Source organism: Stenotrophomonas sp. STEN035 (genome assembly GCF_056759935.1).
Genome location: NZ_JBRRDY010000001.1, coordinates 1 through 230,686, shown reverse-complemented (window position 1 = coordinate 230,686; position 230,686 = coordinate 1). Strand labels below are relative to the sequence as shown.

Below are 230,686 nucleotides of genomic sequence, written 5' to 3'. Positions count from 1 at the left end.
CCTGCTCGTCCAGGATCATCGGCATATGGCCGAACTTCGGCACCGGCGCACCGATGGCCTCGTACAGATTGATCTGGCGCGGGGTGTTGTTGATGTGGTCATCACCGCGGATGACCTCATTGATCTTCATGTCCCAATCGTCAACCACCACCGCGAAGTTGTAGGTCGGGTAGCCGTCCGGGCGGAAGATGACCATGTCATCGAGCTCGCTGTTGGCGATTTCGATATTGCCCTTGATCAGGTCATCGAACAGCACCGTGCCTTCAAGCGGGTTCTTGAAGCGGATGACGCGGTTCGGGTCGTCCTTGTACGGCAGGTTCAACTCGCGGGCAGCGCCGTTGTAGCGCGGCTTTTCCTGCTTGGCCATGGCGGCTTCGCGCATGGCGTCGAGCTCTTCCTTGGTCTCATAGGCATAGTAGGCCTTGCCCGAGGCGATCAGCTGCTCGGCCACTTCCAGGTAACGGGCGACGCGCGCGGTCTGATAGATCGGGCCTTCGTCGTAGCTCAGACCCAACCAGTCCATCGCCTCGAGGATGGCGTCGATGGCGGCCTGGGTGGAGCGCTCGCGGTCGGTATCTTCAATGCGCAGCACGAACTCACCGCCACGGTGACGCGCCTCCAGCCAGCAATACAGCGCGGTGCGGGCGCCACCAATGTGCAGGTAGCCGGTGGGACTGGGGGCAAAGCGGGTACGGACGGTCATGACGGGCGCAGAAGTTGGAATCGGGGCATTTTACCTCTTCCCCTCTTCCGGTGCCTTGAACCGGCTTCAGCCCTTCAAGCGCAGGCCAAAAGACGCAGCAAAGCCAGCGACCTGCAGCTGTAAGCCCCTCTCCCGTTTGTACGGGAGAGGGGTTGGGGTGAGGGTAGCTCTGGTTTTGGTTTTGGTTTTGGTTTTGGTTTTGGTTTTGGTTTTGGTTTTGGCTTCGGCTTCGGCTTCAGCCGTTGCCGTTGCCGTTGCTCCAGCCTTTGACCTACCGGGCCCCTTCCGCAGCGACGGAGCTGGCAGACAAGACCCCGCACGGGGCGACGCACACGGATGTGCGTCGTTTTTCGACGAGACAGGGATGTCTCGTCGAAAAATCCTGCCAGCGGAGTGGACCCGCGTCGCGTAGCGGCGTGGGCGCGGAGGCAGGGTGTGTTTCTCTTGGTTACCTTCTCTTTGCACAAGCAAAGAGAAGTAACTCGCTCCCCGCAGGGGAGCGAAAGCTCTTGCTCTTGCAACCGCTGTTCATGAGAGACCAAGACGCCAAAAAACAGAGCCAAAGCTCCCCTCATCCGCCCTTCGGGCACCTTCTCCCGCAGGCGGGAGAAGGAATGCATCAAGCGTCTGCTTGCTCTGCCCCAAAAAGCAGAAGGGCCGCAAAGCGGCCCTTCCCAAATCAGCACTACGCGCCAGCTGCCAGGCTCACTTCTCCAACAACGGCTTGCGCGGGAACCGCTCCTCGCGCATCGCAGCGTTATAGACGAACGAAGCCACGATCGCCGCCGCCTGCTTCAGATCCTCCGCCTCGGCGTGATCCCAGGTATCCAGATGGCTGTGGTGCACATTGCTGAAGTAATCCAGACGATCCTGGATGAACTGGAAGCCCGGCAGGCCAACCCGGTCATAACTGATGTGATCGGTGCTGCCGGTATTGCGCGTGGCCACCGTGGTAGCACCCACATCGTTGAACGGCTTCAACCACGCCTCGAAGATCGGCATCGCCGCCATGTTTTCCTGCGCATAGATACCGCGGAACCGACCCGAACCATTGTCCATGTTGAAGTAGACCTGGAACTTCTCGTAATCACGCAGCTTCTGCAGCGGCCCCGTCGGCTCACGCAACGACGCCGGCAGCGCCTTCTGCGTCGCATCGGCCGGCTCCGGATACCGCGCGAAGTGCTGTGCCACATACGCCTGCGAACCAACCAGACCCTGCTCCTCACCACTCCACAAACCCACGCGAATCGTACGCTTGGGCTTGGCACCTACCGCCTTGAGGATGCGCATCGCCTCCATCATCACCGCCACGCCCGCAGCGTTGTCGGCCGCACCGGTGCCGGTGTGCCAGGAGTCCATGTGTGCACCCAGCATCACGATCTCGTCAGCCTTGCTGCTGCCACGGATCTCAGCCAACGTGTTGTGGCCCGGCTGGTTGGTGTCGTCGGTGAATCGCGCATCTACGTTGACCCGCAGCGTCACCGTCTGCTTGTCCTTGAGCGCACGCACCAGCGGATTGAAGTGCTCGGCGATCATTGCCAGCTCGGGGATGCCCACCGACTCGCCGGCCTTGCGCGAACCGCCACCGGCCACGCGGATGATGCCGTTGTCCCAGCCGCTGATGCTGATCGACGCCAGCGCGCCTTCTTCGATGAAGAAAGCATTGACCGCCTTGGTCAGCTCCTGGCGCTCGTTGAACTCCTTCAGCCGCTTTGCACGGTCCTCTTCCGCCGCCTTGGGAATGGTGAACGCCTGCAGGCCTTCCAGCGAGGTCGCATCGTGACGGTGCGAGTCTGACTCGGTGCCACGCTTGTATTCGCGCGCATCACCCAGCAGCAGGATCTTGCCGCGCAGCTTGCCCTTGTACTTCTCAAGATCGGCCAGCTTCTTGATATCGACCTGGATCAGCTCACCTTCCACCGCACCATTGGTGCCCGGCGTCCACGCCTTGGGCAGGGCGTGCAGCGGCTGCACGCGCTGGCCCAGCATCTCGACGCTGGCCGAGCTGAACTCCCAACCACGACCGAAGTCCTCAAAGGCCTCGTCATGCACATTGACCAGGCCCCACTCATTGAACTTGCCACGGCTCCAGGCATTGGCCTGGGTCATGGCCGGCGAATTGCTCAGGCGCGGGCCGATGGTTTCGGTCAAATGGCTGAAGGTATCCATCACCTGCGAACGGTGGAACGCCTCCTGACGGATCTTGCTGACCATATCCAGATCCACCTGCTCGGCCGCCTGCGCCGAAGCGCTCACCGCCAAGCCCATGCACAACGCCAACAAACCCCGCTTGATCATGCTTTCCCCGGCCTCAGGCCCAATGACGACAAACCACCGAGTCTAGCCAGTGAACAGCAGCTGCCGAGTCGGCCAATGGTCATGGTTTGGCAACGACGGGGCGATTCAGTCCGCGCAGGCAGCAGCTGACTTTGCCGATCACGGCCATTGCTCTTGCTGTCGTTGCTCTTGCCGTTGCTCTTGCCGTTGCTCTTGCCGGTGCTGTTGCTGTTGCTGTTGCTCTAGCGTTTGACTTACCGGGCCCCTTCCGCAGCGACGGAGCTGGCAGACAAGACCCCGCACGGGGCGACGTGCAGGACGCAAGTCGTTTTTCGACGATACAGGGATGTATCGTCGAAAAATCCTGCCAGCGGAGTGAACCCGCGCCGCGTAGCGGCGTGGGCGCGCAGGCAGGGTGTGCTTGACCAGCCATTCGGCTGTTGAAGAGCGCCTCTTTTGGTTACCTTTTCTTTGCACAAGCAAAGAAGAGCTCTTTAACAGCCGAATGGCTGGTCAAAGTAACTCGCTCCCCGCAGGGGAGTGAAAGCTCTTGCTTCGGCTTCGGCTTCGGCTTCGACTTCGACTTCGGCTTTGACTATCAGTAGTCATTTTCACAGTAACAACCAAGGCAAGAGCTGCCCTCATCCGCCCTCCGGGCACCTTCTCCCGCAGGCGGGAGAAGGGAGGTCTCATGCAGTCCGGTGTCCGTTACCTGCCCGCCTTCGCGGGGCGGGTTCTTCGAGCCCCGCCACCTCAGCATCGACAGGCCCGTTTCTCCTCCAGCACGCAGTACGAGACCGTCATGCAGTCCCGACGGGTTACCGCCAAACACCCTCTTATTCCCACCACCCATAAACCACCATTCGCTCCACAGGCAGTACTACGAACCACGAGCGGCCATCTTGAGCGACGGCGGAGTACCCAGCGCCATGCGTCGTCGGCAACGCATCCATGCCAAAAGATCCACACGCATCACCACCGGCATCCAGCGAACAACCCTCGGCAAACGCCGAATACACCCAATCCCCTGACTCGAAGTACCGCAGCCCCTTGCGCTGGATCGCCAACGCCGTCGACAGAGACAAGCGCAGCGCTACCATCCCCTGCGCCTCCCCACCCGCAAATACACTGCCCAACAACGCCCGCTCCACCTGCCCCGGCGCCATGCCGAAGTGCAGCAGGCCGCAGGTCTCGATACCCGCCGGCAACAAGCGCTGCGCACGGCGATGGATCAATGCACGATTCATGTCCTTCCTCCTTGCGAAAGAGGCGGGATGGCTATTGCCATCCCGCCCCGTCATCGCAACCGTCCAATCAAGCCTGCTTTGTCACTGCACGACTGCTCAGCTCGTACCAATCGACTTTGCGGGTGACCCACATGATCGCGGCCAGGATGCCGAACAGCAGCAGCGAACCCATCAGCAGCGCGTTGTTCTCCGAGACCAACAGCACATACAGCACCCCGTACAACATCGTCAGCATCGTCGCGAAACCGACACCGCGCTTCCAGCTGTGCAGCACCCCGCTCAGATAGAAGCCCTGCAGGCCGATACACGCCGCCGCCGCGATCAGATAGGCCTGCCAGAACGCAATCTGCTCCGAAAGACTCAGCAACAAAAGGAAGAAGATCGCCAATGCCAGGCCAACCAGCAGGTACTGCAGCGGATGGATCTTCAGCTGCTTGATCAGCTCGAACAACGCAAAGCCAACGAAGGTCAGCAGCACAAACAGGATGCCGTACTTGCTGGCACGGTCCACCTGCGTATAGGTGTCCACCGGGTCCACCAAGGCCACGTTCAATGCCTCCACGCTGCCACCATCGCTGCGTATCGCCTTGACCAGCTGCGCCTGTGCCGCAGAAGCCAGCGAAGACACCGCCCACTCCGCCTTGAAGCCGCTGACATCGATGCTCCGCTCATTGGGCAGGAAGCTGCCACCGAACAGCGGGTGCTGCCAGGTTGACGACAACGAGACGCGGGTGTCATCGCCGACCGGCGCGATCGCCAGCGAACGCGTGCCGCCCAGCACAAACTCCAGCTCGACCTTGCCACCTTCGCGCAGCACGCCCTGCATTGAATCCGGCAACACCGACAGCGGTGCATGCAGGCCCTTGGAGGTTCCCTCCAGAGCGCCGGAGCCGGGTTGCAGCTGGATCGCACGGCCGTCGACGCGCAGGTTCGGCGTGCCTACCAGACCGCGCACATCGGACACGCCCATCGCCAGATAGGGACGGCCGTAGGTGCGCCCCGGCACCGCCACATAGCTGCTCTCGGCGAACTCGGCCTGCAGTTTGGCCTGCCAGTTGTAAACCGGCACCTTGAACAGGCCCACGGTGCGCTCGTCGGTGCGCATATTGCCCTGCACATTCAAACGCGTCGGCATCTGCAGGTCATAGCCGCTCTCGACGCGCATTTCGGTCTTGCGCGGATTATTGCCCTCGGCCGGAATCTCGACCTCGCGCTGCTGGGTCCACGGCAGCACCCGCACCGGGCCGATCAGCGACTGCTCGCCGGCCCAGCTCTGCGATACCCGTTCGACCGCCTCGTCGCGGTAACGCTCACGCTCATTGATGGTGCTGCGGATCAGCAGCAGGGGAATCAGCAGCAACAACACCAGCCCGCCGACAATGGCGAAGCGCAACAGCAGTTTCAGGGAAGTCATGTCCCGTCCTCGTGTGGAAACAGGGACAGGTTGAACGCGACCGGTGAGCAGGGTTTGTGCCGAGTTTGAAGCGAATGTGAAGTCAGCCGGCAGGCAGCAGAAGGCGCGCTTCAGCACCACCTTCCGGGTGATTGCCCAGCTCCGCGACGCCGCCATGCAAGCGCGCCACTTCGGCCACGAATGGCAGGCCCAGGCCGGAACTGCGCTGCCCCGTACCCGGCCGCGCCAGCGAATAGAAGCGTTCGAACACCCGCTCCTGCGCGTACTCCGGCACACCTGGGCCGTTGTCGCGCACGGCGATGCGCCAGTTCTGCTGCTGGCGTTGCACGCTCAGCACGATGCCACCACCCGGCGCAGAGAACGCGATCGCGTTGTCCAGCAGGTTCGAAAGCGCCTGCCGCAGCAGGAAGGCATCGCCCTGCACCGCTGCGCGCTCCGGCAGTTCCACATCCAGTTGGATCTGCCCAGTCTGCAGGCGCGGCGCAGCATCTTCGGCCAGCGCGCGGCAGACCGCGACCAGATCCACCTCGGTGCGCCGCTGCAACCAGCCGTGTTGTTCAACCTCGGCCAACCGCAGCAACTGGTCGATGGTTTCGGTCAGGCGCCGCTCCTGCTGCACGATGTTGGCAGCGAAGCGCTGCCGGTCGGCTTCCGGCAAGGGCTCCTGCAGGAGTTCGGCAGCGCCACGTATCGCCGCCAGCGGGCTCTTCATCTCGTGGGTCAACGACTGCACGTACTGCTCGACGTAGGCCTTGCCTTCGAGCTTGCGGCGCATGGTTTCCAGCGCCTGGCCGAGGTCGCCGATCTCGTCGCGGCGCCGCTTCGGCGGCGGCACCGGCTCACCGGCGCTGACAGCTTTGGCATAACGACTCAGCCCGCTGATGCCGCGCGACAACCACCATGTCATCAACAGGCCGATCAGTGCCGACAGCCCGATCAGCCAGGCACCGCGCGCGATGATGGCGCGCTGGCTGGCAACGATGAAGGGATCGATGGTGTCGTTGGGCTGCGACAGGGTCAGTACGCCGATCAGGGTGCGTCCGTCAGCCGGGTCATACATCGGCGCGGCTACGTGCATCACGGTGTTGGTTTCGTCGCCCGGAATCTCCGGACTGGAGCGTGCGCCGTACTCACCGCGCAGGGTCCGGTAGACGTCGTTCCAGCGCGAGTTGTCGCGGCCCACGTCCTGCCCGCGCGAGTCGTAGACCACGATGCCCTGCGCATTGGTCACCGTCACCCGGTAGTCGATGCTGCGCTTGGGGAAACGCCACACCATCGCCTTGGGATCGCGGCGCTGGGCGGTGGCCAGGCGCGCGGCGAAGTCACCGTCGCCGATGTGGCCGGCCTTCAGATCCGGCGCAGCCATCACCGCCAGCACATTGGCCGCGTCCACCAGGGTCGACTCCATCGCCTGGCGCACGCCGGGTTTGACCTCGTTGACGAACACACGCATCACGAAGAACGCGGCGATGCCGACAATCAGGAAGAACCCCAGGAACAGCTTCAGCCCGATACGCATCGGTCAGATATCCAGGGCGTAGCCGACGCCACGGTGGGTACGGATCGGTTCGCCCTGCGCGCCAGCCGCACGCAGCTTTGCGCGCAGGGTTTTGACGTGGGTATCGACGGTACGGTCGGTGCTGTCGCTGGCGTGGTCCCAGCCACGCTCCATCAACTGTGCCCGGCTCAGGATCGCCCCGGGCCGCTGCAGCAGTGCCGCCAGCAAGGCGTATTCGTAGCGGGTCAGGTCCAGCAGCGCCTCGTCGTAGCGGATACGGCGGCCGTCATGATCAATCGCGAACCGACCCAACTGCTTCCAGCCCCCCTCCTCCGCTGCAACAGGTAAAGCAGGCCCGGTCCGGCGCAGTCGCGCGCGTACCCGCGCCACCATCTCGCGTGGCGAGAACGGCTTGGTCACGTAGTCGTCGGCGCCCAGCTCCAACCCCAGCACGCGGTCGAACTCATCGTTGCGAGCGGTCAGGAAGATCACCGGCACCTGGCTGAAAGTGCGCAGTTCACGGCAGACCTCGAAGCCGCCCAGGTCGGGCAGGCCGACGTCCAGCACCACCACATCGGCGCCATGCTGGCGCAGCAAGGCCAGCGCTTCGCGGCCCAGCGTGCAGTGACTGGCGGCATAGCCTTCGCTGCGCAGCGCATAAAGAAGGGTGTCGGCGATGGCGGCCTCGTCTTCGACGACGAGTACCCGGGCAGGTTGGCTGGACATTGCATCAGCATAGCTGGCCTTGCTGCAGACGCCAGCGGCCGGCAGCAATCGGGACGTATTGGCCCCCTTCGGATCGGCCCCCAGCACCGCCGCGCACACAGGCGCCCAGCCGGCTCCCTCCAATGAAAACGCCCACACCACGCCGCAAGCCGTAAACTTCGCCGATGAATTATCGCCACGCCTTCCACGCCGGTAACCACGCCGACGTCCTCAAGCACATCGTCATGCTGGCGATGATCGACGCGCTCAAGCGCAAAGACTCGCCGTTCTTCGTGCTGGACACGCATGCCGGCCGCGGCCGTTACCTGCTGTCCGCCGAGGAAAGCCGCAAAACCGCCGAGATCGATGAAGGCGTGTTGCGGCTGATGACCACCCCGTCGCTGCCCGAAGTGGTGGAGCAGTACCTGCGCGCGGTGCAGGCCGACAACCCGGTCGGCGCCTTGATCTCCTACCCGGGCTCGCCGCTGTTGGCCGCGCGCGCCCTGCGCGAACAGGACCGCATGGCCGCCTGCGAGCTGCAGAAGGACGAGGTCACCGCGCTCAAGGAGCTGTTTGCCCACGACCGCCGGGTACAGGTGCACGCCGGCAACGGCTATGAAGCAATCCGCGCCTTCATTCCGCCCAAGAGCGGAGCCATCAAGATCGGCCGGGCGCTGGTGCTGATCGATCCACCGTATGAAGTGCAGGACGCCGAGTACCCGCTGATTATCTCAACTCTGCGTGAGATTCTGACCCGGATGCCTCAGGCGCAATGCGCAGTCTGGTACCCGATCAAGCAACGCCGCACCCTGCAGCCGTTTTTCCGCAAGGCGGCCGCGCTGCCGGCCAAGTCCATCCTGGTCGCCGAATTCATGGTGAGGGCCGATGACTCCCCGCTGCGTCTGAATGGTAGCGGGATGCTGTTGCTGAACCCGCCATGGCAGTTTGAACAGGTGTTGGCCCCGGCCTTGCCCGTCTTGAAGCAGTATCTGGGTGAAGCCGGTGCCTCGACCCGACTGGAGTGGCTGAAGACGCCCGAGTGACGGGCACCGCCGGCAATCTGCAGCTGCTTTGGACCGCGTTCACAGAACGTAGCACCCGCAGTGACAGAATCAGGCGACTTTGGAGGAAACGTAGTCATGGCAACTCGCAACCGCATGCCCCCGTGGCATGAAAATTTCAAGGCACCCAGCGGCCGTGAGCTGCTGATACGACCCATCCGCCCTGAAGACGGTGCGCCGCTGCAGGGCGCGTTTGCCCTGTTCGGGCCGGAAGAGGTGCGCGACAAGTTCCTGCAGTCGGTTGAATCACTGTCCGATGAGACCGCACAGCGCCTGACCCACCCGAACCCGAAAACCGAGATCGCACTGGTCGCAGCCGAGCCGCTGCCACCCGGCGAAGCGGTAGTCGGCGCGGTGGCGCGCGCCTCCATCATCCCGGGCACCCGCGATGCCGAGTACGCCATTCTGGTCAGCGGCTTCCTTGCCGGTCAGGGTCTGGGCCGGCAGTTGATGCGCAAACTGGTCAAATGGGCACGCGGCAAGTACCTGGACCGCCTGTATGGCGACATCGCCCAGGACAACGAGCCAATGCTGCAGCTGGCCGCTTCGCTGGGCTTCAAGCAGGTGCCGCACCCTTCCGCCGCCCCAGGGCTGGTGCGCATGGTGCTGGAGCTGGCTACCTAAACAGCCGTTCCAGGCTTCACCCCCGACGGGCGCCGGCAAGGCGCCTGTCGTGTTTTTGGCCTGCGCATTGCCCTGCTGCGCAAATCAGAGCTTGCCCGGACAGGCAGCAAGGGCGCATCTGGTAAAATTCGCGGTTCATGTCGCCTATTACCTACCCCATTCCGCCGCTGCCCCGTTCGGGCCAGCTCCGCGCCTGGTGGCGCGCTCCGGCTTCCAGCAGTGCGCTGGCCTGGCATGTTGCCTGCGCAGCGCAGGCGCACGCCAAGCCGCTGCTGCTGGTAACCCGCGACAACCACAGTGCGCATCAGCTGGTAGCTGATCTGCAGACCCTGTTGGGCGCAAACAGCCCGCTGCCGGTGGTGCCGTTCCCGGATTGGGAAACCCTGCCCTACGACCAGTTCAGCCCGCACCCCGACATCATTTCGCAGCGTCTGGCCGCCCTGCACCGCCTGCCGACGTTGAAGCAAGGCATCGTCGTGGTGCCGGTGCAGACTCTGCTGCAGCGGCTGGCGCCGCTGAGCTACATCGTCGGCGGCAGCTTCGACCTGAAGGTCGGCCAGCGTCTGGATATGGACGCAGAGAAGCGTCGTCTGGAAAGCGCTGGCTACCGCAATGTCGTGCAGGTCATGGACCCGGGTGATTTCGCCGTGCGCGGCGGCCTGCTCGATGTCTATCCGATGGGCGCCGAGGCGCCGCTGCGCATCGAACTGCTGGACGAGGACATCGACTCCATCCGTGAGTTCGACCCGGAATCGCAGCGCTCGCTGGACAAGGTGACGGCAGTGAAGATGCTGCCCGGCCGTGAAGTACCGATGGACGAGGCCAGCCTCAACAAGGTGCTGGCCACACTGCGCGAACGGTTCGACGTGGATACCCGGCGCAGCCCGCTGTACCAGGATCTGAAGGCTGGTCTGGCGCCTTCGGGCATCGAATACATGCTGCCGTTGTTCTTCAACCAGACCGCGACCCTGTTCGACTACCTGCCGGACGGTTTCATGACCGTGCTCGGTAGCGGCGTCAGCGAAGCCTCCGACGCATTCTGGCTGCAGACCAACAGCCGCTACGAACAGCGCCGCCACGATATCGAACGGCCGCTGCTGCCGCCAGAAGAGATCTACCAGTCGCCAGACAGCCTGCGCGAGCAGTTCAACAAACTGCCGCGCGTGGAAGTGTGTGCGACCGATCATCCGCGCGCCGCCGAGGCGCAGGCGTTGGGTGACCAGCCGCTGCAGCCGCTGCCGGTTGCGGCCAAGGATGCGCCGGCCGGGCAGGCACTGAAGTCCTTCATCGAGCATTACCCGGGCCGGGTGCTGATCGCGGCGGATTCGCCGGGACGGCGTGAGGCCTTGTTGGAAGTGTTGCAGGCGGCTGAATTGCGGCCTGAGGTTGTTGGGAGCTTCAATGACTTCCTGCCTTCCCCCATCGGGGGAAGGTGGCCCGAAGGGTCGGATGGGGGTAAGGCTGCTAGCCAAAGCAAGAGCAAGAGCGCCCTCACCCCAACCCCTCTCCCGCAGGCGGGAGAGGGGCTTGAAGGCAAAGGGGGGCTCGCGCGCTTCGCCATTACCGTTGCGCCACTGGATGACGGCTTTGCGCTCAGCGAGCCGGCCTTGGCCGTGCTTACCGAGCGCCAGCTGTTCCCCGAGCGCGCCGGACAAGCGCGGCGTACGCGGCGTGCCGGGCGTGAGCCCGAGTCCATCATCCGTGACCTGGGCGAGCTGACCGAAGGCGCGCCCATCGTCCATGAAGATCATGGCGTTGGCCGCTACCGCGGATTGATCGCGATGGATGTCGGCGGCATGCCCGGCGAATTCCTCGAGATCGAATACGCCAAGGGCGACCGCCTGTACGTGCCGGTCGCGCAACTGCACCTGATCAGCCGCTATTCCGGCGCGTCGCCGGAAACCGCGCCACTGCATTCGCTCGGTGGCGAGCAATGGGCCAAGGCCAAGCGCAAGGCTGCGGAGAAAGTCCGTGACGTTGCCGCCGAGCTGCTGGAAATCCAGGCCCGTCGCCGCGCACGCGCCGGCCTGGCGCTGGATATCGACCGCTCGCTGTACGAACCGTTCGCGGCTGGCTTCCCGTTCGAGGAAACACCCGACCAGCAGGCGGCGATCGAAGCTACCCTGCGTGACCTGCAATCCAGCCAGCCGATGGACCGCGTGGTCTGCGGCGACGTCGGCTTCGGCAAGACCGAGGTTGCACTGCGTGCTGCATTCGCTGCGGCAAGCGGCGGCAAGCAGGTTGCGGTGCTGGTACCGACCACGCTGCTGGCAGAACAGCATTACCGCAACTTCCGTGATCGCTTTGCCGATTACCCGCTGCGGGTGGAAGTGCTGTCGCGCTTCAAGACCAGCAAGGAAATCAAGGCCGAGCTGGACAAGGTCGCCGAAGGCACCATCGATGTGATCATCGGCACCCACCGGCTATTGCAGCCGGACGTGAAGTTCAAGGACCTGGGCCTGGTCATCGTCGATGAAGAGCAGCGCTTTGGCGTGCGCCAGAAGGAAGCACTGAAGGCGATGCGTGCCAATGTGCACCTGCTGACCCTGACCGCGACGCCGATCCCGCGTACCTTGAACATGGCCATGGCCGGTCTGCGTGACCTGTCGATCATCGCTACGCCGCCGCCGAACCGGCTGGCGGTGAAGACCTTCGTCACCGCATGGGACAACGCACAGCTGCGCGAAGCCTTCCAGCGCGAGTTGTCGCGTGGTGGCCAGCTGTACTTCCTGCACAACGATGTGGAGAGCATGGGCCGGATGCAGCGCGAGCTGTCCGAACTGGTACCCGAAGCACGCATCGGCATGGCCCACGGGCAGATGCCCGAGCGCGAGCTGGAACGGGTGATGCTGGATTTCCAGAAGCAGCGCTTCAATGTGCTGCTGGCCAGTACCATCATCGAGTCGGGCATCGACATCCCCAACGCCAACACCATCATCATCAACCGCGCCGACCGTTTTGGCCTTGCGCAGTTGCATCAGCTGCGTGGCCGCGTTGGTCGCTCGCATCACCGTGCGTATGCCTACCTGCTGGTGCCGGACAAACGTTCGATCACGCCAGACGCGCAGAAGCGCCTGGATGCCATCGCCTCGATGGACGAACTGGGCGCAGGCTTCACCCTCGCCACCCACGATCTGGAAATCCGTGGTGCTGGTGAGTTGCTGGGTGAAGACCAAAGCGGGCAGATGGCGGAGATCGGCTTCAGCCTGTACACCGAGCTGCTGGAACGCGCAGTACGCTCGATCAAGTCGGGCAAGCTGCCGGATCTGGATGCCGGCGAGGAAGCACGTGGCGCCGATGTCGAGCTGCATGTGCCGGCGCTGATTCCGGAAGACTACCTGCCCGATGTGCACACCCGCTTGACCCTGTACAAGCGCATCAGCTCGGCGCGTGACAGCGAGCGCCTGCGCGAGCTGCAGGTGGAAATGATTGATCGTTTCGGCCTGTTGCCGGATCCGGTGAAGCATCTGTTCGCCATCGCCGAGCTCAAACTGCAGGCCAACGAACTGGGCATCCGCAAGTTGGAGCTGGGCGAGAATGGTGGCCGCATCGTCTTCGACAGCAAGCCCAACATCGACCCGATGGTGGTGATCCAACTGATCCAGAAACAACCAAAGCTGTATCAAATGGATGGCCCGGACAAGCTGCGCATCAAACATCCTTTGCCGGAAAGCGCCGACCGCTTCAACGCCGCACGTGCGTTGTTGACCACACTGCATCCCGGCCGCGCCTGAATAAATCAATCTGTAAACATTGCGTGAAGGTGAAAGGGCGTTGAAAATAACGCCCCCTCTCTTACGCTCGCAGCCGTCCCCCACGCGGCTCCGTCATCATGTTGACCATCACCACGCCCATGGGTCTGTCGCATCCACCGGATGACAGCTCCTGCGCTATCGATGTATTGGCCGCCGCACTGGATCAGCGCGACAGCTATACCGACCACCACTGCGATCGCGTCTCGCAACTTGCCCAGGCCATGGGCCGCCGCTGCGATCTGTCCGAGGAGCGCATCGGCCATCTCGTGCTTGCCGCCCGCTTCCATGATGTCGGCAAGATCGGCATCCGTGACGACGTGCTGTTGCACCCCGGCAAACTGGACGACGACAAGATTTCGGTTATGCGCACCCATCCCGAACGCGGCGCGCGTCTATTCACTGCCACCGGCCGCAGCGACGCCAAAGCCGTTGCCACGTTGATCCGCCATCACCACGAAGCCTGGGACGGCAGTGGCTATCCGCACGGCCTGCAGGGCGAAGACATTCCACTTGAGTCGCGCATCCTGACCATCGTCGATGGCTTCGATGCGATGACCTCGCAGCGCCCGTATCGCGGCCCGATGCCGATGCAGCGTGCCATCGAGATCCTCGCCAACGACCGCGGACGCTTGATCGACCGACGCCTTTTCGGCGAGTTCATGGGCCTGCTGCGCGGTGACAGCGCGCCGGCCGCCTGAGCCGAATCGTCACAACACAGGCGACATCATCGCTACGGCGTTGCGCACCAGACGCGTGGCCAACGGCCACGCCATCACCTGCGTCAACAACACTGGCTCGGATACCGACAGATAGCCTTGCTGCCGCTGCACGATGCTGGCGGTGACTGCGCCGTCGGCGATCAGCAGATTGTTCTCGAAGTTCAATTCGAGACTGCGCCGATCCATATTGGCCGAGCCGATCAGCGCGATCTCGCCATCCACGGTCAGCGACTTGGCGTGCAGCAGGCCGAGCGGATACTCGTAGACCTCCACGCCACACTGCAGCAGATCGGCATAGGTACTGCGACTGCTCTGCCCTACCAGCCAGGAGTCATTGCGCTTGGGGAAGATCACCTGCGTGCGCACCCCGCGACGCGGTGCGGCGCAGATCGCGCGCAGCAGCGCTTCGTCCGGCACAAAGTACGGCGTGCTGATGATCAACTCATGCCGCGCCGCATAGATGCAGGCCACGAACATATCGGTCATCGCGTTGTGGCGAGTGACCGGGCCGGTTTCAAATGCCATTGCCAGACAGCCGTCTTCGAACTGCAGCGGCGGCGCTTCCACCGCATAGGCATCCAGCCCCAATTCGCCGGTTTCCGGGATCCAGCCACTGAGAAACAACCGCTGCATCTGCGCCACCACCGGCCCCTCGCAGCGCAGCAGCAGATCAATCCACGGTGCATAGCTCGGCTTGACCCGGAACTCCGGATCGGCACAGTTCTGACTGCCGCAATAAGCGATGCGGTTGTCGATGACGACGATCTTGCGGTGATCACGCAGGTCCATGCGACTGAAGGCCACGTGCTGCAGGCGGGTCAGATCATCCAGGGTGCGCACCAATTTGACCCCGGCCTGCTGCAACTCCGTCCAGCGCGGGCTGCCACTGAACGCGCGCGAGCCCAGCGCATCCACCATCACCCTGCAGGCCACACCACGTCTGGCCGCAGCAGCTACCGCGTCGGCAACGCGGCCGCCGGCACCATCATCCAGCCAGATGTAGAAGGCGATATGCACGCTCTGCTGTGCTTGGCTGATGTCCTGCACCAGCTGATCAATGGCCGCCCGGCAATCCTCCATCGGGGCGGTCGCAAGCGCTTGCGCTGCGCCCAGCAGCGCGATCCGGTTGCCCGGCTGTGGCGCAAAGCCATTGATCGATTGCGCCAGCGCGAACAAGGACGCTGCCTTGCCGTCGATTTCTACAGCTGCAGTGCCGCGCGGATCGCCCGCCGCCTGCAGCATCCGAACGGTTTGCCGCAAACGTCGCGCACGCGCATGCCCAATGCTGGTTTCGCCCAATAGCAGATAGGCGAACATGCCCAGCAGTGGCGCCAGCATGATGACCGCCACCCACGCCGCGCGCGACGCCGGGGCACGATTGGATCGGGTCAGCGCACGCGCAGCAACCAGCAAGTGCGCGATGAAAACCTGAACGCTCATCCCCCATTGAATGGGAGCCTGGGGCCAGCCCAACTCAAATACCATGCTGCTCCTCCCACACCATGACGGCACAAGGCAGATCAATAGCATGCCCGCTGTCCTTAGGTGATCAGCACGCGCTTCCCTGTCGGGCCAACGGCAGATAAACCGAGCATTGCGACAAACGCCATCGCTCGCAATTCTTCACCAATCGCGAAGGCTCGCCGGTGCCTGCTATGCCGGCAGGCAGCCGGGCCGTCCGGCTGCGAGGAGAACGTGATGCGCGTGTCCCAATCAGCACAAATGATACTGACAGCGGTTTTACTCACTGGTGGCTATTCATTGGCACTGGCCGCACCACCGGCTGACACCACCTTGCCAAGCTTTACGCAGTTGGACAAAGACAAGGACGGCATCGTCACCTTGTCCGAAATCGATGTCTATCCGCCTGGTGTTGCTGCGCGACTGCACCACTGCGACAGCAACAAGGATCACAAGCTGAGCCAACAGGAGTACGCGCAATGCACGGCCAGCGCCCATCCACATACACCGGCCAAGTAAGCTAGTTCACGCAATGCCTCAGAGCGGCAACCAGGGCGTCTGCGCCAATGCTGATTGCAGATGGACCATCAGCACATCGGACTGCTCCAGTTGCTGTTTGCCGATTGCAGCCAACGGCCAGATACCGGAGGCATTGAATGCCACCGCGCCGTTGAAGCGGCCCAGCGCCGACAACTGCACTTCGACTTGGGCCTGTGGCTGACCGAGCTCGGTCAAACCATCGATCAGCAGACGCTCGGTGCTGCCACGCAGCGCCGACGCCTGTGGCCAGCACACCTGCGCGCCATCCCAGAACGCAAGGTTCCAGGTCGTGCCCTCACTGATGCGGCCTTGTGTATCGATAAACAACGCGTCATCGAACCCCCGCTGCAATGCCTGTCGCCGCAACTGGAACAGCGGGAACGTACCCACATGTTTGATATGCGCCAACTCGCGCTGATAGCGCAGCGGCAGCACAGAGCGCGCAAGCGCCGGAATCTGGGCCGGCGCTCCGATGCCGATCATTACATCCACCGGCACCGCACGCAGTGGCTGGCGGAAATCAAACTGCCGCGAGAACACCGTGATCCGCACCGATGCGTCTGGCGTATCCAGCTGCCGCAATGCCTGCTGCAGCCAAACCAGTACCTGCGCGCAATCCAGCTCAACCTCGAACAACTCGCGTGTGCCCTGCTGCAAGCGCTCAAGGTGCAGCGCCCAGCCCTGCACCGCACCAGCGCGCACCTGCAGTGAAGTGAAGTGTCCGTAATTGACCAGCGCCGCGCTCAACACGCCGGCATCAGCCAGTTGCCCGTTGCAGAACAGCACCGTCATGGCCGCGTCTGCGCCTGCGCCCACATCGCGCGCAGGATCTGCGCCGCAGGTGCGCGCCTGACCATCCATGCCGACTGCCCCGCCCATGCCTGCATCGCATCGAGCTGGTTGCCGGCGCCGGCCTGCTTGCGCATGCCGGCGGTCAGTCCACGCTGCACCGGATAGGGCCGTGGCGCTGGCGCATCGGCCGCCTCGGCTGCGCGCACGTAAGCTGTATCCAAGGCGCGCCCAAGTCGGCCACTGAATGCCCGCGTCGTGCGCGTCGCTTCGGGCTCGGCAACCGCCAGCGCCTGCTTCCACGCTGCGGGAATATCGGATTCATCGGCGGCCAGGAACGCCGTACCCACCTGCACCGCGCTGGCACCCAACATCAGGGCGGCAGCGACACCACGACCATCGGCAATGCCGCCAGCGGCGATCACCGGCACACTCAGGTGGTCGACCAGACGTGGCAACAAGGCGAACAAACCGACCATCTGTCGTTCGGCCTGCGCCGCATCAAACGCACCGCGATGGCCACCCGCCTCCATGCCCTGCGCAACCACCGCATCGGCACCGGCGGCCTGCGCCTGCAGCGCTTCACTCAAGGTGGTGGCGCAGACGAACCAGGCAATCCCAGCGGCCTGCAGTCGTGCGACCTGCGCAGCAGAAAACACACCCATGATGGTTGAAGCCACCGCCGGCCGGGCGGCAATCAGCGCATCGAACTGGGCATCAAAATCGGCCGGACCCGCATCGCCTGCTTCTGCTGCGACCTGCGGCCCCCATTGCGCAAGAAATTCACGTGTAGCCGCTTCAGCCGCGGGATCACGCAACGGGGCAGGATCCGGCACCCACAGATTGATCTGTGCCGGCCCCTGCGACTGCTGGCCAAATGCATGCATCCACTGGCTGATCTGTTCCGGCGTGGACAGCACGGCGCCCATTGCGCCCATGCCGCCGGCATTGGCAACCGCGGCAGACAGCGGCACCGGGCAGGCGCCGGCCATCGGCGCAAGCAGGATCGGAAGTTCAAGACCGAAGCGTTGGCAGAACGCTTCGGTCCGGGCAGAAATGACGGCGTTGTGCATGGCGGTGACCGTGCCGCCGGTGCCTATGCCACTCAGCGTAGCGAGAGGGCGTAGGAACGCACCAGCTGGCTGTCCATCTCTTCGTTGAAGGTGAAGTTCACATACTGCGCATCATCGGCGGGGAAATCTACTTCCACCCGCGAGCGGCCAATTTCGGCACCCGACTCGTCCAGTGCGCGCGCAAGGAATGCTCCCTTGTAAGGCTTGGTTGCCACTACATACACCGAGGCATCCTTGGAGCCCATGCCGCGGCTCTTGCCCAAGGTCACGGTCATCCCATTGCTGACAATTTCCGGCGCCACATCGAGCTTGAGCGACATGCGTTTGTCGACGCCTTCGCCCAGGCCAGCGACGAAATCGGTAGCGGTGCCGCTGATCGCGCTGCCGGCTTTCTGTGAGATCGAGCGGTCCTCACCACACGCGCTCAGCGCCAACACTGCCAATACCAGATACATCCTGTTCTTCATGCACCACTCCCTGTTCAACCGGTTGGAATCAAACGTTATCAACGGAACGGCAGGCCGCCCTTGCCACCCATGGCGCCGAGCATGCCCTTCATGTTGCGCATCATGCCCTTCATGCCGCCACCGGCCAGCTTGCCCATCATCTTTTCCATCTGCATGTACTGCTTCATCAGCTTGTTGACGTCGGCCGGCTGAGTGCCAGAGCCACGCGCGATGCGGGCACGACGCGAGCCATTGAGCAGACCCGGGTTGCGGCGCTCCTTCTTGGTCATCGAGCCAATGATGGCGATCATGCGCGGCACTTCCTTGCTCTGGCTGACCTGCGCCTTGAGGTGCTCGGGAATCTGCCCCAGGCCCGGCAGCTTGTCCATCAGGCCGCCGATGCCACCCATGTTCTGCATCTGCTCCAGCTGGTCGCGCATGTCGTTCAGATCGAACTTCTTGCCCTTGGCGACCTTCTCGGCCAGCTTCTGAGCCTTGTCCTTGTCGACCTGCTGCTCAACCTGCTCGACCAGCGACAGCACGTCGCCCATGTCGAGGATGCGGCTGGCCACACGTTCCGGATGGAACACATCCAGGCCATCGACCTTTTCGCCGGTACCGGTGAACTTGATCGGCTTGCCGGTGATGTAGCGAACACTCAGCGCGGCACCGCCACGGGCGTCACCGTCGGTCTTGGTCAGCACCACGCCGGTCAGCGGCAGCGCCTCACCGAAGGCTTTGGCGGTGTTGGCGGCGTCCTGGCCTGTCATGGCATCGACCACGAACAGGGTTTCGGCCGGGTTGACCGCGGCGTGCAGGGCCTTGATCTCGGCCATCATCGCTTCGTCGATGGCCAGGCGGCCGGCGGTATCGACCAGCAGCACGTCGGCGAACGACTTGCGCGCGTCGTCGATGGCGGCGCGCACGATGTCCACCGGCTTCTGGTCCGGGCTGGACGGGAAGAACAGCACGCCGACCTGCTCGGCCAGGGTCTTCAACTGCTCGATGGCGGCCGGACGGTACACGTCGGCAGAGACCACCATCACCTTCTTCTTGCGCTTTTCCTTCAGGTGCTTGGCCAGCTTGCCGACCGTGGTGGTCTTACCGGCACCCTGCAGGCCCGCCATCAGGATGATGGCCGGCGCTGGCACATTGAGGTTCAGGTCGGTGGCCTGCGCGCCCATGACGGCGGTCAGCTCATCGCGCACCACTTTGATCAGCGCCTGACCTGGGGTCAGCGACTTGAGCACCTCTTGGCCAACCGCGCGGACCTTGATCTTCTCGATCAGTGCCTGCACCACCGGCAGGGCCACATCGGCCTCCAGCAGGGCGATGCGCACCTCACGGGTGGCCTCGCGGATGTTTTCTTCAGTCAGGCGGCCGCGCCCACGCAGGCGCTCGATGGTGCCGGAAAGGCGCTGGGTCAGTGACTCGAACATGCGACGGAACCTGCGGAAATCGTGGAAACAGAGACAGTTAGTATAACGGCCAGCCGCCGCCACCGCCGGTTCAGATCGCCAGCAGCGGGCCTGTATGCGAAACTGCATCGATGACAATCGTTCTCATCGCCGCCGCACTCTACCTGGTGTCCACCGCCCTGCTGATCCGCGGGCTGGCCGGCGAGCGCAGTCCACCCCCACGCAGCTGGCTGCTGCCTACCATCGCCGCGGTGCTGCTGCACGCTGGTTACCACCTGTTGGTGGCGATGAACACCGCTGGCGGCCCGGACATGCACTTCTTCGCGGCACTGTCGCTGGTAGGCCTGGGCATGGCGGCATTGACCGCCGTGGTTGGCGCGCGCGGCAGGATGTCAGCACTGGGCGTGGTGGTGTTCCCGATGGCGGCGATCCTGCTGCTGGCCTACCACGGCTACGGCCATGAACCGAGCAAGTTGCTGGGCTGGCGTCTGGCCACCCACGCCTGGCTTGCGCTGCTGGCCTACGCCACGCTGAGCGTGGCGGCGCTGTTGGCGATCATGCTGTGGCTGCAAGAGCGGGCCTTGCGCCGCCGCGACTTCCGCCCCTGGCTGCGCGCCCTGCCGCCACTGGCCGACCTCGAGACCCTGCTGTTCCGCACGATCACGGTCGGCTTCTGCCTTCTGACCCTGACCCTGCTGACCGGCGTGCTGTTCGTCGACAACCTGCTGGCACAGAAGCTGGTGCACAAGACCGTGCTCAGCGTGCTGTCGTGGATCGTATTCGGCACCTTGCTGATCGGCCGCCGCCGTTACGGCTGGCGCGGCAGCAAGGCCGTGCACTGGACCCTGACCGCGATGGCGCTGCTGCTGCTGGCGTTCTTCGGCAGCCGCTTCGTGATCGAGCTGGTGCTGGGCCGCGGCTAAGCCATTCCCTGGCAATGGGCATTGCGTTGCGCCCCCGGTAGTGCCGAGCCATGCTCGGCAAGGGCCTTCCCAGCAATACATCAGCCCACCGCCATCTTGTAGGAGCGGCATAAGCCGCGAAGCTGGCGGCAATGAAATTGCAGGCCTCTTTGGATCGGATCGGCTATCGGCTTCGCGGCTTACGCCGCTCCTACAAACTAGGCATTTAGTAAAGCCCCTGCCGAGCATGGCTCGGCACTACAGCCACCGATTATTCCATCGCTGCTTCCAGCGCCTGCGACAGCCGCTCCACCGCAATCACTTCCATGCCCTTCACCGTGCCGGCCTTCGGCGCATTGGCCTTGGGCACGATCGCGCGCTTGAAACCATGCGTGGCTGCTTCGCGCAGGCGATCCTCACCATTGGGCACCGGGCGGATCTCGCCGGACAAACCTACTTCGCCGAAGGCAATGGTCTTCTCCGCCAGCGGCCGGTCCTGCAGCGAGGACAGCACCGCCAGCAGCACCGGCAGATCGACGGCGGTCTCCTGCACACGGATACCACCGACCACATTCACGAACACGTCCTGGTCACCGACCAACACGCCGCCATGGCGGTGCAGCACCGCCAGCAGCATCGCCAGCCGGTTCTGCTCCAGACCCACCGCCACCCGCCGCGGGTTGGACAACGGCGATGAATCCACCAGCGCCTGCACCTCCACCAGCAACGGACGGGTGCCTTCGCGGGTCACCATCACGCAGCTGCCGGGCTGGCGGGTACTGCCACCGGACAGGAAGATAGCCGAAGGATTGGGCACTTCCTTCAAGCCCTTCTCGCCCATCGCGAACACGCCCAGCTCATTGACCGCACCAAAGCGGTTCTTGAAGGCGCGCAGGATGCGGAAGCGGCTGCCACTTTCACCTTCGAAATACAGCACCGCATCCACCATGTGCTCAAGCACACGCGGGCCGGCAATGCCGCCCTCCTTGGTGACATGGCCGACCAGAAACACAGCCGTACCGGTTTCCTTGGCAAAGCGGACCAGCCGCGCCGCACTCTCGCGCACCTGACTGACCGAACCCGGCGCGGCCGTCAGCGCCTCGGTCCACAGCGTCTGCACCGAGTCGGCGACGATCAGCTTGGGCCGCGCCTTCACCGCGTGCGCCAGAATGTTCTCGACACCGGTCTCGGACAGCGCGTTGATGCCCTCCAGCGGCAGGTCCAGGCGCACGGCGCGGCCAGCCACCTGCGAAAGCGACTCCTCACCGGTGACGTACAGCACCGGCAAGCTGCTGGCCATCTTGGCCACCGCCTGCAGCAGCAGGGTGGACTTGCCGATACCCGGGTCACCGCCAACCAACACCACCGCGCCTTCCACCAGCCCACCACCCAGCACCCGGTCGAACTCGCTGATGCCGGTGGAAACCCGCAGGTGTTCGGTCTGCTGTACATCCTTCAAGGCGGTGATCTTCGGCGCCTCGACCTTGCCGGCCCAGCCGCTGCGGCGTGCTGCCGGCGCCTTTGCCGAGGCGGCGGTCTCGAGCACGATCTCGCTCAGCACGTTCCATACACCGCATTCGGTGCATTGGCCCTGCCACTTGCTGTACTCGGCGCCACATTCGCTGCAGACGTATGCACTGCGGGTCTTGGCCATGAAAATTCCTATCTGCGTCAGCGCCGCAGGATAGCCCACCGATGTCGCAAGGGCTGCGACAACTAAAGTCCCCGCCGCCGCTGCCGCTAGTTAAGTGGGGCTCTGCTCCGTCTTGATGCTCCAGGAATCCGCATGATCGGCAGTTACAATCAGGGCCTCGTCGTCGTCTCGCTGTTGGTAGCGATCCTTGCCTCGTACACCGCGCTGGACATGTCCGCGCGCGTTGCCAGCAGCCAAAGCCGCAGGGCTGCACGCATCTGGCTGGTGGGCGGCGCCGTGGCGATGGGGCTGGGCATCTGGTCGATGCACTTCATCGGCATGCTGGCTTTCAAGCTGCCGATCCCGGTCGGCTACGACCTGTTCCTGACCGCCTGCTCGCTGGCCGCCGCCGTTGCCGCTTCCATGTATGCGCTGTGGCTGGTATCGCGGCAACGGCTGCTAGTCAGCCGCCTGCTGGCAGGTGCGGTACTGATGGGACTGGGCATCGCCGCCATGCACTACATCGGCATGGCGGCAATGCGGATGCAGCCAGGCATCGACTACGACCCTGCTTGGTTCATCGCCTCGATCCTGATCGCCATTGGCGCCTCGGCAGCGGCATTGTGGATCGCGCAGCGCCTGCGCCATGAGCAGCCCCGCCTGTTGCCGATGCGCCTGCTGGCATCACTGGTGATGGGTGTGGCCATCGTCGGCATGCACTACACCGGCATGGCTGCCGCACGCTTCCCCGCTGGCAGCGTCTGCGGCGCCATCAGCGCCGGCGGGCTGGATACGCACCTGCTCGCAGGCTTGGTCATCGTCACCACCATTGCCACCCTGGCGGTCGCCCTGCTGGCCTCGGTATTCGACGGCCAGATGCGCCTGCGCACGGGCCTGCTGGCCCATTCGCTGGCCAACGCCAATGAAAAGCTAGTGCAGGCCGCGCTGCACGACCCGCTGACCCAACTGCCCAACCGGGTGCTACTGCAGGACCGCATTGAGCGTGCGATCGAAAAAGCCGACCGCAGCGGGTTCGGCCTGGCCTTGATGTTCTGTGACCTGGACGGTTTCAAGAACGTCAACGATGCCTACGGCCACCAGCTCGGTGACCGCCTGCTGGTGCAGTTCAGCAGAAAAGTCAGCGCCTTGCTGCGCAGCCAGGACACCTTCGCTCGCCTCGGCGGCGATGAATTCGTCATCGTGATGGCCATCGATACGCCCGACGATGCCGCGCTGATGGCCGAGCAGATCAGCGCCGCCATCAGCGAGCCTTTCCTGATCGACAATGCCGAGCTGCTGGTGAGCACCAGCATCGGCATCGCGCTGTATCCGGAAGATGCCAGCAACGAACGCGAGTTGATGATGCATGCCGATGCGGCGATGTATCACGTCAAGCACAGCGGCCGGAACGGCCACGCGTTCTTCACCTCGACCATGCAGGCCGGCACGCGCCAGCGCCTGCGTCTATTGCAGGACCTGCGCCACGCCACCGCGCGTAATGAACTGGTGCTGCACTACCAGCCCAAGTTCCCGGCCGGCGGCAGCCGCGCCAATGGCGCTGAAGCATTGCTGCGTTGGAACCATCCGGAGCTGGGCCTGCTGTCGCCCGATGTGTTCATTCCCGTTGCCGAGCGCAGCGGCCTGATCATCCCTATCGGCGAATGGGTGCTGGACGCGGCCTGCGCACAGCTGCGTAGCTGGCATGACGCCGGCAACACGGATTGGTCGATGGCAGTGAATCTGTCGCCGTTGCAATTCGCCTCGCCGACGCTGGTCGAAACCGTGCATGACGCGCTTCAGCGACATGCGCTGGACCCGCGCCAGCTGACCCTGGAAGTGACCGAAAGCACCGCGATGAAAGATGTGGACGCCAGCCTGCAGATGCTTGAAGCCCTGACCGCGATGGGCGTACGCATCGCCATCGATGATTTCGGCACCGGTTATTCCAGCCTGCTTTATCTCAAGCGCATGCCAGCCACGGAACTCAAGATCGACCGCGCCTTCGTCCGCGACCTGGAGCACAACAGCGAGGATGCGGCCATCGTGTCCTCGATCATCGCGTTGGGCCGCACGCTGCAATTGCAGGTGGTCGCCGAAGGCGTGGAAACCGAGGCGCAGCGCAATTTCCTCGGCGAACTTGGTTGTGATGTGTTGCAGGGCTACCACTTGGGCCGGCCGGTGGCGGCAGCGGATTTCATCAGCAGCAACGGCTGAAGCCAGGCCGCAACTGCGCGTAGTGCCGAGCCATGCTCGGCGGGGGCTTCACCAATAATTTCAAATCGCTTGTAGGAGCGGCGTAAGCCGCGAAGCTGGTGGATCACCAGATCTCAAGAATGCCGATTCCTGAAGGCATTCCTGCTTCGCGGCTTACGCCGCTCCCACAACCACGGCTGGCTGATGGCTTGTTGGGAACGCCCTTGCCGTGCATGGCTCGGCACTACAGAAAGGCCGCAAAAACAAAGGCCGCCTTGCGGCGGCCTTTGCTGTGCATCAAGCGATCAAACCGCTCAGTGCATCATGTGGTGATTCATGTTCCACATGACCCACAGCGTGCCCAGCACGATGATGCCGATCACCACCAGGGTGAACATGCCGGCGTTGACGTTCCAGCGGGCAGCCGAGGAACGGTCAAGGTGCAGGAAGAACACCAGGTGCACCAGCAGCTGCAGGATGCCTGCAACCACGATCACCGCGCCGGTGGCGAAGCTGGACATGCCACCGCTCATCACCACCCAGAACGGGATGATGGTGAGCACGGCAGCCAGCACGAAGCCGATCAGGTAAGACTTGACGCTGCCGTGGCTCTCGCCAGCGGCACCGTGTGCATGATTGTCATGTGCGGACATTACATCGCTCCCGACAGATAAACGACAGAGAACACGCCAATCCAGACCAGATCCAGGAAGTGCCAGAACAGGCTCAGGCACGCCATGCGGGTCTTGTTGCGCGGGGTCAGGCCATCCTGCTTGAGCTGGACGAACATCACCGCCAACCACAGCAGACCAGCGGTCACGTGCAGACCGTGGGTACCAACCAGGGCGAAGAACGCCGACAGGAAGGCACTCTTGTCCGGGCCGTGGCCGTTATGGATCAGGTGGTTGAACTCCCAGATTTCCATGCCCATGAAGCCGGCACCCAGCAGCCAGGTGATGGCCAGCCAGAAGAACATCAGGCCCTTCTTGGACTGGTGCATGGCGATCATGCCCAGACCGAAGGTCAGCGAGGACACCAGCAGCAGCGCGGTTTCCCACGCTACGAACGGCAGCTCGAACAGGTCCTTGGCCGACGGGCCACCATTGGTGCCGCCGGACAGAACCACATACGTCACGAACAGGGTGGCGAAGATGAGCAGATCGCTCATCAGGTACACCCAGAAACCGAAGACGGTGTTCTCGCTGGTGTCGTGATGCTCGTGATGGTCATCGCCATGGTCCGCAGCGTGCGCTGCGGAACCGTGGGTCATCGTGTGGGCGTTCGTGCTCATGCCTTCACCTCGGTCTTCACCAAGCCCTGAGCTTCCAGGTGCTTACGGTGTTCGTTCTCGATACGTTCCACCTCGGCAGCCGGCACCCAGTAATCCACGTCCTTGTCGAAGGTACGGTAGATGAAGGTGGCGATCATGCCGACCAGGCCGATGATGGCCAGCACCCACATGTGCCAGACCATCGCAAAGCCCAGCACCAGGCTGAACGCGCCGATGACAACACCGGTACCGGTGTTCTTCGGCATGTGGATGTCGCTGTACTTGGCCGGCTTCTGCCAGGCTTCGCCGCGCTGCTTGCGGTGCCAGAATTCGTCCAGCTCCTCACCCTTGGGCAGGGTGGCGAAGTTGTAGAACTGCACCGGGGAAGCGGTTTCCCACTCCAGGGTACGGGCATCCCACGGATCGCCAGTCAGGTCAGCATTCTTCTTGCGGTCGCGGATGGACACGGCGATCTGGATCACCTGGCACAGGATGCCCAGGGCGATGATCGCAGCACCAATCGCAGCAACCACGAAGTACGGCTGGTAGTCCATGTTCGGGTAGCTCTGCATACGACGCGTAGCACCCATGAAGCCCAGTGCGTACAGCGGCATGAAGGCCACATAGAAGCCGATGAACCAGCCCCAGAACGCACGCTTGCCCCAGGTTTCATTCAAGGTGAAACCGAACATCTTCGGCCACCAGTAAGTGATACCGGCAAACATGCCGAACACCACGCCGCCGATGATGACGTTGTGGAAGTGGGCAATCAGGAACAGCGAGTTATGCAGCACGAAGTCGATGGCCGGGATCGCCAACATCACGCCGGTCATGCCGCCGATGGTGAAGGTGACCATGAAGCCGATCGTCCACAACACCGGCGAGGTGAAGTGCACGCGGCCGCGGTACATCGTGAACAGCCAGTTGAAGATCTTCACGCCGGTCGGGATCGAGATGATCATCGTCGTGATGCCGAAGAAGGCATTGACGTTGGCACCCGAGCCCATGGTGAAGAAGTGGTGCAACCACACCAGGAACGACAGCACACCGATCGCACAGGTGGCGTAGACCATGCCCTTGTAGCCGAACAGGGTCTTGCGCGAGAACGTGGCGATCACTTCAGAGAACACACCGAATGCCGGCAGCACCAGGATGTAGACCTCGGGGTGACCCCAGATCCAGATCAGGTTGATGTACAGCATGGCGTTGCCGCCACCATCGTTGGTGAAGAAGTGCGTACCCAGGTAACGATCCAGGGTCAGCAGCACCAGGGTGATGGTCAACACCGGGAAGGCAGCAATGATCAGCAGGTTGGTGACCAGAGCGGTCCAGCTGAACACCGGCATGTGCATCAGCTTCATGCCCGGGCTACGCATCTTGAGGATGGTGATGAAGAAGTTGATACCGCTCAGCGTGGTACCCAGGCCTGATACCTGCAGCGCCCAGATGTAGTAATCCATACCTACGCTTGGACTGTATTCCAACCCTGACAAGGGTGGGAACGCCAACCAACCGGTCGCGGCGAATTCACCGATCCATAGCGAGATCATCATCAGGCCGCAGCCTGCGACGAACAGCCAGAAGCTCAGCGAGTTCAGGAACGGGAAGGCAACGTCGCGGGCACCAATCTGCAGCGGCACCACCAGGTTCATCAAACCAGTGATCAGCGGCATGGCCACGAAGAAGATCATGATCACGCCGTGGGCGGTGAAGATCTGGTCGTAGTGGTGTGGCGGCAGATAGCCTTCAGCGCCGCCAGCAGCAACCGCCTGCTGGGCACGCATCATGATCGCGTCGGAGAAGCCGCGCAGCAGCATCACGAACGCCACGATCAGGTACATCGCGCCGATCTTCTTGTGGTCCACCGAGGTGAACCACTCCTTCCACAGGTAGCCCCACAGCTTGAACTTGGTGACCGCGGCTACTACAGCCAGGCCGCCCAGCATCGCGCCGATGAGGGTGGAGAGCACGATGGGATCGTGCGGCAGTGAATCAAGAGAGAGTTTTCCAAGCATCGTCATTCTCCCGAGGTGCCGTGGCCGGCATGTGCGGCTTCGGCGGGCTCGTTGGCATTGTGACCGGCGTGGCCGTCAGCCTCGGCGGCAGCAGGAGCAGCGGCGGCAGGAGCGTCATGGCCCATGGCGGCGTGATCCATCGCGTCGTGGCCCATCGCAGCGTGGTCCATGGCTTCGGGCTGCATCGCCTCGTGGCCAGCACCTTCGTGCGACATCTTCTTGCCATCGTGCTTCATGCCGAAGTGGTGATTCTCACCGGCGTGCTTGGCAATGATGGTGTTGAACAGGCCCTTCTCGGTGCTGCCGTAATAGGTCACCGGGTACCAGTCGTGGTTCTTCTCGGCACCCAGTTCGGCGAAGGACTTCTGGTCCAGCACCTTGGCGTCGCCACGAACCTTGGCCAACCAGGCCTGGTATTCCTCATTGCTCACCGCATGTGCGGTGAAGTGCATCTTGCTGAAGCCGGCGCCGCTGTAATGCGAGGACAGGCCTTCATAGCTGCCAGCTTCGTTGGCAACCAGATGCAGCTTGGTCTCCATGCCGGCCATCGAGTAGATCATGCTGCCCAGATGCGGAATGAAGAACGCGTTCATCACCGTATCGGCGGTGATCTTGAAGTTCAGCGGGGCATCAACCGGGAAGGTCAGCTCGTTGACCACGGCGATGTTTTCTTCCGGGTAGACGAACAGCCACTTCCAGTCCAGCGAGATCGCTTCAATCACCACCGGCTTGGTATCGGACTCCAGCGGCTTGTACGGATCCAGCGCGTGCGAAGAACGCCAGGTCAGCACGGCCAGGACCAGGATGATCATGCACGGGATCGACCAGACCACCACTTCGATGGCGGTGGAGTGAGACCAGTTGGGCTCGTAACGGGCCTTGGTGTTGGATGCGCGGTACTTCCACGCGAACACCAGCGTCAGCACGATCACAGGAATGACCACCAGCAACATCAGCACCGTACAGGTGATCAGCAGCGTGAGTTCATCCCGGGCGATCTGGCCCTTGGGGTCAAACAAGGCCCAGTCGCAGCCCGTCATCATGACGGCCATAGCGACAATGAGGCCCGGACGCAAAAAGCGTCCAAGAGTTTTCAACGGAATCATCGGTCGATCCAATTGCGAGGGAGAGCCGGATCTGGCAAGCCCATACATGCAAACGCAAACGAGCGCCCGGGGATTGCCCACCGGGAGACATGTAGGGGGTTGTCAGATTTCAGCCCCGCAATTTTAGGCCTTCACACGCCACTTAAGAAAGGGATTGACAATGATTTCGCGCAGCAAAAGCGGGCAATCCCGTGCGACACGTTGTCGCACCTGGGTGGTGCATGAGGCAGATTCGGCAAAGCCCCGCACTGATCACAGCGGGGCTCGACCCTGCTCCATCTTCTCCCGCATGGGCGTCGAGCGTTTTCAGATGGCATGGACGCGCCCATCCAGGCCGCACCTGACATCAATGAATGCGGCTGCCCGCACAACCATGACCGCCAGACGCGTTCAGGTTTATGAGCACAATACCCCCGCGCAACATCACATGTTCAACTGCATATCGCCAGAGCAGCACCCGGCGCAGTCACAGGCATCTCGATATGAGCAGCGCCCGGTGCAGCGATTCCTGTCGCTATCAGCATCACCCAAGCAATGCACCCAGCAACCTACCACCTGCACGCAAGTAACCACCCACGGGCACCCAAAGAAAAGGCCCGCACAAAGCGGGCCTGATCTGGTGCCGGAAATAGGAATCGAACCTACGACCTACGCATTACGAATGCGCCGCTCTACCAACTGAGCTATTCCGGCGAAGTCGCGAATTGTAGGCAAAAGGAGCAGCTGCGGTCAATCCACCGGTTGCATGGGACTATCCAGAGGCTCAGGACAACTATCACTGCCCCCCCACGCGAGTGCCACGGGGAGGCAGCCAAACCGGATTGAGGGAACAATCACGGTGCACGATCCAAGGCGCTCACTATCGCCCCAACCGCCGCGCCGCCGCCAACCGATACGCCCGCAGCCGCGCATGCAACATCGGGTCCCCGGCAAAACCTATCCCCGCCGGCAACAGCGCCGGGTCGAAGGCCTCTTTGCGCTGCGTGGCCTGCTGCGGCAGCAACCGCTCCAGCCAGATATGGCCCAGCGCGAACGATGGCGCGGCCGGGTCCCAGCCGCGGGTGATGTCGGTCGGGTCCTCGCCTTCGGGCACCGGGGTGAACAGCAGGGCGAATACCACGCTGCCTTTGGACAGTTCCCCGCGCATACGCTTGTCCAGGTAATCAGGGCCATCCGGCGGTGCGCGGGCGACGTAGGGTTTGGTCGCGCGCACACTGAGGCGCCCGATCCGGGCATGCCCGTCCGTGGCGATCAGCCGATAGGCGTGCAGCATGTGGTAGTCCAAGGCGCTGAAGCTGCTGGTCACTGCGCCCGCACGCAACTCCTCGAAATGAGCCACCGCCGGGCAACCCACCATCTGTGCAGCCAACGTCGCTGGCGAGCGCTCGCGATGATTCAGCGCGTTCAAAAAGGTGAGAAACGCTTCCGGGTCACCGGCTGGAAAGCCCTCCAGCGAATGCCCGACCAGCACCATCGCCGCTTTGTTGCCGATCCGCAGCGCGAGGCCGCGCGGCTCGCCTGCGGGGTTGCGTTGATCGATATGCGGATTGGCGCCCGAGCTTGAGAAGCGCGCGAGCACGCGCAGATCCTCGCCACCGAATACCGCGGCCATGCAGAACTGCGATGCGGTCGAAGTGGCGCGGAAGTGCCCTTCCACCAGCAGGCCGCGCGCATGATTTACTCGACCACCGGCCGCAGCTCTTGCCCCGAATTGCAGGGCAGCGAACAACGCCTGCGACATGTCTGTCGCCATTGCCATGTCCTCGCACCGCAACACCCTGGCAGCAAACTCAGCTCGCGGATGTGCGGCACTGTTCAGCGCTCGACCAGACCTGGACGGAGCGCGATGTGTTTGTACTCAAGAAAATCCTCCAGCGCGGCCAATCCATTGAGCCGCCCCAGCCCTGACTGTTTGAAACCGCCCTCCTCCGTGCCGTCAAACACCCGTGCCCAGTCGTTGATCCAAACCGAGCCGGCATCAAGTGCCTCAGCCACGCGTAGTGCGCGGTCCACGTCGCGCGTCCATACGCTGGCAGCCAAGCCGTATTCGTTGTCATTGGCCAGGCGGATCGCCTGCGCCTCGTCACTGAAGCGCTGGATGGTGAGCACCGGGCCGAAGGTTTCCTGCTGAATGATCGGCAGCGCGTTGTCGAACACTTCCAGCAAGGCCGGACGGAAGAAGGCACCTTTGCGCAACGCTCCAGTAGTGATCGGTCCGCCGCGTTCAACCACGATCGCGCCGGAACTGATCGCCTCCTGCACAATCGCATCTACCCGTTCCACGTTTGCGCGATCAATCAGCGGTCCCATGTCGCTGCTCGGGTCAGCCGCAGGCCCTACCTTGACCATGCGCAGCCGTGCGCCCATGCCATCACGCACCGCATCGTAGATGTGGTCATGCACGAGCAGCCGCGAGCCGGTCATGCAGAACTGTCCGCTGAAGACCGTCAATGCTTTTTCTATCACCGGCAGCGCCTGGCCCAGGTCTGCGTCTTCAAACAGGATCATCGGCGTCTTGCCACCCAACTCCATACCGAAGCGCTTCAGGTGTTTTGCACCCGTGCTGCTGATCGCCCGGCCGGTGCGGGTCGAACCGGTGAAGCTCACCACCGGCACCTGCGGTGCGTCCACCAGATAGCTGGCCCCCTCGGGGCCACTTTCAAAGAACAGATTGATCACCCCACGCGGCAAGGATTCGGCTTCGCCCATGATCTTGGCCATGGTGCTGGCGGTCTGCGCTACCTGCGAAGGCAATTTGATCACCGCGGTGCAACCGGCAGCCAGCGCTGGTGCCAATGAGCGTATGGTCAATACAACGGGCGAATTCCACGGCGCGATCACCGCTGCCACACCCATGGGCTGGCGCAGGACCATTGACAGCCGGCCCGGTTTTGGCCGCAACGCGCGGCCTGCTTCCAACATCGCCGTCGCCGCCGAATAGCGCAGTTTGCTCGGCACCATGTCCAGTTCAAACGCGGCCTCCGCAGCGACCTTGCCGTTCTCCAGCGACAGGATCTCGGCCAAGCGATCGCGGTTGCGCTCGAATGCCTGCGCCAGCTGTTCCAGCACCCGCGCACGCAACTCGTGGTCGTGCGCCCACAGGGTCTGCTGGAAGGCCTGTGATGCCGCAGACACCGCCGCCATCGCTGCAGCGCGACCATTGTCCGGATAACTGCCGATCACCTCATAGGTCGCCGGATTGATCGACTCCTTCAGCACACCGTCAAAGCGCGGTATGCCGTTGATCCAGTTGGCGGCGCGGCGCAATTGCTCTGGTGATTTAGTTGCCCCGTTCATGGGACCTCCACGCGTTGTTTACTCATGATCGGCAGGGCCGCGCCTGACTCGCAGCCAGTGACGCTGCACTGCAGACAACAGCAGCTCCACCAACGGCGCGCTGATATTGACCACGATCGGCACGATGATCAGCGTCGATCCCATTACCCGCAGTGGCAGCGGCCAATGCCGGAAATGTGGGCCCAACAGACTCAACACCGTCAGCACGGTTGGATACACCGCCAGCCAGATCAGCGCGGTGCGCTTCAGCCGTGCCGCGAACTCGGGGCACCACATCAGCTATCCGCATCCCGCATCCATTGGCTGATGCGCTCAGCCAACATGATCACCGTTGGGTTGGTTGCCACGCAGGGCACATCCGGGAATGCCGAGGCATCGGCAACACGCAGGCCATCAATGCCGCGTACGCGCCCTTGATAGTCGAGCACCGCGTGCGCATCGTTGGCACCACCCATCGGCGCGGTGGAAGTTGGGTGGTGATAGATATCCAAGGCCATCGGCAGCGCCGCCTCCAAGGCCTCATACGAGGTCGACAGGGCGCCCGGCACCATTTCCTCGGCAATCAGCTCCGCCAGCGGTCCTTGTCTGGCGATGCGCCGGATCAGTTCGATACCTTCCACCATCAGTTGGCGGTCCTGCGCTTCGGCCAGCAGGTTGAACGCGATGACAGGCGCCACGTCGGCCGCTCGCGAACGCAGCGTCACCGTACCCAACGACCGCGGCCGGGTCAGCGCCAAGGCCAGCATGAAGATGGCGCCAGTTGGTGAGGCATGCGGTTCACCGTAGTGAACTGCCGACACATGGAAGTCGCCGACGTTGGCTGCCGCTTTGGACGATTTCGCCCACAGAATGGCGCCCACGGGAGGTAGCGGCAGACCCAACCGATCCGGACGGGCGGCCCATGTCGTGTAGAAAAATGGATGCTCTTGCAGGCGCTGACCAACTGGCAGGTTGGCAACCACGTCGATATCCAGTTCCAGCAGGTGCTTTGCCGGCCCAATGCCAGAACGCAGCAAGACCGCCGCTGTGCCGTAGGTTCCTGCACTTAGCACGATGCTGCCGGCCTCGATGCGCTGACCATCAGCCAACACCACCGTAGTCGCGCGCTGGCCTTCAAACCCGACCCGGTCAACCAGGGTCTGGCTGCGGATGGTCAGATTGGGCCGCATGCGCACGTCCAGCGATAGATAGGTCATGCCGGTATTGAGGCGCTGCCCCATCCGGTTGTTCATCGGATAAGGGCCCACACCGAACGGCTGGTCGCTGTTGAAGTCAGTCACCTTCGCGAAACCGGCCTCTACAGCGGACGCAACAAAGGCACGCTGCATGTCGGAGACTTCATCGTCCTGCAGGTAGTGGATCGGCCACGGTCCGCTTCGCCCATGAAAGGCATCGTCACCATGCACGGTGCGCTCGCTGCGCTGGAAGAACGGCAGCACATCCTGCGCGGTCCAGTGCTCAAGGCCTGCCGCCGTCCAACGCTCGAAGTCACCGGCCGGTGCCCGCATCGCCACACCCGCGTTGACCGCCGAACAGCCGCCCAGCACTTTCCCGCGCGGCACCGGCATCGTCACGCCAAAAATGTTGGGCTCGGCCGAATAGCCCCAGTCGTGCGCGGCATCGCCGCCAATCATGCTCTGCAAGCGCACTGCGTCAGGATAGGCATCCGGCGTGTAGGCCTGACCAGCCTCTATCAACAACACGCGCCGGAACGGCTCTTCACTGAGCCGGCTCGCCATCACTGCGCCGCCCGAACCGCCACCGACAATCACCACGTCGTAGTACGAATCACCCGAGGTCGCCACCGCATGCGCGCTGTCACCACGCACCTGCATGCCTGTACCCGCGTATTTTTGCCGAGTAGCCATGGCAAGAACCTCCTTGCAGCAAACCTTTCAAGCCAACCTCCGCCACCTGCAGACGCGGTGATGCAAATGCTGCTAGCAACGGGACCATGGCGATCATCCTCGGCCGTTCATGGCGCGGGCGGAATCCATGCAACCGTCATCACACCCAGGAACAAATGTCCTCAGTCCTCTCATCGCTGGAATCACTGAACGGATTGATCGCGTTCGCCTCCGCCGTACGAGCCGGCAGCTTTTCCGCGGCCCGGCGGCAACTCGGTTTGTCCGCGTCTGCTGTGGGCAAAGCCGTCGAGCGGCTGGAACTGCGGTTGGGCACACGCCTGCTCAATCGCACCACCCGCTCGCTGGCACTCACCGGTGAAGGCGAGGTGCTGTACCACTACGCAGACAAGGTACTGAAGGATCTGCAGGAGGCCGAGCGCGAGTTGCACATGCGGCAGAGCACAGCCAGGGGCCGCTTGAAGATCACTGCCAGCACCATCCTGGGGCGCAAATTCGTGCTGCCTGCACTGCATGACTTCAACGCCCGTTACCCGGAGGTCAATGTCGTACTCAGCCTTGATGCACACCGGCTCGACATCATCGAGGCGGGCTATGACCTGGCGCTATGGGCCGGAGAACTAGATGATTCCAGTTTGCAGGCGCGTCGGCTGGGTTCATATGCGCTGATCACCTGCGCCTCGCCGGCGTACCTCGCAGAGCACGGCACACCCGCCTCGCCCTCCGATCTGGATTGCCACTACTGTCTTTACTATCGTCATCGAGACAACGAACGAGTGGAACCATGGCGATTCCTGGGCAAGGCTATCCCCAAGCCGCACAGTCCGGATTGCACCCTAAACGACGCAGGAGCACTGGCTAGCGCGGCACTGGCCGGTCTCGGCATCGTGCAGCTGCCCGACTACATGGTGCGCGAAGAGATCGCCAACGGCCAGTTACGGGAAGTACTGCGCAACCATGCCGCCGCACCAACCGGCATCTTCCTGGTGTGGCCGCCGATGTCGGCACAGGTGCCACGCGTACGCGTCTTCATCGATTTCTTCGCCAGGCATATGAGTGAGCTGTTCAACACCTCAGCCCCCTTTGCTCTGCCGCCACAATGAAGAAAAAAAGCCGGCCCAGGGGCCGACTTCATCGGGAACGAGCGCAACCTCATACTCAGTCCACAAGGCGCAGACGCAGCTCCTTAGGAAGCGCAAACACCATGGTCTCCGGCTCGCCGCCGGTTTCGCGGACGCTGCCAGCACCGAGCTCGCGCAAGCGGGCAATCACGCCATCCACCAACACCTGCGGTGCCGACGCACCCGCGGTCAGACCGATGTGCTGCTTGCCAACCACCCATTGCGGGTCGATCTCGTCGGCACCATCGATCAGGTAGGACTCCACGCCTTCACGACGCGCAAGTTCACTGAGGCGGTTGGAGTTGGAACTGTTCGGCGAACCCACCACCAGCACCAAATCACACTGCGTGGCCAGGTCACGCACCGCATCCTGGCGGTTCTGCGTGGCGTAGCAGATGTCGTCGTTCTTTGGCCCCTGCACCATCGGGAAATGCTTGCGCAACGCCTCGATCACGGCACGGGTGTCATCCACCGACAAGGTGGTCTGGGTGGTGAAGGCGAAGTTTTCCGGCTGCGAGACCTGCAGCGCTTCCACGTCTTCCACGCTCTCGACCAGGTAGATATGCCCCTTGCCGTTCTCACGGTTCCACTGGCCCATGGTGCCTTCCACTTCGGGGTGGCCCTCGTGGCCGATCAGCACCACGTCGCGGCCGGCACGGCAGTGGCGGGCCACTTCCAGATGCACCTTGGTCACCAGTGGGCAGGTGGCATCAAATACCTTCAAGCCACGGCGGTCGGCTTCGACGCGCACCGCCTGCGACACACCATGCGCACTGAAGATGACGGTATTGCCGTCCGGCACTTCGTCGAGCTCTTCAACGAAGATGGCGCCGCGTGCCTTCAGGTCATCGACCACGAAACGGTTGTGCACCACTTCATGGCGCACATAGATCGGCGCGCCCAGGGTTTCGATGGCGCGTTTGACGATCTCGATGGCGCGGTCTACACCGGCACAGAAACCACGGGGATTGGCGAGCAATACGTCCATCTTCAACGACTCCGACCGCTGACGGTCGCAAATGCGGGAACAGGTGCCGGAATCATCCGGCCTTTTTTTCGGCCTTGCCGTCAAGCAAGCCCATCAAGGCGATACCGATGGCGCCGCCCACAATCGCCGCGTCGGCGATGTTGAACGACGGCCAGTAGTGCTTGCCTACATACCATTGAATGAAATCAATGACGTGACCGTGAATCTGGCGGTCAATGACGTTGCCGATGGCACCGCCGATCACCAGCGCATACGGCAGCGCGCTGCGCCAGTTGGCGCGCGGCGTGCGCGACAGCCAGAACGCCATCAGGCCGCTGATCGCGATCGCCAGGAAGGTAAAGAACCACAGCTGCCAGCCACCGGCATCACTGAGGAAGCTGAATGCCGCGCCGGTGTTGTAGGTGCGGTACCAATTCCAGAAACCGTCGATCACCGGCACCGGGGTGAACTCGGGCAGGCTGGACAGCACCCAGGCCTTGCTCCACTGGTCCAGGCCGATCACGGCCACGGATACCAGCAGGTAGATCAACGCATTGGGTTTAACAGCCTTTGCTTGCATGTAATACGCCTGTAGTGGACTGCGATGAAACGGATGGAGCGCTGATCACTACCCCATCCGCTTCGGGTGACGGCTTGCTTAGAACCAGCGGCGATCTTCGCCAGCGCCGTCGATGTTGCTGACGCAACGGCCGCACAGCTCCGGATGCGCCTCGACCGAGCCGACATCGGCGCGGTAGTGCCAGCAACGCACGCACTTGGCCTTGTCGGTCGGCTGCGCGCTGACAAACACCTCATCGGTAGTTGCCGGGCGCACGCTGACATCGCCACTGATGAACAGGAAGCGCAGTTCCTCGGCCAGCGGCTGCCAGCGTGCTGCCTGCTCTTCGTTGGCAGCGACGGTGATCTCCGCTTCCAATGCGGCACCGATGGCGCCATTGGCGCGCATCGGCTCCAGCACCTTGGAGACCTGCTCGCGCAGTGCCAGCAGCTGGTCGAAATCGGCTGCGGTCAGCTGTGCATCGGCCGGCAACGGCGCCAGGCCGTCATACCAGGTGGAGAACAGCACGTTGTCGACGCGCTTGCCCGGCAGATAGCCCCACAGCTCTTCGGCTGTGAAGGTCAGGATCGGCGCAACCCAGCGCACGAACGCTTCGGCGATATGGAACATCGCACTCTGCGCCGAACGACGGCCGCGCGAATCTTCCTGCATCGTGTACAGGCGGTCCTTGGTCACGTCCAGGTACAACGAGCCCAGATCGACGCTGCAGAAGTTCAGCAGCAGCTGCACGATCTCGGCCATGTTGTAGTTGGCGTAGGCGGCCTTGATCTTCTCCTGCAGCTCGAACGCGCGATGCACGATCCAGCGGTCCAGGGCGACCATGTCCGGCAATGCCACCAGATGCTGGGCCGGATCGAAACCATCCAGGTTGCCGAGCAGGAAGCGCGCGGTATTACGCAGGCGACGGTAGGCATCGGCGTTGCGCTTGAGGATTTCCTGCGACAGCGACATCTCATTGCTGTAATCGGCCGAGGCGATCCACAGGCGCAGGATATCCGCGCCCAGGGTGCGCATGATTTCCTGCGGCTCGATGCCGTTGCCCAGCGACTTGGACATCTTGCGGCCGTGCTCGTCCACGGTGAAACCATGGGTCAGGCACTGCTTGTACGGCGCATGCTTGTCGATGGCCACACCGGTCAGCAGCGAGGACTGGAACCAGCCGCGGTGCTGGTCGGAACCTTCCAGGTACAGGTCGGCCGGCTTGCCATAACCACGTGCCAGCAGCACGCCTTCGTGGGTGACGCCGGAGTCGAACCAGACATCGAGGATGTCGGTGACCTTTTCGTACTGGGCGGCTTCATCGCCGAGCATTTCGGTGGCGTCCAGCGAGTACCAGACGTCAATGCCGGCCTGCTCCACGCGGTCGGCCACCTGCTGCATCAACTCGACGCTGCGCGGATGCGGCTCGCCGGTTTCGCGGTGGGTGAACAATGCGATCGGCACGCCCCAGGTGCGCTGGCGGCTGATGCACCAGTCCGGGCGGCCGTCGACCATGCTGCTGATACGCGCCTTGCCCCAGCTCGGGAACCAGCCCACGCTGTCGATGGCAGCCATCGCGTCGTCGCGCAGATTGGCCTTGTCCATCGAGATGAACCACTGCGGGGTGGCGCGGAACACGACCGGCTTGCGGTGGCGCCAGCAATGCGGGTAGCTGTGCTGGATTTCAAAGAAAGCCAGCAACGCGCCGCTTTCGCGCAGCACCTCGACGATCAGCGGCTGTGCTTTCCACAGGTGCTGACCGGCCAGCTCGACGGTGCCAGCCGGCGGCGTCGACGGCAGGTACACACCGCCGCCGTCGATCGGATTGATCTGGCCAGCGTTGTACTTGTCCATCAGCCCGTACTGCTGGCTGACCGCGAAATCTTCCTGACCGTGGCCCGGCGCGGTATGCACCGCACCGGTACCGTCGGCATCGGACACGTGTTCGCCGTTGAGCAACGGGATGTCACGGTTGGCATAGAACGGGTGTGCCAGCAGCTGGTTTTCCAGCGCCGAACCCTTGGCATGACCATGCACGACCACCTCGGTCACGCCGTAGCGGCCCAGCGAGCGCTCAGCCAGCGCCGAGGCCAGCACCAGCCAGCGCGGCTGGCCGTTGTGGGCCGGGCCTTCGACCAGCGCGTATTCGATGTCCGCACCCAGCGACACCGCCAGCGAAGCCGGCAGCGTCCACGGCGTGGTGGTCCAGATCGGCACCGCTACTTCCACACCGGCCGGCAGCTCGACACCGAAGCTGGCAGCCAGCGTCTTGGAGTCGCGCGCGGCATACGCCACGTCGATGGCCGGCGAGGTCTTGTCCTGGTACTCGATTTCAGCTTCAGCCAGCGCCGAGCCGCAGTCGAAGCACCAATGCACCGGCTTGGCGCCGCGCACCAAGTGGCCGTTGGCGACGATCTTGGCCAACGCACGGATTTCATTGGCCTCGAAGTCGAAGCTCAGCGTCTTGTACGGATTTTCCCAATCGCCGATCACACCCAGGCGCTTGAAATCAGCGCGCTGCAGGTTGATCTGCTCTTCGGCGTACTCACGGCACTTCTGCCGGAACTGCTCGGCATCAAGCTTTACGCCGACCTTGCCCCACTTCTTTTCGACCGCGATTTCGATCGGCAGGCCGTGGCAATCCCAGCCCGGCACGTAGGGCGCATCGAAGCCGTCGATGTAACGCGACTTGACGATGATGTCCTTGAGGATCTTGTTGACCGCGTGGCCCAGGTGGATCTGGCCATTGGCATACGGCGGACCGTCGTGCAGCACGAACAACGGGCGACCCTTCGCGTTCTCACGAAGCTGCGCGTAAATGCCCTGCTCTTCCCAACGTGCCAGGATGCCCGGCTCGCGCTTGGGCAGGTCGCCGCGCATCGGGAATTCCGTTGCTGGCAGATGGAGGGTGGCTTTGTAATCCTGGCTCACGCGGTAGCTCGCAATCTGTGTTCGTTGAGGATGCGACGCGCCTGTTCTGCGTCGCGGTGCATCTGCTCGGTCAACGCCGGCAGATCGTTGAACTTCTCTTCATCCCGCAGCTTGGCAACGAATTCAACTTCGATGTGACGGCCGTACAGGTCGCCATTGAAGTCGAACAGATGCGCCTCAAGCAGCGGCTCCACACCTTCAACCGTGGGGCGCGTGCCAAAGCTCGACACCGACGGCCATGGCTGCTCGAACACGCCGTGCACCCACGTAGCGTAGATACCAGAAAGTGCGGGTGTTTTCGGGAAACGCAAGTTGGCGGTGGGGAAGCCCAGGGTACGGCCAAGCTGACGCCCACGCACAACCCTGCCACCGATCGCATACGGACGACCCAGCAATTCGCCGGCATGGGCGAACTCGCCGGCCACGATCAACTCGCGGATGCGGGTGCTGGAAATGCGCTCCCCGTTCAGGTGAACCGGTTCGATCTCGCCGGCGACAAAGCCGAGCTCGGCGCCCATCGCCTGCAGCAGCGCGATATCGCCGCCACGGCGGTTGCCGAAATGAAACTTGGGACCGATCCAGACTTCGCGCGCACCGAGCCGGCGCACCAGCATGTCGCGGACGAAATCCTCGGCGGTGATCGCCGCCATCCTGCCGTCAAAACGCAGCAGGCCGACGCTGTCGACCCCCAGCTCGCGCAGCGTGGCGACCTTGTCACGGGCCAGCATCAGCCGCGGCGGCGGGTTGTCCTTGGCAAAGAACTCGCGCGGCAGCGGCTCGAAGCCCAAGGCCACGGCTGGCACACCCAAGGCGCGGGCACGGGCAACTGCGTGGCGCACCAGCGCCCGATGGCCCAGGTGCAGGCCATCGAAGGCACCAATGCAGACCACGCTTCCCTGCGGGAACAACACCCCGCCTTCGACGTCTCTAAAAAGCCTGCTCATTCCATCCGGATCCGGCCCATACGGGCCGGTTCTGTCGTGTGTAGCCCTGAAGTATAACGGGCAGCTCAATGGCCGCGCAGGTCGCGGGGACGGAAGCCCATCGCAATCATCGCCAGCAGATAGCTCGCACCGCCACCGCCGACCAGTACCGCCAGAGCGCCTGCACGCTGCCATTTATCCATGGGCGTGAACTCCGGCAGCCAATGCAGCAGGCCAAGCAGCACCCCCACCATCACCGCACAGGCCACCAATAGACGCAGCAGGTACCCACCCCAGCCCGGCCGGCGCTGGTAGACGCCCGTCTTGCCCAGCCAATGCCAGAGCAGGATCAGGTTCAGGTAGCTGGACAACGCACTGGCAATACCCAGCGCCAGATGCAAGCCCGGCTGCTTGCCCAGCGCCGCCATCACGCCCTGCGCCTTCAGCTCCGGCGGCACCATGAAGTGAAAAACCACTGCCAGCAGGATGAAGTTGAAGACCATGTTGGCGACCAGCGCGACCAGACCTGCACGTACCGGGGTCTTGGTGTCCTGCCGCGAGTAGAACGCGGGCAGCACCACTTTCAACAAGGCGAAGGCCGGCAAACCGAAGCTCAGGCCGTAGACCGCCAGTGCGGTCATCTGGGTATCGAATTCGGTGAACTTCTTGTACTGGAACAGCGTGGCTATCAGAGGCTCGGCGAGCAACAGCAGGGCCAGCATCGCCGGCACTGCGATCAACAAGGTCATGCGCAGACCCCAGTCCAGCGCATTGGAGAAGCCCTCGCCGTCGGTCTTGACGTGATGACGGGCCAACGCTGGCAGGATCACCGTACCCAAAGCCACCCCAAACACGCCGAGCGGCAGCTCCAGGAAGCGGTCAGCCAACGACAACCAGGACTGCGAGCCGTCAGTCAGATGCGCGGCGATCACGGTGTCCAGCAACAGGTTGATCTGCGCCACCGAGGAACCGAACAGCGTCGGCACCATAAGCGTCAGCACCTTGCGCACATCCGGGTGACTCCAGCCCCAACGCGGCAGGGTCAGCAGATTGATCCCCTTCAGCCCGGGCAGCTGGAACAGCAGCTGCAGCACACCGGCCGCCAGCACCGCCCAGCCAAGCGCCAGAATCTGCTTCTCGGGCGTGCCGCCCAGCCGCGGCGCCAACCACAGCGCACCAGCGATCATGCACAGATTGAGGATCACCGGCGTCAGCGCCGGCATCGCGAACCGCTGGAAACTATTGAGCGCACCGCCGGCCAAAGCCGTCAACGAGACGAACAGCAGGAATGGGAAGGTCAACCTGAACAGATCGATCAGCAGACCCTGCTTGGCAGGATCTGTCGCACCGCTGCTGAACAGGAAGGCCAACTGCGGCGTGAAAATCAGTGCCAACGCGGTGACCACCAGCAGCGCGCCACCCAAGGTACCCGACACCCGCGACATCAGCTCGCGCAGGTCGGTATGCGGACGGGTTTCCTTGACCTCGGTGAAGACCGGCACGAACGCTGTGGCGAAGGAGCCTTCGGCGAACAGGCGACGCAGGAAATTGGGCACACGGAACGCCACCCAGAAGGCGTCGGTGACCGCGTTACTACCGAAGGTGGTAGTGATAACCTGATCACGAACCAGGCCAAGAACCCGGGAAATCATCGTCATGCTGCTGAACGACAGCAGCCCCCGCAACATGCGCGGTGAACTCACCCACGGCCCCCTTGACAACTTGACTTGACGTTCAATCGGACAGCCATCATACTTGCATGCTTGCTGTTCCCACCACATCGATTTTCAGGAAACCACCACTGTGGCCAATATCAAGTCCGCCAAGAAGCGCGCCAAGCAGACCGTTGTGCGCAACGCGCGCAACACGGCTCAGCGTTCGATGCTGCGCACCGCCGTCAAGAAGGTGATCAAGGCTCTGGATGCCAACGACGCCGCTGGCGCCGAGGCAGCCTTTGCCGTCGCCCAGCCGATCCTCGACCGTTTCAGCGCCCGTGGCCTGATTCACAAGAACAAGGCTGCGCGTCATAAGAGCCGTTTGACTGCACGCATCAAAGCCATCAAGGCTGCCTGATCCGCGCAACAACCTGGAGTCGCAAGACTCCCGGCATGAAAAACCCGGCCTAGTGTCGGGTTTTTTGTTGGGCGGTTTCCGGGAAAGCGAGATAGGTCCCGCTTGGCTTTGGCTTTGGCTTTGGCTTTGGCTTTGGCTTTGGCTTTGGCTTTGGCTTTGGCTTTGGCTTTGGCTTGGGCTTTGGCTTGGGTTTGGGTTTTGGCCCGACCCAGAAAAGCCTGAACAACCCCCTTCTCCCGTTTACGGGAGAAGGTGCCCGTAGGGCGGATGAGGGGGCCTTTGCTCCAGCTTCGGCTTCGGCTTCGGCTTCGGCTTCGGCTTCGGCTTCGGCTTGGGCTTTTCAAGCAAGAGCTTGCCCTCACCCCAACCCCTCTCCCGCAGGCGGGAGAGGGGCTTTAAGCGCAAAGCCAAAACCAAAGCCAAAGCAGGAGCAGGAGCAAAAAGCAAAAGCCAAAACACCGCCAAGCCCGATAAGCAGAAAACCCGGCTTTCGCCGGGTTTTCTTCATGCAGCAACCATCAACAAAAGCCTTACTCGCCGAGCGCATGACGCTCTTCGGCCTCCAGGATTTTCTGCTGATCGAAGAAAGCCATGATGTCCTTCATGATCGGCCAGGTGCCTTCCCGGCCCAGTGCCGACACCAAGTACCACGGGCCGGTCCAACCCAGCTCCTTGATGATCTGCTCAGCCGCAACCTTGGCCTCGTCCTCGAACATCAGGTCAGCCTTGTTCAGCACCAGCCAGCGCGGCTTCTTCAGCAGCTCCGGATCATGCTTGCCCAGCTCTCGCTCGATCGCACGCACCTGCTCAACCGGGGAAATACCTTCAACACCACCTTCCATCGGCGAGATGTCGACGAGGTGCAACAACAGACGGGTGCGCTGCAGATGGCGCAGGAACTGCGCGCCCAGGCCAGCACCGTCAGCCGCACCTTCGATCAGGCCCGGAATATCGGCGATCACGAAGCTGCGGTAATTCTCGACCTTCACCACACCCAGGTTCGGGTACAAGGTGGTGAACGGGTAATCGGCGACCTTCGGCGTTGCCGCCGAAACCGCACGGATCAAGGTGCTCTTGCCCGCATTGGGGAAGCCCAGCAGGCCAACGTCGGCCAGCAGCTTCAGCTCCAGTTTGAGCAGGCGCTCTTCACCCTCCTCCCCAGGCAGCGCCTGACGCGGCGCGCGGTTGGTGGAGCTCTTGAAGTGCATGTTGCCCAGGCCACCCTTGCCACCCTTGGCCACCAGCAAGCGATCGCCGTGCGTGGTCATGTCGCCAATGACTTCGTCGGTGTCGACGTTCATCACCACGGTGCCGACCGGCACGGTGATGACCAGGTCTTCGCCACCCTTGCCATAGGCCTGACGGCCCATGCCGTTCTCGCCGCGCTGCGCCTTGAAGATGCGGTCATGGCGGAAGTCGACCAAGGTGTTCAGGTTTGCGTCGGCGCGGATCCAGACGCTGCCGCCATTGCCGCCATCGCCACCATCCGGACCACCGAGCGGAATGAACTTTTCGCGGCGAAAGCCGATACAGCCATTGCCGCCTTTGCCAGCGATGACTTCGATCTCCGCTTCGTCTACAAGTTTCATGAATTTAACGCCGGGATTAGGAAATGGGGATTGGGGAATAGCAAAAGCAGGTACTGCCCATTATCGGCCCTGCACCCCGGAATGTCGGGGTTCCAACGAAAAACCCCGCCGAAGCGGGGCTCTCGTCAGCAGCCCACACCGGAGTATGGGCGGCTTGCGCGTACGGAATTAAGCTTCCGTGACAACGCTGACGGTACGGCGCTTGTTGGCACCCTTCACCGTGAACTCAACCTTGCCATCGACCAGCGCGAACAGCGTGTGGTCACGGCCCAGGCCGACGCCTGCACCCGGGTGGAACTGGGTGCCGCGCTGACGCACGATGATGTTGCCAGCTTCGATGGCCTGGCCACCGAAGATCTTGACGCCGAGGTATTTCGGGTTGGAATCGCGACCGTTGCGCGAGGAACCTACGCCCTTTTTATGTGCCATGACGGATGCTCCTTAGCAATTAGCCGGCGATGCCGGTGATTTCGATTTCGGTGTAGTACTGACGGTGACCCTGACGCTTCATGTGGTGCTTACGACGACGGAACTTGATGATCCGGATCTTGTCGGCGCGGCCATGAGCCACAACCTTGGCGGTCACCGAAGCGCCCTTCAGCGCGTCACCCAGCTTGATGCCGTCGGCATCGCCGAGCATCAGGATGTTGTCAAACTTGATCTCGTTGCCAGCTTCGACTTCGAGTTTTTCCACGCGCAGGGTTTCACCCTGAACGACGCGGTACTGCTTACCGCCAGTTACCAGAACTGCATACATGACCAGACTTCCTCTGTAGTTATTGTGGTCGCCTTGCCCGCCATCGAGGGCGGACAGAAGCGGGATTTTACCGGCCATACCGGGCCCGGGTCAACCCGCCCCCTGCGCTGACGCGCCGGGGCTGAACCCCGGTTCAGCCCCGTAGCCAGCCTCCGGCCCACTGGCGGGAAACAGCACTGGCAAAACTGGCAATTGCCCCCAAATGACAAGGTCGCTAGGCTGATTGACTGCCGTCAGCGACGCCCCCACACCTCCTGCTACCGGCCCAGCCGGCAGCAGTCCAAATCGGATTTCCCATGGCGATGGATTTCATCCGCATCCGCGGTGCGCGGACGCACAACCTCAAGAACATCGACCTCGACCTGCCCCGCGACAAACTGATCGTGATCACCGGCCTGTCCGGCTCGGGCAAGTCCTCGTTGGCGTTCGACACCATCTATGCCGAGGGCCAGCGCCGCTATGTCGAGTCGCTGTCGGCCTATGCGCGGCAGTTCCTGAGCGTGATGGAAAAGCCCGACCTGGATCACATCGAAGGCCTGTCGCCGGCGATCTCCATCGAGCAGAAGTCGACCTCGCACAACCCGCGCTCAACCGTTGGCACCATCACCGAGATCTACGACTACCTGCGCCTGCTCTATGCCCGCGTCGGCAGCCCGCGCTGCCCGGACCACGGCTACCCGCTGGAAGCGCAGACCGTCAGCCAGATGGTCGACCAGGTGCTGACCCTGGATCCGGAGCAGCGCTACATGCTGCTGGCGCCGGTCATCCGCGATCGCAAGGGCGAACATGCGCAGTTGTTCGACCAGCTGCGCGCGCAGGGTTTCGTGCGCGTGCGCGTTGATGGCGAACTGTATGAAATCGATGAAGTGCCGGCGCTGACCCTGCGCCAGAAGCACACCATCGAGGCCGTGGTTGATCGTTTCCGTCCGCGCGAAGACATCAAGCAGCGCCTGGCCGAAAGCTTTGAGACCGCGCTCAAGCTGGGCGATGGCATGGCCACGGTGATGACCCTGGATGCCGCCGACAGCACGCCGCAGCTGTTCTCCTCCAAGTACAGCTGCCCGGTCTGCGATTACGCGCTGCCGGAGCTGGAACCGCGCCTGTTCTCGTTCAACTCGCCGGTCGGCGCCTGCCCGGGCTGCGATGGCCTGGGCGTGGCCGAGTTCTTCGACCCGAACCGTGTGGTCGTGCATCCGGAGCTGTCGCTGGCCGCCGGTGCTGTGCGCGGCTGGGACCGCCGCAACGCGTATTACTTCCAGCTGATCGCCTCGCTGGCCAAACACTACAAGTTTGACGTGGACGCCACCTGGCAGTCGCTGCCGGACAACGTCAAGCAGGCCGTGCTGTACGGCAGCGGCGAAGACCAGATCACCTTCACCTATTTCACCGAAGCCGGCGGCCGCAACCAGCGCAAGCACCGCTTCGAAGGCATCATTCCCAACCTTGAGCGCCGCTACCGCGAGACCGAGTCGCCGGCGGTGCGCGAGGAGCTGGCCAAGTACATCAGCTCGCGGCCGTGCCCGGAGTGCAAGGGCGCGCGCTTGAACAAGGCGGCGCGCAATGTGTTTGTCGCCGATCGTCCGCTGCCGGAAATCGCGGTGCTGCCGATCGACGAAGCCAAGCGCTTCTTCAGCGAACTGAGCCTGCCCGGCTGGCGCGGCGAGATTGCCACCAAGATCGTCAAGGAAATCGGTGAGCGACTCGGCTTCCTGGTCGACGTCGGTCTGGATTACCTCACCCTGGAGCGCAAGGCCGACACCTTGTCCGGCGGCGAAGCGCAGCGTATCCGCCTGGCTTCGCAGATCGGCGCCGGCCTGGTCGGCGTGATGTACGTGCTGGACGAGCCATCCATCGGCCTGCACCAGCGCGACAACGAGCGCCTGCTCGGCACCCTCACCCGCCTGCGTGATCTGGGCAATACGGTGATCGTGGTCGAGCATGACGAAGATGCAATCCGGCTTGCCGATTACGTGGTCGATATCGGCCCCGGCGCAGGCGTGCACGGCGGTGAAATCGTCGGCCAAGGCCAGTTGCAGGACCTGCTCGACGCACCGCGCTCACTGACTGGCCAGTACCTGTCGGGCAAGCGTCGCATCGAGATCCCAGCACGCCGCCACAAGCCCAATCCGAAGATGACGCTGCGCCTGCGCGGCGCCAGTGGCAACAACCTGAAGAACGTGGATCTGGATGTTCCGTCCGGCCTGCTGACCTGCGTCACCGGCGTGTCCGGCTCGGGCAAGTCAACGCTGATCAACGACACCTTGTTTTCGCTGGCAGCCAACGAGATCAACGGTTCTTCGCACCCCATCGCCAAGTACAAGAGCGTCGAAGGCCTGGACCTGTTCGACAAGGTCGTCGACATCGACCAGTCGCCGATTGGCCGCACCCCGCGTTCCAACCCGGCAACCTATACCGGCCTGTTCACGCCGCTGCGTGAGCTGTACGCACAGGTACCGGAGGCGCGTGCGCGTGGTTACTCGCCGGGCCGTTTCAGTTTCAACGTGCGAGGCGGTCGCTGCGAGGCCTGCCAGGGCGATGGCCTGATCAAGGTGGAAATGCACTTCCTGCCGGACGTGTATGTGCCTTGCGACGTCTGCCACGGCAAGCGCTACAACCGCGAGACGCTGGAGATCCTGTACAAGGGCTACAACATCAATGACGTGCTGCAGATGACGGTCGAAGATGCCTTGCGTCTGTTCGAGCCGGTGCCGTCGATTGCACGCAAGCTGGAAACGTTGATGGACGTCGGCCTGAGTTACATCAAGCTGGGCCAGAGCGCGACCACACTGTCCGGCGGTGAAGCACAGCGCGTGAAGCTGTCCAAGGAGCTGTCGCGCCGCGATACCGGCCGCACTCTGTACATCCTCGACGAGCCGACCACCGGCCTGCATTTCCACGACATCGAAGCCCTGCTCGGCGTGCTGCACAAGCTGCGCGACGAGGGCAACACGGTGGTGGTGATCGAGCACAACCTGGACGTGATCAAGACTGCCGACTGGATCGTCGATCTTGGTCCGGAAGGCGGCCATCGCGGCGGTACAGTGTTGGTCACCGGCACACCGGAAGACGTTGCCGCGCATCCGGACTCCTACACCGGCCAGTTCCTGGCCAAGATGCTGCCCTCGACCAGCGCGCGCCCGGAACAGCCGGCGGCCGTGGCCAACAAGCCTGATGCGCGTCCGCCGCGCAAGGAAAAGCCGGTCAAGAAGGCAGCCGCAAAGAAGGCTGCTGCCCCCGCAAAGAAGAAGGCTGCAAAATGAGCAACGAGCACAAGCAACTGGCCCGCGTGCCTATCAGCGTGCGTTGGCGTGACATGGACTCGATGGGCCACGTCAACAACGCCAAGTACGTTTCGTATCTGGAAGAGGCGCGCGTGCGCTGGATGCTGGGCGTGGAAGGCGTGTCGATGACTGACCGCATCGCACCGGTCGTAGCCAATACCAACATCAACTACCGCCTGCCGATCGTGTGGCCGAACGACATCGTGGTCGAGTTGTTTGTCGAGCGCCTAGGCAATAGCAGCGTGACCATTGGTCACCGCATCGTTGACCAGAACGACGGCAGCAAGCTGTATTCGGACGGCAATGTGGTGGTGGTTTGGATGGATACGCAGACCGGCAAGAGTGCACCGTTGCCGGAGGCTGTGCGGGGTGCTTCGAGCTGAGCGGCAGCGAAGCGGGCAGATCGTAAAAATGCCTGAAACCTCCCTTCTCCCGCATGCGGGAGAAGGTGCCCGAAGGGCGGATGAGGGGAGCTTTTAGAGCTTTTAGAGCTTTTAGAGCTTTTAGAGCTTTTAGAGCTTTTAGAGCTTTTAGAGCTAAAAGCGCCCTCACCCCAACCCCTCTCCCGCAGGCGGGAGAGGGGCTTGCATCCCGCGAGTTGAAGCATTGCTGGCACTGCACCAACAAGCGGCCTTACTTCAACGCAACCTTCGGAAAATCCACCGGCACATCCAACGCCACGTTGATGTAGTTGGTGAACAGATTCAACGCTACATGCGCAAGAATCTCGACGATCTGCTCGTCACCGAAGCCGACACTTCGCAGCGCTGCCACATCGGTATCATCCAGCTGCGCACGTTGCTCCACTACTTTCAGCGCGAAGCGCAATGCCGCTGCGGTACGCGCGTCTTCGGCCTGGCCCAACTGTGCGAATGCCATCTCAGCCGCACTAGCGCCCGCCTTCTGCCCCAGCACAGTGTGCGCGGCCAGGCAGTACTCGCAGCGGTTGCGGTTGGCGATGGCGACGGCGATCTGCTCGCCGAGCTTGCTGCCAAGGCTGCCCTTGCCCAGCGCGCCAAACGCAGCCCACATGCTCTGCAGGGCGGCCGGGGAATTGGACACTGCCTTGAACATGTTCGGCGTCGCGCCGAAGGCCTGGTGGATCTGCGCCAGCAGCGGCTGGCTGGCGGCGGGGGCGGTCCGGGTTTCCAGATTGATGCGTGACATGGTGATCTCCTGATCGGTTGGGATGCTTGCCGGGCCATCAGCCCGTGGAAGAAGTATCCCGCCCGAATCAGAACTATTTGATACGATTAGTTCATCAAACAAACCAATTGATACAGATGAGAAGTCTCCCGCCCGTAGATCGCCTGGCCGGCGTCCTGGAGAACTTTCGCTTCCAGGCCCAGCTGTTCCACTCCGGCCCGCTATGCGGACTGACCAGCTTCGATGCGGGCGAAGGCCATGCCTATCTGCACGTACTGCGGCGCGGCCAGCTCGAGGTCAGCCATCCCGGCAGCCGCGACGTACCAGCCTCGATGCACTTCGAGGAGCCGACGCTGCTGTTCTATCCGCGCCCGCTCAGCCATCGCTTCCACAACCCACCGCGCGAAGGCGCCGATTTCACCTGCGCGCGGCTTGATTTCGATGGCGGCATCGCCCATCCGCTGGTCCGTGGACTGCCGTCGCTGATTGCATTGCCATTGGCACGCATCCCAGGCCTGGCAATGACGCTGGAACTGCTGTTCAACGAGACCGACAACGTCCGCTGCGGCCAGCGGCTGCTGACCGATCGCCTGTTCGAAGTCGTGGTCATCCAGCTGCTGCGCTGGCTGCTGGATCATCCGCAGGAAGCCGGGATACCCGCCGGCTTCATCACCGGCCTGTCGGATCCACGCTTGTCGCGCGCACTGGCAGCGATGCATGACCAACCCGGCGGAAGCTGGACACTCAGCAGCCTCGCCGAACAGGCAGGCATGTCGCGCACCGCATTTGCCAACAGTTTTCGCGACATCGTCGGGCAGACGCCGCTGGATTACCTTACCGATTGGCGCATCGCCTTGGCCCAGCGCCGGCTGCGCCAAGGCCGGCCGATCAAGACACTCGCCGACGAGCTGGGTTACGCCAATGCCTCGGCGCTGTCGCGGGTGTTCAGCGCCAAAACTGGAATGTCGCCGCGCGAGTGGCTGAAGCAGACCGAGGCCTGATCAACGCGCAGGCGCCTCGCGCCGTACCTGCAGTATTCCATCAACCTTTGTTCCATCTTCCAGGCTCAGCCGCAACGGCAACTGTGCGCCTTCCGCCAGCGGTACTTCCGGCTGCATCAGCATCAAGTGCAGACCGCCGGGCTTCAGCTCGGCAACCGCCCCGGCAGCAATCGGCAAGCGTTCGATCTCACGCATCCGGCTGACGCCTTCCGTGACCGTGGTTTCATGCAGCGACACATCGCCAAAGGCCTTGCTGCCCGCACCGACGACAACCACCTCGCTGGCGCAGCCGTTGCGGATGCGCGCAAAACCCGCCGCCATCCGCATCGCCGCCGGCGTCAACCGCACCCATCCCTGTTCCACAGTCACACAGGCCGGTGCTGCAGCTGCGACCTCGAACGCACACAAGGCCAACAGTACGCCCACGAATGGTTTGGTTATCATCAGGCCACGACTCCTTGCCGTACGAGAACCCGCAGCATGACCACGCTCATCGAAGTGATCAACCATGGCCCCATCCGTGAACTGCGCCTGGCGCGGCCGCCAGTCAATGCGCTGGATACCGAACTGTGCCGCGCCCTGATTGCCGCCGTCACCGTGGCCATGACCGACGACGTGCACGGCATCGTGCTGTCCGGCAGCGAGCGCATCTTCACCGGCGGCATGGACGTACCGCACCTGCTCTCGCACGGCGATGACAAGCGCAAATTGATGGATAGCTGGCAGGCCTTCTTCGGCGCTGCGCGGGTATTGGCCGAAAGCCGCGTGCCGGTGGTAGCCGCGCTGACTGGCCACTCGCCGGCTGGCGGCTGCGTGCTTGCACTGTGCTGCGATTACCGGGTGATGGCGCGCAGCGCCGACCCGGCAAAACCCTATGTGATCGGCCTGAACGAGGTCCAGGTGGGGCTGGTCGCGCCGGAAGGCATCCAGCGCCTGATGCGACGCGTGGTTGGCCACCACCGTGCCGGCGTATTGCTGACCGGCGGCCAGCTGGTCAGCGCCGAGCGCGCCCTGGAGATCGGCCTGGTCGATGAACTGGCTGACGGCGCGCCACAGGTGGTCGAACGCGCCATCGGCTGGCTGCAGGCCCAACTCAAGCTACCGGCGCAGCCGATGCTGCAGACCCGCGCCATCGCCCGCGCCGACCTGCACGAGGCCATGCAAGCCGAGCACATCCAGCTGGAGCGCTTCGTCGAGGCCTGGTTCTCGCCGGATGCACAGGGCGCTTTGCAGGCCTTGGCTGCTCGCTTGGGCAAGAACTGAGCATCGCTCGGTCCGGGCTGGGGATCGGTACCGGCAGCAGCGCCTGCCTGCGTACCCCCTCCCCTGCTCGCCTATAATCGCGGCCTGTCGAAATGAAGGCCGCCGCCTTGTCCAACACGCCCGAACCCGTGGTATCCGAGCTGATTGACCTGCTGTCGCTGGAGCGGCTGGAGGACAACCTGTTCCGTGGCCAGAGCCGCGATATCGGCACCAAGTACGTGTTCGGCGGGCAGGTGCTGGGCCAGGCGCTGGCGGCCGCACAGGCAACCGTCGAGAACGGCCGCCACGTGCATTCGTTGCATGCCTATTTCCTGCGCGCCGGCAATATCGACCACCCCATCGTCTATGACGTGGACCGCACCCGTGACGGCGGCAGCTTCTCGGTGCGCCGGGTCACCGCCATCCAGCACGGCAAAGTGATTTTCTTCTGCGCGGCCTCGTTCCAGCAGGCCGAGCGTGGTGCAGAACACCAGCACAAGATGCCGGATGTGCCGCAGCCCGAGGACATCGAGCCGAGCCGTCCGCTGCCGGCCGATGTGCTGGAGCGTTTGCCGGTGAAGGTGCAGCGCTGGCTTTCGCGTGGCGGCCCGTTCGAGTTCCGCCACGTCTATCCGCGCGACGAACTGAACCCGCCCAAGCGCCCGCCCTATCACCAGGTGTGGCTGCGCTTGAACGAGAAGATCGGCGATGCGCCGGAGCTGCACCAGGCGCTGCTGGCCTATGCCTCCGACTTCCATCTGCTCGGCACGGCCACCTTCCCGCACGGCATCAGCTACTACCAGCCGCATGTGCAGATGGCCTCGCTGGACCACGCGATCTGGTTCCACCGCCCGTTCCGCGCCGACGACTGGCTGCTGTACTCGCTGGACAGCCCCAGCGCGCAGGACTCGCGCGGCCTGGCGCGTGGCCAGTTCTATACCCGCGATGGCGTGCTGGTCGCCAGCACCGCACAGGAAGGCCTGATCCGCGTGACCCCCGACGACAACGAAGCGAGCAAGGGCTGAACCATGCGCAAGATTTTCAGCAGCCAGCGCGTCGAGAACGCCGAAGGTGTGGCGCAGATCCTGCGTGATGCCGGCATCGAGGTACGCGTCACCAACGGCCGCTCGTACCACAGCAAGCGCCGCGGCCAGTTCAGCTATACCGACAAGGTCAACAACGAGAACCAGCCCGCCGTCTGGGTGGTCCATGCCAATGACCAGCCACGTGCGCGAGAGATCCTGCGCGACAAGCGCCTGCTCGATACCACCCGCCGCGACCATCCCACCGCCGAATACGCCTTCCGCGAAGCACCCGCCGAGGCCAGCAATGGCCGCAGCTGGGCGTGGCGCATCCGCATCGCCCTGCTGGTGGTGATCGCCGGCGTGGCGCTGGTGATCATGATGCGCCATCGCACTGCGCCGACCGCCGCTCCCGCTGCCCCCGCCGCACAGGCACAGCCGGTCCAGCAGCAGCCCAGCGACGACGAGTTCCGCGTCCGCATCCAGTCCCAGCCCGACGCCCCGCAGCCGGCACCGGCACCGGCACCGGCACCGGAAAAATAGTCGGTCACATCGGGCATCGGCGCCCGTCCTGTTTGGCAGTACCGTCGAAAAGGCCTGTCCGATGAGCACCGAAACGCTGGAAATCATGCTGCAGAACGAACTGCCTGCCGCCCGCAAGGGTTGCACGCAGTCCTATGGACGCATCGTGCAGGGCTGCCAGAACACGGTGACCGCCATTGCCCTGGCCATCACCCGCGACGTTCAGGCCAGCGAGGACATTGCCCAGGAAGCCTTCATCAAGGCCTGGCAGCAGCTGACCCAGCTCAACAACGCTTCCAGTTTCCTGCCTTGGTTGCGGCAGATCACCCGCAACCTCGCCCGCGACTGGCTGCGCGCCAACCGCAACCGGCCGCTCAGCGGCGAAGGCGCGGAAATAGCCATCAGCATGGCTGCCGATCCCTCACCCAATGGTGTCGATGCCCTGACGCGGGTGGAGGAAGAACTGGTCGCCGAGGAAATCATCTCGGCCCTGCCCGAGGACAGCCGCGAAGCCCTGCTGCTGTACTACCGCGAAGGACAGAGCTCGCAACAGGTCGCCATGCTGCTGGGATTGAGCGATGCGGCCGTACGCAAGCGCCTCTCGCGTGCTCGCGCCAGCGTGCGCGAAGAGATGCTCAAGCGCTTTGGCGAGTTCGCGCGCAGCACCGCACCCGGTGCAGCGTTTACTGCACTGATCAGCTCGGCCGTGATGCTGGCGGCCCCGGGTGCAGCCAGTGCGGCGATCATCGCCAGCGGTGCAGGCGTTGCCGGCGCGGGCGCTGGCAAATTGGGAATCGGCAGCCTTGGTGCAAACACTGCCGGCAGCGGCGCGGCCGCAGGAACACTCGGTGCGGCGATAAATGCCTTGTTCCCGAACCCATTCGATCTGTGGGTGGTACTGGGCGCGGTCGTGTTTGGCACCGTGGCCGCCTATCTGTCCAACCTTTACCTGCTGCACTTTGCCGAGACGCCTGAGGAAACCCGACGCGTTCGCCGCTTCATGCGCCTGCACACCATCAGTGCCTTCGTGTTCTGTATCTGCGCCATGGCTGGCGTTGTGTTCCGCATGGGCCTGCTTGGCGGTCTGTTGACCCTGGCAATAGGCATGGCCGTACTGAACTACCAGTATCTGATCACGCTGCCGAGGGTGATGGCGCCGATGCTGGCCCGCGATGCGGCGCGCCATGGCCGCAAGGGTCCGTCCTGGATCTACCGCAGCATGTTCGGGCGCAGCGCCGTGGTCAGCGCATCGCTGCTGGCGGTTGCAGCGACGCTGTTCGCGCTACTGCAGCGCTGAAGTCCCACAACAAAACACCCCCGCTGTCGCCAGCGGGGGTGTCGTCGATCGGCGCCTTTCCGGGGACTTACTTCGCAGCCGGAGTCTGCGGCGGCATCGGGCCGCGCGGACCACGATGATCGCGGTGACCGTCCCTGCGCGCGGCCTCCAGTTCGGCCGGGCTCAACTTGCCATCCTTGTTGGTATCAGCCTTGGCAAACCACTCGGCACGGCGCTGTTCCGCACGGGCCTGACGATCAGCCTGATCGATGTAGCCATCCTTGTTCACGTCCAGACGGGTGAAGTTGGCCTGGTACTCGGCGGCGCTGATGCGGCCATCATGGTCGGTATCCATGCCGCGCATGAAGCCGCCATCGCGCTGACCGCGACGCCCGCCGTGGCGATCACCGCCGTGACGCCCGTCATGACGCATCTGCACCATTTCCTCGCGCGACAGCTTGCCGTCCTTGTTCTTGTCCAACTCGTCGAAACGCTGCGCCAGACGCGGGCGCGCCGCTGCTTCCTGGCGATCAACCACGCCATCATTGTTGGCATCCAGGCGCTGTGGCGCCGGACCGGTGCTGGTCGGCGCAGCCGCGAACACCAAGCCGGTCGCCGAGGTGGCCAGCAGCATCGCCAGCAGGAGGAGAGGTTTGCGGTGGGTCTTGGTCATGGTGTGGCTCCGTGGTGAGACTGCGGACGCGGCATTGCGTCCTCGCTACGGTCAACGCACCAGCTGTCGACTTGGTTGACCTGCGTGCCGGCCATATTCATCACGCAGACAGGCGCAGGTTTTGCGACGCGCCACGGCTATGCTGTACGCATGGCAGCCCACGGCGAAAACAACGAAGAACTGCGCCTGTTCCAGACCGGCGAGCACCCCTGCGGCTATTGGCCGGAACGGCAGGCGCGCGACCTGGTGCTGGACCCCCAGGACGAGCGCCTGGGCGCGCTTTACCCGATGGCGCTGACCTGGGGCTTCCGCCGCTCCGGTGACCTGGTCTACCGCCCGCACTGCGAAGGCTGCCGCGCCTGCGTGCCGGTGCGCATTCCGGTGGAACGCTTCAACCCGGACCGCAGCCAGCGCCGCTGCCTGGCGCACAACGCCGACCTGCAATGCCGGATTCTGCCCGCCGAGCGCACTGACGAGCAGTTCGCGCTGTATCAACGCTACCTGTCCCACCGCCATGCCAAGGGCGGCATGGACGAGCACGGCCCGCACGAGTTCGACCAGTTCCTGATCGGCAGCTGGTCACATGGTCGCTTCATGGAGATCCGCATGCCCGGCGCGGCCGGCCAACGCGGGCAACTGCTGGCCGTCGCCGTCACCGACGTCACCGACCTCGGTCTGTCGGCGGTCTATACCTTCTTTGACCCGGAGCAGGAGAAACGCAGCCTCGGCACCTTCGGCATCCTGCAGCAGATCGCCTGGGCCCAACGCAACGGCCTGCCGCACTTGTATCTGGGCTACTGGATCAATGGCCACCGCAAGATGGATTACAAGCGACGCTTCCATCCGCTGGAGTATTTCGACGGCAAGCGCTGGGTGCAGGACAGCCAAAGCAACCGCAACGACCCGCCGTGATTGAGAAGCTACTCAATTGTGACGCGCTTTTATACATATTTAACCGGGATTTATGCAAAATAGGAATGTCATCGCGCATCGTGATGGCGCAAGGAAGTATCCATTCAACAGGAGTAATGCGTGAAGACCCAACTTTTGATTCTGGCTGCAATTGGCACCCTGGCCCTCGCTGGCTGCAAGAAGGCCGAAACCCCGGCCACCGACGCACCGGCAGCCACCCCGGCCGCTGCTCCCGCAGCCGCTGCAGCTGAAGTCACCCCGGCTCCGGCCACCGACACCGTCAAGGCCGGCACCGGCGTTCCGGAATGCGACCAGTACCTGGAAAAGGTCTACGCATGCATCAGCGACAAGGTGCCCGAAGCCCAGCGCGACATGATGAAGCAGGGCATCGAGCAGTCGCGTAGCGCCTGGGCAGGCGTGACCGACAAGACCGAGCTGGCCAACCAGTGCAAGACCGCGCTGGAACAGGCCAAGACCAGCTTCGGCGCGATGGGCTGCACGTTCTAAGCAACGTAACAGCGCTATCCGTGGACGCCCCGCTTGCGGGGCGTCCGTGTTTCCGCAGCTTCGTTTTTCGCCTCATCGTCATGACGACGTGAGAAAATCGGCAGATGCGCATCTCAACCCTACTCGCCCCGATGACCCTGCTGCTGGCAGCCTGCTCCACCTCTCCCAGCGGTAGCGCCAGCCCGCCTGCCCAGCTACGGCTGGCAACCTACAACACCTCCCTGTACTCCGAGGAGGAAGGCGGCCTGATACGCGAACTGCAGGGCGACAGCGCGCACGCGCGCAAGATCGCTGCTGTACTGCAGCAGACGCGGCCGGATCTGGTCCTGCTCAACGAATTCGATTTCGACGACGCGCACCGCGCTGCCGACCTGTTCCAGCAACGCTATCTTGAAGTCGCCCAACCCGGCGGCGGCGAAGCACTGAAATACCCATATCGCTACCTGGCACCGGTCAACACCGGCGTGCCCAGCGGCCTGGATCTGGACAACAACGGCACCGTAGGTGGCAAGGGCCGCGAACGCGGCAACGACGCCTGGGGCTACGGCCTGCACCCGGGCCAGTACGGCATGCTGGTGCTGTCCAAGTACCCGATCGACGAAGCTGCGGTGCGTACGTTCCAGCTGTTGAAGTGGAGCACCCTGCCCGGTGCACTGCGTCCGATCGAGCCGACTACCGGCAAATCGTTCTGGCCGGATGCGGTGTGGTCACAGCTGCGACTGTCGTCCAAATCGCATTGGGACGTGCCGGTACGCACCCCGCTGGGCACGGTGCACGTGCTGGCATCGCACCCCACCCCGCCCGTATTTGATGGCAAGGAAAAGCGCAACGCCGCCCGCAACCACGACGAACTGCGGCTGTGGAAGGAATACCTGGATGGCGGCGACAAGCCTTGGCTGTGCGATGACAAGGGCACATGCGGTGGCTTGGCTGCCGACGCACGCTTCGTCATCGTCGGCGATCTGAACAACGATCCGGCCGATGGCGACGGCCGCCACGACGCCATCCTCGAACTGCTGGAACACCCACGCGTGCTGCGCTACCCGACCCCGACCAGCGTCGGTGCCGAGCAGACCAGTCTTGCCTATGCGGAGAAGGGCATCGTCCGCCGCGGCGCACCTCAGCACGCGACCGGCGACTTCGGCCCGCGCTCGGGCACCATGCGCCTGGACTATGTGCTGCCGTCCACCGGCCTGAGCTACATCGGCAGCGGCGTGTTCTGGCCAGCCAATGACAACCCGGAGGCGAAGATCGCCGACGGCAGCGACCACCATCTTGTCTGGGTTGATGTGCGCTGAGCACTGCAAATTGCATCTGAAGGTTTTGCATGACGCCGGCGCCAGCCGGCGTCATTGCTTGACCTCTTCCTACGGCCAATCATCTGCCGCCATCATGGCTGCCTCAGCAACTTCCTCGGCAACCGCCTCTGCTTCCTGCCTGGCAAGCGCCTGCGACCTTGCGGACAACTTGTCCGGCACCGGCTTCCTGCACTCCGCCATGCGCATCTTTCCGTCGGCGGAGACCACGATCGTTCCACCGCTGTAAGTGGCCACCAGCAGTTCGCCGTTGGTGGTCAGGTACGTTCGCATGGGTGCCCCTGGAAGAATCCGCCATGTCGAAGCCTTCCAGCCAGCCGCGGTCTGTTCGATGCTGATCAACGCGCCCCGATTGCCCCCAAGGTGAGCAATACCAACCACCGCCACATAGCCATCACCGAAGCGGAAGATGTCTTCAACGTTTTCCTGCAACAGTTCGTGTTGCTGACCCTGCTCACCGAAGAAGAGCAATTCCCCGCCCCACTCTCCTCGGTCACTGCCGAGCAACCAGCCGCCGGGCACACGCAACGCTGTACTCGGAACCTGTTTCACCAGCCGACGCTTTTCAACGATTTTTCCCGTTCCAGCGTCCCCCTCAGGAGGCGGCGCGATTTCGATCTCGCTTCGGTTATAGGCCAGCGCTTTCAGATTTGCAGCATGCGTCGGCGCGCGTAGTTTGGTTGCACTACTCTCAGCCAGCTCACCATCAACCGGCACACCACATACAGGAACGCCATCGTCTTCACCGATCTGAATATAGCGGAAGAACTCGGATGGGAAGTTGTCTGGGTGGAACCGCGAAACATAAGGTTCGCAGTTACCTATCCTGGTGATTGCCAGCGTGGCCGCTTGTCGGACCGGTAGATACCAGTGCAGCGTGCTTGCCCGCTGCAGTGCCGGCAGGGCAGCAACTGCCTTGATCCGCCCCAGCGAGTCCGCCGCCGTCCATGCCAACCGCGGGTCCATCGGATCATCCAACTTGCCAGCCAACGCCGGTCCAGCAGCGGCATTGCCGATAAAGCCCAAGGCCCTCGCCGCCGCGACCCGGACTTCCGGATCGGCATCATCCAACAGCGCAATCACCCTGCCCGCAGCGCCGGCCGCGGCCGGCCCCGCCTGCGCAGCATCTCGCAGCGTCAGCGCGTCAGGATCGACAAGGCGCTGCACGAATATGCCGCCAGCCTCACTGGAACCGATAGCGACAAGTGCATTGTCGATCGCCGGCGCCAAAGAGGGCCGACGGCTGCGCAACTGCAGCAGCTCAGCTTCGAGCCCCAAGGCCGGCAGCCCGAGCTCGGAAATCATTCCAATAGCACCGTAGCCCACCTGATCGCTTACATCAGGCGCCACGGCAATCGAGAGCAGCTGGGGCGCCGCGGCGGCACGGACTGATGGTGGCATGCGATGCAGCACTTCTCCCAACAGAAAATGCAGGTGACCATCGCAGGCTGTCTCGCAGCGAGCGGCTTCCACGATGTAAGGCACGGCCCGCGCGCCACTCAACTCAACGGCATAGGCTTCTTGATTGTGCGGCGCACTGTCCGAGCGCAGATAGCGCTGCACGGCTTCGCCGGCAGCTTCGTCCGTGTCCATCCGAGCAAGTGCCGGTGCCAGCCAGCCCAGACCACGATCAAGCCCGCGCCTGATCTCTGGCAGGTAGGCAGGGTCTATATGCGGCACATCCCGCAGCACCCTGCCAGCCAGCTCGGAAACGGCGATATCCGCGCTTTCCAACAGCGGCACAAGTGCCGCATCAGCACCAGCAAACGTGCTGATGCGCGCAAACAGCGCCTCTGCCTGTGCACGCGCCTCAGACGTCCGTGGCGGGGCCTTCGCCAACATCTGCAAACTGCCGACGCATATTTCCAATGACGTACACGGCAGCCCAGTCGGTGCACGCACCGCAGCTGCCGGCAGCACAGCAATGACCACAATCGTCGCAGCAGTCCAGGCCAGCAATCTACGCATCTCCCCTCCATGAGGATCAAGCAGGACACAAGCACGACAACATAGCCGTTTGGCGCAGGCTCGGACCTGCGCCGGCATCGGTTACCGCAGTTCAATACCGATTGCCGCTGCCGCATCACGTGCAATCGCACGTGCCTGGTCTACATCGGCTGCCCGCGCCAAAGTCACGCCGACGCGGCGTTGGCCCTGCACCATCGGCTTGCCGAACAGGCGCAGCGCCGAATCCGGATGGATCAGTGCTTCGGCCACGTTGCTGAAGAACGGCACACCATTGCCCTGCGCCAACATCGCGCACGATGCCGATGCACCGTTGTGACGAATGACCGGGATCGGCAGGCCAAGGATGGCGCGCGCGTGCAGCGCGAACTCGCTCAGCTCCTGCGATACCAGGGTGACCAGACCGGTGTCATGCGGTCGCGGCGAAACTTCGCTGAACCACACCGCGTCGCCCTTCACGAACAGCTCGACACCGAACAGGCCCCAACCGCCAAGGTCGTCGGTGATGGCACGGGCAATCTGCTGTGCGCCTTCCAGCGCCCTGGCCGACATCGCCTGCGGCTGCCAGCTTTCGCGATAGTCGCCGTCCTTCTGCAGGTGCCCCACCGGGTCACAGAACGCGGTGCCGCCGGCGTGGCGCACGGTCAACAAGGTGATCTCGTAATCGAAGTCGATGAAGCCTTCGACGATGCAGCGGCCGGCACCGGCGCGGCCGCCGGTCTGCGCGTACTCCCAGGCCGGGCCGATGTCGGTCTCGCTGCGCAGCGTGCTTTGGCCCTTGCCCGAGGACGACATCACCGGCTTGACCACGCACGGCAGGCCGATCGCGGCGACGGCGTCGCGGTACTCGGCTTCGGTATCGACGAAACGATAGGGCGAGGTCGGCAGACCCAGAGTTTCCGCGGCCAGACGACGGATGCCTTCGCGGTCCATCGTCAGGCGCGCGGCGCGCGCAGTCGGAATTACCCGCAGGCCCTGTTCGGCTTCCAGCTGCACCAGTGTCTCGGTGTGAATGGCCTCGATCTCCGGCACCACCAGATGCGGCTGCTCCTGCGCAATCAAGGCCTTCAACGCGGCCGGGTCCAGCATGTCCAGCACGTGACTGCGATGCGCGACCTGCATGGCCGGAGCGTTCGCATAGCGGTCGGCAGCGATCACTTCCACCCCGAAGCGCTGCAGCTCGATGGCCACTTCCTTGCCCAGTTCACCCGAACCAAGCAGCAGGACACGGGTAGCGGATGGGGACAACGGGGTACCGAGGGTGATCATCAGGCAGGTCCGGAAGGCGCAAAAGAGGGTGCCTATTCTAGGCAAGGCGGCCCGAAGAGGGGGCGCTAGCCCGCGTACACCCTGGGGAATGAGCAGGAGGACCGTGGCGATGGCGAACCGTAACCCGGGTGCGCCCCGCTTACCCGGGCTACGGCTCCCGGGCCTGCCGGGAGCTATGCCAAAATCGCTTGCATGTTGATATCAATTTGATATCTTCAATTCCAACTACCACGGAAGATGTGCCATGAAAGAGAAGTCCATCGGTTCCATTACCGGCATTCCCACCCTGCTTGGCACCCTCCTGATGATGCTTGCAGGCACCATCGCAATCATCGCAGCGATCGTTGTCACCAAGAACGGCACCGGTGGCGGCGGGCCGATGGCGATTGGCGGCATCGCATTGGTGGTTGTCGGCCTCTTCCTCAGCTGCGGCCTGTACATGGTCCAGCCCAACCAGGTGGCGGTGATCAGCCTGTTCGGCAAATACGTCGGTACGGTCAAGGACAACGGCCTGCGCTGGAACAACCCGTTCTTCAGCAAGCGCACCGTCAGCCAGCGCGTGCGCAACTTCGAGAGCGGCAAGCTCAAGGTCAATGAACTGGACGGCTCGCCGATCGAGATCGCAGCGGTCATCGTCTGGCAGGTAGTCGATGCTTCCGAAGCGGTCTACAACGTCGACGACTACGAGAGCTTCGTGCACATCCAGTCCGAATCGGCGCTGCGTGCGATGGCCACCAGCTATCCCTACGACCAGCACACCGAAGGCCAGCTTGCCCTGCGCAGTCATGCCTCCGAGATCTCCCAGCACCTGAAGGACGAACTGGCCGAGCGCCTGGCCGATGCCGGCGTGCAGGTGCTTGATGCGCGCATCAGTCACCTCGCCTACGCACCGGAAATCGCCCAGGCCATGCTGCAGCGCCAGCAGGCCAGCGCGGTGATCGCCGCACGCACGCAGATCGTCGCCGGTGCCGTCGGCATGGTCGAGATGGCGCTGCTGGAACTGCAGAAGAACGCCGTCGTCACCCTCGACGAAGAGCGGAAGGCGCACATGGTCAGCAACCTGTTGACCGTGCTGTGCTCGGACCGCGGTACCCAGCCGATCGTCAATGCCGGTTCGCTGTACTGAACAACGCAGTGAGGTAATCGCAGTGAATGTTTTCGCCCCCCTGATCATCGCCGCCACTGGCATCCCTGCTCTCTGCTTCGCCGTATGGAGCGGACGCCCCGGCACCGCGCATGCACGCGGGCTGGGCCTGCGCTGGGCCTTGATCGCGCTGTGCATGTTCGTGGCTGCCACCGGCGTCTATCTGGCTGGTGATAACCGCAACATCGCCTACGGCGTGATCATCGCGTTGGTGGTGGCGGTCAATGCGCTGGGCATTTCGCTGGTGCTGCACCTACGCCGCGGCAACAACGGAGCACCCCGCCGGTGAGCGAGAAGAAGGCCTATCCGCTGCGCATCAACGCTGATGTTCTGGCCGCGACCCAGCGCTGGGCCGACGACGAGCTGCGCAGCCTCAACGCGCAGATCGAGTATGTGATCCGCGACGCCCTGCGCAAGGCAGGTCGTCTACCCAAACCTCAAGAAGAACCCAAGGAAGAGCAATGAGCACGCAGTGGAAATACCTCGTTGTCGAATTGAAAACCACCCTGATGGGCAGCTTCAAGGCAGAAGCATTGCAGGAAGAGCTGGACAAGCAAGGTCGGCTTGGCTGGGAACTGGTCAACGTGGTCCACGCCACACCAACCATTTCCACCCCCACCCTGGTTTTCAAAAAGGCACTGTGATGAAAGCCTTGAGCGGATTGATCACAGCAGCGATTCTTTCCCTCGCCGGCAGCGCACAGGCTGCCGGCCCGGCCAGCTTGGCCACCCAGCTGCTGGACCGGCTCGATGCTGGCCAGTACGCGGCAGCCGAAGCGGACTTTTCCGCGCAGATGAAAGCGGCAGTACCGGCAGACAAGCTCAAGGCGGTCTGGGAGTCGCTGCCCGCGCAGATGGGCGCGGCCGGGCCTCGTGGTGAAGCCGTAACCAGCGAAGTCGACGGCTTCCGTATCGTCGTCATTCCACTGCGCTACGCCAACGGCGCTCTGCAGGCACGCATCGCACTGGACAAGGACGACAAAGTTGCCGGCTTCCTGGTGCAGCCTGCGGCGGCTGCACCAGCACCGCCGCCTGCAGCTGACGCCAGTTTCATCGAACAGGAGTTCAACGTGCCAGCCACTGGCAGCGCCGCCGCGGCATTGCCGGGCACGCTGACCCTGCCCAGGGGCGAAGGCCCCTTCCCTACCATCGTGTTGGTGCACGGCTCCGGTCCACAGGATCGCGACGAAACCATCGGCCCCAATCGTCCGTTCCTCGACATAGCGCGCGGCCTGGCAACGCAGGGCATTGCTGTGCTGCGCTATGAAAAACGCAGCCACGCGCGTCCGCAGGATTTCAAAGGCAGCTTCAGCATCGATGACGAAACCACCGACGATGCGGTCGCCGCGGTAAACGCGCTGGCAGCCAACGCCAATATCGATCCTCGACGCATCTACCTGCTGGGTCACAGCCAAGGTGGGTTGCTGGCTGGACGCATCGCCAAGGCCGCCAATGGCAAGCTGGCAGGATTGGTGCTGCTTGCTGCGCCTGCGCGCCCCATCCTCGATCTGCTGGCCGAACAGAACCGCTACATGCTCGGGCTGGACAGCAAGATCAGCGCCGAGGACCAAGCGCAACTCACTGCGCTGGATACTGCCATCGCGAGCGTGCGTACCAATCCAGAAGCTCGCTTGATGAATGTTCCCGGTCACTTCTGGCAGCAGCTGGAAGCTGTCGACCCCATCGCCGACGCACGCGACAGCAAGCTGCCGGTGCTGGTGCTGCAGGGTGGCCGCGACTTCCAGGTGATCGACACCGACTGGCAGCTATGGAACAAGGGCCTGCAGGGGGAGCGCTACCGCTTCCGGCACTACCCGGCACTCAACCACCTCGGCATCGCCGGTGAAGGCAAGGGCTCACTGGAAGAATACGCGCGCCCGGGCCACGTCGATCCAGCACTGATCAACGACATCGCGCTATGGATCAAAGCACAGCAATGAGCAGCCGCAACACCACGCCAACCGAGACAAAAGTGTTCGACGTTGCCAAACCAACCAGCTCACTCCTGCTCTGGTTGTGGGCGCCCATGCTGCTGGTGCTCAGCATCGATCCGCTGATCAGGCTGTACGCCGGCAAGCCGCCGTTCCAGACGACATTCGCCTCTTGGGGTGGCTGCTTGGTACTGTCCTTGGTGGGTGCAGCGCTCACGTTGGCCTACCGTCGGCGAGCGCTGCGCGTTGAACCGAAGCAATTGACCATCGCCGCCACCTTGTACACCCGGCGCGTGGCGCTGAGTTCGATGCGGCTGGACCGCGCGCGCGTCGTCAATTTCGCAGAAAACCCTGATTTCAAGCCGGGCGGGAAATCCAATGGCTTCCAGTTCCCCGGTTTCCGCGCCGGCCACTTTCACATGAAGGGCGGCGGCAAGGCGTTCTGCCTGATCACCGACAACAGCCGCGTACTGGTGATTCCGCTGCGCGACGGCAACAGCGTACTGGTCAGCCCCGAGCAACCGCGCGCCCTGCTGGATGAACTCAAGCGACTGGCCGACGGCGGCGCACGGGCCTAAGCTGCGCATATGCGCAACGCTCCCCACATCCTGCTCAACACGCCCGACATCGAAATCTGGCCAGGCGGCCTGTTGCGCGCGCGCAGCAGTGACGACGCCCGCGTGCTGGCCCGGGCAACTCAAGTGCTACGACGCAAGCGCGATGGCCGCTATCTGGCCGCACAGCTACGCGGCGGACTGATGCCCTTGGTGACCCGGCTGGCGGACGAACCCGGCATCGACTTTGCGTTGACCGCACTGGAAGCCCTGCGCTCTCAGCCATCCCGTATCCCGCCGCCGAGCGGCAGCCTGCCGTTACATCAGCTGCATCTGCATCTGCAGCAACTGGATCTGGATGCCGGCGCCTATGCCGCGCAGACCGGTTTGCCACTGGTCGCCGAACCGGCGCATCTGCGCCTGGCCGGTTTTGATCGCTACCGTCGCCCGCTCTGGCTGACCGGCGGTGCAGCGCGCGGCTGGCAGCGCATGCAGCAGGCAGCTGCTATTGATGGCGTCGCGCTGGATGCGATTTCCGGCTACCGCAGCCATGACTATCAGCTCGGCATTTTTGAACGCAAGCTGGCGCGTGGCCTGAGCGTGGAAGAGATCCTCACCGTCAACGCCGCCCCTGGCTACAGCGAGCACCACGGCGGTGACGCACTGGACATCAGCACACCGAGCGAGCCGCCTGCCGAAGAATCCTTCGAGCACACCGCAGGGTTTGCCTGGCTGCAGCAGCATGCAGCAGATTACGGCTTCCACATGAGCTACCCGCGCAACAACCCGCACGGCATCGTCTACGAGCCCTGGCACTGGTGCTATCGCAGCGTTGCGCCGTTGTAGGAACGGCGCAAGCCGCGAAGCTGATGAACTGTCCGATGCATTGCCTGCAAGGCGCCTGCCGAGCATGGCTCGGCACTACGGATAAGCATTTGCTCCCAGGTATGCCTGCGACCTGATAGATCATGGGCTTCGCGGCTTACGCCGCTCCTACAAAAGAGCAGCGTCCATAACGTTACTGCTCAGTCCTGCGAGCGATTGGTCTTTTGTTTAGGCTCGGCGCTGAAGTCGGCGATGCGCCATAGATACAGGCTGGCCCAGGTGCGGTACGGGCCCCAGCGCTCGCCGCGCTCGGCCAGGGCTTTGGGCGTCAGCATGGTCTCGCTGCCGTCGACACGTTGGGCGCCCTTGCGGATACCAAGGTCATCGATCGGCAGGATGTCGGGCCGGCCGAGGCGGAACATCAGCATCATCTCCACGGTCCAGCGGCCAATCCCGCGCACCGCCACCAGAGCGTCGACGATGGCCTGATGATCCATCACCGACATCTGCCGCAGACTAGGCAGTTCACCGGCGCGCTCGCGCCGGGCGAGGTCGCGCAGCGCCAAAGCCTTGTTGCCGGATACGCCACAAGCGCGCAGGCCGGGGTCATTAATCAGATCAAGACTTGCGGCGTGTAGACGCTTGCTGCCAATCGCCGATTCCACGCGCCCGACTATCGTCGAGGCGGCCTTGCCACTGAGTTGCTGGAACAGGATCGCCCGCGCCAACGCATCTACCGGATCGAACGAACGCGCCCAGCCTTGCGGGGCCGGCAACGGTCCAACCCGGCGCATCCAAGTAGCCAGGCGTTTGTCCACCCGCTGCAGATGCGCCTGTGCTTCATCGATGTCGAAGCCACGCCGGTAGCGGGGCATGGTTCAGCGGCGCAAGGCACTGAGTGCCAGCAGCACCCAACCGCCCATCAAGGTGATGCCGCCCGCCGGTGCCAGCGTCGTCGGCCAATGCATCAGCACATTGCCGACCAGGCTGCCGGAGAACAACAAGGTACCGACCAGCAATACATACAGCGCACCTCGACCCAACTGGTTCACCGAGGACGCACCCAATCCCACCAGCACAACGCCGTGGCCGAACGCGTACAAGGACCCGGTGTTCAGATGTGACTGTGCCAGCGGATCACTCACTCCATGCGAGGCATAGGCCGACAAGCCGATCGCCGCGGCCGCCAGCAGGCCGCCGCAGAAGGCAAGAAACGAGGGCTTACGCGTACGCCGTTCCACTCCCAACATCTCGTTCTCCAATCAATCCTGAAAACACCATCCATAAAAAAACGCGCCGCTGGAAGCGGCGCGTTTTCTCGATCAAATCATCGTCAACAGCCCGATGATTACTTGACAGCCCAGTAGAGGTCGTAGGAACCATCGACGGTGAAGGCCTTGGCCACACCACCCTTCCACGACTCATACGGACGATCAACGACTTCGTTACCGGTGGTGGTAGCCCATGCACGCAGGCCGTTACGGGCCAGGTCCAGGCCAGCCATGTGGCCGGTGTAGGAAGCGAATGCCGAACGGTGGGCCGGAGCATGCACGTAGGTCACCGGGTTGCCCGCGGGGATCTTGACGCTCAGCTCGGCCGCATCACCAGCAGCAACCGGTGCGGCAGCAACGGCCGGAGCGGCAGCTTCGCCGTCCTTCTTGTCGGCAGCCGGAGCAGCAGCGCTGCCCTTGCGAACCGGCAGAGCCACGTCGAAGGCGTACTTCTCAGCACCGAAATCGGTGGTGACGATACGGACCGGACCAGCGGCGACCAGGCCATTGGCATCCATCGTGCGCTTGATCCATTCCATGTTGTCGTCAATCGACTTCTGGATGGCATCGTTGTTGCGATCGATGTTACCGGCGTTGACCACCAGCAGATTCTCAGCCGGCACCTGGACAACCTTAAGGTCGGTCAGCGGTGCTTCGGCAGCGGCGTAGTCAACGTTCGGCACCGAGGCCAGCATGTTGGCCATGCGCGACAGACCCAGCTTCAGGTCGTCACCGATGTGACGGCTGACGTACAGGCCGGCGTAACGACCAAACAGGTCGAAACCGTACTTGACGCTGTAGTCCTGGGTGATCTTGACGTTGCGATCGTTCTTGCCGGTCGGCTCGAGCGTGAACGAGGTCACCTTGTCGGTACCGCGGGTCGGATCTTCGATGGCAATCACGACGCGCTTGTTCTTTTCGCTATCGGTGATTTCCCAGCTGCCCTGGCCCAGGTCCTTGGAGGCATAGTCCATACGGGCGCCCTTGCCGGCGTCCGGGCCGCTGAACTTCAGCTCCACGGCCTTGTCGCGCAGCACAAGCGGATTCCAATCCTTGAAGCGGCGCAGGCTGTTGACCGTGTCATACACGATCGTCATCTTGCGATTGGTTTCGATGCTTTCGGTAATGTGGCGCTCGCCCGGCAGACACACGCCAATGAGGACAAACAGGCCAGCCACGATCCCCAAAGCGATCAGGAACTCGATAATACGGGTCATTCAGGAGTCTCCGGGGCCGATCCCACGGCCGGGTTGATTTGAAGGGAAGCCCCCATCCTAGCAGGCTTTCCGCAGGTTGTTCAGCACATTTGGCGCACCGGTTTCCATTACCAGAATGCGCTATCTCAATCGATAGGCCGCAGGGTAGCGTATCAACCACCAACCCTACGCGCCTTCAGCCGATAGCTTGGACTGTACTTCGTCCGTAGCGACGCTATTTTCCACTGTGAATGGTGTCCAGCACCAGTACCGGAAGCATCTTTGCGCAAATCACCTGCCGCATCCTCACCGGCGCTGGGTGCCGCATTCATCTAAGCCATATCGGCGCCGCACCCAACTCAGACCAGCTGCAATTCAAAGGCCTTGAGCACTGCACGGGTACGGTCACGCACGCCCAGCTTGGACAGAATGTTGGAAACGTGGTTCTTGATGGTGCCCTCGGCCACGCCCAAGGAGTTGGCGATCTCCTTGTTGGAGAAGCCGCTGGCCATCAACCGCAGGATCTCGGTCTCACGGTCGGTCAGCGGGTCCGGCCGGTCCAGGCTGACGAACTCGTTGCGCATGTGTTCCAGCCCAGACAGCAAACGCTGGGTCACCGCCGGCTGCACCAAGGAGCCACCGTTGGCCACGGTACGGATGGCCCCCACCAGCTGCTCCAGGGTCACATCCTTGAGCAGATAGCCCTTGGCACCGGCCTTGAGCCCGGCCAGCACCAGCTGGTCGTCGTCGAAGGTGGTCAGGATGATCGAAGGCGGCAGGGTGCCGGCGCGACTCAGCGTCTGCAGCGCCTCCAACCCGGACATCACCGGCATGCGCATATCCATCAGCACCACATCCGGCTGCACCTGCGGAATCATCTCCACCGCCTGGCGCCCATCGATAGCCTCGGCCACCACTTCAATACTGTCATCCAGCGCCAGCAGCGAACGGATGCCCTGCCGGACCAGGGTTTGGTCGTCGACCAGACAGACACGGATCATCAATTCACTCCTTGTGGCCCTGAGGCCAACATCATATTGGTAACCAGTGGCAGGCTGGCACGAAGACGGAAACCCTCACCGCTTCGCGCTGATACGTCCAGCACACCCCCATACTGCGCCAGCCGCTCGCGCATGCCGCGCAAGCCATTGCCGGGCATTATTTCCTCGAAATCACCGCCGATGCCGTCATCATGCGCGCTGATGACGACCTGGGCTGCATCTCGCTCCACCCTGATCCACAGATTGTGGGCGCCGGCATGGCGCACCGCATTGGTGATGATTTCCTGCGTACAGCGCAGCAGCACATGGGCGCGCTCGGGGTCTTCAACACTGAATGGATCTTCGATCTGCAGGTGGATATCCAGCGACGGCACCCGCTCGGTCAGCGGCCGCAGGGCCGCCGCAAGGTCGATCGCCCCGCTTTCGCGCAGTTGACTAACCGCCTCGCGTACGTCGGTGAGCAGCAGTTTGGCCAGGGTATGCGCCTGCCGCACGTGCTCCTGCGCCTGGCCCTCGGTGATATGCCCGGCCACTTCCAGATTCAGGCTCAGCGCGGTCAGGTGGTGGCCGAGCAGGTCGTGCAGCTCACGGGAAATACGGGTGCGCTCGTTGACCCGGGCGCTTTCGGCCAATAGCAGCCGGGTGGCACGCAGCTCGGCGTTCAAGCGCCGCTGCTCCTCCCGCGCCTGGGTCTGCTGCCGCGCCACCAGACTGGTGACAAAGATGAACATCGAGAAACCGCCATACAGCAGCGACTGCAGCAGCGCCTCGAACAGCGGCAGGCCCAGAATCAGGTTATAGACCGGCAGCACCGCCAGCTGGCTCAGCACCAACCAGATGACACCGACCCAGCGGCTCAGCAGCCAGGGGATCACCCCGGCCGCGACCATCATCAGGATGCTGCCCAGGCCGGTTGCGGACAGATAGCTGACCACCAACGCCGAGACCGTCAGCAGCAGCAGCGCCAGGCGGTCGTACCAACTGGTATGGCCGGCAGCATTGAGCCCACGGGTCAGCCAGAAGTAGCAGCCGCCAAAGGTCAGGTAGGCCACGAACAGCCAGACAGCCTCGCCGGCGGCAGGCTGCAGCACGCCCTCCTCCGGCGCGTACTGGGTATAGATCAGGGGCAGACTGACCAGGGCCCAGGTAAACAGGCCGGCCAGGCGGAGGACTCGGGTATGGCTGAGGTATCCCAACATGCGTGCATGGTAAGGACCCGAGCGCCCCAACGCCCTCCCTCGGAAGTCATGCTTGGCGACCTTCGCTGATGGCTCGCCCGGCTCGTGCCACCCATGCGATAATCGCGCCACAGCCCTTTGGGCCGACCGCGATACCCCACGGAGTCACAATGTCGATTGTTATCCGCGACGTGCGCGAGCACGAGCTCGATTCCGTCCTGGCACTGAACAACAACGCTGGTCTTGCGATTCTTCCGCTGGATGCAGCCAAGGTCCGCCGTTTCTACGAAACCGCCGAATACTTCCGGGTTGCCGAACGCGACGGCAACATGGCCGGCTTCCTGGTCGGCTACGGCAGCAACAGTGTCCATGACAGCTGCAACTTCGCCTGGTTCCAGCAGCGCTACCCCAGCTTCTTCTATATCGACCGCATCGTGGTGGCCAGCCGTCGCCGTGGCGGTGGTGTCGGCCGCGCGTTCTACGCCGATGCCCAGAGCTACGCTGAGCTGCGCTACCCACAGATGGCCTGCGAGGTCTTCCTCGACCACGGCGCCGACGCCGCCCTGCTGTTCCATGGCAGCTTCGGCTTCCGCGAGGTCGGCCAGAACACCATGCCCTCGGTCGATGTGCGGGCCAGCATGCTGCTCAAGGATCTGTGCAGCTACGAGTGGGTAAAAGAGACCTATGGCGACAACCTGCCCGACGTTCCCTGGGTAGGCAACACACGCCGGCTGCTGCAACAGCGGCCGACCGGAACCTGAGATGGCAGTGAATTTGGATTACGAGCAAGCTGGTGAACTGAAAATCGGGCAGGTCGGCATTGCCAACCTGCGCATCCGCACCCTCGACGTGGAGCGCCTGGCCCAGGAAATGCGCGAACGCGTGGCGCGTGCGCCCAAACTGTTCGGCCGCGCGGCGGTGATCCTGGACTTTGGTGGTTTGAGTCAATTGCCGGACCTGGCCACCGCACAACGCCTGGTCAACGGCCTGCGCGAAGCCGGTGTCCTGCCGGTGGCGCTGGCCTACGGCACCAGCGAAACGGAAACCCTGTCGCAGCAGCTGGGCCTGCCGGTACTGGCCAAGTTCCGCGCCCAGTACGAACCGCTCGAAGCCGAACCTGCAGCCGCACCGGCGCCCGCCCCCAAGCAGAGCAAGCGCGCCGCAGCCGCAGTAGCAGCCCCTGCGCCTGCCGCACCGGCAGCCGCAGACGGTACTGCACCGCAGCCCGGCAAGATGCAGCTGAGCACGGTGCGCTCGGGCCAACAGCTTTACGCAGAGAACTGCGACCTGACCGTACTTTCAACGGTAGGCGCCGGTGCCGAGGTCATCGCCGACGGCAGCATCCATATCTACGGTACGCTGCGTGGCCGCGCATTGGCCGGTGCCCAGGGCAACACCAGCGCACGCATTTTCTGTCGCGACTTCCACGCTGAACTGGTCGCGATTGCAGGACGGTATAAGGTACTGGACGATATTCCGGACAACCTGCGCGGCAAGGCCGTGCAGGTGTGGCTGGAACAGGACCAGATCATGATTGCTGCGCTGGATTGACGCAGCTCACAACGACATTCAGGAGAGATCCTTTGGCAGAAATCATCGTAGTCACCTCCGGCAAGGGCGGCGTCGGCAAGACCACCTCCAGCGCCAGCATCGCCTGCGGCATCGCGCGGCGCGGCAAGAAAGTTGCCGTCATCGACTTCGACGTCGGCCTGCGCAACCTTGACCTGATCATGGGCTGCGAGCGCCGCGTGGTGTACGACTTCGTCAACGTGGTCCACGGTGAGGCCACGCTGAAGCAGGCCCTGATCAAGGACAAGCGCTTTGACAACCTGTTCGTGCTGGCTGCCTCACAGACCCGCGACAAGGACGCCCTGAACAAGGAAGGCGTGGAGAAGGTCCTCAAGGACCTGGCTGCCGACGGCTTCGACTACATCATCTGCGACTCCCCGGCCGGCATCGAGAAGGGCGCGTTCCTGGCGATGTACTTCGCCGATCGCGCGGTTGTCGTGGTCAACCCGGAAGTGTCTTCGGTGCGCGACTCGGACCGCATCATCGGCCTGCTCGACTCCAAAACCGCCAATGCCGAAGCCGGCAAGGCCGTACCGGCCTACCTGCTGCTGACCCGCTACAGCCCCTCCCGCGTTGAAAGCGGCGAGATGCTGAGCATCACCGACGTGGAAGAAGTGCTGGGACTCAAGGCCATCGGCGTCATCCCCGAGTCCGGCGACGTGCTCAATGCCTCGAACAAGGGCGAGCCGGTCATTCTGGATGCCGAGTCGCCGGCCGGTCAGGCCTATGAGGATGCCGTTGCTCGCATCCTGGGTGAAGAGCGCCCGATGCGCTTCACCACCGTGGAGAAGAAGGGCTTCTTCAGCAAGTTGTTTGGAGGATAAGCATGGGACTGCTCGACTTCCTGAGACAGAAGAAGACCACCGCCGAAACGGCGAAGAACCGCCTGCAGATCATCATCGCGCAGGAGCGCAGCACCCGTGGCGGCCCGGATTACCTGCCGCTGCTGCAGCGTGAGCTGCTGGAAGTCATCAAGAAGTACGTCAATATCGACGCCGACGCGGTCAAGGTGGACCTGGTCAAGGACGGCGCCAACGACGTGCTCGACATTTCCGTGGCCCTGCCCGACGACAAGTGATCAGATTCCGGCGGCTACGGCCGCCGGAACTCAAGTACCCGTGAACGAAAATCCTGCCAATCAACCAACCCAGCCCGTGCTGTGCGTTGGCGATATCCAGTGGGCCGACGCTGCGAACCTGCTCGCCCGCCACGGCCTGCACCTCAATCACGTAGCAGCTGGCGAGAAGATTCCCGGCAGCTATTGGGGCGAGCCCGAGGCCGGCATCATCGCCAGCGATGTCTACGTGCGCGACGACACCCCTGTGCATTCGATGCTGCACGAGTCCTGCCACCTGATCGTACTGCCGCCCGAGCGACGTGCGCAGGTGCACACCGACGCCACCGACTCAGTGCCCGAGGAAGACGCCACCTGCTACCTGCAGATCGTGCTGGCTGGGCAACTGCCGGGCGTAGGCAGCGCGCGCCTGATGGCCGACATGGACAGCTGGGGCTACACCTATCGGCTGGGTTCGACCCAGGCCTGGTTCGAGCAAGACGCAGAAGATGCCCGCAGCTGGCTGATCGAGCGCGAGCTGCTAACACCGTAAGCCTGTAGTGCCGAGCCATGCTCGGCAGAAACCTTCCCGGTAAAGCCCCAGCGCAGCATGGCTGCGCTCTACAGGTAAAGCGCTCCTAGCGCGGCCTGGAACTACTCATATCCAAGGTGACCCGGGTGCCCCGGTCGCGCTGCGAATGAATTTCCAACTGCCAGCCAAGGTGGTCGCACAACCGTGCAATCAAATCCAGGCCAATGCCTGCGCCCAGGTTGCGCTCGCCCTTGCTCATCCGCGCATATACCTGCGCGACTTCTTCCGGGCTCATGCCGTGGCCGGGGTCTTCAATGGTCAGCACTGCGTTGGCGGAAATCCCAAGCCGCACCACGCCACGGTCGCTGTTCTCAATCGCATTGCGCAGCAGATTGCCAACCGCCGCCTGCACTACAGCCAACGGCGCCAGCACCCGGCAGGGAGCGACTTCCACCAACACAAGTTCCAGTTCCTTGCCCTTGGCCAGGTAGCGATGGTCTTCGGCGATCTCCGGCAGCAGCTCGTCCAGCGCCACCAACTCACTCATCGCCGACAACTTGGCCGGATCACGCGCAAGCACCAGCAACAGCTGGATCAGCTGTTCCATGCCGTTTGACGTGTTGCGCACGCGCAACAGTTGCTGGCGCGCCCTTTCCGGCAGCCCGGGCTGCTCCAACGCCAACTCGGCCGCACCGGTGATCACCGCGATCGGCGTGCGTAGTTCGTGACTGGCGGTGCTGATGAACGCGCGTTCGCGCTCGACGAAATGCTCGTTGCGTCGCAGGTAATCATTCAAGGCACCGGCAATTACTTCCAACTCGGTACTGCCGCGCTTATCCACTCGTACCTGCTGGCGACGGCGCTCGGGCCGCAGCTCAGCGATATCCTGTGCCAGCACCGATAGCGGGCGTACCAGCCGGGTCATGCCCACCCAGGCCATCAGCAAGGTCACCAGCAACAAACCGATGCCAGCGAGCAACGCCCAGCGGGTGACAAAGTGCTCAAGCTCGCCGAAATCGGTGATATCCAATGCCAATACCACCCGCCCGAAATCGCTGGTATCACGCACCATCACCGCCGCCTGCTTGCCGCCCAGCAACGCGCCGTCATGCAGGCCTGGGTGCAACTGTGCCAGATCATCAGGAATCCCACCCGGCTCACTGACGGCGTAGAAATGCAAGGTATCCGAATCCTGCCAGTGGTAGGCGGGATCGACACGCATCTGGCCGATGATGCTGTCCAGCTCGGTGTTCAACAGCGAGCGCCACACCGCGTGCTCGGCATGCTCGTGCACATAGTTGGCGGCACTGAACACCGCCAGCGTTATCAGCGCCACGTATACAGCCAACCAGCCCAACAACTTGCGACGCAGGGTACGGCGTTTCATTGCGCGCTTTCCGCCACCGGTGCGGACAGGCGATAACCCACGCGCGGCAAGGTCTGTAGCAGCTTCTGCTCGAACGGGCCGTCTACCGCGCGTCGCAACTCGTAGATATGCGAGCGCAGCATGTCGCCATCCGGCGGCTCATCGCCCCAAAGCGCGTATTCGAGCTGATTGCGGGTAACCGCCGCCGGGCTGGCGCGCATCAGCACTTCCAGCAGCTTGCGGCAGGCCGGGTAGAGATGCAGTACCTGACCTCCGCGACGGGCCTCAAACGTAGCCATGTCCAGACTCAGGTCATGGACCTCCAGCCGCTTGCGTGGGTTGCGCCCGTGCGTGCGCGCCAGCACCGCTTCAAGCCGCACTTCCAGTTCCGGCAGCGCGAACGGCTTGGTCAGGTAATCATCGGCGCCGGCGCGGAAGCCGGCGATCTTGTCCGGCAGCTCGTCACGGGCGGTCAGCATGATTACCGGCACTTCGGAACGGAACTCCTCGCGCAGCTTGCGCAACACCTCCGGCCCCTCCATGCGCGGTAGCATCCAGTCCAGCAGGATGGCGTCATAACTCTGGGTACCGGCCAAGTGCAGGCCGGTGATGCCGTCCGGGGCGACGTCAAGCGTGTGCCCGCGGGCTTCGAAATAATCGAAGAGGTTGGCGATCAGGTTGCGATTGTCTTCAATGACCAGCAGCCGCATGCGGGCATGACCTTGCTGCCCCGGGCCGAGGCATTACCGACGTATCCTAGCGCCGCTGCCGTCGAATTGTCGTTGGAATGGCATCCAAACCTGCAACGCTGCGTTCGCGGCGCATGGTTTCGACGCGTTTCCAACGCCACCTGCGTCATCATCCTGCCAGCCTTTGACACCGAGCCGCCTGTGCGCACAAATCCACCGCGTTCCTCCAGCACGAAACTATGGTTTGCCATCCTCATCGCGCTGGTCATCGCCAGCCTGCTGGCCGGGCTTGGCATGCGCTCCCCTGCCCCGCCTGACGAGCCACGCTTCGTGTTGGCCGCACGGCACATGGTGGAGACCGGGCAGTGGCTGCTGCCGCACCGCGGCAGCGAGTTGTATGCGGAAAAGCCGGCCACCTTCATGTGGATCCAGGCAGCCACCTACAAGCTCATCGGCGATTGGAACCTCTCATTCCTGATTCCTTCCTTGCTGTCGGCGCTGCTCACCCTGTGGCTGACCTGGGACATGAGCCGGCGGCTGTGGAACCGGCAGATCGCCCGCTATGCGGTGATCGGCCTGTTTGTCTGCATCCAGTTCGGACTGATGGCCAAACGCGCACAGATCGACATGGTGCTGGTCGGCATGACCACCCTGGCCCTGTGGGGACTGGTACGGCACCTGTTGCTTGGCCCGAACTGGTGGGCGCTGGCCCTGGCCGCCTTCGCGGCAGGTGCCGGCACGGTGACCAAGGGCGTGGGCTTCCTGCCGCTGCTGATGTTGCTGCCGTGGATGGCCTGGCGCTGGCGTCATCCGCAGGCCGCCGGGCCGGGCCGCAGCTGGGGCTGGTGGCTGTTGTTGCCTGCCTTTCTGGCCGGCACCGCGATCTGGCTGGGCCCGCTGGCCATCGCCCTGTTGCAGAACCCCGATCCGCACCTGCAGTCCTATGCCAAGGAACTGCTGTTCAAACAGACCGGTACCCGCTACGCCAATGCCTGGCACCACCACCAACCGTTCTGGTACTACCTGCAGGTAATGGCCACGCTGTGGCTGCCAGGCAGCCTGCTGGCGCCTTGGCTGGTGCCTGCCTGGTGGCGCCGCTGCCGCCGTGCCGATCCACGCTACATCCTTCTGCTGGGCTGGGCCCTGCTGGTACTGGTGTTCTTCAGCGCCAGCCCGGGCAAACGTGAGGTCTACATCCTGCCGATGCTGCCTGCCTTGGCCGTAGCCGCAGCGCCATTGCTGCCTGGCCTGCTACGCCGCACCAGCGTGCGCTGGCTCCTGATGCTGTATGTGCTGCTATTGGCCGTGGCCACGCTGGTGGTCGGCTATGGCGCGGTGCACGGCGATGGTTGGGCCCAGCGCAGCGCGATCAAGCGCGCGATCGACCCATGGGTGTTGCCGCAAGTTGGCTGGTGGTTGATCGGCTTTGGCGCCGCCTCACTACTGTTGGTGCTGGTACTACGACTGCGCCGTGCCGGGCTGGCGGTGGTGCTGACCACGGTAATGCTGTGGTCGATGTATGGGCTCGGCGCCATGCCAGCACTTGATCCCTATAGTTCCGCCTCGCTGGTGATGGACAAGGCGCGTGCGCGCATCGGCCCGGACGCGGAGCTGGGCATGGTTGCCTGGCGTGAACAGAACCTGCTGCAGACCCACCCACAGGCTACCGACTTCGGCTTCAAACGCCCGGTTGCCGAACAATGGGAAGACGCAGCGCGCTGGGTGACTGAAGACCCACAACAGCGCTGGCTGTTCGTACTGGACAAGGCGATGACGCCCTGCGCCGACCAAAGCCAGGTCATCGATATCGGCAGTGCGAACCGCAACAACTGGCAGTTGCTGCCCGGCACCGCGCTGCAGGCTGACTGCGTTGCCAGGACCCATGGCGTCGTAGCCGGCGGCGAAGGCGCGCTGGAGAGCGACGGCGACTGACACCCGCCTGTCGGGCTTGTTGATGCAGGCTTGTTGAAACACGCGTAAGAGTGGCTGCGGCGGATCCAACGCAGCCACTCTTACGCCTCAGCCGCTGTGGTCAAACCGGCGGCCAAACTGAAACGCCGACATAATCTCGACATCGTTCCGACCTGTCTCCGACATATCTCGGCACAGCATGGCCGCATCCCGTTTCATGGCGCCCAAGCTACATGTCGCAGCCCCCCACTTCCGCCGCCCTGGTCCCGGTTGCCGAACGCAGCCGTCTGAGCTTCGCCGGGCGCACCCTGCTGATCCCACTATTGGTCGTCGCCTTTGGCAGCCTGTTGTTGATGGCCGGCAACGGTGATCAATGGCTTGCCGATCAGCTGTTCCGCTGGCAGGGCAGCCAGTGGGCGTTGAAAGACGCCTGGTGGACCAGCCACCTTATCCATAAGGGCGGCCGCAACCTGACCTGGTTTGTCGCGCTGCTGGTGATCCTGGCGCTGATCCGCAGCTGCATGGACATGCGCTGGCGTCCGCTGCGGCGGCCACTGGCGTACCTGATTTCGTCGGTAGCGCTGACCACCAGCATCGTCGCGCTGCTGAAATCCTGGACCCATATGGACTGCCCCTGGGACCTGGAGCGTTACGGCGGCCTGCGCCCCTTCATTGGCTTGTTCGAACAACGACCGGTTTCGCTGGGCCACGCTGCCTGCTTCCCGGCCGGGCATGCAGGCTCGGGCTACGCATGGGTGGCGCTGTTTTTCTTCATGCTGCAGGTACGCCCGCAATGGCGCTGGCCGGCACTGAGCATCGCCCTGCTGATCGGCATGGTGTTCGGCCTGGCCCAGCAGCTGCGCGGCGCCCACTTTGCATCGCATGACCTGTGGGCGCTGGCGATCAGCTGGCTGGTCGCAACAACCCTGTACCTGTGGATGTTCAATCCCACTACATCGGCCGCCTCCCTGTCGCGCGCTGCTATTGGCAACGTCGGAGAAAAAGCATGAGCGTCGCTGCCCCCCGTACTGTCGGACTGCCGTCGTCTTGGGTGCGCCTGCGCAACTGGCGCCCGGAGATCAGCACCGAAGCCCTGATCCTGTTGGCCAGCGTGTTTTTTGCACTGGTCTGCAACAACCTGTTCTGGCGCAGCGCGATTGCCACCAACCCGAGCAGCATTCTGTTCGCGGTATCGCTGTTTGCGCTGTTGGTAAGCGTGCATGCAATTCTGTTCAGCCTGCTGATCTGGCGCTGGAATGCCAAGGTTGTGCTGACGTTGTTGTTCATCACCACCGCCTTCGCCACGCATTACATGAACAGCTACAACGTCTATCTGGACGCAGACATGCTGCGCAATGTACTGGCCACCGACCACAAGGAATCACGTGAGCTGATGACGCCGGCATTGTTGTTGCCGCTGATCGGCTACGGCCTGCTACCAACCTTGTTGCTGTGGCGCGTGCGGCTGCGCAAGCGCAGCTGGGGGCGAGCCCTCTTGTGGCGTGCCGCCTTCCTGGTTGGCGTGATCGTGGCGGGCGGCGCCGGCACCATGCTGTCGTTCCAGAACGTTTCCGCATTGATGCGCAATCACCGGGAAGTGCGTTACCTGGCCACGCCGGCCAACTATCTGATCGCGCTGAAGCAGAACTTTGCCAGCTCCAGCCCCATGAAGAAGCAACCCAAGTTGCCATTGGGTACCGATGCCAAGGCCATGCCACGTGCGGCTGGCAGCAAACCGCGCCTGCTGGTACTGGTTGTAGGCGAAACCGTGCGTGCGCAGAACTGGGGTTTGAACGGCTATGCCCGCCAGACCACCCCGGAGCTGGCGCAGACCGGCGTAATCAATTTCCCGGACATGCATTCCTGCGGTACCAGCACCGAAGTATCGCTGCCCTGCATGTTCTCGCCGTTTGGCCGTCACGACTACGATGAGAAAAAGATCCGCGGCCACCAGTCACTGCTGCACGTGCTTGAACACGCCGGCATCGCCACCCTCTGGCGCGATAACCAGTCCGGCTGCAAGGGCGTTTGCGACGGCCTCGAAATCCAGCGTCTGGATGATGCAACCACGCCGGGCCTGTGCGCCGATGGCCGCTGCATGGATGAGATTCTTCTGGAAAATCTCGCTGCACAGGTGCGCACCAAGCCCGGCGATCGCGTGGTTGTGCTGCACCAGCTGGGCAACCACGGCCCGAGCTACTTCCAGCGCTATCCGGCGCAATTCCGCCAGTTCGGACCCACGTGTGACACTGCGGACCTGGGCAAGTGCAGCCGCGAGGACATCGTCAACAGCTACGACAATGCAATCCGCTATACCGATCATTTCCTGACCCGCACCATTGCCTCGCTGCGTGGAATGGAAGACTACGACACGGCGATGATCTACCTGTCCGATCACGGCGAATCACTGGGTGAAAAGGGCCTGTATCTGCACGGCGTGCCGTATGCGATCGCGCCGGAAGAGCAGACCCGGGTACCGATGGTGATGTGGTTCTCGCCGGGGTTTACGGCGGATCGTGGCCTGGACATGAGCTGCGTGCGGCGCCGGTCTGCGCAGCGCACCGACCAGGACAACCTGTTCCCCTCGGTGCTTGGGCTGATGCAGGTGCAGACTTCGGTGTATGACCGGTCTCGGGATGTGTTCGCGGAGTGTGCGGGCTGATGGAATGACGGGATTGGCTTTTGGCTTGTTCCGGGTAGCTGCGCCGCAGGTTTGGGAGTTTGAAATGCGGTAGGTCGCGGAAGCCGGAACGCGCGATGCCTTGGGCTTCTGCTTTGGCTTGGGCTTCTGCTTTGGCTTGGGCTTCTGCTTTGGCTTGGGCTTCTGCTTGGGCTTCTGCTTTGGCTTCTGCTTTGGCTTCTGCTCTGGCTTCGGCTTTGGCTTTGGCTTTGGCTTTGGCTTTGGCACTACCTTCCCTTCTCCCGCTTGCGGGGGAAGGTGCCCGGAGGGCGGATGGGGGAGCTGTTGTTGTTGCCGCCTCTGCAGGCCCTGAGTACGCTTTTCTTATCAGGGCAACATTCGATACAGAATCTGCATCGTCAAGACGCAGCAGTTGCATGCAGTCGTAGTATTCACGGTCCCCCGGCTTCGCGGCTCACACCGCTCCTACAAAAGTCTGGCTTCTTCATTCTCCCGGCAAACAAGGTCCGCCAGCCATCGGACCCAACCTCAGACTGATGATCCATCAGCTTCGCGGCTGACGCCGCTCCTACAAACCAGCCTTCCCCACAAACAGCGCGCCGCCTGCAACAAGGAGCTTCCATGGCCACCTTCCCGCAATGGCTTCCCTGGGCACTACTCTCCGCAGTATTCGCAGCGCTGACCGCCATATTCGCCAAGCTCGGCCTGCAGAACATCGACTCAGACATGGCGATGCTGCTGCGCACGGTCATCATCAGCGTGGTGCTGGCCATGTTCGTCGCCGCCACCGGAAAATGGAGCAATCCGCTGCAGCTACCTGGCACGACCGTTGGCTGGCTGGCGCTGTCCGCCCTGGCCACCGGCGCCTCCTGGATGTGCTATTTCCGCGCCCTGCAACGCGGCCCAGCCTCACAGGTAGCCCCGGTCGACAAGCTCAGCGTGGTGCTGGTCGCCATCTTCGCCGTGGCCTTCCTGCACGAGCGCCTGGCCTGGCGCGAATGGCTGGGCGTGGCGATGATCGGCGGCGGCGTTCTGCTGATGGCGCTCAAGCGCTGAGCTTTCTCCACTTGCGGCCCGGCCGCCGCCCTACTAGCCTTCGCCGGTACTTAACAAACCGGGGTTTGCTGTGAAGAATCGTCATTTGGTCCTGGCCGCCGCCGTTGGCGTGGCCGTGCTCTCGCTGGCTGCCTGTAAAAAGGACGCCGCCACCGACGCCGCCAAGCCGGCCACCACCCAGGCCGCACCGGCCGAAAGCGCCGACCAGTTCATCGCCCGCGTCAATGCCGAATACAAGGCCATGTACCCGGAAATGACCTCGGCGCAGTGGCTGTCGTCCACCTACATCAATGACGATTCGGCACGTGTCGCGGCCAAGGCCAACGAGCGCTGGCTGACCGTGCTCAATGGCTGGATCGAGCAGGCCAACAAGTACGACGGCCAGCCGATGAGCGCCGACACCAAGCGCGCCATCAGCCTGCTCAAGCTGATGACCTCGATGCCGGCCCCGCGCGACCCGCAGAAGCTGGCCGAACTGGCTGGCATCGCAACCAAGCTGGAAGGCGACTACGGCGCCGGCACCTACTGCGTGGGCGAAGGCGACAACAAGAACTGCCGCCAGCTCGGCGACCTTGAGAAGGTGCTGGCCACCTCGCGTGACTACGACAAGCAGCTCGATGCATGGCAGGGCTGGCAGTCCACCGCGGTACCGTCGCGCGCCAACTACCAGCGCTTCGTCGAACTGGTCAACGAAGGCGCCCGCGAACTGGGCTATACCGACGCCGGCCAGATGTGGCGCAGCGGCTACGACATGCCCGCCGATCAGGTTGGCCCGGAAACCGACCGCCTCTGGGAGCAGGTCAAGCCGCTGTACGAGCAGGTGCATTGCTATACCCGCGCCAAGCTGGACAAGGAATACGGCAAGGACAAGGCCGAAGTCGGCGGCGGCATGATTGCCGCGCACCTGACCGGCAACATGTGGCAGCAGGATTGGAGCAACCTGTGGGACATGACCGCGCCGTACCCGAACGCGGGCAGCCTGGACATCACCGCCGCACTGGAAAAGCAGTACCAGACCAACCTGAGCGCGGCACTGGCCAAGGCCGGCGGCAGCGACCCGGCAACCCGTTTCAAGGCACAGCGTGAGGCCGAGCTGGTCACCGCCCGCCAGATGACCGAGCGCGCGCAGGACTTCTACGTCTCGCTGGGCATGCCCAAGCTGCCGGAGAGCTACTGGCAGAACACCCAGTTCATCAAGCCGCTGGACCGCAACGTGGTCTGCCACGCCAGCGCCTGGGACATGAACATGGGCGGCGATGGCAAGGACGTGGGCCCAGACGTGCGCACCAAGATGTGCATCACCCCGAACGAAGAAAACTTCACCACCATCTACCACGAGCTCGGCCACATTTACTACGACCTGGCCTACAATCCGCTGCCGCCGTTGTTCCAGGGCGGTGCCAACGACGGCTTCCACGAAGCCATCGGCGACACCATCGTGCTGGCGATGACGCCGAAGTACCTCAACTCGATCGGCCTGGTCGGCGCGCAGCAGGAAAGCCGCGAAGCCACCATCAATGCGCAGATGCGCATGGCGATGTCGGGCGTGTCGTTCCTGCCGTTCGGGCTGATGATCGACCGCTGGCGCTGGGGCGTGTTCGACGGCTCGATCAAGCCGGACCAGTACAACCAGAAGTGGTGGGAACTGAAGGCGCAGTACCAGGGCGTGGCCCCGGCCAGCGCACGCGGCGAAGAGTTCTTCGACGCCGGCGCCAAGTACCACGTACCGGGCAACACCCCGTACCTACGTTACTTCCTCGCGCGCATCCTGCAGTACCAGTTCTACAAGGGCCTGTGCGACGCGTCCGGCTACACCGGTCCGCTCAACGAGTGCAGCTTCTACGGCAACAAGGAAGCCGGGCAGAAGTTCTGGGCGATGCTGAGCAAGGGTTCCAGCCAGCCGTGGCAAGCCACGCTGAAGGAACTGACCGGCACCGAGAAGCTCGATGCTGGCCCGATGCTGGAATACTTCGCTCCGCTGCAGGAGTGGCTGAAGCAGCAGAACGAAGGCCAAATGTGCGGTTGGCAGGCGGCGGCTCCGGCCACTGCACCGGCTGCTGCACCGGCACAGCCTTCCGCACCGTAAGCAGAACCGTTTGGGATACAAGCAAAGGGCGCCGTGATGGCGCCCTTTGCCTGTCCGCCCGCGCGGCACCTGCAGCCAGTCAAAACAGCAGCAGCAACCGGCGACGCCCGCGACTTCGAAGGACGCCATGCGCCTTGACGTACCCGTGCCAGGGCAAGGCTAACCGGTCGGGAATGAGAGTCTGTGCAGATCTTGTTGCACTGGCAGTAGCACCCGCGGCAACGTCGGAGTCACGTGGATAAACGGCGACCACGCCAAGGATGAACATGGGCAATAGAAGCACCGCAATAGACAGCAGCGTTGACGCTCCACTGACCGGGCCCGGCAACTATCCGCTGGACCTCACCGGCCCGGGCAGCCACACCTTGGTGCGTACGCTGGGCGTAGGCAGCCTGGTGATCGCACCTGCCGCGGCTGCAGGCAAATCCGATCTCCAGGTCGCCTCTGACCTCAGCATCAACTGGGCAGCCTTCAACCCGTTCGCTACGCCCGCTGGATCACCCTGGCCGCGGGTGATCCATTACACAGGTGCGGATCGGAGCATCTTCGAATGGGCCCGTAAGCGCCCCGTCGAGCAACTGAGCTGGGCACCTGTACTCGACACGGATACCGTAGTCGACGCCAGCCGATCCAACATCCGCACATTGGCGATTCAACTGGACCAAGCGGAAGCGAACCTGCAGATGCTACTGCCCGGGCCGGAGATCGCAGCAAATCTCCACCTCAGTATCTCTGGCTATATCAGTCGTTTCTCGACGAAGGGACAACTGCCCAACTCCCTGTCGTTGGCCCCGGAGACGGGCTCGCGCAGGGAAACTTCCACGTTCCAGCTACCAGACATGGGTGAACTGAATGACGTTCACGACCTGATGCTGGTCAACAAACCGATGGCACGCCCCATCTCGCTGAAATGCCTTTCGCGCTTCAGACATCTGAAGTCGCTGAGCCTGTATGGCAATTTCGTCGACCTTGATGCACTTGCCGCACAGCCACAGCTGCAGAATCTGCAACTGCGCTATATGCCCTCGTTGGAAGGCCTGCCAGCACTTAGCTGCTGGCCTACGCTGGACGGCTTCATTGCCTTCAACGTCGAGGAAACCGCCGGCAAGCATCTGCGCCAGCAGCTGAAGGCACGCGACCAGCAGCGCCCATGGACCGGACACGCATCGGTATCGCAGTTGCGCAAACCAGCATGGTGGGAAAGCGAGTTCGGGCGTCCGTTCTCGTCGTGGCCAACGCGCCTTGCGAAACAGGCCAATGCAGCTTACGACAGCACTTTGTCGGCATTGGCAGCTGCACAAACGCTCGCCGAAGGAGAAGCAGCCCTGACCTGTTTCACGGTGCGCTTCAATACGCTGAAGGGCATCGAAACCTCCGAACGCGACGACCTCGGCGAAGCGATTTGGCAGCTCGGCCGTTCAGAGCATGCCCTGCGCGTCGGCGTAACCGATGATCTCGCACAGCAATGGTTCGATGCAGCGCGCGACTATTGAGCTGGACTGCAGACCGCAGCCTTCCGCTTCGCCCCCTTGAGGCAACCTGACTGTTGCTCCGTGCCTGCGATCGCCCTTCTGGCTCAACGGCATCGGCATCGCGGTTCTGGCATGGCTACTCCGCAGTACATTTCGGCCGTTGTGGTACTACCAGGGATATGTTGGATGAGCACGTACCACACCCTGGGTGCACTGCACGTATCCGGGCACAGGATCATCTGTAGTGCCGAGCCATGCTCGGCAGAAGCTTCACCGATAGAAATGATGCAAAGCCTCCGAGCCATGCCCGGCAGCAGCTTCATCGATGGACTGGATCCACTACGGCGGCCCCTGTGCGTGCTTCGCGGCTTACGCCGCTCCCACAAGAGCAGGGATGCAACGAACGCTCTTTGCAGACGACAAGGGCGCCAACGGCGCCCTTGTCGGTTTCAAGCTTGTACGCAGGCTCAATGCGTGCCAGCGGCCGCCTTGCCCTTGGCACCCAGCTCACCGGCCAGGTTGCGCTTATAGGTATCGAAGTCGATGCCCTGCTCTGCTGCTTCGGCATGCGCAGCGTCCTTGAGCGCATCGGAATACATCAACCGCACCGGCGTGTCGTTGTTCTCGTGCCACTCGGCGGCCTGCATGATCAGCGCCAGCACGCGGGCAGCGCTGGTGGTCTCACCGGCGATCTTGCCATCCATGCCCAGCACCCACTCGCCATCACGGCGAACGATACCGGCCAGCAATGCACGGTGCTGGTCGCGCAGCTCGGCATGCGGCTCCACTTTGGCCTTTACCGGCGGATTGGCTTCGGCCTGGTTGCGCTCGCGCTCGGCCAGCTTCTTCTTCGCCTCGCGGCGGCCTTTGGATTGGATCGACATCAGTTGTTCACTCTTTGAACGGCCGCCGGTGATGGCGGCACAGCTATTGTCCCCGATGCGGGGGTGAATTCGTGTCAGGACGCGGCTTCGTCACGCTGGGTACGCTGACTGATGCGCTCCCACTTCCACATCGCCCAGCTGCCCAGGCCGAACAGGGCCGCGCCGATGGCCAGGGTCAGGCCGCTGCGGCTGAGCATGGGCGAGAGCACGCCGGCGATGATGGCATTGGTCACCAACGTACTGAACGCCTGCATCGACGAGGCGGTACCACGCTGGCGCGGGTACATGTCGAGGATGGCCAGGGTCAGGATCGGGAAGATCAGGGCCACGCCAAACGAGGTCAGGGTGAACGGCAGCACCGCCCACGGCACCGTCATCTCGGTCGCGAAGGCGTTGTAGCTGATGTTGTAGATGGCCGCCACCGCCATGAAGCAGTAACCAATCCGCACTGCCCGCGCGCCATCCATGCGCCCCGCCGCACGGCCGGAGGCATAGGCACCCAAGGCCATGCCACCGATGGTGGGGATGAACAGCCAGGCGAACTGGTGCTCGTTCATGTGCAGCAGATCAAGTACGAAGGCCGGCGCCGAGGCGATGTACAGGAACAAGCCGCCGAAGCCCAGCGAACCGGCCAGGGCCAGGCGCAGGAAGCGCGGGTTGATGCCGATGCTGATGTAGTCCTGCAGCAGGCGCTTGGGGTGCAGGCTCAGGCGCGCATGCGGCGGGTGGGTTTCCGGCAGCCAGATGCAGGTGATCAGCAGCAACAGCGCCGAGAACCCGACCAGGAACCAGAAGATGCCCTGCCAATGCGTCCATCCCAGCAACCAGCCGCCGATGATCGGGGCGATGGCCGGGGCGATGGAGAAGATCATCGAGACCTGGCTCATCAGCCGCTGCGCATCGTCACCGTCGTACAGGTCGCGGATCACCGCGCGGCCGATGATGTAGCCGACGCCAGCCGAAAGACCCTGCAGGAAGCGGAACAGCAGCAAGGTTCCCATGTCGGTGGACAATGCACAGCCGACGGACGCGCCGATGAACACCACCAGCCCACCGATGATCACCACCTTGCGGCCCAGCGCATCGGACAGGGCGCCATGTACCAGGCTCATCAAGGCATAAGCCAGCAGATAGACGCTGATTACCTGCTGCATCGCGAGCTTGTCGGCGCCCAGATCGGCGCCCATGTGCGGGAACGCGGGGAACACCGCATCGATCGCGAACGGGCCGAACATCGACAGGCCGGCCACCAGAATGGCGATACGGCGCAGCGAAACCTGCTTGTTTGCTTCCATGGCTTTCACTAACCAGCAACGGCACCGGCGCGGGAGCCGATGTGGGGTGGGGACAGAATGAACAGGACCGGGCGCGACGGCGCTGGACGGCCATGATGCGGAAATTTGTCCGGACATTCATCCGCTTCAGCCAGCGGTTCCGGGATGCCCGGCCGTACGCCTGCAAGACGCGGGATTGAAACCGGGATGCAGATGGTAATCCAAGCCGCTGCGCGGGTCTGCCCCGGTGCTTTACCGGGCTATAATCGCCAGGCTGCACGAACAAGGTGGGAGAAGCGGTTCACCCCGCTGCCGAAGGCGCAAACGCCCGTAATCGCTCAGGCCCGATACCACCCGTACCAAAACTCTGGAGAGACCGGTTCAATCCGGCGCCGAAGGTGCACGAAGCGCACGATCCTCGTCGCGTCGCTTCCAAACTCTCAGGCAAAAGGACAGAGGGGCGCGAGGTAAGCCTTTGGCTTGCCGGCTGTGCTGTCGCGCCTGCGCGGCAACCGGACGGCAACAAGGCGAGCCTGGCTCACCGCCCCTGCCCTGCATGCCTTCTCCGGACGTCAGCCATGACCCAGAACACCCCTTCGCTGCGCGAGCTCGAACACCACTCCGCGTTTGTTGACCGCCACATCGGCCCCAACGACGCTGAAATCGCGCAGATGCTGCGCACCGTTGGCCACGATTCGCTCGAAGCACTCACCGACGCCATCGTGCCGGGTTCGATCAAGTCGCCGGCGCCGCTGGCGCTGCCCGAGTCGCTGACCGAAGTCGACGCGCTGGCCAAGATCCGCGCCATCGCCGACAAGAACAAGGTCCTGCGCAGCTTCATCGGCCAGGGCTATTACGGCACCCACACGCCGAACGTGATCCTGCGCAACATCCTCGAGAACCCGGCGTGGTACACGGCCTACACGCCGTACCAGGCGGAGATCTCGCAGGGCCGCATGGAAGCGCTGATCAACTTCCAGACCATGGTCGCCGACCTGACCGGCATGGAAATCGCCAACGCCTCGCTGCTGGACGAAGCCACCGCCGCCGCCGAAGCGATGACCCTGGCCAAGCGTTCGGCCAAGTCCAAGTCCAAGGTGTTCTTCGTGCAGGACAGCGTGCACCCGCAGACGCTGGAACTGCTGCGCACCCGCGCCGAACCGATGGGCATCGAGCTGCTGATCGGCAAGCCGGCTGACGCGCTGAGCGCCGACACCTTCGGCGTGCTGCTGCAATACCCGGACAGCCTTGGCAACATCGGCGACTACAAGGCGCTGGTCGAGGCCGTGCACGCCCGCCAGGGCCTGGTTGCGGTTGCCACCGACCTGCTGGCACTGACCCTGATCGCCGCTCCCGGCGAATGGGGCGCAGACATCGCCATCGGCAACAGCCAGCGTTTCGGCGTGCCGTTCGGTTTCGGCGGCCCGCATGCCGCCTTCATGGCCTGCCGTGATGCCTACAAGCGCTCGATGCCGGGCCGCCTGATCGGCGTCTCGGTCGATGCCGAAGGCAAGGCCGCTTACCGCCTGACCCTGCAGACCCGCGAGCAGCACATCCGCCGCGAGAAGGCCACTTCCAACATCTGTACCGCACAGGTGCTGCTGGCGGTGATGGCCTCGATGTACGCCGTCTACCACGGCCCGGAGGGCCTGCAGCGCATTGCCCGCCGCACCCATCGCCTGGCTGCCATCCTCGCCGCCGCACTGCGCAGCAAGGGCGTGGCGGTCGGCAACGACTTCTTCGACACCCTGCACATCACCGGCGTTGATTCGGCTGCGCTGAAGGCAAAGGCCGAAGCCGCCGGCATCAACCTGCGCATCATCGATGCCGGCTCGGTCGGCATCAGCCTGGACGAAACCGCCACCCGCGCTGACGTAGTCGCGCTGGGCCAGCTGTTCGGCGCCAGCGTCGATGTGGATGCACTGGATGCCAGCACCGCCGACGCACTGCCGAAGAGCCTGCTGCGCACCAGCGACTTCCTCGCCCACCCGGTGTTCAACACGCACCACAGCGAGCACGAGATGCTGCGCTACCTGCGCTCGCTGGCCGACAAGGACCTGGCGATGGATCGCACCATGATCCCGCTGGGCAGCTGCACCATGAAGCTCAACGCCACTGCCGAGATGATCCCGGTGACCTGGCCGGAATTCGCCAACATCCACCCGCTGGCACCGGCTGATCAGGCCCAGGGCTACAAGGAACTGATCGACGGCCTGGAAGCAATGCTGGTCGAGTGCACAGGCTATGACGCAGTGAGCCTGCAGCCGAACTCCGGCGCGCAAGGCGAATACGCCGGCCTGCTGGCGATCCGCGCTTACCACCGTTCGCGCAACGAAGGCCATCGCGACATCTGCCTGATCCCGGACTCGGCGCACGGCACCAACCCGGCCTCGGCACAGATGTGCGGCATGACCGTGGTCGTGACCAAGACCGACAGCAACGGCAACGTCGATGTCGAAGACATCCGCCGCAACGCCGAGAAGTACAGTGACCGCCTGGCTGCGATCATGATGACCTACCCGTCCACGCACGGCGTGTTCGAGGAAGAAGTGGTCGAGATCTGCGAGATCATCCACAAGCACGGCGGCCAGGTGTATACCGACGGTGCCAACATGAACGCCCTGGTTGGCGTGGCCAAGCCCGGCAAGTGGGGCTCGGACGTGTCGCACCTGAACCTGCACAAGACCTTCTGCATCCCGCACGGCGGCGGCGGCCCGGGCGTTGGCCCGTGTGCGGTGAAGTCGCATCTGGCCCCGTTCCTGCCGGGCAAGCTCGGCGACAACGGCCCGGTCGGCATGGTCAGCGCAGCCAGCTTCGGCAGCGCCTCGATCCTGCCGATCAGCTGGATGTACATCACCCTGATGGGCACCGCTGGTCTGCGCAAGGCAACCCAGGTTGCACTGCTCAACGCCAACTACATTGCCAAGCGTCTGGCTCCGCATTACGCCACGCTCTACACCGGCCGCAACGGCCTGGTGGCGCATGAGTGCATCCTCGACGTGCGTCCGCTGGAGAAGACCTCCGGTATCGGCGCCGAGGACGTGGCCAAGCGCCTGATCGACTTCGGCTTCCACGCCCCGACCCTGAGCTTCCCGGTTGCCGGTACGCTGATGGTCGAGCCGACCGAGAGCGAATCGCAGCACGAACTGGATCGCTTCATCGACGCGATGATCCAGATCCGCGAGGAAATCCAGGCCATTGAAGACGGCAAGCTGGACCGCGAGGACAACCCGCTCAAGCACGCCCCGCATACCGCAGGTGCGGTAACGGCCAGCGAGTGGACCCATGCGTACCCGCGTGAGCTGGCTGCCTTCCCGCTGCCGTCGTTGAAGCTGCAGAAGTACTGGCCGCCGGTTGCCCGCGTGGACAACGTGTACGGCGACAAGAACATCATGTGCGCCTGCATCCCGGTGGATGCGTACAAGGAAGATGTCGAGGCGTGATCGGGGCTTGATTGCCTGATGCGTGAATGAAAACAGCCGGCGAAAGCCGGCTGTTTTTTGTGACGATTGGGAGGTTGGAACAGCTGGTCTTTCTTGATCGGCGTAAATAGCAGGAGCAAGGCTTTGGCTTTGGCTTTGGCTTTTGCCTTCGGCTTCGGCTTTGGCTTTTGCCTTCGGCTTCGGCTTCGGCTTCGGCTTCGGCTTTGGCTTTGGCTTCGGCTTCGGCTTCGGCTTCGGCTCCTGCTTTGGCTCTGGCCTTCCCTTCTCCCGTTTACGGGAGAAGGTGCCCAACGGGCGGATGAGGGGGCTTTTGACTTTGCTTAGCTAGAAGCTTCCCTCACCCCAACCCCCGCTCCGCGCCCCGGCCCTTGCGCTGGCGCAAGGGCGTTCGATGGGCAGCGAACCCGTGGTTCGCAAGCTGCCCATCTCACCCCGTAAACGGGAGAGGGGCTTAAGAGCTGCAATTGCATTCTCCGCTGCGCAGCTGCAATTGCATTTACCGCTGCTCCGCTGCAGCTCCTCAATACCCCTTCTGCTTCAACCAGGCATCCACCTGCGGCTTGCGCTCTGCACGCAACCGCAGCTTGGTCTGGATACCCGCAATCACCGTCTCCGCATCACGTCGCGAGGTCGGTGCGATATGCGCATCGGCAAATGCCTTGATCTTGTCCACCATCAGCAGGTTGTCAGCGCTGCGGCCGAGCCCCGGGTAATACCGCGCACGTGAAGTACTGTCGACCAGAGTGTCCACCTTCTCGCGATTGGCAACAGCAAAGTCGAACGCCAGATCCGCATGCTCGCGCGATACGCCGCCAATCATGCCCGCGCTGTTGGTCGCACCCGGCTCCTCGGTCAGCGCCATGTCCAATGCACGCTGTGCCAGCGCCTTGTCCTTGGCCGCAGCCAGCAAGCCGTAATACTGGTCACGCACCATTGCCGAGGTTTCCTGCTTGGCCAGCGTGTGCAGCTTGTCCCAGGTTGCCGCGTTCGCATTACTTGCCACCACACCCAGCACACTGCTGCGCAGCTCCGGCGACAGTGAATCCGGCTTGGCCAGGAAGGCATCAAAGCGGCGCTGCGCTTCGGCAACCACCTGCGCATCGTCCAACGCCGCCAAAGTACCGATCAGGCCACTGCGTAGTTCCTTGGTCTGCGCCGAGTCGCTGTCCTTGCCGTCCCAACCCAGCGACTGCAGCACCGGCGACAGACGCGAACGCGCATAACTGCGGAACGCCGCCTGTCGTGTGGTATCACCATCGAACATGCCGTCGATACCACTCAAGGTACCGGCGGCCATGTCCCATAGATCGGTCGGCGCATCGGCGCTGATTTTCGCCGTCAGATCCAGCAGATCCGCATCGGGCTGCAGGCCGGCTGCGGCCAGTGCGCTGGTATCCATCATCACACCCAACTGGTCGACCACCGGCAACTTGTCGAAGCCTGCGCTCAGCGCCTTGAACTGCGTCGGCGCATACAAGGTGCGGTAATAGCCCTTCTGCCCGGCATTGACCAGCAGCGGCCCACTACAGCCCGGCAGCTGCACGTTGGTATCGCCATCGACCAGCGTGTGCACCACCTCACCACTGCCCACGCGCAGACTCACCGGCACGCGCCAATGCAGCGGCTGCTTGTCCTTGCGATCAATCGTGTACTCGCCCTGGCTCAACTTCACCTGGGTGTTACCGGCGACGCAGCTGCTGTTGGCACGAATCAAGGGCACGCCTGGCTGTAGGGTGAAATCATGCGCCACTTCCATGAAAAGCTTGCCCGGTGCGGCCTTGTCGATCTCGACCCAGAGATCATCAGTGACTGCATTGCCGTAAGCATGGGCAGCGATGTAACGGCGCACGCCATCGCGCCACGCATCTGCACCCACGTAATCCTCGAACATCGAGATCACCGCCGAGCCCTTGCCATAGGTGATGCCGTCGAAGGCCTGGCTGGCCTGCTCCACCGTCGCCACGTGCTGCACGATTGGGTGGGTGGTGACGTAGGCATCACGGCCCATCGCGCCGCGGCTGGTATGTGCGGCATCAACATTGTTGATGTCCCATTCCGGGTGCAGCTTGCGGGTGGTGCGCCCCTCCATCCACGAAGCGAAGCCTTCGTTGAGCCAGAGATCGTCCCACCATGCCATGGTCACCAGGTTACCGAACCACTGGTGCGCGATCTCATGCGCGGCAATCGAGAACACCGCCTTCTTGTCGGAGACGCTGGACACGGCGGGGTCCAGCAGCAGAGCGTATTCGAAGGTGAAGATCGCGCCCCAGTTTTCCATCGCGCTGAAGAACTGGCTGCCGCCAGGTGCAGCGACGTTGTCGAGTTTGGGCAGCGGATACTTCACGCCGAAATAGTCGTTGTACTCGCGCAACACCTCGGCACTGCCTTCCAGCGCGAACTGCGCCTGCCCGACTTTGCCGGTCTGCGCAATCACACCGATCTCGGTGTCGCCTTCCTTGACGGTGGCGCGCTCGAACTCACCGCTGGAGAAGAACAGCAGATAGGTCGACATCTTCGGCGTAGTCTGGAACACCACCTGCTTCAAACCCTTGCCCAGCGACATGCTGCTGGCCACCGGCATGTTGCTGACCGCCATCTCGGCTTCCGGCACGGTCACGCTAAGGTCGAACGTGGCCTTGAAGCCCGGCTCGTCCCAGGACGGAATGAAACGGCGCGCATCGGAGTTCTCGAACTGGGTGAACAGCGCGCGCTTCCTGCTGCCGTCAGCCACCGGATAATCCAGCGCAAACAAGCCATTGGCCTGCGTGTTGATGGTACCGCTGTAGTCGATGCTCAGCGTGTAACGTCCCGGCGCCAGCGGCGCGGCCACGGCGAAGCTGGCGGTCTGGTTGGCTTGGTCCACGCTTACCGTGGTTGGCATCGCCTTACCACCGCCGGCGGGCTGCAGCTGGCTCTTGCCGAAATGCATGCCCGCTGCCTGCAACACGATGCTATTGGTGGGCTGCAGCACTTCCAGATCGATGCTGACCTTGCCGTCGAAGCGCATCTGCCCTGCGTGCGGAGTAATCTGCACCCGATAGTGATCCGGACGCGCGGTACGCGGCAACTGCGTGGTGATTTCGTCCTGACCGGTGCCTGCTGCAACGGGTTCGGCAGCAAACACCGCAGGCGTGGCAATGCAGGAAAGGGCGAAACCAATTGCAACAACAAGGGAACGGCGCATCAAGGCTCCTTACGGAAAGACATGGGCGCGACGCCCATCAGCTCCGCATCATCTGCCCCTCAATCGCTGCCCAACACCGCCGGAAGTCATAGCTGCGCGCGGGCGGCTTCCTGTTGTGCGCGCTCGGCGATCATCGCCCGGTACTGGCGCGGCGCCATGCCGACTTCAGCCTTGAACTTGCGGGTGAACGCGCTCTGGTCACTAAAGCCGCAGGCCTGGCCGATGCTGGCCACGCTGTCCTCGCCGTGCAATAGATGCAATGCAATCTGGATGCGCAGGCGCGTCAGCACCTGCTGCGGAGTCATCTGAAACACCTTGCGGAACGAACGCTCCAGCTTGGACAGCGAGAAACCGGTGATATCCAGCAGCGTCTGCATGCGCACGTTTTCGGCGTAATGCGTATTGAGGTAGTCCAGCGCCAGCCGCAGCGGCTCGTATTGCGACTCCAGACCACCGCGCTGGCCCAGATCGCGGGAGATGCCGATCAGACCGACAACCTTGCCGTTCTCTACGATGGGCCGCTTGCAGGTCAGGCACCAGCCCGGCTGCTGGTTGGGAAACAACTGCAGCTCCATTACGTTCTCGATCACCTCCCCGGCCAGCACCCGCGCATCCTGCTCGGTATAGGCCTCGCTCATGCCGACCGGGTACAACTCATCCGCGCGCTTGCCAATTGCATCGCTGCGCGACTTCATGCCCAACCGCTGCATCATCGTCATGTTGACGTGGGTGTAGCGCCCATCAATGTCCTTGGCGAAAAACAGCACGCTGGGAATGGCGTCGAACAGGGCTTCGATTTCGGCGGGGTCAATACGCATCGGGTCAGTCAGGCTGGCAGCGGGGGCGTGTCCACCCATTCTAGCCAGCCCCGGGGCACTACCGCGCTGGCCATAAGTACCTGTCAGCGGGCCCCATTCGCCAGATGAAGAAAAGTCCCGGGTCGGCATTGCCTGCATGATCGGACGTATACGCACCAGGATCCCGCCCCGATGAGCCAAGTCATTCCTTCCAATCAGTATGCAGTGGGCCAGCTGTGGGCCTGCCAAGGCCGCCATGACGGTGAGCAGCCTACCCTGCTGATCAACCGCATCGACCAGCATCCGCTGGGCGGCGGCAACATCTATCACGTGACCCTGGGCGGATTGAAGATCCGCAATCCGCGCGTGCCCGAGGGTGTCATGACCCAGCTCGCCCACGCCCCGGTCACCGATCAGACCCTGCAGCGCAGCCAGCTTCGCCTGCTTGGCCAGCGGGCAGCAGACCCTGCCTACCTCCAAGGCTATGGCCAATGGCGCGAAGCCTTTGATGCCGGAAATGCGGGGTCGTTTGGTGTCAGCGTGGCAACCATTCTGGAGATCGTCGAGCGGCAGCTCAATGGCACCCCGCTGGAGCAGCCGTAACGCCAAGCCATGCTCGGCGGACGCACTACCGGTAACAGCTGCTCTGCCGACCATGGGTCGGTACTACAGGTTTGGCTATATCGGTAAGCCACTGCCGACCATGGGTCGGCACTACAACGACAACGCCCCGCTTTCGCGGGGCGTTGTCTGTTGCATCACGGTGCTGCTATCAGCCCCACGGATCCTGCAGAACCATGGTGTGATCGCGGTCCGGGCCGGTCGAGACGATCGACACCGGGCAGCCAGCCAGTTCTTCCAGCGCACGCAGGTAGGCGCGTGCGGCCGGCGGCAGCTTGTCCCACTCGGTCACGCCGTGGGTGTTCTCGGTCCAGCCCGGGAACTCCAGGTACACGGGGGTGCATTCTTCCCAGCCCTGTGCGTCCAACGGTGCGTATTCCGAACGCTTGCCACGGTATTCATAGGCGATGCAGACCTTCAGCTTTTCCATGCCGTCGAGCACGTCGAGCTTGGTGATGCACAGGCCGGAAATACCGTTGATGGCTACGGCGCGCTTCAGCGCGACGATGTCCATCCAGCCGCAGCGACGCGGACGACCGGTCGATGCGCCGTACTCGGCGCCACGGTCACGGATGCCCTGGCCGATTTCATCGTCCAGCTCGGTCGGGAACGGGCCGCCGCCAACGCGGGTCGCGTAGGCCTTGGCGATACCCAGCACGTAGTCGATGGCATCGGCACCAACGCCGGCACCGGCCAGTGCACCACCGACGGTGGTGTTGGAGCTGGTGACGTACGGGTAGGTGCCGTGGTCGATGTCGAGCAGTGCACCCTGCGCGCCTTCGAACAGCACGCGCTTGCCCTGCTTGCGCAGGTCATGGCAGATGCCGGCAACGTCGGACTTCATCGGCTCGACGTATTCGCCGAAAGCCAGTGCTTCCTGGTACACGGTATCGAAATCAACCGGCTCCACGCCCAGGTACTTGGTCAGCACGAAGTTGTGGTAATCCAGCGCGGTACGCAGCTTTTCAGCCAGCTGTTCCGGGTAATGCAGGTCGGCGATGCGGATGCCACGACGTGCAACCTTGTCTTCATAGGCCGGGCCGATGCCGCGACCGGTGGTGCCGATGGCCTTGCCACCCGCTGCCTTCTCACGCGCCTGATCCAAGGCGATGTGGTACGGCATGATCAGCGGCGCTGCCGGCGAGATCTTCAGGCGCGAACGTACTTCGACGCCGGCGGTTTCCAGCTCTTCGATTTCCTTGCGCAGGGCGGCCGGGGAAATCACCACGCCATTGCCGATCAGGCACAGCGCGTCATCGCGCAGGATGCCGGACGGAATCAGGTGCAGGACAGTCTTCTTGCCGTTGATGACCAAGGTATGGCCAGCGTTGTGACCACCCTGGAAACGAACAACCGCACCGATTTCTTCGGTCAGCAGATCGACGATCTTGCCCTTGCCTTCATCGCCCCACTGGGCGCCGAGAACAACAACTGATTGACCCATGACGGGTAACTCCTGAATTTTGCTGCGGCCATCGGGGCCGCGGACGGGGCCGTGCGCTGCGCTGCAGTCCGCCATCATGGACGCCCCATCGGGGAGCATCCGGCAAACACCAGGGCCATACACGGAAAAAGCCGAACGGGGCACTCCAGGAGGAGTAAGCCCGACCGGCTTTTGTGGATTATCCGGGTTTTGACTGACAGCTACCACCCCCGAGGCTGCAGGTTGGTATGGGCGTCAGGGTTTGGTTCAGTGGCGGACCCACCAAAGGACTGCCAGGCCGATGAACAGTGCCGCGGCACCCATTCCTCGCAGGGATGCAGCGGGCTGCTCCAGCAACTGCGCGGCCATCCGCTTCCACGCCAGCGGCGCGATGAACAGGAACAGGCCTTCGATGATGGCCACCAGGCAGAGGGCGGAAAAGAGGTCTTGCATGCGCTATCGCCATTGCCTTCTCCCCGCGGGAGAAGGTGCCCGTAGGGCGGAAGAGGGTGCGGGCGGAGCCCATCGAATAAAGGGCATCAGGGGCGCTCCGCCCCTTGCCCTCAGCACAGAAGCTGCCCTCACCCCAACCCCTCTCCCGCAAGCGGGAGAGGGGCTCAAGCAAGGACTAGAGCACTGAGATCAGCGATCGCTCTTCATGTACTGCAGGAACGGGTCATTCTTGTCGAGCACGATCACGCCGTTGCCGTCGGTCATCGAGGAACGGTAGGCCTCGAGGCTGCGGTAGAAGGCATAGAACGAGGGGTCAGCCGAGCCGGCCTTGCCATAGATCGAGGCGGCAGAGGCGTCGCCTTCACCGCGCAGCTGCTGTGCATCACGCTCGGCTTCGGCCACGATCACGGTGCTTTCGCGGTCGGCCTGGGCGCGGATGGTCAGCGACTGCTCTTCGCCCTCGGCGCGCAGCTTGGCGGCCTCCTGCTTACGCTGGGCGCGCATACGTTCGTACACGTCGGCAATCACCTGGCTGTCGGTCGGCAGGTCGATCTGCTTGATGCGCAGATCGATGATCTCCATGCCCAAGGCGGCAATCGCCTCGTTGATCGACTTCAGCTGGCCGGCAATCAGCTCGCCACGATCACCGGATACCAAGGCCTGCAAGGTGCGCGAGTTGATCTGGTTACGCAGCGAGTCGGTGATGATTGGTGCGAGGCGGGCGTTGACGATCTTGCTGTCGCCGCCGGTGGCGCGGTAATAGGCGCGCACGTCGGAGATCCTGCCAATGGCGAAGAAGTCGACGCTGACGTCCTTCTGCTCGGCGGTGAAGTAACGCGCCGGAGCGGTATCCAGCACCTGGAAGCGACGGTCGAACACGCGCACGGTTTCAACCAGCGGCACCTTGAAGTGCAGGCCCGGCTTGATGTCGGCACGCACCACCTTGCCAAGATTGAGCACCATCGCGGTCTGGTCTTCACGCACGACATAGACCGAGCCCAACAGGCCCAGCAACACTGCGACGACTACGCCGATAACGACTGAATTTTTCATCGGCCGGCCTCCTCACGCGATGCCGAGCGCGAGACCGAACGGTCCGCGTTGCGAATGCTGTCGGTTGCCGCCGGCAAGGCCGGTGCCACCATTTCCGGGGTCAGCTGCGGGGCGTTGCCGGTCTTGCTGGCATCGGCCGGCATCGGCACGTAGATCAGCTGGCGGCCGTCGCCACCGATGACCTTGCGGTTCTCGGCCAGTACCTGCTCCACCGTTTCCAGCCACAGACGCTTGCGGGTGACGTCCGGCGCATTCTTGTACTCACCCTGCAGCAGGGTGAAGCGGCGTGCGTCACCTTCGGCGCGGGCGACGATGGCCTGCTTGTAACCTTCGGCAGTGGTACGGGCACGTGAAGCCTGGCCGCGCGCTTCCGGTACAACCTTGGCGGCGTAGGCCTGGGCTTCGTTGATCAGGCGTTCCTTGACCTGCTGGGCACCGTTGACCTCGTCGAAGGCCGGCTTCACTTCTTCCGGCGGACGTGCGTCAGGCAGGGTCAGGCCGGTCACGCTGAGGCCGGTCTTATAGGCCTTCAACGAGGCCTGCAGACGCTGCTCGGCAACCACGGCCAGCGGCCCACGGTTGTTCAACACAGTGTTCAGGTCGGCGCGACCGACCTGCTCACGCACGGCGCTCTGTGCGGACTGTTCCAGCATCTGGTCGGCATCAACCGTACCGAACAGGTATTCGCGCGGGTCGTCCACGCGGTACTGGACGTTGACCGACACATTGACGATGTTCTCGTCACGGGTCAGCACCGGCACGTTGCTGCTGAAGGTCTTGATCTGGGTCGCGTTGACCTTGACCACCGACTCCAGCGGCCACGGCAGCTTGAAGTTCGGGCCCGGCTGCAGGATGCGCGAGTACTCGCCGAAGCGCAGCACCACGCCGCGCTGCTGCTCGCCGATCAGCTGGAAACTGGAGAACAACAACAGCAGACCCAATGCGACCAGCACCCAGCGCCAGATACCGCCATCAAACAGGTCGCGCAGCGGACCGGGCAGTCCACCACCCCAACCTCCGCCATTGCCGCCACGTGGCGTACGCGGCGCGCGGTTGTTGTCCGCACCACCACCGCTGTTGCCGCCGGGTGTATTCCAGGCCATGCATGCTCCATCTTGTAAGGGCCAGGCTGCGGGGGCTCCCGCCTAGGACCTGACCATCTATTGAATCCCGATTCTAACAAGGCAGACTCTGAACAGGTTCGGGGCTACCTGAACGGAAAGTATTGCCCGCCGATCAGCGACCCAAGTAGCTGATCCTGCGGTGCGAGCCCCAACCAAGACGGGTCCCGCGATATCGGTGCAGGCCCCGGTCGGCACCTGCTCTGAACAGGAATATGGGCAGACCGGCCTTTTCACAACAGTTATGGTTGCACTCCCCCGTTCCGATGCAGGCCTACCGATGTCCCCTAACGCCCCGTTTACCGCCTTCCGCATCCACAACGACGAAGCGGGCTACCGCAGCGGTCCTGAACAAGTCGGCCTGGACCAGCTGAGCCCAGGTGAGGTGGTGATCCGCGCCCGCTGGTCGTCGGTCAACTACAAGGATGCGCTGGCGGGCACCGGCAAGGGCAAGATCCTGCGCCGCTTCCCGCTGGTTGGCGGTATTGATGTGGCCGGCGAGGTTGTCGCCTCCAGCGACCCGGCCTTCCGCGAGGGCGACCAGGTGCTGACCACCGGCTGCGGCCTGAGCGAGACTCGCGATGGCGGCTACAGCCAGTACGTGCGCCTGGAATCCAGGTGGGTGATCCCGCTGCCGGCCCAGCTCAGCCTGCGCGAGGCCATGGTGCTGGGCACGGCCGGCTTTACCGCCGCGCTGGCGCTGCTGCGCATGACCGACAACCGACAGACGCCGGCCCACGGCCCGCTGGCCGTCACCGGTGCCACCGGCGGAGTCGGCTCGCTGGCCGTGGATATCTTCAGCCAGGCCGGCTACGAGGTGCATGCGATCAGCGGCAAGGCCGAGGCGACGGAGTACCTGACCGCGATCGGAGCCAGCCAGATCCTCGGCCGCGATGCCCTGGCCACCACCCGGCCAATGGAGTCGGCCCGCTTTGGCGGCGGCCTGGACAACGTCGGCGGCAGCATGCTGACCAGCCTGCTGGCGCAGACCAGCCCTTATGGCAACGTGGCGTCGGCCGGCTTGGCCGCCTCCGGCGAGCTGGACATGACGGTGATGCCCTTCATCATCCGCGGCGTCTCGCTGCTCGGCGTGGCCTCGGCCGGCACCGCCCGCGACATCCGCGAGCAGGTCTGGCAGCGACTGGGCAGCGACTGGAAGCCGCGCCACCTCGACCGTATCTGTACCCGCGAAGTGGGCCTGGACGGACTGCCCGAGGTCTTCGCGACGATGCTGGAGGGCAAATCCTTCGGCCGTACCCTCGTCAGAATTGATTGACGGCGGTCACATGAGCTCCCCGGCGTGAAGGCGACGACTTCACGCCGGTAGCGCGCCAGCACTACACTGCCGGCACTACTTGGGGAAAAACATGGCGCGTATCCTGATCGTCGACGATTCACCATCGCAGTTGATGGGCATCCAGCGCATTGTGGAAAAGCTGGGACATGAAATTTTCACCGCAACTGATGGTGCCTCTGGGGTGGAGGTTGCCAAACAGGTGCTGCCGGACCTGGTATTGATGGACGTGGTGATGCCGAACCTCAATGGTTTCCAGGCCACCCGTACGCTGCGCCGCGAGGCGACCACGCAGCACATTCCGGTGATCCTGGTGACCACCAAGGATCAGGACACCGATCGTTTGTGGGGCATGCGCCAAGGGGCGAAGGCATACATCACCAAGCCGTTTACCGAAGACGATCTGTCGGCGGTGATCGCGCAGGTGTTCAGTGCCGAGGCGCCGCCGGTTGGGTGAGGGTGCTTTCTTGGGGAAAGCTTTTTGGGAAGGCGGGCTTTGCCCGCCTTTCTTGTTTCTGGTTGTTGGGTCTGCTTTGGGTTTGCTTGCTAGAAGCTTCCCCTCACCCCAACCCCTCTCCCGCAGGCGGGAGAGGGGCTAGCAATGCGGGGCCGCCAGTGCACTACGAGCGCAAGCAATCCGAGCCCCTCTCCCGCCTGCGGGAGAGGGGTTGGGGTGAGGGGAAGCTCCTGGCCAAAAATCCCAGCCGAAAAAAAAAGAAAAGCGGGCAAAGCCCGCTTCTCTTCAACAGCACACACCAAAACGCAATCAGTCCTCGCCAAACGCCTTGGCCAGATCCTTGTACGCCTTGCGCTGGGCCTCGTTGCTCGCCACTGGCGCCACAACTTCCAGCTCAACAATCTGGTCTCCATCGGGGCTGCCCGGCAAACCGCGGCCACGCAGGCGCAGTTTGCGGCCGCTGTCCGAATCCGCCGGCACCTTCAATTCCACCGAACCACCAAGCGTCGGCACGCTGATGCTGGTGCCCAAGGCGGCCTGCCACGGCGTCACCTGCAAGGTGTACAGGATATTGCGGCCATCCACCTCGAACTGCGGATGCGAGGCGTACTCGACTTCGAGCATCAGATTGCCGCCACCACTACCCTGCCCGCTCAGGCGGATCACCTGGCCCGGGCGGATGCCCTTGGGCACGCGCACGTCGAGCTGGCGACCGTCCACGGTAATACGCAGGCTGTCGCCGTTGTAGGCAGCCTCCAGCGGCACCGACAGCTTGGCGCGGGTGTCGCGCATCGGCTGCGGGCCAGCACCACCGAAACCCGGGCCCGGACGACGTCCACCGGCACCCGCGCCGCCGCGCTGGCGGGCAAACAGGCTCTCGAAGAAATCGCTGAAGCCGCCATTAGCGTTGCCACCGCCGAACACTTCCTCGAAATCAAAACCCTGCCCACCGCCAAACCCCGGCGGCGCATTGAATTCCTCGCCCGGGCGATAGCCCTGCGCGCGCAGCTGGTCATAGGCCTTGCGCTTGGCTGGATCGCGCAGCGCCTCATAGGCCTCGTTGACCGCCTTGAATTTGTCCTCGGCGCCGGCTTCCTTGCTTACGTCCGGGTGGTACTTGCGCGCCAACCGACGGTAGGCCGTCTTGATCTCGGCATCACCGGCGCTGGGTTCAACCCCGAGCGTGGCGTAGTAATCCTTGAATTCCATCCTCACACCTCTGAAAAAAAGCTGGCCCGACACCTTGCGGCAACGGGCCATCGAGCAATCGGCAGGCGCCGTGGCCCCATTCTACCGGGCCACGGTGCCTGCGCAGGTGGAAGTTCACTCACGCCATCAGGCGCTGGGCTGGCCCTGCACCACCTGGATGCGGCGCGGTGCCGCCTCGCTGCGCTTGGGAATGCGCACTTCCAGCACGCCATTGTGGCTATGGGCGACGATGCCCTCGGCGTCGGCGCTGTCGGGCAGCACGAAACGACGATTGAAAGCCCCCTGGCCACGTTCGCTACGGGTCAGACGCTGGCCTTCAGCCAGTTCCGGCGCGCTGCGCTGGCCGCTGATGGTCAACACACCCTTTTCCATCTGCACTTCAATGGTTGCGGGGTCAACGCCGGGCAGATCGGCCGAAACGACGAAACGGTTGGCTTCCTCGCGGATATCGACTGCAGGCACCCAAGCTGAGGCGGTGCTGTTGGTGACGGTTTCGAGCAGCGGCGACAACAACTGATGAATCTCGGACTGGGTCGGCCACTGGCGGTAACGTACGATGCTCATGATGTCCTCCTGCAAGATGTGGGGACTGGCATGCCGGAATGGCTCTGCCTTTCCCATGCCAAGGACGTATTGTGTGAAGAACGCCTTTTCAAGTTGTAGACGTGGCGTCTGCACCGCCGCTTTAAACTTAAATTCAGCCTAGGAGCCCCCAATGCCCATCAACGTCGGCGACCGTATTCCGGAAGTTACCCTCAAGCGCCTGCGCGAAGGCCTGGAAACGATCGACACCCATGCATTGTTCGATGGTCGCAAGGCCGTGCTGTTCGCGGTGCCTGGTGCGTTCACTCCAACCTGCTCGGCGCGCCACCTGCCCGGTTACGTCGAACACTTCGAAGACTTCCGTAACCGCGGCATCGAAGTGTTCTGCATGGCGGTCAACGACCCGTTCGTGATGCAGGCCTGGGCCAAGAGCCAGTCGGTGCCCGATGGGCTGCAGATGCTGTCCGACGGCAATGGTGATTTCACCCGCGCATTGGGGCTGGAAATGGATGCCAGCGCGTCGGGCATGGGCATGCGTTCGCGTCGTTTTGCGCTGTATATCGAGAACGGCGTGGTCCGCGCTACGTATATCGAACAGCCGGGGCAGTTCGAGGTATCCAGCGCTGAACATGTGTTGGCCAACTTGCCGGGATAAGCAGAGCTATCAGTGCTTTTGTGGGAACGGCGTAAGCCGCGAAGCTGACATTTTCGAAACCAGGCGCATGCCTGCAATCTGATCGACCATCAGCTTCGCGGCTTACGCCGCTCCTATAAGCACCGGCGGGAAGGCCCCTGCCGAGCATGGCTCGGCACTACATTTTGCCTCTTAGTTCACTACGCGGAAGCGGACGCGCGTCCATGTGCCGTCGGCTGCCAGCGCTGTCAGGGTGTGTTCGCCGGCATCGTTGAAGTCGCGGGTGAAGGTGCGGGCGCCTTGTGTCTGCGCTATCCAGCGGCCGTCGAGCAGCCATTCAATCGTGGCTTCGCTGCCCAGCGCGCGCAGCTGCAGGCGCGGGCCATGCTGTGCACCCGGCGGGCGCGCCAGCGTGGCCAGGTCATTCAAGCCATCGATATCTAGTACGCCATCGGACTGCCGCCCGTCATCGGCGCAGTCCGCTGCCAAAGGCGGCAGGCTTTGTGCCTGCCGTTGCGCCACGGTCAGCCAAGGCGAAGCCATCGCCGGCCAGCGCGCGATCTCGCGATCCTCGATCTGTGGATGGCCTTCGCAACCCGGCGACAAGCGCTGGCCGGTTTTCGCATCTACCTGGAAACGCATGCGCCCGGATTGCCACAACCGCGCCTCGCGCTCAGGGAAACTTGGCGGCACCACACCATCCAGTACCCAAGCCGGGAAACGACGCTGGCACATCGCAGGCAGGGTCTGCTCGGCGGCAATGCCCAGCGGCCAGCAGATCTCGACTTCGCTTACGCTGTCCGGGCGTGCGCGCACGGCGTTGTCACCGGCCTGGCGCGGCAGACTGTCGATCACCTCGAACATCAGCGGCAAAGCCGTCACTGCACCGTACTGCCCCGGCAACGGCGTGCCATCCGGACGACCGACCCAGACGCCGACGGTATAGGAGCGGGTGCTGCCGATTGCCCAGGCGTCGCGGTAGCCGTAGCTGGTACCGGTCTTCCACGCCACGCGCGGCCGGTTGCCAGTATCAAAGGTACCCACGCCATAGCCCGGTCGCGGATTGGATTCGAGCACGTCACGTACGATCCATGCGGCCCCCGGCGATACCAGCCTACGCTCGATGCGTGGGTCTTTCGGCGTGTAGCGCACGCGACCAGCGATACCTTCGCGATTCAACGCGGAGAACGCACCAACCAGATCCTCCAGACGCGCACCGGTACCACCAAGTATCAGCGCAAGGCTCGGCTGTGTGCCGCGCGGGAAACGCAGATTGATGCCGGCATTGCCCAGCCTGGCCGCAAACCGCGACGGCCCGACGCGATCGAGCAGATCCACCGAAGGCACATTCAAGGACAGCCGCAGCGCCGTCGCCGCGCCGACCGGCCCGTTGAACGCCGCATCGAAGTTACCCGGCCGGTAGCCGCCAAAGCTCTGCGGCGCATCGACGATCAGGCTTTCCGAATGGATCAGACCATCGTCCAGCGCCATGCCATACAGGAACGGCTTGAGCGTTGAGCCCGGCGAGCGCCAGGCCTGCACCATGTCCACATGGCCAAGCCGCGCCTTGTCAGCGAAGGTGACCGAGCCGACATAGGCTCGCGCTTCCAGCGTACTGTTATCCATCACCAGCAAGGCTGCCGAGGTGCGCTCCGGCAGTTGTGAGAAGTACGAGGAAACACGCTCTTCCAGCGTGCGTTGCAGACCGCTGTCGATGCTCGTTTCGATCTGCGGAACACGCGGATAAGTGCTGCGCATGCGTTGCGCCAGCAAGGCGGCATGCAATGGCTGTTGCAGCGAACGCGCCACCACCGGCTCGATGCGCGCGTCGGCGACATCATCGGCCGACCACACCTTGAGCTCGGCCATGCGCGCCAGCACCTTGTCGCGGGCGCGCTGCGCGGCTTCCGGGTGCCGATCAGGACGCAGCCGGCTCGGCGACTGCGGCAACACCGCCAGCAATGCGGCCTCGGCCTGCGACAGATGCGTGGCCGACTTGCCCAGATAAGCCCAACTCGCCGCTTCCACACCTTCGATGGTGCCACCGTAAGGTGCGCGCTCCAGGTACAGATCGAGAATCTGTGCCTTGCTCAGGTGTACTTCCAGCTGCAGCGCACGCAGCAGCTGTTTGAGTTTGCCCCAGGGTGTGCGCGTATGCGGATCGAGAATGCGCGCGACCTGCATGGTCAAGGTCGAGCCGCCAGAGACGATGCGTCGCTCCAGCAGCATCTGCTTGCCGGCGCGTGCCAGCGCCCACGGGTTGATGCCAGGGTGGCGCCAGAACCAGCGGTCCTCGTAGGTCAACAAAGCCTGCAGATACAGCGGTGAGATGGTCTTTGCATCGGCCGGGTAGCGCCACACGCCTTCGGCATCGGCGAAGGCACGCAGCGGTGTGCCGTCGCGCGCCACCACCAGCGTACTGGTATCGCGTGATTTCGGCAGCGGCAACGGGAATGCCTGGTCCAGCACCAGCAGCAAGGTCAGCAGCGCGGCAAGCGCCCAGCGCAGGTTGCGGAGCGTGAAGATGGTGCGCACGTGGTTGCCAACGTGTTTCAGCCGGAAGGTGCGCGTTTTCAATGGGGATGATTCTTCAAACATTGCCTGTGGCGCTGGGGTGGAATGGCTGGGCCGTGGAAGAGCTTACCCCTCCCCAGCCCTCCCCTTGCCTTCGGCAAAGGGAGGGAGCAGGAGCAGCTGCCTGACGCGGCGATTGTTGACTGTGCCGCTGCAGCGGAATGGCTTGGTCGGGAAGAGCTTACCCCTCCCCAGTCCTCCCCTTGCCTTCGGCAAAGGGAGGGGGCAGGAGCCGGTTACGGCTGCACCACCGTGATGGTGCTCGGGTTGGAACGACCCACGCCACGCATGTCGGGGCGGTACATGTCCTCGGCCAGCGGTGGCGGCACCATGTAGGTACCCGGGGTGACCGCACGCACCAGATAGAACACATGCGCAGTGCTGCCACGCGACAGCTTCAAGGCGGCCACATAGCGGTCGTCGCGGAACTCCTCGTGCTTGACGTCGGCGGCGCTGGAGCGGTCACTGACCTTGATCTCGCCCACCACCACGTCAGCCCATTGCTTGGCATCGCCGAGATTGAAGTTCTCGATCTCCAGACCGGCCGGCAGCAGGTCGGTGAGCAAGGCATCGGGCATGTTCGCGTTGGAAGTGACGCTGAGGCGCACGATCAGGGCCTCGCCTTCCTTCAACGGACGCGGCGTCCACGGCTTGCCGTCGGTGCCGAACCAGGAGCGCTCGATGCCGATCACGCTGTTGTCCGGTGCTGGCGGCTGGCGCGGAATGCCGACAACATCGAGGCTGGCGAACATTGGCGCCTGGCCCTGCGGCGAGAACCGCACGCCCTGTGCCAGCTGCGCCATGTCGAATACGCGACCAAAGGCCTTGCGTGCACTGACGTCTTCGACCTTGTCGCCGACTGCCAACTCACCGGACACCAACTTCTTCTGGTTGGCCATCAAGGCCTTGCCAAGACGCGCCAGCGCCACCTGCTCCTGCGTGCTCAGCCACATCCAGCCACTGTTGCGACGTGCGTCCAGGGTGCGACCCATATCAATCACACGTGCGTCGTACTCCGGCTTGGACAGGCCACGCTCGTGCAGCAGAGCGATCATCAGCGCTTCATCGCGCAGGCGGCTGCCGTAGTCGCCGAAGTACTCCGGACGGCTGGCACTGGACTTGGCAAAACCAGCGGCAATCGCCGCCTGCCCACGCTTGCTGTCGCCCTGGATCGACAAGGCCGCACCCAGATGCACCAGCGACAGGCCGGTCACCGCCTTGCCACGCTCGTTGTCCCACAGCGTGCGCAGCGTGCCCAGTGGCGCGCGGTTGACCCGTGCCAGCACATAGCCGGAATAGGCCTGGTTGGCGAACTTCAGGCCATCGCGGCCATCGCTGCCATAGAACTGGTTGCCACCACTGAGCAAGTCTTCGCTGATACGGTTCAAGGCCTTCTGCAGCACGTTCTCCGGCACCGCGAAGCCTGCGTCCTTGGCGTCGAGCAGGAACTCGGCGACATACGGCGTCAGCGCCGGATTGATGTAGTCGTCATCGCCCCACATCGAGAAGTTGCCGTTGGACACCTGCATCGAAGCCAGCCGGCCGAACGCACCTTCCATGCGCTCGCGGCGGACCTTGGCGTCCAGACCATCGGCACCCAGCATTGCCGAGGTGGCCTCATCCAACATCAGCGCTGCATAGCCCTTGCTGGTGGTCTGCTCGGCGCAGCCGTAAGGGTAGTTCAAGGCACCCTGCAGGGCCGAGGCGAACGGGATCGGCGGCAAGGCACTGACCAGCATGCGCGCATTGACCGAGCCGCCCATCAGGCCATTGGCGAAGCTGCTGTCCAGGGTGATAGGCGCCAGCGGGTCCAGGGTCCGGGTCTGCGAGCGCAGCACCGACGGCCATGCCGCACGCACCGGCAGGTCGTAGCGACGGTCCACCTTGAAGCCATTGCCGTCCACCCGTACCCGCACCTTGGCCACGCTATAGCCTTCCTGCGCGGTCAGCGGGAAGCTCAGCGTGCTCTTGGCGTCTGCCGCCAGTTGCACCGTGCGGGTCGATTCGCCGATGCCGAGCGGGCCTTCACCGTCCACGCGCACGTTGAACTCGCCGGGCTTGCCGGTGAAGTTCTGCACGTCGAGGGTGACCGTGCTGCGATCGCCCGGTGCCATCACCCGCGGCATGCTGGCCTCGGCCAGGATCGGCGCGCGCACCAGCGTTTCCACATCGCGGTTGCCGTAGCGGTCGGCCGAATAGACCATCGTCGAAACGCGCAGGGTGCCGTTGAAATCCGGCACCTGCAGCTGCACCCGCGCATTGCCCTTGGCATCCAGCGCCACCGGCCCGGAGAACAGGTCCACGGTCTGCACGCGGGCAGTCGGCCGCTTGGCCTGCGGCAGTGCCGCCAATGCCATGTCGCCGCCGAATTTCAGCTTGCCGCTATTGCCCTCGAAACTCTCGATGACACGCCCGTAGATGTCATAGGCATCCACGCCCAGCCGACGCTGTGCGAAGAAGTGCCCAGGTGCATCCGGTACCGGGAAGCGGGTGATGTTGAGGATGCCCACGTCCACCGCAGAGACGGTGACGTGTGCTGGCTTGCCGGCCAGCTCGGGCGCGCTGACGGTCACCGTCATCGGCTGTTCCGGGCGCATCTGCTTGGGCGCGATCAGGCCCACCGCGACGCGGCGGTCGCGACGGTCCATCGGCACATGCGCGACGCCGACGGCACGCGCCGGGGTGATCTTGCTCGGCGCACTGCCACCACGGAACACCAAGGCGGTGATGTAGACATCATGCCGCTCCCAGTCCTTGCTGACCGGGATTTCAAACGTGCTGCCCGGCTTGGCGTCGATGTCCTGCACGTACAGCATGCGGTCGCTTTCCACCATCAACACGCCGCGGCCGGCATGCGGCGGGGTCAGCGTGACCTTGACGGTGTCACCGGCGCGGTAGGCGGTCTTGTCCAGTGACAGCTTGACCTTGTCAGGGCGGGCATCCAGCCCACGGTTCTGATCGTCCCAGCTCCAACCAGCGCGGAACGGATAGCGCATGGTCAGGCCGGTGGCCGGATCGAACACGTCCACCCGATACTCGCCCCACTCGACCGGGAAATCGAACCGCGCCGACGTGGCACCGGCATCGACGGTGCGGGTTTCCTTGTTCTCGAAGCGGCGGGTGAAGTCGTAGTCCCAGCGGTTGTCAGCATAGGTCCAGTGGTAGTCGCGCAGTTCGCGCACCAAGGTGACCTTCAGCCCCTTGGCCGGCTGCGGCTTGCCGTCGGCATCCACCCGCATCAGCTCGAAGCGGGCATTGGCGTTGGCATCGGCGCCGTCGGTGTCGTTGAACAGCGGGCGCAGGGCGACCAGCGCAGGTGCCGGCCACATCACCCGCTTCAAAGTGCGGGTAACGGTGCGGCCACCGGTTTCATAGACACTGCCGGACAGCAGCGCAGCGACGGTGGTGGCCTTGCCTGCCTCGGCCGGCAAAGCGACGTCTTCGCGCAGCTTGCCGTCCTTGGGCAGCGTAGTATCGATCACGTCATTGGCTTCGCGCGGCAGTTGCACGGTCGGGTCGCCGAAGAACCAGCCCGGCATCGACTCGACCGGGTGCTGCTCCACCGCCACCGCCAGTCGCGCGGTGAAGCGGTTGCCGTCGGCCGGTGCGCCATACAGATAGGCCGCATCGGCCTGCAGCTTCAATGCCTCGCCCGGCTTCAGCGTCTTCTGCGCGCTGGCCAGGTCCAGCTTCATCCGCTCGGGCAGGAACTCCTCGATGCGCAGGGTCATGCCCTGCACCGCCTCCTTGCTGGCCGGATCGGTGCGGAACTCGACGGTCCAGCGTCCGGTTGGTGCTTCCACCGGGATGCTCTGTTCGAATGCGAAATAGCCCTGCTCGCCCGGCTGCAGGCGGGTTTCGCGGAAGGTCTTGCCGTCCGGCTGCTTGAGCCGCAGGAACACCGGCTGACCGCCGGTGGCCGGCCCGGCCAGGGTCTTGCCGTCGTTGTCGCGCAGCAGTGCGGAGATGCGCACGGTCTCGCCGGGGCGATACAGATCACGCCCGGACCAGGCGAATACATCGAAGTTGGCGTTCTGACGCCCGGCCACGGCGAACTCGCTCAGGTCCAGCGCCGGCTGGTTGAACGGCAGCATGGTGGTGTCGCTACCACTGCTGGCGACCAGCACATGGGCTGCATCCAGCGTGTAGTTGAGCAAGGCGTTGCCGTTACCGTCGGTCTGGCCCTTGAGGATGACCTCACCCTTGCCGTCGATGACCTTCAACTCGACCTTCTTGGCCGGCGCGCCGTCCGCCAGCGAGGCGGTGTGGACGAACAGCTTGTCCTTGTAGGCGCGGGTGTGCAGGCCGATGTCGCTGACGGTGAAGAACGAGGTATCGAACTCGCTGTCGAAACTGCCGGTGCGCTTCATCACCGCGAAGTACAGGCCGGGCTGCTGCAGCTCCTTCACCTCCTGGATCGGCAGATAGGTCAGCACCCGCTCGTTCTGCTTGCCGCCAAGGATGAAGCGGTTGACGTAGACCGGCTCGGCCAGCTGGTTGAGTGGGGTCTTGTCGCCGTATTCGCTGTCCAGCTCCCAGCTGCCGCGACGACCGCCGCGCTGGTACTGGCTGAAGAAGGTAGGCAGGTCCTTTTCGCGCACGCGCAGGAATTCGACATCCACCTCCGGCACGTTCACCGAGACCACCGGCAGGCCGCGGCTCTCGCGGGCCGGCAGCACGCTGCCCTGCGAGGCGAAACCCACCGCAGGATCCAGCTCGCCGGTGAAGACCTTCTGCTTGACCTCGGTACCCAGCCGGTTGCCATCGGCCGCCAGCAGGTCGGCCGAAATGATCAGCGTGTATTCCTTGGCAGCCTCCACATAGGGATAGCGCAGGGTCTTGCCGTCATCGGACAGCGACCAACTGCTGTCCTCGTTGCCGACCTTCTCCTCGAAGCGCAGCAGCTTGTCGAAATCCTGGGTACCGACCAGCGGGCGCGAGAACTCCACCGCCAGCGCAAGGCCGTCACCGCTCTTCTGGTCCGGGTAGGCGCGCAGCATGGCGAAACCCTTGACCTCTTCCTGCTTGGTCTGGATCGCCTCACCGCTGGCCCCGGGCAGCTGCCCGGTTTCGTTCCTGCTGCATCCTGCAACCAGGGCCAGCGCCACCAAGGCGGCCGCTGCCCAACGAATACGCTTCAACATCCTGTTACCCATGGTGTCCTCCCGCAGATGGCCGGAGTATAACCAGCCCGCATGTAAGGGCTTGTGTAGCGACGCGCGCCCTACAAGGGATTTGTCTGGAAACCCGCCAGGCACGCCACACCCGTTACATGTGGGTCCTCGAAACCGCAAAAAAGAAAAGGGCTACTGATCCCAGTAGCCCTCGCTCTTGTTTTGCCATACCTGTTGCACTGGGCGGAGCGCGATATCAGATCGCATCACCCGGCACGCGCACCCAGCCTTCCATCAGGATGCGTGCACTGCGGCTCATCACCGCCTTGGTAACCGTCCACTGGCCATCGACCAAGGCGACCGCGGCACCAACGCGCAGCGTGCCGGACGGATGGCCGAAGCGCACCGCATCACGCTGACCGCCACCGGCGGCGAGGTTGACCAGCGTGCCCGGCACTGCGGCGGCCGTGGCAATTGCCACCGAGGCGGTGCCCATCATCGCGTGGTGCAGCTTGCCCATCGACATGGCGCGGGCGTTGAGGTCGATGTCGGCGGCGCGGATCTGCTTGTTGCCGCTGGACAGGTAATCCTGCGGCGGTGCCACGAAGGCGACCTTGGGCGTGTGCTGGCGTTTGAGCGCTTCTTCAGGACTCTTGATCAGGCCCATGCGCAGGGCGCCGGCAACGCGGATGGCTTCAAGCTTTGCCAATGCTGCCTTGTCTTCATTGATGGCCGGCTGCAGCTCGGCACCGGTATAGCCGATGTCCGCGGCATTGACGAAGACCGTGGGGATGCCGGCGGTGATCATGGTCGCCTGCAGCTTGCCAACACCCGGCACATCGAGCGCGTCGACCAGGTTGCCGGTGGGGAACATCGCGCCACCGCCCTCGCCTTCGCCCTCATCGGCCGGGTCGATGAACTCCAGCACGATCTCAGCGGCCGGGAAGGTAACGCCATCGGTTTCGAAATCACCGGTTTCCTGCACCTGACCATTGCTGACAGGAACGTGGGCGATGATGGTCTTGTTGATGTTTGCCTGCCAGATACGCACCATGCAGATGCCGTTCTCAGGCACGCGTGCCGGATCCACGTAGCCAGCGTGCAGCGCGAACGCGCCAGCACCGGTCGACAGGTTGCCGCAATTGCCGGACCAGTCGACGAAGTCGGTGTCGATCGACACCTGCCCGTACAGGTAATCCACATCATGGTCGGGCTTGCTGCTGGGCGAGATGATCACGCACTTGCTGGTGCTGGAGGTGGCGCCGCCCATGCCGTCGGTGTGCTTGGCGTACGGATCGGGCGAGCCGATTACCCGTTGCAGCAGGTGGTCACGTGCCGGGCCCGGCTGCTGCGCGCTGGCTGGCAGGTCTTCCAGGCGGAAGAACACGCCCTTGGAGGTGCCACCGCGCATATAGGTGGCTGGAATGCGAATCTGCGGGAGGAGACTCATGACGAAACTCTCGAGAAAGTGGAAGAATCAATTGATGCAAGCGACGCTGCTCGCTGCCGGCGCTCGCTGGCCTGCGCGCCATGCTGCCATCGAAACAGCCACAGTATGACCAGCTTGGTCATGCCACTGACAACGGCAAGCAGCAACAGCGGCCACCCCAATCGCAGCCCCATCGCGAATGCAAAGACGATGGTAGATAGATCCATCAACAGGATCAGCTGGCTCATGCGCAACGATACCGCACCGGTATCGCCGCTACGCCAAATCAGCAGAATCTGATGCGCATATCCTTGTGCCAGCAGCAACGTGATCAACAAGATCATGACGCTGGCAAATACCCTGCCTTCGTCAACGTGACGTTCGCCCAAAAACAGGCCGAGCAACGCGAACAGCAACATCAACGCTGCCACTACCAGACTAATGGTGGCCGCCCGACTGCGTCGATCACGCCAGATCTCGATCAATATCACCAACACCAACACGGAGGCCAGCAATCGCGGCCATACGATGAAATGATTGAATGGGGTGATGCTGTAGCCGTAGACGAAGAACGAAAGATAGGCAAAAAAACTGACGGTGAACTGGTTGAGCGATAACACCGCCGTGGCGGTATCGGCAGCGGCGTCACGCTTGCGCCTGCGCTGCACCAGACGCAGCTGCGACGCCACGCCAACCAAACTGAGCAGGATGAAACCTGTATTGACGGCACCGGCGACGGCATAGAAGCTCATTGCGGCCTATCCATGTGTTCAAGCCTCGGTTATGCGCACCTCACCGCAGGCGAGGCACCCATTCCAACTTTGCGACCCCAGCGCCTGGCTCCCCGCCAAAAGTGGAAGGGAGCTTGGGCAATCACGGCAAGCCTTAGACAGCAGAGCCTTCGAGGAAATCCTGCGCAAACCGCTGCAATACGCCACCGGCCTCGTAGATCGCCACTTCTTCATCCGAATCCAGGCGGCAGGTCATCGGCACCCTGACCACTTCACCGTTGCGGCGGGTGATGACCAGGGTCAGATCGGTACGCGGGGTGCGCAGGCCGATCACGTCATAGCTCTCGGTGCCGTCGATGCCCAGCGTGTTGCGGTTGGTGCCCGGTTTGAACTCCAGCGGCAGCACGCCCATGCCGATCAGGTTGGTGCGGTGAATCCGCTCGAAACCTTCAGCTGCAATCGCTTCAACACCAGCCAGGCGAACGCCCTTGGCCGCCCAGTCACGCGAGCTGCCCTGGCCGTAGTCGGCACCGGCGATGATGATCAGCGCCTGCTTGCGCTCCATGTAGGTCTCGATTGCTTCCCACATGCGCATGACCTTGCCTTCCGGCTCCACACGCGCCAGCGAGCCCTGCTTCACGCTGCCGTCTTCGTTGCGCACCATCTCGTTGAACAGCTTGGGATTGGCGAAGGTGGCGCGCTGTGCGGTGAGGTGATCGCCGCGGTGGGTGGCGTAGGAATTGAAGTCCTCTTCCGGCAAGCCCATCTTGGCCAGGTATTCACCGGCCGCGCTGGACAGCAGGATCGCGTTGGACGGCGACAGGTGGTCGGTGGTGATGTTGTCCGGCAACACCGCCAACGGCAGCATGCCGCGCAGCGTGCGCTCACCGGCCAATGCGCCCTCCCAGTACGGCGGGCGGCGGATGTAGGTGCTCTGCGGGCGCCAGTCGTACAGCGGGCTGACCTTCTCGCCATGCTCGACGCGTACGTTGAACATCGGGTTGTAGACCTTGCGGAACTGCTCCGGCTTCACCGACGCCTTCACCACTGCGTCGATCTCGGCGTCGCTTGGCCAGATATCTTTCAGGCGCACTTCCTTGCCGTCGGCATCCACACCCAGCACGTCCTTCTCGATGTCAAAGCGCACGGTACCGGCGATGGCGTAGGCGATCACCAGCGGCGGCGAGGCCAGGAAGGCCTGCTTGGCATACGGGTGGATGCGGCCATCGAAGTTGCGATTGCCTGACAGCACCGCAGTGGCGTACAGGTCGCGATCAATGATTTCCTGCTGGATTTTCGGGTCCAGTGCACCGCTCATGCCGTTGCAGGTGGTGCAGGCGAAAGCGACGATGCCGAAGCCCAACTGCTCCAGGTCCGGCAGCAGGCCGGCTTCCTCCAGATACAGCTGCACCGCCTTGGAACCCGGCGCCAGCGACGACTTCACCCACGGTTTGCGGGTCAAACCACGCGCATTGGCATTGCGCGCCAGCAGCGCGGCGGCAATCACGTTGCGCGGATTGGAGGTATTGGTGCAGCTGGTGATGGCAGCGATGATCACCGCGCCATCCGGCATCAGGCCTTCGGCTTCCTCGCCCTTGCCGCTGAGCAGCTTGGCTTCGTCGGCGATGCCGCGCTCTGCCAGGTCCGACACCGGCAAGCGCTTGTGCGGATTGCTGGGGCCGGCCATGTTGCGCACCACGCTGGACAGGTCGAACTCAACGACGCGCTCGTACTGCGCGGTTTCCAGCGCGTCCGCCCACAGACCGGTGGTCCTGGCGTAGTTCTCGACCAGCGCGATCTGCGCCTCCTCGCGGCCGGTCAGGCGCAGATAGTCGATGGTCTGCTGGTCGATGTAGAACATCGCCGCGGTTGCGCCGTATTCGGGGCACATATTGGAGATGGTGGCGCGGTCACCGATGGTCAGTGCCGCAGCGCCTTCGCCGAAGAACTCAAGGTAGGCGCCAACCACACGTTCCTTGCGCAGGAACTCGGTGATCGCCAGCACCACGTCGGTGGCGGTGATGTTCGGCTGCGGCTTGCCGGTCAGCTTGACGCCGATGATGTCGGGCAGGCGCATCCACGAGGCGCGGCCCAGCATCACGTTCTCGGCTTCCAGCCCGCCAACACCAATGGCGATGACGCCCAGCGCGTCCACATGCGGGGTGTGGCTGTCGGTGCCGACGCAGGTATCCGGGAAGGCCACCCCGCCCTGCTGGTAGATCACCGGCGACATCTTCTCCAGATTGATCTGGTGCATGATGCCGTTGCCCGGCGGAATCACATCGACGTTCTCGAAGGCCAGCTTGGTCCAGTCGATGAAGTGGAAGCGGTCTTCGTTGCGGCGGTCTTCGATGGCGCGGTTCTTGGCAAACGCGTCCGGATCGTATCCACCGCATTCCACTGCCAGCGAGTGATCGACGATCAGCTGCACCGGCACCACCGGGTTGACCTTGGCCGGATCACCGCCCTTGTCGGCGATGGCGTCACGCAGGCCTGCCAGGTCGACCAGTGCGGTCTGGCCGAGGATGTCGTGGCAGACCACGCGCGCCGGGAACCAGGGGAAATCGAGGTCACGCTTACGCTCGATCAGCTGCTTGAGCGAATCGGTGAGCGTTGCCGGATTGCAGCGGCGCACCAGGTTTTCGGCCAGCACGCGCGAGGTATACGGCAGCGTGGCGTAGGCGCCGGGCTGGATGGCATCGACTGCGGCGCGCGCATCGAAGTAGTCGAGCGTGCTGCCTGCGAGGTGTTTGCGGTAATCGGTATTCATGGCTGGCCTGTGAGGGTCTGGGCTTGCTGGTGTGCTTTGGGTTGTGCGCGAATGCCGCAAACCCACAGCAGCACATGGAATCTGAAGTATCCCTTCTCCCGCTTGCGGGGGAAGGTGCCCGGAGGGCGGATGGGGGGAGCTTTGGGTTTGGCCTTGGCTTTTTCCAAAAGCGAAAAGCTGCTCCACGTGCCAGGAGCTTCCCCTCACCCCAACCCCTCTCCCGCAGGCGGGAGAGGGGCTTTATCTCGCTTGTGGCGGAGATGGTGCAGGCGTCATCTCGCTTGTGGCGAAGATGGCTTTGGCTCCATCAAGCGCGCTTGTCGAGCGGCACGAAGGTCTGATCCTCCGGGCCGGTGTAATTCGCGCTCGGGCGGATGATCTTGCCGTCGATGCGCTGCTCGATGATGTGCGCACTCCAACCTGCAGTACGTGCAATCACGAACAGCGGGGTGAACATCGCGGTCGGCACGCCCATCATGTGGTAGCTGACGGCGCTGAACCAATCCAGGTTCGGGAACATCTTCTTGATGTCCCACATCACCGACTCAAGACGCTCGGCGATGTCGTACATCTTCATGTTTTCCTGCTCGGCCGACAGCTCGCGCGAGACGTCCTTGATCACCTTGTTGCGCGGATCGGACACGGTGTAGACCGGGTGGCCAAAGCCAATCACCACTTCCTTGCGCTCGACGCGGGCCTTGATGTCGGCCTCGGCTTCGTCCGGGGTTTCGTAACGCTTCTGCACTTCGAAGGCGACTTCATTGGCACCACCGTGCTTCGGTCCACGCAGTGCGCCGATGCCACCGGTGATGGCGCTGTACATGTCGCTGCCGGTGCCCGCGATGACGCGGCAGGCAAAGGTCGAGGCGTTGAATTCGTGTTCTGCGTACAGGATCAGGCTGGTGTGCATGGCCTTGACCCACGACTCGCGCGGCTGCTCGCCGTGCAGCAGGTGCAGGAAGTGGCCGCCGATCGAGTCATCGTCGGTCTCCACGTCGATGACTTTGCCGTTGTGGCTCCAGTGATACCAGTACAGCAGCATCGAACCCAGCGAGGCCATCAGCTTGTCGGCGATGTCGCGCGCGCCCGGGTGGTTGTGGTCGTCCTTCTCCGGCGACACGCAACCGAGCACGGAAACGCCGGTACGCATCACGTCCATCGGGTGCGCCGATGGCGGCAGCTCTTCCAGCGCAGCCTTCACCGATGCCGGAATGCCACGCAGCGCCTTCAGCTTAGCCTTGTAGGCGCGCAGCTCGGCCTTGTTCGGCAGCTTGCCGTGCACCAGCAGGTGGGCGATCTCCTCGAACTCGCTGGTGTTGGCCAGGTCCAAAATGTCGTAACCACGGTAGTGCAGGTCGTTGCCGCTGCGGCCAACGGTGCACAGGGCGGTGTTGCCAGCAGCGGTGCCGGACAGGGCGACGGATTTCTTCGGCTTGAAGGCCGGTGCGGCGGTGGCTTGCTCTGACATGGTCTTTACCTCCGGGGGCTAATTTTGTTTCAGCTATTGTTCTGGCTGGGCGCGGCCTGCTGGTTTTCCAGCAGCCGCTGCAGCATTTCGATCTGGCGATTCTGCTGATCCACCAGCAGTGCCCAATCCTGTGAGCGCAGCAGATCCAGCTTTCCGTGGATCTGCAGCACTTCCAACTCTGACTTCACGTTTACTTGGTAATCGTTCTCGGCGTTCATCCGATCCACTGCCGCCTGCCGGTTCTGGCTCATCATGATGATCGGCGCTTGCACCGCAGCCAGGCAGGACAGCACCAGGTTGAGCAGGATGTACGGATAGGGGTCGAACGCCTTGGCCAACATCACGCTGTTGGCCACCATCCACAGCACCAGCAGAAAGAAGAAGCACAGGATGAAGCGCCAACTGCCGCCCACCTGCGCTACCCGATCTGCAATCCGTTCACCCAAGGTGCGGGTCTGATGAAATTCACGCCCGACATTGCGCGCTACCTGCCGCCGTGAGATGAAGCGCTCAACCACCTCGCGCTCTTCCGGCGGCAACTGCTCCAGCTCTTTCTGCAACAGCTGCCGCGCCGTCTCACGGCGGTCAACACGGGTGGTGCGGGAAGAAGTGCTTGCCATGACGTTTTCAGTGAGCGGGTTGGACCGCCATCATGCGCCCTTGGCTGCGAACACTTTGTCCAGCTGGCCTTCGAAGGCGTGGTAACCGATACGGTCATACAGTTCCTCGCGGGTCTGCATCGTTTCCACCACGTTGCGCTGATGGCCGTCACGACGGATGGCTTCGTACACGTTCTCGGCCGCCTTGTTGGCGGCACGGAATGCCGACAGCGGGAACAGCTGCATCGCCACACCGGCCGAGGCCAGTTCATCACGGCTGAACAGCGGGGTGGCGCCGAATTCAGTGATGTTGGCCAGCAACGGCACCTTCACCGCATCGGAGAAGCGCTTATAGGTCTCCAGATCGTAGGCGGCCTCGGCAAAAATGCCATCGGCGCCAGCTTCCACGCAGGCCAGCGCGCGCTCGATGGCGGCATCCACGCCCTCCATCTGGATGGCATCGGTGCGGGCGATCAGGAAGAAATCCGGATCGGTCTTGGCATCGGCGGCAGCCTTCACCCGATCGACCATTTCACCCTGCGAGACGATTTCCTTGCCCGGGCGGTGACCACAACGCTTGGCACCCACCTGGTCTTCGATATGGCAGGCAGCGGCGCCGGCCTTGATCAGCGACTTCACGGTGCGCGCGATGTTGAACGCACTCGGGCCGAAGCCGGTATCGATATCGACCATCAACGGCAGGTCACAGACATCGCTGATGCGGCGTACGTCGATCAGCACGTCTTCCATCGTGTTGATGCCCAGGTCCGGCAGGCCCAGCGAGCCAGCGGCAACGCCGCCCCCGGACAGGTAGATGGCGCGGTAACCGGCGCGCTTGGCCAGCAGGGCGTGGTTGGCGTTGATTGCGCCCACCACCTGCAAGGGGGATTCGGCGGCCAGTGCGGCGCGGAATGCTGCGCCGGCGGAAGAAAGACTCATGGGTGACTCCTGGCTTGTGGCTGGGCGGTGGCGAGCATGCCATTCCGCTGTGACGGTTAATCTGTCACCATCAGATTCATTGATCAATCTTGATTCAATAAATCAACCTATTGAATACGCCATGTCCGACGCCCTCGATCCCGAACTGATACCCGCCAGCGAAGCCTGTGCCCTGCTCGGCATCAGCGCCGCCTCGCTGTACGCCTATGTCAGCCGCGGCCTGCTCAGCTCGCGGCCCGGCATGTCGGCGCGCAGCCGGGTGTACCTGCGGGCGGAAGTCGAACGCCTGGCGCAGCGCAAGCAAGCCGGACGAGGCGCCGAACGCGGCGCTGCGCAGAGCCTGGACCGCGGCCTGCCGGTGCTGGAAACCCGTATCTCGCTGATACGCCCGGATGCGCCCTATTACCGGGGCCGGTCAGCCGTGGCCGCCGCGCAGGCAGGAGCCACGTTGGAGGACATCGCGCGCCTGCTATGGGAATGCGAGGAGCAGGACCCGTTCGCCGCTGCCGCCCTGCCCTCGTGGCCGCCGCGTATCGCCAGCCTGGCGCTTGATGACAGCCTGCCGCCGGTAGAGCGCACAATGGCCTGCATCCCGCTGCTGGCCTTGGAGCAACGCCAGTCGCTCAATGCCGCTGCCTCGGTGCGGCGCGAGGTCGCTGCGATGCTGCTGCGGCAAAACGCGGCCTTACTGGTTGGCACCGAGCCGGATGCGCGGCCAGTACATCGTTTATTGGCCGACGCGTGGATGCCTGGCGACACTGCCTTCGCCGAACTGGTGCGTTCGGCCTTGGTGCTATGCGCCGACCACGAATTGAATGTTTCGGCGTTTGCAGCGCGCGTGGTCGCCTCCACCGGCGCGCACCTGCACGCGACGGTGAGCGCTGGATTGGCTGCCCTGTCCGGCCCACGCCACGGCGGCGCCACCGCGCGGGCGCATGCCCTGCTGGTCGATGCCGAGGCCAGTGGATCACCCAGCGCCTTCATCGCCGAACGTTGGCGGCGCGGCGACGAGTTGCCGGGCTTCAATCACCTGCTCTACCCCGATGGCGACCCACGCGGTGCGGAGGTGTTGCGCCAGCTGCGCGAACGCTGTGGCGATTCGCCGTGCATGCACCACGTGGAAGCGGTGCTGGCGGCGACCGAGGAAGTCAGCGGCCAGCGGCCGAACATCGACGGCATGCTCGGTGCCATCTGCTATGTGCATGGATTGCCGGGCGCGCATGCCTTGGTGATGTTCGCTACCGCGCGCCTGACCGGCTGGCTGGCGCATGCGCTGGAGCAGCAGGCGTTGGGTACGTTGATACGACCACGTGCGCGCTACACCGGGTTGGCGCCGAGGGGGTGAGCTTTGGCGACCTTTCTAGCATCACCAGCTTTGCGGCTTACACCGCTCCCACATCCGAACGGCGATGCGCTTGTGCCCCCTCCCTTTGGCCAAAGGCCAAGGGGAGGGTTGGGGAGGGGTATGCTTTTGCGGCCCTTCCCGCACTATCAGCTTCGCGGCTTACGCCGCTCCTACAAGCCCCCTGCCCGCTTCGACCACTGATTGATGATCTGCGCGATCGCCTGCACGCCATCGGTCAAGGCCGCCGGCCCGGGCTGCAGGATCAGCGGTGACTTGATCTCGTGCAACTCGCCATCGCGCACCGCGTTGATTACCTCCCAACCCGGTCGCGCAGCCACCCGCTCCGGACGGAACTTCTTGCCGCACCATGAGCCGATGATGATGTCCGGATTGCGCGCAACCACCGGGTCGCCATTGGCAAGGATGCGCGCCTTGGCCAGCGGCTCACGTGACAACTCAGGAAACACATCGATGCCGCCAGCGATCTCCACCAGCTCCGCGCCCCATTGGATGCCGGTGATGATGGGCTCATCCCATTCCTCGACATAGACGCGCGGGCGCTGCGGCAGCTTTGCCGCCTGCTCGGCTACTGCATCCAGTCCACGCTGAAGCTCATCGGCATAGGCATTGGCACGTGTGGCCACACCGACCAATCCACCAAGCCGGCGGATGTAATCAATGATGCCGGCCACACTGCGGTGGTTGGCAATCCACACTTCCACACCATTGCGTATCAACTCGGCAGCGATATCTGCCTGGATGTCGGAAAAGCCGATCGCCAGGTCCGGCTTCAGCTTGAGAATCTCGCCGACCTTGGCGCTGGTGAAGGCGCTGACCTTGGGCTTGTCGCGGCGTGCCTCGGGCGGCCGCACGGTGAATCCACTGATGCCGACGATACGGTCCTGCTCGCCCAATGCGTAAAGCGTTTCGGTCGGCTCTTCGGTCAGGCAGACAATGCGGCGCGGACCAATCATGGTGCAGCAAACTCCGTTGTATCGACGAATACGGCAGGGCTGTTCCAGGGATGATTGGCGGCAATGCCATCATCCAGAATCCGTTGCAGCCTCTGCGAGTCACGCGGAATGCAGAACTCCAACCGCACCGTGGACACGCGCACCAGCTCTCCCGCCCCGCCAATGGCGCTCTGCACACCTTGCAGCACACGGAACTGCTCCTGCCCCGGCGCCGACTCCCACATGCCGTGTGCGTAGCCTCCGGCAGCCAGATCGTCCACGGCAAGGATGCCCTGCTTCAGCGCCTCCAGCTGCGCCGGCGGCACGAATACGGTGATCTTGTAGATCGGATACAGCTGCATCAGCCAATCGCCCGCAGCGGCATGTGGTAGTAGACAACACGCTCGGTTTCGGTGAAACCGCACGCCTCGTGCGCCGCCTGCGCCGATACATTTGCCAGGCCCGAATCCGATGCCAGCTCGGTACAGCCCTGATCACGCGCCCATTGCGCCACAGCATCAATCAACAAGCGCCCAAGACCACTACCGCGCGCCGATGCATGCACCACCCAGCCTTCCAGAAAGCCAACCGGAGAGCTGTCTGTACCGTTGACATACTCATGGCGAACACTCGCTTCAGCCATGCCCAGAACCCGCCCATCGGCGGCGCAGGCAAGCAGGCAGGTGCTACCTGCCGATTCAATCAAGTCCAGCAGGTCAACCAGTTCTGTTTCACTGTCTGGCCACAGTTCCAGGCGCAGCCCGGCCCAGTCCTGCCAATCCCCGGCTTGGGCAAACCGCACACTGCAGCCAGCGTTGGTCACGGGAACAACATCCGCTTGCTCCACTCTCCCGCTGCATCGGCCTCATAGCACCAGCGCTCATGCAGGCGGAAATCCGCGCCGTACCAGAACTCGATGCGCCGCGGCACCACACGCACGCCGCCCCAGCCATCTGGACGCGGCACATCGCGGCCTTCGAAGCGCGCCTCGAAATTGGCCAAGCGCTGTTCAAACTCCTCGCGCGACGCCAATGGCTGCGACTGCACCGAGGCCCAGGCGCCAATCTGGCTCATGCGCGGGCGGCTGGCGAAGTAGGCATCGGATTCGGCAGCCGACACCAGCTGCGCATCACCTTCGATCCGCACCTGGATGCCAGCCTCGCGCAGGCTGCGCCACAGGAACAACAGCGCCGTTGCCCGGTTGTCGTGCAGTTCGCGGCCCTTGCGGCTGTCCAGGTGGGTATAGAACACAAAGCCGCGCTCGTCGAAGGCCTTCAGCAACACCGTGCGCGCCGACGGGCGGCCATCGATGTCAGCGGTGGCAACCGTCATCGCGGTGGCATCGATCTCCTTGCCAGCCTTCGCCTCTTCAAACAATGCGGCGAAAGTCGAAAGCGCTTCTGCGTAAAGATTGGTCATGGTCCTGCTTCGTAGGGCACGTGTTTGGGCTATTGTGGCGGCATGTCCCCCGTTCCGCACAGTTTTTCCCAACGCCGCTTTGCGCCGGCTCTGGTTGCACAGGCATTGGATGATGCACTGAGCAGCGCCGACGGCACGCCAGTACTGGCGATCAGCGGCGTGCAGGGCAGCGGCAAGTCCACATTGGCGGCACAGGTGGTGGACTTGGCACGTACCCGCGGCCTGTGTGCTGCCGCAGTTTCCATCGATGACACCTATCTGACCCGCGCACAACGGCAGCGCCTCGCCGATCGCGTACATCCCTTGCTGGCCACACGCGGCCCACCGGGCACGCATGACCTGGCACTGGCGATGGCCACGCTGGATGCGGCAAAGTCCGGGCAAGGCTTCCCGTTGCCGCGCTTCGACAAACTAGCCGATGAACGCGTGCCGGAAGCACAGTGGAAGAAGATCGAGCAACCGCTCGACCTTCTGGTGTTCGAAGGTTGGTTCCTGGGGACGCCAGCTGAGGATGAAGACGCGCTGCAGCTGCCCTTGAACGCACTGGAGCGCGAGGCCGATGCGGACGGCACCTGGCGGCGCTGGTGCAACCAGGCCTTGGCTGAACACTACCCGGCCTTGTGGCGCCGCTTTGACCGGCTGTGGATGCTGCAACCGCCGAGCTTTGCGGTGGTCCCGCATTGGCGCTGGCAGCAGGAACAGGCCCTGCAGCAAGCCTCGCCCGGCCGCAGCAGCATGACCCGACCGCAACTGGAGCGCTTCGTGCAGTTCTACGAACGCATCAGCCGGCAGGCGCTACGCACCCTGCCCGGCATCGCCGACCGGGTCGTTGCACTGGACGCACAACGGCAGCCACTGGCAAACACCCAGAGCTGACACGTCCAGGCTGGCCGGGCCAGAACCGCAGCGCTGGACAGCTCGACGGCGCTACCGCCGCCGAGCCCTTGCAGATGCGCGCCCAGCTCCAGCAGCGGGCACCCACCGCGCGATTACTGCAAGCGCATTACTGCACCAGGAACGTGATCCGCAGGTTGACCCGCCACTCGGTGACGTTGCCGTCGCCGTCGGTGACAACCTTGGTTTCGTTGATCCACGCACCTTGGATGCCCTTGACCGTCTCGGCCACCTTCTTGATGCCGCTACGCACCGCATCCTCGATGCTGGTCTTGGAGGACGCGTTGACTTCAATGATTTTCGCCACTGACATGTCCAACTCCTTGGTTGCACCACGAACCATTCGTGGAATTGCCGAGCTTGGCTGCTACCGTGTTAAGGCACTGACACGAGGTGCTAGCATCTTCCAGCAATGAATCCCGCCCCCAATCTCATCCTGGTCGGCCCCATGGGCGCCGGCAAAACCAGCATCGGCCGTCGCCTGGCCGAGCGTTTCGGGCTGGTATTCGTGGATGCCGACCAAGCCATCGTCGACGACGTCGGCTCCAGCATCCCGGCCATTTTCGAAAACGTCGGCGAAGCCGGCTTCCGTGCCCACGAGAAACGGGTGCTGTCGTGTCTGCTGGAAGGCAGCGGCCAGCTGATCTCCACCGGCGGCGGCTCCGTGCTCGACCCCGAGAACCGTGAGCGCATTCGCGCCCGGGGTTTCGTGGTCTACCTGCGGGTCAGCGTGGCCTCACAGCTGGCCCGCCTGCACCGCGACAAGACCCGGCCGCTGCTGCAGCGTGAGGACCGCGAACAGGTGCTGCACGCCATGGCCGAGCTCCGCGACCCGCTGTACCGCGAGGTGGCCGACCTGATCATCGATACCGACCTTTACACCCCCGCCGACGCCACCGCGCACACCGTGACCCGGCTTGCCGCGCAATGGAAGATCCTGGAACCGACCCGCATGACCGCCCCCACCCGCACCGTCGCCGTCGGCGGCGAACACCCCTACCAGATCCATATCGGCCCGGGCCTGCTGTCGCAGGCGCAAACGCTGGTCGGCGCCATCCGTGGCCGCCATGTACTGCTGGTCAGCGACGACACGGTCGCACCGCTGTACCTGAGCCAGGTGCAGACCGCGCTGCTGGCCACCCGCCCCGACCTGAAGATCGGCCAGCACATCATCCCGGCCGGCGAGGCCTCCAAAACCCTGGACAATTTCGGCGGCGCGATCAACGCGCTGGCAAGCCTCGGCGCTACCCGCGACGCCTGCGTACTGGCGCTGGGCGGCGGCGTAGTGGGCGACCTGGCCGGCTTTGCCGCGGCCTGCTGGATGCGCGGCGTGGACTGCGTGCAATTGCCCACCACCTTGTTGTCGATGGTCGACTCCTCGGTCGGCGGCAAGACCGCGGTGGATATCCCGCAGGGCAAGAACCTGGTCGGTGCCTTCCATCCGCCGCGTGCGGTAGTAGCTGATACCGCTGCACTGCGCACCCTGCCACTGCGCGAACTACGCGCCGGGCTGGCGGAAGTCATCAAATACGGCGCCATCCGCGACCCGTTGTTCTTCCAGTGGCTGCAGGCCGAGCGTCAGGCACTGCTGGCTGGCGACGACGGCGCACTGGCCCAGGCCATCGCCCGCAGCTGCGAGCACAAGGCCGAGATCGTCGAACGTGACCCACTGGAGAAAGGCGAGCGCGCCCTGCTCAATCTCGGCCACACCTTCGGCCATGCGATCGAGACCGCACAGGGCTATGGTGCGCCGGGCAATGACAACCTCAACCACGGTGAGGCGGTCGCCGTCGGCATGGTGTTGGCCGCCAAGCTGTCGGCGGCGCTGGGAATGGCAGATGCGGCAGATACCGAGGTTCTGCGCGAGCTGCTGGAGGCTTACGGCCTGCCGACCGCAATCCCCGCGGGCTTGGACGCTGAGGCACTGCTGGGGCATATGCGCCTGGACAAGAAGAACATTGCCGGTCGCCTGCGGCTGGTGCTGTGGCGCGGCATCGGCAAGGCCGAGGTGGTGCCGGATGTGGATGAGGCTGCAGTGTTGGACGTGCTGCGGCAGGGCTGAGCGGGAAGTCGACCATTGCGCTCTGAAGCCCCTCTCCCTGCGGGAGAGGGGTTGGGGTGAGGGTCCGTGCAAAGCCTGATGGCGTCAAAAGAGCACAAGGCTTCGCCCGCACCCTCATCCGCCCTTTGGGCACCTTCTCCCGAAGGGAGAAGGATGGGGCGGGCTTCACCCGCCCCAAAACCAGCCCAAAACCCGCACACCGGCTACAATCGCCGCCATGCGCGTCCTACTGCAACAGCCGCCCAGCGGCAAAGAAGCCCCCCGCTACGTACAGCTTTCCCTGGTACCCGACCTGCTCGGCGGCTGGGAGTTGCTGCGTGAGAGCGGTCAGACCGGTGGCCGCATCCAGCTGCGCCGCGAGCTGTTCCTGCAGCACGACGACGCCATCCACGCCTTCGAAAAGGCCCGCGATGGCCAGATCAAGAAAGGCTTCCAGGTGATGTTCACCGCCGGCCAGCCCGCGCCCTGAATCCCGCATTCCCTGCAGGTGCGCCGCAGCGCGCCTGCGGTTCTTACCTCCAGGAGTTCCATGTGACCAGCCCACTTCGCAATGACCGCTTCCTGCGCGCCCTGCGCCGCGAGCCCGTGGACTACACCCCCGTCTGGCTGATGCGTCAGGCCGGCCGCTACCTGCCCGAGTACCGCGCCTCCCGCGCCCGCGCCGGCAGTTTCCTGGGCATGGCCAAGAACCCGGAAGTCGCCTGCGAAGTGACCCTGCAACCGCTGGAACGCTTCGACCTGGACGCCGCGATCCTGTTCTCGGACATCCTCACCGTGCCGGACGCGATGGGCCTGGGCCTGTATTTCGTCGATGGCGAAGGCCCCAAGTTCAAGCATCCGGTGCGTGATGCCGCCGCGGTCGCCAAGCTGGCGGTACCGGACATGGAAACCGAACTGCGCTACGTGATGGACGCAGTCCGCCTGATCCGCCGCGAGCTCGACGGCAAGGTGCCGCTGATCGGTTTCTCCGGCAGCCCGTGGACCTTGGCCTGCTACATGATCGAAGGCGGCGGCAGCAAGGATTTCGCCCGCATCAAGGCAATGGCGCTGAACGAGCCCAAGGCCCTGCACCAGCTGCTGGAGGTGGTGACCGACGCGGTCATCGCCTACCTGTCGGCGCAGCGCGCGGCCGGTGCGCAGGCGCTGCAGGTGTTCGACACCTGGGGCGGCGTGCTGGGTCCGGCGATGTACCGCGAGTTCTCGCTGCGCTACCTCAACCGCATCGCCAGCGAGCTCAAGCGCGGCGACGGCGCCGAGCGCACCCCGTTGATCCTGTTCGGCAAGGGCACCGGCCAGTACGTGGCCGAGTTGGCCGCCAGCGGCGCTGAAGGCGTCGGCGTGGACTGGACCATCTCGCTGGAAGACGCTGCACGCGCAGTCGGCAGCAAGGTCGCGCTGCAGGGCAACCTGGACCCGACCACCCTGTATGGCTCGCCCGATGCGATCACCCGCGAAGTCGGCAAGGTGCTGGAAAGCTATGCCGCCGGCAACGGCGGTTCGCGCGAAGGCCATGTGTTCAATCTTGGCCACGGCATGTCGCCGGACATGAACCCCGAGCACGTCGCCGTGCTGGTGGAAGCGGTGCATCGTCTCAGCCGCCGCTGAGGCCCGAAGGCCCGGAAGCTTGACTTCAATCTTCCGGGCCCGGACGCTGGGCGCCCCTCATCAGGCCCGCGTCCCATGTCGAAACGTTGCAAGTCACTGCTGCTGGCACTGGCAATCGCTGCGCCGGGTGCAGCAAGCGCTGCACCGCCGCCACTGCAGTTGGGCGAGGATGACTTCCCGACGCTGGCCGCGTTTCCTGAAGTCGCACAGCTGACCATCTTCAGCACCGGACCGATGGAATTCCCGACCAGCTGCAAACAGATCCGCATTGCGCGAGCGGAAGAAATCGCACCACGCTGGCGGCCGTACATCACCCGCCTTTCGCTCGACCGCTGCAGCACCGAATCCGTCGGCACCGATGCCATGCAGGACACCTCCTACGATGCCAGCGCCCGGATCAGGCCCGGATTGGTGACCCTGTACGGATTGCCGGTGACCGAGACGCGCGAAACGCTGGCCGAAATGTACGGCAACCGCACGCTGGTGCTTGCGGTTCCGCTGCAGAAGGCATTGGAGAAAATACGTCCGATCAGCGAGCGCAACTGTGCACCGGCGGCGCGCAACAACCCCGGCATCCCAACCAACTGCAAGATGGAACGCATCGACGAGGACAGCTGGAGCATCACCATCGGTGAACTCAATTCCACCATCATGCTGAGCCGGAACCCCGACGATTCCGGATCGACCCTGTACACCATTGGCGGCGGCGACTGATCTACGCAGCATCTGCACACGCATCGGAGGACAATAAACGCCTGCTTCAGCGCGAGTCGTCTTGATGCCCCAGGTTCCCCCCATCCCGCTGCCCGCCAGTTCCACCCAGAAGCCCCTGCTATGGCTGGTGTCATTGGCCATCTTCATGCAGATGCTGGACTCGACCATCGTCAACACGGCCTTGCCGGCGATGGCGCGCAGCCTGGGCGAGAGCCCGCTGCAGATGCAGTCGGTGGTGTTCAGCTACGCGCTGGCGGTGGCCACCTTCATTCCCGCCTCGGGCTGGATCGCCGACCGCTTCGGCACCCGTCGCACCTTCCTTGCCGCGATCGTGCTGTTCACCCTGGGCTCGCTGGCCTGCGCGCTGTCACCGACGCTGCAGTGGCTGGTCGCCTCGCGCGTGTTGCAGGGCATAGGCGGCGCGATGTTGTTGCCGGTTGGGCGGCTGGCGGTAATGCGCTCGGTGCCACGCGAGCAGTTCCTGTCGGCGATGAGCTTCATCGCCATTCCCGCCCTGATCGGCCCGCTGCTGGGCCCCACCCTGGGCGGCTGGCTGGTGGAGGTTTCCTCCTGGCACTGGATCTTCCTGATCAATCTGCCGATCGGCGTGATCGGCTTCGTCGCCGCGCTGAAGATCATGCCCGACCATTATGGTCAGCGGAAACAGCGCTTCGATCTGGCCGGTTACCTGATGCTGGCGTTCGGCATGATCGCCTTGTCGCTGGCACTGGATGGCGTGTCGGCGCTCAACTCCGCGCATGCACTGGTGCTGCTGCTGGCGGTGGTCGGCATCGCTGCGCTGGCCGGCTATTGGCTGCATGCGGCCAGCACCAGCAATGCACTGTTTCCGCTGAGCCTGTTCAAGGTGATCAGCTTCCGCATCGGCATCCTCGGCAATCTTTTCTCGCGCATCGGCAGCGGTGCGATGCCGCTGTTGATTCCGCTGCTGCTGCAGGTCGGCATGGGCCTGAGTCCGATGACCGCCGGCATGATGATGATTCCGGTGGCGCTGTCGGGCATGGCCGCAAAACGTGCTGCAGTCAGCCTGGTGGAGCGCTTTGGCTACCGCCGTATTCTGATGATCAATACGGTCTGCGTCGGTCTGGCGATGGCGAGCTTCGCATTGATCACCGCCGAGCAGCCACTGTGGTTGCGGCTGACCCAGCTGGCGATCTTCGGCGCGGTCAACTCGATGCAGTTCACCGTCATGAACACCGTCACCCTGCGCGACCTGGACACGCACCAGGCCAGCAGCGGCAACAGCCTGTTGTCGATGGTGATGATGCTCGCCACCGGTTTTGGCGCGGCCACCGCTGGCAGCCTGCTGGCCGCCTTTGGCGACCACTTGAGCGGCCACGGCGCAACTGCCGCGCTGCATGCCACCTTCATCTGCGTGGGCGCAATCACACTCAGCTCGACACTGGTGTTCTGGCAGCTGCCGGACAACCGCCCGCATCCGCGGGCGGTGGAAGAAGTTGCCGAGTAAACCCGCCCTTCAGTCCGGCGCAGCCTGCTGCCTGCGTTGCGCCTCCAATACGCCGGTGATGGCCTCCAGCAACATCTGTGCGGTCACCGGCTTGCGCAGGAAGTCGGCAAAGCCGGCCTCGCGCGCCAGCGGTTCGGCCTCGGCATCGGAGCGCGCGGTCACCGCGATCAATGGCATGTCGTAGCCCATTGCCTTCAACTGCCGCGCGAGCCCGAAGCCATCGATACCGGGCAGGTCCAGATCCAGCAACGCCACGTCGAACTCATGGTTGGACAGTTCCGCCAATGCCGCCAGGCCATGCGCGGCATGCACCGCGCTGTGCCCGTGCACCTCCAGCAAGCCGCGGATCACCGCAGCGATGGTCGGGTCATCCTCCACCAACAACACCCGCTGCGCTGGCAGGTTCATCCAGGCACCACCGGCGGCATCATCATCCATCGAGGTCGGCGGCACCTCCCAGGCCAGCGGGAGGTCGACGATGAAACAGGTGCCCTCGCCCAAGCTGCTTTCCACATCGATGCTGCCGCCCATCGCCACGCTCAATTCATTGCAGATGGCCAAGCCCAGGCCGCTGCCGCCGTAGCGCGCGGCGGTGCGTGCGCCATCGGCCTGTTCAAAGCGGCGGAACAGACGTTGCTGCTGCTCGGCGCTGATACCCGGGCCGGTGTCACTGACCTCGAAACGCACACCCTTGCCGCCGTCCTGCAGGCGTACACGCAGACTCACCGAACCATGGCTGGTGAATTTGATCGCGTTGCCCAGCAGGTTGAGCAGGATCTGTCGCAACCGCATCACATCGCCGGTCAGGCGCGTGCGCGGCGCGGCCGCATTGTCGAATTCGAATGCCAGTCCACGCCGTTTCGCCAGCGGCTCGGCCATGCCACGCACGTCTTCCAGCAGCTGGCGCAGCTCCAAAGGCTGGTTCTGCAACTCCAGTCGGCCGGCTTCGATCCGGGCAAGATCCAGCGCATCGTTGACCAGTCGCAACAGATGTTCGCCAGCACGACGGATCGACTGCGTATAGCCGCGCTGGCGCTCATCCAGCGGTGTCGCCAACAGCAGCTCGCTCATACCCAACACACCCGTCATCGGCGTGCGCACTTCGTGCCCCAAGGTGGCCAGGAAGCGGGTCTTGGCCAATGACGCTTGCTCGGCCAGCTCCTGTTTGTGGCGGGCCAGCTGCCATTCGTTGCGGCGGCGCAGACGCCGTTGGTACAACCAGGCCCCCCCCAGGATCAGCACAACGGCGAGCACGAGGAAGGTCATCACCCCGGCCGGGCTGCGTGCCCATGGCGGCTGCACCCGGAAGGCCAGGGTCTGCACCGGTGACCAGACGTTGTCCGAGGTAGCGGCTTGTATTTCCAGCTGATAGCGTCCTGGTGGCAGCCGCGAGAACACGCGGTCGCCGGACGCGCCCACGTCCACCCAGTCCGGATCATAGCCGGCCAGGCGGAAGCGATAGGTGTTGGTTGCCGAGTCGGCAAAGGACAGCAGGCGTGCAGCAATGCGCAGATCGCGGTCACCATCAAGAATCTGCAAGGGCGACTCGAGGGTTATGTCGCGTTCCTTGTCACCACGGCGCACGCTGACCCGTTCGATGATCAGCGGCGGTCGCCGGGTTGAAGGTTTCACCTGGTTGGGATCGAACAACACCACTCCATCGGGCGTGCCGCCGGCCAGCTGGCCGGTGCGCGCCTGTACCAGCGAGCGGCGGCGGAACTCCTGCCCCGGCAGGCCATCATGCACGCCATACATGCGCACCGAACGATTGGCCGGATCTATGCGGATCAGGCCACGTGCACTGATCGCCCACGCCACGCCCTCGGCATCGACCAGCAAGCCAGTAGCCGCCAACATCGGGAAGCCCTGCTCGACGCCAACGCGATCAAGCAAGGTCATGCGCTGCCCATCCCAGAGATAGCGATCCATGCGCCCGAGACCTGCAATCCAGGCCACACCGGTGTCGGTGACATGGAAGGTGGAGACGCGCCCGGCCGGACCACCCAGCACCGGTGAGAACCGCCCGCTCTGCGACTGCCAGGCATGCAGGCCGGTGCCGGTCGCCAACCACAGCTGATCACCCGGGCCACACTGCATGTCTTCGATCAATGCCTCGGGCACGCCGGCCTGCCCTGCTTTCAGCTGCAGCAGCACGTGACCATCGGCATCGCGCTGCTGCATGCCGCCGTCTTCGGAATAGATCCAGATCCGGCCACCATTGCAACTGCGCACGATGTCGGCATCACCGAGCATCGCTGCGTCCTTGCCATCATTGCTATGCCAGCGCTGTACGCTGCCGTCATTCGGGTCGTAGCGCACCAAGGCATCCAGGCTGCCGATCCAGACCTTGCCGTGTGCGTCCTCAACCAGCGACTGTGGCCAGTTCTTGCCGTCGATCGCCTGCAGATGGTGTTGCACTTCACCGGTGCCGGGGTCGAGCCTATCCAGTGCACCGCGCGTACCCACCACCCAGATACCGCCGGAAGCGGATGGCGCCAAAGCCAAGGCATAGGGATTGCGCAGCGAGGATGGATCGTCCAGATGCCGCGACAACACGGAAAATTGCCGCCAGCTTGGTGGCAAGTGCCATAAACCAGCATTGGTGCTGGCGAACCACAATCCGCCTTCGCGGTCCTCGTAAGCGCTGGACCAGTTGGGTTTTACGATCCCGCGCTCCTGCGAGCTGTACAAGGGCACGTTGCGCACCACGCTGCTGCGGATGCGTCCAAGCCCTGAACGAGTATCCAGCCAGTAGCTGCCGTCAGCGGAGTACTGCAGCATGTTGAACACATCGCCGGGGGCTGCGCCGGCCCAGCTGGCCGCTTCAAAGCGTCCATCGGCATGGCGCTGGACCACCCCTTCGTTGGTAGCCACCCATAGCCGGCCTTGTTTGTCCACCTTCAAGCCGTTGATGCGAGGCGATGGCAGCAGTGCATTGCTGACCCGGTCGAAGCCTGCACCATTCCAACGCGCCAAGCCGCCCTTGGTACCCACCCAGAGACTGCCATCGGGCGTGACAGCCATGTAGGTGACCGCCGCCGCCGGCAAGCTGTGTTCGTCGCCGGCTACTGGCATGAAACGGCGGATATTGCCGTCCGGATCCAACCGGTGCAGGCCACCGGTGGCGGTACCGAACCACACGCTGCCATCGGGCGTGGAGGCAATGGCCCAGATCGTATTGCTGCCGATCTGCGGATAGGTCTGTTGATCGAAGAAGGTGAACTTGAGCCGGTCTGGCGACAGCATCACCAGCCCGGCGTTCTGTGTACCAATCCACAGCCGATTGCTTTTGTCGGCATGCAGGCTCCACACCACGTTGTCGCGCAGTCCATTCTCCGCGCGCCAGATTCGGTAGTTGCGGCCGTCATAGCGGGCAAGTCCGTCACGACTGGCCAGCCACAGGTAGCCAGTGAGGTCTTCGGCAAAGGCATTGATGTTGCTGGAAGGCAGGCCATCGGCCACGGTCAGCTGCCGTGGCTGCGGCGTTGCGGGCACTTCGGCCAGCGCCAGCGGCGGCACCAGCAACAGTGCGCTCAGCAACATCCCTGCGAGCCATTTCATCAAACCCAGCCTCCTGCTACGCCGCCCGGCGCGTTTTGTGATGGCGCCTATTGTGCCTGTCCCGGCGCCAACGCATCAGCGATCGCATCGACCAGCATCTGTCCGGTTACCGGCTTGCGCAGGAACCCCACCATGCCAGCCGCGCGCGCCAACTGTTCGGCCTGCACATCGGCACGTGCGGTAACCGCAATCAACGGGAAGCGATGGCCGGATCCACGCAGCTGATTGGCCAGCGCAATGCCATCCAAAGCTGGCAGATCCAGGTCCAGCAGACCCACATCGAATGCCTGTTCGCCCACCTCGGCCAAAGCGGCAAGGCCGTGCGCGGCATGTACCACCAGATGGCCGCGCGCGGTCAGCAGGCCGCTGATCACCTGGGCCACCGTCGGATCGTCTTCAACCAGCAATATTTTCAATGACCGCAGCGCCATCGCTGGCTCGGCAGCCGCGACCCCAGCGCTGATCGAATGCTCCCATGGCAATGGCACTTCAAGCACGAAGCGCGCACCTTCGCCCAGGCGGCTCTCGACGCGGATGCTGCCACCCATCGCCATGGCCAATTCCTGGCAGATCGCCAGGCCCAGACCACTACCGCCGTAACGCGATGCAGTGCGGTTCCCGTCAGCCTGCTCAAAACGCTGGAACAAACGACTCTGCTGCTCGGCACTGATGCCCGGCCCGGTGTCGCTCACACTCAGGCAGATACCGCCATGCCCCGGCAGCAGCTGCGCGCCCATGGAGACCTTGCCACGCTCGGTGAACTTGATTGCATTGCCAAGCAGGTTCATCAGTATCTGCCGCAGGCGCATGGCATCACCCACCACCATCACCGGCATTGCAAACGGCGCGGCAGCCTCGAACACCAGCCCGCGACGCTCAGCCATCGGTGCCATCAAGGCACTGACCTCCTGCAGCAAGCGCCCGAGGTCGAACGGGCGATTATCGAGCTCCAGCTTGCCTGCCTCGATACGCGCCAGGTCCAGTGCGTCATTGACCAAGGCCAGCAGATGCGTGCCAGCCTGCTGGATTGCACCAGCAAAGCGTTGTTGGCGCTCATCAAGATCGGTGCCCAGCAACAATTCGCTCATGCCCAACACACCGGTCAGCGGCGTGCGCACTTCGTGACCCAAGGTTGCCAGGAAGCGGGTTTTTGCCTGTGAGGCCTGTTCGGCCAATTCCTGCTTGTGCAGCGCCAACTGCCATTCGTTGCGCCGCCGCTCGCGCCGCTGGTAAGCAAGCACAGCCGCTGCTGCCAGCAAACCGAGCAACAGCGCCCATGCCGCCAGCGCCCAGTTGCTGCGCCACCACGGTGGTGCGACCTCGATCTGCAATGTCTGCGCTGGAGTCCATGGACCATCAGCCGCTGCCCCCTGGACCTGCATCCGATAACTACCGGCAGGCAGGCGCGATACCAGGCGCTCACCATCACTGCCCAGATCCACCCAGTTCTGATCGTAACCTTCGATCTGGACACGGAAGCGATGCCGCGCAGGATCGACGTAGGACAGCAGGCGTCCGGTCACCCGCAGATCGCGGTCCTGTGGACCGAGGTGAATCGATGCCCCCTTCAGTCGCTGCTCGCGTGCAGCATCGTCGCGACGCACGCCTATCGACTCGATCACCAATTGCGACCCCACCGGCGCGGCGACCTTGGCATCGGGATTGAAGCTCAGCAGACCGGTGGCAGACACCGCCAACGCCCGGCCACAGCCAGCATGCGACGGAGGCCTCGCGGTGAACTCGGTATCGGTCAGGCCGTCGCCTTCCTCCAGCACCCGCACCCGTGCCGCGCCCGGCTGCCACCACAGCAATCCGCGCGTCGTCGTTGCCCACAACTGACCACTGCAGCCGGCCACCAAACCACCCATCGCTACCGCCGGCACGCCTTCATCGACGCTGAGCCGTTGCAGCAGGGAAAAACCACTTGCATCGTGTCGATAGCGCTCCAACGCGCCATCACGTGCCAACCACACGCTGCCGTCGGCAAGGAACACCAGGTCATAGACCATACCCGCTGACACGCCTGGCAAAGTAACAAAGCGCTTGCCATCAAAGCGCTGCACACCGGCGCCACCAACCAGCCACAGGCTGCCATCGTTGCCCTGCCGCAGCTGCTCCACCAGTTTTTCCGGCAAGCCTGAGGCCGTACCTTGCGGGTAAGCCGCCAGCAGGCGACCATCGGCCGCACGGTGCTGCAAGCCGTAATTGATGATGGATAGCCACATGCTGCCATCGGCCGCCAGCCGCATCAGATCAGCGCGATTGGTCGGATCGTCGCCGATCCCAAGATCGATCCGGCGCACCTGGCCATCCGAGGGCCGATAGAGCGTTACCCCGCCCGCACGCCCCAGCCAGATCACCCCATCGCTACCGCGCTGCACCGACCAGATGCTGCCGTGACCGAGCTGCGTGTCGTTGGCCAGCTGTGACAACTTGCCGGCCGCGTTCAGCTGGTACAACCCGTGCCCCCCGACCACCAGAAAGCCATTGCCGTCGGCAGCCGAATTGATCAGGTACAGGCTCTCCAGCGATTTACCGTCGAGCTGATAGTGGCTGGAAAACCGCGACCAGTCCGGGCGCAGATAGGCCATGCCTTGGGTCAGCATGGCGGTCCAGATGCCCCCTTCGTGATCCTGCAGCAGATCCAGCACACCGCTGTTGGCGGTCAGGAAGCCGCTGCCGCCATCACCTTCCAGCAATTGCAGGTTGTGCGCATCGCCGCGATACAGGCCGGCGGAACTGCCCATCCAATAACGACCATCGCGGTCGTGCAGGACCATGGCCGCGCGCGCCTGCGCCGCCTGTGGCCACGGCGCGGCCGACACCGCGCCATCATCAAGTACCCGATACAGGCCGGTATCGGTACCCGCCCAGATGCCACCATCGCGGTCACCGCTCAGGCGGATCACATCCTTGTCTTCAAGCAGTGGCGAACGCACGGCCGCAAAGCCAACCCCCGGCCGCCAGCGCACAAGACCACTGGTGGTGCCCACCCACATGCTGCCGTCCTTGCCGGGCAGCATGGCGTAGATGGTGTCGTCCGGCAGGCTGCGCGGGTCGTCGGGCTGGTGCTGGTAACGGCTGATCCGTCCATCGGCATGCAACAGGCAGATCCCGCTGCCGCTGGTCCCCACCCATAGGTCGCTGCCCTGCATGGCCAACGCCCAGACCTGGTGTTTGCAGATGGCCTCCAGCTCGGCGAAGCGGGTGAAGCGTTGGCGGTTGGCATCCAGCATCGCCAGTCCCGCGCCGTTGGCACCGACCCAGACCCTGTCCTGGGCATCGATCAGCATCGTCTCCAGGGTGTTGCCCGGCAGCGAGCCCGATACCTGTGGATCATGCCGCCAGACCCGCAGATGCGCACCGTCATAGCGCGCCAGGCCGTCATCGGTGGCCGCCCAGACGTAGCCATGGCGGTCCTGCGCCAGCGCAAGCACGGTGCGCGACGGCAGCCCTTCGGCCACGCCCAGGCGCCGCATGCGCGGCGTTTCGGCCAGATCCAGCGCCATCGCGAAGCACGGCCACGCCAGCAACACCGCCAGCACACCCCTGCATACACCCCGAAAAATCCGTTTCATCAACGCCCGACACTCCCCATCGCAAGCTGTACGCACAAACCCCCACCGCCAACGACTTTAGCGCCGCCCCCGGCCCCGGGCAAAGTCACCCGAACCGACTACGTAACAAACCGTTGCGCAATATGCGCACAAACCCTCACCTGCATCCGCCTAGAATCCCCTATCCCGACCTGGAGCCGGACCTTGCTGCCACGCCTGCTATTGCTGATCTGCGCTCTACTACCCGTTGCCGCCGGTGCCGCCAACGAGCGGTACCGGCTCGACCCGGTGCACACCCGGGTGCTGTTCGCCATCGAGCATGCTGGCTTTTCGCATGCGCTTGGCACGGTATCCGGCAGCGAGGGCGTACTCGACTTCGACCCGCAGGACTGGGCCAGTGCGAAGCTCGACGTTGCGGTGCCGATCACCCGGCTGGACCTGGGCGATGGCAAATGGAACCAGGCCACATTGGCGCGCAACCTGCTTGATGGCGAGCGTTTCCCGCAGGCACGCTTTGTCTCCAGCCGGGTCGAGCCGATTGACGCGAGCCACGCCCGCGTATCCGGTCAACTGACGCTGCGCGGCATCAGCCGCGAAGTAGTACTCGAGGTCACCCTCAATGCCCTCAAACGCCACCCGCTGCCGCCGTTCCGGCGTACGGCCGGGTTCTCAGCGACCACCACGCTCAGTCGCGCCGACTTTGGCATCAGCGCCTGGCCGTCGGTGATCGGCGACAAGGTCGAGCTGCGCATCGAGGCCGAAGCCGTACGCGATGCCGCTGCCGAAGCACCACCAGCCTCCACAGAACCGGCACCCGCGCCGGACAGCAGCCTCGAAGACGCCGCCGACGCGGCCCTGAAATCAGCAACAGAAACGGAAAAACACCCATGAGCCTTGAAAACACTGCGCAACGCTGGGGCAGCCTCAGCAAAAGCCTGCACTGGCTGATCGCCGTGCTGATCCTGGCCCTCGGTATCGTCGGCCTGGTCATGGGCGAGTTCCCGAAGACGCCCAAGTACTTCTGGATCTACACCATGCACAAGTCCATCGGCATCACCGTATTGGTGTTGGTGATCGTGCGCTTGGCGTGGCGTCTGTATGCCGGCGCACCGGAGCCGGTGCCCGGCACCCCGAGCTGGCAAGAACGGATTGCCTCGGCCACGCATTGGCTGCTGTATGTGCTGATGTTCGCCATCCCACTGTCGGGTTGGCTGTACGACTCGGCCAGCGGCCTGCGCCCGTTCAAGCTGTTCGGACTGGTCGAAATGCCCAAGCTGGTTGCGCCCAGTGAGCAGGCCAGCCAGTTCTCCCACGCCATCCACGAATGGGGCTTCTGGGCGTTGATCCTGCTGGTGTTGGCGCATGCCGGTGCCGCGCTCTATCACCACATTCATCTACGCGATGCCACGCTGGCACGCATGCTGCCGCAAGGCTGGCTCAACCTTCCACAAAAGGATTCCGCATGAACATCAAGCTCAGCTCCCCCGCCGCTGTAGCCGCCGCCCTGGCCGGCATGCTTGCCGTCGCCCCGGCAATGGCCGCTGATTACCAGCAGGCACCAGGCCCCGGTTCCATCCTGGTGTTCGCCACCAAATATGACGGTGAAGTGTTCACCGGCAGCTTCCCCGGCTTCCAGACCCAGGTCAGCTTCGACCCGGCCAATCCGGCTGCGGGCAAATTGGACGTAACCATCCCACTGGTCGGCGCCAAGAGCGGCAATACCGACCGCGACTCCACCCTGCAGGGCGCGGATTTCTTCAACGTCGCGCAGTTCGCCCAGGCCCGTTACACCGCCAATGGCTTCCGCGCATTGGGCAACAACCAGTTTGCCGCCGATGGCACGCTGGAACTGCGCGGCGTCAGCAAGCCAGTCACCTTGACCTTCACCTGGGCAGCCGGCACACAGCCGGTACTGACCGGCAAGGCCACGGTCAAGCGTCTGGACTTCGGCGTGGGCGGCGGCGACTGGGCTGACACCAAGACCATTCCGAACGAAACGGCGATCAGCACCATCGTCAAGCTAAACGCCAAGTAATTCGCGCAGCTCCCGGTTCTCCCAGGTTTGACCTCCAGCGTGGCAATGCGCCACGCTGGAAAAAACAACATCGGAGCCTTCTTCTGCGCCCGCATCTTCTTCCAGCCCTCGCACTTTTGTTGACATCCGCCAGCGCAGCTGCGTCCGAACAGCTGGACATCAACTACTACGCAATCACCGGCAGTACATCACGGCAACTACTGGAAGCGATGCAGAGCCAAGGGCCGCAAGCCGATGATGGCCGCCGCTTCCATGGCTACACGCGCTGGCAGGTACGTTGGAAGTACCAAGCAACCGCCGGCGGCAGCAGTTGCCGTATCCGCAACGTCGAAACCCAGGTTGCCGGCACCATTACCCTGCCAGAATGGACCGATGCATCAAGCGCCGATGACGATCTACTCAACCGCTGGCAGAACTACAGCCGTATCCTGCGCGAGCATGAGGAAGGCCACTACCAGTTCGCGCTCGACGCAGCGGCCTCGATACGGCAGCAACTGACAGAACTGCCGCCACAGCCCTGCAGCCTGCTGAATGAGCGGGCCAACCGTTTGGGAATGTCATTGGTGGATGAGCAACGCCAGCGCGAGATCGCTTATGACCGCGACACAAACCACGGCCGCCTCAATGGCCTGAAGCTATGACCCCCGCCTGATCCTGCAGCCAGCTGCGCAGGGCCTGCAGGTCAAACGGCCAATCCAGCTCCCTGCCGCCCACATCCCGCAATACCGGCACGCGCGCGCCATAGGCCGCCTCCAGCGCCGCATCGTCATCGATGAACACACTCTCGAACTCAGGCGCCCGCGCCCGCGCCAGCACCGCAAGCGCCAGGTCGCACAAATGGCAATCATCACGTTGGTATAGGGTCAATCCCACTCGTCACCTCCGCAAGGAATGCTGCGCTGCAGACATGGCCTGCAGCAATGAACCCGTAGAATAGCGGCCATCTCAACGCAGTACGCAGAATCAGCATGTCCGTCAGTACGTTCGACCTGTTCAAGATCGGCATCGGCCCGAGTTCGTCACACACCGTCGGCCCGATGCGCGCGGCCGAGCGCTTCGTCCACCGCTGGCTGCTGGATCCAGGACAACTGGACAACACCGTGCGCATCCGCGCCGAGGTGTTCGGCTCGCTGGCCCTGACCGGGCGCGGCCATGGCACCGACAAGGCAGTACTGCTGGGCCTGGAAGGCAATCGCCCCAACGAGATCGACCCGGACATCATCCCGGCCACGCTGGAACGCATCCGCAGCAGCAAGCGCATCAAGTTGATGGGCCAGCGCGAGATCGCCTTCGACGAGAAGCGCGACCTGGCCCTGAACAAGCGCCAGAAGCTGCCCTACCACACCAACGGCATGCGCTTCACCGCCTACGATGCCGACGACCAGATCATCGCCACCCGCGATTACTACTCGGTTGGTGGCGGCTTCGTGGTCAACGAGGACGACGCCGCCGATGACCGCATCGTGCCGGACCAGACGCCGATCCCCTACCCGTTCAAGAGCGGTGACGAGCTGCTGGCGCAGGCGGCGCGCAGCGGCCTGAGCATCGCCCAGATGATGTACGAGAACGAGAAGTGCTGGCGCAGCGAGGACGAGATCCGCGCCGGCCTGCGCGAGATCTGGGACGCGATGCAGTCCTGCGTGACCCGCGGCATCCGTTCCGAAGGCACCCTGCCCGGCGGGCTCAATGTCAGCCGCCGCGCACCCACCTTGTACCGCGAACTGTCTTCGCGCCCCGAGGCCGCCATGCGCGACCCGCTGACCACACTGGACTGGGTCAATCTGTACGCCTTGGCAGTCAATGAAGAAAACGCTGCCGGTGGCCGCGTGGTCACCGCGCCCACCAATGGCGCGGCCGGCATCATCCCGTCGGTACTGCATTACTACGACCGTTTCTGCCCCGGCAGCAACGAGCAGGGCGTGTTCAACTTCCTGCTGACCGCTGCGGCCATCGGCATCCTGTACAAGGAAAACGCCTCGATCAGCGGCGCCGAAGTCGGCTGCCAGGGCGAAGTGGGCGTGGCCTGCTCGATGGCGGCCGGAGGCCTGATGGCAGCGCTGGGCGGAAACCCCGGCCAGATCGAGAACGCCGCCGAGATCGGCATGGAGCACAACCTCGGTCTTACCTGCGATCCGATTGGCGGACTGGTGCAGATCCCCTGCATCGAGCGCAATGCAATGGGCTCGGTGAAGGCGATCAACGCCAGCCGCATGGCCATGCGCGGCGACGGCAAGCACAAGGTCTCGCTGGACAAGGTGATCAAGACCATGCGCGACACTGGCCGCGACATGCAGGACAAATACAAGGAAACCAGCCGTGGCGGCCTTGCCGTCAACGTCATCGAGTGCTGATACGCGCGTAAACTGGCGCTGGCCCCGCTGGGGCTGGCGCCTGCTGTTTTTTTTGTTGCTTTGGCTGGGCGCCAGCTGGCTGTGGAGCAGTTACTGGACCGCAGCACCCGGCCAAGGTGCCATCGCCACCGATGGCAGTTTCGACATTCCCATCAGCATCCGCCTGCGGGAACACTGGGCGTTGCATCTGGATTTCCATCCAGGCAGCTTGAGCGACGAGGAGTTTGCGCACCGCACCGCTCCATGGAAACAAGGAACGCCAGACACTGGCGCAATCACGCTGCGGTGGCGACTACTGGCAAACGACGGGCAACAGCTTGCCGCCGGCACCACTCCGTTCCACCGCGTGGACAGCTGGTCGAGCGACACCGTCAGCTGCACCCAGCCCCTGCCATCAATCCCGCCCGGACGCTACCGACTGGCAGGCCAGTTGAGCGCAGCACCGCCTGCAGCCACAGGCATGGACATGGCCGTGGCAATCAGAGCCGCCAATAGCAAGGCATGGAACAGCTGGCAGCTCGATCTGACCTGGTGGGCCGGGCTGCTCAACATGCTGCTGGTCCTGCCCTTGGGCATCCTCCTGTTGCTGGCGTTACTGGCCCACAAGCTGTGGCGCCAACGCAGCCGTTCCCACTAACCGCAAGCAGGCATCGCCAAGTTCAGAACGAGCGCTTTCGTTCCGCAACGCACGCGTGTTGCAATACCTCCGCTCGTTACACCAGAATCGCCCATCACAACGCAGCTTCAGGGGGAGCGGATGCACGGTGAAAAGGAATCCGGCGAGCAGGCGCCGACGCGACGTCCGCGTTCGGCCGCACGCACCGCAGCGCCCGGCAATGGCATGGCGACCTTGATCAAGCTGGTACTTGCCGCAGTGGCCCTGCTGTTGCTGGCTTACTACTTTGGCAATCGAAAGCCGGCACCGCCGCTAGCTGACACCGCGGCCGCAGCATCAGATACAACAGCCCCCGCCGCCGCTGCCCCCGGCTCGGGCGCTGAAGCAATGATTATCCAGGGCGAGAAGTCCACGACGATGGCGAACATCGACGAGGCACAGATGTCGGTGCAGGAAGGCGGCAGCGTGCTGCGCATCGAAGGCAGCGTCGGCAGGAACTTCGCCACTGACATGAAGGCACTGCTGGATGCCAACCCCAGCGTGCGTCGTATCGATATCACCAGCGGTGGTGGCTATGCCAATCCGGGTCTGGAAGCGGCCCGGCTGATCAACCGCAACAATCTTACCGTGCGGGTCCGCTCCCACTGCGCCAGCATGTGCGTGGCACTGTGGGCCGCTGCTGGCCATCGCCAGCTGGAAGCAGATGCGGCGATCGGCCTGCACCAATGGAATCCGCAGTGTGATGCGCGCCCTGACGAGGCGGAGCGCAAGGAGTGCCACTACCAGGTCCAGTTCGCTACCGAGCACAATTCCAGCTACAACGCGTGGCTGCGCGCGGCCGGCTTCAACCAACGCTTGTTGAACCTGCAGTCGCAGACCGCCTCCGAAGACATAGCGGTGCTGCTCGCCCCGCAGCTATGGGAAAACGGGGTGGAGTTCACCGCCGTCGACAGCAACGGCGCGCGCATGAGCCGTGAAGCCGTCCTGCAGCAGCTTGCCGCCAGAGCCAAGCGCAGCTGAACACTCAGGCGGTGCGCTTGCCCAGCTTCAGCATGCCCTCCAGAGCCAACAGCGCCACCGCCAGCCAGATCGCCACATAGGTCGGCCACTGCCCGTGGCCGACGCTCTCACCCAGCAGCAAGGCCGCCAGCATCAACAGTACCGGCTCCACATAGGTAAGCAGGCCGAACAGACTGAATGACAGCATCTTCGAGGCCAGCATGTAGCACATCAGGGCCACCGCGCTGATCGCCCCGAGCAGCGGAATCAACGTGTACAACGCCGGCTTCTGCGCCAGCGCTACCAGCAGTTGCTGCCCGTCACCAATCGCCGCCCACCAAGCCACCGGCAGCAACAGCACCAGTTCCACCCAGAACCCGCCGAGGTGACCGATACGCAGGTGCCGGCGCAGCAGGAAGTAAGCCGGGTAGCCCAGCGCCACCAGCAGCATTTCCCACGACAGGCCGTGGTTGCGCAGCAAGGCCCAGCCCACGCCGAGCGCGGCGCTGGCCACGGCCAGCTTCTGCAGCGCGGACAGACGTTCGCCGTAGACCACCCGCCCCAGCAGCACCATCACCAATGGCAACAGGAAGTAGCCCATCGATACCTGCAATGCTCGGCCATGCAGCGGCGCCCACAGGAACAGCCACAACTGCACTCCGACCATGCCCGCGCACAGCGGCAACGCCCACCACAACCGGCGCTCAACCCGCACGCGTCGCAAGGTATCGGCGATGAGGGTCTTCTCACCACTCACATGCAGCATCAGCGCTATCAGCGGCACCGCGAACAACACCCGCCAGCCAAAGATATCGCCACCTTGGAGCGGCGCCAGCTGCGGGCTGGCGTAGTACATCAGACCGAACAGCAACGACGCTGCCAGCGAAACCAGAACACCTTTGGACACAGCACACCTGTCAGAGGAAGAAACCGGCAGCCTGCGGGCTTCGCGGAATGGCAACGTTGGCGCCATGACGCCAACACCCCGGCATCATAGAGCCTGCACGTTGCAGTGCTACCTTCGAAAGGCGTGCTTTCAGCCGGCCCGGCATCTACGCGAGTGCAAGCCGATGCAGGGCATCACCCGCTCTGCAGCACCCGGCCTGGATCAGCACCGAATCCGCGCTGCAGCACGCCAGGGGTGCTGCAGCGACACTCAGCGATTAACGATGCCCAGCACGTCGTCCAGCAAGGCTGCGGCAGTCACTTCGGCGCCCGCGCCCGGCCCCTGGATCAGCAGCGGCTGGGTGCTGTAGCGGTCACTGTGAATCGCCACGCGATTATCGGTGCCACTACCGCCAGCCAGCGCATGGCCTTGCGGCAACGCGCGCAGACCAACGCTTGCACCCTGCGCATCCAGGCGGCCAACGAAGCAGAGCTTCAAACCTTGTGCCCGTGCTTGCTGCAACTGTTCGGCCAGCGGCGCGTCCAGCAACGACAACGCTGCATCCACCGCGTCGGCTGACAGTGCCGCCAGGGCCGCCGGCACCAGCGAATCAACCTTGATCTGATCGGCCTCCAGCGGCACACCAGCAGCGCGCGCAAGTATCAACAGCTTGCGGCGCACATCTTCGCCGGACAAGTCGATGCGCGGATCCGGCTCGGTATAGCCGGCCTGCGCAGCTTCACGTACGCAGGCTGAGAACGGCTGGCTGCCGTCGTAACGATCAAACAGCCAAGCCAAGGAGCCGGACAGCACGCCTTCAATGGCATGCACATGGTCACCACCGGCAACCAGTGCTCGGATGCTGCGCAACAGCGGCAAGCCGGCACCAACCGTGGCCGCATCGCCATAGCGGGCGTTGCCGGTCGCAATCGAAGCACCAATCTGCTGCGCACGGGCCAGGCCCGTGCCATTACCCAACTTGTTTGCAGTCACCACATGAATGCCCTGCGCCAGCCACCGTGCATGATCGGCGGCCACAGCTTCACTGGCGGTGGCATCCACCACGATGTCGCCAACACGCAGCCGCCCTACTTCCTCGCGATGCACCGGCTCATCGCCCTGCCGCTGCGCATCACGCGCACGCGACAGCGCCGCATGCGGCGCATCGTCGCAGGCCAAAGCAATACGCGAGTTGGCCACCACATGCAGCGATGGCAGGCTCAGCTGGCGTTGCTGCAATGCTTGGTAGCGCGCAACAAAGGCCGAGCCGACCGTACCAGTTCCCAACAACACCAGCCGCGCCTGCGGCTGTTCCAGCGGACGCAGTACCGCGCTCATGCATCCACCGTTTTTTTACAGTTGCCAGCAGCCAGCTGCGCCTCGGCAATCACCTTGGCGGCACGCTCGAGACCGGCCTGCAGGTCGGCGACCAGGTCCTCGCTGGACTCGATGCCCACCGACAAGCGCAGCAGGCATTCGCTGATGCCCGCCGCTGCACGCGCATCGGCGCTCATCGCAGCGTGGGTCATGGTGGCCGGATGCGCGACCAGGCTTTCCACGCCGCCCAGCGATTCGGCCAGGGTGAAGTAATGCAGGCCATCCAGGAAGGCACGCACCGCGGCATATGGATCTTCGCCCTGGCAAGCGGCCAGCTCGAACGACAGCATCGCGCCGAAACCTTTCTGCTGGCGCGCCGCCACCGCATGGCCCGGATGCGATTCCAAACCCGGGTAATACACATTGGACACCGCATCGCTTGCTGCCAGCAGCTCAACCACGGCGCTGGTGTTTTCCTGATGCACGCGCAGACGCGCATCCAGGGTGCGCAGGCCGCGCAGGGTCAGGAAGGCATCGAACGGCGAACCGGTCAGGCCCAGTGCATTGGCCCACCACACCAGCTGCTGATGCACCTCGGCATCACGCGCAATCACCGCACCGCCAACCACGTCACTGTGACCGTTGACGTACTTGGTGGTCGAATGCAGCACCACGTCGGCGCCGAAGGCGATCGGCGTCTGCAGCGCCGGCGACAGGAAGGTGTTGTCGACGACTACCTTGGCACCGGCCTTGTGCGCGGCCTCGATGACGAAACGCAGGTCGGTGATGCGCAGCAGCGGATTGGACGGGGTTTCGATCAGCACCAGCTTCGGCGCCTGCGCCAGCGCATCGGCCAGCGAGCGCGGATCGGTCAGGTCGGCGGTGATCAGCTCGAAGTGCCCCTTCTTGGCCAGCGCATTGAACAGGCGCCAGCTGCCGCCGTAGGCATCATGCGGCACCACCAGGTGATCACCCGGCTCCAGCAAGGCATTCAACACCAGATTGATCGCGCCCATACCGGTCGCGGTAATCACCCCGCCGGCACCACCTTCCAGCTCGGCCAATGCTTCGCCAAGCAGGTCGCGGGTCGGGTTGCCGCTGCGGGTGTAGTCGTATTGGCGCTTGTTGCCGAAACCATCGAAGCTGAAGTTGGACGACAGCACGATCGGCGGCGTCACCGCACCGTAGGCGGTATCGCGGTCAATGCCGGCACGCACAGCGGCGGTGGCCCGGCTGCAGGAGATATCGGAAGTGTGGGACAGGCTCATGCGGTTTCTCCAGGCAGGCGTAGGGCAGTGGCGAGGATCGCGTCAATGCGATCGGTTTCTTTGAGGAAGGCGTCGTGTCCGTAAGGCGAGCGCAGCACACGCAGGCTGCCGCGTTGACCCAGGCCTTCGACCAGCGCGACCAGGTCCGACAGCGGCACCAGTCGGTCACCTTCAACCGCGACCACCAGGGTCGGCACGTTGACGGCAGCGGGGTCAACCCGGTGCAGATCGATGGATTCGGACAGGCGCAGATAAGCGTTGACGCGGGTACGGGCCACGTATTGCGCGCCGGCGGCGTCGAGGTAGTCCTCGGCGGCGACGCGCACACGGCCATTGACCACTTCCGGTGGCGCATCAAAGCGCTCGCCAAACTCTTCCGGGGTGCGGTAACTGAGCATGGCGAACTGACGCGCCAGCGCCAGACCATGGCTCTCCGCGCACTGCAGCTGCCCCAACGCGACCGCACGACGCTGCAGCGCGCGCCAGGCCGATGCATACGGGTGCGGGCGGTGCGCACCACTGACCGCGATCAGCTTGTGCAGCCGGCGCGGATGGCGGATGGCCAGCTGCAGGCCAACCAAGGCGCCATAGGAGTAGCCGACGAAGCCATGCAGCTGCTCGATATGCAATGCGTCCAGCAAAGCGGCGATGGCATCGGCCTGATCGGCGGTATCGATGGGCGCATCCAGCTCACCATCAGCGCCGATGAAATCAAAACCAAGCAAGCGACGACACGCCGGATCCAGTGCACGGCCAGTGCCAACCAGGCCCTCGGCCCAGCCTTTTTCGGCATAGCCAGCATTTGCAGCGAGATGACGGTGCGCGGAAATACCGCCGGCGACCAACACCACCGGTGCGCCAGCAGCGCCCACCAGCTCATAGCGCAGGCGCAGCGCTCGCTGACCTGCGTGACGCATACGCAGCTGCACCTCGATCTCGCCACGCACAGAGGCAACGCCGCTGTCGGCACGGTCGATGAGAGCGATGGGGGCAAGCTGGACTGCGGTAGCGGTGGCGAAACTCATGGCGGTATCCGATAAGGAGCGGCCATCGAGCTTTCGCGAAGCTCGTGTTCGCCGTACACGCGGTACGGAACGAACCATCTTTTCGGCAGACACGGAGGTCTCCGCAGGATTTGGCACCAAACGCAGCCGCTTGCGCGTCCGCTGGTTGCCCCGGCTTCAAAGGGCCTGTCCCTCTGCCGGTCTCGATGGTGGCGCTACATTGCCAGCGCCCTCCCGGCATGTCAATCGCTTTATTCGCATAAAGAGATGAATAAGTTTCGAGGGCAACCAAACAGGCACAATCAGACCCTGCCCCAAGGACACCGCACTGTGCCCCGTACCATTCCTGTACTGCTGTCGCTGGCACTGCTGTGCGCCAGCGGCGCCGAAGCAAGTCCAAGCAGTCGCTGGCGTGAAGCCTGGGGACTCCCCGCAGCATCGGCATCTGCCGTAGCGGCATCCAGCTCGGACGCATTCGCCAGCCTGCAGCTGCAGGCACGTGCAGGCGGACGCAGCGCCGTGGTCAGCAACCTGACCGCTGGTCCGGTAGAGGTCCGCCTGCAGGGCGATAGCCGAGCACCGGCCGCCACCGTGCTGGCCGCAGGAGAGAAGCGCAGCCTGTTGTGGCTGGCAGATGATGGCAATCCACTGCGCTTGGCCCTGGACGCGTTTCCTGGCGACCCGGCAGCACAGCCTCAGGATCATCTCTATCTATTGCCACTGCAAATTGCCTCCGTTCGGGTCAGCCAGGCCTTCGCCGGCCACTACAGCCATAGCGATGCGCAGAACCTGTACGCGGTGGATTTCCCCGTGCCCGAAGGCACCTCCGTGCTGGCCGCGCGTTCCGGCCGGGTGATGCAGGTGGTCGACAGCCGCGAGCAAGGCAGCCTGCTGCGCATCCTGCACAGCGACGGCAGCATGGCGCTGTACGCGCACCTACAAACCAGCAGCGCCAACGTCCACCCCGGGCAGAGCGTGACAACCGGGCAGGCAATCGCCCTGTCCGGCAACACCGGCCACAGCAGCGGACCGCACCTGCATTTCGTGGTGCAGGCCAATACCGGGCTGGCGCTGCGCTCGATCCCATTCCGAATGGGCAGTGCGCGCGGCGAGCTGCAGTTTCCCAGACAGGGCCCCTGAACCAGCCAATACCTCACGTGAGGACTTGACAGAACCCAAGTGTATTGATGTATTGATACACATGGACGCAAAAGCACTACATATCGCCCCACAGGCGGCCGAGCCGATCTACCGACAGATCGCTGAACAGCTACGACGAATGATCAGCGCCGGGCAACTGCCAACCGGAACACTGCTGCCTTCCGTGCGCGACGTGGCATCGGCCCATGCAATCAACCCGATGACGGTGTCCCGCGCTTACAGCCAACTGGAAACCGAAGGCCTGTTGGAGCGCCTGCGCGGCAAGGGCATGGCAATCGCCAGTCGCCGCGCCGGGGGCGACAGCCTCAGCCAACGCCTGCAACAGGCCGAGCCATTGCTGCAGGAACTGGCCCGTCATTGTCTGGAACTGGAACTTCCCGCCGGCAGCGTCCTGACGCGGCTGCAGCAACTACTCGAAAAGGAATCGACATGAATGCAATGACCCTACCCGCCGCCACAGTTGACCTGAGCATGCCGTTGCAAGCACACGCGCTGCAGCTGCGCTATGGCAAGCATGCGGTACTGCGCGATGTCAGCCTGCAACTGCCGCGTGGGCAGGTGCTGGGCCTGATCGGCCGCAACGGCGCAGGCAAAAGCAGCCTGATCGGCTGCATGCTCGGCTTGCTGCAGCCGCAATCCGGCCAGGCAATGGTGATGGGCGCCCCCGCGCTCGGCATGGACGATGCACGCAAGATGCGCGTGGCCTATGTCCCGCAGCAGCCGCAGTCGTTCACGTGGATGAAAATCGACCAGTTGTTCGCTTACCTGAGCCAGCTGTACCCCAGCTGGGACCGCAGCTACGCCGATACGCTGCTCAAGCGATGGGAACTGGATCCGCGCCGAAGCATCGCCAAACTATCGCCAGGGCAGGCCCAGCGTCTGGCGCTGATCCGGGCGCTGGCACCACGCCCAGCGCTGCTGGTGCTGGATGAACCTGCATCCGCGCTGGACCCGATCGCGCGCCGCGAGCTGATGCGCGACATCGTCGAACAGGCCATCGACAATGAAGCCACGGTACTGTTTTCCAGCCACATCATCAGCGACCTTGAGCGCGTCGCCTCACACGTTGCCCTGCTCCACCACGGTGAAATCGTGCTCAACCAGCCCTTGGACGAGCTCAAGGAGCGGATCGTGCGCCTGCAGGTGCCAGCCGCTGCCGCTGCCACGTTGCCGCCCCGCCTGCCAGGTGAGCTGCTGCGCCGTCAGCTCAGCGATGGAACGCTCAGCCTGTTGATCGACGATCAGGCGATGCCACGCGAACTCCTGCTGGCAGACGGATTACGTGCAGACCGCATGGGGCTTGAAGACCTGTTCATCGAGATCGCCGAATGAACACCATCGCGCAGACCCGAACCGTGATGCCACCGTGGACAACGCTTGGCACCGTACTTGCAGCCGCCAGCTGGGCAAGCCTCCTGCTTGCCCTCGGTTGGCTACTTGCACTGGCACTACCGCTGCTGGGCACCGGCGCAAGCAAGCCATTCCCCCTGCATCTGACGCTGTGCGCGTGCATGGTGCTGTTCTGGGCGATGCTGAGCGGCGGTCGTTTGATTGGCACCACCTTGCTGGCGTCCCGACTACGACTGCCCAAAATTGCGCAGCAGGCGTTGCGCCAGGCATTGGTAGCCCTGGTACTGGCGGTACTGATACCAACAGCGCTGATGGCCGCTGCTGGCGACACTCATGTTGCACTCAACCTGCTGGTCCTGCTCAACGCCCTGCTGCTCGGCCTGGCCTGGGTCTCCATGCCGCCATGGATCCTCTGGGTATTGCTACCGCTGGGCTATGCGCTGAACTGGCTGTTGGAGCGTACCGATAACACGTGGTCCCAGCTCGGCAATTCCCCGTTATTGAGCCTGACCTGCGCCGCCACGTTCCTGCTGCTGACGATCACCGGTTTCTGCTGGTGGATGCGGCAGCGACCGGCGAGAACACAATGGTCTACCTCGATTGCACAGCTATTGAGTCAGGACCGCCTGAACTGGGGCGTAGACACCTCCGGACATGTCCTGTTCGGCGAAGGCACTCCAGTCGGCAGTGAGCTGCGGCAGCATACCGACCAGGCCCTTTCGATAGCACTTGGTCCCGGCTTTGGTCGCCCCACCGCCAAAAGCTGGCTGCGCGCACAGCTCCCCATCCTCGGCGTGGCCATCCTGTGGCTGCTGCTGAACCGGGAGGACGTCGCCGGCAGTGCGTTGCTGTTCATTCCACTATTGGTGGTGGTCACCGCATTTCCCCCAGTCATGCGACTGCAAACGTTGGTACGCCGCCCCGCACTCGGCCTGCATGAACCAGCCCTGCTGCCAGGCCTCCCACGGCACCCTGCAAACGCCTTGGCCAGCCAACTGGCCCGGCAGATGCTGTTGCGTGCAGCCCCGGCGGTACTGGTGCTGGGAACGACTGCGGCGCTGCTGGGTGCAGGCAAGAATTACTTGCTGGTACTGCTCTGGTGCTGCATCAGCGCTTTGCTCTGGCTGCATGCGACCAGTCTGTTCGCCCTGCAGGGCGGTCTTGGGCGCGCCATGCAGATCGCCTTGATGGTACTGCTGCCCATCGCCTTGGTGACAACGGCGCTCCTGCAACCGACAGCTTCCTGGCTGCTGCCTGCCTGGTCCGTGGCAATGCTGGGGGGTGCACTGGCCTCTGCCTTGGCCGGCCGTTGGCTGGGTAGGCGCCCCCACCCCTGGCTACAGACCTGAACCGATCCGCCCGCGGCCATGCCCATCCGCAGCCGCGGGCGGCGGCAGGTATAATCGCCGGTTCATTCGTTTCTGATGCGCCCGGGCGGGCGCCCCTGCCATGTCCGAAGTCGCCACCGAAGCCGCGCGCCGCCGCACCTTCGCCATCATTTCCCACCCTGACGCGGGTAAGACCACGCTGACCGAAAAGCTGTTGCTGTTCGGGGGCGCGATCCAGATGGCCGGCTCGGTCAAGGGCCGCAAGGCCGCGCGTCACGCCACCTCGGACTGGATGGCGTTGGAGAAGGAACGCGGCATCTCCGTTACTTCCTCGGTGATGCAGTTCCCGTACGAAGACAAGATCATCAACCTGCTCGACACCCCCGGCCATGCCGACTTCGGCGAGGACACCTACCGCGTGCTCACCGCGGTGGACTCGGCGCTGATGGTGATCGACGTGGCCAAGGGCGTGGAAGAGCGGACCATCAAGCTGATGGAAGTCTGCCGCCTGCGCGACACCCCGATCATGACCTTCATCAACAAGCTCGATCGCGAAGGCAAGGAGCCGATCGATCTGCTGGATGAAGTGGAAACCGTGCTCGGCATCCAGTGCGCGCCAGTCACCTGGCCGATCGGCATGGGCACGCGCCTGAAGGGCGTGGTGCACCTGCTCACCGGCGAAGTGCACCTGTACGAACAGGGCCGCAACTTCACCCGTCAGGATTCGACCATCTTCCCGTCGCTGGACTCCCCCGGCCTGGCCGAAAAGATCGGCGAGAAGATGCTGGCCGACCTGCGCGACGAACTGGAACTGGTGCAGGGCGCCAGCCACCCGTTCGACGTCGAAGCCTACCTGGCCGGCAAGCAGACTCCGGTATTCTTCGGCTCGGGCGTCAACAACTTCGGCGTGCAGCCGCTGCTGGACTTCTTCGTCGAGCACGCACCGGCACCGCAGACCCGCGCCACCACCGGCCGCGACATCGCCCCGCAGGAAAACAAGCTGACCGGCTTCGTGTTCAAGATCCAGGCCAACATGGACCCGCAGCACCGCGACCGCGTCGCTTTCATGCGCGTGTGCTCGGGCAAGTTCACCGCTGGCATGAAGACCTTCCATGTGCGGACCGGCAAGGAGATGAAGCTGGCCAACGCACTGACCTTCATGGCCAGCGACCGCGAGATCGCCGCCGAAGCCTGGCCGGGCGATGTGATCGGCATTCACAACCACGGCACCATCTCCATCGGTGACACCTTCACCGAAGGCGAGGCGATCACCTTCACCGGCATCCCCAACTTCGCCCCGGAACTGTTCCGCCGTGCCCGCCTCAAGGACCCGCTCAAGCTCAAGCAGCTGCAGAAGGGCCTGGCCCAGCTGTCCGAGGAAGGTGCTACCCAGTTCTTCCGCCCGCTGATGAGCAACGACCTCATCCTCGGCGCGGTCGGCGTACTGCAGTTCGACGTGGCCGCTTACCGGCTGAAGGACGAGTACGGCGTGGAAGCGGTGTTCGAGCCGGTCTCGGTGATCACCGCGCGCTGGGTGACCTGCAGCAATGCCAAAAAGCTGGAAGAGTTCCGCGAAAAGAACGCCAGCAATCTCAGCATCGATGCAGCCGGCCACCTGGTCTATCTGGCCCCCACCCGGGTCAACCTGCAGCTGGCCCAGGAACGCGCGCCGGACGTGCGTTTCTCCGCCACGCGCGAAGCCGCACACACGGTTTCGGTTTCCTAAGTCTGATGGCGGCGTGCATACGCCGCCGTTCGGGGTGATGATAGCGGGCACCGGGCCTCCCCCCAGCCCGCGCCCTCATTGCCCATGACCGCAACCGTTGCATCAATCCGCGAAGAAGTAGCCAGCGCCCTCACCCATGGTCTGGGCGCAGTCAGTGCACTGGCCGGCGGCGCTGTACTCATCACCCTCGCTGCGATCTATGGCGATGGCTGGCAACTGGCCAGCGCCATTGTTTTTGGCGTAGCGCTATTGCTGCTGTACACCGCCTCCACCCTGTACCACGCCATCCAGCACCCGGTGGCAAAGGGCCGGCTGAAGATCTTCGACCACTGCGCGATCTACGTACTGATCGCCGGCACCTATACCCCATTCACCCTGATCGGCCTGCGCGGCCCCTGGGGTTGGGGAATGTTCACCGCGATCTGGGCGCTGGCCCTGTTTGGCGTGGTGTTCAAACTGTTCTACACCGGCCGTTTCAAGAAGCTCTCCACTGCGATCTACATCGCGATGGGCTGGCTGGTGGTGGTTGCGATCAAGCCGATGTGGAACTCATTGGATGGCTGGACGCTGGGCTGGTTGTTTGCCGGCGGCATCTTCTACACACTGGGCACGGTGTTCTATCACCGCGAGCAACTACCGTATTCGCATGCGATCTGGCATCTGTTCGTCATTGCCGGCAGCGTCTGTCACTTCGTTTCGGTGACCGCGCAGATTCTGTGACGACGTTGCGTGCATTGGCATCAGCGGCATACTGCCTCCCGCAGCAACACGGTCGGCCTGCTTCGAAACAAACCAGCAGAAGATTGTGATTGAGGCCGGTGCCACACCCGTCAGCAGCAACCGGTTACGTACCGGTGATGTACTGCTGCAGCTGACCCAGCTCGCGACGCTGCGCTTCGATCACCGATTTGACCAGGTCACCGATCGAAATCACGCCCACCACTTCATCGCCGTCAACTACAGGCAGATGGCGGATGCGCCGATTGGTCACCAGCTCCAGACACTGCTCCACCGTCACCGACGGTGCAACCGTGACCAGCTCGGCAGTCATGATCTCGCGCACCGGCGTGGTTGCTGAAGATCGGTCCAACAGCACGATCTTGCGTGCGTAGTCGCGCTCGGACAGGATGCCGACAAGCCTGCGGCCGTCCATTACCAGTACCGCGCCGATGCCTTTTTCGGCCATCAGCCGGATCGCCTGCACCACCGCCACATCCGGCGGCACGGCGTGGATCTCAGGGGACTTGGCCCCTAGCAACTGTCGAACGGTCTGCATGGCGTTCTCCTGCGCTGGCGGATGGGGCAGATACTGCCACGTTCCCCGGCTGCCAGGTATCGATCAGGTACAAAGGCCGCTGTTTTGCCTCCATGTACAGCCGCCCCAGGTATTCACCAATCAGGCCCAGCGCGATCAGCTGCACCCCGCCCAGGAACAGGATCACCACCATCATCGTCGGCCAGCCGGCAACCCGGTCGCCATACAGGGCAGCCTTGCCAATCACCCATATCGCAAAGCCAAATGCGCCGGCAGCAGTGAACAGCCCCAGATAGGTCGCCACCCGCAACGGCGCGGTGGAGAAGCTGGTGATGCCTTCCAGCGCGAAGTTCCACAACTTCCAGAAGCCAAACTTGCTGCTGCCCGCCAAACGCGCTTCACGCCGATAAGGCAGCGCGACGCGGTTATAGCCAACCCAGCCAAACAGACCTTTCATGAAACGATGGCGCTCACGCAGCTGTCGCAAGCCCGCCAACGCGCGCGGCGAGAGCAGGCGAAAATCACCGGTATCCGCCGGAATCGGCGTTTTCGACAAACGCCCCATCACCCGGTAGAACGCCGCCGCAGTGAACCGCTTCAACCAGCCGTCACCGCCACGCTCCAAACGCGTGCCATACACATCGTCATAGCCTTGCTGCCATTGCGCTACGAACTGCGGAATCAGCTCCGGCGGATCCTGACCATCGGCATCAAGCAGGATCACAGCACCTTCTTCAACGAAGTCCAGCCCTGCTGTCAATGCGACTTCCTTGCCGAAATTCCGCGACAAGCGCAGCGCCGAAACCCGTGGCTCCTGCGCCGCCAGCTGCTGCATCACTGCCCATGTCGCATCGCTGCTGCCGTCATCGACATACAGAATGCGGCCATCAACATCGCCTTCCAGCGCCTGCAGCTGCGCACACAGGCGCGGATGCAACTGCGGCAACGCCTCCTGCTCGTTGAAAGCGGTGATCAGCAGGGTCAGGCGTTCTGGCGTATTCATTGGCAAAGTCTAACAACAGCCATGAGGTCAATTTCCGTCGTCGACATAGTCTGCCCCACCCAGCTGGCGCGCCTGCCGTTGGATCCAGGCAGCGCGGCGCTGCACATAAGGCCCGGGCTTGGCCGCGTTGTAACGCCGCGGCGACGGCAGCACCGCCGCCAACCTCGCGCTCTCCACCGGACTCAAACGCGAAGCGTCCTTACCCCAATAGGCACGCGATGCCGCCTGCACACCATAGATACCATCGCCAAACTCAGCCACATTGGCGTACATCTCGATGATCCGCTGCTTCGGCCACAGCGCCTCGATCAGCACCGTGTACCAGACCTCCAGACCCTTGCGCAGCCAGCTGCGGCCCTGCCACAGAAACACGTTCTTGGCGGTCTGCTGACTGATGGTACTGGCGCCACGCAGGCGTCCACCGCGCTCGTTGTGCTTGCGCGCCTTTTCAATCGCCTGCAGGTCGAAACCATTGTGGTCCGGGAACCGCTGATCCTCCGCCGCTACCAAAGATATCGGCACACTGCGCGCCATCTGATCCAGGTCACGCCACTGGTAGCGGATGCGGAACTTCCAGTCGCCCTGCGCCAGCGCCTCCATCTGCCGGAACACCATCACCGTGGAAAACGGCGGATCGACGAAGCGCAGCACCAATACCTGCAGTACGCTGAACACGACAAACAGCACCGGCACCCACAGCAAGCGCCGCAACCAGCGCTTCCGGCGCCCCGTCTTTGTCCCTGATTCCTGCTCCACCTTGAGCTCGGCCTGCTCCGCCCCCATTGATATCCACCTTGCAAAACCTTTTGTCCGGCGCATTATCCGGCACCGGCCCCACCTCGCGTAGATCCAGCCCCATGACCGACACCTCCGACCTCCTTGTCCGCTTCCTCCTGCCCGACGCTGGCGTCCGTGGCGTCCATGTCCGGCTGGGCCAGAGCTGGCGCGAAATCCTGTCCCATGGCGACTACCCGGCCGCCGCTACGCGCCTGCTCGGCGAGGCCAGCGTGGCCTCGGCACTGTTTACCGGCCACACCAAAGTGGATGGCCGGCTGTCCATTCAGCTGCGCAGCGGCACCGGCCTGCGCGCATTGTTCAGCGAATGCACCTCGGCCGGCACCCTGCGTGGCATTGTCCAGCTGAACGACGGCGAAGATGCCCCGCCCACCCTGGCAGCGCTTGGCGAGGACGCCCTGCTCGCCATCACCATTGAAAACCCCGGCTTGGACCCGCGTGAACCGCAGCGTTACCAGAGCTTGGTCAACCTGACCGGCGACAACCTGGACGAAGCCTTCGAAGATTACTTCCGTCACTCCGAGCAGCTGCCGACGCGTTTGCTGCTGGCCAGCGACGGCGAGCATGCCGCCGGCCTGCTGCTGCAGAAACTGCCCGGCGACGAAGGCGACAAGGACGGCTGGGTCCGCGCCGGCGCGCTGTTTGACACCCTTGGCCGCGACGAACTGCTGGCCCTGCCAGGCAGTGAACTGCTGCACCGCCTGTTCCATGAGGAGAGCCCGCAGCTGGTTGGCGACAAGGCGCTGAGCTTTGGCTGCTCCTGCTCGCGTGAGCGGGTCAGCGCCATGCTGCAGTCGCTGGGCGAAGAGGAAGCCCGCGCCGCCGCCGAACCCACCGGCCAGGTCGAAGTACGCTGTGAATTCTGTGGTCAGGAATATCACTTCCCATTAGCAGAATTCGGCGTATTGTTCAGTTCCACACCGGCCAACCAGCCAGCTCCCGAGCGGCTGCAATAACGGTCCAACGAGTTACGTTCTGGGGAGGGCGAAGACTTGTTAAGAAACCATAAACCGCATAGGATCGAGAACTCACGCGCCGGGAACTTCCTGGCGCAGACGGGGTCTTACTGAGTCCATGAACGCCTTACTCCGCCTACCGCTAGCCCTGATGATCGCCCTTGGCGTGGTCACGGGCGCACATGCGCAGAGCAAGCCACGTGCTGCGGACAGCACCGTGTTGCCGGTTTGGAACCGCGGTAGCGGCAAGGTCGAAGCCCTGCTCTATCTGGAGCCCACCGGCACCCAGAACGTCGGCGCACGCTGGAATTTCGGCCGTAGTTCGCTGGACGCGGCCTTTGGCCTGTCCTCCGGCGACTCGCTCGGCCTGCTCTGCAATGGCAGCGGCGGCAGCAGCATTGGCGGCCTTGCCAGTCACTGCATGCTTGCCAGCTTGGGCGATGACGACGACAACAACGGTCGTCATATCTCGGCCACCACCGCGTTCAACCGCCCCGGCGGGCGCGTCGGCATCACCGCCGGCACTGGCCGCGACACGCTACCGGCCTGGTTGTCGAACGGCAGCAAAGCCAGCGCAGCGCGGGTCGAACAGAACGACCTGACCGTTTTCGGGCAGAAGAACATCGGCCGCGAAGGCTTCGTCTCCATCGGCGGCACTTATGCCAAGGCGCGCCTGGTGCCGTTGACCGACGCTGCCCCGGCAGTTGCCGACCAATGGGACAGCAAGAGCCTGAGCGTCGGCGGCGGCTATGGCGCCTTCAGCGCCAATGTAATCGGCCGCGTGGTCGACGCCCCGGGCCACAGCGGCAAATGGGAAGGTCTGGGCCTGGGCATCACTTGGCGCACCCCGTGGAGCGGCCAGCTCACGGTAGGCGCCGAGAACGTGATCACCCGCGGCAAGAACCCGTTCTCACCCCGTAACGAGAGCAATGACGACGGGGCAATCCCGTACGTCCGTTACGAACAAGACCTCTAACTTCTAGTACCTTTACAGCCTGATCCAGAAAGCGCCCTGCATGCCGGGGCGTTTTGCGTTGCAGCAACAGCAACAATTACGGCAGGGCGCTTCGCGCCCTATCTCAAGCCTTGAGAGCTTTGCCCGCCGACCATGCCTCACGTTGCTTGGCTGCCTTGAGGAATCCCGGCAGCCAGGCTTTGCTGAATTGGAGTTAATTTCACAACTTCATTAACCAATCTTTAATTTATTTGCAGTCGCAAGTACTATCGGTCTCAAGCCCATGGTTTTGGATCCGCCTTTCGGACCCACCAGAGGCCATCCCCGCTATACCAAGTCCACTTGGCAGAGAGAGAGAACCCATGATTTGCAAGACCACCAAACTGCGTGATGCAGTTGTACTTGCGCTTGTCGCAAGCGCTGGCACCACCGGTGTCGTTTATGCACAAGACGCTGAAAAGGGTGCAACCAACCTGGACCGCATCCAGGTCACTGGCTCGCGCATCCGCTCGGTTGACGCGGAAACCTCACAGCCGGTTCTGACCCTGACCCGCGAAGCCATCCAGCAGACCGGCCGTACCAGCGTCGCTGACGTTCTGCAGCAGATCGCCACCAACGGCGCTGCCATCAACACCCAGTTCAACAACGGCGGCGACGGTTCTTCCGGTGTTGACCTGCGCAACCTCGGCTCCTCGCGCACACTGGTGCTGGTCAACGGCCGCCGCTGGGTCTCGGCTCTCGATGGCAGCGTCGATCTGAACACCATCCCGTCGGCCATGGTCGAGCGCATCGAAGTCCTGAAGGACGGCGCCTCCTCGATCTACGGTTCGGACGCCATCGCTGGCGTGGTCAACATCATCACCCGTGATGATTTCACTGGCGGCGAAGCCCATGTCTACGCTGGCCAGTTCAGCAAGGGCGACGGCGAGCGCGAAGGCTACGACCTGACCCTGGGTACCAGCAGCGACCGTGGCAACCTGGTGTTCGGCGCCAGCTACGTCAAGGAAAAGGCTGTCATGGCCGGCGCACGCAAGATCTCGCACGATCCGGTTTATAGCTTGGGCTTGAGCCAGTACAGCGGCCAGACCGCCGACGGCGGCATCTGGGACCTTACTGTCGATGGTGTTGCAACCGGTGATTCCGATTACTGGAACTCGATCGCAGGTAGCGCCGACGAGGCCACTGCAGAACGTGCTGGCATCAGGCGCCTGGTTGTCAACAAAGGCGCAGATGGCCGCAACCTCGCCAACTACCACGCCTACGGCAACGCGGACAAGTACAACTACGCCGCTGACAACTATCTGCGCACCCCGCAGGAACGCAAGTCGATCTATATCCAGGGTCGCTACGACCTGACCGACTCGATCGCACTGCGCACCGATGCACTGTACAACCAGCGCAACTCGGCCCAGCAGCTGGCGGGCTACCCGTTGAGCGCAGGCAGCTACTTGGGCGGTGACCAGGGCCTGTCCGCAGACAGCTATTACAACCCGACCAAGGGCACCGCCAACGCACGTGAACTGAACTGGAACCGCCGCCTGGTTGAACAGGAACGCTTCTATGAGCAGGACGTCAAGACCCTGCATTGGTACGGCGGCCTGGAAGGTTCATTCCAGTTTGCCGACCGTTACTTCAACTGGGACGCAGGCCTGAGCTACAACTCGAACGACCAGATCGATACCCAGGTCGGCGATATCAACATGGCAAACATGTACAAGGCCACCGGCGCCTCGTTCATGGATACCGATGGCGTCGTCAAGTGCGGCGCCCCGGGTGCGGTGATCGACGGCTGCGTACCGTTCAATCCGCTGTCCAGCGCCGGCACCATGCCGAAGGAAATGCTGGACTACATCCTGTTCACCGCCAAGGACAAGTACCAGAACAAGAGCAAGAGCTTCACCGCCAACCTGGCCGGCGACATCGTCGAGCTGCCCGGCGGCATGCTGGGCTTTGCAGCAGGTTACGAGCACCGCAAAGAGTCCGGCTACGACCTGCCGGACGCCTTCGTCTCGGCCGGCATGAGCTCGGGCAATGCCCGTCAGCCGACCAGTGGTGGCTACAGCCTCAACGACATGTACCTGGAGCTGGCAATCCCGCTGTTGAAGGACCTGCCGGGCGCTGAAGTACTGGAGTTCAGCGTGGCCACGCGCTACTCCGACTACAGCAACTTCGGTAACACCCTGAACAGCAAGTTCGGCTTCAAGTGGAAGCCGTACGCTGATCTGCTGGTCCGCGGTAACTGGGCCGAAGGCTTCCGCGCTCCGTCGATCTCCAACCTGTTTGGTGGCGCCGGTGCATCGTATGAAGGCTACGGCGACCCGTGCTCCAGCGACAGCCCGTTCATCAGCACTGCAGCTGTGGCACAGCGTTGCGCTGCCGCAGGCATTCCGGCCAGCTACACCCAGCGCGAGTCCTATGGCGACCAGACTGCGTGGCCCTTCGACCTGGTTTCCAACAAGGAACTGACCCCAGAAACCTCGACCTCCAAAACCTTGGGCTTGGTTTTCAGCCCAAGCTTCCTGAAGGGCTTCGATGTGTCGCTGGACTGGTGGCAGATCAACATCAAGAACGTGATCAGCCGCCCACAAGCTACGTATATGCTTGACCAGTGCTACGTGGAAGGGAACAACAGCTGGTGCAACATCGTCAATGCAGGCCTGACCCGCAACGCGCTGGGCCAGATTACCTACATGCGCCTGGGCCTGCAGAACTTGGGTGAGACGGAAGTGGAAGGTTTCGACCTGACCATGCGTTATTCACTGCCCGACACTCGCTTCGGTGCCTTCTCCTTCATCTGGGACAGCACCTACATGTCGTCCTACCGCACCAAGGCCACCCCGGAATCAGACTGGGATGCCTCGGAAGTTGGCACCTATGTCAAGGACACACCGGTCTGGCGCATCCGTTCCAACCTGACCGCGAACTGGACCTACGGCGATTTCGGCCTGACCTGGACCACGCGTTACTTCTCCAGCCTGGTCGAGAACTGCAAGTACCCGACGGTAGCAGCACTGTGCAGCGACCCGAATCGCGTTACTGCCAGTGGCAAAGATCCGCAGAACAAGCTGGCCGCGACCACTTATCACGACCTGCAGGCGCGCTACAACGTGCCGTGGAATGCAACCGTGTCGGTGGGCGTGAACAACGTGTTCGCGAAGGAACCGCCGGTGGCTACCCAGGCGTTCGCCAACAACTTCGACTACCAGTACGACACCCCGGGGCGCTACTACTACATGGAGTACCGTCAGCGCTTCTGATCGTAGTCTGATCGGTTGAAACAGAACGGCCCGGGATTCCCGGGCCGTTTTCTTTTTGTGTTGCCAAGGGCTGCGCCAGCTTGACCGGATCCCGACCAACTCAATCGTTCGCCACTGATCGCATGATCAGCTGCTTGCCATGGACATCGGATCCGCACCGACTTGGCTGCGGGTAACGCCAGGGGCATTCGGAGCCACCGTTGTACGCGGGAGGAACCTCACCGCAAAAGAAAAGGCCGCATCACTGCGGCCCTGCACGCTCATTCGCAGTCGATCAACTCAGCCATTCGGAATCAACGTCTCGATCACATGCTCGACATAGGCCTCGAAATCTTCGCGGGCCTGCTTGGGCTGCTGCAGCTGCAACGACAGCTGCAGGAAGCCGACGTAAGCCGCATAGGCCAGTCGTGCGCGATGACGCGCGTCGGTGGAACTCAGACCGGCCTGTCGGAACGAGGCGATCAGGTATTCCATGCGCCGCTGCGAGACGCGGTCGATGACCGGTCGCACCATCGGATTGTCCAAGGCCTTGAGCAGCTCGCTGTAAATCACGTGCGGGGTGACTTCGTGGGCGACCAGTTGAAACAGCGCGCGTAGCCGCGTACGCGGATCGGGCACCTCTTCCAGGCTGCCGAATACCTGCTGCTGCTCAACAACTTCCCAGCGCTCCAAAGCCGCTTGCAACAGCGCGTCGCGCGAGGGGAAATGCCAGTAGAAGCTACCCTTGGTCACGCCGAGGCGACGCGCCAGTGGCTCGACTGCGACTGCGCCTACACCCTGTTCAGCGATCAAATCCAAGGCCGCTTGCGCCCAGTCATCCGCGCTCAGGCGGCTGTTCCGCGTGCCGCGGGACTCGGTGCTGGAAACTGAAGAATCGTTCATGGGCAGATTTAACCATACGGCGGGGACTGGTTGCAGTATGTAGACAACAAAAAACCGGACAATCTGGCAAATAAATGATCAGGCAAAGCGCCCTCGCCCTTCCCAGTCAGCATTTCCATACTCATAGGTATTGACAGTCATTCAGGCCATTCCATACCATCAGGTATGGTTACGCCAACCCCCATCTCTGTATCCACTGAAGATCTCCGTCTGGAAGGTGCGCATGGCGCTGGCCTTGGCGCGTCCAGAACCAGCGGAAAACAGCCTTGCATCCTGTTCGCACATGGCTTTGGCCAGACCCGCGGCGCATGGACTGCAACTGCCGACGCACTCAATGCCGAAGGCCACTCCACGCTCAGCTATGACGCGCGCGGCCACGGCGATTCGGACTGGAATGCCAGCGATCTGCCCTACCACGGCGATCAGTTCACCGATGACCTGATCGTGGTCGCCGGAGAGCTGCCGCGGCCGCCGGTATTGGTCGCAGCTTCCATGGGTGGCCTGTTCGGGCTGATGGCCGAAGCGCGCTGGCCGGGCCTGTTCTCGGCAATGGTGCTGGTGGACATCACCCCGCGCTGGGAAACCAGCGGTGTGGAGCGCATTCTTGCCTTCATGAGCGCGCACCCGGACGGTTTCGCCTCGCTGCAGGCCGCTGCCGACACCATCTCCGCCTACATGCCGCACCGCCCGCGCAAGAGTGAAGAATCGCTGCGTGCGCTGTTGCGCCCAAGCAAGGACGGCCGCTGGAATTGGCATTGGGACCCGCGCCTGGTCAACGAACTGGCACGCGACAGCGAGCAACATCAAGGCGTGATTGCCGACGCCGCGCGACAAGTGCAATGCCCGCTGCTGCTGGTCAGCGGTGGCCGCAGTGATCTGGTCTCGCCGCAGACCGTTGAAGAATTCATGGCGCTGGTGCCACACGCACAGCATGTCCATCTGCCCCACGCCACCCACATGGTGGCCGGCGATGACAACAACGCGTTTACCGCCGCTGTGTTGAACTATCTGGACGCACTGCCTTCCGCAGCGTCCGCCCGAACCGAGCACGTTACCGGAGCACGTCCATGAGCATCGTCGTACCTTTCCTGGCCCTGCTGCTTGCAGGTGCCTTTGTTGCCTACCACCGCATGCGCCTGGTCGTATGGACGGTCATCAGTGTGGTGGCCCTGGCCATCTGCTGGTTTGCCGGCGTCAACCAGACCGCGATCATCGTCGCCGCCGCCATCGTTGCACTGATCTGCGTGCCGGTGCTGCTGCCGTTCCTGCGCAAACCGCTGATCACCGCACCGTTCATGGGTGTGTTCCGCAAGGTGCTGCCGCCGCTGTCCAAGACCGAGCGCATTGCCCTGGAAACCGGCTCGGTAGGTTTTGAAGGCGAGCTGTTCACCGGCGACCCGGACTGGAACATCCTGCTCAACTATCCCAAGCCGCAGCTCACCGCCGAAGAACAGGCCTTCCTGGATGGCCCGGTGGAAGAACTGTGCAAGATGGTCAATGACTTCGAGATCACCCACGTCTACGCGGATCTGCCGCCGGACATGTGGGAGTTCATCAAGAAGAACAAGTTCTTCGGCATGATCATTCCGAAGGAATACGGCGGCCTGGGCTTCAGCGCACTGGCCCACCACAAGGTGATCCAGAAGCTGGCCTCGGTATCGAGCGTGGTGAGTTCCACCGTCGGCGTGCCCAACTCGCTTGGTCCGGGCGAACTGCTCAACCACTACGGTACGCAGGAACAGAAGGATTACTACCTGCCGCGTCTGGCCATCGGCCAGGAAGTGCCCTGCTTCGGCCTGACCGGTCCGTTCGCCGGCTCCGATGCCACCTCCATCCCCGACTTCGGCATCGTCTGCAAGGGCATGTGGAAGGGCGAGGAAGTGCTGGGCCTGAAGCTGACCTTCGACAAGCGCTACATCACCCTGGCACCGGTCGCGACCCTGATCGGCATGGCGTTCCGCATGTACGACCCGGATGGCCTGCTCGGCGATACCAAGGACATCGGCATCACCCTGGCCCTGCTGCCGCGTGACACCGATGGCGTGGAGATCGGCCGCCGCCACTTCCCGCTGAACTCCACCTTCCAGAACGGCCCGATCCGCGGCAAGGACGTGTTCATCCCGATGAGCCAGCTGATCGGCGGCGCCGAGAAGCGCGGCTTGGGCTGGAACATGCTCAACGAGTGCCTGGCCGTTGGCCGCTCCATCACCCTGCCCTCCACCGCTTCGGGCGGCGTCAAGGCGGGCGCAGTGGTGACCGGTGCCTATGCACGCATCCGCAAGCAGTTCGGCCTATCGGTCGGTCGCTTCGAAGGCGTGGAAGAAGCATTGGCGCGCATCGGCGGCAAGGCTTACAAGATCAGCGCGCTCTCGCAGGCAACCGCAGCTGCGGTCGACCGTGGCGACGTGCCGTCGGTACCGTCGGCGATTGCCAAGTACCACTGCACCAACATGAGCCGCGAAGTCATTTCCGACGTGATGGACGTGATCGGCGGCAAGGGCATCATCCTCGGGCCGCGCAACTTTGCCGGCCGCAGCTGGCAGGCCGCACCGATCGCCATCACGGTGGAAGGTGCCAACATCATGACCCGCTCGCTGCTGATCTTCGGCCAGGGCGCCATCCTCTGCCACCCGTGGGTGCTGAAGGAAATGAAGGCTGCGCAGGATGAAGACCGCAAGGCTGGCCTGCGCGAGTTCGACCAGGCGCTGTTCGGCCATGTCCGCTTCGGCATCTCCAACGCCGTGCGTTCGCTGTGGTTCGGCCTGACCGGTGCGCGTTTCGGTGCCGCCCCGGGCGACGCCTATACCCGCCGCTACTTCCGCAAGCTGGACCGCTACTCGGCCAACCTGGCGCTGATGGCCGACATCTCGATGATGACGCTCGGCGGCAAGCTCAAGTTCAAGGAATCGCTGTCTGGTCGTCTGGGTGATGTGCTCAGCCACATCTACATGACCAGCGCCATGCTCAAGCGCTACCACGACGAAGGCGCACCGAGCGCTGACCAGCCGCTGCTGGCCTGGGCCTTCCACGACAGTGTGCACAAGATCGAAGAGTCGCTGTCGGCTGCCCTGCGCAACTTCCCGATCCGTCCGATCGGCTGGCTGATGTGGGCACTGATCTTCCCGTTCGGCCGTCGCGCCGAGGCCCCGGGCGATCGCCTGAGCCGCCGCGTTGCGGCAACGCTGATGGCCCCGGGCGAGGCACGTGATCGTCTGGCCCAGGGCGTGTTCCTGACCCCGTGCGAGAACAACCCGGGCGGCCGCATCAACAGCTACCTGTCCAAGGCGATCATGGCCGAGCCGGTGGAACGCAAGTTCATCAAGGCGCTGAAGACCAAGGGCATCGAAGCGCTGACCTTCGCCACCCAGCTGGATGAAGCTGTAGCCGAGGGCGTGATCACCCAGGACGAGCGCAAGCTGCTGGAAGAGCTGCGCGAGATCACCATGGATACCATCACCGTGGACGACTTCGAGCCGCACGAACTGCGTTCGGCTGGCTACTACGACCTGCCGGGCAAGCAGCGCCCGCAGCCGCAGCAGGCCGCGTAAGCCAATCCACATGCAATACCGACGGCGGGCCTTGTGCCCGCCGTTTTCATATCAGGACACCATGCCATGACTGCGCCCTTGCTCTCGCTATACCGTCGTTTTACCCGCTGGCCCGCCGGCAACTGGCTGTTCTCACGCGCGGTCTGCTTCAAGGCGCCCTATTTCGCCAGCATCTCGCCGCGGATCACCGCACTGGAGCCGGGTCGTTGCGAAGGCGTGATCCGCCAGCGTCGCCGCATCAGCAACCATATCGGCACGGTGCATGCGATCGCGATGTGCAATCTTGCCGAGCTGGTCGGCGGCGTGATGGTGGATGCCAGCCTGCCCGCTGACATGCGCTGGATCCCCAAGGGCATGGAAGTGAAGTACCAGGCCAAGGCGTTGGGTGTGTTGAAGGCGGTGGCAACCCCGCAGCAGCCCATCATCAGTGCCGAGCACGGCTATGACCTGCCGGTGCAGGTCAGTGTCACCGATGCCGCCGGTACCGAGGTATTCCAGGCCATCATCGCGATGTGGGTATCACCACGTCCCAGCCGCAGCGGAGGCTAGCGCATGCAGACCGCGGAATGGATGCTGCGTATTGGCGGACTGCACTGTCTGGGCTTTGCCCTGTTCCACCTCGCGTTCTGGCGCTTGTTCGGCTGGAAACACGAGCTGGCAAAGCTCAGCGCAGCCAACCGCGCGATCATGCAGATCCTCAACCTGCGCCTGATCTATGTGTTTGTGGGAATGGCCGTACTGTCGCTGGCGTTCACCCGCGAACTGCTCGATACCCGGCTGGGGCACGTGGTGTTGGCGTTCATGGCCGTGTTCTGGCTGGGCCGCAGCATCGAGCAATTCGTTTTCCTGCGCATCAATGACTGGCGCGTGCACCTGCTGACCGCCTTGTTCGTGCTGGGCGCGGTGCTGTATGCAGTACCGTTGTGGCTGGGATTCTCGCTCTACATCAGCCGTTGATCACCAGCGATGCCCCGTAGTGCCGAGCCATGCTCGGCAGGGGGCTTTACGGGCAATGCCTCTGCCGAGCATGGCTCGGCACTAGAGCGCGCGTAGCAGCAGCGCCACAATAGCCGGTACGGCCTGCACGTAGAAGATCCGCGGGCTGACGCTGTATGCGCCGTAGGCACCGGCCACTACCACACAGACCAACGAGAACGTCACCAGCACCGGCTGCGCCAGCACCAGCCCGGTGATGATGCCGGCAGCGAGGAAGCCGTTGTACAGGCCCTGGTTTGCCGCCAGCACCCGCGTCGCCTGTGCCTTCTCTGGCGTATTGCGGAAGATCTTCAAGCCCTGTGGCTCGGTCCACAGGAACATTTCCAACACCAGGAAATACACGTGCAACGCTGCCACCAGCAGCGTCACCACCATCGCAATCACGCCCAATACGCTCATCGTCATCTCATCCTCGCAGTACGGCGGCAAGCCCGCCGCAGGGAATCACTCAGCGATCCTGCGGCAGCTTCTTCTCTTCGCGCAAGACACCCAGCGCCGACAGCGTCATGAACACCGCCACCGCGGCACCGCCGACGAATACCGCCTGCGAACCAAGCAAGGACAGACCCTTGTGCACCCAGGCAAACGTCAGATCACCACCACGGTAAACCACGGTATCGATCGCCGCACCAGCCTTGTAGCGCCACTGTCTATCTACCCGCGTGTAGATCGTCTCGCGCGCCGGTTTGCCCAGTGAGAACTCACTGGCTCGGGTCAGCACCTGGATCACCGCCACCATTACCGGCAACGGTGAGGCTGCTGCTATCGAAAAACCGATGATGATCGCAATGCCCGGAATCAACAGCGCCGGCGCCACGCCATAACGCGATAGCAACCAGCGGGTCAGGCCCAGCTGGATCAGCAGGGTCAGTGCATTGACCGCCAGATCGATGCGCGAATAGAACGCTGTGCTTGCCGCTGGGTCGGTGATCAGGCGGCGCACGATAGCCGCCTGCTCGTTGTACAACATGGTGCCCACGCCTACCCCGAACAGCACCATCAAGGCCAGCCAGCGCAGTAGCGGCTCACGTGCGATGAGCTTCAGTCCATCGAACACGCTGCCACCCATCGGCTGCTCGCCATCGGCCAATTGCTGTTCGCGTTCGCGCTGCACCGCCCATGGCCGCAACTTCCAGATGCAGAACAGGCAGATCGACAGGAAGCCGGCCGAGACCATCATCAGGTTGGCAATACCCACGCGCTGCACCAGCGAGCTGGTGATGATCGGCCCCAGGAATGCGCCAACCGTGCCGGCCGCACCGATATAGCCGTAGAACGCACGCGCCTGCACGTTGGAGAACACGTCGGCCATGAAGCTCCAGAACACCGCCACCGCGAACAGGTTGAAGACGGTCGTCCAGAAAAAGAATGCCGCCCCACGCCCAGAGACGCCGGCATTGAACATCACGTAGAACAGGAACAGGGTAATGATGAAGAAGCCATACACCAGCGGCAGGAACACCCGTCGCGGATAGCGGCTGACCAGCCAGCCGTACAGCGGTTGCAGCACCAGCATGATCAGAAACACACAGGAGAACAGGAACTGCAGGGTGAAGTCCTTCAGCGGCATGCCATGGGCCGCGAACCAGGCGATCAACCCGGGCGGGAACAAGGCTTCCATGTCCGCCGAGGCCGCCATAGCCTCACGCACCGGGCGCAACACGTAGTAGCCGCTGAGCAGGCAGAAGAAGTACAGGAACGACCACCACAGCGGTGGCGAGCCACGCAGCGCTTGCAGCAAGCGCGACACGGCACCAGTCCCGCGCGAAACGGTCATACGGCACCCCGGCGCAGCAGGTGGCGAGAGGACGGCGGCATCGGGGAACTCCGGTGGGACTCGGCAGAGCGCGTACGTTATCTAATGCACTGCAACATCGCCAGTGCGGCAGGGTTTACCCCGGCACAACGCGCCGTTCTATCCTGAGGGACTCGGGAGGGAGAAGGCTGTGAGCGGAGCTGGGAAGGAATTCGACTACATCATCGTCGGCGCCGGCTCGGCCGGCTGCGTCCTGGCCAACCGACTCAGCGCCGACCCACAGTTGCGTGTGCTGCTGATCGAGGCAGGGCCGCGCGATTGGCACCCTTTCATCCATATGCCGGCGGGCATCGCCCGGCTGGTCAACAACCGCCAAGTCAACTGGAGCTACGACACCGAACCGGAGCCGGCCTTGGGCAACCGCCGCTTGTGGTGGCCACGCGGCAAGGTGCTGGGTGGCTCCAGCTCGATCAATGCCATGTGCTATGTGCGCGGCGTGCCCGGCGACTACGATCGCTGGGCAGCGGCCGGTGCCAGCAGTTGGAACTGGGACAGCGTGCTGCCGTGGTTCCGCCTCAGCGAAGGCAATGCGCGCGGCGCCGATGCACTGCATGGCGCCGACGGTCCGCTGCAGGTAGCCGACCTGCGCTACGTCAATCCACTCAGCCACGCCTTCATCGCCGCCGGGCAGCAGGCTGGCCATGCACACAACAACGACTTCAACGGTCCTCGCCACGAAGGCGTAGGCCTGTATCAGGTAACGCAGAAGGATGGCGCGCGTTGCTCCTCAGCGGCCGCCTATCTCACCCCAGTGCGTTCGCGCAGCAATCTGCAGGTGATCACCGGTGCATTGGTGGAACGGCTGCAGATCGACGCTGGTCGCGCTACCGGCGTGCACCTACGCGTGGGCGGCCAGCGTCAGCAGTATCATGCGGCCGCAGAAGTGCTGCTCAGCGCCGGTGCGATCAACTCTCCGCAGCTGCTGATGCTGTCCGGCATTGGCCCGGCCGATGCGCTGCGCGCGCAGGGAATCGACGTTCAGCTCGACCAACCCAGCGTTGGTGCCAACCTGCAGGACCATCTGGATATCTGCACGCTGTACCGCAGCGTGCCCGGCGTCAGCTACGACCGCGCCAGCGAGATCATGATCGGGCTCAACTACTTCCTGCGCGGCCATCGGGGCGCGGGCAGCAGCAATGTGGCCGAAGCCGGCGGCTTCGTTCGTTCGCGTTTCGCACCGGACGAACGCGCCGACATCCAGTTCCATTTCGTCCCGGCGATGCTGGACAACCACGGCCGCAATCGCCTGCCCGGCGACGGCTATACCCTGCACGCCTGCTACCTGCATCCGCGCAGCCGCGGCCGCATTGGTCTGACCAGCGCCGACCCGGCTGTACCAGCGCGCATCCAGGCCAACTACCTGAGCGACGCCGAAGGCTTCGACTTGAAGATGATGATCGAAGCTGCGCGCCTGAGCCGCGACATCCTGCAGCAGCCGGCATTTGCGCCGTGGCGCAAGACGCCGCTGCTCCCAGCTGATGAGAACCTGGATGACGCCGGGTTGGAAGCCTTCATCCGCGCCAAGGCCGAGACCATCTACCACCCGATCGGCACCTGCCGCATGGGCAGCGATGACGCGGCCGTGGTCGACCCACAGCTGCGGGTGCGAGGTATCGACGGATTGCGGGTGATCGATGCCTCGGTGATGCCCACCCTGGTCAGCGGCAACACCAATGCACCGACCATCATGATTGCGGAGCGGGCGGCGAGTTTGATGCTGGGGTGAGGCCCAATCCTTTAAAGCTTGGAACTAAATCAATCATCCCAAGGAGCATTGGTGCCGACTTGTCGGACAGAAGCAAGCAAAGGCCAAAGCACACCCCTCCCCAGCCCTCCCCTTCGCTATGCGAAAGGGAGGGAGACAAGCGGCTCACGCCACCTGCAGCATCGCTGGTAGGGGGCAATGCAAGGTGGCGCAGATGGTACGCAGCAGTTCGGCTTCGGCTACGTTGACGCGCTGGTTGTGACTGACGGTCGCGGTCACCGCTTCCACCAGCAATTGCTTGGCCAACGGGTCCATCGAATCCAACGGTGCCCAAACCGCATCAAGTGCCAGCACCCCGTTCGCCGGCGGCGCATACGGCAGATGATCCTGCGGCAGGATGCGCTGCAGCCCGGCCAGGTAGGCGCGACGCGCAGCCGCTTCGTCGCCGGGATTGCCGGCACGCGCCACCACCGACAACAAGATGGCGAACTCCCGCTGCACGCCACTGGCTTTGCGGCGACCGAAATGCAGATGACGTGACGGGCCCAAGGCTGCCTGCACCTGCACCAGCAACAAGCGCGACAGGCAGTATTCGAACAATGAGATGCGCCCGTCCGCATGGGTCAGTGCGTCAATGCAACGCATGAACGCAGTCAGCTGCGGGCGCGGCAGGCTGCGCAGGGTCGGGAATGCCAAGGCCGCCAGCGGCAGCCGCAGTGCCGCGTGCAAGTCACGCAAAGGGCCTGCCGCGATGCTCAGCACGCTATCGGCCATTGGCTCGCCCAGTTGCTCGCGTACCGCCTCGCGTTGCCGCGCGGCGACCGATGCATCGGCGTCCAGCAACATCGCCAGCAACAAAGGCTGCGCCGCGCCACGATCGCCAGCCAATGCCCGCAATGGCGGCGGCAGACTGCCTGCCAGCCGTACCGCCTGCCGGTAATCGTCGTCGGCAGGCGTCGCCACCTGCGCTGCCACCAACGCTGGATCAACCGCCATCTGCTGCATGCCCGGCAACGGCGGCAGCAGCGCATCCACGCTGGCCGCATCGCGCCCCGCCAGACCCAAGGCGCGATCTTCGGCCAGGCCATCGGGCGACGCACTGAACCAGTTGCCGCGCAGCGTCTGCAGCTGCTCGGCACGGAACGATGGCTCCAATCGTTGGATCCGCTCAACCAGCGGCGGATGGGTAGCGAACCAGCTGGACAGACGCAAGCCCTCGCCAAACAGCATATGGCTGACTTCCTCGGCACCGGCACGGTCGGCCAGATGCGAGCCGTCGTCGAGCCCGCCGATCTTCTTCAAGGCGCCGGCAAGGCCTTGCGTCTGGCGGGTGAACTGCACCGCCGAGGCATCGGCAAGTATCTCGCGCTGGCGCGATACCGCCGCCTTGATCAGCCGCCCGAAAAGCACACCGATGCTGCCGATGGCGATGCCAGCCAAGCCAACCAGCATCAGCAGGAACACCGGCCCGACACTGCGACCGAAGCGCACGCGGCTGCCGCCGCCCATGTGCAGCAGCACACGCTTGCCTATCACGCTGAGCATCAGGATGCCGAACAGCACGCCCATCAAGCGGATGTTCAAGCGCATATCGCCGTTGAGGATGTGACTGAACTCGTGCGCGATCACGCCTTGCAGCTCGTCGCGGTTGAGCCGCTGCAAGCTGCCGCGGGTGACCGCAATGGTCGCGTCGGCAGGCGAATAGCCGGCGGCGAAAGCATTGATACCTGCCTCCTGCTCCAACACATACAGCCGCGGCATCGGCACGCCGGAGGCAATGGCGATTTCCTCCACCACGTTGCGTAACCGCCGCAACGCCGGATCGCGGGTATCGGCCGGCACTTCGGTGCCGCCCATCTGCACGGCCACCACCTCACCGCCACCGCGCAGCGAGCTGATCCGGTACAGCGAGGCCAGCCCGATCACCGCCAGGGTCAACGCGCTGCTCCACAACACGCCACGCACGCTGCCGGTGCCGAACCACACCAGCACGTCCACCATCAGCACGATTGCCAGCACCGCCAGTGCAAACAGCAGCACCAGCCGCCCGGAGCTACGCCGGGCCTGGGCCTGGTGTTCGAAGAAATTCATCCCGCGCCCCTGTTACGCCTGCGCCAGATTCAGAACTGCACCTTGGGCGCCTCGCGCACCTGCTCGCGCTTCTCCAGCGGAATATCCAGCAGCGCAGCCGTGGCGAAATTGAACATGTCGGCAAATACATTGGCCGGGAAGGTCTCGCGCCGATTGTTGTAGCCCATCACCGCATCGTTGTACGCCTGCCGCGCGAAGGCAACCTTGTTCTCGGTGCTGGAGAGCTCTTCGCTGAGCTGCATCATGTTCTGGTTGGCCTTCAGCTCCGGGTAGGCCTCGGCCACTGCCATCAGCCTGCCCAGCACGCCATTCAATTGCCCCTGCGAGGCCGCCAGCTGCGCCATCGCCGCCGGATCGCCCGGATCGGCCTTGGCCGCAGCCAAACCTGACTGCGCCGCGCTGCGCGCTGCGATAACCGCTTCCAGGGTCTGCCGCTCGTGGCCCATATAGGCCTTGGCCGTCTCCACCAGGTTGGGAATCAGGTCAAAACGCCGCTGCAACTGCACATCGATCTGCGCAAATGCATTCTTATAGGCGTTACGTGAACGCACCAGCCCGTTATAGATCCCGACACCCACCGCCACAACTGCGACAACCACCACAAGAAAGACCAGCAATATCAACGCGATGCCCATTCATTCTCTCCCCGTTTGTGCAATGGTGAAAAGCGGCGCTAGAATCGCCCACAGCAGTAGCTTACAGGCACCGATCACGATGAAAGACACGAGCAAGCGCCGGCACATTCGCCCGGTGGCATCGGGATTGCTGGGGGTGTTGATGCCCTTCGCATTGTCGTCTACCGCGCAGACTCCCACCCCCACCACCCTGCCTGCCGACGCATCGGCTGCTGCAGCGATGCCGGTGAACCTGGAGAACGCGCCCACACAATCGCCGACGCAGCCGATGCCGTATCGCACTGCGCTGCGCCCGGATCAGGTGCAACCGCTGCCGGCTGACTTCAATGTCGCCGCCATCGAATCACTGGCCGAGCAGCTGACCTACGGCAACCGCGTCCCCGGCATGGCCATGGCCATCGTCCAGAACGGCCGCGTGCTGTCGGCACGCGGCTATGGCGTTACCGATATCAGCAACCCGCAGGAAGTGGACGCACATACCGTGTTCCGCCTGGCGTCGCTGTCCAAGGCCTTCGCCGGCACCATGGCCGGCCTGCTGGTCAACGATGGCACCCTGCGCTGGGACAGCAAGGTCATCGACTACGTGCCCGGCTTCCGCCTGGCCACGCCCGAAGCAACTGACAAACTGACCGTGGCCGATGTACTGAGCCAACGCGTCGGTCTCACCAGCAATGCCTATGACCGCGATGTCGAGGCCAACGCCGACTATTACTCGCTGACCCAGAAGCTGGCCACCGCGCCGCTGAAATGCGCGCCTGGTGATTGCTACTCCTATCAGAACGTCGCCTTCAGCCTGGTCGGCGATGTGGTGTTTGCGGCCTCGGGCAGCTTCTACGAGCAGGCCGTCGAGAAGCGCATCCTCAAGCCGTTGGGCATGAACGATGCCAGCCTCGGCCTGGCCGGTATCCAGGCCAGCTCACGCTGGGCGCGTCCGCACGTGCGCAGCCGCAACGGCTGGGTGTCGCTGACGCCCAAGCCCACTTACTACCGTGTCGCACCGGCTGCCGGCGTCAACGCAAGTGCCAGCGACATGGCGCAGTGGCTGCTGGCACACACCGGCCACCGTCCGGATGTATTGCCGGCACCGTTGCTGGCAACGCTGCATGCGCCGCTGGTCAATACGCCCGGTGAAATGCGCTCGGGCTGGCGTCACCAGCGCCTGGATTCGGCTGGCTATGCACTGGGTTGGCGCGTATTCGATTACTCCGGTCACCAGGTGGTCTTCCACGCCGGCGCGGTGCAGGGCTATCGCGGCCTGGTCGCGCTGCTGCCGGAACGTGACCTTGGCATCGCCATCATGTGGAACGGCGAAAGCAGCCTGCCCAGCGGCATGATGCCAACCATCCTTGATCGCGCCATCGGCCTGCCGACGCAGCGCTGGCTGGACGTGGACACCGACTTTGGCAGCGACAACCTTATGGCTGAAGATGCGGCTCCGGCACGCGGCGGCAAGAAGGGCGCGTCTTCTGATCGTGCGGTGGCATCGCCGCGCTGAGCTGCGTTGCGATCTCCAGCAGTATCCGAAAGGCGGCCGATGGCCGCCTTTTTCTCTACTCGGTAGCATCGCCTTCGGCAGGAGCCAGCGCCGGTAGATCGGATGCACGTCAGCTTCGCGGCTGACGCCGCTCCTACAAAGACCGGGGTCACCTGTAGTGCCGAGCCATGCTCGGCAGGGCTTCATCCGCAAATCAAAAGCGCCCCTTCCAACCCTCCCCTTGCCTGCGGCAAAGGGAGGGCTCGGTTCCTCGGCGTCGATTGCTTGGCCGGCGAGTTTCACCGCACCGGTAGTGCCGAGCCATGCTCGGCAGGGCTTCACCCGCACAAATCAAATGCACCCCTCCCAACCCTCCCCTTGCCTGCGGCACAGGAAGGGCTCGGTTCCTCGGCGTCGATTGATTGATCGGCGAGTTTCACCGCACCGGTAGTGCCGAGCCATGCTCGGCAGGCACTACTCGCGAACCCGCACCCGCCTATAGGAGCTGCGTCAGCTGCGAAGCTGGTGATGCCAGAATCCCCTATGGCCTGGTCGCCGGGAAACAGGTGGAACCGGCCGGGAGTTCTCGCGAGGGCAGATATCGCCTCATCGGTTGTGCCATCAGCTTCGCGGCTGACGCCGCTCCTACCAAAGCAGCACCGCCGGATCGGATGTGTAGCCGGTTTCGCGGCTGACGCCACTTCCTCATCCAAGCCCCGTCATTCCCAAAGACGCCCATAAAAAAACTCCCTCCCCGCTGGGCAGTCGGGGAAGGAGTTTCAGGTACTGCTAGTGGAGCTGGATCAGATCAGCGGCGCCGGGGTAGCCGGCAGCGCAACCGGAGCGGCCTTCTTCTTGCGAGCGGCCGGCTTCTTCTTCGCAGCAACCTTCTTGGCGGCCGGCTTCTTGGCGGCAACCTTCTTTGCAGTCTTCTTTACGACCTTCTTGGCAGCTGCCTTCTTGGCAACCTTCTTGACGGCCTTCTTGGCTACTTTCTTGACGGCCTTCTTGGCAGTTGCCTTCTTGGCAACTTTCTTTACGGCCTTCTTGGTAACCTTCTTTACGGCTTTCTTGGCAGTTGCCTTCTTGGCAACCTTCTTTACGGCCTTCTTGACGGTCTTCTTGGCAGCTGCCTTCTTGACGGTCTTCTTGGCTGCTGCCTTCTTCACGGTCTTCTTGGCGGCTGCCTTTTTGACGGTCTTCTTGGCAACAGCCTTCTTGGCGACCTTCTTCACTGCCTTCTTGGCGGTTGCCTTCTTGGCAACCTTCTTCACGGCAGCCTTCTTGGCGACTTTCTTTACCGCCTTCTTGGCGGCCGGCTTTTTAGCTGCTTTCTTCGTAGCCATGGTTTGTTCCTCGTCAGTGATCTATGGAATTGAAATGCCCAGTTGAAGCAAATCCGCGGTGTTCGGCGGAGGACCGACGACGCGTCTAGCGCATCGTTACGGATACAGAAACACCCACAACGGGTCCCGCTGCAGGTGCCAGATAGAAATCAGGGGGGTGTTTCGCGGAAGGAAGCGAGTCCTGCTCCACCATCAAAAAAATCCTGGCGGACGTCCAAGTTGTGCTTCGCGTCTGAATGTTGATCCGGCTCACTCGCTTCCGCAGGAAAGGTCTGCTGGGCGAAACCTAATCACGGTTTTTTTTACTGTCAACTATCTTTGCAAAATATTTTTCGGAAGCCTTCAGCCTTCCGCGTCCGGTCGCGTGCCGCTACAGCCCGCCGTGCACACCCGCCGACGCTGCACTTACGCGCTCCTGAAAAAACACAAAGTAAAAAAACATCGGTAAAAGCGCACTATTCTTTTCAACGTCGACAGCACACACCTGCATCAGCGCTACTCCATCTGCATCTCAAAGCATGCGACCAACACCCGCCACGGGCCGCTTCGGTCACCCCAAAAAAAGTTTGCCGAAGGCAAGGCTTTAGCTGCGCGACGGATCATTTTGCGCAAACTTTTTGAACCATTTCGAAGCCTTCGACCGCACCAACAGGAACCACGTCGCGTCCGCCGGCACCCGCTTCAACGCATCATCGCCGACCACTCATCACCAGCGATCATCACGTGATGCTGACATCGACGCAAAAAAAAGCGGCCGCTGACAGCGGCCGCTTTTCGGATCACGACAGGACTCAGTGGTCCTCGTTCTCTAACATCTCGGCATAGTCGTCCGGACCGAGCAGGTCGTTCAACTGGTCCGGATCGGACAGCTCGACAACGTACAGCCAACCGTCGCCGTAAGCGTCTTCGTTGATGGTCTCCGGCTTGTCGGTTACCGCTTCGTTGACTTCGACAACGGTGCCGGACACCGGGCTGTAGACGTCGGAAGCAGCCTTCACCGACTCGACCACAGCGGCACCAACGCCCGCCTGCACACTGTCACCAACAGCCGGCAGTTCGACATAGACCAGGTCACCCAACAGACCTTGGGCGTGATCGGAAATACCGACGGTAACGCGGTTGCTGCCTTCGACACGGGCCCATTCGTGGGACTTGAGGAACTTGAGGTCGCCAGGGATCTCGCTCATGGAACTACTCCGGAAAAACGGTGGTCGGGATGAGTCGCTAGTTTAACGAACCGGAAGCAAGGTCGCTTCCGGCCCGGTCCTACAGTCAAAGGTTGATACCGGCCTGTGCCTGGCCGTCACGCACGAACGGGAACTTCACGATGCGCACCGGCACTTCCTTGCCGCGGATGTCCACCCGCACATCACCCGGCGCACCGGCCGGCACGCGTGCGAAGGCGATCGCCTTGCCCAGCGTCGGCGAGAAGGTACCGGACAGGATCTCGCCTTCGCCATTGGCAGTGAGCACCTTCTGGCCGTGACGCAGCACGCCCTTCTCGTCCATCACCAGGCCGATCATCTGCCGTGCATTACCGGCAGCCTTCTGTGCTTCCAGCACCGCACGCCCGGTGAAGGCACGCGGCGTGCCATCGGCCAGGTCATCCAGTGCCACGGTCCATGCCAGCGCCGCCTCGTACGGGGTGATGGTTTCGTCCATGTCCTGGCCGTAGAGATTCATGCCCGCTTCCAGGCGCAGCGTGTCGCGCGCGCCGAGGCCGGCCGGCTTGACGCCAGCAGCCAGCAGCGCATTCCAGAACGCGACGACCGCGCTCTGCGGCAGTAGCACTTCGTAGCCGTCTTCGCCGGTGTAACCGGTACGTGCGACGAACAGTTCAACGCCGTCGGTGGAGCTGACTTCCAGCGCGGCGAAGCGGCCGAGCTTGTCCAGCGCGGCACGATCCGACTCCGCTACCAGGCCGGCGACCAGCGCACGCGCCTGCGGGCCCTGCACGGCGATGATGGCCAGGTCTTCGCGTTCGACCACCTCGACGCCGAAGGCTTCGGCGTGCTGACGGATCCAGGCCAGGTCCTTCTCGCGGGTGGAGGCATTGACCACCATGCGGAACATGTCTTCGGCCAGGAAGTAGACGATCAGGTCGTCGATCACCCCGCCCTGCGCATTGAGCATGCACGAGTACAGGGCCTTGCCGCGGACCTTGACCTTGTCGATGGAGTTGGCCAGCAGCTGGCGCAGGAATTCACGGGTGCGCGCACCCTTCAGATCGACCACGGTCATGTGGCTGACGTCGAACATGCCAGCGGCGCTGCGGACCAGGTTGTGCTCGTCGATCTGCGAGCCGTAATGGATCGGCATGTCCCAACCGCCGAAATCGACCATCTTGGCGCCGAGTGAGCGGTGGGTTTCGTTGAGCAAAGTCTTCAGGGTCATGGCCGTTCCACACTAAGGGGACCGCCATTATCCCAGATGGTTACTTTTAAAACCTGCGGCACTGCCACAACGGCAGCACCGCAGCGGTATTCAGACTGGCTGCACCTTCAGCGTCATGCCATCCACCGCCACCACCCGCACCGCGCTACCCTGCGGCAGGTCGGGGCCGGCGACCACCCAGAACGCATCGTCCACCTTGGCCCGGCCGACGCCTGCGCTGATCGCCTGATCCAGCGTCACCACGCGCCCGATCAACTGCTCGGCGCGGCGGTTGAGCAGCGGCTGGTCGCTGGGCCGTGCACGCTGCCGGAACCAGGTGCGGTAAACCTGGATCGAGACAAAGCTCAGCACCACGAACAGGATCACCTGCAGCAACACGCTCATGCCGTCGATTGCCCAGACGGTCAGGAACACCGCCGCTGCAGCGATGCCCATCCACAGCATGAAGGCACCCGGCGCCAGCGCCTCGGCGGCGAACAAGGTCACCGCCAGCGCCGCCCAGATCACCACTTCCCAGCGCATGGCTCAGCGCCCCAGGGGCGGCGGGTTGCCGCGTGCAGGCTGCTTGGTTTCGCCCTGCTTGGCGAAAGCTTCCTTGGCCAATTCGGCAATACCGGCAATGGAACCGATCACGCCACTGGTTTCCATCGGCATCAGCACCAGCTTCTGGTTGGGCGAGTTGGCCAGCTCACTGAAAGCTTCCACATACTTCTGTGCGATGAAGTAGTTGATCGCCTGCACGCTGCCGTTGGCAATCGCGTCGGACACCATTGTGGTTGCCTTGGCTTCGGCCTCGGCCAGACGCTCGCGTGCTTCGGCGTCGCGGAATGCGGCCTCCCTGCGCCCTTCTGCTTCCAGCACGGCGGATTGCTTCTGACCTTCGGCGCGCAGGATCTCCGATTGACGGATACCTTCGGACTCCAGAATGGCAGCGCGCTTGTTCTGCTCGGCCATCTTCTGCTGCTGCATCGACTGCACCAGGTTGGCCGGTGGCTGGATATCCTTGATCTCGATGCGGGTAACTTTGACACCCCATGGATTGGTGGCGTGGTCGACCACGTTGAGCAACTTGGCGTTGATGGTCTCGCGCTGGCTCAGCGACTCATCCAGGTCCATCGAACCGATCACGGTACGGATATTGGTCTGTACCAGTGCAATCATCGCCACTTCCAGGTTGGCCACTTCATAGGCCGCCTTGGCCGCATCCAGCACCTGGAAGAACACCACGCCATCCACCCGCACCACCGCGTTGTCCCTGGTGATGACGTCCTGGCTGGGCACGTCCAGCACCTGCTCCATCATGTTTACCTTGCGGCCGACGCCGTAAACAATCGGGATCAGAAAGTGTAGGCCCGGGGTCATCGTATGCGTGTACTTGCCGAAGCGTTCCACCGTCCATTCATAGCCCTGCGGCACCATCCGCACCGTCTTGAACAGCACGATGATGCCGGCCACCACGACCACCAACGCCAACAACCCTGCTCCACTGCCCATGAGATCGCTCCTTGTGCTGATTGATGGGCCGAGTATAGCGACAGCCCCGGAAACAACCGGGCAAGCGCCTACAGGCGCACCCGCCCGCGCAGGATGTCGACGAACATCACCCAGTCACCGGCAAATGAATAGAAGGGGTGGCGTAAGGTCGCCGGCCGGTTCTTCTCGAAGAAGAAGTGCCCCACCCAGGCAAAGCCGTAGCCGCATAGCAGCGCGAACCACAGCCAACGCAGCTGGCCGCTCCACAGCAGCAGCGCCACACAGAGCAGCACGCCGCAGCTGCCGATGAAGTGCAGGCGGCGGCTGATGACGTTGCTGTGCTCGCCCAGATAGAACGGGTAAAACTGGCGGAAGCTACTGAAACGCGACATGGCCGGCATCCAGGACAGGGTTCGGCCAGCATAGGCGCTTCAGTTGCTGCGTGGGGCAAACATGATCACCGCCATGCCGAGCAGGCAGAGGCCGCCACCAAGCAGGTCCCAGCGGGTGGGCTTGACCGAGTCCACCAGCCACAGCCACAGCAGTGCCATGCAGACATAGACACCACCGTAGGCGGCATAGACGCGCCCACTGGCGGCCGGGTGCAGGGTCAGCAGCCATGCAAACAAAGCGAGGCTGGCGGCAGCCGGCAACAGCAGCCACGGGCTGCCCTGCTGCCGCAGCCATAGCCACGGCAGGTAGCAGCCGACGATCTCGGCCAATGCGGTCAGCACGAACAGGGCGAAGGTTTTCACTTCGCTGCGTCCTTTTCCTGCTGCTTGACCTGCTGCCAGAGTGCTTCCTGCTGCTGCAGATCAAGCTGTGACATTGCTTTTCCCTGCGCAGCCGCCAGCGCTTCCATCGCGCGGAAGCGGCGCTCGAACTTGTGGTTGGCATGACGCAGTGCGGTGCCGCTATCGACCTTGGCGTGGCGGGCAAGATTGGCGCAGACAAACAACACATCACCCAGCTCTTCCTGCAGACGGGTGTGGTTGTCCACGCCCGTGGCGGCAAGCTCGAACTCAGCCTGCACTTCGTCGATCTCCTCGCGCAGCTTGTCCAGCACCGGTACCGCATCGGGCCAATCGAAGCCGGTGCGGGCGGCACGCGACTGCAGCTTGGTGGCGCGCAGCCATTCCGGCAGTCCACGCGAAATACCGGCCAATGCAGAAGCGTCCAGCTCGCCCTTGGCGGCGCGTTCGCTGCGCTTGATCTCGTCCCAGTTGGCGAGCACCTCGTCGGAATCGCTGACCTCGGTGTTGCCGAAGATATGCGGGTGACGGCGGATCATCTTGTTGCTGATCGAGGCCACCACATCGCCGAAATCGAAGGCACCCTGCTCGCTGGCCATCTGCGCGTGGAACACCACCTGCAGCAGCAGATCGCCGAGCTCGTCCTTCAGATCCGGCAGGTCGTTGCGGTCGATGGCGTCGGCGACCTCGAAAGCCTCCTCCACTGTATATGGCGCGATGCTGGCGAAGTCCTGCTCCAGGTCCCACGGGCATCCGCCATTGGGATCGCGCAGGCGCGCCATGATCTGCAACAGGGTCTGGATATCGGTCAGTTCGGACATGCTTACATCACCTTTCACGAATACGCCGGCAATTGCCGGCGTTTGAAGTTCCCTACAGACAGCCGCTGGCAGGGCATCAAAGCCCGGCCACCCACTCCTGCCATGGCAGCGAGGCATCACCCAAAGCGACAAAATCACCATTGAGCAGACGCGGCCGCTGGTTATAGGCAAACGGCACACCGTCATCGGCGGCCAAGACCACACCGCCAGCGGCTTCCAGAACGCACTGGCCGGCAGCGGTATCCCACTCACTGGTTGGCCCCAGACGTGGGTATACGTCCAACGTGCCTTCGGCGATGCGGCAGAACTTCAGCGAGGACCCCTGCGCGATCAGCTCGATCTCGCCCATCCGCGCCAACAAGCTCGCAGTGCGCGCACTGGCATGTGAGCGACTGGCAGCGACCCGCAACGGCGATGCCGGTGGCACCCGCGTGTTGATCGCATCCTGCTGCTCACCGCTGCGGCGCCAGGCCTGGCCACCGCGCTGAGCATGCCAGATGACCTCGGTCACCGGCGCCTGCACCACCCCAAACACCGATACGCCCTGTTCGATCAACGCGATGTTGACGCTGAATTCGCCATTGCGTTTGATGAATTCGCGGGTGCCGTCCAGCGGATCCACCAGCCAATAGCGCTGCCACTGCCGACGGGTTTCCCATGGCAGCTGCGCCGATTCTTCGGACAGCACCGGGATATCCGGGGTCAGCTGCGACAGACCTGCGACGATCAGCCGGTGGGCGGCCAGGTCGGCCGTGGTGACTGGACTATCGTCGGCCTTGTGCTCGATATCGAAGCCACTGGCATAGACCTGCATGATCGCCGCGCCTGCGCGCTGGGCGATATCCAGCACGCCTTCGCGCAGGACATCATCTACTACTGCGCTCATGCGCCACCTCGCAGCCACTCACGGGCAATGAACAGGGCTGCCAGCGAGCGTCCCTCGGAAAAATCCTCGCGCAGCATCAGCTGGTCCAGCTCGGCCAGCTTCCACGGCACCACTTCCAGTTCCTCGGGCTCGTCGCCGGGCAAACGCTGCGGATACAGATCGCGTGCCAGCACCAGGGTGGACTGATGACTCATATAAGTAGGCGCCAAAGTCAGGCTGCGCAGCGCATCCAGCTTCCGCGCGCCATAACCGGCCTCCTCCTTGAGTTCGCGGTCGGCCGCTTCGATCGGCGTTTCGCCTTCATCGATGCGCCCCTTGACCAGGCCCAGCTCGTAGCGATGCAGGCCGGCGGCGTATTCACGCACCAGCAGCACGGTCTCCTCATCGAGCATCGGCACCACCACGACAGCACCGTGGCCGCCGCTGACCAGCCGTTGGAAATGCCGGCGCTCGCCGTTGGAAAACTCCAGATCCAGCTGCTGCTGACGGAACGGCCCGATGTGTTCTTCGACCACGTTGTGGATCTGTGGCAGGCGGCGACTCATGCGCCACTCCGGGCAAAACGACGGTAGACCGATAGAATGCGCATTGGCAGATACGTTTTCATGACGTTGAAATGCTAGCAGACCCAGCCGCTCCCCACGCGGCACCGCCTTTGCGAGAACTCCCATGCGCCTTACCCGTAGCCCGATTGAACTGCCGCTTGCCGTCGGCCAGACCCTGACCCTGCCGGAGGATGTGGCCAACCATCTGGTGCGGGTGATGCGCCTGCGCGAGGGCGAAGGCTGCATCCTGTTCAACGGCGATGGCCACGACTATGCCGCCACCCTCAGCACGATCAGCAAGCGCGAGGTACAGGTGCACATCGACAGTGCCCAGGCCATCGACAACGAATCGCCGCTGGCGATCACCTTGCTGCAGGGCATTGCCCGTGGCGAGAAGATGGACCTGATCCTGCAGAAGGCCACCGAGCTTGGAGTCAGCAGCATCATTCCGGTCAATGCCGAGCGCACCGAGGTAAAACTGGACGCGGCCCGCGCCGAGAAGCGCATCGCCCATTGGCGCAATGTGGTCGGTTCGGCCTGCGGTCAGTCAGGTCGCGCGCGGATTCCGTCCATTGGCAGCCCGCAGGCGCTGGCTGCGGCCACCGCAGCGCTGCCCGAGCAGACCCTGCGGCTGACCCTGGACCCGCTAGGTGAACACCGCCTGGCCTCGCTGCCAGCAGCGCCAGCCAACGGCGTGGTGATCGCGATCGGGCCCGAAGGTGGCTGGTCACCGCGTGACCGTCAGCAACTGAGCGAGGCCGGCTTCCAGGGCCTGCAGCTGGGACCACGCATCCTGCGCACGGAGACCGCAGGCCTGGCCGCGATCGCCGCACTGCAGGCACGCCTGGGCGACCTGTAGAGCCGAGCCATGCTCGGCTGGGGCATTACCAACAAACCCGAAGCCGGTTTGTGGGAGCGGCGTAAGCCGCGAAGCTGGAATCGCTGAAATCACCAACCGGCTTGCAATCTGATGATTAGTGGGCTTCGCGGCTAACGCCGCTCCCACAATGCCGAGGATCGCCGGGAAAGCCTCTGCCGAGCATGGCTCGGCACTACCGCCGGTCAGGCTACCGCTTCTGCCAGGGCGAGGATGACGGCGCTTTCAACCGCGTCCAGATCCGGCAGCAGCGCGCTTTGTTCGCCCAGCAATACGCGCATGTGCACGCCGACTGGCAGGCTCTCTTCCGATGCGTCGGCCAGCAGGCCGTCGCGCGGCACTGCGATCAGTTGCGGGAAGGACTGGGTCAGCAGGGCGAAATACGGCAGGTCCGGGTTGCCACCCAAGGCCTTGAGCACGACCACCTTGTTGTTGCTGGTCACCATTTCATTGCCATGGCCACTGAGCCCGGCATAGGACAGCAACGGCACGCTCCAGCCATGCCATGCGATCTGCCCGACCAACCACGCCGGGGTGTTGGCAATCGGCTCAACCGCCACGCGGGACATCATTTCCGCCACCGTCGCATTGGGCAGCAATACGCGCTCGGTACCGGCCTGTATCAGTACCCCACGGACTTCATCGTTGTTTGCGTAGCTCATCGTCAGTTCCTGGGTCGCGCTGCGGTCACGCCGCGCAATGCACAGCCAATTCGGCGGCGAGATATTCCGGATCACCAGCGTTCATGCCAGCGACGGCCAGCTGGCTGGCAGCGGCCGGGTCATAGCACCCTTCGCCGATCTGCCCCGCCACCCAACCACCCTTGCCGGCAAATTCCAGCACCGGCGCGACCATCGCGACATCGGCCCCGCTGAGCAACAGCACCGCGCTGCGGTCTGGTTGCAGGGCTCCAAGCAGGTCGTTGGCTTCCGCGCAGAAGCGCAGGCCCTCGGCACTCGACTCCACGCCGATCACGTCGGGAAGAATGTAGACGTCGCCCGGGACCAGATTCTGCCCAGGGTCAGCCAAGGTCACCGGCAACGGTGTCGCCCGCGCCATCTGCTTGACCAGGTTGGCATAACGGCCACCATCCAGTCGGAGCTGCACCAGCACCGGGCGTGCAAAGTCTTCCGGCAGTCCGGCCAGTACCCGACGCACCGCATCCGGGCCGCCAATACCGGCAACCAACAACACCGCGCCATTACCTTCGGCAGCACTTTCGTCTATCTCGACCAACGACAGCTCGCTGTTGAGCAGGCTGGCCAAGGCTGGCGGCGGCTCCGACGTTACGCTGGCGGCGACAGGTGCGGTCTCATAGCCATCATCTTCCAGCAGCGACCAGCTGCTGAAGTCGCCAATCGGCGCCTTTTCCTCTTCTGCTTCGGCCACCAAAGCAAGCGGTTCCGGCGGCAACGGTGGTGGCATGCCCGGTGACTGCTGCGGCACCGGCTGCGCCGCCCCTGCGATCAGCTCCTCGAACGACAGCACTTCGGGGCGCGGTTCGAGCGCACTCGCCGGCGCCACATAGATTTCATCGGCTGGCAGGTCGTAGGCCTGCACCTGCGCCTCATCCAGATGGAACTGCAGCGGTGCGTCCATATGCCCGTCGGCCGGACGCGGTGGCAGACCCGGCTCCAAGGTGATTGCCGGCTCGGCCTCTTCATGTTCCAGGCCCGGCGGCAGCACGTTGTCGTGGCCCTGCAGCTTGGCCGCCAGATGGCGGATCCAACGCTGTGCTTCCCAGCCTTCGCGGCGTGCGGCCAGCTCGGCCTCCTCGAACAACAAGGAAAGCTCAGGCGTCTCCAGTACCGATTCCAGCCGTTCCAGCGCGTCCTCGACTGCCGGCTCCAAGGCCACCAGCACTACCTGCGGCGCGGCCGAGGTGAGCGCCGCCGGCTCCAACTGGTTGGGGTCTTCTTCCAGCACGATACGTCCACCGGCGGCCACCAGCGCTTCGCGCAGGCGATCACGGGCGGCACCGGCACGGGCCAGCAGCGCAACCGGCTTGGCAGTGTCGTCAGTCGCGTGCACGGGCGATCCCCAGCAGGTCATAGACATTGCGCATCAAATCCAGCTCCTGGTACGGCTTGCCGAGATAGCGTTGCACGCCGATCTCGAATGCGCGCTGGCGATGTTTGTCGCCACTGCGCGAGGTGATCATCACGATCGGGATGTTCTTGTAGCGCGGATCGGCACGCATCGCGGTAGCCAGCTCGTAGCCGTCCATACGCGGCATTTCGATATCCAGCAGCATCAGGTCCGGAATACGCTCTTCCAGCTGCTCCAGCGCTTCCACGCCGTCGCGAGCGACCGCCACATCCAGATTGTGTCGTTCCAGCACGCGGCCGGTGACCTTGCGCATGGTCAGCGAATCGTCGACCACCATCACCAGCGGCACGTGGCGCTGGCTGTTGATTTCGACCAGTTCCACCAACTGCTGCGGCTGGGTGAGATGACGACGCACCAGCGGTGCCACGTCCAGGATCACCACCACGTTGCCTTCGCCGGTGATCGTGGCGCCGTAGATACCCGGTACCGACGCGATCTGCAGGCCGACCGGCTTGACCACGACTTCGCGGTTGCCCAGCACCTGGTCGATCGCCACCGCGGCACGCAGGTCGCCGGAGCGCACCAGCAGCAGCGGAATCTCGGTCTGGCCTTCGGCCTTGGCAGCAACCTGACCCACCAGGGTGCCGAGGTTGTACAGGCTGAAGTCTTCACCGTTGTAGTGGTAACCGCCTTGCCCGGACTCGAAACGCTCGCGGGAAATGCGGCCGATACCACTGACCGATGCCACCGGCACCGCATAGGTGGTTTCGCCGATGCGGACAAACACCGCCTGGGTGACCGCCAGCGTCTGCGGCAGGCGCAGGGTGAAGGTCGCCCCCTGCCCGCGCACCGAGTGGATATCCACCGAGCCGCCGAGCTGGCGCACTTCGTTGCGCACCACGTCCATGCCCACACCGCGGCCAGCCAGCTGGCTGACCTGCTCGCTGGTGCTGAAGCCGGACGCAAAGATCATCTGGTCCAGCTGGGTATCGTCGATCTGTTCGTCGCTGCCCAACAGGCCACGCTGCTCGGCACGGCGACGGATCGCCTCGCGGTCCAGGCCGGCACCGTCATCGCCCACTTCCAGCACGATTTCCGAACCTTCGCGGCGCAGACGCAGGGCGATCTCGCCTTCTTCCGGCTTGCCCGCGGCGGCACGTGCGGCCGGCTGTTCCAGACCATGGGCAACCGAGTTGCGCAGCATGTGCTCCAACGGCGCGACCATGCGGTCCAAGACGTTGCGATCGAGTTCGCCGTGGGTGCCTTCCAGCTTCAGGTGCACCTGCTTGTCGGTTTCCTGCGCGGCCTGACGCACCACGCGGCGCAGGCGCGGCACCAGACCATCGAACGGCACCATGCGCGCGCGCATCAGGCCATCCTGCAATTCCGAGCTGACACGCGACTGCTGCTGCAGCAAGGTGTCGTAGTTGCGCGACAGATCGTCCAGCACACCTTGCAGACCGCCCAAGTCGGCCGCCGATTCGTTCAGCGCACGGCTGAGCTGCTGCAGGGTGGAGAAACGGTCCAGTTCCAGCGGATCGAAGGTCTGGTCGGCCTGCTCATGCTCGCGGCGGTAACGCGCCACGATCTGTGCTTCGGTTTCCAGATCCAGACGACGCAGCTGGTCGCGCAAACGCGCGTTGGTGCGATCCAACTCGGCCATAGCGCCGCGGAACGCGCCCAGCTGCTGCTCCAGACGCGAGCGGTAGATCGCCACTTCGCCGGCGTGGTTGACCAGGCTGTCGAGCAGGTCGGCGCGTACACGCACCTGTTCCTGACCGCGTGGAGTGCCTTCTTCTTCGTTGCCGGCCTGCTCTTCGCGCAGCGGTGCAGACAGCGGCTCGATGGCGGCCAGCGGCTGCGGCAGCACCTCGACGGCGGCAACACTTTCCGGTGCCGATTCGAGCGCGGTGACAGCTGCTTCAACCGGTGCCTGCGCGGCTTCGGCGCGACCATCGGTACGCGCTTCGAAGGCCTCGATCAGGTCGGTCGGCATCACTACCGCGCGATGCTCGCCGGTGCGGATCAACAACTGGTGCAGACGGTCGAAACCGCGCTCCAGCAGCTGTACGTCGGCGCGGGTGATTTCGGTGCGATTGGCTGCAACAGCCTCAAGCAGCGACTCGATGCCATGACCAAGGTCGCCGATGGCATTGATGCCGGCCATGCGTGCGCCACCCTTGAGGGTGTGCAGGTCACGCTGCAGGCCGGCCAGCGCTTCGCGGTCTTCCGGCGCGGCACGCATATCGTTGACCAGACCATCGCAATGGTCGAGCAGGTCCTTGCCTTCCTCGACAAAGATATCGACCAACTCGCGATCCAGGTCGGCGAAGTTCAGCGGACCGGCGTCAAGTTCGTGCGCCACAGGCGCGGCGACCGGTGCCTCAGCCTGTTCCGGCAACGCTGCGGTCAGCGGTGCCAGCACTGTCTTGGCGACGACAAGGGTTTCGGCGACAGCTGGCTCGACAACGTCGCTCACAGCCACATCATCAAGCTGTGCGGCTTCTTCAAGCTGCTCGGCTTCTTCAATCGCCAGCGCGTCCTCGACCGAAGCATCTTCTTCGTTCGAAGCGGCGGCTTCGATCACGGCGATCTCTTCGACAGCGACTTCTGTTTCGGCTTCGGCTTCGGCTTCGGCTTCGGCTTCGTCAGCAGATTCCAGCTCCGACGCTGCATCCACAACCGGCTCATCACCACGCGCAGCAACATCATCGGCCTGCGCCACCTCGATCGATGCAGGCACGGCGCTGTCATCGATGACTTCGCCGTGCTCCGCGGCGACGTCAGCCTGCTCTTCGACCACAGCCTGTTCAACGGCTTGCGCTACCGTCAGCTCGCCTTCTTCAGTCTGCTCAGCCAGGCTTGATACCTCGTTTTCGGCATCCGTTGAGCTCAGCTGCGCTGCGCCGACGGCAACTGCAGTCGCACCGGTAGCGATGGCCAGGGCGCGCGCGATCACGCTGTCACGATCATCCAGACCACTGGACGCTTCCACAGCGGCCGACTGGCTCGGCTGACTGTCCTCGACCTGCGTGTCGACTGCTTCGCTTGCAAATGCGGCGTCCGCATCAATGCCGACAGCCGACTCGGACTCGATCTCGCCAGCTTCGACAGTGAGCTGCGAATCGGTCGCTTCTGCGGCCTGCTCCGGCTGCTCGGCGTCGTGTGCAACACCCCAGGTCGAGGCCCGCACAGCGTCATAGTGGTCCTCAACTTCGACGGCAGGATGCGAAACAGCCGGTTCGATGACCTCAGCCGATTCGGCGATGTCGATCTGTTCGGCCACTTCGTCAGCGACAGCCACATTTGCCAACTCGCTTTCGGCAGCGACTTCGGCTGGCTCCGACAGCGATTCAGCAGCAACGGAATCGGCACTCTCGCCGATCTCAAGCACGCCGTGCCCGGCAACGTCAGCAACCGGCAGCAGGTAGTCCGGTTCCGCTGCAGCTGACTGCTCGGTGGTTTCCAGCGATACCGCGTTGCCAGGCGTCTCATCCAGCAAGCCGGAGTCGAAGTACGCGGACAGGTCTTCCGTGCCAACCGACTCAGAGGCGAGGCTGCTGTCCAGCGAACCTGCCGACTGCACGGCCACCACATCGTCAGCAACAAGCTCGTCTTCGGCCAGCATCGGCGGCCACTTGCCATCCGGCAAGGCATCAACCAGCGCCTGCAGACGTTCGGCCACACCCGGGAACGCCGGAATGCGCGGCGAAGGTGCGCGCAAAGCAGCAATCGTCGTGTGCACCGCCGCCGCCATCTGCGCCAGCGCATCCACGCCTGCGGGAGTAGGCGTAACCGACGCCGCCAGCGAACGCTTGACGAAGGTTTCCGCCGGGCTGGTGATCTGGGTGATCACCGGCACATCGGTCATCGCGAATGCACCACTCATGGTGTGCACAGCGCGCAACAGGTCTTCGGAGACCGGCTGCGGCTGAGCAACCGAGCCAGCCAGCCAGGTATTGACCGTGACCAGATGCGCGCCGATCTCGGCTTCGAGAATCTCGCGCAGCACCTCGTCCACCGATGCAGGAGTACCCTCCGCATCGTCGATGTCGATGGCTGCCGCAAGGTCGCTCTCAGCCACCTCGACGATCTCGACTTCCGGCACCACTTGGTCAACCGGCGCGACAGCTGCAACTGCGCTGGCACCGTTCACGTAGAACGCTTCTTCGCCCGCAGCAACGCGGTCAGCCACATCCTGTATGCCCAACAGGTCGGACTGGATGCTGCCAACACCGCGCAGCGCGGCATTCAATTCAGGCAATACGTCATAAGCCTGCGTCACCGCGGCCATGACGGCGGGGCTGGCAGGACGGCTGCCGTCGAGCACGCGGTTGAGCATGCTCTCGATCTTCCAGCTGAACTCGCCCAGGGTGCGCGCACCCACCAGGCGCCCGCTGCCCTTCAAGGTATGGAATACGCGCCGTACCGGGCGCAGACGTTCCATGTTGGCTGGTGCCGCACGCCATGCGGGCAGCAGGTTGCCAAGGTTCTCCAGTTCTTCGTCGAATTCCTCGATGAAGACGTCCCGGATGTCCTGATCGATTACATCGCCGCCATCGATGAAGCCGCCCTCAAGCTGCGGTACCGGCGCGGACGTCCGCGTCGACACTGCTGCGCTGGCAGCAGTTGCCGCTACCTCAGCCGTAACCGGTTCCGGCTGCAGCGATTCGGGCATTGCAAACGGATCGAAGGACTCGGCAGCCGCATCAAGCTGCGCCATGAACGCAGCGGTTTCCATATCCAGCTTGGACAGGACTTCGGCCGGCGCCGATGCCGGCCCAATCGCTGCGGACGCCTGCTCGGTCGGCGTGGTCGCCAGCTCCCAATCGTTGCCTACCGGAGCCTGCGCTCCGGTTGCGCCATCGAGCACCGGGTTGACGGCTTCCAGCTCCGGGCTGAAGAACACATCGGTGTCGGCAAACTCAAGGTTGACCAGCTCGGCATCAAGCGCGCCGGTGCTGGCAGGCTCGGGCGCCTGCACTGCTTCTGTATCGGTACCGTCCAGCGTCAGCAGCGACGCATCGAAACGATAGCTGTCATTCGGGCCAGCAAGCGTCGTGTCCTCGGCGGCGACCGGATCAAAGCTCGCGGCAAACGACGCCGGCGCTTCAACTTCATTCGAATCCGCCAACTCATGGCCTTCCAGCACCATCGGCGCCAGGCTAAAGCTGCTCTCGGCGGCTTCCGATGTCTCGGCGGCTACCGGATCAAATGCGGAGATCTCTGCTGCGACTTCTGCCTGCGGTGCGAACGCTGCGGGCACGTCAACGCTCTGAGCCGGATTGTCCGGGGTAGCCACGGCATTGATCGCAGCGCCAAACACCAGCGGGTAATCAGCGGCAACTGCCTGCGGCTTTGCTTCCACTTCCAAAGGCGGCAACGGCGGCGGCATTACCGGTGCGGCGATGACCGGCGCTTGCTCAACAAGCGGCGATTCTTCGGCCGCTGCTTCAGCAATTTCAGTCCGTACTTCGACCGAATCGGCCGCTGCCGTTTCGGCTGCAGCGGCGCTTGCGCCATCAGCAACAGGTGCGGCGGCGACCTCGGCAGCAGTCGCCCCGACGGCAATACCATCGGCCACGACCTGCAGCGCCGGAATCGGCCAGTAACGCAGCGTTTCCAGACTGGTGCGTGTGATATCGAGGATTTCTTCGCGACCGGGGCGACGATCGCGCAGGGCTTCCAGGAAGTACTCCAAGCTGGCCATGGCGTCGGCCAGGGTGTCGAGCTGGCGCCCGCTGGGAATACGTTGGCGTGCGATCAGTTCGACGTCGATGTACTGACGCACGGCCTGCAGGTAGTCGGCCGGCACCGGCATTTCCAACATGCGCAGCGCGCCGGAGACTTCGCCCAACAGACGTGGCACTTCGGCCAGACGCGCGTGGTCCCAATTGGTCTCGATGAAGGCGACGAACGATTCGCGCGCAGCAGTGAAATTGGCGATGGCTTCATGCGCCAGCACCTCCACGGTACGGCGGGTTTCCACCGAACCGGCATCATCGTCACCGCCGACATTGGCGCCCAGGTGGGCGACCTGCTCGTCCAGCGAGGCGTCCACATAGAGCAGCGCGCCGGCGATATCCAGCAGCAGGTTGTCGTCGATCTGACGGCTGCCGTTGACGACTTCGTGCAACGAATCCCGCTGCTGGGCGACGATGCCACGGGCAACGCCCAGGCCCATCACGCCCAGGGTATCGGAGACAGCGCCCAGCTCATTGACCTGCACCTGCAGATCGGCCGGATTGCCATCCATGCGCATATGCAGGTCGAGCGCATCCTTGATGCGCATCAGTTCTTCCTTGACCGCACTGCCGACGGTGTCGAGCAGCTCACGGTTGCGCCCGCTCAAGCTGCCACGCGCGTGCTCCAGCTCATCCGGGCTGGCGTCGCTGGCATCGGGATTGAAGGCGAACAACACGCTTTCATTGATGCCTTCAGCGCCGCGTGCTGCACGGATGTCATTGAGCAGCGGCAGCAGCACGATCGGAATATCACGGTGGCCGTTCTGCAGGCGCTCCAGGTAGTCGGGCAGCAGCACGGTGCCGCGCATCAGCGTGGCGCAGGCTTCGTCGCGGTCGGGAATGCCGCCATCGCGCACCGCATTGGCCAGCAGCTCCAGCTCCTCGGCAACCATCGCAGGCGCATACAGCTCGACCATCCGCAGCGTGCCCTGCACCTGGTGCAGGTAGCCGGCGCAGAAGCGCATGCGGCTGGTATCGCTGGGATCTTCCACGAACGCTTCGACCTCGTTGCGCACCTGGCGCAGGGTCTCATCCAGCTCGGGTTTTACCCAACCCAGAGCTGCGTGGCTCATCGCATCGCGCAAGGTACTCATCGCACTCCCCCGTGCAGCATCAATTGCATGCCGTCCGGGCGGCCCTGCGTTGCGTTGTGACGAAACTTCATCTGCTGATTCCTCTGCATCCCCGCCCGATCAGTCCGTTCAGGCCGGCAACTTGAAGTCGGCCACCGAACGGCGCAGCTCTGCCGCCAACTGGTTCAACTGCCCCAGCGAGTCGGCGGTCTGCCCGGCGCCCTGCGAGGTCTGGCCGGTAATCTGCCGGATCACGCCCATCGTCTGGGTGATGTCGGTAGCTGCCGAGGCCTGCTGGTTGGCGGCGATGGAGATGCTCTTAATCAAGTTGTTGAGTGCGTTGGACACGCGCTCGATTTCGGTCAGCGCGGTACCGGCGTCTTCGGCCAGACGCGCACCGGACACCACTTCGGCGGTGGTCTGTTCCATCGAGGTAACCGCTTCGTTGGTATCGGCCTGAATCGCCTGCACCAGACCTTCGATTCGACGGGTTGCACCGGAGGTACGTTCTGCCAGGCGCTGCACTTCGTCGGCCACCACGGCGAAACCGCGACCGGCTTCACCGGCCGAGGCTGCCTGCACGGCCGCGTTCAATGCCAGGATGTTGGTCTGCTCGGAAATGTCGTTGATCAGTTCCACGATCGAGCCGATTTCCTGCGAGGACTCACCCAGGCGCTTGATGCGCTTGGAGGTTTCCTGGATCTGGTCGCGGATCTGGTCCATGCCCTGAATGGTCTGGCGCACGACGCCCGCGCCTTCGGTTGCGATGACCACCGAGCGCTGTGCCACCTCCGCCGATTCGGTCGAGTTGCGCGACACCTGCTCAATGGAGGTGGCGATTTCGCCGATACGGTCCGAGGCGCTGGTGATCTCGTCGGCCTGGTGGCCTGCGGCTTCTGCCAGCTGCATTGCGGTTGCCTGGGTTTCCTGTGCCGACACCGCCACCTTCGAGGAGATGTCGTTGATGGTGGTTACCAGGTGGCGCAGTTCGTCCACGGCGTAATTGATAGCGTCGGCGATGGCGCCGGTCATATCCTCGGTCACCGAGGCCTTTACCGTCAGGTCACCTTCACCGAGCGAGCTGATTTCGTCCAGCAGACGCATAATCGCCTGCTGGTTGCGGCTGTTGAACTCCACCTGGGTCTGGTAACGCACGTCCTGCTCACGCGAACGAGTGCGCACCGTACTCCAGACGAAGCCAATGATCGACAGCACCGACAGGCCGCCGAAGATCACGCTCCACCAGAAGTTCGGGAAAATGCGGGTATCGCGGGCCGAACCGAAGGCCGAGAACGCGTCGAACAGCTTGCGGCTGCTCTGCAGCATCTTGTCCGAGCCGGTCGCCAGCGCGGCCGCCGAGGACTGCGCAGCAAACAGGTTGCGCGAGCTGGCCAGAATGGCGTCAGCGTCCTTCTTCATCTTTGCCCACTGGTTGGCCGACTGCTCCAGCGCAACCTGTGCATTGGCATTGCGCACGGCGGCAATGCCCAATTCCTCATTACCGTTGCGCAGGCCTTCCAGCACCTGGGTGAACACCACCATGTCGCGTGCCAGCGCGTCGCCAGCGCCACTTGCGCCAGCACCACCAGCGCGGATTTCGGTTACGCGGCGGGCCATGGTGCCAACCACCACCACCTGCTGCAGGCCGTTGTAGACCTGCGAAGACTGGGCACCACCGGCGGTCATTGCCCGCACCACTTCGTTCAACTGTGCCTGCAGCTGCGGCACCGCGCCGACGAAGGCATCGGCATTACCGGCCAGGGCCAGCACGGCTGGCTCGGAAGCGACGATCTGCTCGGCGTTCTTGGACAGTGGTTTCCAAGTATCGACCAGCGCGCTCAGCGGGCCAGACACGCCAGTCTCATTGCCGTAACGGCCCTGCAACTCGCTGACCGTACTTTCCACCTTGCTGCGCGTGTCCTTGAACGCTGCGTAGCTTTCGCGGCTACCGGCCACGGCTTCACGGCCCTGGTTGGCCAGCTGCTGTGACAGTACCTGCAGATCGGCGGCACCGGTACTGGCGCCAGCCAGTCGACTGCCCTGCCAGGTGGCCACGCCGGTGTTGGCACCGAACACGACCATCGAGAGCACCAACAAGCCCAACCAGAAGTTGGTGCTTACGTTGCCAAGCTTGCCAGCCTTGGCGGCTTCAGGAGCAGTACTCATCGTTCGACCTCGGTCTCAATACGAAGAGGCAAGCGCGCCGTCAGGCGGCCGCTTGCCGGAATTCAGGAGTGCGGGAAAGCAGCGACAGCGAAAACACGCCCCAGTCACGGCCTTCATCATGGAAGGCGCGTTCAACGAAATGCGCGTAGCGGCCCTGGGCGATATCACCGGCCGGCACCTGCATCGGTGCCTCGAAGCTGCGCTGGCCATACAACTCGTCGATCACCAGCGCCACGTCACCGCCGCTCTGGCGCATGATCAGCACGCGCTGGCCTTCCTGTGGCGGCGTACGCTCACCTTCCAGGAAGTTTTTCAGGTCCACCACAGGGAACAGGTTGCCGCGCAGGTTGCCCACGCCCAGCAACCACGGTTGCGCGCCGGGAACCGGCGTGACCGGCGGCATCGGCACGATTTCCACCACTTCGCGGAAGTCCGAGACCAGATGCCGGCTGCCAACGCGGTACCCCACGCCACGCCAGACATCCTGCGAAAAGCTGCGCTCGGGCAGCTGTACCGCGTGCGCCAGACTGCGGCGTTCGTAGGCTTCAAGGATGTCGAATGGAGAACGCATCAACCCACCAGTTTGTTGATCCGCGCGATCAGATCATCCTCGCGCGGCGGCTTGACGATGTAATCGCTGGCGCCTTGACGCATGCCCCAGGCCTTGTCGGTTTCCATACCCTTGGTGCTGACGATCAGCACCGGGATGGCACGCGTGGACTCGTCGCGCGACAGCGCGCGGGTTGCCTGGAAACCGCTCATCCCCGGCAGCACTACGTCCATCAGCACCAGTTGCGGAGCCTGCTCACGGGCAATCTGCAGGCCGTCCTCGGCATTGTCAGCCGACAACACCTCGTGCCCAGCCTTGAGCAACCACTGTGTAAACACCGCCCTGTCGGTCGGTGAGTCCTCGATCAAAAGAATTCGAGCCATTTTGTGCCTTTCCCCCTGGTCAGGCGTTGACGTATGTGCGGATGGCACCTAGTAGTTCGTCGCGGGTAAATGGCTTGGTGAGGTATTGCTCGGAACCGACAATGCGGCCACGGGCTTTATCGAACAGGCCATCCTTGGATGACAGCATGATCACCGGCGTCGACTTGAACAGTTGGTTGCCCTTGATCAGCGCACAGGTCTGATAGCCATCCAACCGCGGCATCATGATGTCGACGAAGATGATCTGCGGTTGCTGGTCGGCGATCTTGGCCAATGCCTCGAAGCCGTCAGTGGCGGTCACCACTTCACAACCTTCACGCTTGAGCAGTGTTTCAGCCGTACGTCGGATCGTCTTCGAATCATCGATGACCATCACCTTCAGCCCTGCGAGTTCCCCACCCGCAGCCATGTTTTCAACCATTTTTGATCCCCGAACGCGCGACCGATACCGAGTGCGATATTGCCGCGAAAGCGCATCTATATCCCAGCCCAGCCGCGAACTGTCAAGCGATGTCCGCAGGACTTGGCTGATCCCCAATGTAATGTGACTCAGTTCTCAATAAAAGCGCAGCACCATTCAGCCTCAGCGTTCCGCTTTCCGCGCTGTGCGGCCCCGCCCTGAACGGCTAACATCGTCGACCAGATCTGCTGGATTCAAGTCATGCCTTTAGACGTCATCGTGGTGATGGACCCCATCGCCGACATCAAGATCGCCAAGGACACCACCTTCGCCATGCTGCTGGAAGCCCAGCGTCGTGGTCACCGGCTGCACTATGTGCGCCCCGGCGGGCTGTCCCTGCACGGTGGCCAGGCCCAGGCCGAGGTTGCCCCGCTGCAGGTACGCGACGACAAGGCCGGCTGGTTCAGCCTGGGCGAGTTCGCCCCGCTGGCATTCGGCCCGGGGCAGATCGTGCTGATGCGCAAGGACCCGCCATTCGATGGCGAGTATCTGTATGACACCCACATCCTCAGCGTCGCCCAGCAGGCCAGCGCCACCGTGGTCAACGACCCGCAGGGGCTGCGTGACTTCAACGAGAAGCTGGCCGCACTGCTGTTCCCGCAGTGCTGCCCGCCGACCCTGGTCAGCCGCAACGCGCGCGAACTCAAGGCCTTCGTGCTTGAACACGGCCAGGCCGTGCTGAAGCCGCTGGACGGCATGGGCGGGCGCTCGATCTTCCGCAGTGGCACCGGCGACCCCAATCTCAACGTGATCCTGGAGACGCTGACCGATGGCGGCCAGCATTTGGCCCTGGCGCAGCGCTTCATCCCCGACATCAGCGCTGGCGACAAGCGCATCCTGCTGATCGATGGTGTACCGGTGGACTATTGCCTGGCGCGCATCCCGCAGGGCGACGAATTCCGCGGCAACCTGGCCGCTGGCGGCCGCGGCGAAGGCCGCCCCTTGAGCGAACGCGACCGCTGGATTGCTGCTCAGGTCGGCCCGGAAATGAAGCGTCGCGGCATGCGTTTCGTTGGCCTGGATGTGATTGGTGACTACCTGACCGAGGTCAACGTCACCAGCCCCACCTGCGTACGTGAGCTCGATGCCCAGTTCGGCCTGAACATCGCCGGCCAGTTGTTTGATGCCATCGAGGCTGGCCTGGTCTGATGTATTCCCAGCCTGACGTATTGCCCGCGGCACCGCGGGTCAGCGAGCAACAACGGCTGACCGCCACCTTGGTGCTGTCGACGCTCGTGCACGGCCTGCTGATCCTCGGAGTGGGCTTTGCAGTCAGCGACAACGCACCGCTGGTACCGACGCTGGATGTGATCTTCAGCCAGACCAGCACGCCGCTGACGCCCAAGCAGGCCGATTTCCTGGCCCAGGCCAACCAGCAGGGCGGCGGCGACCACGACAAGGCCCAGCGCCCACGCGATTCCCAGGCCGGCATCGTGCCGCAGTTGCAGAACGGGCTGGCACCGGTACCGCTACAGGCGCAGAGCGCGGCAGCGCCGCCGCCACCGCAGGCGCGCATCATCACCAGCACCCAGGGCAAGGACCCGGTTGCGATCGCGCAGACCCAGCCGCTGCCGGATCGCCCCGATGCCAACGCGCCGATGAGTGCACGCGAACAACGTGATGCAGCAATGGCGCGGCTGGCGGCCGAGGTACATCTGCGTTCAGAGCAGTACGCCAAGCGCCCCAACCGCAAATTCGTCTCGGCCAGCACCCGTGAGTACGCCTACGCGAACTATCTGCGCGCCTGGGTCGACCGCGCCGAGCGCGTTGGCAACCTGAATTACCCCGACGAAGCGCGCCAGCGCCGGCTTGCCGGCCAGGTGGTGATCACCGTCGGCGTGCGTCGCGACGGCAGCGTAGAGAGCAGCCGCGTCCTGCGCAGCAGCGGCGTGCCCTTGCTGGATGCCACCGCCCTGCGCGTGATCGAGCAGGCACAGCCGTTCCCGGCATTGCCTGAGACCAAGGACGACATTGACATTTTGCAGGTCACCCGCACCTGGATGTTCCTGCCCGGCGGGCAGCTTCACGACGATCGCTGAGCCGGAATTTTGTAGGAGCGGCGTAAGCCGCGAAGCTCGTACATTCCCAGATCGCAATCAGGCCGGTAGTTCAGACAACACCGGCTTCGCGGCTTACGCCGCTCCTACAAAACCCGTCAAGATTCAGCGCTTGGAATCGCGCAACGCCTGCTGTTCGATCAGGGTCAGCGCGACGTTGTCGCGCAGGTAGGCAGGCTGCACCAGCTCAGGAGCGATGGCTTCGCCGCGCAGCATCGCCGGTACCGCGATCTTCAGCACGTCGGCGGCGCTGGGCAGGGCCTGTGCATCCACGCTGCTCAGGCGAGATTGCAGGCGCGTGCTCAACACGCCCTCGCCCGCCGCGAAGCCAGTACCAACACCGGCCCAGGTGCTGCCATCGGCTGGCAGCTGCACGGCATCCGGCGCGACCAACAGCTCACGCTCCTGCAACTGCAGCTCGCCATCGGCATCGCGCAGATAGCGCGCTGCATACAACTCACCCATGCGTGCATCGATGCAGGCCAATACGCGCGGTGCGTCTGCCGGTGCACGCAGTGCCAAGGTCTGCAGGGTCGATACCGGCAGCAAGGGCCGGTCCAATGCCAAGGCAATGCCCTGCGCGATCGCAATTGCCAAACGCACACCTGTGAAAGCACCCGGCCCGCGGCTCAGCGCGATGGCATCCAACTCGCTCCGGGCGACACCGGCTTCAGCCAGCAGCTGCTCGGCCCACGGCAGGCTCAATTCGGCGTGCCGGCGCGGCGCGACTTCAAACCGTTCCAATACCTGCCCATCCACATAGAGGGCGACGGAACAGGCTTCGGTGGCGGTTTCAAAGGCAAGCAGCTTCATGGCATCACATCAGGAAAGGGAAAACGGCGGCGCTTCAGAGTCAGCGTCGGCCGAGGCCGGCGCGCTGGCGGAATCCGCCTCCGGCGCCCATTGTCGCGCAAAGAAGGCCTGCACATCGGCCAGTGCGCGGGTACGGCGGAATGGAGGCAGTGAATCCAGGAAGATCCGGCCGTAGCCGCGCGACAGCAGGCGCGGGTCGCACAGCACCAGCACGCCGCGATCGGTCTCGCTGCGGATCAGCCGGCCAACGCCCTGCTTGAGCGCGATTACCGCCTGCGGCAGCTGCTCATCGCGGAACGGATTGCCGCCCTGGCGGCGGATCGCATCCAGCCGCGCTTCGAACACCGGATCATCAGGAGCAGCGAACGGCAGCTTGTCGATCACCACCACGCTCAGCGCATCACCAACCACATCCACGCCTTCACGGAAGCTGGCCGCGCCCAGCAGCACACCATTGCCCGACTCACGAAAGCGCTGCAGCAGGCTGGCGCGTGGCGCCTCGCCCTGCACGAACAGCGGCCAAGGGCCGTCGCGCAGCGCATCGGCGGCCTCGCGCAGCGCGCGGTGCGAGGCAAACAACAGGAATGCCCTGCCCTGCGACGCTTCCAGCACCGGCCGCAAGGTGGCGATCAAGGCCGCGCCATAACCACGCGCAGCCGGATCGGGCAGCTGCTGCGGCAGATAGCACAGTGCCTGCTGCTGCCAATCGAAGGGACTGGGCTGCACCAACGTATCCGGATCATCCAGGCCCAAGCGCTTGGACAGATGCTCGAAGCCACCATCCACGGTCAAGGTGGCCGAGGTGAACACCCACGCCGCCATCGAGCGCAGTCGGTGCTCGCGCAACGGGCCGGATACGTCCATCGGCGTGCGCTGACAGCGGAAACCGCGCGGGGTCAGCTCGTACCACAGCACATCATTGCCATCATCGACAGGGAACAGCGAATCGTTGGCCGCCGGCGCGACACCATTTTCCGCGGCGACCACAACCTCATCGATATCCCACGCATCGACCGCGCCACTGTCACCGTCATCCAACCAGCGCGACAGACGCGACACACCTTCCAGCGCGCGTGCGTGGCAAGCATCCAGTCCGGGTGAGGCCTCGCGCACAACGCTCAATGCATCGCGCAGCTGCGCCATCGCCGCAGCAACCGCGTCAAAACCCTCAGCCACCGCAGGCACTGCCAGGGCGCGCCAGCGGGTGCCGCGTTGCGGCAGCTTTTCCATCGCCTCGCGCAGTTCGCGCAGTGCCAGCTCAAGCGTCGCCACGGGTTGTTGCAGGGAGGCCTGCGCGCCAGCGACGCTGCGGCATTCGGCCATGCAGTCGCGCGCCAGTTCCTGCCACGGGCGCATGCCGAAGCCTTCACCGAAGAAGTTGGCCGCAAGTTCGGGCAATTGGTGCGCCTCGTCGATGACGAAGGCCTGCGCACCGGGCAGGATTTCGCCGAAGCCTTCCTGCTTCAGCGCCAGGTCGGCGAGCAGCAGGTGATGATTGACCACCACCAGATCCGCCTCCTGTGCCCGCTGCCGAGCCTGCACCACGAAACAGTCGCCCCAGAACGGGCAATCGGTTCCCAGGCAGTTGTCCACCGTCGAGGTGACCATCGGCAGCAAGGGCGAATCGTCGGCCAACCCGTCCAACTCGGCCATATCGCCGTATTGGGTGCGACCGGACCAGGTGAGGATGCGTTGGAACTGCGCTACCTGCTCGGTCGAGGTGAAACGCGGCTCACCGCGTGCCTGATCCAAGCGATAGCGACATAGGTAATTCGCGCGGCCCTTCAGCAGAGCGGATCGATGCCCGACACCCAATGCGGCGCGCACGCGCGGCAGATCACGGTGGTAAAGCTGGTCCTGCAGCGCGCGGGTGCCGGTGGAGACGATGGTCTTCAAACCGGACAGCAAGGCCGGTACCAGATAGGCGTAGGTCTTGCCGGTTCCGGTACCGGCTTCGGCCAGCAGCACATCGCGCTGCTGGAAGGTCTCGGCGATCGCGCCAGTCAAACGCAGCTGCGCGGGACGCGGCACAAAGGCATCGAGCTGACGCGCAAGCGCGCCACCTTCACTGAGTGCTTCGCAGCTGGCGGTGACTAGGGAGGACATGACTCAAGCGCTGGGAATGGTGAATCGAGAATGGAAGTAAGCCGCAATCGGAACCTTGATCGCACCATGGCAATGACGGAGTACATCTTCGCCCGGTAATCAGGCTCACCCACTCCCTATTCCCTATTCCCGGCACAAATCAAAAGCGCTTGATCCCCGGCACCGTGCAGCCTTCAATCTGCGCATGCGCGGAAACGGCATTCTCTTTTTCGGCACGGGCCAGACGCGATTGTTCGATGGTGGCCCAGTGGCGACGGCACAGCGGACCAGTGCGCGAGCCCAGGTCCAGCGCCTTCCTGGCCAAGGTCTCGGCGCGCTGCCAGTCGGCCTGCAACAGCGCCACATCAGCACGCTCCTGCAGGATGCCCGGGTCATCGGTTACCTGCAGCAGTGCTTCGTTCAGAGCTTCCGCCGCGCCGGCCAGATCGGCGGCCTTGCGCTTGACGATCGCGGTCTGGCGCAGATCTTCGACCTGCGCATCGCGCAGTGGCTGTACCGTCAATTCAGTGTCGTCGACACCGGCGATGGCATCGACCGCAGCCAAACGCTGGGCCGGCGTGGCGTTGTCAACCGCCGCCGGCTTTGCCGCCGGTGGTGCGCTGACGCAGCCTGCAAGTGACAGAGAAGCTGCAGCAGCAAGCAGCGCGTAGCGAATCAAAGACTTGGTATTCATGGGCGGGATTATCGCGCAGGCGTCTGCGCAGCGGGGGCCGCAGCCGGTTCAGGTTCCTTGCGGTCCAGCCCCAACCAACCACGCCAACCGCCGCCGGACTGCTCCTGCGCCCCCTCGGCCCCCTCCTCCAGCGGCACTTCCGCCGGCACTGCACAAGGCACGTACTGCGGCGCGTAGCCAACCACGAACGGGAAGCGGCGCGCGCCCGGGCAGGATTCGTCGGTGGCATTGCTGCCTGCCGCTTCCACGTACTGCCAGTCCAGCCCCTTGTTGTTCACGTGCAGGGCTTTGCTGGGCAGGTTTCGGAATATCCCCGACCACACCCGCATCGCGCCGGAAGCACCAAACAAACCGGTCTGCTCGTTCTGGTCGTTGCCCATCCAGATCACCGCCAGATGATCGCCGGTATAACCGGCATACCAGCTGTCGCGGCCGTCGTTGGAGGTACCGGTCTTGCCAGCGGCCTGCAGCCGCGACAGTCCATCGGCGTTCAAACCGGAGGCAGTACCGCTGGAGACCACTTGTTGCAGGCCGACGCTGATCAGGTTGGCAGCGATCGAGTCGCCTTCCTGTGCCGGTGCCGGGCTCTTGTCATAGCGCTTGAGCAGCTTGCCCTGCGCATCGACCACGCCACGCACCGCATGCAGCGGCTGGATTTCACCACCGGAGGCAAGGAACTGGTACAGCTGGGTCATGCCGTAGGGACTCTGGTCGGTGGAACCGAGAATCACCGCCGGATTGGACTCGGCCTTGAGCCCGGCCAACACATTCATCAGTTGGGTCAGCCGTTCCGGACCAACCTGCATGCCAACGCGCACCGTGGCCTGGTTGTAAGAGCGGGCCAAGGCATCAATCAAGCGCACCGTGCCGTGACTGCGATTGTCGGCATTGCCCGGCGTCCAGTTGCGGCCGCGGCTGAGCTTGACGGTCACCGGTGAGTCATCGACCCAGCTGGCCAGCGAGTAGCGATCCGGCTGCGCCAATGCCAGCAGGTAAACAAAAGGCTTGAGCAGCGAACCAACCTGCCGCTGGGCGTCGATGGCGCGGTTGAAGCCCGGTTCGGACACATCACGGCTGCCGACCACGGCCAGCACGTCACCGTTGTGCACGTCGGTCACCACCAGGCCGGTCTGCAGCTCCGGGCGACGCTTGTTTTCCAGCGCCTTGATGGTGTGCGCCACCGCGCCCTCGGCATAGGCCTGGGCCGATGGCGACATGCCGGTGAAGACATTCAGACCCGCACCCTGCAGCACGCTTTCCGGGTAGTCATTGCCCAACTGGCGACGTACCAGATCGACATAGGCCGGGAAGCGGTTGGCGGCAGCGATACCTGCCGACTTGGATACACCCAGCGGCGCCTTGAGCGCACGCTGATACTCGGCATCGTCAATCAATTTGTTTTCGTGCAGCTTGCCCAGCACGAAGTTGCGGCGGTCCAGCGCGTTCTCCGGGTTGCGCCGCGGGTCGTAGAACGACGGGCCTTTGACCAGGCCGATCAGCAGCGCGATCTGCTCGCTGCTCAGCGAGTTGAGGTCACGGCCAAACCAGAACTCGGCACCGGACGACACCCCATGGATAGCCTGCTTGCCGCGCTGGCCCAGATAAACCTGGTTGAGGTAGGCCTCAAGGATGGTGGACTTGTCGTAGCGCGCTTCCATGATCAGCGCGTACAGCACCTCGTTGAACTTGCGGGTGATAGTCTGTTCCTTGCCGATGCCGAGCAGGCCGCTACGAGCCAACTGCTGGGTCAAGGTGCTGGCGCCCTGCTTGGTCTCACCGCCGGTACGGATGGTCACCCACACAGCGCGCGCGATACCGCTCAAATCGATGCCGTGATGACGAGCGAAGTCCTTGTCCTCCACCGCCTGCAGGCCGGTGACCAGCAGCTCGGGAACTTCAGCCACCCGCACCAGCCGGCGCTCTTCCTGCTTCTGCCCGTACAAGGTGGCGATACGTGCCGGGTCCAGGCGCGCGGCCTTCAGCGCCTTGCGGCTGCTGGCATCGCGCAATGAAGCCACCTGCCCGCCGGAAACCACCACATCCACCTTGCGGGCGGCGACATTGCCATCAACGTCGACATAGCCGCGGCTGGAAATACTGAAGCTGCCGCCCTGCGCCTTATAGGTGCCGGGGCTGTTGCCAGCGCCGTCATCACGGTAGCCGGAGGCCGCCAGCTCGGTCTTCAGCGTATTGGCGTTCATCGCCGTGCCCGGGCTGAGCACCAGCGGCCGCGCATAGACGCGGGTCGGGATCTGCCAACGCAGCTCACCAAAACGCTGGCTGACCTGACTGTTCAGGTACAACGTATAGGGGATCATGAAGCCCAGCCCCAATGCGGCTGCGGCCAATCCCCAGGTGATCAAGCGGCTCCGCCACACAGGGCTGTTGCCGTCGGTATCGTCGTCGAACTGGTCGGAATCGTGGCGTCGTGGCACAGGGATGCGAGAATGTGGTTTGTAATGAGTCTAACGCAGCCGCATCGCCGGGGGCGTTGACTGTCAGTCCCCTGCTTAAGCTGGAGTTCCAAAGGAATGTCGATTTCGCTGGCCGATGCGCGCTACGCCGTCAATCGCATCATCGGTCTGGTCCGTCGGGGCCTGGCCAGCCTGCGCACCCGTGGCTGGCGGGCCACCCTGCACCGGGTTGGCGTGCATACCCGCCGGCAACCGCCCGCTCAGCGTGAACCGCTGTACTTCCCCGCCAGCGCCCCGTTTGCGCCGTTCAGTGTGCCCAGCAGCGAGCGTCCAACGGCCAGCATCGTCATTCCGGTCTACAACCATTGCGCACATACGCTGGCCTGCCTGCGCGCTCTGGCCGCGCATCCGCCCGCCGCCAGCTGCGAGATCCTGGTGATCGACGACGGCAGCAGCGACAGCACCCGCGCCTGGATGCAGCAGATCGATGGTCTGCGCTACCACCTGCGGGCGCACAACGGCGGCTTCATTGCCGCCTGCAACGACGGTTTGCGGCTGAGTCGCGGCGACTACGTGGTGCTGCTCAACAACGACACCATTCCCCAGCCCGGTTGGCTGGATGCACTACTGGAGACCTTCGCCCGCGTGCCCGAAGCCGGCCTGATCGGTGCCCAGCTGCTGTATCCGGATGGTCGCCTGCAGGAATCCGGCGGCGTGGTCTTCGCCGACGGCAGCTGCTGGAGCTACGGCCGCTTTGAATCGGCCGAAGATCCACGCTACAGCGCGCTGCGTGATGCCGACTATTGTTCCGGCGCAGTCTTGGCTATCCCGCGGCTCCTGTTTGAAGAGCTGGGCGGCCTGGACAGCATCTATGCACCTGCCTACTACGAAGACACCGATCTGGCCTTCAAGGTGCGCGCCGCTGGACGCCGCGTACTGGTACAACCTGCCAGCCGCGTCGTGCACGACGAAGGCACCAGCAATGGCACCGACACCAGCACGGGGGTCAAGGCCTACCAGGTCCGCAATCAAGCGGTGTTCGCCAAGGTCTGGCAGGACGCGCTTGCAGCGCAGCCGGCAGTAGGCAGCGTACCGTCGCCTGCCCTGCTGCATCGCCAGCAGCGCCAGATCCTGATCATCGATGAGTGCCTGCCACAGCCCGACCGCGACTCGGCCTCGCTGCGCCAGTTCAACCTGATCCGCATGCTGCTGGCAGAAGGTGCGCATGTGGTGTTCCTGCCCACCCGCGGCGAACCCGCCGGCCCAGCCAGCGAAGCCCTGCAGGCCATGGGCGTCGAAGTCTGGCATGCCCCCTTCCTCGACCGGGTCGGCAGCTGGCTGCGCGACAACGGCAAGCGCTTCGCCGTGGTCATGCTGGTCCGCTACCACGTTGCCAATGAGTGCCTGCCCTTGCTGAAGCAGTTTGCTCCGCAGGCGCGCACGGTTTTTGACACCGTCGACCTGCACTACCTGCGTGAACGCCGCGGCGCCGAACTGGCCCGGGACCAGCGCCTGCTGCGCAGCGCCGAACGCACCCGCGCCAGCGAACTGGCGGTGATGGCGGCCACCGATGTGACCTTGCTGGTCAGCGCTGCCGAAAAAGAACAGCTGGCGACCGACGCACCGCAGGTCCGGGTTGAGCTGATCTCCAACCTGCACGAAGTTGCAGGCGCTGGCAAAAGCTGGGCACAGCGGCATGACCTGGTCTTCGTCGGCGGCTTCCGCCATCCGCCGAATCTGGATGCGATGACCTGGTTCATCGGCGAAGTATTCCCGCTGATCCATGCCCAGCGTCCGGAAATCCAATTCCACTGTATCGGCGCCGACGTGCCCGATAGCATCCATGCGCTGGCCGCCGGCAGCCCCGGCGTACAGGTGCATGGCTATGTGCCGGATGTAGTGCCGTTCATGACCGGCATGCGCGTTGCGGTGGCGCCGCTGCGCTTTGGCGCCGGGGTGAAGGGCAAGGTCAACCTGAGCATGGCCCACGGCCAGCCGGTTGTTGCCACCACCTGTGGCGTGGAAGGCATGCATCTGCATGATGGAAATGACGTATTGGTCGCTGACGGCAGCCAGGCCTTCGCCGCTTCGGTACTGCGTCTGTATGACGACGCCGCGCTATGGCAGCGCCTGTCGGATAACGGCCTGGCCAATATCGCCAGACACTTCTCGATGGATGCGGCGCGTCAGGCCGTACAGCGGGTGTTCTTCACTCCATAAAGCACGCTGCACATTCAACTTCGAAAAACGTAAGCGTGCGCACGCAGATTGCGGCGCACGCTTCACGATCGACCGCGCTCAACTGTCGCGTAATCGACGATGAGTACAGCTACCGCCCTCAGCGATACACCGGATAGCGCCGACATAGCGCCGACACCTGCTCGCGCACCTCGCCGGCCACCTCGTCAAGCCTGCCTGCTTCCAAGCCGTCGAGCACGTCTGCAAGCAGATCGGCCAACTGTTCGCATTCGGTGGTGCCAAAGCCACGCGTGGTCACCGCGGGGGTGCCGATACGCACGCCTGAGGTCACGAATGGCGGACGCGGGTCGTTGGGTACCGAATTCTTGTTGGTGGTAATCCAGGCACGGGCCAGTGCGGCATCCGCTTCCTTGCCGGTGAACGGCTTGCTGGACAGGTCGATCAGCATCAGGTGGTTGTCGGTGCCGCCCGATACGATGCGGTAACCACGCTGCTGCAACACCGCCGCCATCGCCCGTGCATTGGCTATCACCTGTCGCTGGTAGATTTTGAACTCCGGCTGCAACGCTTCCTTGAAGGCGATCGCCTTGGCCGCGATCACATGCATCAGTGGCCCGCCCTGGATGCCCGGAAATACAGCTGAGTCCAGCCGCTTGTTGAAATCCGCATCCTGTCCCTTGCTGAGGATGATGCCACCACGCGGCCCGCGCAGGGTCTTGTGGGTGGTACTGGTCACCACGTGTGCGTGCGGCAGCGGGTCCGGATACTCGCCGGCCGCAACCAGCCCGGCCACATGCGCCATATCCACCCACAACAGTGCACCGACCTTGTCGGCAATTGCGCGCATGCGCGTCCAGTCCTTGTGTCGCGAATATGCCGAGAAGCCACCGATCAGCAGCTTGGGCCGGCTCTCCATTGCGATCCGTTCCATCTCGTCGTAGTCGATCAGGCCGCTGCGCGGGTCAAGCCCGTACGGCACGATGCGGTAGTGACGACCGGAAAAATTGGACGGATTGCCGTGGGTCAGATGTCCGCCCTGCGCCAGGTTCATGCCCATCACCGTGTCACCCGGATTGGCCAGTGCCAGGAACACCGCCGCATTGGCCTGGGCCCCGGCATGTGGCTGCACATTGGCGTAGTCGCAATTGAACAGCTGCTTGACCCGCTCCAACGCCAGCCGCTCGGCCACGTCCACGTTCTCGCAGCCGCTGTAATAGCGCTTGCCGGGGTAGCCCTCGGCATACTTGTTGGTGAACACCGAATCCTGGATGGCCATCACCAGCGGACTGGCATAGTTCTCCGAGGCAATCAGCTCGACGTGATCGTGCTGACGTTGCTGTTCGGCCCGCAACGCCGACGCCAGCTCCGGATCGAAGTCGGCCAGATCGTTGGATGTGTCATACATGGCGATTACTCCTGTGCTTGATGTGTTTCTTGGAATGCGCTGCCGGTTAGTGGCCGCGCCGGCTTGGCAGCGCATCCAGCCACGCGCCAAATACCGCCCGCGCGGCGAGTGGCAAGCTCGGTACCGCGGTCTGTGCCTGCCGACGCAATGCCATCGGGCTGATTCCGGCCTGGGCAAGCTCACAGGCATGTCCGATCAGCCAGTGCTCGATCTGCTGCGGCAGCACCTCCAGATGGCATTGCAGCGCAAGCACATGCTCGCCCACGCTGAACGCTTGGTGCGCGCATAACGCCGTCCCGGCCAGAAGCGTTGCACCCTCTGGAATCTCGAAGCGATCGCCATGCCAATGCAGCACCGGCACCTGCTCCAATCCTGCCAGTGGTGATGCCCTGCCCTGCGCGGTCAGCGTCAACGGCGCGAAACCGATCTCTTTCCGGCCCATGCTCGCAACCTCTGCACCCAGCACGCGTGCGATCAGCTGTGCACCTAGACATATGCCTAGTAGCGGCAACCTGCGGTGCAGCTGCCGTTGAATCAGCGCGAGCTCATCAAGCAAGAATGGATGCTCACGCTCGTCGAACGCAGCTATCGGCCCGCCGAGCACTACCAGCAGGTCAGGTTCTTCCAGGTTGCGCAGATCATCGTCGGGTGCCTCCAGATAACGCACGGTGTAGCCGCGTTCCAGCAACAACGGCTGCAAGGCACCGAGGTCTTCGAAATGCAGATGACGTATCGCCAGAGCGGTCTTCATTGCCCTGTCTCCGCAGCCACGCCATCGTTTGGCCAGTAGTAGCTGTCAGGAAGCGGCCGCGCACCGAAGATCGCTTGACCGACACGCACCACGCTGGCCCCTTCTTCTATCGCGATCTCGAAGTCGCCCGACATGCCCATCGACAGTTCATTCAACGAAGCGCCAACCGCTGTGTCCTGCCGCAATCGATCGCGCAATTCGCGCAACAGCACGAAGCAACGGCGCACGCGCTCGGCCTCGGCCGAGAACAACGCCAAGGTCATCAGGCCACGCACGCGCAGCGCGGGATAGGCGCTCAGTGCCCGCAAGTACGCGGCCACGGTATCCGGCGCCAGTCCGTACTTGCTGGCCTCGCCCGAGGTATTGACCTGCACGTAGACATCCAGCGAACGACCCTCAAGCTGCAGCCGACGTTCCAACGCTTCGGCCAGACGCAGGCTGTCCAGCGCCTGGAACTCGCTGGCGAAGCGCGCCACGAGTTTCGCCTTGTTGGTCTGCAGGTGTCCGATGATCGACCATTGCAGGTCGCCCAGGTCCTGCATGGCCTGCCATTTGCCTGCAGCCTCCTGCACTTTGTTCTCGCCCAGCACGCGGCAGCCGGCGGCATGGGCCAGGCGCAGACTGGCTTCGGGTTTGGTCTTGCTGACTGGCAGCAGACGCACCTGCGCCGGATCACGACCAACGCGCAGGCAGGCAGCATCCATGCGCGCACGCACCGCAGCCAGGTTGTGGCGAAAATCCTCCACCGTCGCGGCCTGCGGATAGCGCCCATGTTGCGCGTGCTGGGTCTGGGTTGATGACGAATCAGCCATTGGCCTGCTCCTGTTTGTTGGCGTTGGCGTTGGCGGGCGCTGGCTGGCTTCGCGGCGACCAGCGTCCATGCAACAGGGCATGCGCCAGCAAACCGATGAGCAGGCCCCAGAACGCGCCACCGATGCCGAGCAAGGTGATGTTGGCGGCTGCCGCCAGGAAGGTGATCAGTGCCGCTTCGCGCGTGCGCGGCTCGGCCAGCGCCGTGGCCAGGCTGCCACCTATCGTGCCCAGCAGCGCCAGCCCGGCCAGGGTGGCAATGAAGGTTGCCGGCAGTGCCATGAACACCGCCGCCAAGGTCACCCCGAACACCCCGACCAGGATGTAGCACATGCCTGCAGCAACCCCGGCAATCCACCGCCGCGAAGGGTCTTCATGCGCTTCGCGGCCGGTCGCGATTGCGGCGGTTATCGCGGCGATATTGAAAGCATGCGAACCGAACGGCGCCATCACCAGGGAACCCAATCCGGTGACCGCCACGATTGGATTGGCGCTGGTCCTGAAACCGTCGTTGCGCAGCACCAGCATGCCGGGCATGTATTGGCCGGTCAGGGTGATCAGGAACAACGGCAGCGCCACGCTGAGCAGCGCGTTGAACGAGAACACAGGCATGGTGAATACCGGCTTGGCCAGCCGCAGCGATACCGCTGACAGATCCAGACGCCCCTGCAGCCACAGGAACGCCAGTCCCAGCAACAGGATGCCGACTATGGCGTAGCGCGCACTGACGCGTTTCAGCAGCAGATAGGCCACGATCAGCAGGCCTGCGAGCAGCGGATCAACGGCAAGCCCGGCAAACGCGCGCGTGCCGAACTGCAGCAGGATGCCGGCCAGCAGGCCGGCGGCCACCCCGGCAGGAATCAGCCGGATCAGCCGATCGAACCAGCCCGACAGGCCCAGCACCACGAAGGCGGCGGCGGAAATCAGGTAGGCAGCAATCGCCTCGTTGTACGGCGTTGTCGCCAACGCCGTCACCAGAAAGGCTGCGGCAGGCGTGGACCAAGCGGTGATGATCGGTTCGCGGCTCAACCAGCTCAACAACAGGCCACTGACACCAACCCCGATCGACAGCGACCACACCCAGGACGCGGTCAGCTCGGGGCTGAGGCCGGCTACCTTGGCCGCTTGGAACACCAGGATGAAGGTGCCGCCGTAGTTGATGATGACCGAGACCAGCCCGGCGACGATGGGATGGATCAGGTCAGCCGGGCGCGTGGCCCGGGAGGAAGCAGCGGCGGACGGCATGGCGAAGTTCAGACTCCTGGTGGCTGGCGTAGGTCGGCGCGGCGGGTCTGTTTTTATAGGCCTAGAATGGCCTGATCGCTCCCACCACTTTCAGTACATAGGCCAGACCAATTGTTCAGGCACGCACAACTTGAATCGGTGAAGGCCTCGGTCGTCGACCCGGCGCAACGCAGCCTGCCACTGCACGTCCGCATCCAGCGCGCGGTACGCCAGCTGATCCTCGACGGCGCCCTGGATGCGAGCAAACCGCTACCGGCCTCGCGGGCCCTTGCTGCCTCGCTGGGCGTATCACGCGACACGGTAGAGGCGGCTTACAGCCAGCTGCATGCCGAGGGCTTCATCGAACGCCGGGTTGGCAGTGGCAGCTTCGTCGCCGAGGGGGCACGCCGCCTGGGCGGACGCGGCACCGCATTGCGCACCAGCGCTACGCAACAACCCTTGCGGCTGAGCCAGCGCGGCGCCGCCATGTACCGCAATGGCGGGGTTCGCGAGTTTCTTGCGCCGCGTGCTTTGGTCCCCGGTGTACCGGAAACCCGCAACTTCCCAATGGCCACCTGGGAGCGACTGCAACGTCAGGTATTGAAGGAATGGGGCAGTGCAGCCCTGCTGCACAGCCCGCCACAAGGCATGGCGCCGCTGCGCAAGGCCATTGCCGACTACGTCAATCTGGAGCGCGGTGCCCACGCCAGCCCGGAACGGGTGCTGGTGGTGACCAGCTCACAGCAGGCCTTGACCCTGTGTGCGAGCGTGCTGCTCGATCCAGGCGAGCGCATCTTCATCGAGGACCCTGCGTATCACGGTGCGCGCAAGGCATTTGATGCCGCCGGCTTGAACTGCGTCCCCATACCGGTGGATGCCGACGGCATGCGCGTGGACCTGCTGCGCGACGCGCGGCAACCCGCGCGGGCAGCGTTCCTGACACCCTCGCACCAGTTCCCCAGCGGCGCGACGCTGGCGCTGGAACGACGACTGCAGATCATCGAATGGGCCAGGCAACAGCAGGCATGGATCATTGAAGACGACTACGACAGCGAGTTCCATTACGCGGGCAGACCGATGGCCTGCGTGCAGGGCTTGGATGCGCATCAGCGCACCATCTACATCGGTACCTTCACCAAGTCGCTGTTTCCCGGCCTGCGCATCGGCTTCATGGTCCTGCCGAGCGAGCTGGTTGCGCCGATGACCATCGCGCGCACCTTGCTGGACGGGCATAGCGCACCAATCCCGCAGCTGACACTGGCGCGTTTCATGGAAGGCGGGCATTTCGGTGCACATGTGCGGGCCATGCGCGCGATCTACTGCGAGCGTCGGGATGTGCTGGCCAAGCTGGTGCGCAGGCATCTGAAGGACTTCGTGGAGCCGCGCGTGCCCGATGGCGGCATGCAAATGCCCTGCGTTTTCATCCGCGATATACCCGAGCAGCAGGCCATCGATGCCGCGCGCCGCGCCGGAATCGATCTGCTTGGGCTGAGTGACCTGCATGCCTGCAGCGAACAAGCGACCGCAGGCTTTCTGATGGGGTTCGCCGCACATGCACCGGGCGAACTTGAGGTGGCGGTAAAGAAGCTTGCACAGGTACTGCGCGTGCTGGTCCGCTGAAGGCCCGAAGCTGGATCAACGAACGCAGCCATGCTGCGCTGGAGCTATACCGGGAAAGCATCAGCCGAGCATGGCTTGGCTCTACCTGGCTTGTTCCGGCCCAGCGCCCGCAAAATCAACGCAGGGCGTTGCGGACCCGCTCGCTGAAGCCAGCAATCTCTGGCGTGGCCGGATCGATCTGCTGTGCCTGCGCCAACGCCTGCTGTGCGAACGCGGTATCGCCACCACCCAGACGCTCACTGCCTACTGCTATCCAGCGCTGTGCCAAGCGCCGTCGCGCCGGTGCCAAAGCCGGGTCGGTGGGCGCCAACGCCTGCCAGGCATCCAGACAGGTACGCGCAGCGCGCAGGCGATTACCGCGCAGATTGTCGTCCAGGCAAGTGCGTGCGGCAGGCAGGATTCTTGCCGCCGCACGCTTGACCCGCGGATCCTGCGGTGCCAACGCCTGCGCCGACTTGAAACGGTCGTAGGCGCTGTTGCCAGGCGGCAACAGCCATTGCTGGCGGGCCTCGGCTTCGTCCAGTTGTTTGAGCAGCGTCTTCAAGCGACGCTCGCGCTCGGTGGCGCTGACCGGCACCTCCATCGATTGCCGGGCCTGTAGTGTGCGCTGCAATACCTGCTCGGCGGCGCCCAGCTCGGCGCTGTCGGGCGCCAGCTCGCGCGCATGCTGCAGGGCGCGCTCGGCTGATTCGAACTGGAAATCCGCCGCCAATCGCAGTGCTTCCTGCACCTGTGCATGGGCAATGCGCTGCAGACCTTGGCGTGCCGCCGAATCCTCACCCGCCGCCAGCACCTGCTGGAATGCATCGGCTGCACGCTGCAGGCGACCACGCGCCAGATCACGCTCGCCCTGCTGGCGTCGTTGCTCCAACGCGGCATTCATCACTGCCTTGACCGCCGGCAGATTGGCGTGACCAGCGTCATAGCGTTCCACCCGCTGCAACAAGGCGGCCGCTGCGGCCAGATCACCGCGGTCTGCAGCGCGGGTTGCCTGGGTCAGCAGGTCGGACAGCACTTCATCGCGCCCTTCCAGTGCCTGCATCTTGTCCGGCTGCAACGACAGCACGCGCTGGTACAACGGCAGCGCAGCGTCCGCCGCATCATCCAGGCGGCCCTGCGCCTGCGCTGCCTCAGCCTGCTGCAACAGTTGTTCGATACCGTCATACCCACGCACCGACTGCTGCAGTTTGGCAGCAAGAGAATCTACATCGGCCGAAGGCGCCTGCAGTTGCCGCGCCAACGCCAGACTGGTGGCGGCTGCTTGGCGATCACCCGCTGCCAACTGCGTGCGCGCCTGCGCCAACGCTGCCTGCGCGGTCTGCGCCAGCGCGGTCTGCACATCGCTGCGGTCCGGGTCCAGCGCTGCCGCAGCCTCGAACAATTCACGCGCACCGCCGCCATCGGCGGCACTCAGATGCCCATCGCGCAGCGCCTGGCGACCGTCATCGAGCAGTTTCTGGATCTTGGTTTCCGGCCACAACCAATCGGCCAGCGGCTGCCGGAACAACGCCAATACAAGTGCCAGGGCGGCCACACCAATGGCGATCGAACGCCAGGCGCGTGGGCTGTTCCAGCCACGCGCCACCCACCAGCGCCCATACAGCCGCAGCTTGTCGCCGAATGTCTCCAATCCCTGTTGGCCGCGCTGACGCCAGTTCTCCATGCGCCAAGCTTACCTATCCCAGCCTTCGTGCATCGTCTACGCCGGGCAAGGCGTCGAGTTTTCCCAGCAGGGTGGACAGCTGGCCGTAGTCACTTACCTTCAAGCGCAGGCGCAATTGCAAGCGACCGCTCTCGCGCACATTGTCGCTGTTGATCTCCAGCACATAGGCATCTTCCTGCGCGATGAGGTTGGTGATGTCCTTCAACAGCCAGCGCCGGTCAACCGCGCGCACCATCACATCGACCTCATAGCCGGTGCCGGTACGTCCCCACTCCACCGGCAGCACCCGCTCCGGATGCGCGGCCGACAAGCGCGCCAGCGACGCGCAATCCATGCGGTGCACGGTGACGCCACGGGTGCGGGTGAGATAGCCGGTGATGGGCTCGCCAGCCACCGGCTGGCAGCAACGTGCCAGCTGCACCAGCAGGTTGCCCACGCCCTGTACGGTGAAATCGGACTTGCCGACGCTGCCGCGGCGTGCGGTCGGCCGTGGCAATGCCGGCGTTGCCGGTTGCGAGGCGGCCTTTTCGGCCTCAAGCAGCGCACGGCTGACCTGGTTGGGGCCGGTATCGCCGAGCGCAACCTGGATGTACAGATCGTCGACGCTGTCGGCGTGGAATTTGCGCGCCGCCACCATCAGGTCCGAATGCTGCAGGCCCAATCGCTTCAGTTCGCGGTCAAGCAGCTCGCGGCCGGCCTGCACATTGCGGGCACGGTCGAGCTTGTGGAACCAGTTACGGACCTTCTCGCGCGAACGCCCGCTGGCCAGGAAGCCATTGGACTGCAGCAACCAGTCACGGCGCGGATCGGCCTCCTTGCCAGTCAGGATCTCGACGCGGTCGCCGCTGCGCAGACGGTAGGTCAGCGGCACGATGCGGCCGTTGATCTTGGCCCCGCGGCAGCGGTGCCCGACCATGGTGTGCACGTGGTAGGCAAAATCCAGCGGGGTGGCGCCGGCCGGCAGGTCCATCACCTCGCCCTTGGGGCTCAGCGCATAGACCCGGTCCTCGATCAGCTCAGCATCCAGCGCGCCGGCCAGATCATCCGCGCTGCCCGGCTCCTGTGCCTGCTCCAGCAGCTGCCGCATCCAGGTGATCTTGCGGTCGAAGGCCTTCTCCGCGCCCTTGCCACCTTCCTTGTACTTCCAGTGCGCAGCCACGCCCAGCTCGGCCTGCGCATGCATCTCGTGAGTACGGATCTGCACTTCGATGGTGCGCCCTTCCGGGCCGATCACCGCGGTGTGCAACGAGCGGTAGTCATTGGCTTTCGGCCTGGCGATGTAGTCATCGAATTCACTGGGAATCGGCGTCCACAGCGCATGCACCACGCCCAGCGCGGCGTAGCAGGCGCCAACGTCATCAACCATCACCCGCACCGCGCGCAGGTCGTACAGCTGCTCGAAGGCCAGCTGCTTCTTCTGCATTTTCCGCCAGATGCTGTAGATGTGCTTGGGTCGGCCGCTGACTTCGCCGCGGATGCCCTGCTCGGCCAGGGCCGCCGACAATTTCTTTTTCACTGCCTCCACATAGCGCTCGCGGGCGATACGGGTTTCGTCGACCTCGCGGGCGATATGGCGATAGGTTTCCGGCTCGAGGAAGCGGAATGCCAGGTCCTCCAGCTCCCACTTCAGCTGCCAGATGCCCAGCCGGTTGGCCAATGGGGCGTGGATGTCGCGGGTCAGCTGGGCCAGCGCGCGGCGCTCTTCGGCTGGCAGCTTGTCGGCCGCACGCATGCAGGCCAATTGCCGCGATAGCAGAATAGGCACCACCCGCAGGTCATGGATGATAGCCAGCAGCAGCCGGCGCAGGCCTTCGCTGTTGCGGCCGGCATCGCGTCCGGCGTGCAGGGCCCACACCTGGTCGGCAGCCTCCTGCCCGTCCAGCAGCCCGGTCACCGCCGTGGCACTTGGCCCCAACGGCAGCTCGGCCGCGCGCGCGCGCAGCCCTGGCAGGTCGAACAGCAGGGCGGCGACGATCACGCTTTCGTCCGCGGACAGCAGCGCCAGCGAATCCAGGGTATCGGCAAGCACCGGCCAGGACAGGCGCGGCGACACATCCATGTCCGCTTGCTGCCAGCAGGCCAGCAAGGCCTGGCGCAGCGGCTCGGACAGGGCACGGGTTGAGGCGCGCTGCAGCAGCGCTTCCAGACCGGGGGTGGGGGAACTGTTCACAGCATTCAATTACGGGCGGATGCCCCTACACTAGCGCCCACCCTCTCTGGGAACAATGTTCATGAAGCTGCCCCGCCTTGCTGTCCTGCTTGCCGCTACCGCTTTGTCGTCGTACCCATTCACCAATGCACACGCCCAGCGCGTGGTGCAGGGGGATCTGCAGCAGCAGATGTCCGCTGCCGAATTCAATGCCGCCGGCTTGAACAAGCTCAGCCCCGAAGAGCTGGTCACGCTCAACAGCTGGCTGCAGGGCAAGGTGGCACAGGCTGCCAGCGTTGCCGTGGAGCAGGCGCGCGAAGAAGGCCGCCAGGAAGTGATCGTCAAGAACCGCGGCTTCTACGACTTCGGTTCCAAGGACCCGATTGAAGCCAGCCTGGCAGGTGAGTTCCGTGGTTTCGGCAAGGGCCGCCAGTACACCCTGGACAACGGCCAGGTCTGGGAACAGACCGATGACACCAGCGTTGGCGGTGTCCGCAAGCAGGACCCGAAGATACGCATCACCCCCGGCCTGATGAACGTTTGGTACCTGCAGATCGACGGGCTCAATACCCGTGCCAAGGTCCGCCGTACCAAGTAACTGCAGCTACCCTGCCCCGGCCGCATCAGCCTGGGCAGGCGTTCCCCATGTTCTTCTTCAGCCTGTGAGCCTGCCTTCGCCATGCGCGTATTCGTTCTGACCCTGCTGTTGCTGCTACTGCCCGCCAGCGCGGCGGCACAGGTATACAAATGCAAAGGCAAATCCGGCGAAACCGTGTATTCCGAGCATCCCTGCGATGCCCGCGCCGAGCCGATGAAGCTGCGCGAAACACCGGTTTCAGCCCCGGCACCGCAACAACCGGCTGTTTCCGAGGGCGAGCACAAAGGCGCAGGCAACGGTGAACCGGCTACAGCGCCAGCCAACAGCGAGGAGCTGGCACGGGCACGCGACGCCGAGCGCAGCTGCATCAGCACCGCCACTGCGTCCATCTATGGCTCTTCCAATGACCGTGTCGGCACCCTGCAGCAGCAGATGGGCATGCTCAACGAACAGCTCGCCGCAGCCCAGGATGCACAACGCAGCAAGGCCTTGCGGGAACGGATGGCAACCTTCCGCCAGGCCATCAGCCGCGAACACGCCAGCGCCCACGCGCAGATGAACACCGCCCGTCGCGCCTGCGTCCAGCAGCACCGCCCGGGTGCGGCCGCCGCGCGCTGAACGCAGCTGCCTTCAGCTGCGCAGTGCTGCCACCCGCTGCGCAAGCTTCTTGGCCGAGATGCCGGAACGGAATCCCAGCTCCTGGGCGAACAGCGACACCCGCAGCTCCTCGATATCCCAGCGCAAGGCTGCCCACTGCGGGCGCTGCGCCAGACCCTGCACACGTGCCTCCTGCAGGGCATCAACGAAGGGCTTGAGCTCCAGCATGCGCGCCTGATCACGTGGTGGATCACGCTTCGCGCGTTCGGCACGCAGGATCATCGCCTTGAGGTAACGCGGGAACTGCGCCAGCGCATCGGCCGGGGTCTCGCGTAGAAACCCGGCATGCACCAAGCCGGCCAACTGCGCCTGCATATCGTCCAGATTGCCGCGTGCCCAACCCATCAACGGTGACTCCAGCTGCGGCTTCAACTCGCCGGTCAGACCAAGGATGCTTTCAGCCAGCTTGAGCCGCTCCATCGCCTCGCCGAACAGACGCTTGCCGGCATCAGCGCAGCGTTGTTGGAAGGCTTCCGGTGTGCGGATCGCCTCCAGCCCATCAGCCAACACCGCGTTCACGGCCGCATCGACCAGATCACCACGCAGCCGTTCCTGCGACTCGATGGACGCATACAACAGGCCGGTCTTCGGCGACACCGGCAGCTGCTTGCGTGCCTGCTTGAGCTTGTCGGCCAAAGCGATCTCCAGCAGGCGGCGTACGCCCTGCGGATGCGCCAATGCGGCTTCATTCCGGTCGGCGAAGATCCGCAGCGCGGCAGCATCGCCGGTATCGACCAGCGCAGGATAGGCCGGTACCCCAGCTTCACCCGGAACCTGCTCGGGAATCGCGGTAGTCGGAAATTCGCGCAGCCCCTCGGCAGCCAGGGCAGCGCCTGCACGTGCAGCAAACGCGCTGCCGGCGCGCTCACCGAAGCGGGCACGCAGCGCCTCCAGGTCACGCGACATGGCGAGTAGCTTCATGCCGTCGTTCTCGCCAGAAGCAGCCGACTTTCCACGTGTTGCAGCACCAGAGCTCACTTCGAACAGGCGCAGATTCATAAGCAGATGCGGGTCCAGTGATTCCACATCGAAGTCCGTCGCAGCGACCATCGCACCCGTGGCCTTGGACAGGAAGCGCGCCAGCTCGCCACGGATGTCGTCAGCCGACGGCTGCGCCCAGGCTTCGGCAAACGCGCGGCCAAAATCGGGCGCCGGCACATAGTTGCGACGCATCGCCTTGGGCAGGCTGCGGATCAAGGCCGAGGCCTTGTCCGCAACGAAGCCGGGGGCAAGCCATGAGAGCCGCGCCGGGTCCAGCGCATTGAGCAAGTGCAACGGCACATCCAGAGTGACACCATCCTCCTCGCTGCCCGGCTCGAAGCGGTAGTGCATCGCCAGCCGCGCATCGCCCAACGGGAAGTACTTCGGGTAACGATCCTGCTCACTGCCCTCGCCCGGCAACAGATCGGTCAGCGACCAGTGCAGGCTGCGGCGTTGTTCCGGCGGCAAGGCCTTCCACCAGCCATCAAGCAGATTGGCCGAATGAATATGCGAAGGCACCCGATCCAGATACCAGCGCGCCTGCCAGTCCTCGTCGGCAACGATGCCAGCGCGGCGCAGCTTGGCTTCCTCTTCGCGCGCCTGCTCCAACAGCTTCATATTGTCGGCGACAAAGCCAGCGCGGGTATTGATCTCGCCGGTCACCAGCGCCTGCCGCACGAAGATGTCGTGCGCTTCGCCGGGATTGATCCTGCCGTAATGCACCGGCTTTTTCGGCGCCAGCACCAGGCCGAAAAGGCTGATCTGCTCGGAGGCCAGCACCTGGCCTTGGGCACGCGACCAATGCGGGTCGAAGTGCTTGCGCGCCAGCAGATGCGGCAACTCTGCAATCACCCAATCCGGCTCGATCGCGGCATTGGTCATGCCCCATACGCGTGCCGTATCCAGCAGCGTGGCACTGAGCACCCATGGCGGTGGCCGCTTGGCCAGGGCCGAACCCGGGAATAGATGGAAACGACGCTGACGCGGTGCCTGGAAGTCGCCCTTCTCGGTGCGATGTCCGATCTGGGTTGGCAGGCCGGCCAGCACTGCACGATGCAGAGTCTGGTAGGCCGCTATGCGTACCTTGTCCGGGATGGAGGAGAAACCGGGGTCGGCATCGGGCTTCCTAGCATTGTTCCCAAGCACGGCAGCAACAGCAGAGGAACCTGGCTCTGACCCCGATTTTTTCCCCTCGCGGGCCAATCGCGCAGCCTTGTGCTGCTCGCCGCGCGTCGCCTTGCGCTTTGCCTCACTGTCGCCACCAGCCGGCATGGCCGGCGGCGCCGACAACAACGCCTTGCCGAAGCTCTCGTCCTCGCCCATGGACCAGCCAAGTTCCTCGCACAGCAGGCGCAGCTGGCGGTGCAGCTCGCGCCATTCACGCATACGCAGGAAACCGAGGAAATGGCGCCCGCACCAGTCGCGCAGCTTGGACTGGGTGAGCTCTTCGTGGGCATCGCGGTAGGCATTCCACAACCGCAGGATGCCGATGAATTCGGAGCGCGCGTCGGCAAACAAGGCATGTGCATTGTCGGCCGCCTCGCGCGCTTCCGGTGGCCGCTCACGCGGGTCCTGGATGCCGAGGAAGGAGGCAATCACCAGCATCTCGCGCAGGCAACCACCCTTGTGCGCGGCCACCAACATGCGTGCCAGCTTCACGTCCACCGGCAAGCGCGACATCTGCCGGCCGATGTCGGTGAGCTTGCGCGCATCGTCGATGGCACCAAGCTCGGCCAGCTGTTGCCAGCCGTCGGCCACCGCGCGCTCGTCCGGTGCTTCCAGGAACGGGAATTCGTCGATCTTGCCCAGGCCCAACTGCAGCATGCGCAGGATCACGCCGGACAACGAGGAACGGCGGATTTCCGGATCGGTGAACTCCGGACGGCTCAGGAAATCCGCCTCCGAGTACAGCCGGTAGCACACGCCCTCGGAAATACGACCGCAGCGGCCCTTGCGCTGGTTGGCGCTGGCCTGGGATACCGGCTCGATATGCAGGCGGTCGAGTTTCTGCCGCGGGCTATAGCGTTTGACGCGGGCATAGCCCGGATCGACCACATAACGGATGCGCGGCACCGTCAGCGAGGTCTCGGCGACGTTGGTGGTCAGCACCACACGTCGTTTCGGGCCGGGGTTGAATACCCGGTCCTGGTCCTTGGCCGACAGGCGCGCATACAGCGGCAGCACTTCGGTTTCACGGTATTTGCGCCGTTCCAATGCCTGGTGGGTGTCGCGGATCTCGCGCTCACCCGGCAGGAAGATCAGCACATCGCCGCGTGCATCGCTGCGGGTAATTTCATCGACGGCAGCGACAATGGCCGAGACCGGGTCCATCGCGGAATCGCTATCAGCCTCGGTGCGCTTGCCACGCGCAGGTGCGGCTGCGCTGTCGGCGCTCTGGCCCATTTCCTCCAATGGCCGATAGCGCACCTCCACCGGATAGGTACGGCCTTCAACATTGACCACCGGCGCATTGTCGAAGTGGCGCGAGAAACGCTCGGTATCGATGGTGGCCGAGGTCACGATCAACTTCAGGTCCGGACGCTTGCGCAGCAGCTGCTTCAGATAGCCCAGCAAGAAGTCGATATTGAGGCTGCGCTCGTGCGCCTCGTCGATGATCAAGGTGTCGTAGCGCGACAGCCACCGATCCGAGGCGATCTCGGCAAGCAGGATACCGTCGGTCATGAACTTGATGCGGCTGTCCTCACCGACCTTGTCGGTGAAGCGCACCTGGTAGCCAACCACCGTGCCCAGCTCGGTCTGCAACTCCTCGGCCACGCGCGCGGCCACCGCGCGGGCGGCAATGCGCCGTGGCTGGGTGCAGCCGATCATCCCGGCCTCGCCGCGCCCGGCCGCCAGGCACAGTTTGGGCAGCTGGGTGGTCTTGCCGGAGCCGGTTTCGCCAGCGATGACCACCACCTGGTGAGCCCGGATCAGGCCGCTGATCTGCTCGGCCTCACGCGCGATTGGCAGGGCTTCGTCCATAGTGATGGCAATCGGCCGCGCGGCGCGCTGCTGGCGCTGCGCATGCGAGCGCTGCAGCTGCTGCTGGAAGGCCTGCTCGGCCGTGGCGTCCGCGGGTTTGCCCTGCCAGCGTGACAGCAGCCCCAACAGGCGCCCACGGTCACGGCTCATCGCCCCGTCAATGGCAGGGCGGGCGGCGCGCAGGCGCGCGGACAGGTCTTTTTCGATAGTGCTCATCAATCGTTCAACGTCAAAACTTGAAATACAGGTATGGTGCCCAGAGCGCTATTGTGAAGCCATTCAACCCGCCAAGGAGAAAAGCGTCATGGCCAAGGCCAAGAACAGCAGCAAACCAGAAGCCGGCAAGAAGAAGCAGGCCGCAGCAGCAGCCGTCACCAAGACGGAAATTGGAAAGAAGAAGCTCGCAGCCGCCGCCCCCTCGGCACCTGCTGTAGATATCGGGATCAAGGACGCAGATCGCAAGAAGGTGGCCGACGGCCTTTCACACTTCCTTGCCGATTCCTACACGCTGTACCTGAAGACCCACAATTTCCATTGGAACGTCACCGGGTCGATGTTCAACTCGCTGCACAACATGTTCATGGACCAGTACACCGAGCAGTGGAACGCCCTGGACGAGATCGCCGAGCGCATCCGCGCGCTGGGCTTCAACGCGCCGGGTTCCTACCGCGAATTCGCCGCACTGACCTCGATTGCCGAGGAGCCGGGCCTGAATGACAGCGCTGACTGGCGCGAGATGGTGCGTCAGCTGGTGGTCGGCAATGAAGCGGTCTGCCGTACCGCTCGCAAGGTGCTGGACCAGGCCGATGATGCCGACGACGCCCCCAGCGAGGACCTGCTGACGCAGCGTCTGCAGATCCACGAGAAATATGCGTGGATGCTTAGGTCTCTACTTCAGTAACGGGTTCGGCGCACTACCTGTAGTGCCGAGCCATGCTCGGCAGGGGCTTTATCGGAAAGGCCTCAGCCGAGCATGGTTCGGCTCTACAGGGCTTTACCGGGAAGGCCTCAGCCGAGCATGGTTCGGCTCTACAGGGCTGTACCGGGAAGGCCTCAGCCGAGCATGGCTCGGCTCTACAGGGCTGTACCGGGAAGGCCCCTGCCGAGCATGGCTCGGCACTACAGGGGTTTTGGCGCAACCCTGAAATGGCCGCGACGGCGCGGCTGACGCTGTATCGGTCATTCGGCTCGGGCCGCCAGCGGGTAAACTAGCGCAATGCCCCAGAGTCCCGCGCAACAACTGCTTTCCAGCGTTTTCGGTTACGACAGTTTCCGCGGCGATCAGCAGGCCATCGTCGAGCACGTCGCCAATGGCAACGATGCCTTGGTATTGATGCCGACCGGTGGCGGCAAATCCCTGTGCTACCAGATCCCGGCGCTGCTGCGCGACGGCTGCGGGATTGTCATCTCGCCGCTGATCGCCTTGATGCAGGACCAGGTGGAGGCGCTGCACCAGGTTGGTGTCCGCGCCGAGTTCCTCAACTCTACGCTGGATGCCGAAACCGCCGCACGGGTCGAGCGCGAGCTGCTGGCCGGTGAGCTCAAGCTGCTCTACGTCGCCCCCGAGCGCCTGCTGACCGGTCGCTTCCTGTCGCTGCTGAGCCGCGCGCACATCTCGCTGTTCGCCATCGATGAGGCCCACTGCGTCTCGCAATGGGGGCACGACTTCCGCCCCGAATACCGGCAGCTGACGGTGCTGCACGAGCGCTGGCCGCAGGTGCCGCGGATCGCCCTGACCGCCACCGCCGATCCGCCTACCCAGCGCGAGATCGCCGAGCGCCTGGACCTGTCCAGCGCCCAGCATTTCGTCAGTTCCTTCGACCGCCCCAACATCCGCTACACGGTGGTGCAGAAGGACAACGCCAAGCGCCAGTTGCTGGGCTTCCTGCGCAATCACCGCGATGAGGCCGGCATCGTCTATTGCATGTCGCGACGCAAGGTCGAGGAGACCGCGCAGTTCCTGTGTGGCGAAGGCATGCAGGCGCTGCCCTATCACGCCGGTATGCCAGCCGAGGTACGTGCCGCCAACCAGCGTCGTTTCCTGCGCGAGGACGGCATCGTGATGTGCGCCACCATTGCCTTCGGCATGGGCATCGACAAACCGGACGTGCGCTTTGTCGCGCATACCGACCTGCCCAAGTCGATGGAAGGCTATTACCAGGAAACCGGCCGTGCAGGCCGCGATGGCGAGGCTGCCGAAGCCTGGCTGTGCTACGGCCTGGGCGACGTGGTGCTGCTCAAGCAGATGATCGAGCAGTCCGAAGCCGGCGAAGAACGCAAGCAGCTGGAGCGCGCCAAGCTCGACCATCTGCTCGGATACTGCGAATCGATGCAGTGCCGCCGGCAGGTGCTGCTGGCCGGCTTCGGCGAAACCTATCCCAAGCCCTGCGGCAACTGCGACAACTGCCTCACCCCACCCGCGGCCTGGGACGCCACCATTCCGGCGCAGAAGGCGCTGAGTTGCGTCTACCGCAGCGGCCAGCGTTTTGGCGTCGGCCACTTGATCGACATCCTGCGCGGCAGCGACAACGAGCGCATCCGCCAGCTCGGCCACGACAAGCTCAGTACCTATGCCATCGGCAATGATCTGGATGCGCGCGCCTGGCGCGGCGTGTTCCGCCAACTGGTTGCCGCCAGCCTGCTGGAAGTTGACCCGGAAAGCCACGGCGGCCTGCGCCTGACCGATGCCAGCCGCGATGTACTCACCGGCCGCCGGCAGATGATGATGCGTCGCGATGCTGCACCCACCCGCGAGCGCGAGCGTGGCGGCCCACGCACCGGCCTGCCGGTGCAAGCTGGCGATCTATCGCTGTTCCAGGCCTTGCGCGGCTTGCGTGCGGAACTGGCACGCGAACAGAACGTGCCTGCATTCGTGATCTTCCACGACAGCACCTTGCGCAACATCGCCGAGCAGCGCCCGACCAGCGTCGACGCACTCGGCAAGGTGGGCGGTATTGGTGGCAGCAAGCTGGCTCGCTATGGCCAGCGACTGGTCGAGATCGTGCGTGAACAAGGTTGACGCGCAGCACCCGGCTACCCTGCCCTTTTGGCGGCGGCTAACGCCCGCCTAGATTTTGCTCAGCCAGCAGCAGCAGTCCGTCCAGCTTGCGCCGATCCGGCGAGCCGGCAACCTGCAGCCGCCCTATCAGCAGCAGCACGCGCTGCAACTCTTCCTTGGCCAGCCGCGCGTGCCCCAACTGCAGCAAGGATTCGGCCAGCGCCAGACTCGTCTCGACAACAGCGGCACTATCTTTGCCCTGATTGCTACCAGCAAACTCCACCGCGGTCCTGCGCAAAGCGAGCGCTTGCTCGCCCTCGCCCTGCCGCATCGCCAGATCGGCACGGATACCCAGCAGCCGCAACTGCAGCTCCTCCGCTATCGGTGAATTCATTCGCTCCAGCAATTGCCGCGCCTGTGCCAGCTGACCGCTGCGCACATGCCAGTCAATCCAGTTCAAATGGGCCTGCACGCGGCCGGGCGCATCGGCCGGTAAACTCTGGCTCAAGCCCTTGTCAGCGTGCTCCAGCATCACCCGGGCCTCGCTCATCCGCCCATCCCGCATCAGCAGACGCGCCAATTCACTTTCAGCGCGCAGGCTGGTGGGTGAGTCCCCGCCAAGTTTCTGCTTGCGGATCATCCAGGACTGCCGATACAGCGCTTCGGCCGCGGCCAGCTCGCCACGCAGCTCTTTCAACGAGCCGTAGTTGAACAGGCCCATCGAGTACTCGACCGAGTCCTGTCCATCCAGGCGTGCGCTCAAGGCATTCCGCTTCTGGTAATGCAGTTCGGCGGCCGCATAATCACCGGAATCCCGATACAGGTCCGCCAATCCATCGTATTGCACGCGGACAAAGCTGCTCTCCGCGCCGTACAGCTCCAGCGCATACTGCATACCGGTTTGCAGTAGTGGCAACGCCTGTTCGTACTTGCCTTGCTCGCGGAGTATCTGCGCCAACCGCGTTTCAGCAGCCAACGCCAGGCTGGTGCGGCGGCCATGCAGATTGTCCAGCATCCGCCGGAACTCATGCTCTGCCGATTGCTGCCGTCCCCAGCGTAGGAACAGCAAACCTTTGTTGTACGACAACTCACTGATCTCGGTGCTGACGTCCACGTCCTTCACATCCTGATACAGCGACGTCGCACTATTGAAGGCCGCCTCACCCAGATCAAAATGCTGCTGATTCACCAAGGCCAGTCCCTTGGCGCTGTACAGACGCGCCTGCACCAACGCTGGTGACTTGCCTCCAATCAGATCCAGGCCCTGCACCGCCAACTGCAGACCGCGCGCGCCATCGCCATCAAGGGTCTTCTGCACGGACAGGTCCGCCAGCACATTCGCAGCATCCAGTGGGCGCGCGACGCGCGGATCCATGAAACCGCCGTAGGCTTGCTGCAACAGAGTGTCGGCCTGATGCGAAGCACCTGCGTTCTGATAGGCAACGCCGAGTACTGCACGCATCCGTGCCAACTGCGCAGGAGCATCAGCCAGATCACGCGCGACCTGCAACGTGGCCTTGTCCAGCAGCTGCCGCGAACTCAACTCCTCGGCACCGCGCTCGGTGCGTAGAAACGGATCAGCGGTTTCAAACATGCCAACCATGAAATTGCTGATCTGCTGCGCCACCACTGCTTCCTCCTGCGCCTGCCGCCGGGTCTCCCACAAACCGAACACGAACACCGCAAGCAGCGCACTCACACCGACACCGATCGCCGTGCCCTGCCAGTTCCGACGCAGTGCTTTTCCGAGGTGGTACAAGCGGCCACCGTTGCGCGCAAGTACCGGCTGCATCTCCTGATAGCGGCGCAGGTCAGCCATCAAGGCTTCAACCGAGCGATAACGCAGGGCGATGTCAGTGGCGCAGGCACGTGCGACGATGGCATCCAGATCGCCACGCAGGCGTCGCCGCCAGGGCAGATCAGCTGGTGTATTGGCACTGGGCGCAATCAATACCTCGCCGGTGTTCTGCGCCTCGCGCATCGATGGTTGCGTGGACAGCAACTCCAGCAACATCACGCCAAGACTGTAGACATCGCTGGCCGCACCGACGGCATGCCCGGCAATCAACTCCGGGCTGGCGTAGCCCGGTGTGCAGTACCCGGAGTCGCGTTTGTCACGCGCCTCGTTGAGCAGCCGCGCCAGACCAAAGTCCAATAGCACCGGCTGGCCGTTGGCCTGCACCAGCACGTTGGGAGGCTTGAGATCGCAATGCAACACCAGCTGTTCGTGTGCCGACTGCACGATGCTGCAGATTTCCAGGAACAGCGTAAGCCGTTGCTGCAGGCCCAGCGCCTGCTCGACGCACCAACAATCCAGCGGCACGCCGTCGATGTACTCCATCACCAGATAGGGATGCCCATCCGGCGTAGTACCGCCATCGTAAAGACGCGCAACATTGGGCATCTGCAGGCCAGCCAGCACCTGCCGCTCCGCACCAAGCAGCTCCACCTCGGTGGCGCCCGGCATGCCATGCAACAATTTGATGGCAACCGTGCGCTGGTAAAGACCGTCGGCGCGCTCAGCTTTGAACACCGTGCCCATGCCGCCATGTGCGATGCGCTCGGTCAGCCGCCATGGCCCTAGCCGCTCTCCCACACCCAGTTCCGGCGCCAACGCGCGCGCCAATGCAGTGTCCAGGCGATTGCTGACCCGGCTCAGACCCACGGTCTGCGAGCGCAGCAACTGCAGCACTTCATCGCGGATCGCTGAATCGTCGCTGCCCGCAACGAGTGCTTGCTGCCATTGCTCGCGCGGCAGCTCGCAGATGGCGTCAAACAGTTCACGAACCTGCCGCCAACGCTCGCTCCCCATTACCGCGCCCCCGTCATCGCAGCTCAGCGCAGCTGCCGGTTCAACCAGGCCCGCGCAAAGCGCAGGTCGCGGTCAACCGTGGGCGCGGACACATCCAGCACCAGCGCGATCTCGTCGCGGCTCATACCGCCGAAGTAGGTCAATTCAATGGTGCTCGCCGCGCGCGGCTCAAGTTCGGCCAGTTGATTCAATGCCTGGTGCAGGGCCAGCACGTCGTAACCGACAGCCGCATCGTCCGGCACCTGGTCAGCGTGGGACAGCGTCAACTGCTCGGCATTGCCACCACGCTTGTCTGCTGCCCGCGCGCGCAGATGATCGACCAGCACCGAGCGCATCTTCAGCGCGGCGATGGCAACGAAGTGGGCGCGGTCCTTGTAGTCCGCATCGGTACCAAGCAGGCGCATCAGCGATTCATTGACCAGCGCAGCCGGCTGCAAGGTGCCGCCGGTCTGCTGCGACAAGCGGTTGCGGGCAATCAGCATCAAATCCGAGTACAACGCTTCGAACAGATGCTCGCGCGCATCCATGTCGCCTTGTTGCCATCGGTGCAGTAATTGCGTGATCTGCTTGCTCAACCCTGTCCCCAGTGCATGGACGCCCATCAGGGCAACCAACGATCCACCCTGCATATTAGGACCAGACCCAGCGACTTCCAACCACAGCGGCTAGCACTGTTGCTTCGTGCTGCGCGCCGGGCGCCTCGCACGTCCTCCATATCGCCCGCAAACGGCGAACACGGTCACAAGCCACACGTGCTGCCGGAATGTTCGCCTGCCTTTCGGCGGTGATCCATTGCGGTCACAACGAAGCCGCACGCCAGACTCCGCAAACCTGACTGAGCGTTGACAAAGCCTCGGCAGAGACGGAATCTGCGTCACTTCGCGCCTATCAAGCGCTCAATCGGCAGGTTCTATGCAGCAGGGTGTTATGCAGGGCATGTGGGGACGAGGCGTATTGATCTGCGCGCTGTTGGCGACAGGGGCCCAAGCAGAAGTCGCGCAGGCACAGTCCTTTGTTCCGGGCGCACACAAGGGGCCTCGGCATGGAGCTCAGAACGAAGTTGCGGTGCTCGGCACTGCACATCTGGCAAGTCTGCCAAAAACCTTTGATCCATCGACGCTCACCCCACTGATCGACCGCCTGGCAGCGTGGCAACCGCAGGCAATCGCCGTAGAGACAGTCTCGGGACAGCAGTGCGACATGTTGCGCCGCTACCCTGCCCGTTACGCGCTGACGGTGAACGATTACTGCCCCGACCTGTCAGCGGCTGCAAAAGCGACCGGACTGGACGTGGCCGCGGCGACAGCGGCCGCTGAGGCAATGCTGGCGAACTGGCCGGCGCAACCGACAGCCACCCAGCGTCGCGAACTGGCAGCCACGTTCCTGGCCGCCGGAGAGCACGATTCCGCTCTTGTCCAGTGGCTGCACCTGCCTGCACCAGAGCGGCGTGCGGAAGGCAGCTTGAACCAGGAGTTGCTGGAGGCGCTGGAAGCACTGCGCAGCAGTCGCAATGAAAACACGCTGATCGCTGCACAGCTGGCGGTGCGGCTGGGCCATCAACGGCTCTGGCCGATGGACGATCACAGTGCCGACCGCTATGGCCCGGACCCCAAGGCCTACGTGAAGGCCATCCGCAAGGCGTGGGACAACCCTGCCAGCAAGCAACGTGCGGCGCTGTACAGCAGCCTGGAATCCCAACTAGACACACCCGAGAACGCGCTGGCGATGTATCGGCGCGACAACGGCCCGGACGTCGCCCCGGCGGCCTTCGAAGGCGACTACGGTGCCGCATTGGAAGAACCCTCCCCGCAGGGTTACGGACGCATGTATGTCACGTCCTGGGAAACCCGCAACCTGCGCATGGCCGCCAATATCCGCGACCTGATGGGGCCAAGCCCGGGCATGCGCACCCTGGTGCTGGTTGGCGCCTCGCACAAGGCGTATCTGGATGCCTATCTCGAGCAGATGCACGATGTGCGCATCATCGATGTCCAGCAGGCCTTGCTGAAGTAGCGCACAAAGGCCGCGGATAGAGCCACGGCTCTGCCATCACGCACCCCGGGTAAGCGCATCGCCCCCGGGAGAAAGGATCAAGGCGAGGGCGTGCGGCAGTGCGCCGTACTTGCCCGGGCTACGCTCGACGTGCCAGTCCAGGCCGCTTACACGGAGACTGATGCTTCGTGAGGCAACAAAAAAGGCTCCGGATCGCTCCGAAGCCTTGGCAATGCTGGTGGGCCGTGAAGGATTCGAACCTTCGACCAAAAGATTAAAAGTCTTCTGCTCTACCGACTGAGCTAACGGCCCAAACAAAGACCCGGCCGTAGCCGGGGCGCGTATTCTAACGCAATAAACGCAAAAACAAAATCACACGTAATGGGTTGGGTCAGCCATGCCGGCAGCAGTGAAGCCATCAGCACGCAACTGGCAGGCATCGCAGTGGCCACAGGCCTTTCCGTCCATATCGGCCTGGTAACAGGACACAGTCAGACCAAAGTCCACGCCCAGGCGCTGCCCTTCCAATGCGATCTGCGCCTTGCTCAGGTACTGCAATGGCGCGTGCACGCGGATGCCTGCACCTTCCACGCCGGCCTTGGTGGCCAGATTGGCCAATGCCTGGAAGGCGGCGATGAATTCCGGGCGGCAGTCCGGGTAGCCGGAGTAATCCACCGCATTGACGCCGCAGAAGATGTCGTTGGCACCGAGCACTTCGGCCCAGCCCAGCGCCAGTGACAGCATGATGGTGTTGCGGGCTGGCACATAGGTGACCGGAATGCCGCCACCTTCGCCTGCCTCGGGCACGTTGATGTCATCGGTCAGGGCCGAGCCGCCGATACTGCGCAGGTCGACCGCGACCACTTTGTGTCCGGCTACGCCGAGCGCAGCGGCCACGCGTGCGGCGGCCTCCAGCTCGGAGGTGTGGCGCTGGCCATAGCGCACGCTCATTGCATGCACTTCGAAGCCCTGTTCCTGGGCGATGGCGACGACGGCGGCTGAGTCCATGCCGCCGGAAAGAAGCACGACTGCTTTCTTCTTCATTGTGTTGATCCGGTTGGGGGAGGAAAGCCAGCACGCTGTCCCGCGCCGGGGTAAACACTTGACGGGTGCAACGCCGGCTCAATAGCCCGGGGCGTCGTCCCACAACAACTTGTGCAACTGCATCTGGAAGCGCACCGGCAGACGATCGGCGACGATCCAGTCGGCCAGTTCGCGCGGACTGACCTGCGACTTGCTAGGCGAGAACAACACCATGCAGCGCTCCGGCAGGCGGTGCTCGCTGAGCATGGCCTTGGCCCACTCGTAATCACCACGACTGCAGATCACGAACTTCAACTGGTCACGGGCGGTGAGCAGCGGAATGTTCTCCAGCCGGTTGCGCGCCATTTCCGCCGAATCCGGCGTCTTCAGGTCGACCACGCGTGATACGCGCGGATCGACCTCGGCGATGTCCAGCGCGCCGGAGGTCTCCAGCGACACGTCCAAACCGGCTTCGCAGAGCTTGTGCAGCAGGATCAGGCAGCGCTTCTGCGCCAGCGGCTCTCCGCCGGTGACGCAGACGTGGCGCACGCCCTGCTTGAGCACTTCGGCGACGATATCGTCGATATCCCACCAGTCGCCGCCATGGAAAGCGTAGGCGGTATCGCAGTACTGGCAACGCAGCGGGCAGCCGGTCAGGCGCACGAACACGGTCGGCCAGCCGACGCTATCGGCCTCGCCTTGCAGGGACAGGAAAATTTCGGTGATCTTCAGTCGCGGCAATGGCGACTGCACGATCTCGCTGGGAACAGCGGCGCTGGGAGAGTTCATAGTCATCAGCCGCACCATCGGTGCGGCACCACATCAACGCAGTTGCTGGCCGAGCCGGATCGACTGCAGTCGGTCCTGGGCGGTACGGGCCGCATCACTGCCGGGAAAACGGGAAATTACCTGTTCCAGGGTTTGTTGCGCCTGGGCGTTGTTGCCTTCACCAAACTGCGACAGGCCAAGCTTCAGCAAACCGCCGGCGGCCTTGTCGTGGGTGGGATAGCGGGCAACCAGATCACTGAACTGTGCCTCGGCCATCTTGAAGTTACGCGTTGCGTAAAAGCTCTCACCCAACCAATACAAGGCATTGGGGGTGTAAGCAGCATTCGGGTACAGCTCAAGGAAGCTCTGGAACAACTGCGCCGAGTCGGCGTAGTTGCCGGCCTTCAACGCATCGAACGCGACATTGTAGGCAGCACGCTCATCACCGGCCGAAGCCAGCGTACCGGCGTCACCACGTACTGTCGGCGGGCGTTCGGCAGCAGCCGCTGCCGGCTTTGTGGCCGCAGCGGCGGGCGTCACCGCGCCAGTGGTTGGAGCTGCCGGAGCGCCAGCACCGCCTTCAAGGCGATTGAGGCGACCGTCCAGGTCCAGATACTGATCGCGACTGCGCTGTTTCAGCTGTTCGTTCTCGTGCTGAAGCTGCTCGATCGTGCTCTGCAACGCCTGCATCTCAGTGCGCAGCTGCTGCAGCTGATTGAGCATATCGGTATTGGCCTGACTGTTGTTGACCTGCGTTTCCAGCACGCCAACACGGTCAGCCAAACTTGCACGCTGTGCATACGCGGGCGCGGGCGCCCCCCGGGCGGGCCCGGCCCCCCCCCAAAGGTTGTGGGGGGTGGGCCCCCGGTTGGGGGCGGGGGTGGAGCATTGGCCCCGGCGGGTGTTGGGCCCCCC

General features: G+C 63.7%; 193 protein-coding genes, 2 tRNA genes, 1 pseudogene and 2 riboswitches (1 of these 198 cut by a window edge). Of the genes and pseudogenes, 83 read left to right on the top strand and 113 right to left on the bottom strand.

Going from position 1 to position 230,686, the window contains the following annotated elements; all coding sequences use genetic code 11:
* The 6 genes from gltX to creB all read right to left on the bottom strand — a co-directional run.
* Positions 1-703, bottom strand: partial view of a glutamate--tRNA ligase gene (gltX, locus tag ACVOLL_RS00980; RefSeq protein ID WP_481511154.1) — the 5' portion only. 698 nt of this gene lie to the left of the window's left edge; 703 of the gene's 1,401 nt are visible here — the first part of the coding sequence; it begins with the start codon at positions 701-703; its stop codon lies off the left edge, out of view.
* Between the two features lie 705 nt (positions 704-1,408).
* Positions 1,409-3,001, bottom strand: a complete 1,593-nt coding sequence (locus ACVOLL_RS00975) for a M20/M25/M40 family metallo-hydrolase (protein ID WP_481511153.1) — start codon at positions 2,999-3,001, stop codon at positions 1,409-1,411.
* 815 nt (positions 3,002-3,816) lie between these two features.
* On the bottom strand, positions 3,817-4,227 hold the full coding sequence (locus ACVOLL_RS00970; RefSeq protein WP_481511152.1) for a hypothetical protein: 411 nt from the start codon (positions 4,225-4,227) through the stop codon (positions 3,817-3,819).
* A gap of 67 nt (positions 4,228-4,294) precedes the next feature.
* Positions 4,295-5,641, bottom strand: a complete 1,347-nt coding sequence (creD, locus tag ACVOLL_RS00965; RefSeq protein WP_481511151.1) for a cell envelope integrity protein CreD — start codon at positions 5,639-5,641, stop codon at positions 4,295-4,297.
* An 82-nt stretch (positions 5,642-5,723) separates the two neighbouring features.
* A complete protein-coding gene (gene creC / locus ACVOLL_RS00960) occupies positions 5,724-7,160 on the bottom strand; it encodes a two-component system sensor histidine kinase CreC (RefSeq protein WP_481511150.1) in 1,437 nt (478 codons plus the stop codon).
* Positions 7,161-7,163: 3 nt separating this feature from the next.
* Positions 7,164-7,865, bottom strand: coding sequence for a two-component system response regulator CreB (gene creB, locus ACVOLL_RS00955; protein ID WP_481511149.1), 702 nt, complete (start codon positions 7,863-7,865; stop codon positions 7,164-7,166).
* Positions 7,866-8,029: 164 nt separating this feature from the next.
* Between creB and ACVOLL_RS00950 the strand changes: the two genes are divergently transcribed.
* From ACVOLL_RS00950 to ACVOLL_RS00935, 4 genes are all read left to right on the top strand, one after another.
* On the top strand, positions 8,030-8,887 hold the full coding sequence (locus ACVOLL_RS00950; RefSeq protein ID WP_481511148.1) for a 23S rRNA (adenine(2030)-N(6))-methyltransferase RlmJ: 858 nt from the start codon (positions 8,030-8,032) through the stop codon (positions 8,885-8,887).
* Between the two features lie 96 nt (positions 8,888-8,983).
* Complete coding sequence (locus ACVOLL_RS00945) at positions 8,984-9,529, top strand: N-acetyltransferase family protein (RefSeq protein ID WP_481511147.1); 546 nt, start codon at positions 8,984-8,986, stop codon at positions 9,527-9,529.
* A gap of 137 nt (positions 9,530-9,666) precedes the next feature.
* A complete protein-coding gene (gene mfd / locus ACVOLL_RS00940; RefSeq protein WP_481511146.1) occupies positions 9,667-13,263 on the top strand; it encodes a transcription-repair coupling factor in 3,597 nt (1,198 codons plus the stop codon).
* Positions 13,264-13,361: 98 nt separating this feature from the next.
* Positions 13,362-13,982 carry an HD-GYP domain-containing protein gene (locus ACVOLL_RS00935; protein ID WP_481511145.1) on the top strand — a complete coding sequence of 207 codons (621 nt, stop codon included), beginning with the start codon at positions 13,362-13,364 and terminating at the stop codon, positions 13,980-13,982.
* Positions 13,983-13,991: 9 nt separating this feature from the next.
* Here ACVOLL_RS00935 and cls read toward each other — a convergent pair whose 3' ends face one another.
* A complete protein-coding gene (gene cls / locus ACVOLL_RS00930; RefSeq protein ID WP_481511144.1) occupies positions 13,992-15,443 on the bottom strand; it encodes a cardiolipin synthase in 1,452 nt (483 codons plus the stop codon).
* 258 nt (positions 15,444-15,701) lie between these two features.
* Here cls and ACVOLL_RS00925 point away from each other — a divergent pair, with 258 nt between their 5' ends.
* Positions 15,702-15,983: an EF-hand domain-containing protein gene (locus ACVOLL_RS00925; protein ID WP_481511143.1), complete on the top strand. Its 282-nt coding sequence runs from the start codon at positions 15,702-15,704 to the stop codon at positions 15,981-15,983.
* A gap of 18 nt (positions 15,984-16,001) precedes the next feature.
* On the opposite strand, the gene ACVOLL_RS00920 is transcribed toward ACVOLL_RS00925, so the two are convergent.
* The 4 genes from ACVOLL_RS00920 to ffh are packed head-to-tail and all read right to left on the bottom strand — an operon-like array spanning position 16,002 to position 19,751.
* On the bottom strand, positions 16,002-16,796 hold the full coding sequence (locus ACVOLL_RS00920; RefSeq protein ID WP_481511142.1) for an aminotransferase class IV: 795 nt from the start codon (positions 16,794-16,796) through the stop codon (positions 16,002-16,004).
* Positions 16,793-17,866 (bottom strand): NAD(P)H-dependent flavin oxidoreductase, encoded by a 1,074-nt coding sequence (locus ACVOLL_RS00915; protein ID WP_481511141.1) that lies wholly within the window; start codon positions 17,864-17,866, stop codon positions 16,793-16,795. Before ACVOLL_RS00915 ends, ACVOLL_RS00920 begins: the two co-directional genes overlap by 4 nt.
* Before the next feature lie 32 nt (positions 17,867-17,898).
* Complete coding sequence (locus ACVOLL_RS00910) at positions 17,899-18,333, bottom strand: hypothetical protein (RefSeq protein ID WP_481511140.1); 435 nt, start codon at positions 18,331-18,333, stop codon at positions 17,899-17,901.
* 38 nt (positions 18,334-18,371) lie between these two features.
* The gene (gene ffh / locus ACVOLL_RS00905; protein ID WP_481511139.1) at positions 18,372-19,751 is read right to left on the bottom strand and encodes a signal recognition particle protein; all 1,380 of its coding nucleotides are present in this window, start codon (positions 19,749-19,751) and stop codon (positions 18,372-18,374) included.
* A 110-nt stretch (positions 19,752-19,861) separates the two neighbouring features.
* Here ffh and ACVOLL_RS00900 point away from each other — a divergent pair, with 110 nt between their 5' ends.
* Positions 19,862-20,653, top strand: a complete 792-nt coding sequence (locus ACVOLL_RS00900; RefSeq protein WP_481511138.1) for a cytochrome C assembly family protein — start codon at positions 19,862-19,864, stop codon at positions 20,651-20,653.
* Between the two features lie 250 nt (positions 20,654-20,903).
* Here ACVOLL_RS00900 and radA read toward each other — a convergent pair whose 3' ends face one another.
* The gene (radA, locus tag ACVOLL_RS00895) at positions 20,904-22,286 is read right to left on the bottom strand and encodes a DNA repair protein RadA (RefSeq protein ID WP_481511137.1); all 1,383 of its coding nucleotides are present in this window, start codon (positions 22,284-22,286) and stop codon (positions 20,904-20,906) included.
* Between the two features lie 132 nt (positions 22,287-22,418).
* Here radA and ACVOLL_RS00890 point away from each other — a divergent pair, with 132 nt between their 5' ends.
* Complete coding sequence (locus ACVOLL_RS00890) at positions 22,419-24,479, top strand: putative bifunctional diguanylate cyclase/phosphodiesterase (RefSeq protein ID WP_481511136.1); 2,061 nt, start codon at positions 22,419-22,421, stop codon at positions 24,477-24,479.
* A 293-nt stretch (positions 24,480-24,772) separates the two neighbouring features.
* Here the strand turns inward: ACVOLL_RS00890 and cyoD are convergent, their stop codons facing one another.
* The 9 genes from cyoD to ACVOLL_RS00845 form a co-directional block, all read right to left on the bottom strand.
* The gene (cyoD, locus tag ACVOLL_RS00885; RefSeq protein WP_282271076.1) at positions 24,773-25,111 is read right to left on the bottom strand and encodes a cytochrome o ubiquinol oxidase subunit IV; all 339 of its coding nucleotides are present in this window, start codon (positions 25,109-25,111) and stop codon (positions 24,773-24,775) included.
* Complete coding sequence (cyoC, locus tag ACVOLL_RS00880) at positions 25,111-25,749, bottom strand: cytochrome o ubiquinol oxidase subunit III (protein ID WP_481511135.1); 639 nt, start codon at positions 25,747-25,749, stop codon at positions 25,111-25,113. The genes cyoD and cyoC overlap by 1 nt, the downstream gene beginning before the upstream one ends.
* A complete protein-coding gene (cyoB, locus tag ACVOLL_RS00875; RefSeq protein WP_481511134.1) occupies positions 25,746-27,743 on the bottom strand; it encodes a cytochrome o ubiquinol oxidase subunit I in 1,998 nt (665 codons plus the stop codon). Before cyoB ends, cyoC begins: the two co-directional genes overlap by 4 nt.
* A 2-nt stretch (positions 27,744-27,745) precedes the next feature.
* Positions 27,746-28,849: a ubiquinol oxidase subunit II gene (gene cyoA, locus ACVOLL_RS00870; RefSeq protein ID WP_481511133.1), complete on the bottom strand. Its 1,104-nt coding sequence runs from the start codon at positions 28,847-28,849 to the stop codon at positions 27,746-27,748.
* 617 nt (positions 28,850-29,466) lie between these two features.
* Positions 29,467-29,542: transfer RNA gene (locus ACVOLL_RS00865), tRNA-Thr, on the bottom strand.
* 166 nt (positions 29,543-29,708) lie between these two features.
* Positions 29,709-30,602, bottom strand: coding sequence for a catalase (locus ACVOLL_RS00860; RefSeq protein WP_481511132.1), 894 nt, complete (start codon positions 30,600-30,602; stop codon positions 29,709-29,711).
* Positions 30,603-30,664: 62 nt separating this feature from the next.
* A complete protein-coding gene (locus ACVOLL_RS00855; RefSeq protein ID WP_481511131.1) occupies positions 30,665-32,146 on the bottom strand; it encodes an aldehyde dehydrogenase family protein in 1,482 nt (493 codons plus the stop codon).
* An 18-nt stretch (positions 32,147-32,164) separates the two neighbouring features.
* The gene (locus ACVOLL_RS00850; RefSeq protein WP_481511130.1) at positions 32,165-32,422 is read right to left on the bottom strand and encodes a putative antibiotic biosynthesis monooxygenase; all 258 of its coding nucleotides are present in this window, start codon (positions 32,420-32,422) and stop codon (positions 32,165-32,167) included.
* Positions 32,422-34,014, bottom strand: coding sequence for a GMC family oxidoreductase (locus ACVOLL_RS00845; protein WP_481511129.1), 1,593 nt, complete (start codon positions 34,012-34,014; stop codon positions 32,422-32,424). The genes ACVOLL_RS00850 and ACVOLL_RS00845 overlap by 1 nt, the downstream gene beginning before the upstream one ends.
* A gap of 86 nt (positions 34,015-34,100) precedes the next feature.
* Between ACVOLL_RS00845 and ACVOLL_RS00840 the strand changes: the two genes are divergently transcribed.
* On the top strand, positions 34,101-35,114 hold the full coding sequence (locus ACVOLL_RS00840; RefSeq protein ID WP_481511128.1) for a LysR family transcriptional regulator: 1,014 nt from the start codon (positions 34,101-34,103) through the stop codon (positions 35,112-35,114).
* 55 nt (positions 35,115-35,169) lie between these two features.
* On the opposite strand, the gene ispH is transcribed toward ACVOLL_RS00840, so the two are convergent.
* From ispH to murJ, 5 genes are all read right to left on the bottom strand, one after another.
* Entirely contained in the window at positions 35,170-36,120 is a 951-nt protein-coding gene (ispH, locus tag ACVOLL_RS00835) for a 4-hydroxy-3-methylbut-2-enyl diphosphate reductase (protein WP_481511127.1), read from the bottom strand.
* Positions 36,121-36,172: 52 nt separating this feature from the next.
* Positions 36,173-36,679 (bottom strand): signal peptidase II, encoded by a 507-nt coding sequence (gene lspA / locus ACVOLL_RS00830; RefSeq protein WP_481511126.1) that lies wholly within the window; start codon positions 36,677-36,679, stop codon positions 36,173-36,175.
* A gap of 78 nt (positions 36,680-36,757) precedes the next feature.
* The gene (gene ileS / locus ACVOLL_RS00825) at positions 36,758-39,589 is read right to left on the bottom strand and encodes an isoleucine--tRNA ligase (RefSeq protein ID WP_481511125.1); all 2,832 of its coding nucleotides are present in this window, start codon (positions 39,587-39,589) and stop codon (positions 36,758-36,760) included.
* Positions 39,586-40,533, bottom strand: coding sequence for a bifunctional riboflavin kinase/FAD synthetase (locus ACVOLL_RS00820; protein WP_481511124.1), 948 nt, complete (start codon positions 40,531-40,533; stop codon positions 39,586-39,588). Before ACVOLL_RS00820 ends, ileS begins: the two co-directional genes overlap by 4 nt.
* Before the next feature lie 65 nt (positions 40,534-40,598).
* Positions 40,599-42,200: a murein biosynthesis integral membrane protein MurJ gene (gene murJ, locus ACVOLL_RS00815; RefSeq protein WP_481511186.1), complete on the bottom strand. Its 1,602-nt coding sequence runs from the start codon at positions 42,198-42,200 to the stop codon at positions 40,599-40,601.
* Positions 42,201-42,315: 115 nt separating this feature from the next.
* Here murJ and rpsT point away from each other — a divergent pair, with 115 nt between their 5' ends.
* Positions 42,316-42,585, top strand: a complete 270-nt coding sequence (rpsT, locus tag ACVOLL_RS00810) for a 30S ribosomal protein S20 (RefSeq protein ID WP_057629708.1) — start codon at positions 42,316-42,318, stop codon at positions 42,583-42,585.
* Positions 42,586-43,115: 530 nt separating this feature from the next.
* Here rpsT and obgE read toward each other — a convergent pair.
* From obgE to rplU, 3 genes are all read right to left on the bottom strand, one after another.
* Positions 43,116-44,174: a GTPase ObgE gene (gene obgE / locus ACVOLL_RS00805; protein ID WP_481511123.1), complete on the bottom strand. Its 1,059-nt coding sequence runs from the start codon at positions 44,172-44,174 to the stop codon at positions 43,116-43,118.
* Between the two features lie 168 nt (positions 44,175-44,342).
* Complete coding sequence (rpmA, locus tag ACVOLL_RS00800; RefSeq protein WP_282269141.1) at positions 44,343-44,603, bottom strand: 50S ribosomal protein L27; 261 nt, start codon at positions 44,601-44,603, stop codon at positions 44,343-44,345.
* 19 nt (positions 44,604-44,622) lie between these two features.
* The gene (gene rplU / locus ACVOLL_RS00795) at positions 44,623-44,931 is read right to left on the bottom strand and encodes a 50S ribosomal protein L21 (protein WP_481511122.1); all 309 of its coding nucleotides are present in this window, start codon (positions 44,929-44,931) and stop codon (positions 44,623-44,625) included.
* 296 nt (positions 44,932-45,227) lie between these two features.
* On the opposite strand from rplU, the gene uvrA reads away from it, so the two are divergent.
* On the top strand, positions 45,228-48,191 hold the full coding sequence (gene uvrA, locus ACVOLL_RS00790) for an excinuclease ABC subunit UvrA (RefSeq protein WP_481511121.1): 2,964 nt from the start codon (positions 45,228-45,230) through the stop codon (positions 48,189-48,191).
* A complete protein-coding gene (locus tag ACVOLL_RS00785; RefSeq protein ID WP_481511120.1) occupies positions 48,188-48,595 on the top strand; it encodes an acyl-CoA thioesterase in 408 nt (135 codons plus the stop codon). The genes uvrA and ACVOLL_RS00785 overlap by 4 nt, the downstream gene beginning before the upstream one ends.
* 250 nt (positions 48,596-48,845) lie before the next feature.
* On the opposite strand, the gene ACVOLL_RS00780 is transcribed toward ACVOLL_RS00785, so the two are convergent.
* Positions 48,846-49,379, bottom strand: a complete 534-nt coding sequence (locus tag ACVOLL_RS00780; protein ID WP_481511119.1) for a carboxymuconolactone decarboxylase family protein — start codon at positions 49,377-49,379, stop codon at positions 48,846-48,848.
* Between the two features lie 116 nt (positions 49,380-49,495).
* On the opposite strand from ACVOLL_RS00780, the gene ACVOLL_RS00775 reads away from it, so the two are divergent.
* A complete protein-coding gene (locus tag ACVOLL_RS00775) occupies positions 49,496-50,359 on the top strand; it encodes an AraC family transcriptional regulator (RefSeq protein WP_481511118.1) in 864 nt (287 codons plus the stop codon).
* Here the strand turns inward: ACVOLL_RS00775 and ACVOLL_RS00770 are convergent, their stop codons facing one another.
* Positions 50,360-50,803 (bottom strand): copper chaperone PCu(A)C, encoded by a 444-nt coding sequence (locus ACVOLL_RS00770; RefSeq protein ID WP_481511117.1) that lies wholly within the window; start codon positions 50,801-50,803, stop codon positions 50,360-50,362.
* A 36-nt stretch (positions 50,804-50,839) separates the two neighbouring features.
* On the opposite strand from ACVOLL_RS00770, the gene ACVOLL_RS00765 reads away from it, so the two are divergent.
* The 4 genes from ACVOLL_RS00765 (at position 50,840) to ACVOLL_RS00750 (ending at position 54,442) form a co-directional block, all read left to right on the top strand.
* Complete coding sequence (locus ACVOLL_RS00765; RefSeq protein ID WP_481511116.1) at positions 50,840-51,622, top strand: enoyl-CoA hydratase/isomerase family protein; 783 nt, start codon at positions 50,840-50,842, stop codon at positions 51,620-51,622.
* Positions 51,623-51,714: 92 nt separating this feature from the next.
* Positions 51,715-52,626 carry an acyl-CoA thioesterase II gene (gene tesB / locus ACVOLL_RS00760; protein WP_481511115.1) on the top strand — a complete coding sequence of 304 codons (912 nt, stop codon included), beginning with the start codon at positions 51,715-51,717 and terminating at the stop codon, positions 52,624-52,626.
* Positions 52,627-52,629: 3 nt separating this feature from the next.
* A complete protein-coding gene (locus ACVOLL_RS00755; protein ID WP_481511114.1) occupies positions 52,630-53,166 on the top strand; it encodes a pathogenicity-like protein in 537 nt (178 codons plus the stop codon).
* 61 nt (positions 53,167-53,227) lie between these two features.
* Complete coding sequence (locus ACVOLL_RS00750) at positions 53,228-54,442, top strand: RNA polymerase sigma factor (protein WP_481511113.1); 1,215 nt, start codon at positions 53,228-53,230, stop codon at positions 54,440-54,442.
* Between the two features lie 67 nt (positions 54,443-54,509).
* On the opposite strand, the gene ACVOLL_RS00745 is transcribed toward ACVOLL_RS00750, so the two are convergent.
* Positions 54,510-55,094, bottom strand: a complete 585-nt coding sequence (locus tag ACVOLL_RS00745; protein WP_481511112.1) for an EF-hand domain-containing protein — start codon at positions 55,092-55,094, stop codon at positions 54,510-54,512.
* A gap of 150 nt (positions 55,095-55,244) precedes the next feature.
* On the opposite strand from ACVOLL_RS00745, the gene ACVOLL_RS00740 reads away from it, so the two are divergent.
* The 3 genes from ACVOLL_RS00740 to ACVOLL_RS00730 all read left to right on the top strand — a co-directional run bounded on the left by ACVOLL_RS00740 (position 55,245) and on the right by ACVOLL_RS00730 (position 57,811).
* Positions 55,245-56,006, top strand: a complete 762-nt coding sequence (locus tag ACVOLL_RS00740) for an arginyltransferase (protein WP_481511111.1) — start codon at positions 55,245-55,247, stop codon at positions 56,004-56,006.
* A 120-nt stretch (positions 56,007-56,126) separates the two neighbouring features.
* Complete coding sequence (locus ACVOLL_RS00735; RefSeq protein ID WP_481511110.1) at positions 56,127-56,513, top strand: hypothetical protein; 387 nt, start codon at positions 56,127-56,129, stop codon at positions 56,511-56,513.
* Between the two features lie 104 nt (positions 56,514-56,617).
* Complete coding sequence (locus ACVOLL_RS00730) at positions 56,618-57,811, top strand: endonuclease/exonuclease/phosphatase family protein (RefSeq protein ID WP_481511109.1); 1,194 nt, start codon at positions 56,618-56,620, stop codon at positions 57,809-57,811.
* Positions 57,812-57,880: 69 nt separating this feature from the next.
* Here the strand turns inward: ACVOLL_RS00730 and ACVOLL_RS00725 are convergent, their stop codons facing one another.
* Both ACVOLL_RS00725 and purT read right to left on the bottom strand, forming a co-directional pair.
* Positions 57,881-59,788 (bottom strand): HEAT repeat domain-containing protein, encoded by a 1,908-nt coding sequence (locus ACVOLL_RS00725; RefSeq protein ID WP_481511108.1) that lies wholly within the window; start codon positions 59,786-59,788, stop codon positions 57,881-57,883.
* Between the two features lie 90 nt (positions 59,789-59,878).
* Complete coding sequence (purT, locus tag ACVOLL_RS00720) at positions 59,879-61,063, bottom strand: formate-dependent phosphoribosylglycinamide formyltransferase (RefSeq protein WP_481511107.1); 1,185 nt, start codon at positions 61,061-61,063, stop codon at positions 59,879-59,881.
* 244 nt (positions 61,064-61,307) lie between these two features.
* Between purT and ACVOLL_RS00715 the strand changes: the two genes are divergently transcribed.
* The 7 genes from ACVOLL_RS00715 to ACVOLL_RS00685 are packed head-to-tail and all read left to right on the top strand — an operon-like array spanning position 61,308 to position 65,537.
* Positions 61,308-62,189, top strand: coding sequence for an SPFH domain-containing protein (locus ACVOLL_RS00715; RefSeq protein WP_481511106.1), 882 nt, complete (start codon positions 61,308-61,310; stop codon positions 62,187-62,189).
* Between the two features lie 22 nt (positions 62,190-62,211).
* Positions 62,212-62,496 (top strand): hypothetical protein, encoded by a 285-nt coding sequence (locus ACVOLL_RS00710; RefSeq protein ID WP_481511105.1) that lies wholly within the window; start codon positions 62,212-62,214, stop codon positions 62,494-62,496.
* Positions 62,493-62,672: a type II toxin-antitoxin system antitoxin gene (locus tag ACVOLL_RS00705; protein WP_481511104.1), complete on the top strand. Its 180-nt coding sequence runs from the start codon at positions 62,493-62,495 to the stop codon at positions 62,670-62,672. The genes ACVOLL_RS00710 and ACVOLL_RS00705 overlap by 4 nt, the downstream gene beginning before the upstream one ends.
* Entirely contained in the window at positions 62,669-62,851 is a 183-nt protein-coding gene (locus ACVOLL_RS00700) for a DUF4177 domain-containing protein (RefSeq protein WP_481508888.1), read from the top strand. Before ACVOLL_RS00705 ends, ACVOLL_RS00700 begins: the two co-directional genes overlap by 4 nt.
* A gap of 8 nt (positions 62,852-62,859) precedes the next feature.
* Positions 62,860-64,146 carry an alpha/beta hydrolase gene (locus ACVOLL_RS00695; protein ID WP_481511103.1) on the top strand — a complete coding sequence of 429 codons (1,287 nt, stop codon included), beginning with the start codon at positions 62,860-62,862 and terminating at the stop codon, positions 64,144-64,146.
* Positions 64,143-64,715: a PH domain-containing protein gene (locus ACVOLL_RS00690; RefSeq protein WP_481511102.1), complete on the top strand. Its 573-nt coding sequence runs from the start codon at positions 64,143-64,145 to the stop codon at positions 64,713-64,715. Before ACVOLL_RS00695 ends, ACVOLL_RS00690 begins: the two co-directional genes overlap by 4 nt.
* Positions 64,716-64,724: 9 nt before the next feature.
* Positions 64,725-65,537, top strand: a complete 813-nt coding sequence (locus tag ACVOLL_RS00685) for a M15 family metallopeptidase (protein WP_481511101.1) — start codon at positions 64,725-64,727, stop codon at positions 65,535-65,537.
* A gap of 179 nt (positions 65,538-65,716) precedes the next feature.
* Here the strand turns inward: ACVOLL_RS00685 and ACVOLL_RS00680 are convergent, their stop codons facing one another.
* The 5 genes from ACVOLL_RS00680 to ACVOLL_RS00660 form a co-directional block, all read right to left on the bottom strand.
* Complete coding sequence (locus ACVOLL_RS00680; RefSeq protein ID WP_481511100.1) at positions 65,717-66,391, bottom strand: DNA-3-methyladenine glycosylase family protein; 675 nt, start codon at positions 66,389-66,391, stop codon at positions 65,717-65,719.
* A gap of 3 nt (positions 66,392-66,394) precedes the next feature.
* On the bottom strand, positions 66,395-66,766 hold the full coding sequence (locus tag ACVOLL_RS00675) for a DUF423 domain-containing protein (protein WP_481508883.1): 372 nt from the start codon (positions 66,764-66,766) through the stop codon (positions 66,395-66,397).
* 98 nt (positions 66,767-66,864) lie between these two features.
* Entirely contained in the window at positions 66,865-68,004 is a 1,140-nt protein-coding gene (locus ACVOLL_RS00670) for a polyketide cyclase (RefSeq protein WP_481511099.1), read from the bottom strand.
* Positions 68,005-68,342: 338 nt separating this feature from the next.
* On the bottom strand, positions 68,343-68,984 hold the full coding sequence (locus ACVOLL_RS00665; RefSeq protein WP_481511098.1) for a response regulator: 642 nt from the start codon (positions 68,982-68,984) through the stop codon (positions 68,343-68,345).
* Positions 68,984-70,183 (bottom strand): sensor histidine kinase, encoded by a 1,200-nt coding sequence (locus ACVOLL_RS00660; protein WP_481511097.1) that lies wholly within the window; start codon positions 70,181-70,183, stop codon positions 68,984-68,986. The genes ACVOLL_RS00665 and ACVOLL_RS00660 overlap by 1 nt, the downstream gene beginning before the upstream one ends.
* Positions 70,184-70,332: 149 nt before the next feature.
* On the opposite strand from ACVOLL_RS00660, the gene ACVOLL_RS00655 reads away from it, so the two are divergent.
* The 5 genes from ACVOLL_RS00655 to ACVOLL_RS00635 are packed head-to-tail and all read left to right on the top strand — an operon-like array spanning position 70,333 to position 73,338.
* A complete protein-coding gene (locus tag ACVOLL_RS00655) occupies positions 70,333-70,923 on the top strand; it encodes a GNAT family N-acetyltransferase (RefSeq protein ID WP_481511096.1) in 591 nt (196 codons plus the stop codon).
* Position 70,924: 1 nt separating this feature from the next.
* Entirely contained in the window at positions 70,925-71,713 is a 789-nt protein-coding gene (gene minC, locus ACVOLL_RS00650) for a septum site-determining protein MinC (protein ID WP_481511095.1), read from the top strand.
* A gap of 32 nt (positions 71,714-71,745) precedes the next feature.
* Positions 71,746-72,555 carry a septum site-determining protein MinD gene (gene minD / locus ACVOLL_RS00645; protein WP_481511094.1) on the top strand — a complete coding sequence of 270 codons (810 nt, stop codon included), beginning with the start codon at positions 71,746-71,748 and terminating at the stop codon, positions 72,553-72,555.
* A 2-nt stretch (positions 72,556-72,557) separates the two neighbouring features.
* On the top strand, positions 72,558-72,809 hold the full coding sequence (minE, locus tag ACVOLL_RS00640; protein WP_282271139.1) for a cell division topological specificity factor MinE: 252 nt from the start codon (positions 72,558-72,560) through the stop codon (positions 72,807-72,809).
* A gap of 40 nt (positions 72,810-72,849) precedes the next feature.
* Entirely contained in the window at positions 72,850-73,338 is a 489-nt protein-coding gene (locus ACVOLL_RS00635; protein WP_481511093.1) for a hypothetical protein, read from the top strand.
* 85 nt (positions 73,339-73,423) lie between these two features.
* Here the strand turns inward: ACVOLL_RS00635 and ACVOLL_RS00630 are convergent, their stop codons facing one another.
* Complete coding sequence (locus ACVOLL_RS00630) at positions 73,424-74,704, bottom strand: sensor histidine kinase (protein WP_481511092.1); 1,281 nt, start codon at positions 74,702-74,704, stop codon at positions 73,424-73,426.
* Positions 74,701-75,393 (bottom strand): response regulator transcription factor, encoded by a 693-nt coding sequence (locus tag ACVOLL_RS00625; RefSeq protein WP_481511091.1) that lies wholly within the window; start codon positions 75,391-75,393, stop codon positions 74,701-74,703. Before ACVOLL_RS00625 ends, ACVOLL_RS00630 begins: the two co-directional genes overlap by 4 nt.
* Before the next feature lie 180 nt (positions 75,394-75,573).
* On the opposite strand from ACVOLL_RS00625, the gene ACVOLL_RS00620 reads away from it, so the two are divergent.
* The 6 genes from ACVOLL_RS00620 to ACVOLL_RS00595 all read left to right on the top strand — a co-directional run bounded on the left by ACVOLL_RS00620 (position 75,574) and on the right by ACVOLL_RS00595 (position 84,559).
* The gene (locus tag ACVOLL_RS00620) at positions 75,574-77,304 is read left to right on the top strand and encodes an ArnT family glycosyltransferase (protein WP_481511185.1); all 1,731 of its coding nucleotides are present in this window, start codon (positions 75,574-75,576) and stop codon (positions 77,302-77,304) included.
* A gap of 212 nt (positions 77,305-77,516) precedes the next feature.
* Positions 77,517-78,293, top strand: a complete 777-nt coding sequence (locus ACVOLL_RS00615) for a phosphatase PAP2 family protein (RefSeq protein ID WP_481511090.1) — start codon at positions 77,517-77,519, stop codon at positions 78,291-78,293.
* Positions 78,290-79,945 carry a phosphoethanolamine transferase gene (locus ACVOLL_RS00610; RefSeq protein WP_481511089.1) on the top strand — a complete coding sequence of 552 codons (1,656 nt, stop codon included), beginning with the start codon at positions 78,290-78,292 and terminating at the stop codon, positions 79,943-79,945. Before ACVOLL_RS00615 ends, ACVOLL_RS00610 begins: the two co-directional genes overlap by 4 nt.
* A gap of 600 nt (positions 79,946-80,545) precedes the next feature.
* Complete coding sequence (locus ACVOLL_RS00605; protein ID WP_481511088.1) at positions 80,546-80,980, top strand: EamA family transporter; 435 nt, start codon at positions 80,546-80,548, stop codon at positions 80,978-80,980.
* Positions 80,981-81,050: 70 nt separating this feature from the next.
* A complete protein-coding gene (locus tag ACVOLL_RS00600) occupies positions 81,051-83,066 on the top strand; it encodes a M2 family metallopeptidase (protein WP_481511087.1) in 2,016 nt (671 codons plus the stop codon).
* Positions 83,067-83,431: 365 nt separating this feature from the next.
* Positions 83,432-84,559: a hypothetical protein gene (locus tag ACVOLL_RS00595; RefSeq protein ID WP_481511086.1), complete on the top strand. Its 1,128-nt coding sequence runs from the start codon at positions 83,432-83,434 to the stop codon at positions 84,557-84,559.
* Positions 84,560-85,005: 446 nt separating this feature from the next.
* Here ACVOLL_RS00595 and ACVOLL_RS00590 read toward each other — a convergent pair whose 3' ends face one another.
* Together ACVOLL_RS00590 and ACVOLL_RS00585 are read right to left on the bottom strand one after the other, a co-directional pair.
* On the bottom strand, positions 85,006-85,422 hold the full coding sequence (locus tag ACVOLL_RS00590; protein ID WP_481511085.1) for a hypothetical protein: 417 nt from the start codon (positions 85,420-85,422) through the stop codon (positions 85,006-85,008).
* A 74-nt stretch (positions 85,423-85,496) separates the two neighbouring features.
* Positions 85,497-86,717 carry a multidrug effflux MFS transporter gene (locus tag ACVOLL_RS00585; protein WP_481511084.1) on the bottom strand — a complete coding sequence of 407 codons (1,221 nt, stop codon included), beginning with the start codon at positions 86,715-86,717 and terminating at the stop codon, positions 85,497-85,499.
* Between the two features lie 336 nt (positions 86,718-87,053).
* Positions 87,054-87,162: riboswitch (glycine riboswitch) on the top strand.
* Positions 87,163-87,274: 112 nt separating this feature from the next.
* On the opposite strand from ACVOLL_RS00585, the gene gcvP reads away from it, so the two are divergent.
* Positions 87,275-90,139, top strand: a complete 2,865-nt coding sequence (gcvP, locus tag ACVOLL_RS00580) for an aminomethyl-transferring glycine dehydrogenase (protein WP_481511083.1) — start codon at positions 87,275-87,277, stop codon at positions 90,137-90,139.
* Between the two features lie 160 nt (positions 90,140-90,299).
* A complete protein-coding gene (locus ACVOLL_RS00575) occupies positions 90,300-90,467 on the top strand; it encodes a hypothetical protein (protein ID WP_481511082.1) in 168 nt (55 codons plus the stop codon).
* Between the two features lie 192 nt (positions 90,468-90,659).
* Here the strand turns inward: ACVOLL_RS00575 and ACVOLL_RS00570 are convergent, their stop codons facing one another.
* Both ACVOLL_RS00570 and ACVOLL_RS00565 read right to left on the bottom strand, forming a co-directional pair.
* The gene (locus ACVOLL_RS00570; protein ID WP_481511081.1) at positions 90,660-93,323 is read right to left on the bottom strand and encodes a M1 family metallopeptidase; all 2,664 of its coding nucleotides are present in this window, start codon (positions 93,321-93,323) and stop codon (positions 90,660-90,662) included.
* 86 nt (positions 93,324-93,409) lie between these two features.
* Positions 93,410-94,141 carry an AraC family transcriptional regulator gene (locus ACVOLL_RS00565; RefSeq protein ID WP_481511080.1) on the bottom strand — a complete coding sequence of 244 codons (732 nt, stop codon included), beginning with the start codon at positions 94,139-94,141 and terminating at the stop codon, positions 93,410-93,412.
* A 171-nt stretch (positions 94,142-94,312) separates the two neighbouring features.
* Between ACVOLL_RS00565 and ACVOLL_RS00560 the strand changes: the two genes are divergently transcribed.
* A complete protein-coding gene (locus tag ACVOLL_RS00560) occupies positions 94,313-94,723 on the top strand; it encodes a hypothetical protein (protein WP_481511079.1) in 411 nt (136 codons plus the stop codon).
* A gap of 169 nt (positions 94,724-94,892) precedes the next feature.
* Here the strand turns inward: ACVOLL_RS00560 and ACVOLL_RS00555 are convergent, their stop codons facing one another.
* From ACVOLL_RS00555 to hflK, 4 genes are all read right to left on the bottom strand, one after another.
* Positions 94,893-96,185 carry an adenylosuccinate synthase gene (locus ACVOLL_RS00555; protein WP_481511078.1) on the bottom strand — a complete coding sequence of 431 codons (1,293 nt, stop codon included), beginning with the start codon at positions 96,183-96,185 and terminating at the stop codon, positions 94,893-94,895.
* A gap of 246 nt (positions 96,186-96,431) precedes the next feature.
* A complete protein-coding gene (locus ACVOLL_RS00550; RefSeq protein WP_481511077.1) occupies positions 96,432-96,617 on the bottom strand; it encodes a DUF2065 domain-containing protein in 186 nt (61 codons plus the stop codon).
* Between the two features lie 189 nt (positions 96,618-96,806).
* Positions 96,807-97,670: a protease modulator HflC gene (hflC, locus tag ACVOLL_RS00545; RefSeq protein ID WP_481511076.1), complete on the bottom strand. Its 864-nt coding sequence runs from the start codon at positions 97,668-97,670 to the stop codon at positions 96,807-96,809.
* Complete coding sequence (gene hflK, locus ACVOLL_RS00540) at positions 97,667-98,773, bottom strand: FtsH protease activity modulator HflK (RefSeq protein ID WP_481511075.1); 1,107 nt, start codon at positions 98,771-98,773, stop codon at positions 97,667-97,669. The genes hflC and hflK overlap by 4 nt, the downstream gene beginning before the upstream one ends.
* Positions 98,774-99,071: 298 nt before the next feature.
* Here hflK and ACVOLL_RS00535 point away from each other — a divergent pair, with 298 nt between their 5' ends.
* The gene (locus ACVOLL_RS00535; protein ID WP_481511074.1) at positions 99,072-100,067 is read left to right on the top strand and encodes a YhdH/YhfP family quinone oxidoreductase; all 996 of its coding nucleotides are present in this window, start codon (positions 99,072-99,074) and stop codon (positions 100,065-100,067) included.
* A 91-nt stretch (positions 100,068-100,158) separates the two neighbouring features.
* Positions 100,159-100,542: a twitching motility response regulator PilH gene (gene pilH, locus ACVOLL_RS00530; RefSeq protein ID WP_481511073.1), complete on the top strand. Its 384-nt coding sequence runs from the start codon at positions 100,159-100,161 to the stop codon at positions 100,540-100,542.
* Positions 100,543-100,851: 309 nt separating this feature from the next.
* Here pilH and ACVOLL_RS00525 read toward each other — a convergent pair whose 3' ends face one another.
* A complete protein-coding gene (locus tag ACVOLL_RS00525; protein WP_481508785.1) occupies positions 100,852-101,751 on the bottom strand; it encodes a DnaJ C-terminal domain-containing protein in 900 nt (299 codons plus the stop codon).
* A gap of 126 nt (positions 101,752-101,877) precedes the next feature.
* Positions 101,878-102,315: an Hsp20/alpha crystallin family protein gene (locus ACVOLL_RS00520; protein ID WP_481511072.1), complete on the bottom strand. Its 438-nt coding sequence runs from the start codon at positions 102,313-102,315 to the stop codon at positions 101,878-101,880.
* Positions 102,316-102,466: 151 nt separating this feature from the next.
* Between ACVOLL_RS00520 and ACVOLL_RS00515 the strand changes: the two genes are divergently transcribed.
* Positions 102,467-102,949 carry a redoxin family protein gene (locus ACVOLL_RS00515; RefSeq protein WP_481511071.1) on the top strand — a complete coding sequence of 161 codons (483 nt, stop codon included), beginning with the start codon at positions 102,467-102,469 and terminating at the stop codon, positions 102,947-102,949.
* A 171-nt stretch (positions 102,950-103,120) separates the two neighbouring features.
* On the opposite strand, the gene pbpC is transcribed toward ACVOLL_RS00515, so the two are convergent.
* The 8 genes from pbpC to prpB form a co-directional block, all read right to left on the bottom strand.
* Positions 103,121-105,484 carry a penicillin-binding protein 1C gene (gene pbpC, locus ACVOLL_RS00510; RefSeq protein ID WP_481511184.1) on the bottom strand — a complete coding sequence of 788 codons (2,364 nt, stop codon included), beginning with the start codon at positions 105,482-105,484 and terminating at the stop codon, positions 103,121-103,123.
* A 254-nt stretch (positions 105,485-105,738) separates the two neighbouring features.
* Positions 105,739-110,658, bottom strand: a complete 4,920-nt coding sequence (locus ACVOLL_RS00505) for an alpha-2-macroglobulin family protein (RefSeq protein WP_481511070.1) — start codon at positions 110,656-110,658, stop codon at positions 105,739-105,741.
* Between the two features lie 214 nt (positions 110,659-110,872).
* The gene (gene prpF / locus ACVOLL_RS00500) at positions 110,873-112,066 is read right to left on the bottom strand and encodes a 2-methylaconitate cis-trans isomerase PrpF (protein ID WP_481511069.1); all 1,194 of its coding nucleotides are present in this window, start codon (positions 112,064-112,066) and stop codon (positions 110,873-110,875) included.
* On the bottom strand, positions 112,063-112,797 hold the full coding sequence (locus ACVOLL_RS00495) for a hypothetical protein (RefSeq protein ID WP_481511068.1): 735 nt from the start codon (positions 112,795-112,797) through the stop codon (positions 112,063-112,065). Before ACVOLL_RS00495 ends, prpF begins: the two co-directional genes overlap by 4 nt.
* A gap of 133 nt (positions 112,798-112,930) precedes the next feature.
* Positions 112,931-115,546 carry a Fe/S-dependent 2-methylisocitrate dehydratase AcnD gene (gene acnD / locus ACVOLL_RS00490; RefSeq protein ID WP_481511067.1) on the bottom strand — a complete coding sequence of 872 codons (2,616 nt, stop codon included), beginning with the start codon at positions 115,544-115,546 and terminating at the stop codon, positions 112,931-112,933.
* A 307-nt stretch (positions 115,547-115,853) separates the two neighbouring features.
* Positions 115,854-117,014: a bifunctional 2-methylcitrate synthase/citrate synthase gene (gene prpC, locus ACVOLL_RS00485; protein WP_481511066.1), complete on the bottom strand. Its 1,161-nt coding sequence runs from the start codon at positions 117,012-117,014 to the stop codon at positions 115,854-115,856.
* Positions 117,015-117,043: 29 nt separating this feature from the next.
* Positions 117,044-117,634 carry a DUF1003 domain-containing protein gene (locus ACVOLL_RS00480; protein ID WP_481511065.1) on the bottom strand — a complete coding sequence of 197 codons (591 nt, stop codon included), beginning with the start codon at positions 117,632-117,634 and terminating at the stop codon, positions 117,044-117,046.
* A gap of 30 nt (positions 117,635-117,664) precedes the next feature.
* Positions 117,665-118,552 carry a methylisocitrate lyase gene (prpB, locus tag ACVOLL_RS00475; RefSeq protein WP_481511064.1) on the bottom strand — a complete coding sequence of 296 codons (888 nt, stop codon included), beginning with the start codon at positions 118,550-118,552 and terminating at the stop codon, positions 117,665-117,667.
* A 121-nt stretch (positions 118,553-118,673) separates the two neighbouring features.
* Here prpB and ACVOLL_RS00470 point away from each other — a divergent pair, with 121 nt between their 5' ends.
* Positions 118,674-119,897, top strand: coding sequence for a citrate/2-methylcitrate synthase (locus tag ACVOLL_RS00470; protein WP_481511063.1), 1,224 nt, complete (start codon positions 118,674-118,676; stop codon positions 119,895-119,897).
* A gap of 170 nt (positions 119,898-120,067) precedes the next feature.
* On the opposite strand, the gene ACVOLL_RS00465 is transcribed toward ACVOLL_RS00470, so the two are convergent.
* Genes ACVOLL_RS00465 through pdxH form a run of 4 tightly spaced genes read right to left on the bottom strand, consistent with a single transcriptional unit; the run spans position 120,068 to position 122,269 of the window.
* Positions 120,068-120,868 (bottom strand): cobalamin-binding protein, encoded by an 801-nt coding sequence (locus tag ACVOLL_RS00465; protein WP_481511183.1) that lies wholly within the window; start codon positions 120,866-120,868, stop codon positions 120,068-120,070.
* Positions 120,868-121,212, bottom strand: a complete 345-nt coding sequence (locus ACVOLL_RS00460; protein ID WP_481511062.1) for a YqfO family protein — start codon at positions 121,210-121,212, stop codon at positions 120,868-120,870. Before ACVOLL_RS00460 ends, ACVOLL_RS00465 begins: the two co-directional genes overlap by 1 nt.
* Complete coding sequence (gene aac(6') / locus ACVOLL_RS00455; protein ID WP_481511061.1) at positions 121,212-121,673, bottom strand: aminoglycoside 6'-N-acetyltransferase; 462 nt, start codon at positions 121,671-121,673, stop codon at positions 121,212-121,214. The genes ACVOLL_RS00460 and aac(6') overlap by 1 nt, the downstream gene beginning before the upstream one ends.
* Positions 121,670-122,269 (bottom strand): pyridoxamine 5'-phosphate oxidase, encoded by a 600-nt coding sequence (gene pdxH, locus ACVOLL_RS00450; RefSeq protein ID WP_481511060.1) that lies wholly within the window; start codon positions 122,267-122,269, stop codon positions 121,670-121,672. The genes aac(6') and pdxH overlap by 4 nt, the downstream gene beginning before the upstream one ends.
* 42 nt (positions 122,270-122,311) lie before the next feature.
* On the opposite strand from pdxH, the gene ACVOLL_RS00445 reads away from it, so the two are divergent.
* Positions 122,312-123,145 (top strand): kinase, encoded by an 834-nt coding sequence (locus tag ACVOLL_RS00445; protein WP_481511059.1) that lies wholly within the window; start codon positions 122,312-122,314, stop codon positions 123,143-123,145.
* Positions 123,146-123,272: 127 nt separating this feature from the next.
* Here the strand turns inward: ACVOLL_RS00445 and ACVOLL_RS00440 are convergent, their stop codons facing one another.
* A complete protein-coding gene (locus ACVOLL_RS00440; protein WP_282265844.1) occupies positions 123,273-123,476 on the bottom strand; it encodes a dodecin family protein in 204 nt (67 codons plus the stop codon).
* A gap of 99 nt (positions 123,477-123,575) precedes the next feature.
* Here ACVOLL_RS00440 and ACVOLL_RS00435 point away from each other — a divergent pair.
* From ACVOLL_RS00435 to mdtD, 6 genes and pseudogenes are all read left to right on the top strand, one after another.
* Positions 123,576-124,100, top strand: a pseudogene (locus ACVOLL_RS00435) (shikimate kinase); the annotation flags it as partial.
* A 15-nt stretch (positions 124,101-124,115) separates the two neighbouring features.
* Positions 124,116-125,225, top strand: a complete 1,110-nt coding sequence (aroB, locus tag ACVOLL_RS00430) for a 3-dehydroquinate synthase (protein ID WP_481511182.1) — start codon at positions 124,116-124,118, stop codon at positions 125,223-125,225.
* A 217-nt stretch (positions 125,226-125,442) separates the two neighbouring features.
* Positions 125,443-125,694, top strand: coding sequence for a WGR domain-containing protein (locus tag ACVOLL_RS00425; protein ID WP_282265842.1), 252 nt, complete (start codon positions 125,443-125,445; stop codon positions 125,692-125,694).
* A 62-nt stretch (positions 125,695-125,756) separates the two neighbouring features.
* The gene (gene hemE, locus ACVOLL_RS00420) at positions 125,757-126,830 is read left to right on the top strand and encodes a uroporphyrinogen decarboxylase (RefSeq protein WP_481511058.1); all 1,074 of its coding nucleotides are present in this window, start codon (positions 125,757-125,759) and stop codon (positions 126,828-126,830) included.
* Between the two features lie 75 nt (positions 126,831-126,905).
* Positions 126,906-127,544 (top strand): hypothetical protein, encoded by a 639-nt coding sequence (locus ACVOLL_RS00415; protein WP_481511057.1) that lies wholly within the window; start codon positions 126,906-126,908, stop codon positions 127,542-127,544.
* A 64-nt stretch (positions 127,545-127,608) separates the two neighbouring features.
* Complete coding sequence (mdtD, locus tag ACVOLL_RS00410; protein WP_481511056.1) at positions 127,609-129,030, top strand: multidrug transporter subunit MdtD; 1,422 nt, start codon at positions 127,609-127,611, stop codon at positions 129,028-129,030.
* A gap of 9 nt (positions 129,031-129,039) precedes the next feature.
* Here mdtD and ACVOLL_RS00405 read toward each other — a convergent pair whose 3' ends face one another.
* Complete coding sequence (locus ACVOLL_RS00405; protein WP_481511055.1) at positions 129,040-132,591, bottom strand: hybrid sensor histidine kinase/response regulator; 3,552 nt, start codon at positions 132,589-132,591, stop codon at positions 129,040-129,042.
* 47 nt (positions 132,592-132,638) lie between these two features.
* Positions 132,639-136,169 (bottom strand): hybrid sensor histidine kinase/response regulator, encoded by a 3,531-nt coding sequence (locus tag ACVOLL_RS00400; protein WP_481511054.1) that lies wholly within the window; start codon positions 136,167-136,169, stop codon positions 132,639-132,641.
* A 183-nt stretch (positions 136,170-136,352) separates the two neighbouring features.
* Here ACVOLL_RS00400 and ACVOLL_RS00395 point away from each other — a divergent pair, with 183 nt between their 5' ends.
* The 4 genes from ACVOLL_RS00395 (at position 136,353) to ACVOLL_RS00380 (ending at position 138,824) form a co-directional block, all read left to right on the top strand.
* Complete coding sequence (locus ACVOLL_RS00395) at positions 136,353-137,039, top strand: YceI family protein (protein WP_481511053.1); 687 nt, start codon at positions 136,353-136,355, stop codon at positions 137,037-137,039.
* Positions 137,036-137,614: a cytochrome b gene (locus tag ACVOLL_RS00390; RefSeq protein ID WP_481511052.1), complete on the top strand. Its 579-nt coding sequence runs from the start codon at positions 137,036-137,038 to the stop codon at positions 137,612-137,614. Before ACVOLL_RS00395 ends, ACVOLL_RS00390 begins: the two co-directional genes overlap by 4 nt.
* Positions 137,611-138,183, top strand: coding sequence for a YceI family protein (locus ACVOLL_RS00385; protein WP_481511051.1), 573 nt, complete (start codon positions 137,611-137,613; stop codon positions 138,181-138,183). Before ACVOLL_RS00390 ends, ACVOLL_RS00385 begins: the two co-directional genes overlap by 4 nt.
* Before the next feature lie 119 nt (positions 138,184-138,302).
* A complete protein-coding gene (locus ACVOLL_RS00380) occupies positions 138,303-138,824 on the top strand; it encodes a DUF922 domain-containing Zn-dependent protease (protein WP_481511050.1) in 522 nt (173 codons plus the stop codon).
* On the opposite strand, the gene ACVOLL_RS00375 is transcribed toward ACVOLL_RS00380, so the two are convergent.
* A complete protein-coding gene (locus ACVOLL_RS00375; RefSeq protein WP_481511049.1) occupies positions 138,805-139,056 on the bottom strand; it encodes a glutaredoxin family protein in 252 nt (83 codons plus the stop codon). The genes ACVOLL_RS00380 and ACVOLL_RS00375 overlap by 20 nt on opposite strands.
* 95 nt (positions 139,057-139,151) lie before the next feature.
* Between ACVOLL_RS00375 and ACVOLL_RS00370 the strand changes: the two genes are divergently transcribed.
* From ACVOLL_RS00370 to ACVOLL_RS00360, 3 genes are all read left to right on the top strand, one after another.
* Complete coding sequence (locus tag ACVOLL_RS00370; protein ID WP_481511048.1) at positions 139,152-140,534, top strand: L-serine ammonia-lyase; 1,383 nt, start codon at positions 139,152-139,154, stop codon at positions 140,532-140,534.
* Between the two features lie 52 nt (positions 140,535-140,586).
* Positions 140,587-141,171: a hypothetical protein gene (locus ACVOLL_RS00365; protein WP_481511047.1), complete on the top strand. Its 585-nt coding sequence runs from the start codon at positions 140,587-140,589 to the stop codon at positions 141,169-141,171.
* Positions 141,172-141,291: 120 nt separating this feature from the next.
* Positions 141,292-142,170, top strand: coding sequence for a hypothetical protein (locus ACVOLL_RS00360; RefSeq protein ID WP_481511046.1), 879 nt, complete (start codon positions 141,292-141,294; stop codon positions 142,168-142,170).
* 4 nt (positions 142,171-142,174) lie between these two features.
* Here the strand turns inward: ACVOLL_RS00360 and rarD are convergent, their stop codons facing one another.
* The 4 genes from rarD to metX form a co-directional block, all read right to left on the bottom strand.
* Positions 142,175-143,056, bottom strand: coding sequence for an EamA family transporter RarD (gene rarD / locus ACVOLL_RS00355; RefSeq protein WP_481511045.1), 882 nt, complete (start codon positions 143,054-143,056; stop codon positions 142,175-142,177).
* Between the two features lie 249 nt (positions 143,057-143,305).
* Positions 143,306-144,373, bottom strand: coding sequence for a homoserine dehydrogenase family protein (locus tag ACVOLL_RS00350; RefSeq protein ID WP_481511044.1), 1,068 nt, complete (start codon positions 144,371-144,373; stop codon positions 143,306-143,308).
* Positions 144,370-145,620: an O-succinylhomoserine (thiol)-lyase gene (locus ACVOLL_RS00345; protein WP_481511043.1), complete on the bottom strand. Its 1,251-nt coding sequence runs from the start codon at positions 145,618-145,620 to the stop codon at positions 144,370-144,372. The genes ACVOLL_RS00350 and ACVOLL_RS00345 overlap by 4 nt, the downstream gene beginning before the upstream one ends.
* On the bottom strand, positions 145,617-146,645 hold the full coding sequence (gene metX, locus ACVOLL_RS00340) for a homoserine O-succinyltransferase MetX (RefSeq protein ID WP_481511042.1): 1,029 nt from the start codon (positions 146,643-146,645) through the stop codon (positions 145,617-145,619). The genes ACVOLL_RS00345 and metX overlap by 4 nt, the downstream gene beginning before the upstream one ends.
* 71 nt (positions 146,646-146,716) lie before the next feature.
* Positions 146,717-146,837, bottom strand: a riboswitch (SAM riboswitch).
* A 117-nt stretch (positions 146,838-146,954) separates the two neighbouring features.
* Here metX and ACVOLL_RS00335 point away from each other — a divergent pair.
* The 6 genes from ACVOLL_RS00335 (at position 146,955) to trhA (ending at position 152,909) form a co-directional block, all read left to right on the top strand.
* Positions 146,955-147,764, top strand: coding sequence for a M23 family metallopeptidase (locus tag ACVOLL_RS00335; RefSeq protein ID WP_481511041.1), 810 nt, complete (start codon positions 146,955-146,957; stop codon positions 147,762-147,764).
* Positions 147,765-147,825: 61 nt separating this feature from the next.
* Positions 147,826-148,218, top strand: a complete 393-nt coding sequence (locus ACVOLL_RS00330) for a GntR family transcriptional regulator (protein WP_481511040.1) — start codon at positions 147,826-147,828, stop codon at positions 148,216-148,218.
* Positions 148,215-149,117 (top strand): ABC transporter ATP-binding protein, encoded by a 903-nt coding sequence (locus tag ACVOLL_RS00325; protein ID WP_481511039.1) that lies wholly within the window; start codon positions 148,215-148,217, stop codon positions 149,115-149,117. Before ACVOLL_RS00330 ends, ACVOLL_RS00325 begins: the two co-directional genes overlap by 4 nt.
* Positions 149,114-150,484, top strand: a complete 1,371-nt coding sequence (locus ACVOLL_RS00320; protein ID WP_481511038.1) for a hypothetical protein — start codon at positions 149,114-149,116, stop codon at positions 150,482-150,484. The genes ACVOLL_RS00325 and ACVOLL_RS00320 overlap by 4 nt, the downstream gene beginning before the upstream one ends.
* A 100-nt stretch (positions 150,485-150,584) precedes the next feature.
* On the top strand, positions 150,585-152,189 hold the full coding sequence (locus ACVOLL_RS00315; RefSeq protein WP_481511037.1) for a peptide chain release factor 3: 1,605 nt from the start codon (positions 150,585-150,587) through the stop codon (positions 152,187-152,189).
* Between the two features lie 84 nt (positions 152,190-152,273).
* Positions 152,274-152,909: a PAQR family membrane homeostasis protein TrhA gene (trhA, locus tag ACVOLL_RS00310; RefSeq protein WP_481511036.1), complete on the top strand. Its 636-nt coding sequence runs from the start codon at positions 152,274-152,276 to the stop codon at positions 152,907-152,909.
* Positions 152,910-153,033: 124 nt separating this feature from the next.
* Here the strand turns inward: trhA and ACVOLL_RS00305 are convergent, their stop codons facing one another.
* From ACVOLL_RS00305 to mtgA, 3 genes are read right to left on the bottom strand one after another with little or no spacing between them, the layout of a single operon-like run.
* Entirely contained in the window at positions 153,034-153,465 is a 432-nt protein-coding gene (locus ACVOLL_RS00305; RefSeq protein WP_481511035.1) for a CBS domain-containing protein, read from the bottom strand.
* Positions 153,425-154,447: a glycosyltransferase family 2 protein gene (locus ACVOLL_RS00300; RefSeq protein ID WP_481511034.1), complete on the bottom strand. Its 1,023-nt coding sequence runs from the start codon at positions 154,445-154,447 to the stop codon at positions 153,425-153,427. Before ACVOLL_RS00300 ends, ACVOLL_RS00305 begins: the two co-directional genes overlap by 41 nt.
* Positions 154,448-154,474: 27 nt before the next feature.
* Positions 154,475-155,230: a monofunctional biosynthetic peptidoglycan transglycosylase gene (gene mtgA, locus ACVOLL_RS00295; RefSeq protein ID WP_481511033.1), complete on the bottom strand. Its 756-nt coding sequence runs from the start codon at positions 155,228-155,230 to the stop codon at positions 154,475-154,477.
* A gap of 74 nt (positions 155,231-155,304) precedes the next feature.
* Here mtgA and hslO point away from each other — a divergent pair, with 74 nt between their 5' ends.
* The 3 genes from hslO to ACVOLL_RS00280 all read left to right on the top strand — a co-directional run bounded on the left by hslO (position 155,305) and on the right by ACVOLL_RS00280 (position 160,410).
* Positions 155,305-156,198, top strand: coding sequence for an Hsp33 family molecular chaperone HslO (gene hslO / locus ACVOLL_RS00290; RefSeq protein WP_481511032.1), 894 nt, complete (start codon positions 155,305-155,307; stop codon positions 156,196-156,198).
* 151 nt (positions 156,199-156,349) lie between these two features.
* Positions 156,350-157,174, top strand: coding sequence for an XOO1806 family protein (locus ACVOLL_RS00285; protein ID WP_481511181.1), 825 nt, complete (start codon positions 156,350-156,352; stop codon positions 157,172-157,174).
* Between the two features lie 341 nt (positions 157,175-157,515).
* Positions 157,516-160,410 carry a TonB-dependent receptor gene (locus ACVOLL_RS00280; protein ID WP_481511031.1) on the top strand — a complete coding sequence of 965 codons (2,895 nt, stop codon included), beginning with the start codon at positions 157,516-157,518 and terminating at the stop codon, positions 160,408-160,410.
* A gap of 279 nt (positions 160,411-160,689) precedes the next feature.
* On the opposite strand, the gene ACVOLL_RS00275 is transcribed toward ACVOLL_RS00280, so the two are convergent.
* A complete protein-coding gene (locus ACVOLL_RS00275) occupies positions 160,690-161,292 on the bottom strand; it encodes a TetR/AcrR family transcriptional regulator (RefSeq protein ID WP_481511030.1) in 603 nt (200 codons plus the stop codon).
* A gap of 165 nt (positions 161,293-161,457) precedes the next feature.
* Here ACVOLL_RS00275 and ACVOLL_RS00270 point away from each other — a divergent pair, with 165 nt between their 5' ends.
* From ACVOLL_RS00270 to ACVOLL_RS00255, 4 genes are all read left to right on the top strand, one after another.
* Positions 161,458-162,363 (top strand): alpha/beta fold hydrolase, encoded by a 906-nt coding sequence (locus tag ACVOLL_RS00270; RefSeq protein ID WP_481511029.1) that lies wholly within the window; start codon positions 161,458-161,460, stop codon positions 162,361-162,363.
* Positions 162,360-164,840, top strand: a complete 2,481-nt coding sequence (locus tag ACVOLL_RS00265) for an acyl-CoA dehydrogenase (protein WP_481511028.1) — start codon at positions 162,360-162,362, stop codon at positions 164,838-164,840. The genes ACVOLL_RS00270 and ACVOLL_RS00265 overlap by 4 nt, the downstream gene beginning before the upstream one ends.
* A 66-nt stretch (positions 164,841-164,906) precedes the next feature.
* Complete coding sequence (locus ACVOLL_RS00260) at positions 164,907-165,389, top strand: hotdog fold domain-containing protein (protein WP_481511027.1); 483 nt, start codon at positions 164,907-164,909, stop codon at positions 165,387-165,389.
* 3 nt (positions 165,390-165,392) lie between these two features.
* Positions 165,393-165,797 carry a hypothetical protein gene (locus ACVOLL_RS00255; protein WP_481511026.1) on the top strand — a complete coding sequence of 135 codons (405 nt, stop codon included), beginning with the start codon at positions 165,393-165,395 and terminating at the stop codon, positions 165,795-165,797.
* Between the two features lie 81 nt (positions 165,798-165,878).
* Here the strand turns inward: ACVOLL_RS00255 and ACVOLL_RS00250 are convergent, their stop codons facing one another.
* Positions 165,879-166,235 (bottom strand): DUF1304 domain-containing protein, encoded by a 357-nt coding sequence (locus ACVOLL_RS00250; protein WP_481511025.1) that lies wholly within the window; start codon positions 166,233-166,235, stop codon positions 165,879-165,881.
* A 49-nt stretch (positions 166,236-166,284) separates the two neighbouring features.
* Complete coding sequence (locus ACVOLL_RS00245) at positions 166,285-167,613, bottom strand: NTP/NDP exchange transporter (protein ID WP_481511024.1); 1,329 nt, start codon at positions 167,611-167,613, stop codon at positions 166,285-166,287.
* Between the two features lie 169 nt (positions 167,614-167,782).
* On the opposite strand from ACVOLL_RS00245, the gene ACVOLL_RS00240 reads away from it, so the two are divergent.
* Positions 167,783-169,378 (top strand): GMC family oxidoreductase, encoded by a 1,596-nt coding sequence (locus tag ACVOLL_RS00240; RefSeq protein WP_481511023.1) that lies wholly within the window; start codon positions 167,783-167,785, stop codon positions 169,376-169,378.
* Positions 169,379-169,522: 144 nt separating this feature from the next.
* On the opposite strand, the gene ACVOLL_RS00235 is transcribed toward ACVOLL_RS00240, so the two are convergent.
* A complete protein-coding gene (locus tag ACVOLL_RS00235; RefSeq protein WP_481511022.1) occupies positions 169,523-171,448 on the bottom strand; it encodes a M48 family metallopeptidase in 1,926 nt (641 codons plus the stop codon).
* 29 nt (positions 171,449-171,477) lie between these two features.
* Positions 171,478-172,083, bottom strand: a complete 606-nt coding sequence (locus ACVOLL_RS00230; RefSeq protein WP_481511021.1) for a LemA family protein — start codon at positions 172,081-172,083, stop codon at positions 171,478-171,480.
* A gap of 79 nt (positions 172,084-172,162) precedes the next feature.
* Here ACVOLL_RS00230 and ACVOLL_RS00225 point away from each other — a divergent pair, with 79 nt between their 5' ends.
* Entirely contained in the window at positions 172,163-173,578 is a 1,416-nt protein-coding gene (locus ACVOLL_RS00225) for a serine hydrolase domain-containing protein (RefSeq protein ID WP_481511020.1), read from the top strand.
* A 782-nt stretch (positions 173,579-174,360) separates the two neighbouring features.
* Here ACVOLL_RS00225 and ACVOLL_RS00220 read toward each other — a convergent pair.
* The 10 genes from ACVOLL_RS00220 to nudE all read right to left on the bottom strand — a co-directional run bounded on the left by ACVOLL_RS00220 (position 174,361) and on the right by nudE (position 181,774).
* Entirely contained in the window at positions 174,361-174,903 is a 543-nt protein-coding gene (locus ACVOLL_RS00220) for a hypothetical protein (RefSeq protein WP_481511019.1), read from the bottom strand.
* A gap of 791 nt (positions 174,904-175,694) precedes the next feature.
* Entirely contained in the window at positions 175,695-176,090 is a 396-nt protein-coding gene (gcvH, locus tag ACVOLL_RS00215) for a glycine cleavage system protein GcvH (RefSeq protein ID WP_282270622.1), read from the bottom strand.
* Between the two features lie 85 nt (positions 176,091-176,175).
* On the bottom strand, positions 176,176-177,297 hold the full coding sequence (gene gcvT, locus ACVOLL_RS00210; protein WP_481511018.1) for a glycine cleavage system aminomethyltransferase GcvT: 1,122 nt from the start codon (positions 177,295-177,297) through the stop codon (positions 176,176-176,178).
* A gap of 90 nt (positions 177,298-177,387) precedes the next feature.
* Entirely contained in the window at positions 177,388-177,819 is a 432-nt protein-coding gene (locus ACVOLL_RS00205; protein ID WP_481510176.1) for an NfeD family protein, read from the bottom strand.
* Between the two features lie 3 nt (positions 177,820-177,822).
* Positions 177,823-178,791, bottom strand: a complete 969-nt coding sequence (locus ACVOLL_RS00200; RefSeq protein WP_481511017.1) for an SPFH domain-containing protein — start codon at positions 178,789-178,791, stop codon at positions 177,823-177,825.
* A gap of 68 nt (positions 178,792-178,859) precedes the next feature.
* Entirely contained in the window at positions 178,860-179,162 is a 303-nt protein-coding gene (locus ACVOLL_RS00195) for an Mpo1-like protein (RefSeq protein WP_481511016.1), read from the bottom strand.
* A 39-nt stretch (positions 179,163-179,201) separates the two neighbouring features.
* Positions 179,202-179,525 (bottom strand): YnfA family protein, encoded by a 324-nt coding sequence (locus ACVOLL_RS00190; RefSeq protein WP_481511015.1) that lies wholly within the window; start codon positions 179,523-179,525, stop codon positions 179,202-179,204.
* Entirely contained in the window at positions 179,522-180,343 is an 822-nt protein-coding gene (gene mazG, locus ACVOLL_RS00185) for a nucleoside triphosphate pyrophosphohydrolase (protein WP_481511014.1), read from the bottom strand. Before mazG ends, ACVOLL_RS00190 begins: the two co-directional genes overlap by 4 nt.
* A 76-nt stretch (positions 180,344-180,419) precedes the next feature.
* Positions 180,420-181,229, bottom strand: coding sequence for a 3'(2'),5'-bisphosphate nucleotidase CysQ (gene cysQ / locus ACVOLL_RS00180; protein ID WP_481511013.1), 810 nt, complete (start codon positions 181,227-181,229; stop codon positions 180,420-180,422).
* The gene (nudE, locus tag ACVOLL_RS00175; protein ID WP_296252621.1) at positions 181,226-181,774 is read right to left on the bottom strand and encodes an ADP compounds hydrolase NudE; all 549 of its coding nucleotides are present in this window, start codon (positions 181,772-181,774) and stop codon (positions 181,226-181,228) included. Before nudE ends, cysQ begins: the two co-directional genes overlap by 4 nt.
* A 124-nt stretch (positions 181,775-181,898) precedes the next feature.
* Here nudE and ACVOLL_RS00170 point away from each other — a divergent pair, with 124 nt between their 5' ends.
* Positions 181,899-182,633 (top strand): 16S rRNA (uracil(1498)-N(3))-methyltransferase, encoded by a 735-nt coding sequence (locus tag ACVOLL_RS00170; protein ID WP_481511012.1) that lies wholly within the window; start codon positions 181,899-181,901, stop codon positions 182,631-182,633.
* A gap of 203 nt (positions 182,634-182,836) precedes the next feature.
* Here the strand turns inward: ACVOLL_RS00170 and ACVOLL_RS00165 are convergent, their stop codons facing one another.
* The 7 genes from ACVOLL_RS00165 to pilG all read right to left on the bottom strand — a co-directional run bounded on the left by ACVOLL_RS00165 (position 182,837) and on the right by pilG (position 195,037).
* The gene (locus ACVOLL_RS00165) at positions 182,837-183,313 is read right to left on the bottom strand and encodes a chemotaxis protein CheW (RefSeq protein WP_481511011.1); all 477 of its coding nucleotides are present in this window, start codon (positions 183,311-183,313) and stop codon (positions 182,837-182,839) included.
* 25 nt (positions 183,314-183,338) lie between these two features.
* A complete protein-coding gene (locus ACVOLL_RS00160; RefSeq protein WP_481511010.1) occupies positions 183,339-184,682 on the bottom strand; it encodes a chemotaxis protein CheB in 1,344 nt (447 codons plus the stop codon).
* Complete coding sequence (locus ACVOLL_RS00155; RefSeq protein WP_481511009.1) at positions 184,669-191,538, bottom strand: hybrid sensor histidine kinase/response regulator; 6,870 nt, start codon at positions 191,536-191,538, stop codon at positions 184,669-184,671. The genes ACVOLL_RS00160 and ACVOLL_RS00155 overlap by 14 nt, the downstream gene beginning before the upstream one ends.
* Before the next feature lie 108 nt (positions 191,539-191,646).
* Positions 191,647-193,683 carry a methyl-accepting chemotaxis protein gene (locus ACVOLL_RS00150; RefSeq protein WP_481511008.1) on the bottom strand — a complete coding sequence of 679 codons (2,037 nt, stop codon included), beginning with the start codon at positions 193,681-193,683 and terminating at the stop codon, positions 191,647-191,649.
* Positions 193,684-193,723: 40 nt separating this feature from the next.
* Positions 193,724-194,254, bottom strand: a complete 531-nt coding sequence (locus tag ACVOLL_RS00145) for a chemotaxis protein CheW (RefSeq protein WP_282271121.1) — start codon at positions 194,252-194,254, stop codon at positions 193,724-193,726.
* Positions 194,254-194,616 carry a response regulator gene (locus ACVOLL_RS00140; RefSeq protein WP_282271119.1) on the bottom strand — a complete coding sequence of 121 codons (363 nt, stop codon included), beginning with the start codon at positions 194,614-194,616 and terminating at the stop codon, positions 194,254-194,256. Before ACVOLL_RS00140 ends, ACVOLL_RS00145 begins: the two co-directional genes overlap by 1 nt.
* Positions 194,617-194,635: 19 nt before the next feature.
* Positions 194,636-195,037, bottom strand: coding sequence for a twitching motility response regulator PilG (gene pilG, locus ACVOLL_RS00135; RefSeq protein WP_057628851.1), 402 nt, complete (start codon positions 195,035-195,037; stop codon positions 194,636-194,638).
* Positions 195,038-195,277: 240 nt separating this feature from the next.
* Here pilG and gshB point away from each other — a divergent pair, with 240 nt between their 5' ends.
* Complete coding sequence (gshB, locus tag ACVOLL_RS00130) at positions 195,278-196,225, top strand: glutathione synthase (protein ID WP_481511007.1); 948 nt, start codon at positions 195,278-195,280, stop codon at positions 196,223-196,225.
* Complete coding sequence (locus tag ACVOLL_RS00125) at positions 196,225-197,115, top strand: energy transducer TonB (protein WP_481511006.1); 891 nt, start codon at positions 196,225-196,227, stop codon at positions 197,113-197,115. The genes gshB and ACVOLL_RS00125 overlap by 1 nt, the downstream gene beginning before the upstream one ends.
* A gap of 123 nt (positions 197,116-197,238) precedes the next feature.
* Here ACVOLL_RS00125 and tsaB read toward each other — a convergent pair whose 3' ends face one another.
* The 4 genes from tsaB to mrcB all read right to left on the bottom strand — a co-directional run bounded on the left by tsaB (position 197,239) and on the right by mrcB (position 203,160).
* Positions 197,239-197,946: a tRNA (adenosine(37)-N6)-threonylcarbamoyltransferase complex dimerization subunit type 1 TsaB gene (gene tsaB, locus ACVOLL_RS00120; RefSeq protein ID WP_481511005.1), complete on the bottom strand. Its 708-nt coding sequence runs from the start codon at positions 197,944-197,946 to the stop codon at positions 197,239-197,241.
* A gap of 9 nt (positions 197,947-197,955) precedes the next feature.
* On the bottom strand, positions 197,956-200,052 hold the full coding sequence (gene yoaA / locus ACVOLL_RS00115; RefSeq protein ID WP_481511004.1) for a DNA repair helicase YoaA: 2,097 nt from the start codon (positions 200,050-200,052) through the stop codon (positions 197,956-197,958).
* 139 nt (positions 200,053-200,191) lie between these two features.
* Positions 200,192-200,725: a hypothetical protein gene (locus tag ACVOLL_RS00110; protein ID WP_481511003.1), complete on the bottom strand. Its 534-nt coding sequence runs from the start codon at positions 200,723-200,725 to the stop codon at positions 200,192-200,194.
* 8 nt (positions 200,726-200,733) lie between these two features.
* Positions 200,734-203,160, bottom strand: a complete 2,427-nt coding sequence (mrcB, locus tag ACVOLL_RS00105) for a penicillin-binding protein 1B (RefSeq protein WP_481511002.1) — start codon at positions 203,158-203,160, stop codon at positions 200,734-200,736.
* A 96-nt stretch (positions 203,161-203,256) separates the two neighbouring features.
* Here mrcB and ACVOLL_RS00100 point away from each other — a divergent pair, with 96 nt between their 5' ends.
* Positions 203,257-205,359 (top strand): glycosyltransferase, encoded by a 2,103-nt coding sequence (locus tag ACVOLL_RS00100; RefSeq protein ID WP_481511001.1) that lies wholly within the window; start codon positions 203,257-203,259, stop codon positions 205,357-205,359.
* Between the two features lie 118 nt (positions 205,360-205,477).
* On the opposite strand, the gene glyA is transcribed toward ACVOLL_RS00100, so the two are convergent.
* The 4 genes from glyA to ACVOLL_RS00080 are packed head-to-tail and all read right to left on the bottom strand — an operon-like array spanning position 205,478 to position 209,549.
* The gene (gene glyA / locus ACVOLL_RS00095; protein WP_481511000.1) at positions 205,478-206,743 is read right to left on the bottom strand and encodes a serine hydroxymethyltransferase; all 1,266 of its coding nucleotides are present in this window, start codon (positions 206,741-206,743) and stop codon (positions 205,478-205,480) included.
* Positions 206,744-206,789: 46 nt separating this feature from the next.
* The gene (locus ACVOLL_RS00090) at positions 206,790-207,494 is read right to left on the bottom strand and encodes a glutamine amidotransferase (protein WP_481510999.1); all 705 of its coding nucleotides are present in this window, start codon (positions 207,492-207,494) and stop codon (positions 206,790-206,792) included.
* On the bottom strand, positions 207,491-208,306 hold the full coding sequence (locus ACVOLL_RS00085) for a YggS family pyridoxal phosphate-dependent enzyme (RefSeq protein ID WP_481510998.1): 816 nt from the start codon (positions 208,304-208,306) through the stop codon (positions 207,491-207,493). The genes ACVOLL_RS00090 and ACVOLL_RS00085 overlap by 4 nt, the downstream gene beginning before the upstream one ends.
* A complete protein-coding gene (locus ACVOLL_RS00080) occupies positions 208,299-209,549 on the bottom strand; it encodes a benzoate/H(+) symporter BenE family transporter (RefSeq protein WP_481510997.1) in 1,251 nt (416 codons plus the stop codon). Before ACVOLL_RS00080 ends, ACVOLL_RS00085 begins: the two co-directional genes overlap by 8 nt.
* Positions 209,550-209,660: 111 nt before the next feature.
* Here ACVOLL_RS00080 and pdxR point away from each other — a divergent pair, with 111 nt between their 5' ends.
* The gene (gene pdxR / locus ACVOLL_RS00075; RefSeq protein WP_481510996.1) at positions 209,661-211,148 is read left to right on the top strand and encodes a MocR-like pyridoxine biosynthesis transcription factor PdxR; all 1,488 of its coding nucleotides are present in this window, start codon (positions 209,661-209,663) and stop codon (positions 211,146-211,148) included.
* Between the two features lie 115 nt (positions 211,149-211,263).
* Here the strand turns inward: pdxR and ACVOLL_RS00070 are convergent, their stop codons facing one another.
* Positions 211,264-212,811: a hypothetical protein gene (locus ACVOLL_RS00070; RefSeq protein ID WP_481510995.1), complete on the bottom strand. Its 1,548-nt coding sequence runs from the start codon at positions 212,809-212,811 to the stop codon at positions 211,264-211,266.
* A 13-nt stretch (positions 212,812-212,824) separates the two neighbouring features.
* On the bottom strand, positions 212,825-214,981 hold the full coding sequence (locus ACVOLL_RS00065) for a RelA/SpoT family protein (RefSeq protein ID WP_481510994.1): 2,157 nt from the start codon (positions 214,979-214,981) through the stop codon (positions 212,825-212,827).
* A gap of 55 nt (positions 214,982-215,036) precedes the next feature.
* Here ACVOLL_RS00065 and ACVOLL_RS00060 point away from each other — a divergent pair, with 55 nt between their 5' ends.
* A complete protein-coding gene (locus ACVOLL_RS00060) occupies positions 215,037-215,558 on the top strand; it encodes a hypothetical protein (protein ID WP_481510993.1) in 522 nt (173 codons plus the stop codon).
* 81 nt (positions 215,559-215,639) lie between these two features.
* On the top strand, positions 215,640-216,176 hold the full coding sequence (locus tag ACVOLL_RS00055) for a DUF4124 domain-containing protein (RefSeq protein WP_481510992.1): 537 nt from the start codon (positions 215,640-215,642) through the stop codon (positions 216,174-216,176).
* 12 nt (positions 216,177-216,188) lie between these two features.
* Here the strand turns inward: ACVOLL_RS00055 and hrpA are convergent, their stop codons facing one another.
* Positions 216,189-220,394: an ATP-dependent RNA helicase HrpA gene (gene hrpA, locus ACVOLL_RS00050; RefSeq protein ID WP_481510991.1), complete on the bottom strand. Its 4,206-nt coding sequence runs from the start codon at positions 220,392-220,394 to the stop codon at positions 216,189-216,191.
* A gap of 88 nt (positions 220,395-220,482) precedes the next feature.
* Between hrpA and ACVOLL_RS00045 the strand changes: the two genes are divergently transcribed.
* Positions 220,483-221,079 carry a Dps family protein gene (locus tag ACVOLL_RS00045; RefSeq protein ID WP_481510990.1) on the top strand — a complete coding sequence of 199 codons (597 nt, stop codon included), beginning with the start codon at positions 220,483-220,485 and terminating at the stop codon, positions 221,077-221,079.
* A 315-nt stretch (positions 221,080-221,394) separates the two neighbouring features.
* A complete protein-coding gene (recQ, locus tag ACVOLL_RS00040) occupies positions 221,395-223,197 on the top strand; it encodes a DNA helicase RecQ (protein WP_481510989.1) in 1,803 nt (600 codons plus the stop codon).
* A gap of 37 nt (positions 223,198-223,234) precedes the next feature.
* Here recQ and ACVOLL_RS00035 read toward each other — a convergent pair whose 3' ends face one another.
* Together ACVOLL_RS00035 and ACVOLL_RS00030 are read right to left on the bottom strand one after the other, a co-directional pair.
* The gene (locus ACVOLL_RS00035) at positions 223,235-225,988 is read right to left on the bottom strand and encodes a protein kinase domain-containing protein (RefSeq protein ID WP_481510988.1); all 2,754 of its coding nucleotides are present in this window, start codon (positions 225,986-225,988) and stop codon (positions 223,235-223,237) included.
* A gap of 23 nt (positions 225,989-226,011) precedes the next feature.
* Positions 226,012-226,563, bottom strand: a complete 552-nt coding sequence (locus tag ACVOLL_RS00030; RefSeq protein WP_481510987.1) for an ECF-type sigma factor — start codon at positions 226,561-226,563, stop codon at positions 226,012-226,014.
* Positions 226,564-227,188: 625 nt separating this feature from the next.
* On the opposite strand from ACVOLL_RS00030, the gene ACVOLL_RS00025 reads away from it, so the two are divergent.
* Positions 227,189-228,001: a DUF5694 domain-containing protein gene (locus tag ACVOLL_RS00025; protein WP_481510986.1), complete on the top strand. Its 813-nt coding sequence runs from the start codon at positions 227,189-227,191 to the stop codon at positions 227,999-228,001.
* 215 nt (positions 228,002-228,216) lie between these two features.
* Here the strand turns inward: ACVOLL_RS00025 and ACVOLL_RS00020 are convergent.
* From ACVOLL_RS00020 to ybgF, 4 genes are all read right to left on the bottom strand, one after another.
* A tRNA-Lys gene (locus ACVOLL_RS00020) sits at positions 228,217-228,292 on the bottom strand.
* A 60-nt stretch (positions 228,293-228,352) separates the two neighbouring features.
* Positions 228,353-229,024: a 7-cyano-7-deazaguanine synthase QueC gene (gene queC / locus ACVOLL_RS00015; protein WP_481510985.1), complete on the bottom strand. Its 672-nt coding sequence runs from the start codon at positions 229,022-229,024 to the stop codon at positions 228,353-228,355.
* Between the two features lie 78 nt (positions 229,025-229,102).
* The gene (gene queE, locus ACVOLL_RS00010) at positions 229,103-229,798 is read right to left on the bottom strand and encodes a 7-carboxy-7-deazaguanine synthase QueE (protein ID WP_481510984.1); all 696 of its coding nucleotides are present in this window, start codon (positions 229,796-229,798) and stop codon (positions 229,103-229,105) included.
* Between the two features lie 27 nt (positions 229,799-229,825).
* A complete protein-coding gene (gene ybgF, locus ACVOLL_RS00005; RefSeq protein WP_481510983.1) occupies positions 229,826-230,554 on the bottom strand; it encodes a tol-pal system protein YbgF in 729 nt (242 codons plus the stop codon).
* Positions 230,555-230,686: the final 132 nt, after the last annotated feature.

Coding starts and splice junctions, on each gene's coding strand:
- ACVOLL_RS00685 (WP_481511101.1), top strand. CDS start 64,725: ATGCGCAACGCTCCCCACATCCTGCTCAACACGCCCGACATCGAAATC.
- ACVOLL_RS00145 (WP_282271121.1), bottom strand. CDS start 194,254: ATGCGTTCTCCATTCGACATCCTTGAAGCCTACGAACGCCGCAGTCTG.
- ACVOLL_RS00670 (WP_481511099.1), bottom strand. CDS start 68,004: ATGACCCGTATTATCGAGTTCCTGATCGCTTTGGGGATCGTGGCTGGC.
- trhA (WP_481511036.1), top strand. CDS start 152,274: ATGACCGCAACCGTTGCATCAATCCGCGAAGAAGTAGCCAGCGCCCTC.
- ACVOLL_RS00615 (WP_481511090.1), top strand. CDS start 77,517: ATGTCGCAGCCCCCCACTTCCGCCGCCCTGGTCCCGGTTGCCGAACGC.
- ACVOLL_RS00970 (WP_481511152.1), bottom strand. CDS start 4,227: ATGAATCGTGCATTGATCCATCGCCGTGCGCAGCGCTTGTTGCCGGCG.
- metX (WP_481511042.1), bottom strand. CDS start 146,645: ATGAGTTTCGCCACCGCTACCGCAGTCCAGCTTGCCCCCATCGCTCTC.
- hrpA (WP_481510991.1), bottom strand. CDS start 220,394: ATGAGCACTATCGAAAAAGACCTGTCCGCGCGCCTGCGCGCCGCCCGC.
- prpC (WP_481511066.1), bottom strand. CDS start 117,014: ATGTCAGAGCAAGCCACCGCCGCACCGGCCTTCAAGCCGAAGAAATCC.
- ACVOLL_RS00690 (WP_481511102.1), top strand. CDS start 64,143: ATGAGCAGCCGCAACACCACGCCAACCGAGACAAAAGTGTTCGACGTT.
- ACVOLL_RS00560 (WP_481511079.1), top strand. CDS start 94,313: ATGAGCCAAGTCATTCCTTCCAATCAGTATGCAGTGGGCCAGCTGTGG.
- recQ (WP_481510989.1), top strand. CDS start 221,395: ATGCCCCAGAGTCCCGCGCAACAACTGCTTTCCAGCGTTTTCGGTTAC.
- ACVOLL_RS00285 (WP_481511181.1), top strand. CDS start 156,350: ATGATCGCCCTTGGCGTGGTCACGGGCGCACATGCGCAGAGCAAGCCA.
- ACVOLL_RS00230 (WP_481511021.1), bottom strand. CDS start 172,083: ATGGGCATCGCGTTGATATTGCTGGTCTTTCTTGTGGTGGTTGTCGCA.
- mfd (WP_481511146.1), top strand. CDS start 9,667: ATGTCGCCTATTACCTACCCCATTCCGCCGCTGCCCCGTTCGGGCCAG.
- ACVOLL_RS00235 (WP_481511022.1), bottom strand. CDS start 171,448: ATGAATTTCTTCGAACACCAGGCCCAGGCCCGGCGTAGCTCCGGGCGG.
- ACVOLL_RS00535 (WP_481511074.1), top strand. CDS start 99,072: ATGTCCCCTAACGCCCCGTTTACCGCCTTCCGCATCCACAACGACGAA.
- ACVOLL_RS00890 (WP_481511136.1), top strand. CDS start 22,419: ATGATCGGCAGTTACAATCAGGGCCTCGTCGTCGTCTCGCTGTTGGTA.
- ACVOLL_RS00045 (WP_481510990.1), top strand. CDS start 220,483: ATGGCCAAGGCCAAGAACAGCAGCAAACCAGAAGCCGGCAAGAAGAAG.
- ACVOLL_RS00110 (WP_481511003.1), bottom strand. CDS start 200,725: ATGAATACCAAGTCTTTGATTCGCTACGCGCTGCTTGCTGCTGCAGCT.
- ACVOLL_RS00220 (WP_481511019.1), bottom strand. CDS start 174,903: ATGGCTACGAAGAAAGCAGCTAAAAAGCCGGCCGCCAAGAAGGCGGTA.
- cyoD (WP_282271076.1), bottom strand. CDS start 25,111: ATGTCCGCACATGACAATCATGCACACGGTGCCGCTGGCGAGAGCCAC.
- mtgA (WP_481511033.1), bottom strand. CDS start 155,230: ATGGGGGCGGAGCAGGCCGAGCTCAAGGTGGAGCAGGAATCAGGGACA.
- ACVOLL_RS00975 (WP_481511153.1), bottom strand. CDS start 3,001: ATGATCAAGCGGGGTTTGTTGGCGTTGTGCATGGGCTTGGCGGTGAGC.
- ACVOLL_RS00555 (WP_481511078.1), bottom strand. CDS start 96,185: ATGGGTCAATCAGTTGTTGTTCTCGGCGCCCAGTGGGGCGATGAAGGC.
- hflK (WP_481511075.1), bottom strand. CDS start 98,773: ATGGCCTGGAATACACCCGGCGGCAACAGCGGTGGTGGTGCGGACAAC.
- yoaA (WP_481511004.1), bottom strand. CDS start 200,052: ATGTCCTCCCTAGTCACCGCCAGCTGCGAAGCACTCAGTGAAGGTGGC.
- uvrA (WP_481511121.1), top strand. CDS start 45,228: ATGGCGATGGATTTCATCCGCATCCGCGGTGCGCGGACGCACAACCTC.
- queC (WP_481510985.1), bottom strand. CDS start 229,024: ATGAAGAAGAAAGCAGTCGTGCTTCTTTCCGGCGGCATGGACTCAGCC.
- ACVOLL_RS00730 (WP_481511109.1), top strand. CDS start 56,618: ATGCGCATCTCAACCCTACTCGCCCCGATGACCCTGCTGCTGGCAGCC.
- ACVOLL_RS00625 (WP_481511091.1), bottom strand. CDS start 75,393: ATGCGGCTGCTGGTCATTGAAGACAATCGCAACCTGATCGCCAACCTC.
- ACVOLL_RS00080 (WP_481510997.1), bottom strand. CDS start 209,549: ATGCCGTCCGCCGCTGCTTCCTCCCGGGCCACGCGCCCGGCTGACCTG.
- ACVOLL_RS00070 (WP_481510995.1), bottom strand. CDS start 212,811: ATGGAGAACTGGCGTCAGCGCGGCCAACAGGGATTGGAGACATTCGGC.
- ACVOLL_RS00775 (WP_481511118.1), top strand. CDS start 49,496: ATGAGAAGTCTCCCGCCCGTAGATCGCCTGGCCGGCGTCCTGGAGAAC.
- ACVOLL_RS00915 (WP_481511141.1), bottom strand. CDS start 17,866: ATGCACAACGCCGTCATTTCTGCCCGGACCGAAGCGTTCTGCCAACGC.
- glyA (WP_481511000.1), bottom strand. CDS start 206,743: ATGTATGACACATCCAACGATCTGGCCGACTTCGATCCGGAGCTGGCG.
- ACVOLL_RS00315 (WP_481511037.1), top strand. CDS start 150,585: ATGTCCGAAGTCGCCACCGAAGCCGCGCGCCGCCGCACCTTCGCCATC.
- creB (WP_481511149.1), bottom strand. CDS start 7,865: ATGTCCAGCCAACCTGCCCGGGTACTCGTCGTCGAAGACGAGGCCGCC.
- nudE (WP_296252621.1), bottom strand. CDS start 181,774: ATGAGTCGCCGCCTGCCACAGATCCACAACGTGGTCGAAGAACACATC.
- ACVOLL_RS00250 (WP_481511025.1), bottom strand. CDS start 166,235: ATGAGCGTATTGGGCGTGATTGCGATGGTGGTGACGCTGCTGGTGGCA.
- tsaB (WP_481511005.1), bottom strand. CDS start 197,946: ATGAAGCTGCTTGCCTTTGAAACCGCCACCGAAGCCTGTTCCGTCGCC.
- ACVOLL_RS00945 (WP_481511147.1), top strand. CDS start 8,984: ATGGCAACTCGCAACCGCATGCCCCCGTGGCATGAAAATTTCAAGGCA.
- ACVOLL_RS00165 (WP_481511011.1), bottom strand. CDS start 183,313: ATGAGCTACGCAAACAACGATGAAGTCCGTGGGGTACTGATACAGGCC.
- mazG (WP_481511014.1), bottom strand. CDS start 180,343: ATGTCCGAACTGACCGATATCCAGACCCTGTTGCAGATCATGGCGCGC.
- ACVOLL_RS00195 (WP_481511016.1), bottom strand. CDS start 179,162: ATGTCGCGTTTCAGTAGCTTCCGCCAGTTTTACCCGTTCTATCTGGGC.
- queE (WP_481510984.1), bottom strand. CDS start 229,798: ATGACTATGAACTCTCCCAGCGCCGCTGTTCCCAGCGAGATCGTGCAG.
- ACVOLL_RS00445 (WP_481511059.1), top strand. CDS start 122,312: ATGTCCCCCGTTCCGCACAGTTTTTCCCAACGCCGCTTTGCGCCGGCT.
- ACVOLL_RS00225 (WP_481511020.1), top strand. CDS start 172,163: ATGAAAGACACGAGCAAGCGCCGGCACATTCGCCCGGTGGCATCGGGA.
- ACVOLL_RS00060 (WP_481510993.1), top strand. CDS start 215,037: ATGTTCATGAAGCTGCCCCGCCTTGCTGTCCTGCTTGCCGCTACCGCT.
- ACVOLL_RS00740 (WP_481511111.1), top strand. CDS start 55,245: ATGGCAGCCCACGGCGAAAACAACGAAGAACTGCGCCTGTTCCAGACC.
- gshB (WP_481511007.1), top strand. CDS start 195,278: ATGCCTTTAGACGTCATCGTGGTGATGGACCCCATCGCCGACATCAAG.
- cyoB (WP_481511134.1), bottom strand. CDS start 27,743: ATGCTTGGAAAACTCTCTCTTGATTCACTGCCGCACGATCCCATCGTG.
- tesB (WP_481511115.1), top strand. CDS start 51,715: ATGAAGGCCGCCGCCTTGTCCAACACGCCCGAACCCGTGGTATCCGAG.
- ACVOLL_RS00745 (WP_481511112.1), bottom strand. CDS start 55,094: ATGACCAAGACCCACCGCAAACCTCTCCTCCTGCTGGCGATGCTGCTG.
- ACVOLL_RS00125 (WP_481511006.1), top strand. CDS start 196,225: ATGTATTCCCAGCCTGACGTATTGCCCGCGGCACCGCGGGTCAGCGAG.
- obgE (WP_481511123.1), bottom strand. CDS start 44,174: ATGAAACTTGTAGACGAAGCGGAGATCGAAGTCATCGCTGGCAAAGGC.
- ACVOLL_RS00820 (WP_481511124.1), bottom strand. CDS start 40,533: ATGAGCAGGCTTTTTAGAGACGTCGAAGGCGGGGTGTTGTTCCCGCAG.
- ACVOLL_RS00605 (WP_481511088.1), top strand. CDS start 80,546: ATGGCCACCTTCCCGCAATGGCTTCCCTGGGCACTACTCTCCGCAGTA.
- pdxH (WP_481511060.1), bottom strand. CDS start 122,269: ATGACCAATCTTTACGCAGAAGCGCTTTCGACTTTCGCCGCATTGTTT.
- hslO (WP_481511032.1), top strand. CDS start 155,305: ATGACCGACACCTCCGACCTCCTTGTCCGCTTCCTCCTGCCCGACGCT.
- pilH (WP_481511073.1), top strand. CDS start 100,159: ATGGCGCGTATCCTGATCGTCGACGATTCACCATCGCAGTTGATGGGC.
- ACVOLL_RS00715 (WP_481511106.1), top strand. CDS start 61,308: ATGAAAGAGAAGTCCATCGGTTCCATTACCGGCATTCCCACCCTGCTT.
- ACVOLL_RS00480 (WP_481511065.1), bottom strand. CDS start 117,634: ATGGCAAGCACTTCTTCCCGCACCACCCGTGTTGACCGCCGTGAGACG.
- ACVOLL_RS00205 (WP_481510176.1), bottom strand. CDS start 177,819: ATGCGCTGGGAAGTGGTGATCTGGGCGGCGCTGGCGGTGACCTTGTTC.
- ACVOLL_RS00630 (WP_481511092.1), bottom strand. CDS start 74,704: ATGAAACGCCGTACCCTGCGTCGCAAGTTGTTGGGCTGGTTGGCTGTA.
- ACVOLL_RS00610 (WP_481511089.1), top strand. CDS start 78,290: ATGAGCGTCGCTGCCCCCCGTACTGTCGGACTGCCGTCGTCTTGGGTG.
- ACVOLL_RS00200 (WP_481511017.1), bottom strand. CDS start 178,791: ATGGGCAGTGGAGCAGGGTTGTTGGCGTTGGTGGTCGTGGTGGCCGGC.
- cyoA (WP_481511133.1), bottom strand. CDS start 28,849: ATGATTCCGTTGAAAACTCTTGGACGCTTTTTGCGTCCGGGCCTCATT.
- ACVOLL_RS00855 (WP_481511131.1), bottom strand. CDS start 32,146: ATGAACGGGGCAACTAAATCACCAGAGCAATTGCGCCGCGCCGCCAAC.
- ACVOLL_RS00345 (WP_481511043.1), bottom strand. CDS start 145,620: ATGAGCCTGTCCCACACTTCCGATATCTCCTGCAGCCGGGCCACCGCC.
- ACVOLL_RS00360 (WP_481511046.1), top strand. CDS start 141,292: ATGCACGGTGAAAAGGAATCCGGCGAGCAGGCGCCGACGCGACGTCCG.
- ACVOLL_RS00850 (WP_481511130.1), bottom strand. CDS start 32,422: ATGTGGTGCCCCGAGTTCGCGGCACGGCTGAAGCGCACCGCGCTGATC.
- gcvT (WP_481511018.1), bottom strand. CDS start 177,297: ATGACCCTGAAGACTTTGCTCAACGAAACCCACCGCTCACTCGGCGCC.
- acnD (WP_481511067.1), bottom strand. CDS start 115,546: ATGAATACCGATTACCGCAAACACCTCGCAGGCAGCACGCTCGACTAC.
- ACVOLL_RS00845 (WP_481511129.1), bottom strand. CDS start 34,014: ATGGCTACTCGGCAAAAATACGCGGGTACAGGCATGCAGGTGCGTGGT.
- ACVOLL_RS00405 (WP_481511055.1), bottom strand. CDS start 132,591: ATGAAATGGCTCGCAGGGATGTTGCTGAGCGCACTGTTGCTGGTGCCG.
- ACVOLL_RS00055 (WP_481510992.1), top strand. CDS start 215,640: ATGCGCGTATTCGTTCTGACCCTGCTGTTGCTGCTACTGCCCGCCAGC.
- ACVOLL_RS00305 (WP_481511035.1), bottom strand. CDS start 153,465: ATGCAGACCGTTCGACAGTTGCTAGGGGCCAAGTCCCCTGAGATCCAC.
- ACVOLL_RS00350 (WP_481511044.1), bottom strand. CDS start 144,373: ATGAGCGCGGTACTGCGTCCGCTGGAACAGCCGCAGGCGCGGCTGGTG.
- ACVOLL_RS00090 (WP_481510999.1), bottom strand. CDS start 207,494: ATGAAGACCGCTCTGGCGATACGTCATCTGCATTTCGAAGACCTCGGT.
- ACVOLL_RS00390 (WP_481511052.1), top strand. CDS start 137,036: ATGAGCCTTGAAAACACTGCGCAACGCTGGGGCAGCCTCAGCAAAAGC.
- ACVOLL_RS00585 (WP_481511084.1), bottom strand. CDS start 86,717: ATGGAAGCAAACAAGCAGGTTTCGCTGCGCCGTATCGCCATTCTGGTG.
- ACVOLL_RS00680 (WP_481511100.1), bottom strand. CDS start 66,391: ATGCCCCGCTACCGGCGTGGCTTCGACATCGATGAAGCACAGGCGCAT.
- ACVOLL_RS00590 (WP_481511085.1), bottom strand. CDS start 85,422: ATGTCGATCCAATCCAAAGGCCGCCGCGAGGCGAAGAAGAAGCTGGCC.
- murJ (WP_481511186.1), bottom strand. CDS start 42,200: ATGTTGCGGGGGCTGCTGTCGTTCAGCAGCATGACGATGATTTCCCGG.
- radA (WP_481511137.1), bottom strand. CDS start 22,286: ATGGCCAAGACCCGCAGTGCATACGTCTGCAGCGAATGTGGCGCCGAG.
- ACVOLL_RS00860 (WP_481511132.1), bottom strand. CDS start 30,602: ATGGCGACAGACATGTCGCAGGCGTTGTTCGCTGCCCTGCAATTCGGG.
- mdtD (WP_481511056.1), top strand. CDS start 127,609: ATGCCCCAGGTTCCCCCCATCCCGCTGCCCGCCAGTTCCACCCAGAAG.
- ACVOLL_RS00415 (WP_481511057.1), top strand. CDS start 126,906: ATGTCGAAACGTTGCAAGTCACTGCTGCTGGCACTGGCAATCGCTGCG.
- ACVOLL_RS00780 (WP_481511119.1), bottom strand. CDS start 49,379: ATGTCACGCATCAATCTGGAAACCCGGACCGCCCCCGCCGCCAGCCAG.
- ACVOLL_RS00425 (WP_282265842.1), top strand. CDS start 125,443: ATGCGCGTCCTACTGCAACAGCCGCCCAGCGGCAAAGAAGCCCCCCGC.
- ACVOLL_RS00935 (WP_481511145.1), top strand. CDS start 13,362: ATGTTGACCATCACCACGCCCATGGGTCTGTCGCATCCACCGGATGAC.
- ACVOLL_RS00265 (WP_481511028.1), top strand. CDS start 162,360: ATGAGCATCGTCGTACCTTTCCTGGCCCTGCTGCTTGCAGGTGCCTTT.
- ACVOLL_RS00950 (WP_481511148.1), top strand. CDS start 8,030: ATGAATTATCGCCACGCCTTCCACGCCGGTAACCACGCCGACGTCCTC.
- gcvH (WP_282270622.1), bottom strand. CDS start 176,090: ATGAGCGAGATCCCTGGCGACCTCAAGTTCCTCAAGTCCCACGAATGG.
- purT (WP_481511107.1), bottom strand. CDS start 61,063: ATGATCACCCTCGGTACCCCGTTGTCCCCATCCGCTACCCGTGTCCTG.
- creD (WP_481511151.1), bottom strand. CDS start 5,641: ATGACTTCCCTGAAACTGCTGTTGCGCTTCGCCATTGTCGGCGGGCTG.
- ACVOLL_RS00770 (WP_481511117.1), bottom strand. CDS start 50,803: ATGATAACCAAACCATTCGTGGGCGTACTGTTGGCCTTGTGTGCGTTC.
- cysQ (WP_481511013.1), bottom strand. CDS start 181,229: ATGAGCGCAGTAGTAGATGATGTCCTGCGCGAAGGCGTGCTGGATATC.
- ACVOLL_RS00665 (WP_481511098.1), bottom strand. CDS start 68,984: ATGATCCGTGTCTGTCTGGTCGACGACCAAACCCTGGTCCGGCAGGGC.
- ACVOLL_RS00245 (WP_481511024.1), bottom strand. CDS start 167,613: ATGACCGTTTCGCGCGGGACTGGTGCCGTGTCGCGCTTGCTGCAAGCG.
- ACVOLL_RS00925 (WP_481511143.1), top strand. CDS start 15,702: ATGCGCGTGTCCCAATCAGCACAAATGATACTGACAGCGGTTTTACTC.
- ACVOLL_RS00260 (WP_481511027.1), top strand. CDS start 164,907: ATGACTGCGCCCTTGCTCTCGCTATACCGTCGTTTTACCCGCTGGCCC.
- ACVOLL_RS00025 (WP_481510986.1), top strand. CDS start 227,189: ATGTTGCGCCGCTACCCTGCCCGTTACGCGCTGACGGTGAACGATTAC.
- ACVOLL_RS00440 (WP_282265844.1), bottom strand. CDS start 123,476: ATGTCAGTGGCGAAAATCATTGAAGTCAACGCGTCCTCCAAGACCAGC.
- ACVOLL_RS00325 (WP_481511039.1), top strand. CDS start 148,215: ATGAATGCAATGACCCTACCCGCCGCCACAGTTGACCTGAGCATGCCG.
- ACVOLL_RS00385 (WP_481511051.1), top strand. CDS start 137,611: ATGAACATCAAGCTCAGCTCCCCCGCCGCTGTAGCCGCCGCCCTGGCC.
- ACVOLL_RS00320 (WP_481511038.1), top strand. CDS start 149,114: ATGAACACCATCGCGCAGACCCGAACCGTGATGCCACCGTGGACAACG.
- ACVOLL_RS00270 (WP_481511029.1), top strand. CDS start 161,458: ATGGTTACGCCAACCCCCATCTCTGTATCCACTGAAGATCTCCGTCTG.
- ACVOLL_RS00370 (WP_481511048.1), top strand. CDS start 139,152: ATGTCCGTCAGTACGTTCGACCTGTTCAAGATCGGCATCGGCCCGAGT.
- ACVOLL_RS00765 (WP_481511116.1), top strand. CDS start 50,840: ATGACCACGCTCATCGAAGTGATCAACCATGGCCCCATCCGTGAACTG.
- aroB (WP_481511182.1), top strand. CDS start 124,116: ATGACCGCCCCCACCCGCACCGTCGCCGTCGGCGGCGAACACCCCTAC.
- ACVOLL_RS00515 (WP_481511071.1), top strand. CDS start 102,467: ATGCCCATCAACGTCGGCGACCGTATTCCGGAAGTTACCCTCAAGCGC.
- ACVOLL_RS00085 (WP_481510998.1), bottom strand. CDS start 208,306: ATGGCTGATTCGTCATCAACCCAGACCCAGCACGCGCAACATGGGCGC.
- ACVOLL_RS00840 (WP_481511128.1), top strand. CDS start 34,101: ATGGCGATCATCCTCGGCCGTTCATGGCGCGGGCGGAATCCATGCAAC.
- ispH (WP_481511127.1), bottom strand. CDS start 36,120: ATGGACGTATTGCTCGCCAATCCCCGTGGTTTCTGTGCCGGTGTAGAC.
- cyoC (WP_481511135.1), bottom strand. CDS start 25,749: ATGAGCACGAACGCCCACACGATGACCCACGGTTCCGCAGCGCACGCT.
- ACVOLL_RS00035 (WP_481510988.1), bottom strand. CDS start 225,988: ATGGGGAGCGAGCGTTGGCGGCAGGTTCGTGAACTGTTTGACGCCATC.
- ACVOLL_RS00400 (WP_481511054.1), bottom strand. CDS start 136,169: ATGAAACGGATTTTTCGGGGTGTATGCAGGGGTGTGCTGGCGGTGTTG.
- cls (WP_481511144.1), bottom strand. CDS start 15,443: ATGAGCGTTCAGGTTTTCATCGCGCACTTGCTGGTTGCTGCGCGTGCG.
- ACVOLL_RS00155 (WP_481511009.1), bottom strand. CDS start 191,538: ATGAGTACCTTGCGCGATGCGATGAGCCACGCAGCTCTGGGTTGGGTA.
- gcvP (WP_481511083.1), top strand. CDS start 87,275: ATGACCCAGAACACCCCTTCGCTGCGCGAGCTCGAACACCACTCCGCG.
- ACVOLL_RS00275 (WP_481511030.1), bottom strand. CDS start 161,292: ATGAACGATTCTTCAGTTTCCAGCACCGAGTCCCGCGGCACGCGGAAC.
- ACVOLL_RS00505 (WP_481511070.1), bottom strand. CDS start 110,658: ATGGGTAACAGGATGTTGAAGCGTATTCGTTGGGCAGCGGCCGCCTTG.
- rpmA (WP_282269141.1), bottom strand. CDS start 44,603: ATGGCACATAAAAAGGGCGTAGGTTCCTCGCGCAACGGTCGCGATTCC.
- ACVOLL_RS00470 (WP_481511063.1), top strand. CDS start 118,674: ATGTCCGACGCCCTCGATCCCGAACTGATACCCGCCAGCGAAGCCTGT.
- rplU (WP_481511122.1), bottom strand. CDS start 44,931: ATGTATGCAGTTCTGGTAACTGGCGGTAAGCAGTACCGCGTCGTTCAG.
- ACVOLL_RS00525 (WP_481508785.1), bottom strand. CDS start 101,751: ATGGAATTCAAGGATTACTACGCCACGCTCGGGGTTGAACCCAGCGCC.
- ACVOLL_RS00460 (WP_481511062.1), bottom strand. CDS start 121,212: ATGCAGCTGTATCCGATCTACAAGATCACCGTATTCGTGCCGCCGGCG.
- hflC (WP_481511076.1), bottom strand. CDS start 97,670: ATGAAAAATTCAGTCGTTATCGGCGTAGTCGTCGCAGTGTTGCTGGGC.
- ACVOLL_RS00300 (WP_481511034.1), bottom strand. CDS start 154,447: ATGAATACGCCAGAACGCCTGACCCTGCTGATCACCGCTTTCAACGAG.
- ACVOLL_RS00755 (WP_481511114.1), top strand. CDS start 52,630: ATGCGCAAGATTTTCAGCAGCCAGCGCGTCGAGAACGCCGAAGGTGTG.
- minE (WP_282271139.1), top strand. CDS start 72,558: ATGGGACTGCTCGACTTCCTGAGACAGAAGAAGACCACCGCCGAAACG.
- prpF (WP_481511069.1), bottom strand. CDS start 112,066: ATGAGTCTCCTCCCGCAGATTCGCATTCCAGCCACCTATATGCGCGGT.
- ACVOLL_RS00570 (WP_481511081.1), bottom strand. CDS start 93,323: ATGCGCCGTTCCCTTGTTGTTGCAATTGGTTTCGCCCTTTCCTGCATT.
- ACVOLL_RS00330 (WP_481511040.1), top strand. CDS start 147,826: ATGGACGCAAAAGCACTACATATCGCCCCACAGGCGGCCGAGCCGATC.
- ACVOLL_RS00140 (WP_282271119.1), bottom strand. CDS start 194,616: ATGGCTCGAATTCTTTTGATCGAGGACTCACCGACCGACAGGGCGGTG.
- ACVOLL_RS00700 (WP_481508888.1), top strand. CDS start 62,669: ATGAGCACGCAGTGGAAATACCTCGTTGTCGAATTGAAAACCACCCTG.
- ACVOLL_RS00550 (WP_481511077.1), bottom strand. CDS start 96,617: ATGCAAGACCTCTTTTCCGCCCTCTGCCTGGTGGCCATCATCGAAGGC.
- creC (WP_481511150.1), bottom strand. CDS start 7,160: ATGCGTATCGGGCTGAAGCTGTTCCTGGGGTTCTTCCTGATTGTCGGC.
- ACVOLL_RS00565 (WP_481511080.1), bottom strand. CDS start 94,141: ATGCGTATTGACCCCGCCGAAATCGAAGCCCTGTTCGACGCCATTCCC.
- ACVOLL_RS00280 (WP_481511031.1), top strand. CDS start 157,516: ATGATTTGCAAGACCACCAAACTGCGTGATGCAGTTGTACTTGCGCTT.
- ACVOLL_RS00900 (WP_481511138.1), top strand. CDS start 19,862: ATGACAATCGTTCTCATCGCCGCCGCACTCTACCTGGTGTCCACCGCC.
- ffh (WP_481511139.1), bottom strand. CDS start 19,751: ATGTTCGAGTCACTGACCCAGCGCCTTTCCGGCACCATCGAGCGCCTG.
- ACVOLL_RS00495 (WP_481511068.1), bottom strand. CDS start 112,797: ATGAGCTTCTATGCCGTCGCCGGTGCCGTCAATACAGGTTTCATCCTG.
- ACVOLL_RS00100 (WP_481511001.1), top strand. CDS start 203,257: ATGTCGATTTCGCTGGCCGATGCGCGCTACGCCGTCAATCGCATCATC.
- minC (WP_481511095.1), top strand. CDS start 70,925: ATGGCAGTGAATTTGGATTACGAGCAAGCTGGTGAACTGAAAATCGGG.
- ACVOLL_RS00920 (WP_481511142.1), bottom strand. CDS start 16,796: ATGACGGTGCTGTTCTGCAACGGGCAACTGGCTGATGCCGGCGTGTTG.
- ACVOLL_RS00750 (WP_481511113.1), top strand. CDS start 53,228: ATGAGCACCGAAACGCTGGAAATCATGCTGCAGAACGAACTGCCTGCC.
- ACVOLL_RS00655 (WP_481511096.1), top strand. CDS start 70,333: ATGTCGATTGTTATCCGCGACGTGCGCGAGCACGAGCTCGATTCCGTC.
- lspA (WP_481511126.1), bottom strand. CDS start 36,679: ATGCAAGCAAAGGCTGTTAAACCCAATGCGTTGATCTACCTGCTGGTA.
- ACVOLL_RS00660 (WP_481511097.1), bottom strand. CDS start 70,183: ATGTTGGGATACCTCAGCCATACCCGAGTCCTCCGCCTGGCCGGCCTG.
- prpB (WP_481511064.1), bottom strand. CDS start 118,552: ATGAGTCTTTCTTCCGCCGGCGCAGCATTCCGCGCCGCACTGGCCGCC.
- ACVOLL_RS00170 (WP_481511012.1), top strand. CDS start 181,899: ATGCGCCTTACCCGTAGCCCGATTGAACTGCCGCTTGCCGTCGGCCAG.
- ACVOLL_RS00255 (WP_481511026.1), top strand. CDS start 165,393: ATGCAGACCGCGGAATGGATGCTGCGTATTGGCGGACTGCACTGTCTG.
- ACVOLL_RS00910 (WP_481511140.1), bottom strand. CDS start 18,333: ATGAAGAACAGGATGTATCTGGTATTGGCAGTGTTGGCGCTGAGCGCG.
- ACVOLL_RS00675 (WP_481508883.1), bottom strand. CDS start 66,766: ATGTTGGGAGTGGAACGGCGTACGCGTAAGCCCTCGTTTCTTGCCTTC.
- pilG (WP_057628851.1), bottom strand. CDS start 195,037: ATGGTTGAAAACATGGCTGCGGGTGGGGAACTCGCAGGGCTGAAGGTG.
- ACVOLL_RS00520 (WP_481511072.1), bottom strand. CDS start 102,315: ATGAGCATCGTACGTTACCGCCAGTGGCCGACCCAGTCCGAGATTCAT.
- ACVOLL_RS00785 (WP_481511120.1), top strand. CDS start 48,188: ATGAGCAACGAGCACAAGCAACTGGCCCGCGTGCCTATCAGCGTGCGT.
- ACVOLL_RS00150 (WP_481511008.1), bottom strand. CDS start 193,683: ATGAGTACTGCTCCTGAAGCCGCCAAGGCTGGCAAGCTTGGCAACGTA.